The following is a 230,686-nucleotide window of genomic DNA, read 5'->3' as shown; positions in this document are numbered from 1 at the left end:
GCATCACAAATGAAGCCCAATCAGCAGATGCTTTAACTCAACTTGAAAGCCTCACTGAAACCGAGCAACAGCGCTTATTCGACCGCTTAATTCGCGAAGATGAACCACTAGCACCGCTAGCACGCAAAATGATTCGTCATGATTACCAAGACTTAGCTGATCAGCTAAGCGGTTATCAATGGCTTGCTTTTGATCAAATAATTGCCCGTCAAACACCGATTGATGCTGTTATTGCAGCTCAGATTTATGCTTATTTAACGCATCACGTCTTCCCAAACGTTAAGCAGGTCTTTATCGATGAAGTGCAGGACTATCACGCAAGCACGTTATCTCTTTTTAAACAACTTTTCCCCAAAGCACAGTTCACGGTTTTCGGTGATCAGCATCAAAGTATCACCCCGCATAAAGTACAATTCGAACAATTACCCACCATTTTTCCATAACTACAAACTGCGGCACTGCGCACAAGTTACCGCTCATCCGGTGCAATCACGACGTTATTTAGTCAACTATTCACCGATTTAACAGATGTCCATGCCGTTCAACCAGCAGGCAAGCGGCCAACGACGATTTGTGCGACTGATTTTAACGACTACCTCACCCAAATCCAAGCTCAGATTGACCAACTACCAACTGACCAAACCTTAGCCATCATCACGCCTGCTGGTGACTTTGACGAGCGGTTAACTGGCCTCAAAAATGTCCACCACTTATCCACAGAAACGACGAATCTCCCCGAAACCGGCGCCTTCACTTTACCGCTGACGCTGGCTAAAGGGTTAGAATTTGATAACGTTTTGTTGTACGATCTGACTAACAATTATTATACCGAGCCAACTGTCGGCCACAACCGCCTCTATACCGCCATTTCGCGGGCAACGCATCAATTGACGCTCAGCGCACTGGGCAAGTTGCCGGTTGAATTAAATGGCCAATAAATTGGTCATTTGACTGACTAGGCTAGTCCTCAAAATATAAACGCTCGCTGTCGCACTCTATTCAAATACAAACTGATTGTTGTACAGTTCGGCGTAGAAGCCTTTTTCGTCTAGTAATTCTTGGTGACTGCCTTCTTCGATGATGCGACCGTCTTTGAGGACGATAATGCGATCCGCATTGAGAATCGTCTTTAAACGATGGGCAATCACGAAACTGGTTCGGCCTTGGATGACGTTGTCCATCGCTTTTTGGATATGACTTTCAGTCACCGTATCGACGTTACTTGTCGCTTCATCCAAAATTAAGAGCGCTGGACCGGTGATAATCGTCCGAGCGATACTGATCAATTGTTTCTGACCGGTACTGAAGATGTTATCTTCTTCACTGACAGCCGTTTGATAACCATCATCTAACGTCATAATGAAGTCATGAATATGGGCTTGCTGGGCAGCTGCCACCACTTCTTCATCTGTTGCATCGGGTTTCCCGAAGACAATGTTGTCGCGAATCGTTCCTGAGAAAAGCACGGATTCTTGCAACACGATGCCGACGTGCGAGCGTAATGCATCCAAATCCATTTCACGGATATCAATGTCATCAATCTTGACTGCGCCTTGATCAACATCATAGAACCGATTCATCAAGTTCATGACGGTTGTCTTCCCAGAACCAGTTGGACCAACCAACGCAATCATTTGGCCCTTATCCACTTCGATATTCACATCATGCAAAATTTGCTTACCTGGTAAATAGCTAAAGTCGACATGTTCCATGGTCACGGAGCGTTCAATGCCCTCAAATTGCACACCGTCGGTTGGACGCACTTCATCGTCTTCATCAAACACTTCATTCACTCGGCGGGCACCGGTAATTGCCAATTGAATCATGCTGTAACTCGATGAAAGTTGTGCGATCTGGTTATAGAATTGTTGTGAATATTGAACGAATGTTACAACTAAGCCCAAAGCGATCGACTTTTTAATGTCACCGTTCACCGCTAACCAGCTACCATAGGAAATCACAATTGCGGTATTCACCAACGACATCCCTTGCATCAACGGAAAGATCATCCCAGAATAAATCTGACCTTTTAAAGTCGCCTTGCGGACATTTTCATTATGTTCAATGAAGCCATCAATCGTTTCTTCTTGAAGGCTGTTAGTAATAATCACTTTTTGGCCCGTGATTTTTTCGTTAATGTAGCCATTGAGTTTCCCGACTTCATCTTGTTGCACATTAACGTATTTTTGCGCTTTATTAATGATGATCCAAGCAAGGATGAATGAAATTGGGACGGAAGCAATTGTCACCCAAGCGAGCTGCACATCTTTTCTAAACATCATAATCAATAAACCAATTAAGAGCGCCGTGCCTGATACAAGTTGGCTCAACACTTGATTCATCGCATTGTAAATATTATCTAAGTCACTCGTAAAGCGGCTGAGAATATCGCCATCTGAATGACGGTCGAAATATTTAATCTGCATTTTTTGGAGCTTATTGAATAACCCAATCCGCATCCGGTTGGTTGATAACGCGTTGACGCGTGAGAAAACCGCGCCTGATACCAACGTCGCTGCTGAACTAAAGACGTAGAATAAAATCAACGATACAATCACCTCTACGAAGGCGTCTTTAGATGCCCCACTGGTTGGCAAATGTTGGGCTTTTAAAATTTGAAATTTCGTTGCATATTTGACTAACTCATTGAGCGCGTCCCCGATATATTCGGGTGCTTTCACCTGAAGATAAGTCGCAATCACAGTCATCACGAGGATGATTGCAAAAGAAGGTTTATACCGCTTTAGATAATGGAAAAAGAACTTCATTGCTCGGTTAAATTCTCGCATTGGTTATCCTCGCTTTCCTTTTTGCGTTTCAAAGATTTCTCGATAGACATCACTGGTTTCAAGTAATTCATGATGGTTACCAACACCGACTAAACGACCTTCATCTAACACTAAAATCCGATCCGCGTTGACCACAGATGAAATCTTTTGCGCGATAATTAGTGTTGTTGTGCCAGCTAATTCACGGTCTAACGCCTCTTTAACTAATTTTTCAGACCGGGCATCTAAGGCACTAGTACTATCATCCAAAATCAGAATCTTCGGTTGCCCGATTACCCCCCGTGAAATTGAGAGCCGTTGTTTTTGACCACCAGAGAAGTTCGCACTGCGTTCTTCGACGGTTGCATCATATTGATCAGCAAGCTTTTCGATGAACTCTTTGGCTTGGGCAATCCCCGTTGCGCGGTCCATATCGGCGTCATCCGCATCTTTTTTCCCGTGCTTCAAGTTTTGTGCGATTGTGCCGGAGAATAAAATCGCTTTTTGGAGGACAAATGAAACGGCGCTGTGTAAATTATGTTCGTTTAAATCTTTGATTGGCACGCCGCCAATTTTAATCTGCCCTTCAGTCGGATCGAACAAGCGCGGAATCAATTGCGCCATCGTTGACTTACCGGCCCCAGTTGCGCCGACAATCCCAATCATTTCACCAGCGTTAATTTTGAAATTAATATCTGTTAACGTGTTACGATCGTCTTCTGGATAACGGAAGCTGACGTGATCGAATTCCAACGTCCCCGCTAAGTCTTGATCAGGGACATCTGGATAAACGATATCAGGCTCTGTTGAAAGAATTTCTTGGAGTCGCTTCAACGAAACTGCCCCACGAGATGCCATCATCATCATCATGCCGCCCATGATGATCGACATCATGATTTGCATTAAGTAATTCATAAATGAGGCAATCGCCGCAATCGCTTCTGGATCCGTATCGACTAAGTTTCCAACGAAATAGATTGATGCGACAACCGCTAAGTTCGCCACCAACATGAACGCTGGAATCATCACAGAAAAAAGCATCCCGACGATTGTCGTATGGTGTTCTAATTGATTGCTTGTTTTGAGAAGCGACTGATTTCGTTATCTTCTTGGACAAAAGACTTCACAATCCGCGTGCCCATTAAATTTTCTTTAGCGAGGTTATTAATCTTATCGATTAAATTTTGGATGGCACCGAAGTGTTTCCCCATCGAACCCATTGATAAGAATGTAATGATGAAGACCGCGATCACTAAGAGCACGATAATCCACCATAAACTCGGAATCGAATTCATCGCAAGGATGAAACTGCCGACAAATAAAATCGGGATTCTAAAAATCGTTTGGAGCGTCATCATAATGACGTTTTGAACCTGGGTCATATCATTGGTCAAACGCACGGATAAATTCCCAACTGAGAATTTTTCAATATTGGCAAATGAGAAAGTCTGTATCTTCCGGAAAGTAGTTTCCCGCATATCGGCAGTCATTCCCTGCGCCGTCATCGCCGACGTAATGGTGTTGACCACGCCCGCAATTAAACCAACCACGGCAATTACAATCAAATAAATTCCAATTTGACGTACCTTATCTTGATCGCCTTTCATAATCCCTTCCAAAACATCTTGTAATAGTTTTGGTTGCCATAGTGAAGACGCAACAGAAATAACCGTCGCTAAAATGGAAAGACTAAACACGCCCCAATAAGGCTTTAAGTGCTGTTTAAGTATCGACATGAGCATCCCTCTTTTTCTGTAGTTGAATCTCCTGTACAAATCCTGTACAGTATAATCGAACAGTGTTCGAGTTACTACTTTATCAAATTTTAAAACGAATTACAATCATCTTTTCATAAAAAGTGAAGGAGCTTCATTAATATGGTAAAACAGTCAATCTCTGCCGAGCAAATCATCACTGCCGCGTTTGAAATTTTACAAGCATCCGGGACCGTCGATGCCCTTTCAATTCGTAAAATTGCCAATCAATTAGACATCGGGGCGGCCACATTTTACTGGCATTTCGAAAACAAACAAGCCCTCCTACAGGCGATGGCTGATAACATTATTCAACAAATTGAGATTGAGCCATGTAACACAACCTTAGAATGGACAGACCAAATTCGCCAAATTTTTAGCGCCATTTACACCACTTACATAGCACAGCCCTATGCCGCTGAGTTGATGATGCGGACCGTCCCTGCAACTAAGGCCCGCCTAGGTCTTATCAACCACTTAATTCAAATCCTTTTGGATGCCGGTTTCACGCCAGAACAAGCAAGCCTAGCGATTGAATCCATCGATCACTTCATGTCCGGTCTCTTCACTGACATCACCGGTGAGCTTGAGATGAAACATCGCGTCTCACAACATAAAGACACTTATCTTGCACAGTTACCGCTTAAAATGCAGCAGATTGCGACTGACAATCATTACAATGCTTTCTTAAAAACTTTTGAACATCATCGGCACCAACAACAACGCTCACTGGAAAAATTCATGCTAGGCCTCGATATTTTCCTCGCTGGTTTGCAACAACAACTTGCTTAAATAAAAAGCGCGCAGACAACTGATTGTCTGCGCGCTTTTTACATTTAAACTGCTTTTGAACGAATCCCGAATCCATAACTCAGAGCCATCACGCCGACAATCATGATCATGTATAACGGTAATCTAGTATTCGATCCCGTATGCAATAGACTCATGCCGTACGTTAAGGCGCTGATTGCGAGGTAGTAGCCAAAACTAAACAACCCGCTGGCCGTGCCGATCACATCTTCGTAACCCACTAATGCTAAATTCAAGACCACCGGTAAGGTCGTATTCAATCCCCACAAGAAAAGAGGCCGTGGGACGACCTCTTCTTTTGTGGGTTTCTAGCTTTAACGCGCTTTTTGAAACTGACTTCTGTGCTTAGCTCCAATCCGTAAACAATCGACTACGTCGCTCATTTACAGATTTAGGCTAGTGCTCGAAGTCAAACCGTTTCAAACGCGCTTCTATTTCTTTAACGTGCTTTTAATTCGCAACCTTCTGCGCCTTGCTACATCAACCAGACAATCGCCCTTGGCGCTTATCCTTCTGATTAGGCAAGTGCTCAAAGGCTAACCGCGAATTAACGCACTCATTTTTTTACCAGCTTGCTTTTTTGACGCCTGGGATTTGGCCTTTATGGGCTAATTCGCGAAAGTTGATGCGGCTCATACCAAATTGCCGCATGAAACTTCTTGGTCGACCATCGATTACATCGCGGTTCCGCAATCGCACTGGGCTAGAATCCTTGGGTAATTGAGAAAGGGCTAAGTAATCGCCCTTTGCTTTTAATTCTGCGCGCAAGTCAGCGTATTTCGCTACTAATGCGCGTTGTTTTGCTAATTTTGCCACTTTTGATTTTTTTGCCATTGATAAAACTCCTTTTTACCGTGCTTTCAAAAGCATCCTGTTCCGGTTAGCTACATTAGCCAAACAATCGGTTACGCCGCTAATTTGGCTAATTAGGCTAATCCTCACAGGATAACCACTTTTGACGCACTCATTTTCTTTAACGTGCTTTTAATTCGCAGACTTCTGCGCTTAGCACCGTGAATCAAATCATCGACTTCGTCGCTAATTCGCTTCCCCGTACTAATACTCAAAAGTTGATTAAGCTTGAACGCACTTTTCCCCGATTGAAATAGCCTACGCTAACTATTTATGAAATGCAATTAAAAAGACTTATAAAAAGTAACCATTTTTCAACACTGGCCTGTGCTATACTTAATCTAAGTTGATTTCACAGAAAGGGGCACTTTCAGATGGCCCAAAAAAACATTCTCCAATACTTAATTCTCGGGCTGTTAAATCAGTCTCCCAAAACCGGTTATGATTTAAAACGCGTCTTTGAAGATGATATCGGTGAGTTCTGGCAAGCCCAACACAGCCAAATCTATCCTGAACTCAAGCGACTCGAACAGGCTGATCGGATCACCCACGTCGAATTGATCGCCGGAACAAAATTAAAAAAGAAGCAGTATTCAATCACTGCAGATGGGATTGCCTTTTTTGACGAGTGGCGATACTCCCCAACCAGCGAAATTATTGCCAGCAAAGACGAATTTATTTTGAAGCTATACTTTATCGACTCAAAAAATGATGCTCATTTAGACGCAATGTTCACCGAACAAAAAAACTTACACCAAGCCAAACTAGATCACCTACTCGACCGGCGTCAAACCCTTTTCAGCCAACAAGCTGCGGTGGATGCGCACTATGGTCATTATCTTATTTTAGAACACGCGATTAACCGCGAACAAGACTATCTTAATTGGTTAACAACCGCACGGCCGTAAAATCGACCCTTAACAAATTTGAGATAAGTGCTATCCTATTAGTAAGAAGTAAATCAAGTTAGGCTGTTTCTTCATTTGTATACGTTATAATAACGCGCTTGTACAGGTGGTCAGTTGACCAATTGTATGGGCGCTTTTTTTGTTTGATCCAGCAACCTAGACTTTAACAAATTCAGGAGGAATATTATTTTAAAGCGCAAGAATGTTGATAAAGTCGTCTTCATCCCCACGATGTTACTGTTCGGGATTGTCTCCGCATTTTTAATGTTGGGGGGTGACACGCTTCAGCAGTCGATTTCACAACTACTTGATGTGATGACGGCACATTCTAAATGGCTTTACATTGGTATTTATATCATTAATTTTATTTTCCTATTTTGGTTGGGGTGTAGTCACTATGGCCATATCCGCCTCGGCCAACCAAATGAAAAGCCAGAATATAACGACTTCCAATGGGGGAGTATGGTTTTTGCAACTGGGATTGACGCTAGCATCTTAATGCTTAGTACCACTGATCCACTGCAATACTTACAGAACCCACCATTTGGCGCTAAACCTTTCTCGGCTGAAGCATACCGCTACGCCAACGTCTGTGGGCAATTTCACTGGGGACCCATGGCATGGATGATTTTTGCCACCGCGACTGTCGCAATTGGCTACGCTCTCTATGTTAAGAACTTACGGGTACAACGTTTAAGCGCCGCAATCGACCTATTAGAAGGACCACAACCTTACAAAAAAATAATTCGCAAATTAATCGACTTTACCGTTGTTTTCGGCATTATGGGGGGCATCGGCTCATCAATCGGAATGGAAATTCCCGTGATTTCAAAAGTCTTGAGCACAATGACCGGTTTGAATGATACCATCTGGCTTAAACTTGCCCTCTTCATTATCTTACTGGTGCTATTCACCCTCACGGTATATGCCGGCTTAGATAAAGGCATTAAGAAGCTCAGTGCTTGGCATATCTATACTGCCATTGGCTTTTTATTACTCGTCTTACTAATCGGTCCGACATTCAAGCTAATTGGCGCTGAAGGCCGCGATGTCTTCCATCTCTTTGGTAACTTCGGGCGTTTAAGTTTAAATCAGACTGGTGCACACAGTGCGTTCGCACAACACGAAACCCTCTTTTACTGGGGATGGTGGTTATCTTACATGCCTGTCATGGGCTTATTCATCGCTCGGATTTCACGCGGCCGAACCATTCGCCAAGTTTTATTGGGAATGGCGACATACGGCGCATTTAGTTGTATGAGCTTTTACGCTGTACTTGGCGGTTATGCGCTCTTCTTACAACGTTCCGGTCAAATCGATCTTGTTCATCTATTGAATACCCAAGGACAAGCCGCTGTCATCGCGGCGGTCATCACGACCTTACCGTTCAAAATTATCATGTTAGCAATTTTCTGTCTGTCATGTTTCATTTTCCTGGCGACAACGATCTCTTCTTCGGCCTTCATCGTCTCATCATTTACCAGTCTTGAATTGAAAATCGGAGAACAACCTAATCGTTGGAATCGGATGGCTTGGGTGATCATTTTCATTCTATTTTCACTTGGAATTGTACTTGTCGGTAGTTTCCAAACCATTCAAGCCGTTTGCGTGATTGCTGGTTTCCCATTGATTTTTGTCTGCGCATTATTGCTCGTTTCGATTTTTCACGCCGTTCATGATGGCGAGATTCCCATTGAAATTGAAAAAGAAGAAACTTCTCATTTTCTGAAAAAAAAGCTTACGCCGAAATTTTTTATGTGATACGGTTATATCTGTTAACTTTTCAGAAAGAAGGAATTTAAAATGCCAACTAATAAAAAAGAAGGTATTATTTTTACAACATTAATGTGTTTCTGCATGGTACTTGGAATGAGTATCTATAACTTAGTTTTACATGATAGTCTATCATGGGGTGCTTTGTCTACCGGTTTAATTCCAGGTTTCATCGTCGCATTTATTCTAGATGTATTCGTTGTCGGTGCAATTGCTAAAAAAATCGCATTTAGCTTACCATTGAACAAAGAAAATAAATTAGTCATGATTCTCACAATTTCATGTTTAATGATTCTCGGCATGGTCACATGTATGTCACTTTTCGGAATTCTCATCGAAGGTGGTATCCCTGACCACTTAGGTAGTGTCTATCGTCACACATGGTTGATGAATGTCATCGTCGCATTACCATTACAACTGATCATCGTGGGACCTTTCTCACGCGCCATTCTTGGTAAAATCCAAGCAAACGCAGCCGCAACTGAAACAGCTGAATAAAAACAAAAAAAACGACGACTAGCTTACGTAGCTAGTCGTCGTTTTAATTATGCTAATATTTTTTGAATAGCCGCTAATTCTTCGGCCGTAAACGTTAAGTTATCTAGTGCATGCACACTGTCTTGTAATTGACTCAAGCGCGAAGCACCAACTAACACACTGGCTACAGTCGGCTGTTGTAAATTCCACGCAAGCGCCATTTCAGCCAATGATTGCACACGTTGTTGCGCAATTTTGTTCAATTCTTGAACCGTACTGATTGTTTGATCAACCTTTTCAGGTGATAGGAAGGGACTATCTGGACGAGCTTGCCCGCGAATCAGCTGGAATCCCGTTTAAATAACGATTGGTCAATAATCCCTGTGCCAACGGACTAAACGTAATTGCACCGATACCTTCATCCGCCAAGACATCCGTTAGTCCATCTTCAATCCATCGATCGAGCATGTTATAACGTGGTTGATGAATAATAAAGGGTGTCCCGAGCGCTCTGAAAACCTTCGTAATCGCTTTGGTTTGTTCTGCCGAATAATTCGAAATCCCAATATATAGCGCCTTTCCTTGTTGCACCAATAAATCTAGGGCCCGAGCTGTTTCTTCAATCGGCGTATCTGGATCTGGTCGGTGATGATAGAAAATATCGACGTAATCTGACTGAAGTCGTTTTAGTGACTGATCACAGCTAGCGATAATATTCTTCTTAGAGCCCCACTCACTATAGGGACCGGGCCACATATAATAGCCAGCCTTCGATGAAATAATCATTTCATCACGATAGCGACGCAGATTATCATGTAAAATCCGCCCAAAGTTTTCCTCGGCGCTGCCCGCTGGTGGCCCCTAATTATTCGCCAAATCGAAATGAGTGATGCCCATATCGAACGCGCCAAAAATCGTTTCCTTTTGAGTCGCCATCTTATCGGTTTCACCAAAGTTATGCCATAACCCTAATGAAATCGCTGGTAATTTCAACCCAGAATGTCCGACGCGGTTATATTGCATCCCTTGATAACGGGTTTCTAATGCGTGATACATGTACAACGCCTTCTCTACTCAAGTATTTTGACTATTTAGCCGATCGTCTTAATTGCGTCTTCCACTAATCCCCAGAACTTCTGATGATCGAGTTTTACAGCGACTGATGTGTGACAGTCTGTTGGAATTGGGAATCTAAAATCGGCGACCGTCATCCCACGCGTCAATGTTCCATTGAGTTCGATATCAACGGGCACTTTCTTAGTGGTCATCACACTTGGATCAATCACGTAAGCCACGGCACATGGATCATGAACGGGCGGTGCATCGAAATTTTGCCCCTTCTTGTACATATCGCGGAAAAAGGCTAACAAATCAACCACGAACTGAGACGTTTCAGTATGAATGCCTTCAATTTGTTCAACAATATCTGGTGTCGCTAACGCTTGATGCGTCAAATCCAAACCAACCATTGTGACATCCCAGCCGGCATTGAATACAATCTTGGCCGCTTCTGGATCAAATTTAATGTTAAATTCGGCCACTGCACTCGCATTCGCTTCGTGATAACCGCCACCCATTAGAACGACTTCTTTAACGCGTTCAACAATCTTAGGTTCTTTGCGTACCGCCATTGCGATGTTGGTCAACGCACCTGTTGGCACTAATGTAATTGTATTAGCTGGATGCGTCATAATTAAATCAATGATTAAATCAACTGCATGACTTTTTTCAAGCGCCACCGTTGGTTCTGGAAGAACACCCCCGTCAAGGCCAGTCTCCCCATGGATATCAGCTGCTACTTTAATTTCTTCAATTAATGGTCGCGAACACCCAGCAGCAATCGGTACATCGTGCATGCCGATCATGGTCGCAACTGCGAGGGCATTGCGCGTCACTTTCGTTAACGTCTGATTGGCAGCCACCGTTGTCACTGCCAACAAATCGATTTCTGGATTGCCGTATGCTAACATCATTGCAACAGCATCATCATGGCCTGGATCACAATCAAGAATTATTTTCTTTGCCATTCGTAAAACCTCCACTCTCTTTCACTTCGTGCATACTATCACTATAGAATTTAAGCGGTTTCAAGTCAACCATATATAATAAAATTCAATCATGAAACGGAGTCTATTATGCGCATTGATACTGGCGAATACCCTACCGGCGAAAACGCCGTCCACCCTAAGAAAGTTAAACGTTTAAAATTACTTAGCAAGGTTGCAACAATCACCTGTATTACGATGTATGTTTCATACATCCCCCAAATTATCGCTAATTTTTCAGGGTCACCTGTCTCACCTTTACAGCCCTTAGTCGCAACAATTAATGGGTGTCTATGGACCGCCTATGGCTGGAATAAAACCTATAAAGATTGGCCGGTTATTATTTCTAACATCCCTGGCGTTATTTTCGGACTCGTTACCGTAATAACTGTTTATATTCACTAAAATTGTTTGTTAAAGCCACGATTTGCGTCAAATAATTTTTGATAACTAACAGAAAAGCAATCCATCATAAGTTGCTTCTCTGTTATTTTTTTATCCCTTTACCCAAACATAAAAAGCCAAGGTGATTCCTTCTTTTATCGAAAGAAAACCATCTTGGCTTCACTTTGAAGTACCGACTATGGGACTAGTCGGCCTTAAGCTTGTTATTTTGCTGCTCGTTTAACGTATGTGCCTTCTTGTGTGTTGATTTCAAGGACTTCGTCAGCGCTGATGAAATCAGGGACACTAACGACTAAACCAGTTTCCATCGTTGCAGGTTTACCTGAACCAGTCACTGTTGCGCCTTTAATCGAAGGTTGTGTTTCAGCGACCCGTAAGTTAACAGTAGTTGGTAAAGTAACCCCGATCACTTCTGAACCGAAGAATTGAATCTTGCAGTTCATGTTTTCTAATAAGTATTTTAATTCAGCTTCAATAGCAGCTGTTTGAATTTCATATTGTTCGTAAGTTTCAAGATCCATGAAGAATGCCACGTTATCTTGTGTGTATAAGTATTGAACATCTTTTGTATCAATCATTGCTTGTTCAACTTTAACTTCTGGGCGCATTGTTGTTTCAACAATTGAGCCAGTCCGTAAGTCACGCAACTTAACACGCATAACCGTGTTTCCCTTACCCGGTTTATGATGGTTAGCTTCTAAAACTTTGATTAACTTGCCGTCTTGTTCAAACGTCATTCCTGCTCTGAGGTTTACTGCTTCAATCATGACTTGATCTCCTTTATTTAAAAAAATATTCATCTCTAACTGTACCAAATGAAAGCCGTTTAATCCAGCCCTCCTGTGGTAGTTATCCTATTTAATGTCGAGTTTATGAATCTTATCCGTTGGTTGTGGCTCATAATGTTGGTACATCTTCGTAATGGCCACCTTAGGTAAGCCTGATTCACTAATATAAATATTAGGTTTGAGGTATTTCTTATTTTGCACATCTTTTAAGTGATAATGTTGAATCACTTGTTTCTGATGGCCAGTCGGCGCTTCATCTTGACCATAGAATTGAATCTTGGCTAATGGTAAGCTAATCGTTGCATTATTAATCTTGAAATAAGCAACATCTCGATTGCTGCCAAGATACGTCATCTTTTGTTGCTTATCAGCTTGATAGAATTGCTCGATTTGCTTCATGCTGTGATTATCGACCAGCCGGACAATCGGTTGATCACCTTTGAAAAGGTGTAAGCCATCTAGCGACTGGCGCACGTTTTGAGCACTCAACATCAACCAGACAATCACCAACATACTGATAAAGTACACAATATGTAAGCTAAGACTGCTAGCAGCATGATTCAAACTAAAAGTGTAGCTATCCTCTAGCTCTTTATTCATGATTTGGCGCCGAATGCGCATTGCAATAATCTTATACGATAGGTACCACACTACAAGCGCGACTAAGGTTGCCCCAAAAGCTGTCAAAATTGTATTTTTTAGAATTTCTGAATCCGTCAATAATGGACTAAAGCCGCTCACAAGTTTAATTGTGAGCGCGCCAAGGATTAGAATCACAACCATTTGTAGTACAAAAAAACGGGTCCGAATACTTTTGCTAATCTTCGTGGGTGTTACCACTTTCGTCTTATCTCCCATACCATAAATCCTCCCTTGTTAACCTACTTACCATTTTAGCATACCGTTTCCATCAAGTTGATTAAAAGTCCCTCGTTGGCTTATTTTTTACAAAGGCATCTTTCTTCAAAGTTAGCTGTTCAATATGATAAGATGAAGTTAATCAAACGGAGGTGTCGATATGTTATATCCAGAAAGTTTAACTCAATTACTCGCCGATTCAAATCAGCCAGTCATCTCGTTATTCATTAACTTAGAGACTGGCGGACAAGCCATTAATGCGAACAAGATTAAGCTCAATAGTTTTTCTAAGCAAATCCGTGAACAGTTAACCACCGACTATCCTGAAGAAAAAACCTTACTCAACCAACTTGAGGACTTACTAAGTACCGCTCCCCAAGAATTAGCACATATACAGTCAGTTGCGTTTTACATCACAGCTGCTGGTCACTACAGCCAACCCCTTCATTATCCGATCACGACTGAATATTTTCTAATTGCTGATCAACCCGACCTGCGTCCACTCAGTTCGGAATTAAGTCTGAGTCTGAACGGGACCATTCTCTGTCTCAACAAGACTACTTTTAGTTTGAAATCCATTCAACAAAATGTCATTCGGGATTATCCTTTACCTAAAGACGCCCCAACAACCATTGAAATTGGGATTGGCACAGAGCGTAAAGGCGAAGTCGTCCAAGGCTTCTCAAGTCCAACCCACAGTTTTGTTGTAAAAGAAAATGAACAACTTATCGATCAAACTAACTATTTCCGCGTGATTGGCCGCTATCTTGATGACTTGCTACCTGAAAAAGCACCGATTTACGTGGTCACATTACCCGGCAACTTAAATCTCTTCAAGGAACTCGTCGTTAATCCAAACTACCGGATGGATCAAGCCATCCAAACTTCCCCTGATTCTCTTTCAGATGACGACTTACTCGACAAGTTACTCACAAATGCGCGTCATGAACTCCGACAAAAAGCGCTCGGATTAGCAGAACGGGCCGCTAGTGCGTATCACGGCGATTCAAACCTTGGTGATCCTGAGATTATTCTTTCACGCATTAACAATCGCCAACTAACAGCACTCATTATCCCAACTGCACTTGCACCATCAGCAACAATCAGCGCCGATCAAATCATGGATCTTAATCACATGATGATTGCGGCCATCCAAACCGGCCTGCCATTCTACCCAGTACCAGTTGAAAATATTCCGACAGGACTGGTGGCGATGGGAATTTAACTCTTAAAACACGTGCCAATACAGCAACGTATATTCAAGCGTTGTTGTACTGGTCCGTGTTTTTTGAGTTGCAAATACTTGATCTAGATAAGCTGCCAGTTGGTCCGTTGGTAATTCTTCGTAATAGGCCTCCAAAAATGGCCTGTCGAAAACTTCACTTGTTTGATATTGAAAAATTTGTTGACTAACTTGGTAGCCCGCATCTTTTAACACGTTTTCCACAGCTGGGATGATTTCCGGTGTAGTGTTGGGATCTTGCTGTTCAATCCCAAAATAACGTTCAAGCGGTGTGAACAAGTCGTCCTCGTTTTTAGTGAGCCGTAAGAATGCACACCACTGACGGCTCTTTTCGCTAATCGTCAGTAATGCTTGATTGGCTTCGATTGCCGGATTTAACGCCATCCAAATTAAATCATAGCTTTTTTGTGGCGTTTGCGCCATAAAGTCAGCCACAGACTGCTGTTGATAAGCAATCTGTTGGTCTGGTACATGCTGTTTAGCTTCTTGTTGTGCATACTGGAGCATTTGCGCCGAGATGTCGATAATCGTATAAGCCTGACTGTTTTGCACTAGAGGTGGCAAATAACGGCCGCTACCACCACCTAAGTCAGCCACTGTCTCAACAGGCAGTAATCGCCGATCCTGTAAAAAAGCCACAACGTCAGTGACAATCGACACCTGTGACTCTTGTTGAATCTGATAGTATTCCGCTGCAAAATCATCCCAAAAAGCTGCGACTTCATTATCCACAATCTATCCTCCGCTTAAACTTTTATTTTCTCAGCTTAGCATATAAAAAAGATGCCGACAAAATAAATTATCGACATCTTTTTGAAACGTGCTTTTTGGTTGCACCAACCTCCGCTTAATCTAAAATACTCAGTTGCTATCCGCGACCGAACACACGCTTTTTTAAACGTGCTGCAATCGCCATATTCTTCCGTTGTTAGGCTAATCCTCAGAATATCTCCGGCGATTTTCGCACTCTTTATCTCACTACCAGCACTGGGATTGGTGCGTACTTTGCCATGTAGGCGGCTTGGCTGCCGAAGTATTTAGCAACGCCCTTTTGTGATTTCGAACCGACAATTAACAAATCGGGTTTAACCTTAGGAATCACATCTTCGATAATCGCTTCGCCTGGTTCGCCTTCTGCAATTACTGTTCGCACATGATTCACACCGCGCACATAGGCTTGATCTTGATATTCTCGTAGGTGGTTTTCAAGATCCTCATATTGGCCGTGGATAAAATCCTTGTTCAATGCTTGATAGACGTTCATTTCGTCATTTTCCAATACCGATACAATGACTAATTCTAAATCCTCACGTTTAGCCCGCTCAATTGCATAATCAAACGCTAATAACGCATCCTCTGAGTCATCGACCCCGACTAAAATTCGTTTAATTTCTAAAACTGACATGTGACCAACCTCCAATTAATTTTCAGTTGCTAATTGCTGTTCAAACCGCTTATTGCCTTTATACAATTCAATAATCATCCAAACCAATAATGCCATCACACCAGCAATCAACACATATGCAATGCGATCAGCAGTAGCCAATTGTGCAGCACTTGCGTGATCACCATAGAAAGCTTCGATTTGTCCTGGCAACCCCATCATATTCAAATAGGTCAAGCCAATGACCGATAACCAACCTAAGCTTTTAATCAACCAACTATTCTTGAAGCGATCCCCCATATCAACCCGGCTGTCGGTAAACATCAACAGTGGCAGCATTGAAAATGGTAAGGCAAACGCTAAGAAAACTTGGGAATTATTCATCAAGGTATTGAGCGCCTCATGCTCTTCCAAGGCTGGTTTATTGCTGGTCATCATGACGCAGATTAATACCGGAATCACCGATAACAAGCGGGTTACCAAACGCCGCAACCACAGTGGCATTCTCAAGTGAATGAACCCTTCCATGATGACTTGGCCAGTTAACGTCCCGGTAATCGTTGAATTTTGCCCAGAAGCGAGCAATGCAACGGCAAACAAAGTTGATAAGATTCCGGTCCGGGCAACACTTGCAAGAATTCCGTTACTCATTGTTGAGGTATCTGACAAAGCTTTAAATAACCCGAAGAATGATGGATCTTTAACCGTTCCCGTTTTAAAAACTGCAACCCCCATGATTAATAACAACGCATTAACGAAAAATGCCATCGTGAGTTGAATGTTTGAATCCCAAGTGGCAAAGCGCACTGTTTGTGCAACCTGTGCTTCGTTCTTGCGATCAATCTTCCGTGTTTGCGAAATCGCAGAGTGTAAATATAGATTATGTGGCATAACAGTTGCCCCGATAATCCCTAACGCACCAGTCAATGGGGTTAGTCCACCAACAGCTGGACCGGTGGCAAAGGTCTTAGCAGTTGGTACTAGCCCAACAATCACCCCTGCCCAATCAGGATCTGAGAGTGCTACTTCATAAGCAAAAACCACAAAAATCACGACAATTAATGCGACAACGATTGCTTCAATCTTACGAAAACCAATTTTCGTTAAGAGTAATAATAGCATGACATCTAAAATCGTAATGAATACTGCAATCAGCAGTGGAATCTTAAATAATAAGTACAAAGCAATTGCCGCCCCAATAACTTCGGCAATATCGGTTGCCATAATCGCTAATTCTGTCAAAATCCACAAGACAATGCCCAACGGTTTACTCGTCCGTGCGCGAATTGCCTGTGCTAAGTCCATCTGAGTTACAATGCCTAGTTTAGCCGCCATATATTGTAATAACATCGCGATTAAACTAGACACCAAAATCACGGACATTAACAGGTATTGAAAACTCTGACCACCAGTAATCGATGTTGACCAATTCCCTGGATCCATATAACCCACTGCCACCAATGCACCCGGTCCTGAATACGCTAGTAACATCTTCCAAAAGCCTTTGCCCTCTGGTACTTCGACCGTCCCATTAATTTCTTCAAGTGATGGGCCGTTCGCATATTCAATCAGCTTGTGCTTCTTGCCCTTTTCTTGTTGATTCATTATCCTCACTCCTTATTTTGATCTTGATAACAGTTTTATTGTACGCCGTTTTAATGAAATATAAATAAAAAGTTAGGCAATGCTAATTTATTTTATTCAAATCGATAACAAATTTATTAATGCAAGCTACAAAAAAAGCGCCGTCGAAATTATTCTCGACGGCGCTTTACATACTGCTTTAATCATCCATTTCTTTTTCAAGTAGCGCGCCAGTTTCAGCGTCTAATTTAACTTGCATTTTTTGCTGTTTTTGATGACCTTCTACTTCCCAGACTGTTCGGCCATCATCTTTTTCCAATGACCATTTGATCACGTTCCCGGTGAAGTATTGTTGCGCTTTTTGAAGAGCTTGTTGAGGCGTCAACAATTGGTCAAACGCTAATTGCTTTTGGTGTCGCTCGACGCCATTTTGTTCATCGGCATCAAGGGCTTCTTTCGACAATCGACTGGTTGCGCCAGTTCGAGCATCCACATGCATGTGAAGCTCTTCATTGTCGTTCATTCCCGTTAATTCATAAAACATTTGGTTACCCCATTGCTTCAGCTCAACCTCGGTTAAATCTGATGCAGGATATTGTTTTGCGTACAATTCACGGGCTTTTTCAAGCGTCACTTTCGGAGCTTGAACCGTTTGTTGCGGACTAGTCGATTCTTTTTGAGCGGGGGGTGCTGAATGTTTTGTTTGGTTGGCTGTACAACCCGTCAATAGGCCGAGCGTTACTAAACTAACAATGATTGTTGTTTTGCGCATCCTGTTCTACCTCGCTTTGTTTTGATACTTAAGGATACCATTCAACAGGGTAAATTAAAAAGCAATATCCCTTCCTAGAGCAATGTTGTCCCCACTTTGACCAATAAACCAAGCCCATACACGATGATGATGATGGCACTCACTAAGTTGACGCCCATCAAGAATTTTGGTGAAACTTTTTTCCGGAAAAGGCTAAAGATAATGGCGATACCAAAGAACCAGGTCGCGGTTGCCGAAACAACCCCCACGATGAATGGAATCGCCTCGCTACTCGTCATGCCACCCCGCAATGCGCCCAGCATTAATGTCCCATCAATCAAGGCTTGCGGATTACCCCAAACCGCCACAAATGCAGTCAAAATAACCTTCTCCAGTGGCATTGGTTCTAACGCGCCAAACGTAACGGTACTGCGGGCACTTTTTAAAATGGTGTATCCAATCCATAAAATCAAAAGTCCACCGATTCCCATAATGGCTAACCGAACCGCATCGTTTTGCACAATCAGTGCGCCAATCCCATAAAACGCCACGAGTGAAAAGAGCGCATCAAATAACCAGATGAACAAACTGTTGAAAACTGCCCGCCGTGTTGTATTCGACATGGCATTATTAAAAACGAAAATATTTTGCATCCCGATTGGTGCGACAAACGCAAATCCCATCAAGATTCCTTTTAAAAAGAACATCTATTAACCTCCTTGGCAAGTTACCTTTCAGCGTAACATATCTAGGCTAAACTTTCTTGTCTGGATTTAATTGTAAAATCAGCATCGTCATCAACAAGAATAATGCTGATAAAATCAACGTCCGTTCTCCTAAGAATGAGACACATAGTCCGACCATCACTGCACCAATCGTAAAACTGATAATGATACGTAAAATTTGCCAGCCCTTATCGGCTGCCTTACGATCATGTTTAAAAACAGCGTCATAAAAACTTTCCGCCATCGTCCGTACATTTCCAGTCATCATCAATGATGTAAATGGGCCACCATCCAATTCACGAAATTCCTGTAATTGCGCAGCCGCAATGATTGAAACAAGTGAACTTGCAACAATATCCGGTACATACGGTGAAATTCCCGCAACAATCGTTAAGACCAAGACTTCAATCCCCAAGATAATCCGTTGTCGTTTGTTAATCGATTCGTCTTTTTCAAACCGATGTTGTAAAATGCGCGTTAAGATTGTTCCCAACATAAAGGCGAGAATCGGGGTAATGTGCCGTAATAATACGGACCATTTCATCTGCCCCAAATGGGTTCCTAATAAAATTAGATTCCCCGTTTGTAATCCGGCGAAGACTTCCCCGTGCACCAAATAGGTGTAAGAATCAAAGCCCCCCGCAGCTGCCAGTAGCCCGCCATATAATAATTTGTCGCTCATTGTCATTTTGTTCCGCATTAATTCATCCTACTCCTCAACTAAACTATAAGTATTAACTCTATCGGAAAAACCACTCGCCGTCTACAAGTAGTTATCATTTAAAACGTTATCAAAAAAAGGCCTCAGCAAACTGATTTTGCTAAGGCCTTTTTGGCTTAATTTTCTACGTCACCATTGAAACCGGCTAATTGACTTGAATAAATTGATAAACGCGTCGCATAACTAGGATGGTCATTATTTTCCTTGACCACTTCTTTAAGCGTCGATAATTGATCGGTAATAATGCCGTCAACGCTTGTAAATAACATGCGTTGCATCACATCCTCATCATTCACCGTCCAAGCATATACTGTCTGCCCTTTGCCGTGTGCTTGACCCACAAAATCTGAGTCGAGCGTCGTCGCTTCCATCGTATAGCCATTAGCCGGCGTTTGGGGGAATGTAATGTTATACGGCAGAATAAAACTAACAAATAGTTGGGGTGCTTTTTGTTTAATTTCCGCCACAATCAGATAACTTAATGAATGAATCCGGTTATGATTCTTCAAAAGTCGTTTTTCGTATTTATCGATAAAGTGTTGCACCATCTGTGGACTGTCTTCATTCGTTGTCTTAATTTCAACGAGTAGTTTTTGATGGTGCTTTTCGGCTGCTGCTAGATATTGATCAAAACTAGCAACCTTTGCAGAATGACCATTTTCACGGACAGTCAATGCCGTTAATTCAGCAAGTGTCATGTCATGGACGCCGCGATCGACACCCGCCAAGTGTTTTAAATTATCGTCATGCATCACGACAAATTGTTGATCCTTGGTTTCATGCACATCCATTTCAACATAATCTGGCTCTTCCTGCGCCGTTTTTTCAAGTGCTGGAATCGTATTTTGCACACCATTACCATCATCTACCCCGCGATGCGAAATCAAGGCCGGTTGATCGTCCAACATTCCCTCTAAATAGACATAATTGTACAATGCTACCCCACCAGCCACGATAACAATTAAACCGATTGTGCCAATTTGGCGGAGAATCGTCAAATTAGTCCGTTTTTTCACCTTAGATTGGCGCACAACCGTCGCCATTGCTGGAACTTCACCATATTGGTTCAATACAATCTGTAAGACTAGTACCACCGTTAATGCGAGTAAAATCTGACTGACGATTTCTAAAATAAACAGATTCAAAATGGCTAAAAATAAAGCCTGGTGTGGCAAGTGTTGGTCGTAATACCGTTGACTAGCAAACAAGATTAAGCGGAAGCCCACTCCAACAATTGCTACCGACGTTGTTAATACAAAGCCTTTTAGAAAAATACGCCAAGCCTGATATTGGGTAGCTTGCCAACAGCGTTTGAGCGTGGTTCTTAGCTGCGCCTTTGGATGTGCAATCGTTTCTGGTAAAAACGTGATTAAGCGAATTGAAAGGACTAATGCACTCGCGTAGACCAAGATAATGGGGACCCAAATTTTGGGTGATGACCACATATCCTGAATAATAAAATCTGGAACGGTCACCTTGGATAACAACGCTGATTTAAAGAGGACCTGTCCAAAGGGTAAGATTAATAAGAAATACAGTAAACCAACCAACATCGTGGTTGGCCGTAAAGCGACTAATCCCCGGACTGTTTCCTTAAAAATCATCCAGTATGTTTCTTGTGTTTGCTTTTGAATATGGCGCATACTGCGCAACAAGAACGTCATTTGCAGATAAACTGCCGCGCAAATCAAGACCAGAATGATTAGTAAGCTAATCAGTAAAAGCGGATGACGCATCATCACCGGCACCAGATTGGTGTAGGTTAAATACGTCACGCCATTGAGTGCCACCAACCGTTCTACAAGCCACGTAAACAGCGGTGCCACCAAGCTGCCAATAATTAAATTCGTAATGACGAGCAGTAATAAATAAACACTCCAATGTTGTCTAAAGAGCCGATAATTAGCCCTTAAAAATGATGTTAAACGGCGCATATAAGTTCCTCCCGAATTGTTACGTTAAAATTGGTAATAATGAAATCATCAGATAAATCATGCTACTAATGAGAACAATCGCGACACTTGTCCAAAAATTACGGTGCTTTTGAAAATGATATAAGGCCAATAAACTGCCCCAATCGAGCAGTTCTTGACTTGGAACCGCAAACCACGATAACGTGCCAAATATTAAAAAACTGACAACGACTGCCGTTAACAAGCGCAAGAACCAACCGGATACCCGTAGACTTTGTAAGATTGTATTCACAAGCTGACCAGTCGTAATAATCACCATCATGTACAAACTAATGAATAATATCTGACAACAAAAGAACCATGCTAATGTCGGCCAGACCTGGTTCTGATAAATCAAGGCTGCGTAATCATTTATTAGACCGACTTCAAGTGATTTAAGCAGTACCTGATACATTAAAAGGGCTCCAACGATTGGAATGCCACAAAGGAGTACAATTGCACCGATAGCCCCACGAATATTGCGCCAACTAGGAAGCCCAAATGAACCTTCTTGTGCCAGCCATAAACCATCAAAACGCGTCAACCACCATCCTAGCGCAATGACTAACACCAAGTAATAAGCAAAGCTTAGAAGACGTAACCACCACGGTTGTGCGGCTAACTGCGCAAAGTCTAGGTTAAATAATTGCAACAGTGGTTGATTCGTATTCAAAAGCGTTAACACAAAGATCAAACTCGCAAGGATTAATCCCCATGTGCGCTTACTGAGCTTTTGCATCATCATTTTGCTTTGCCTCCTTTACCAGAGTATCAATATCAAACGATACAACCCGACCAATCCGCGTTTTAGCATTTAATGCATAGGCTTTGGCACCAGATTCAAAAACCGCATATAACCGATTGCCATCCAACGTAATCTGCTCTAAATGAGCTGGCATCCGAATCTTAAGTAGCGCCTTTTCTGGCGTAAATTGTTGGGGCCGCCCAGTCGTTGCAAAAACGTAAATCCATGAATCGTCTAACCCGTAGGACTGCGAAAAATAAGCCCGCGTATCACTAAAAGTTAGCCCTTGAATCTTATCCACTGCTTGCCAACGTTGTTCACTTTTAAGTTCATTACTGCGGATATTCCGCGCCGTCAATTTAACACCAGCTTTTTCGCGTCCTTTAATGACCGCTGAAACCTGAAACGACTGGACGTTACTATCCCCGAAAATATTGAAATAGCCGATCCATAATGCCCCATCGTGATAGCTAACAAGTGAAGCCCGGGTGATCGACTTCAACAACGTTGAATATTGGTATTGAATCGGCTTTTGCGGCTGATCTGCAGGGTACTGGCGAATAGTTGTTAACTTAATTGCAAATAGCTGTGCACGTGCCTTCTTACGGCCACAAACCCATAAGAGATCATGTTCAGGATCATAAGTAATTCCACCAACGTGTGGTCGGCCCTTTAAAATAATATTCTTCAAATGTCGGCCAGTCCGCTTATCCATAATGGACAGAATTGAGTTGCCTTGCCGTTGATGGTCATAAGCCGAAACGATCACATAGTCCGGCGTAACTGTTCCCCCTTGAGGTGTCATCATTTCTGCTGTATATGCTTTGTAACCTGCCGGCGTTTTTTTCAACATCTGCGCCTGGTCTAAATCTGGCACCAAGTAAGTTCCAGATTGGGTTGCCTTTGCATACTGTCCAAAAGAAGCCGGCGTTAACCCTTGATAGTAACCCAAATCCCGTTTTAGATGAGGGAGTGTAAATCGCGCATAAATTACCTGTCTAGATTGCGTGATTGCCTGTTCAGTAACCGTCTTAGCAGGACCGAAAATAAGCCACAAAGCAGCTGATAACAAAAGCAAGCAGCCAGTTAATAAAAAGGTTGTTCGTTTTTCCAAATGCATCATCTTACTCCTTATCCGCAACAAAATTAGATACTTGTTGATTCCCTCAGTATACCAAACTCTGAATTTAATGTACCCCTTTAACGAATGAACGAACAAAACTATTAGATGCACACAAAAAAAGCATAACCAACTAAGTGGTTATGCCTTTTTTGTGATGGCTAATACTTTAACTTTCCATTTATCTCTAGAATTTCATCAATATGGTTTGCGTACCAATCTTCATATGCCTGACCGACAAGTGCTAATACCTCTCTCCCTTTGTCGGTAACCGCCAATGATACCCGTCGCTGATCATCTGGTGTCCCAAATTCTTTGGTTATCAAACCTTTCCGATAAAGAGTGTTGATCTTGCGTGACGTTTTAGGAGCGCCACCACCAATTTCCTTAGCGAGTTGTCCTGGCGTAATCGCTTGCTTTTCTTCGATTAACTTTAAGATTAAATGGCTGTCAAAACTAACACCATATTCTTTACCAATTTGATTGAGTTTAAATTGAATCGTTTTGATTGCATTGACCCAATCAACAAATCTGTTAAATCTTTCTTTGCTTTATCTTCAGTCATTTTATATTCTCCTACTAAACTCTGTTGCCATCATTTGTAAAACCAACATTTACTAATAATAAATTAGCTTATAATTAAGCAATATTATAATTATTATTATCTAGTTCATCGCGCTATTATCTTTTGTGCAAGTCATTATAGTCTTAATTTCATAAAAAGTAAATATTTTTTAAAAACTTCTACGACAATCAAGATTTTCGGCAGTGATTCATTTACAATTTACCAAAATCCACATCAATAAATACCTTTTTATGACTAGAGTTACTCAGATGACCTTCTAGATTTGATTTATATTTTGTTTAGGCAAATTCTATAATTAATCCGAACAGAAATTAAAAAGCCCAAAGCAATCACTTACAATGGTAGTAACTAATTCCAACCAATATAGGGAGTGATTACTTTGGGTACATCTATTTTATCACGTTTTCAACGTGGCGCACTAGCACAACTGGTCAATGAGGGGAATAAATCTTACCAAGTAATGGCTGACGCCTTAGGCGTCGCCAAAGCTACGATTAGCTATGAGTTGGACCGAGTTAAACCTTATGATCCAGAATTAGCTCAGCAAGATGCAGATCGCAAAAGGCGGAATTGCGGTCGTCGTTCGATGCTGACGGCAGCATTAGCGACTTTAATTACCAATCACTTACGATTAACCTGGTCACCAGAAACCATTGCGGCCGCTTATAACTTGAGCACTGCGTCAATTTATAATTGGCTTAATCGTGGCTGGCTCCCCTTCAAATTGACTGATCTACCCAATCGGAATGTCCGCCAGCACCGAGTGAGCGAAAATCGTGGGAAATTTACAAGTGGGACTTCCATCGAACAACGGCCAACAACTGTTAATCAACGGTTAGCTTTTGGTCATTGGGAAGTAGATACGGTGCTTTCTAGTCGAAGTGAGTCACGATCATGTCTGGTTACATTCGTAGAACGTAAGACCCGACTTCTATGGGCCATCAAAGCCCCTAATAGAACGGCTAAGGCTCTAAACACCGCCTTTGGCAAGTTTATGGGGACCTTCGGTCCCCAAGTAAAATCCATTACTGTTGATCATGGTAAAGAGTTTGCCAATTATCAGGCCTTAGAACAGGATTATCAGATCAAAGTTTATTTTTGCCATCCATATTCACCATGGGAGCGAGGTTCCAATGAATATTTTAATAGACGGTTACGCTGGTTCTTCCCGAAAAAGACCAATTTTAGCCAAGTAACGACTGATGAGATCCTAGCAGCACTTGAACTAATTAATCAACGACCATTAAAAATACATCATCAACAGACTGCCATTGAAAGATTCCGGGCTTGTTCGGATTAAACTTGTAATTTGCCTCATAAAAAAAGGCCCGCATCTAGGATGCGGGCCTTCAATCATTAATGTCTAGTTATGGATATAAGTAAATGCCCCGGCATTTGAAATTGTTTGGGTGTTAGGACCAGCAGGGTTGCTGAAGCCCATCCCACCTTGAGTGATGGTAATTGTCCCAGCTGCGGCATCGTATGATTGAACGTAAGCAACGTGACCATATGTCCCATCTGCGGCCCAAGAACCTACCATTTGGCCACCAGCAAAGCTAACGATTGCGCCTGCTGCTGGTATATGGTTAACTGTGAAGCCAGCTGCTGCGGCTGAAGCACCCCATTGAGCGCCATTCCCCCAGTTATTGCCAGCCCAAGGTGCTACTGACTTAACATACCATGTACATTGACCCCATGCATATGAATTCCCAGCTGAATTACCAGCAACTTTTCCACTGCCACCGAAAACAGATGTGCCACCCTTATTATCTGATGGCGTGTCAATTGATGTAGGTTGAGGTGTGTCTTTTTTAGCATTGTTGGCATCGTCTGCAGCCTTTTTAGCAGCAGCGTCTGCTTCTTCAGTACTTGCTTTGTCGAAGTCTGCTTGTAAAGCTGTTAATTCGTCTTTGTTATCATTGATTTTTTGTGATAAAGCTGTTTGTTTTTGATCAGCTTCACTCTTCAATGATTCTAAGTTTGCTTTTTGTTTTTCTAAATCAGTCTTAGTAGCAACTAAACTTGCTTTAGTATTTTCTTGTTCTGTCTTCAAGCCGCTTAATTTTGCCTTAGCGCTGTTAACATCATCTAAAGCTTCTTTACTTGCTTGGTTTAATTTATTAATTGTGAATGAACGCGAAACTAAATCTGAAAGGTCATTTGAGTTTAAAAGGAAGTCAACATATACGTTCCCGCTGACAGCATCCCCACTCTTTTCTTGTAAGGTCACTAATTGTTTCTTCAATACGACTGTTCGTTTAGAAACTTCTTTTTGAGCATCCGTAATTTGACCTGAAAGAGATTCGATTTGATTATTTGCTTTAGTAATTGCTGCTTCTTGATCAGCAATTTTTGAAGCGTTTGTTGAAATCTTTTGATCCAACCCAATCACTTCTATATTAGCTGATTCGATTTGTTTAAGCAAATCGTTTGTTGCGTTCTTATTAGCAGTAATCGCTTCTTGTGCTTCACTTGAAGTTGCAGCAGATACTACGTTTGTTGAAAGAACTGAAGCTGTTAATAATCCAAGAGCAATTGTAGTCGTAATCGTTTTTTTAAATGACATGGTTTATTTTCTCCTATTAGTTAAGCCCGAACTCTGAGACTAAGTATATAGGGCGAATGTTACATTAACATTACATAAACATTATGCTTACTTAACAAATCATAAAATATAGGCTTTGTAAGCGCCTTTTACGACTTTAGAAGCCGATTTCAGAGAACCCTTCCTTATTATTTCCTTATCATATTTAAAAAGATGACGCCGAATTCATTCAGCGTCATCTTTTTATTAGTGGCAAATTACAAGTTTAATCCGAACAAGCCCGGAATCTTTCAATGGCAGTCTGTTGATGATGTATTTTTAATGGTCGTTGATTAATTAGTTCAAGTGCTGCTAGGATCTCATCAGTCGTTACTTGGCTAAAATTGGTCTTTTTCGGGAAGAACCAGCGTAACCGTCGATTAAAATATTCATTGGAACCTCGCTCCCATGGTGAATATGGATGGCAAAAATAAACTTTGATCTGATAATCCTGTTCTAAGGCCTGATAATTGGCAAACTCTTTACCATGATCAACAGTAATGGATTTTACTTGGGGACCGAAGGCCCCCATAAACTTACCAAAGGCGGTGTTTAGAGCCTTAGCCGTTCTATTAGGGGCTTTGATGGCCCATAGAAGTCGGGTCTTACGTTCTACGAATGTAACCAGACATGATCGTGACTCACTTCGACTAGAAAGCACCGTATCTACTTCCCAATGACCAAAAGCTAACCGTTGATTAACAGTTGTTGGCCGTTGTTCGATGGAAGTCCCACTTGTAAATTTCCCACGATTAAGCCAATTATAAATTGACGCAGTGCTCAAGTTATAAGCGGCCGCAATGGTTTCTGGTGACCAGGTTAATCGTAAGTGATTGGTAATTAAAGTCGCTAATGCTGCCGTCAGCATCGAACGACGACCGCAATTCCGCCTTTTGCGATCTGCATCTTGCTGAGCTAATTCTGGATCATAAGGTTTAACTCGGTCCAACTCATAGCTAATCGTAGCTTTGGCGACGCCTAAGGCGTCAGCCATTACTTGGTAAGATTTATTCCCCTCATTGACCAGTTGTGCTAGTGCGCCACGTTGAAAACGTGATAAAATAGATGTACCCAAAGTAATCACTCCCTATATTGGTTGGAATTAGTTACTACCATTGTAAGTGATTGCTTTGGGCTTTTTAATTTCTGTTCGGATTAATTATAGAATTTGCCTTATATTCTTATTTTTGGCGTACTTAACGAATCGAAGCTTTATTTTTTGTTGTAAATGCAACAAAAATATTTTATACTATTTTTATCGAAATGAGGTATGCCATCATGACTGAAATTCTCCGCCCAATCGGGGTTATAGCCCGCGCGTTGGAATCCATTGCTAATATTGAATTCCAACAATATGATTTAACCCGCGGGCAATACCTTTACTTAGTCCGCATTACAGAACAGCCTGGGATCATTCAAGAACGTCTAGGTGAATTATTAAAAGTCGACCGCGCAACAGTCACGCGCGCCGTTCAACAATTAATTAAGCATGGTTTAGTTGAACGATACCCTGACAAAACCAATCGTAAGATCAAACATCTCTATCTCACCGAGGCCGGTCGAGCCGTCTATCCCGCCATCAAAGCTGAAAACGATTATTCAAATCAAATGGCACTGACTGGACTGACGACCGACGAGGCCCATAATCTTGAAGCACTCCTAAGCAAAGTTAGTGCCAACGTTGCCGCAAACTGGGATTTTGTCAAAAAGGGACACGTCCGACACTATTACAACAAAGGAGGCATCACAATGCCAATTCAAGCTGTCACATTAAACCAACTACCTGACTTACAATCCATCAGCCGTGAAACTTTCACAGCAACTTTTGGCGCTGAAAATGCAGCAGAAGATCTCGCTAACTACTTAGAAGAAGCTTATAATACAGACCGATTAACTAGCGAGCTCGAGAATCCCGATTCGTTCTTCTATTTTATTTATCAAGATGGCGAAGTCGCTGGTTATTTAAAGCTCAACATTGATGGCGCACAAACTGAAAAAGCTGCCCCGGATTCACTGGAGATTGAACGTATCTATATTCGACAGTCCTTTAAGCGACTTGGTTTGGGAACACAACTAATTAACCATGCACTAGCCGTGGCGCAACAATTCCATAAAACTAACGTATGGCTCGGCGTGTGGGAACACAACACTGCTGCTCTTAACTTTTACAAAAACCTCGGCTTCAGCCAAGTTGGTGATCACATCTTCCAACTCGGAAGCGACGCACAACGTGATCTGATTATGCAAAAAACATTAACCGTTTAAACACACAAAAAGAGGCAACCTATCAGGTTGCCTCTTTTTTCGATTATTGATGCGCACATTCATATTCTGTATCACAGTCAGCTGTAAAAATGGATTCTGTTCCGGCTTCAAGTGCCTTTGTGTAATACCATTCTTTATGATCTAGCTTCGTCAATTCTGCTTGCAGTGATTCAATCTCGTTAGCCAACATTTGCCGCCGTTGTTGAATCAACGCCAAGCGTTGGTCCAAAGTTTCATCACCTGCAGTTCGCCAATCGATGTATTGCTTAATATCTTTTAACTGCATACCCTTTTTTTTCAAACATTCAATATCACATAAACAGTCTAAATCAGCTTGCCGGAATTCACGCCGACCAGCCGGACTGCGTTTAATAAACGGTAATAATCCTTGTTCTTCATAATACCGTAGTGTCGGAATACTCAAATCATATTGTTGGGCGACTACGCCAATTGATAATGCCATATTAACCTTCCTTATACTTGCTTAAAAATCAACGTCATCTGGCACCATGCATTGACCGCCTAAGTTTTCCAAAGCACTAATTTGGGTCATTTCACTATCTGTTAATTCAAAATCGAAGATATCGGTATTTTGCGCCATTCGTTCTTGATGAGTTGATTTAGGTAATGGTAACACACCTTGTTGAATCCCCCCAACGAAGGCAAACTTGCGCTGCCGTTTTGCCGTGCCTCGTCGCAATTGTTGCAATCGTTTCATTCGAAAGCGCACTGGCTTCACCAAGTGGTGCCCAAGCTTCGACTAAGATGTCATGCGCTTGATTATAACGCACAGCTTCTGCTTGTGGCCAGCCCGGATGGACTTCGATTTGATCAACCATTGGTTTGATAACGGCGGTTTTCATGAGTGCATCTAAATGATGGGGCATAAAGTTCGACACACCAATTGCACGGATCTTCCCTTCGTTATATAGATCTTCCATTGCACGCCAAGTTTCAGCATTTAATTCAGCATCTTTGGCTTCAAATTGTTTAGTGTTAGCTGGCCAATGAATTAAATATAAATCTAAATAGTCAACACCTAACGTTGCAATTGTTTGTGCAAAGGCAGCTTTCGTAGCATCATAGCCCCGTTCTGTATTCCATAGCTTACTTGTCACAAAGATGTCTTCACGCGCGATATCACTTTCTTTCAAAGCGGCACCAACACCTTGTTCGTTGCCGTAAACGGCAGCTGTATCAATATGCCGATAGCCAACTGATAAAGCTTCTAAGACCGCTTTTTTCGTTTCTTCATTTGGTGTTTGATATGTCCCATACCCTAATCCTGGAATGGTAACACCGTTGCTTAAGGTCATTGGGGCTGTTAAGGCAGATAATTTTTGCATTTAAAAGTCTCCTTTTTCTAATCAATAAGACTACTTTACAACCTCAAGCTGACTTGAGGTCAACCATTATTTGGGGGCCTATCACTTTTTTTTAAATCCGTTAGTGCTTCCCTAGGAATTATGCCTGACTAATAAGAGCCTTAAACTAAACTTAACTATTCTGATTTTTAGCGGCCTAATCCCATCAATAATCGTATCATGACCACTGACAATTCCTATGTAAGGGTTTTATCTTCCTATTTTAGGAATTCGCGGTATAATATAGATATCAAAAGTAGTTAATGGAAGGAAGCGAGAAACATGAAAAAATTTCTATTAGGCAGCCTTATTTTTGTAGGTGTTACAGCAACCGGTGCTTGTTTATTAGCTAAGAAAATGGAACTTTTTAGAGACGATTCTGTGGATTACGAAAAATTCGAAAGCCGTTAGTCACTCGTCATTTCTAAACTGAATCTAGGAGGTTTTTCATATGATTAAGAAAAAAGCAATTATGATTGGCGCTGGCCTTTCTAACATGGCCGCAGCAGTCTATTTAATTCAAGAAGGCGGTTGGTCTGGCGATGCGATTACATTCTATTCATTAGATGACCATGGTTCAAACGATGGGGCATCAGTTTCCGAAACAACCGATGAATATTGGAATAAAAACCATCCTCTCGAAAATACTAAGGGCTACGTTGCACGTGGTGGGCGGATGCTTAACTATCGGACTTATGTCGATTTAATGGATCTTCTAGGTCGGATTCCTTCAGCAACTGAACCCAATATGACGGCTGAAGAAGATACCCGTTCATTCGATGCTCAACACCGCACATTCGACAAAGCACGTTTATTAGAAGGTAGTAAAGGTATTTTGGATGCTGGTCATCTCGGCTTTAACAATAAGGATCGGTTATTAATGACCAAATTGATTATGATGCCCGATTCTGAAGAAGAAAAATTAGACAACGTTTCAATTGCCGAATACTTCAAGGACGATCCACATATGTTCCAAACAAACTTCTGGTACATGTGGGAAACCACCTTTGCTTTCAGAACCCAAAGTTCCGCACAAGAATTACGCCGTTACATGCACCAAATGATTTATGAATTCACTCAGATTGAACACTTAGTCGGTGTTAACCGGACACGTTACAATCAGTACGAAAGTATCATGCTGCCGCTGATTAACTACTTAAAAGCGCAAGGTTGTCACATTATCCTCAATCGACGGATTACTGACTTAGACTTTAAAGAGACTCAGATGACCGATGAAATTACGGTTACTGGTATGACAATGACTAATACTGAGACAGATGAAGTTGAACACGTTACGGTGGACGACGACACAGCGGTCATCTTCACAAACGGGTCAATTACCGATTCCGCAACACTTGGCGATTATAATACACCAGCAGCTGAAAACATGGATTATGGTGCTGCTGCCGGTCTGTGGAAACAAGTCGCTTCTAAATTCTATAATCTTGGCAATCCCGATAAATTCTTCGCTGACCGCAATGCCAGTGAGTGGGTCAGCTTCACTTTAACGACTAAGAATCATATTTTGTTAAACGAAATCGAACGGATTACAACGCAAATTCCTGGGAATGCTTTGAATTCGTTCCTATCAACGAAACCAATCACACCACTTGGTCAAAAAGATGTGAATATGTCGATTGTTGTTCACCATCAACCACACTTCACAACGCAAAAACCAAACGAAGCGGTTATCTGGGGTTACTTCCTCTACCCACGTCGTAACGGTGAATTTGTGGATAAACCTTACATCGAAATGACGGGTAAGGAAATGCTTCAAGAATTAATTGGCCAACTATCAAAAGTTGATCCTGGCCCAATCAATATTCGTGAAAAAGAAGCTGAAATTATGGACAGTGTCATCAATAACATTCCTGTCTATATGCCATATGCTTCAGCACTCTTTAATAATCGTGCCAAAACTGACCGTCCAGAAGTCATCCCCGAACATTCAACCAACTTAGCCTTCACTGGTGAATTCGTTGAACAACCTTATCAGATGATTTTCACTGAACAAAGTGCTGTTCGTTCTGGCGAAATTGCAGCTTATCACTTCGCTGGCATTCCAATGGCCAAGTTAGTCGATACACCACGTTATGATCGTGACATCAAGACATTGATGCGCGCAACTAAGAAAATGTTTGCTTAATCCAAAAAAGCGCGGTAGATTTTTACAAATCTACCGCGCTTTTTTTCTTTAGGCAAATTCTATAATTAATCCGAACAGAAATTAAAAAGCCCAAAGCAATCACTTACAATGGTAGTAACTAATTCCAACCAATATAGGGAGTGATTACTTTGGGTACATCTACTTTATCACGTTTTCAACGTGGCGCACTAGCACAACTGGTCAATGAGGGGAATAAATCTTACCAAGTAATGGCTGACGCCTTAGGCGTCGCCAAAGCTACGATTAGCTATGAGTTGGACCGAGTTAAACCTTATGATCCAGAATTAGCTCAGCAAGATGCAGATCGCAAAAGGCGGAATTGCGGTCGTCGTTCGATGCTGACGGCAGCATTAGCGACTTTAATTACCAATCACTTACGATTAACCTGGTCACCAGAAACCATTGCGGCCGCTTATAACTTGAGCACTGCGTCAATTTATAATTGGCTTAATCGTGGCTGGCTCCCCTTCAAATTGACTGATCTACCCAATCGGAATGTCCGCCAGCACCGAGTGAGCGAAAATCGTGGGAAATTTACAAGTGGGACTTCCATCGAACAACGGCCAACAACTGTTAATCAACGGTTAGCTTTTGGTCATTGGGAAGTAGATACGGTGCTTTCTAGTCGAAGTGAGTCACGATCATGTCTGGTTACATTCGTAGAACGTAAGACCCGACTTCTATGGGCCAACGGCTAAGGCTCTAAACACCGCCTTTGGTAAGTTTATGGGGGCCTTCGGTCCCCAAGTAAAATCCATTACTGTTGATCATGGTAAAGAGTTTGCCAATTATCAGGCCTTAGAACAGGATTATCAGATCAAAGTTTATTTTTGCCATCCATATTCACCATGGGAGCGAGGTTCCAATGAATATTTTAATCGACGGTTACGCTGGTTCTTCCCGAAAAAGACCAATTTTAGCCAAGTAACGACTGATGAGATCCTAGCAGCACTTGAACTAATTAATCAACGACCATTAAAAATACATCATCAACAGACTGCCATTGAAAGATTCCGGGCTTGTTCGGATTAAACTTGTAATTTGCCGGTATCAAAACATCATTAAGACCAATGGTAGTGTCTTATATGACGGACAACCATTTTAATTTTCTGGAGGGACTACTATGTATTCAAAACAACCAATCACTGGCTTTAAACCTGATTTTTTATGGGGTGGTGCAACGGCCGCGAATCAAATTGAAGGCGCCTGGAACATTGATGGTAAGGGACTCACAACTGCCGAAGTCGTTCAAAAAGCCACTGACCGTCAGAACTTCTCGATGAACGCCGTAACCAAAGACAGCATTCAAACCGCGATTGACGATCCAACCGATACCCTTTATCCTAAACGGCGCGGGATCGATTTTTACCATCATTATAAAGAAGACATCACCTTATTTGCCGAAATGGGCTTCAAGGCTTTTCGCATGAGTATTGCGTGGGCGCGGATTTTCCCAAACGGGGATGATGCACAACCAAACGAAAAGGGCTTGGCATTTTACGATAACGTTTTTGCCGAACTTAAAAAATACAACATTGAACCAGTCGTCACCCTCTCCCATTATGAAATGTCCCTGGCACTGACGTTAAAATATAATGGTTGGGCTAGCCGCGAAACGATTGCCGCATTTAATCGCTATACCGAAACGGTCTTCAAACGCTATCAGCATCAAGTGAAATACTGGATGACGTTTAACGAAATTAATGCAGGTACTTGGGGCTTCACTGGTACCGGCGCGGTAGATGATACGCTCGCCCCCGATGAACAATTACAACTGCGCTATCAGGCACTGCATCATCAATTCGTCGCTAGCAGTATTGCAGTTAAACAATGCCACGAATTAATGCCCGATGCTAAAATCGATTCAATGTTAGCGCGGATGCAAAGTTATCCTAAAACACCGAACCCCGCTGATGTGCGCCAAGCACAACAAGACGATGAATTGAACCTCTTTTTCACCGACGTCCAAGTCCGTGGCGAATATCCTAACTACATGAATCGCTACTTCAACGACCACAACATCACACTTGAAATGGCGCCTGATGACTTACAACTAATCAAGGACTACCCAGTTGATTATTTAAGCTTTAGCTATTACATGTCGATGGTCAGCTCAGCGAAACCCGCTGGCGAAAAAACAGCCGGCAACTTAATTCTCGGCGAAAAAAATCCGTATCTCGAAGCTAGCGATTGGGGCTGGCAAATTGATCCCGTTGGTTTACGGATTACCCTCAACAATCTCTGGGAACGCTATGGTGTGCCACTCTTCGTCGTCGAAAACGGCTTAGGCGCAATCGATCAGGTTGACGCGAACGGCCAAATCCACGACGAGTACCGCATTGACTACATGCGCAAGCATATCGAACAAATGAAAGAAGCCGTTAAAGATGGCGTTGATCTGATGGGCTACACAATGTGGGGGCCAATCGATTTAATCAGCGCTTCAACTTCTGAAATGTCTAAACGCTATGGCTTTATCTATGTTGACCAAGATGATGACGGCAACGGGACACTCGCCCGCAGTCGCAAAGAATCGTTCTACTGGTTCAAAAAGGTCATTGCTAGCAATGGTGAAGACCTATAATATCGAAGAAAAAGCCCCTGACAAAAGTCAGGGGCTTTTTGATTATACTTTAAAAATAAATTGATCAAATGCTTGGGCGATCCCGTCCGAATCGTTATCAGCAGTAATAAAGTCAACGTGCGCCTTTGCTTCAGCTGAACCATTGCCCATTGCCACCGCAGTACCGGCAAATTGGAACATTGGGATGTCATTTTTCTCATCGCCAATCGCCATGATTTCATCCGGCGCGAATCCAAGTTTATTCGCGAGGTATTGCACTGCTTTGCCTTTATTAACATCAGCGTGCATCACTTCTAAAAAGAGGTCAGCCGCACGAACAACATAATTATCAGTTCCAAATTGCGCGCGTACCTGTGGTTCATGTGCATCTAACTGTTCGCTGGCCCCTGTAAAGACCGCTTTGACCATCTGCGTGGCCGCGTCGATTTCATTCGGTTTGCGAATATGAATACCAGCTTCGTTTTCCCAAGCTTGCACCACCGTCATTGGTGCAACATTCACATTACTCGTATAAACCACACTATTTTGATCGAGCACATTATACGGTAAGCCCGTTGCTTGCGAGTAGTCGTCAATCGCTTGGTAGGTTTCTCGGCTGATGCCAGCTTCTTTCAAGATTTTACCAGACGCCGTTTCGATAATACTGCCGTTAAACGTAATCACGTATTGATTATCACCGGCAATCCCTAGTTGATTTAAAAAGGGCACTACGCCAGCTAATGGGCGTCCGGAACACAAAACGACTTTCACACCCTGTTCCAGGGCCTTAGCAACTTGTTGTTTCGTACTGGCTAGCAGTTGGTGCTGTGAGCTCAATAATGTATCATCAATATCAATCGCGACTAATTTAATCGTCATCTCAAAACCCCTCAAATTGAATTTAACTTGCACAACGTTCGACTACATATGTTTGGCAATTGTTTCATTAACCGCTGCTTTTTGATCTTCAATCAATGCAACCCGACTTTCGATGACTTTAATGTCCATCGTAATTTCCCGGGTTAAGCCTGGGGTGTTGAGCTTAGGTTCAAAGAAGGCTTTGAACTCTGCCAACCGTTCTGGGGTCTTAAAGATTGCGGCAATCGAGGTGATATACGTTGTAAATTCCATATCACCGCCGACTGTCTCTTCTAGCCATTGCCAATCGTTGCGAATCCAATCCCAGGTTGCTTGTTGGCTCTTGTCGTTGGCGAGTAAGCCGCGGAACCAAGCCCGCAAATCTTGTGGTTTGATGGTGCTGGCATCTTCAAATTTTCCAATTAAGGTCGCAATTAATTCAGGATCAGTCGTGCGCGTTAAGGCCGCAGTCAAATCATTCTTATAGCTCGCATCACTCGTTTGGCGATAAGCTGCTAAGAGCTGGTCATAAAGTGCGGCATTCCCGAAGTTTTGGACCTCATTCATCAAGACCAGTACCCGAATTGCGGCTGGTAAGGTGACCAGTTTTTCTTGGTTCGCTTGGAATAAAGTATGGGCTGCATCAATGGCTGCTTGGTTTTTAGCATACAAGGCTGCGCTTAAAACAGTTGGGCGCATTAACTGATCGTCATTGCTATCAGTCGGTTGAACCAGCCAACCTAAGCGCGCAACTTGCGCTTGACTCAATTGGTCGAAGAATCGACGCAGGTGTTGTTCACTTTCTTCACCAGGTGTCACAAATTTCTTCAAGTTACCAGCAACTGTGTAAAGGGCATCTGCCACGACATTTGAATCACTCTTGGCAAAAGGTGCTAAAACAGGCACAACATCTGCGTACGAAATTTGACGTCCTTCAGCTAATAAGCGTAAGTCTTGCAGTAGTTGCAGTTGTCCAATTGGTGCCATGTCAGCACTACTATTTAAAATATCATCTAATAATGTTTGATCGTAATGAACAATGAAATGCGATTCGTTCCCCACGTTTAAGCGGAATGGTTGCCCATTGTCGGCGCGTAATTGAGCATAATCACCGAGTACCAATTCACGGTCAGTCATCAATAATGGGGCTGCCGCATAGTTGCTCTTCAATGGAATCTGCCATTGACGCCCAACTTCTTGACCCTCACCGATAAAGAATTGTTGTTGGTTAAGCGTTAATTGTCCGTCAACGACTTTGGCCGTTACCACTGGATAACCTGGTTGTTCGAGCCATGAATGCATAATGGCCCCAACATCTAAGTTAGCGGCTTTCCCCAGTGCTGCCCACAAGTCAGCGCCAGTCGCATTTCCGAATTGATGTGCTGCAAAATAAGCTTTCAAACCAGCGCGTAGAGCATCGTCACCGATTAAAGCGCGAACCATCACGAGCATCCGGGCGCCTTTGGCATACACGATTGCGCCATCAAATAACGCATCGATTTCGGCTGGATTATTGACTTGCACATGCACCGATTGGACCCCATCAGTCGCGTCACGTTGTAAGGCTGCCGCTGCTTCCGAGGTTTGGAAACTTTCCCAAATATGCCAGTCCGGCTGCAATGCATCGATTGCGACGTATTCCATCATATTGGCAAAACTTTCGTTCAACCAAAGATCGTCCCACCATTGCATCGTTACTAAATCACCAAACCATTGGTGTGCTAATTCATGCGCAATCACAGTCGCAACGCGGTGTTTCGTATCCAAGGCAGTATTATCAGGATCGAGTAATAAATAAGCTTCCCGATAAGTGACTAAGCCCCAGTTTTCCATCGCGCCGGCCGAAAAGTCGGGCAACGCCAACTGCCATGAATGGGGTAATGGATAGGGTGTTTGGTAGAAGTCTTCAAAGAATTCGATTGACCGTTTAGCAATGTCCAATGCAAAATCGAGTTCGTTTGCTTGATGTGCCTTAGTAGCAAAGACGCCAACTTGCACGCCGCTTTCCGTTTTGGTTTGAACCCCTTGCAATTCACCAAAAGCAAAGGCCACAAGGTACGTTGACATCCGGACCGTTGTTTCAAAGTGGTGAACGCCATCGATGACTTCTTTTTCAGGCATGTTGCTCAGAATCGTTTCGCCTTCGTGCTCATCGAATTTAATCGCTAAATCAAAAGTCGCTTTGGCTTCTGGTTCATCAATACATGGGAAAGCTTGCCGCGCAAAATTGGTTTCAAATTGCGTGCCGATTAATTCTTTTTGCACCCCATCGACTTGATAATAGGAAGGATAGATGCCCATCATTGAATCCGTTAAAGCGGCAGTATAGGCAATTACCAAAGTCACTTCGCCAGGTTGGCCGACTTCGAATTTCAAGGCATTTGCGTCATTATCAACTGTAAACGGCACACTCTTACCTGCAGCCGTCACTGTTTCAATCACTAAACCGTTCTGATGAATTAAAACAAGTGCTTCTTTAGCAGTCCCCGTAATTGTCGTCCGACCACTAAATTGTTTTTGAGCCCGATTAATATCTAGAAAAACTTGATAATGTTCCGGTTGAAAGCTTTGATAAAAACGCATCAATTCTGCCATATTATGATCTCCAATTTCATTTAGAATACTGTCATTATACGACTTTTAGCCTAAAAAAGCTGTTGTCATCCATTTCATATTTTGATTATCAGCCTGGTTGCACTTAATTAAAAAAATCACCTTAATCTTAAAAAACAGATTAAGGTGATTTTTTATTAATTCTCAGTAGCTAAATACCACTTTGAAACGGGCTCGCCTAAGCAATGCCTTGTGTTTAGCTACATCAGTCAAACAACTAACTGCATCAGTTATTCGCCTGCTTAGGCTAATCGCTTAGTCGACCACTTTTTTAAACTTGTTGTTTAGCTGGGCGAATTAAGACTTCACTGACCACTACATGTTCTGGTTGGTCAATCGCATATAAGACTGCGTTGGCAATGTCTTCTGGATTGAGGGCCAACGCTGATTCTTCTGGTGCATCCATTAATTGCTTAACCCCTTCGAAAACAGCAGGGTTGCCAATCGTATTCACCAATTCTGTTTTAACAGCCCCTGGTGAAACAATCGTTGAACGAATGCCGTTATCTTTTTCTTCTTGGCGCAAGCCTTCCATAATAGCGCGTACTGCATATTTAGTCCCGTTATAAACGGCAGAAGCTGGATAAACCACGTGCCCGGCAACCGAATCAGTTGAAATAATCAAACCATCTTGTTGGGCTTGCATCGTTGGTAAGACCGCCCCGATCCCGTTTAAAACGCCCATGATGTTGATGTCGAGCATCTTTTGCCATTGATCATAATCGCGTTCGCTCAGGTTTCCTTGTGGCATCACGCCGGCATTGTTGTATAAAACATCTACGCAACCGAAATGATCAAGCGCCAATTGGACTAAGCTCGCCATTTGAGCCCGATTAGTCACATCCGTTGCTTGATAAATCGCATTTGCACCGATTTCTGATGCTAAAGCTTGTAAACGATCTTCACGACGAGCTGCTAAAACAACCTTAGCCCCTTTGCTTGCTAATAATTTGGCAGTTGCTGCCCCGATACCTGATGAGGCACCTGTAATGATCACGACTTTATTTTGAATTGACATGTTAAAACTCCTTTTCTAATTTGATTTGACGCATGACTTTTGCCGGTGTCCCGGCGACAATCATATTGTCTGGCACATCTTTGGTGATCGTGGCGTTGGCAGCGACAATCGCATTTTCGCCGACCGTTACCCCCGGTAGAATTGTTGCCCCGGCACCAATCCATGCGTTCTGTTTGATATGCACTGGTTTAACGAATAAACCACGCCGATCAGCTGGATTTTCCAAATGATTGACTGTTATCAAGGAGGCACGCGGCCCAATCAACACGTGATCATCAATCGTAATCCCACCTAGATCGACGAATAAGACATTATTATTAATAAAAATATGTTTCCCAAGCGTGATGTGCTTACCGTAGTCCGTATAAAACGGTAATGACACAGCTACCGTTTCATCGATTTCTTGATCCGTAATACTTTTTAAATACGATCGAACCTCAGCTGCATCGTGATAGCCGGTGTTCATTTCCATCACCAACCGCTCGTTATTCCCTTTGACCAAGTGAATTTCTTGCAACAACTCTGAATCATGATAGATCGGTCGCCCCGTGATTCTTGATTGTAGTGAATAATCCATTGCTTCGCACCTCCTTTTACCGTGCTTGATATTTTCAGTATACTTCGCTACACTAGCGATGACTAATACTTATATTGAATATCCAAGTATAACTTTTAACGATAGGAGAATCGCCATGGACATTCGCGTTTTGAATTATTTTTTAACCGTTGCACAAGAAAAGACGATCAGCAAAGCCGCTGAAGTCCTCCATTTATCACAACCGACGCTCTCTAAACAATTGAAGGACTTAGAAAGTGAATTGGGCGTCCAACTTTTTACCCGTGGTAACCGTGAAATTACGTTGACCACCGACGGGATTTATCTCCAAAAAAGGGGCCGCGAAATTCTATCATTAGTAGAAACCACAACCACCAACTTAACCCACAAGACTGTCGTCAGCGGGTCAATCAGTATCGGTTCAGGCGAAACACAAGCTTTTCAACTAATCGCGGTCATCATCAATGATCTCCGCCAACGTTACCCTGACATCACCGTACAACTCTTCAGTGGTTCAGCCGATGAAGTCAAAGAACGCATTGATCAAGGCTTGCTTGATTTTGGACTCGTCATTGATCCCGTTGAAAAGCAACGCTACGAATACGTCCGCTTACCCATGTCCGATCACTGGGGCGTGCTCGTTGCCGATGATCATCCCTTAGCAAGTCAATCGACCGTGGATGCAACGACCTTAGCCCAATATCCCTTACTTATTTCGGGTCAATCCCTCGTTCACCAACAAATTAGTAATTGGTTTGGCGTCAACCTCGACCAACTCGAAGTTGTCGGCACTTATACGCTTTTATACAACGCGTCGCTTCTCGTAAAAACAAGTAACAACGCAGCATTGTGCATCGACGGCATTATCAATACGAAGGAAAATAGCTTAAAATTCATTCCATTAAATCCGCCACTCACCGTCAATACGAACATCATCTGGAAAAAGGGCCAAGTCTTTTCAAGTGCCAGTCAGGTCTTCCGCGATACACTTATTAATACAAACAAATAAAAGCCGCCACGTTAACCGTGACGGCTTTTATAGACTATTGTAATCCATTAATAATGATGCCTTCAATTCTAGCTAAATCGGTTGCTTCATCAATTTGATCAGCGGGCATCAACTTGTTCTGGAAGAAGTAAGCTAATAGTTGGCCTACAATCGTCCTAATGAAGTCACTAATCGTAATCTCCGCACGCACCAATTGTTTTTCAAAAGCCGTTTTTAAAACACTGTTTTCAAAAGCGGGGCGCGAAGCAATAATCACTTCCAAGAAGAGTTGCCGTACCTGATCATCCACCAATAATTGGATTAACAAGATTTCTAATAACGCGGCGTTTGTTTTTAAAAAATGATACCGATCTGCCACAATATAATGCACCAAAGTTGGTAAGTCCGTTGGTTGTTCCAAATGCGCTAAAAACTCGTCGCGCACTACCGGCAAAAGGTTATGAATCATCGGTTTGACAATCGCTAATAACAGATCCTGTTTTGTCTTAAAATATTTAAAAATCGTTGCCTGACTAACACCGGCCTGCGTTGCAATTTGAGCAGTTGAAGTACCGTCATAACCTTGTTTCGCAAATAATTCGACACCGGCTTTGAGCACCCTCCGTTTACCGGCTGGCATTTCTTGTTGGTCAAACCACTCTTGATAATCGTTAAATAAATTACTCTCCATCAGTTGTCTCCTTCGCACATTCTTAAACCTTCCGATACCGCTTAAGACCAGTAATATTCAGTATAGTAGAAATCACCAAGAATACAAGTAAGATTGCCATCTCGGGCCAAAGTGCGCTCAGATGCGTGCCGCGTAACATAATCGCACTGGAAGCCGACCCAGAATAGCGAATGGGCATCACATATGAAATGACCTGCACCCAGTTGGCCATTGAGTCGAGCGAAATAATCCCTGTGAAAAAGACTTGGGGAATCACTACAATTGGTATAAACTGCATCATCTGAAATTCGGAATTGGCAAAGGTCGATAATAAAATACCAAAAGACAATGCCACTAGTGCCAATAAGAGATTGACCACCACTAAGCTGCCGATATTGCCAACCACTTGTACACCCAGAATCAAAATTGTCACAAGTACAAACACCAGTGTTTGGATAATTGCCAAGACACCATAACTCAACAGATAACCAAAGACAATTTCATAACGTTTGACCGGCGTCGCTAACAACCGATCGAGCGTCCCGCTTGTCCGTTCGCGCAACAGTGCCATCCCCGAAATCAAAAAGACGAAGAAGAACACGAAAAAGCCAATCAAAATCGGTAATATTTTATTGAAGAACCCTGTATCAGCATTCCCGTAAGCATAATGATTCTTTAGTTTCATCTGCTTAATGGTTGGTTGCTTAATCTGTTGATGCGTGATGACGGCCAAAGCAATCGACGTCTGCGTTAATTTCTGTTGTAGTCCTGCAACCGTTTGATTCATTAGCGCATTCTTAAACGCTATTTTGGCTGCTGTCGTTTGAGCCGCATCGACGTTTGCATAAGTTAAGTCATATTGATTCGCTTTGCGTTGAACAATAGAATCAATTCAATTGGCCTTCAACGCTTTTTTAGCGGCCGATTCGGTTGCATAGCGTTTAACGGTCACGTGTTTAATGTCGTCAAGTTGTTGTTTAAGTTCCGTCGGCACTGCAACAATGCCCATCTTGATGTTCGTCGTTGAACTCGCTAAAAAAATTAAACTTATATAGTAGAATAATCAAAATCGGTGCGACAAACATTAGCGCCAATGTCCGCTTATCCCGTGATAATTCCGTTAAAACCCGTTTAGCGATTGCAAAAGTTTTCATGCTTGCACCCCCTCGGCCTTTAAAAAGACAGCTTCAATCGTCGGTACTTGATATTGCGCCTTTAGAACTTCTGGTGGATTAAACGCCATCACTTTGCCCGCCATCAATAAAGCCACTTGATCGACCAATTCCGCTTCATCCATCACATGCGTCGTGATTAAAATGCTGCGGCCGGCATCCCGAATTTGATGGAGTTCCCGCCAAATTTTTTGGCGGAGCGCTGGATCAATCCCGACCGTGGGTTCATCCAAAATCAATAAATCTGGTGCTCCTAACAACGCAATCGCCAATGATAACCGGCGTTGCATCCCGCCTGAAAAATTCGCCACCCGTTTATCCAGGTCGCCCATTAAATCCACAACAGTCGCGACATGTTCGCTATCCTGAATAAGCTGATTTTTCGCGATGCCCTTCATCTGCCCATAAAAGTACAAGTTTTCACGGGCGTCAACGTTTCATAAAGCGCGTCGGTTTGGGCCATATAGCCAATTCTCGCTAGCAATTCACGATTGGGCATTTGAGTGTCAAAGACGGTCGCTTGTCCGCTATCGACCGTTATCATCCCTAAAATCGCCTTAATCACAGTTGACTTGCCAGCACCAGAAGGTCCAATCAACCCGACAATCTCGCCTTTTTGAACATCGAAATGAATATCCGTTAGCACTTGTTGCTTGCCAAATTGTTTCGCCAAATGCTGTAAACGAATCATAGTTTGCAACATAGTAGTTTCCTCCATTCGATTAGTGAGTAATCACTCACTAACTTACAAGATGTAATTTTAGTCGTTCATTAAAAAAAATCAAAAAAATGAATTTGCGAAAAAATTATTATCACAAATTCATTTTCTAATATTGTCATCTAAAACGAATCATAACTAAGCGCATCATAATCCACTTTTTGCTGTTAATTCTCAAAGCAAACCCGTTCAAATTCGCACTCTAGCTTAAGAATCCAAATGCTTTTCCTGCTATCCCGATGACAAAGATCACAAGGATAATCAATAAAGGGTTCACTTTTTTCTTCAATAACCATGAGACAAATAAGGTTAATAATAATGCGAGCATCCCTGGTAAAATGCTATCCAAAACTTGTTGAACCGTTTGAATTTTCACCTTACCGCCAGCGCCTTTAATCCGCGTTGCAACAATCGGAATATTAATCGTCGTCCATTTATTAACGAGAGCCCCCATAACGAATAACCCAACAATCGAAGCACCTTCCGTTAATTTCTTAATGGCACCACTGGCCATACTCTGAATTAATTCGTTCCCACGACTGTAGCCTTGCATCAACCCAAAATACTTAGTTGCTAACCGCAAGATGTTAATACCGATAAAGAACAATAATGGGCCCGCAATACTCCCGGCTGTCGCTAAACTAGCCCCAAGTGCAGCCAAAACTGGTCGTGCTGTTCCCCAGAAAATCGGATCCCCAACCCCAGCCAATGGGCCCATCAAACCAATCTTCATCGCCGCAATCGAATTCCCTGGTAATTCGTGTGTGTTGGCTTTTTCTTCTTCCATTGCACTCACAACCCCGAAGATCGGACCAGTTAGCCATGGATGAGTGTTAAACCATTCCAAATGACGTTGCAATGCCTCGTTACGTTCTTCACCTTCTGGATAAAGACGTTTAATTGCTGGAATCATTACAAATGCAAACCCCATATTTTGAACACGTTCAAAGTTAAACGATCCTAACAGTAAATTTGACCGCCAGAACATTTGATTTAAATCTTTTTTTGTCAGTTTCTTTTCTGTCATTATTGCATCCTCCTAATCATCAAGATCATCATCGAGATCGTCGTCAATCCCATCATTGTTACTTTCAGCTGCTACTTGAGGTTGTGGTGTTGCCCCTTCTGAACGATATTTCAATTGGATGAATAATAGTGCTAAACATAGCCCTAATCCTCCGAAACCAACCAAATTAAAGTTTGTGAAGGCTGCGAATAAGAAGCCCATGTAGAAGAATGGTTTAAGATATGGCACATCCATCATATTAATGACCATGGCATATCCAACAACAACGATAATGCCACCACCGATTTGCAATCCGCCAGTAATTACTTCTGGAATACCATTTAAGAAGTGGCTCACAGCACTTGCACTAATTAGGCAAATAATCAATGTTGGAATCATTACACGGAGTGCTTGGAAAACTAAGGCTAGAATATGCATTCGCTCTATCCCCTTGAAGTTTCCGTTCTTCGCGTAATCATCTGCTTTATGAACAAAGAAGACCGTAATTGTCCGAACAAAAATGGTTAAAGCTTGACCAGCAGCTGCTAAAGGCACTGCAATCGCAATTCCTTCACCAAGTCCTTGATGCGCTGTAATCACTAAGATGGTTGAAATTACTGATGCAATCGCAGTATCTGGTGCCATTGCCAGACCAACGTTCATCCATCCCAAGGCCATCATTTCTAACGTCCCGCCAAGAATAATACCTGTTTGTAAATCCCCTAAAATAAGACCAACTAACGTACATGCCACTAAAGGACGGTGCGTTTGCGCTTCATCAAGCACACTCCCAATCCCCGTAATAGCGGCAACAACCATCAATAAGATAATCTGAATAGCACTCATTATGTTACCTCCCCGATTTTTAAATGTTTTTACTGTCTAATTCTTTAATAAAGTTAGTACTACGATCACTTGGTAATTGACGTAAATCTAATTCAATCCCTTTTTCAGCTAACGCTCTAAAAGCTGCCACGTTTTCTGAATCAACACTAACTGCCTGCGTAATTTGTGTCCGCCCATTTTCAAAGCGCATCCCACCAACATTAATTGTTTCTAATGGGACACCCTCTTCAACTAAGCGTAAAACATCTTGTGGATTTTCGAATAACAACATCACACGGGCATCCACATACCGAGGTGAATTGTAAGCCCGCACCATTTTATCTACCCCAACCGCACTAGCTTTAATGCCTGCAGGTGCAACGGATAATACCAATGTTTTGCGCATTTCATCTTCAGCAACACCATCAGAAACAATAATAATCCGGTCAATTGGTGTTTGTTTGACCCATTTCGTTAAGACTTGTCCGTGAATAAACCGATCATCGATTCTAGCTAATTGAATTTTCATAGTAAATCATCCTCTTCTTCATCATTTTGTGTTTTGATTGCTTGCATCTTTTCTGAGAAAGCAACCACCGTTTCTGGTACTGCAGTCAAAAGATCACTGACTAGCTGTTGAATATCGTTCTCGTTAAGGTGCGTCGCCGCTTCCAACAATAACGGTAAATTGGTTCCAGAGATAACATCCATCTCTGGCTTATCATAAATCCACTGGGTAGCCGCGTTATACGGTGTCCCACCAAAAATATCAACCATAATTAAAATCGGTTCTTCTGTTTTGAAATCGTCAACTGCCGTTGCGATTTTTGCTTGTAGCTGCGGAATTCCTTCCCCTTTTAGAAAAGGCACCGCCACAATATCCGTTGTTTCACCAAATATCATATGAAATGCATTCAACAAGCCAATTGAATATTGTCCATGTCCACTGATAATAATCTTACTCATGATTTCACCTCCACTTATACTGATATACAAGCAATAATCGTGCCAAAGACTGTCTTTCCCATGACACCGGTTCTAAAATAAAAAACACACGCCTAAATCGGAGTGTGTTTTATCAAATCTGAAAGAGTGTTTCGAAAGTAAGACACTTCTACCACTTAACAAACATCGTTGATTGCTTCCGTAATGAATAACAGTTCGTCTTGACATAATTCAAGGTTCAATTGCCGTTCTATTGGCTTAATTGTTTTAATAATCAGTTCAGAAAGTGTATCAATCTCTTCAGAAAGTGTGTCGGTGTAATGTAATGGCTCGTTTTTCAGTACCCGTTCGAATGCAAAAGCCGTGTGGACCAATACTTTTAGTTGAGCCGTATTGGACAACGTAATTTTCATCGCCGTTTGAACGGTATCTAGCCAATCGATTAACACTGGCGTAATAACGGTCGGATTCAAATATAACAAATACTGTTTCAGTGTATCTTCCGTCAATTCGCGCACCATATAATGTTTATCCGGTTGCCGCTTAATCTTAAACTGCCGACTCGCAATCAAACTACGTAATGCATTTTCGCCAGTTCCATCAATTAAATCTTCCAACGGAATAAATGGCACGCCCAACCTAGGATCCTTGGTCCCCACACTACCAATAATATTAAAATGCTGTTTTAAATCGCGAACGTGCTGAGCCATCTTCAGCGACGAAATTTGCAATACCTTGATATATTCATCAGTCGTTTCGCTAATTAAGTGATTGATCATCCCCGCTATTTTTTCAGCGGTTCCAGCACCAGTCGTACAGATACTTAAAATGGCTTTTGGCTTATCCGCATCCCCATTTGTCGCTTGGGCTAGCCCTTGGAAATCATTCAGAATAGATTCGTAAACCTCATTCAAGCCTACATTCATATAATTAATTTTACGTGCAGCATCAAGCACCATACTGGTTGTCACGTTACTAATGGTTTTAATCTTTATTCCGGTACTTTCAATCAACCGCTCGTCTAACATCGCTAGTGACCCCATATCCACTAACATTAACACGCCTAAACCTTCGTCTAACACCGCTAGTTTCTGAGCGATTCGCTCATAAATTTCTTCTGGACTAACAGTCAGCGGCATATTCAGCGGTAACATCGGCACGACCCCCAATAATTCCTTGGCCACACTCACCATAGAAGTCGCAGTCGAATCACCATGTGCCACCACTAGCACACCCACTTTTTTCTTACTGCGATCGCTTAATGATTCAATCGAGAGCAATAACATAATTAAGTACGCCACTTCAATTTCAGACAGATTAATCCCGAATTCTTCGCTGAATAACTGCTTGAAACCAATTGCCACCTGAAATTCCTTTTGATTTTCCCGCTCTAAGACGTCGAGATCCCCTGGAATAATCGTTTCGACATCACTTTTGCGTTTAAAAAAAGCATCAACGTGCATCCCCACATAATAATCAAACCGCCGATCAAAGGTTCTTCGAAGTTGTTTTTCAGCATACTTCCGTAATTTTTTTATAAATGCGAGCACCTTAGGCTCCATGAAATTTAATAAGCTGTAATCGACCTCTGACTTAGTCACAAAGTTTCGAATATGCAAGCGCAGGTCGGTCATGATGTATTGATTAATCTCACTATCGCTAATATCTTCTTGCCTTAATTCACTGACTTTATTGCTAATTAATCGATAGATATTAGCATCGTTAAACTGCTTCTTAGGCGCCATTTGTTCTTGCGGCGTAATCACCGTTACCATGTCTAAATAATCCGTCAACTTCTTAGTCCCTGCCATCATCTCGGTTCCAGAACCCCACTTTAGTTGTACATTCTGTGGTAGATCGCGCATCTTAACATGCAGGTAACCATCATCATTCATATTATTTAAGAACGTATGCGCACAAGTCAGTTGAATCAATGATCTTAATTGCCCGACATTACTCGTCTCAACCGATTGTAATAAGGCATTGATGACTTCAATATCCACTTTCAACGGACGTTGAATCCGGTCGGCTTCATCACAAAATAGAAACTTGGTCAAGTCAACTTGTTCACTCAACGAACGCTGGTCTAGGGATGGAATTTTAATCACCATTGGAATCCGTCTAACAAATGTATTTAGCAGCGATGACTCAGGATCTTCCGTGGTCGCACAAATAATCAAGACTTCGGCATGATTTTGGAACGAACTCTCCCCTAATCGATTGAAGACGCCGTGATCAATTAAATAAAAAAGCATTTCTTGTCCTTCTGGCGGTAGCCGATGGACTTCATCGAGAAACAGAATCCCATTTTGTGCTTGATCAACTAAACCTGCCTGATCCTGATCGGCTCCCGTGAACGCTCCTTTTTTATACCCAAACAACTGCGATAATAATAATTGCGGGTTATTTGCATATTCCGCACAATTAAAACTAATAAATGGCGCATCCGGCTTCAAACGATGAGCATACAGTGCATAGTCGTAGATTTTTTGGACAAAAAAAGTTTTCCCCGAACCCGTTCGCCCCAACAGCAACATATGCAATCCGAATGGTGGATAATGGACGGCAGCTTTTGCTTGGAATATCGCATTTTTTAAGCTTTGCTGACTGCCGATAATGTCCGTCAAGGGATCAATTGGCTTAATTACCCCATTGCCTTGCTCTGGACTACTCAACAAATCCGTTAGCGACTTATACACAAGTGGTCTAGGTAAAGTCATCTCTAACGTCTTCTCAACAACCATCAGTGGCAAATAGCGGACTGGATATTGCTTAATTTTAATCACACGTTCTTCCCGCACCAATAAATTCAAGTCACCACTCGCATTTGAGCGGGTAATCATTAACTGATCAGCAATTTCTCGCGCACTAGAGCCCCCATTGAGCAGCACCTCTTGTGACTTATTTTGCCAGATTTGTTGCAGGGCTTGTTCCACTTTATCGATTCGTTTCATAGCTTTCTCCCAATCCCAATTCTATTATCGCTTAACTGAATAACATTTCTTCAACCGGCTCAAGTTTCGTTGATGCCAAGCAACTAAAGAAATGCTGGCGATATTTAATGTTAATGTCATCGGCGTGCCATCAGCCATCTTTTCATCGGTTTCGATTCGCATTCGATCACCAGTTCCTTGCCGCGCCATTTCTAATTTTATGATATGGTCACTCGTAATTAATAAAGGATCGCTGAAAAAGCCCATACTCTGATTATAGCGAGCGGCTGCAACGCATTCATCACCGATGTAAACCACTGACATCACAGGCGTCGTGCTGATCAAATTAATCGAGAAAACACTGTATCCTTTTTCAAAATGATTTTGCGGATATGTCTTGGTTAAGAAATCTAAAAAGGTTTGTTCTTTCATGAAAATTGGCATGTGACTTCATTCCTTCCGTTTAGCTGCAGCTGGTATTTTTAGTTTTTGGCGATACTTCGTAACTGTTCGACGCGAGATTTGAATTGATTGTGCTTCTAGCATGTACTGCATTTTTTCATCCGATAGCGGGTGTTCCCGGTCCTCATGGTTTACAATCTCCTGAATTGCCCAAAGAACTGTACTTTGCGATTCTCCATCAGAACGAATAGGTGCACTAATTAACTGTTTTAACTCTAGCGGTTGATTATGCCACATCAAGTAGTGATTATTAATCGTCCGACTAATTGTGGATGAACTGAACCCTAGATGAGCTGCTACGTCCTTCACCAATAGCGGTTTGAGAGCGGGTGTAGCGCCCATTAAATAGGCGCTTTGTTGCGTCACCAAATATTGACCGACAAGCATTAACGTATCGTAGCGATTATTTAATAACCGTTTTAAATTCAAATATTGTTTCTCTTGCCCCGCTAAAAAACGCTGTGCTTCGGTATCCTGAGTTGCCGCCATTTGGTCAAAAGCCTGTTGATCAAAATTAAGCGAGATTAGTCCTTCATCAAATAATTCAACCGTGCACTGATTATCTTCAATCTTCAAAAGCAATTCCGCAGTGATGTATTGCGTTTTTTCTGTCGTATAGGCCGCACACGGATATGGATTTAACTGTTTTACATAATCAAGTAGCACCTCTAACTCAGTTTGATTAATCGCTAACTGTTGACAAAGTGCGCCATAATCTTGATTTTCAAGCAACTGACGGCCATTCGTTAGGAGTGCCGTAACCCCTTGCGGAACACTCGGGTCCATTCTAGCCTGGATAAGGAGTGATTCAGCCAAGTCTCTCGCTCCGACGCCAATTGGATCAAACGTTTGTAAAATCGTTAAACACTCCTGTAAATGCTGCAAGGATATGTCTTCCTCATCGGAAATTTGTTCTAAGGGCACTCGTAAATACCCTTCACCATCGAGTTGATCAATTATCACCAATAAACCATTTTGAATTATCGGTGCATACCGTTCTAATCGCACTTGTTGTTCCAAAACAGCACGTAAATTTTCTGATGATACAAGGTCATTTGATAGCCAACTATCGTCCATCTCCGCAACCTGATAATGAATGCTCAAAAACGGATTCTGACTCGCCTTACCTACCAAGTCAGTGAACAACGCCGGAACTGATTTTTTTAAAACAGTTAGCCCGTCAAAGAAAGATGGCGTTAACTTAAGGACTTGTTTTTGTTGCATCTCTTGTGTAAAAACCATCTATTGGCCTCCAATCATTTTTTGGTGGCGGTTTCATTTGAAACACTTTGCCGTCCATAATTAACACACTTAATATACTGCTTTTATTTTCGCTATGTCAATCACTTAACATAAATCTAAAAAAACCGCCAATTGAATTAGCGGTTTTTTCTACATTTAAATTGCTGGTGTTGCTCTAAACGCATTCATCCTTGTATCTAATACAACCTGCGCTTCAGTCCCTGAATCTAGAATTGTATTTTGAACAGCTTCCGCTTCAACTAAAACGGTTGTTACATCGATTGGTGCCGAAACTTCCGTTGTTAATAGTGAATCGACTTGCGCAGCAAAGGCTGAATCACCACTTTCTGAATGGGCCTCAGTTGCCACGACATTATTGGTTGCCACGTAATTATGATTTCCCTTTACTAAGCGGATAATCACTGGTTTAGCACCCAATGGTTTAATGTTTTCCTGGTCTAGAATTTCTGAGAAATGATTGCCAATGATTGAATTATGATTACCTTCAATCGTTAATAAACCGAATAGATCATCTAAGCCATTGTCATGGGATTGCATTGGTATCCAAGGTTCATGATCGTGTAAAAAGTGATTACTTGAAACCAGGTTTTCAGAACAACTGGCTTTAAAAATTACCATGCCGGCATAGAACGCGTGCAAGATGTTACCGACAATTGATGAGCGAGTAACACTATTAAGTTCAATTGTACTTGCGCCTCGTGGAAAAATATTATTGCTACTGATTAAGAGTTGCGCAAAGTGTTCAGCATAGATGGAATAACCTTTAAAGCCGGCCCCCATCAAGTTATTCGTCACTTTAGAAGCTTGCCCCCAACCACGTAATTCAATACAATTGCCACATTCAGCAATGAAGTTATTATGGATGGTTAAAGCATCTGCATTATAAATCGTGACGCCGTGTTCAAGGTAAACCAGACCCATATCTGAGATCAAGAATGAATCTTGCGCACTCGCCACATAAATCCCAGTCTTACCGTTGACGTAAGTATTTTCAACATTCGGTTCACCCTTTCCATCATCGATAAAGTGTAAGCCATCGATACAGAAATTATTGAATTCAACCGAACTAATCCGTGGATCGCCATCCCGTTTAACCACAAAGGCCGCACCCTCAATTTCAGGTGCATCTAGTGTCGTTTCAAGATCTACTAAAATTCGACTGCCCCCTGGCCATAATTCGTGTAAATTAGGCACATCTTCTTCCGGCACATTAAAACGAATACTTGAAGAGGTAAAACCGTGACCAGACCCCATAATTTTAAGAAAACTGATATCAATTAAAACTTGGGTTTTTAAGTGATAATCAGCAGGTGGTAAATAAATCACTGCACCTGGCTTACCCCCTTCGTTTAAATCACGATTATTCTGTTTCTTCTTAATATCTTCGATCATACTGTTGATCACTTATCCAACATCTTCAAAAGGATTCCCAATAGGCCAATTTGTGACGTCATAATAATATGCTTCTGTCATGATTTTTTCCTCCAATATTTTCAAATTAACCAACCAATAATTTAGCAGCTAGCGCAAAGTTGCCGACATTTGCTGAACCATTATTCGGAACACTAGGCATCGTTAGATATTTATCGAGTGGCGGTACCTGAACATAATCATTTAATAATTTAGCGAATTCTGTCCGTACTTTTTCTAACAACACCGAATTGGTAACACCGCCCCCAAAGACAATCTTGTTTGGCCGTAGTGTAAGCGTCGTTTGAAGCGCAGCTTGTGCGATATAATAGGCTAAAACATCCCAAGTCTGATCAGTTAAAGGCACTTCTGCCCCTTTTTTACCAGTCCGGGCTTCAAATGTTGGCCCCGCAACTAATCCCTCTAAACAGTCACCATGAAACGGACAAATCCCTTTAAATCCTAAATCGTCAGGATGACGTTTCAAAAGAACATGCCCCATCTCTGGATGACCGATCCCCCCCACGAGTTGACCGTTAATAACTGCCCCAGCACCAACACCAGTCCCGATTGTATAATAAACAAGTGAATTAATTTTTTCGTTGAAGAGGGTCGCCATTGTGAATTCGCCATAAGCTGAACCATTCACATCCGTGGTCCATGACATTGGCACATCAATTGATTTTTTGAGGAAACCTAAGAAATCAGTATCCTTCCAGCCCGGTTTAGGTGTTGAAGTGATATACCCATACTTAGGTGAAGTCGTACGAACTTCGATTGGGCCAAACGTAGCAATCCCTAAAGCATCAATTTCAAACCGCTTGAAATAGTCGACCACTTTACCTAACGTTTCGGCTGGGGTTGTCGTTGGAATTTGAATCTTATCCTTCACTTGATAATCGTCGTTACCAACGGCACAAACAAATTTAGTCCCGCCTGCTTCAATACTACCTAATAACATTACATCATTCCTCCAAGTTGATAAATTCTAACGGTGTCTTTTTCTGATACACTATCTGTCTCGATACGGATATCATTTTCACTATAAATTCGTTCTGAGAAGCAAGCTTCACCATTATTAACAAAAATTTCAATCGAACTGGTATCGATTAAGCAATGAATATCAAATTGATTCGTCACTTCAACCGTCGCAATCCGTGGTTGATCATCATTATACTTTTGTAACGCGACTGTTTTAGCTTGTGCATCATATTGTAAGTCGATTAAAACTTGATTGCTGACATCGATGACTTTCAAGCCGACATTCTGCTGACTTGCAAAATTGCCTAGATATTCGATGCTCTTAGTTGGTGCTTGAAAATTGTTAGTACCCGTCGTGTCTAACAAGCATGTTTCGCGCAACTGCGCCACTTCTCTCACTGGGGTCATCAACACTTTATCTCCTTGACCGTTATCTCTCGTGGAAATGTTAGGGCCCCTGCCCAGCCATCCGCTTGTTCAGGCATTATACTTTCCCACATTGCCAACCAACCGAAAAGAATCCGGCGACCATCTGGCACAACTGTGGTTTGAGTGGCATAGAAATCATGCCCATGATCAAGTTCTCGAAATGCACCATGTTCGAATTTTTGATTGGCCTCATCATAATGCCCCGTTAGATAACCGGTTTGATGGAAGTTACGATATTTCAAACCGTTAGCCTTAATGCCTTGCGGCGACATGATTAATACATCTTGATCTGCCATATTGAAGAAATCTGGACATTCCCAGACATAGCCTTCTTCATCAACTGACTTAGCTGTTGCAATTGGTCCAATATAGTCCCAGTCGATTAAATCTTTAGATTGATACAATAAAACGCGGCCTAGCCCAGCTTGGTCTTTACTGCCAATCACAACGAAGTAAGTTTGCCCATCAAACCAGACTTTTGGATCGCGAAAATCGCGTGCATTGTCCTCTGGTGGGGTTGCAATCACTGGATTACCAGCGTACTTTTCAAAATGAATCCCATCATCACTGACCGCTAAGTTTTGGGTTTCCCAATACTGTTCAGGATCATTATCCTTCAAGTGTTGCCCGGTGTACATCAAGTACAAACGGCCATCTTTTTCAATCGCACTGCCTGAAAAGCAACCATCTGGATCTTCAGCATCCCCAGGAAAAAGCGCAATTGGTAATTGTTCCCAATGCACTAAATCACGACTACGAGCGTGTCCCCAATGCATTGGTCCCCATTTAACTGATTCAGGATGGTATTGGTAGAAAATATGATAATAGCCTTTAAAAAAAACGAACCCATTTGGATCATTAATCCAACCCGAAGGTGCCATAATATGGTAATTTAAACGATATCTATCATTTGTTATTTCTGGATAATTTAATTTTTTTGTCATCGTCATTCTCCTTTATGTCAACCGATTGACATTTTATGCCAAAAACAAGCGTAAACTACTACGCCGTTGTCCCTTGATGAACTGTGACTGGTAATATAATTTTATGCGGGGTTTCTTTGCCCTCAATTCGATCCATCAAAGTTGATACCGCCACTGCCGCCATTTCTTCTATCGGCTGAACGATTGTTGTCAATTCAGGCTTAAATAGGCGGACCATATCTGTCCCATCGTAACCAACCACCAGCAAATCTTCTGGGACTTGCTTTTTAAATTCAGTGGCCACTTGGATAATCAGACTAGCATCAACGTCGTTTGATGCAAAAATCGCATCGATTTTTTTATTTTCTTTAAAAATCTGTCGGAACGTTTCTTTCTTCTGTGTATCGGATGAATCAAGCGCGACCGTATAGATGACGGTTGGCAAATCATTAGCCGCCATCATATCTTCATAAGCACGCCGGCGATCTAACGCTGGTGACTGCAAATCAGTTGGCCCATCCGTATGCACGATATAGCGTGCCCCCCGTTTTAGCAGTAATGTCATCGCCTTTTTACCACCATCATAATTATCAGAAGCAATTACTGGAATATCGTCATTCATCACCCGATCAATTGCCACAATTGGTAAATTGGTATTGTTGTATTCCGCGATATTTTGATTATGCGCACCGCCAATTAAGCCGTCTACTTGATTAGCCAATAATTTCTGTAGATATTCCTTTTCTTTTAAGGGGTCATTCATTGAATTACCGATTAATACTTTATAACCGGCATTAAAAAGCTTCATTTCTAACTGCGCCGCCATCTGACCAAAAAAAGGATTCGCAATGGTTGGAAAAATCAACCCAACCATTTTCGTTTCTTTTGAAAACAGCTGGCGAGCAACATCATTGGGTTGGTAATGTAACGCTTTCATTGAATCGAATACCTTTTGCTTTGTTTTTTCACTTAGATAGCCTCGATTATTTAATACTCGCGAAACAGTTGTTTTAGAAACGCCTGCTAATGCTGCGACGTCTTCAAGTTTTGGATTTTGCATTTTTTGCTCCTATGTCATTCATACTAAACACTCTCGTTTATATTTTAACATAAAGCATCAAAAACGCTGATTTTCCTTAGTGTTGTTTTGCTAATGTTGCTTGAACCGCTGCTTCGTTCTTTTCAAATTTTGCATAGAAGAACATTGGAATGGCAGCAACCAAGAATAAAATAGCTGGTAACCAAACAAAACTAAAATTAATACCCACTAATGAATGCGCAGACTGTGCGTGATTAGGCACATAACCAAAGTATTGCATAATTTTAGAAGGCACAAAACCACCAATCCCACTCCCTGCTTTAACACAAAAGGCACTTCCGATGGCTGTTAAAAAGCCACTTGCTCGAATACCATTTTTCCATTCCCCGAAATCTACCGCATCAGCAAGCATCAAAAACGGCATTGCTGCAGCAACCCCAGTTCCAATTGAACCTAAGCAATAGAGCACTACCACCGCAACTTGGTTAGCCCCAACGACTTGTAATAAGAGGTTAGAAATAGCAGCGAGAACTAGCGCTCCAATTAGCACTGTGCGTTTATTTGTCTTTTTAACAAATAATGGAATTAAAATCATGCCCACTACCGCTACGGCTGATAATCCACCCGCCACCGATACAAGCGCTTTGGCATGAATATTATATTGGAAATAATAAATCATTGCTGAACTTCTAACCGTCGTGCCAATCCAATAGAATAAATTGGTTAAAACAATTAAGACCCACGGCCAATTACTTTTAGTGGCTTTAACACTTTCTTTTAATGAAATAGACTGTGTTGATACTGCATTTACTTCTCTTAAATTCCAAAAGGCTCCTATGATGGAATTACGGACAAACTGTTCGATATAATACATCATAAAGGAGCTTTTTATTATGGCAATTAAATATTCAAATGAATTTAAAGAATCGATTGTTAGCTTAAGTCAGACTGGCCGTTCGGCCAACTCACTGGCTAAAGAATACAACGTCAGTGTTTCAACGGTCACTAAGTGGATTAAACAAGCTGATCCTAACAACACTAAAGTGCTATCATCAAATGAACGTGCTCTGATTGAAGAAAATAAACGGTTAAAAGAAGAACTTGACATTTTAAAACGAGCGGCGGTGCTCATGGCAAAAAGCTAATTATTAAAGGGCGTGCCCTCGTGTTAGAAGTCGTCAACGCTAATTTACTTGCTGGGTACCGCATTACGCGTATCTTATCAGTACTCAAAATTCCGCGCTCAACCTACTATGATTATCTACATTGGCAGCCAAGTAGAACTGAACGCCGCCGGCATTTAATTAAACAAGAAGTGTTAACGGCTTGGTTAAGATATCCAATGTATGGCTACCCACGATTAACGATCTTACTAAATCAACAGTCTGATATTCACGTTAGTCAGCGTCTGGTCTATCAACAAATGTGTGAATTAGGGATTAGATCTAGAATGGTTAAACGAATCAATAAGCCAACCACTCAGACTGATTATGATCAGCGACCAAACTTGATTAAGTAGTTAACTGATCAATCTGGTATTTTATTGACTGATATTACGTACATTCCCCTTAACCATACTTGGTGTTACCTAGCTAGTGTCTATAATCCAGTAACCCGACGGGTTATTGCTTACCAACTTAATACGCAGATGACTAAAGAACTAGCGACTAACGTTATTACCCAAGTCATGGCGCAAGCAGTTAACCACAAATTATTCATAGTGATATGGGAAGCCAATACACAAGTGACTTATTTGAAAACACTTTATCGAAGTATGGTATCAAGCATTCTTACTCCCGAAAGGGTCAGCCCGGCGATAACGCGCGAATTGAAAGTTTTCATTCAATTTTGAAACGTGAATACGTTAATTTCCAAGATTTTAAGACAATTCATGAAGCAATCGCCGGAATTGATAACTATATTCGTTGGTATAACAGTGATCGTATTTCACTTGTAGCGTAGCTACAGGCTATTAAATTCAATAATGTTGGGGCTTATTTAATATACTCTAAAGCGTTTTTAAAATCTGAACGGGGCTAAAACTTCGGCCACCGAAAATTAAATTAAGTAATTTAAATTGAAAGTCAAATTTGTTCGTACTTTTATGTCCGGATTCTTGACATAGGAGCCAATTTAATACTGTTCGTTGTTCCGGATCATTCGTTAAATTAGGCAAAATCGATGTCATTGGGGTACTAATCCCCGTATACAAAATACCGGCTATTACATAGGTTACTGCTGCGTAAACCACTTTTGTTGTACCTGACAAGTTTGGTGTCGTAAACGTTAACCATGTGAATACCGCAAATGGTAAACATAACCATAAAAAGTATGGTCGACTTTGTCCCCAGCGTGTATGCGTATGATCAATTAAAAAACCCCAGATTGGCGCGTCAAACATATCAATACACCGTGTCAGTAACAAAATGGTCCCAGCAACCCCAATTGAAAGACCAAACACGTCCGTATAGAAATAGAGTAAATAAGTACTAATACGGTAGATTGTAAAATTAATCCGAACGCTGTTCGGACAAAAAAGATCAGCTTCCTTTAAAATGGTGTTTACCACAAACCCATCTTTTAGGAGCTGATCTTTTGTCTAGTATAACCTATTCCGAACGAATTAAAATCGAAACCTTTTGTGAACTAGGGCTGTCCAATATCCAAATGGGCGTTCGGCTGAACCGATCACCGTCAACAATTTCTTATGAATTATCTCGATGTCAACCTTATCAGGCTGAATTAGCACAAACAGATGCCGAATACAAGCGATCACGATGTGGTCGGAAAACTAAGCTGAGCGATGAGTTAAAGCAAAAAATTCTCAACCATTTACGTCTAAGCTGGTCACCAAGAATGATTGCTCACGAATTTAAACTAGCTACTAAATCTATTTATAATTGGTTAAATCAGGGGAGAATTGGTTTCTCCTTGAATGATCTACCTGAACATGGCGTACGCCAACGGCGTAACGTTGACCAACGATCCAAATATAATCAATCTTTGGGGCGATCAATTGAACAGCGTCCCATGATGATTAATCAACGTAAGCGCATCGGCGATTTTGAACTAGATACAGTCGTTGGTCCTCGTGGGCATAGTAAGGCAGTTTTATTAACTTTAATCGATCGCAAATCACGGTTCCTTTGGGCATACCGGTTAAAAGATCGGACGACAGCGACTGTTAATGAAGCACTAACTAAGTTCCTAACCACTTTTAATGGTCCGGTGCACAGCTTTACTGTGGACCGTGGCACTGAGTTTAGTGGGCTAGTATCACTTGAATCACAATATGGTATTAAGACCTATTACTGCCATGCTTATACGCCAGCTGAACGTGGTAGTAATGAACGCTTTAATCGGAATTTACGTTATTTTTATCCTAAAGGGACTCGTTTTGAGCACATTAGTGCTCAAGATTTAACGACGACGTTACTCCAAATTAACCAGCGACCGCTTAAAATACTCGACTGGCAAACACCGTATCAGGTTATGCTGACAAATTTGTCCGAAAATTCGGATTAAATTTGCAATCTACCATACTAACAAATAAGACATTCCCCCCAAAATCCGTCAGTGAGTAACTCAGCTTACGAAATAATGGGATTTCTGCTTTTTCCTGAGGTGCTTCATTAATAACAGATGCCATTTTCTTCAACTCCATTCATTTTGATGATCAAAATTAACTGATTAAACTTTATTCGCAAAACCTCCAATGAATAATAATATTAAAAAAGCGCTTTCTTTTATCGGAATAACTAAAGTATAATCGTTTTATTTTATATGTCAACCGGTTGTCATATAATTTCTATTTTTCTTTTTAACCCACTTCGTTTGCGAAATTTCTTAATTTATGTCCGTTGCTTTCCCAAAATAGGGGCTCTATAATGCCTATGTAATCTTATCTGGAGGTCTTAAAAACATGGAAAAAACTGAAAAAATCGCGATTTTAGAAAAACTGGTCTCAATTGATACAACAGACCAAGCAGAAGGTGTGATTGCCGACTACTTAGCCGATCTATTCGCACAACATGGTATCCATACTGAAAAAGTGGCTTCTAAACCAGGCCGCGAAAACTTAGTGGCCTATCTAGGCAAAGCAACCGACAAAGTCCTCGGTGTCACTGGTCATATGGACGTCGTCAGCATCGGTGATCGCAGCAAATGGACGAGTGATCCCTTCACTCTAACCGCTCGCGATGGTAAACTCTTCGGTCGAGGCGCAACCGACATGAAGTCTGGTCTGGCTGCGCTTGTGATTGCAATGATCGAATTACACGATGAACATGTTCCTCTAAACGGCCAAATCAAACTACTCGCAACCGTCGATGAAGAAAAGAACGAAACTGGTGCGCAAACTTTAACCGCTCAAGGCTGTGCCGATGATTTAACAGCCTTATTAGTTGCCGAACCATCTGGCGTTGATAAACAAGCCTTGGCAAATAACCCCGACAAATTCCCCACAGAAATGGCCCAAAAACTCCTTGCGGCTAATCAAACCAATGAACAACATTTCTTAATTTTCGCCCATAACGGTTCCCTTGATTTTAAAGTGACGGCAACTGGTAAAACCGCGCACAGTTCAATGCCCGCACTCGGTATTAACGCAATTGATCATTTGCTTGCCTACTACAATCGGCAAAAACAATACTTCGATCAGAAACATCCTATTGATGATGTCCTCGGCGATATCGTGCCTGTCACAACCTTAATCAACGGTGGTGAACAAATTAATTCGGTCCCCGGTCACGCAGAACTTACTTGTCGGGTTCGTACAACCCCCGCCTTAACTGGCGACCAAGTGATTGCTGACCTCAATACCATCATTGCGGAACTCAATCAACAGGCAGACATGAATCTGGAATTGACCGTCATTAATAACCAACCACCCGTTAAGAGCAATCCACAAGCACCATTCATTCAAGCTGTTCAAAAAATCGGGGCACAAAAGTTATCCCAAGCTTATCCACTGATGCACGTTGCTGGCGGTACCGACGCCGCCCACCTTGCTAAGCACAATCCTGACTTACCAGTGGCAGTTGTCGGCCCCGGCAATGATACTAGCCACATGATTGACGAATATGTTGATGAAGAAATGTACCTCAAACACATCGACTTCTTTAAAGCCGTTATGCTGGATTACTTAAAATAACAACACAAAAAAACATCACCTAATATATGCCCTACTTAAGAGCTTATCGGATGATGTTATTATTTAATCGTGATACGCCTTCAAGCTATTTTTAAGCTAAGGCAGTATTGATTTCTTGTGCTAATGTTTCTTTCCGTTGTAACCCAACCATTTGTTGCACTAATTGGCCATCTTTCATGACCAACAAGGTTGGAATTGATTGGATGCCGAATTCAGCCGCCAAGTTTTGGTTGTGATCAACGTCAACTTTGGCGATTTTAGCTTTACCCGCGTAATCGTCGGCTAGTTCTTCGACAATTGGGCCTTGCATCCGACATGGTGGGCACCATGTTGCCCAGAAATCGACTAATGTGACCCCTTCTTGAACTTCATCTTTAAAGTTTGCTTCAGTTAGAATTTGTGTTGCCATTGCGATCACCTTTCTTTTCAAGAAAATCATTCAACGATTTCATTGAATTACTCATAATATACCACCATTGGGACGTGCCGTCAAAAAGGACGCTTCATCTTATTCCGTTTCGGTCATAACTCGCGACCATTCCCACACTGATTGATTAAACGTTGCCACTTTAAACCCAGCAGCTTGTAGTTGTTGACTGGCAACATTGGCGTAAGCACATAGACGACCACGACAATAAACCACCACTTCTTTATCCTTGGGGAGCTCAGCTAATCGTTGATCCAACTGATCATATGGCACATTGCGTGCCCCTGGTAAGTGTTGACTTGCAAACTCATCTGCGGGACGCAAATCAATCAAACACACATCGTCTGCCATTAATTTCGTTTTCAATGCGTCACCAGTTAACGCTTCGGGGGCACCTGTTTCTTGCGCGAGTGTTTTTTCCAAAATCGTCATCTCTGGCAAAGTTTCTTCGCAGACATCAACCAAGAGGGTTACCAATTGTTTGACCCGTTCTGAATTTAAACGATAAGTAACAAAATTCTTCTCGCGTTCAATCGCCACTAAGTTTGTTTGTTTCAAAATTTGCAGGTTCCGTGAAACGGTAGCGACACTTAAGCCGACTGTACTGGCTAAGACTTCCACCGTTTTGGGGCCTTGCGCAAGAATGTTCAACAGTTGTAGACGCGTCACGTTCCCTAACGACTTCCCGACTTTGACCACCTGCTCATAAACCGCATCCCGGTATTCTGTAATGCGTTCATCCACTTTCATCGCCTCCCAACAATCAACGCCTTTATTGAATAGAATCAATTTAACATTTCTAGACAAGTGGGTCAACTAAACAAGCTAGGCAATTAAAGTAAGACACCTCAGTTAATTGCTTTCTTCAAATCAACGGTGCCCTGATTAGCTTCTTTATCTGTAATTTCAAAAATTAGTATAAATTGCCACTCTTGACCGACTTTATCAGTTACGTTCATTTCAGTATATTTCCCTATCTGAATTCCTAATTAAATGAACTAATGTCTAAAATAAAAAAAGAACCACCACTCAAGCTATGTACTAGGGTCCTGTCAAGTTGCCGGATGAAATAATATAAAATTGGTAGATTGCAAATTTAATCCGAATTTTCGGACAAATTTGTCAGCATAACCTGATACGGTGTTTGCCGGTCGAGTATTTTAAGCGGTCGCTGGTTAATTTGGAGTAACGTCGTCGTTAAATCTTGAGCACTAATGTGCTCAAAACGAGTCCCTTTAGGATAAAAATAACGTAAATTCCGATTAAAGCGTTCATTACTACCACGTTCAGCTGGCGTATAAGCATGGCAGTAATAGGTCTTAATACCATATTGTGATTCAAGTGATACTAGCCCACTAAACTCAGTGCCACGGTCCACAGTAAAGCTGTGCACCGGACCATTAAAAGTGGTTAGGAACTTAGTTAGTGCTTCATTAACAGTCGCTGTCGTCCGATCTTTTAACCGGTATGCCCAAAGGAACCGTGATTTGCGATCGATTAAAGTTAATAAAACTGCCTTACTATGCCCACGAGGACCAACGACTGTATCTAGTTCAAAATCGCCGATGCGCTTACGTTGATTAATCATCATGGGACGCTGTTCAATTGATCGCCCCAAGGATTGATTATATTTGGATCGTTGGTCAACGTTACGCCGTTGGCGTACGCCATGTTCAGGTAGATCATTCAAGGAGAAACCAATTCTCCCCTGATTTAGCCAATTATAAATAGATTTAGTAGCTAGTTTAAATTCGTGAGCAATCATTCCTGGTGACCAGCTTAGACGTAAATGGTTGAGAATTTTTTGCTTTAACTCATCGCTCAGCTTAGTTTTCCGACCACATCGTGATCGCTTGTATTCGGCATCTGTTTGTGCTAATTCAGCCTGATAAGGTTGACATCGAGATAATTCATAAGAAATTGTTGACGGTGATCGGTTCAGCCGAACGCCCATTTGGATATTGGACAGCCCTAGTTCACAAAAGGTTTCGATTTTAATTCGTTCGGAATAGGTTATACTAGACAAAAGATCAGCTCCTAAAAGATGGGTTTGTGGTAAACACCATTTTAAAGGAAGCTGATCTTTTTTGTCCGAACAGCGTTCGGATTAATTTTACAATCTACCATAATTAATTTTTTATTTTCACTATAAAATGCCAACCATCTGACCATTATCGACTATTACAATCATCACTAGCAGACATCAAATTAATCGTTTACAAATTAATAATATAAAGTAGTATTTCACATTCTTATATTTTATAATAAGGATAAGAAATTATTTTTATAGGAGGAGTAGCATGCCATCTAGACAACCGTCGTATTCAGCCGGTAAAATTAATGCACGCCGTCGTAATCCGGATTTACCAACTGGCGATGTCCACCACGACGCCAATAACTGGTTTCAAAGTTCAGCCGTTGAACAGCATCCCGTCACTTTTAAGAATATCTATGAAATGCAAGTAACTGCTAACGTCTTTCTTCCCAAAGACTCGACGGAAACTGTTTTTCCAGCACTAATCATCGGTGCTCCCATCGGTGCCGTTAAAGAACAGGCAGCTAACCTATATGCCATTAAGCTCGCTGAACAAGGGTTTGTAACCGTTTCATTTGATCAATCTGCTTGGGGCGGGAGTAACGGTGCTCTGCGCAACGCGATTGCCCCTATCTTATATGCGGAGAATTTCTCAGCAGCCACTGACTACCTAACCACTCTAGACTGTGTCGCCAATGACCGTATTGGCTTAATCGCAATTGGTTCGGCCGGTGGTTTCGCGCTCAACGCACTCAAAATAGACGCACGTATTAAAGCACTTGCAACTATTAACTTAACCGATATGGGTGCCATTGTTCGCGAACAGCGTGATGCACTAGGCGGCAACGCATTAATCGAGGAATCCTCACGATCCCGGACATTAGAGATTGCAGGTCAAGCAACCACTTACGCCCATGGAGTACCTGAAGAACTGGACGAAAACTCAACTGATATCGAACGTGAATTCTACGACTTTTATCGTACCCAACGTGGCGCAGCCAACTCGACACTCCATCCCACTCGTACAACTTTTACTAAACTATTAGATTTCTATCCATTGCGCGACCTCGAAACGATCACAGAACGTGCCATGCTCTTTGTTGTTGGTGAAGAGGCATGGTCACGACATTTCAGTGAAGCCGCCTTTGCCAGTGCTAACGAATCAAAACAGTTATTAACCGTAAAAGCAGCTGGGCATGTCGATTTATATGATCGTATCGCGCTTATTCCTTTTTCAGAATTAACTCAATTTTTCACCAAAAATCTATAACAACGCAAAAAAATACCACTGACAGCGAATTGTCAGCGGTATTTTTATATTATTTATCATTCAAGTAGGCTTTGACTACCTGATAATTTTTGAAGCCCCCACTCAAGTTATACACGGATTTAAAACCGAGGTTCAGAAGTAAATTCTGAGCAGCATTAGCCGTAACCCCTTTATTGCAATAGGTGACAGTTGGAATATCCATATCTAATTCCGTGAACCGATCACGAATTTCAGCAAGCGGCATGTTAATGGCATGTTCAACATGCTCGTCCGCATATTTTTGCTTCGAACGTACGTCCAAAATCTGGAAGCGTTCACCTTCAGCCAAGCGTTGCTCCAATTCAGCTGGAGGCAAGAGCGGCCGCCCATGCAATGCATTATCGAGCGCCATTCCCGTATAGAGCACTGGATCCTTAGTGGTTGCATAGAGTGGTTGATAAGCTAGATCGAGATGGAATAAATCGGCCACCTTCGCACCCAATGTGATGGCAGTCACGAAAACGTCAATCCGCTTATCAACCCCATCTTTACCAATGATTTGTACACCTAATAATTTTCCCGTTTGACGGCCAGCAATGGCTTTAATGACGTTTTCGGTTCCATTTAAGTAATCTGCATGCCCTGGTTTAATGTTGTAGAGTACTTCCACATCATAGTCCTTAGCTCGCGCGACTGCTTCAGTAAACCCAGTCTGTGCAATCGTTGTATCGAACAACCGAACAATCCCCGTTCCAAGAATCCCGCGGTGCGTTAAGCCACCGCCAGTCAATGAATTGCCGGCAATTCGTCCCATTTTATTGGCAGTCGAACCCATTGGTCGATACAGTGGTGAGCCATCAATTACGGAGAAACTCTCAACAACATCGCCGACCGCGTAAATATTCGGTACAGTCGTCAACATTTGTTGGTCGACCTTCAACGCCCCTGAAGGTCCCTTAGCTATCTTCATATGGTCGACCAACTGCGTTTGTGGTTCAACGCCAAGTGCTAGTAGGACCAAATCCGTTTGAATGGTCGTCTGATTACTCAATTCTACCGCCGATACCACACCATCCTGCGCAGTCACTTGTTTTGCGGTTACACTCTTTAACACATGCACCCCGTTAGCACGAATAACTTGTTCAGCACGATAGGCCATATCACCATCAAAATGGGTCATAATTTGCGCGCTTCGTTGAACTAACGTCACGTCCAAGCCACGTTTTTGAAATTGTTCCATCATTTCAAGCCCAACATAACCGGTCCCAAAAATCGTCACATTTTGAACTGAATGGTGCTGTAAATACGCGTCGATTGCGCGTGTATCTACCATGTTATGCATCGTGAAGACGTTTTGGTAGGCTTCATCGAACGGTGCAATAATGCGTGGCGTGGCCCCCGTCGCTAAAACTAGGCGGTCATAATAATCTTCAAACAACTCGCCCGTCTCAAAGTTTTTCAAGACCAGCGCTTGTTGGTTTTCATCGATTGAAATCACTTCGATACCCGTCATAATGTCAACGTTGAAGCGTTTTTTGAACCACGCCGCATCGCGCGGAATTAACGTCTCTAGGTCTTCAACCTCACCCCCTACGTAATAAGGCATGCCACAAACCGAATAAGAAATATCCTGACCTTTTTCATAAACGACAATCTCATCAACTTCACTATTTCGCCGCGCCTTTGCTGCCACACTCGTCCCCGCTGCAACGGAGCCAATCACAACAATCTTCATGATCATCACCAATCCTTATTATATTTAAAGACAATATAACTCATTTTAATCTTGAATGAAATCCATTTGTTTTCGACTCCCAAATTGCAAGAACAAATTAGCCACACGATAAATCCTATTAAATCAGTATTTTCATTAATATTCATATTTTATGGACTTAACTTAACCGGCGGAAGCAGCGGAGAAAAGCTCTTTGGGTGTTTGATAGCCAGTTTGCCGGCGCGGTAAATTGTTTAGCTTTGACTCAACTGCTTGGATATCATGAGGACCCAAAATATCCATGGATAGACCCTTGGGTACATCGCGGCGGATCATTCGATTATGCGCTTCGTTAGTCCCGCGCTCAGAGGAACGATATGGATGGGCATAATAAAGGTCAGCGACACCGGTAAGTACAGCGCCAACTTCCGAGAACTCAGCGCCATTATCGGCAGTAACTGACTTCATGATTGATCCGTATTCTTGACAGATCTTGGCCAGCTCATAGTTGACTGAATCGGCATCACGACCATCTGGATGTAAGCTGATTCCTGAGACAACTTTTAAGAGAGGGTATAATGAATAAATCATCTCTCAAAAGGAAGGAATTTTTACATGCCAACTCGTTACGACAAAGAATTCAAACAAAACATTATCAACCTATATAAGCAAGGCGAATCAGCTGCCCAACTGGCCAGAGAATATGGCATTGGCTATTCAACAGTTCATAAGTGGATCCAGGGCCAGGCCAAAACTCAATCCGGTAAATCGCCAGACGAAATCAAAGCGATGGAAAAGCGACTGGCTTCGCTGTCTGAGGAGAACGAAATCCTAAAAAAAGCCCTGGGCTTCCTTGCGCAGAAGTAACCAATATCTTTGATTACATTCACCAAGAAAGCCATCACCACCAGGTAACCAAGATGTGCCGAATCCTCCGAGTTTCAAAGGTCGATGACAGTGGGCTCGATTAGCTTCGTACTTAGCTTGTGCTGTTTCTGGTGAGTATACAGCGTAATATTGGCGTTGACCATTCACTTTTTTTACTTGGTCGATCTCGCCGCGGCACAATTCATTATTGATTGTTTGATGACAAACATTAAGCGCTCTGGCAATTGCACGATTGGAATAGCCTTGGCTGTGCAGCGTAGCAATTCTGCCTCGTTCAAACGAAGTTAGGTGCTGACCTTTTTTTCTGACTGTGGTATTCTGTTCTTGCATCAAGACAATAACCTCTTTCATTGTTTGTGTAGGAACATCAATGATAACAGAGATTCGTCTTGGTGTTTTTTATTTTATCAATTAGCTAAAAGTATTTGGCTAACTTGATTATAAAACGCGCGATTTTTATTTGGAGGTTCTTATTATGTTTAATGGTCTATTCAAAGATCTAACACCAAGGTCGTTTACTGGTACTGCGTCGAGTTATTATTAGTATCGTGGGTCTCTGTGTCTTTTCAGCTTTCTTTATTATCTTTGGTGCTAAAGTAACTTTTGAAATTCTTGCAATATTTGCTCGAGATACGACTACATTTGTCACTGTGTTGCTTTACTTGCTTTCATTATTTATTTTTTTAATCGGGTTCAAAACCAAGATTACTCAAATTAGTGTTGTTACAGCCTGGATTAGTGAAGTACAGTTTTTATTTTTGTTATTCTCGCCAATTTGGCAAATTCACGCTGGAAGAGAAGTTGCGTTCTATGTTATTTTGGCTATGAGGATTCTGGTCACAGTATTACTGGCATTTCTTTTGTATCTATATCATCGCAACAATAAAGCAAATCGAAAATACCGTCGATAACTTAATACAAAAAAATAGGCTAGCCCTTGAGGGACTAGCCTATTTGAATATCATCAATAAAAATCGCGTTCAAATTGCATTAAATCATTGATTAAAGACGCTGCTTGCTTCAATTCAGCATCTTTATATTTTTCGGTCACCTTATCAATAACTTGCGCTTTCAGCGTTTCATGCATTTTATCGTGGCTTTGCGCAATCACACGGCCTTTAGCGGTCAAAGAATAATAGATTTTTTTCTGATCATCTGGTTTTTTAGTCGCTTGAATTAAGCCCATTTGAATCAACTTCTTAGCGGCGCGTGTAATGCCGCCACGCGTAACCGCCAACCGATCCGCTAGTGCTACACCTGTTAATTCTTCGGCCTCTAATCCTGATAATATGTGCAATGCAATGATTGATAGCTGCGGAATCATCGTTTTCAAGTTCTCATCACTCAGCTGATTTTGCAACCATTTTTGTTCTTGAACACCGCGGCCGTTGACACTATCTGAGCGTAATTGCTTGATTGCATGATAGAGTGCCATCACTGATTCGTTTTCCATTTGCTTAACCTCTCATCAATTGTTACCACCAGTATACACCAAATTAGAATACTTTAGCTTTGGTCGTCGCTTCCGTTAGGGCCCGTGCTAATATTTGTTCACGTTGATCTGCATGAGCATCCGCGCCTTCAATATAGACGTGTTCAACTTGATTAACACCATAGAATTTCAACATATTGGTTAAATACATATCGCCTAAATCCATAAGTGCAGAACTTTCGTTACTCTTAATCTTAAATAAACGGCGGAACAAGAACTTAACGATCCCCCACTTGCCCCCAGCGTGATAAACACTGCCAGCTGCTTGGATATGGATTGCTTTCTTACCTTCTAACAAACCTACTGAACCGTTCGGTGTGTATTTGAATGTTTTGTGGGCGACCGCCGTCAAATCTAAATATTGTTTCATCTCAGCTGGTAAAAAATGATTGTACATTGGATTGATGAAGACATATTTATCAGCTTCGATAAATTCATCTAACCAATCTGCGTGTTGTTGTAATAGTGTTTTCTCAGCTTCAGCCATTGGTTCGTCAAATTTTTGTTTACGCCATGCAGCCATTGTCATATCGTTCAATGGTGGAACACCTGCTTCAGTATATAGATCTCGAATAATAATTTGATCATCAGGATGGGTCCGACGATAAGTTTCTACAAAGCGGGTCCCTACCGCTAGGGATAAACTCTTTTCAACATGGGGATGTGCTTGGATTACTAATAATGTACTCATTAAAAAAACCTTCTTTAGTTTCGTTTAGTTGCTTGTCAACAAAATAAAGATTATCATCGTTTTAGTTGCTTGTCAACAAAATGTTTTAAATTACCGTTAGCTATCAAATTTAGCTGAAGTGTCCTAGTAGCGCCCTAACGTGTCATTTTTAAGCAAAAAAAATAGGCTATCCCTTGAGGGACTAGCCTATTTGTGTAAGCTTATTAAACATGCTTTTTAAAGCTGACTCCTGCGCTTAGCTACAATCCGCAAACAATCGACTAACGTCGATTATTCACGAATTTAGGCTAATGCTCAGAATCAACCCGCTTTAAACACACTCTTTAATAATTAGTTTAATTTCTTCTTGCTTACTACGTTTAAGTTTTCGTCTAAATCATAAACAACTGGTTCGCCTGTTGCCATTTCAACGTCCATGATGTCTTCATCAGAGATGTTTTCGATGTATTTTGTTAAGGCGCGTAGTGAGTTACCGTGAGCGGCTACAATGATATTTTGGCCGTCGATTAATTTTGGAGCGATTTCGTCTTCCCAGAATGGGATAACACGTTCCAAAGTAACCTTCAAGTTTTCGCCACCAGGAATTGCTTTTGGATCTAAGTGTGCGTAACGACGGTCGTTTGCTGCTGAACCTTCATCACTTGCATCCAATAGTGGAGGAAGTGTGTCGTATGAACGACGCCAGATGTGAACTTGTTCGTCGCCCCATTTTTCAGCTGCTTCAGCTTTGTTTTGGCCTTGTAATGCACCATAATGACGTTCGTTTAAGCGCCATGATTTCATTTCTGGAACCCATAATTGATCTGAACCTTCAAGTGCATAGTGTAATGTCTTGATGGCACGAGTCAATACTGATGTGTAAGCTTGGTCAAAAAGGATGCCTTCTTTTTTCAATAAAGCACCAGCGTTTTGAGCTTGGCGTACGCCTTCTTCGCTTAAGTTAACATCAACCCAACCAGTGAATTGGTTTGATAAGTTCCATTCACTTTGTCCGTGACGAATAAAAACTAATTTAGCCATGTGTAAGTAACCTCACTTTTTTTATTTTTACTCTGTTCATTTTACACTGTTTGCTACACAATTTACAGTCTTATCTTTTCAGAAAATAATGAACCTTCTTTTTTTATGCTCGATCAGTCGTTTTCGTTTCTTTCAATAAGAAAAGCGCCGCCAAGATGGCAATCACCATGAGCACTAGCGACGTCGTTACAACAGCGATCATCCCTTTATCAAAAGCCGTGACAACAATTTGTTGGACCTTTGCGGCATACGGTGTCTTCACTAATTGTTGCCCCCACGCGATTGCATGTCCTGAAAAAGCACCTGCTTCAACCAATGCTTGCTGAATGCCAGTTGCTGCCGCCTTCGGGATTGAGCTACCACTAAAGCCAGTCTTCAAACTCGTTTCGTAGGCATTCGTTTGTGATAAACCGAGAATCACAACACCGACGGTAATTCCAATTTGGCGGAAAACATTCAATAAACCGGATGCCATTCCGATTTCTTGAGGATTAATATTATCCATCGCCGCTGTATTGATCATTGGATTGATAATCGCATTGCCTAACCCAGTTAGCGCAAGCAATGGTAAGAGTTGCATATAAGTAAAATCAGTCGTTGTCACTTGTCTAAAAATTAATAAACCAAGGGCAGAAACAGTAAATCCAAAAGCAATCAACCATTTTTTACCGAATTTATAGCCTAGAACACCCGTGAATGGTCCTAAAACAAGGGACCATAAACTCATTGGCAGTTGATGCACACCGGTTGAAAAGGCTGAGTAACCCATGTAATTTTGCATCAAACTCGTTTGATAAGCGGCTAAGGCAAAAATGCCAGCGCCTAATGAGAAAGCTAAAATCACAACACCCACGAAATGGCGATTCGTAAGTAACGTCAAGTTCATCATTGGTGCTTTTGCTTTCAATTCCACAAAGACGAAAAGCGCTAAAATTAAAACGGAAGCGACTAACCACCCCATAATGCGCATATCTGTCCAAGCCCAGTGCATATGTTGTTCTTTTTGAATCAACCCATAAATCCCGGAAAATAAACTAATTGCTGACAAGATCATCCCCATAAAATCGATTGATTCGCCCGCGCCATAAGCTGGTGTTTCTTTAACATTGCGAATCACTAAGTAAACTGAAATAATCCCGACTGGTAAATTGACGAAAAAGATGGATGGCCAGCCGAAGTTTTCGACTAAAAAGCCCCCTACTAAGGGTCCAATAGCAGTTGAAAAACCAATCACGGAGCCTAAAATCCCCAGTGCAGTCCCCCGTTCGCGCCCTTCAAAGTTCGACGCCACTAGTGCCATCGATAAACTCATCATACCCGAGCCACCAATCGCTTGGACCGCGCGACCAATATCTAATACCAATAAATTTGGTGCCAGTCCGTTAACGACAGAGGCCGCTGTGAATAAAATCATACTCATGATAAAAATTTTCTTGCGCCCGAACATGTCCCCTAATTTGGAAACAGTCAACAAGCTGACCGCATACATCAATGTATAGGCGTTCAAAACCCATTGTAAGTTGCTAAAATTTGTTTTAAAATCAATCGCCATACTTGGTAAAGCGACATTGACGACAGTTACGTCTAGCAATCCCATAAAGACACCCAGACTCATCGCGACCAGCGCTATCCAGCGGTTGGTTGTTTTTTTCATTTTACTATCTCCATTTTCTCTATCTCATTTATTTGTGCTTGTAGCCAATCCATTTTGGCTTTGATCGTTGTGATTACGAAATCGGTTGAACGAATCTGCCAATAATAATAATCCGTCATTGTCTCATCCGCATCTTTTAATTCAGTTAGATGTTTTTCCACACCGCTATAAACATGTAAATCTTCAGCCAACTCACTGTAGAAATCTTGTAAAATACTGACTTGTTCTGCTGCATCAATGTAGTGCATCCCACGCATCTTAAAGCGATAAGCATCATCCCACTTCGCATCATGAACGACTGGTTTAGCCATTAATTCAGCAAAATAGCGCCGTCCCTCTTCAGTAATGTGCGCAATCTTCGTACCACGTGAATCCTGATCAGCTTCCTCAAACCCAATGCAGCCTTTGCTTTCCAATTTATCTAACAACGGATACAAAACCCCATTTGAAATTTTCCGTCTGGGCACCATCGCATTTTCCAAGATAATCCGCAACTTATAGCCCGACATATTCCGGCTCATTAAGGCGGATAACATCAGCAATTCATACATAAACGCATAACCTCTCTCTTTAATTAGTCTTTTAGACAGGTCTTTAAGACTTATTAAGTATAGTTCTTTCCGACATATTTACAAGCCTTTTTTTCATTTTTAGACAAATAAAAAAACATGATCCGCATAAGTTGCCTGATAACAAGGCTTCATGCGGATCACGCTTTTATGGATTTAGGGATGTATAGGTTGTACACTCTCTCTTTCAACTAATTCAATTGAAAGTACTTTTTGTTGTGGCGCAATAGCAGGCTCCACAATCCGGTTCAATAATAGACGTGTTGCTTCTTGCCCAAGCTCGAAAATCGGTTGCTTAATGGTCGTCAATTTTGGTGTGACATATTCACACCAATCGATGTTATCATAGCCAATCACTGAGATATCTTCTGGCACCTGTACTCGTAATTCACGTAACCCACGAATCAATCCGATAGCGAGTTCATCATTGATTGCAAATACAGCAGTTACCCCGCTATCAATCACCTGTCGTGCAACTTGGTAACCACCTAATTTCGTTAACGGTGTCGTTATTTGCCACTCATCCGCCACTGGTAATTGGGCTTTCAACATCGCGGCTTGATAACCAATGAATCGTTGTTCGATGTTCCAAGCTCGTTGTTCTGGTAAAACAATTCCGACTTTATGATGGCCTCGTTCAATGAGATACCGTGCGGCCAACTCTCCACCTTGCGTATCGGCAACCGTAATTTCATCTCCCGCATGTTGTTTATCTGATTGATCTAATAAGATAAACGGGATTTGTCGTTTTTGCAGATAGCTATCCAACGTTGTTTTTTGTAAATGAGGGACAGCCAAAATAAAGCCGTCAACATTTCGACGAACCAATTCCTTTAAATAATGATCAACTTTCTGATTATGCGCCCCTGCACTATAAATTAATGGGATGAAATCGAATTGATAGGCAATTTCTTCGACACCTTGAATAAACTGACTAAAAAAAGGATTATTGATATCCGGCACCAATACCGCGATCGTCTTCGTTTCTTTATTAATCATATTTTGCGCGAAATAATCAGGTTCATACTGAAGTCTTTCCCGAGCGGCTTTGACCCGCGCAATCGTTTCTGCGCTAAAGCGCTCACCTTTATTATTAAGAATTAACGAAACTGTTGTGACCGATGTTTGCGCCAGCGCGGCAACATCTTTAATCGTTACTTTTCGAACCATTTTGGCACTCCCCCGAATCAAATTAATAAAAACACCCACAGCCGGCTAGCCATGGACGCTGTTAATATGATTATAACTGAATATCCTTTTCATAAGGAATCGAATTTTGCGCCCCTTTAGTTTGGACTGCAATCGAAGAAGCCTTATTGGCATAAGTCATTGCTGCTTCAATGTTACTGTAATCCAATTCAAGTTTCGTACTTAAAGCACCGATAAAGGTATCACCAGCAGCGGTTGTATCGACTGCTTGAACTTTAAATGCCGGTACAAACCCGGTTGTTGTTGGTGTTGCATAGAATGAGCCCTTTGCCCCAACCGTAATGATAACGACTTTAATCCCCATCTTAAACATCGCTTCCACGTTAGCTTTCATTGATGCTTCGTCAGTCACTTTAATCCCTGTGATAATTTCAGCTTCCGTTTCATTAGGGACAATCATGTCCGTCACTGCCAATAATTCAGCTGGAATATTTTTAATCGCTGGTGCAGGGTTCAAAATCGTTTGAACGCCGTTTGAACGGGCAATTTTGAAAGCTTCAATAATTGCAGGAATAGGTACTTCGAATTGAGCGACAATTCTGTCAGCATCTTTGATGGCTTCTTCGGCTTCATGAATATCATCGACTGTCACATCTTGGTTGGCCCCACCATAGATTAAAATACTATTTTGTCCACTAGCATCCACCATGATGTAAGCTTGGCCAGTCCCAGCTGTTTCAGAACAACGAACGTGATCAATGTTCATGCCATCTTTTTTGAACGTATCTAGCATGAAATCAGCGGCGCCTTCCTTACCAACCTTACTAATGAAAGCTGTTTGCGCACCTGACCGAACAGCTGCGATTGCTTGGTTTGCACCCTTACCACCACCAGCAACTGCGCGGCCATCCATTGCTAATGTTTCACCTGGTTGTGGAAAACGCTGAACGTTTAAAATTGTGTCGACATTTGTTGACCCTAATACGATTACTTTTTTCATTTGAAAGCCCTCCTAATGGTTAAAATACAACGCCACTTTCTAAAATAATGTTGGAATAAGGTGTCATTTCACCCGTCCGAACAAATGCTTTGGCCTGCCCCAAGTCCTGTTTCATTTGTGCGTGATCAATAAATTCAATGGGCGTCTCACCAATCACTTTTTTGATTTGTTCAAGTTGTGCTGGATTAGCTGTTTTAATTTCGTTTGCTAAGTAAACTTTTTGAATTTCCAATTCTGTTAGAACATTTTTAAGTACTTGAATAAAACTTGGTACACCATTTTCGATGGCCACATCGATTTTTTGCGTTCCAGCTGGGACCGGCATCCCAGCATCGCCAATACTCATTGTATCAAAATGTCCCATGTTTGAAATCACATTTGAAATTTGTGAATTGATAACTTGTGTTTTTCGCATAATAAATCCGCCCCACTTTTTATTTGATAAAGGCTGTCACAGATCCAGCCACTAATACGAGTACTAAACCAATTAATACGGCAACCATTTCTTTTTTAGTCTTTTGTTCTTTCAACACATAAATCCCACCGATTGTGGCGAAAATGACACTGGTTTGGGATAAAACAAACCCCGTTGCTAAGCCATTCACAGAAGGTTGTGCTGAGATAAGATACGTCAGCGCTGCAAACGCGAAGAAGAACCCACTGAAGATATTCTTATACGAAGTTGCTTCTTTGAAAGGTTGATAAGTCTTGCTGGTTTGGGTTAATCCGAAGATAACACCTACAATTGCCATTCCTAATGCTTGTGGCAAAAAGCCTTGGAAACCGTCCGCGTGTACTGCTTGTGGAAAGGCGGAGTACCCTAGGTAGCCTAGTTCGCCAACTAATAATAACAAGATGCCACGCACCGCGCCATTTTTACTAGCGCTTGAACGATCTTCACTCCAGGCTGTTAAATAAACACCAAGGATAATTAGAATAATCGCTGTGAACCCAATCAACTTCGATTGTGTACTTGCCCAGTTACCCAAGATGAAGACGCCCCACAAAGATGCCCCAACAAGTTGGAACCCAGTTGTGATTGGCATCGTTCTAGAAACACCCATGGTTTCAAAAACATGAAAGGTGATAATCTGCGCTAATGCCCAACAAGCCCCTGAAATTAAACAAAAAATAAATGTTTTGGTTTCTGGAATCGGTGTCCCGCGGAAAATAGCCACAATAATGGCCAGAATTAATGTCCCAAGTGTCGTTCCAATAATTTGACTCGCTGGTTTCCCACCAATTTTACCAACGATCACAGGGAACAATCCCCAACCAATCATCGGCATTAATCCAATTAAGATATTGACAGCATTCATATTCAATCCTCCGTCCTTTATTGTAGGCTAGTAAAACGTTTTACTAACTATCATGGTGATTATTATAAAGGAGCTTCTTTGAGAATTCAACTCTTTTTTGTAACCGCTTTATTAAAGAACACAAAAAAGATTAATCTGGCGCGCATTTGGCCTGATTAATCTTTTTTTAATTTATTTTTTCTTTGCTTGTCCGTATCCTCGTTTAGATTTATAACCTGCATCTAAAATTTGACACATTTCAACATAATGTCGTTGCTGTGTTTCTTCAGCTTTAGCGCCGTAAACATAACGTGCCCATTCGCGTTGATAGCCTGGTGTTAGTGCGTCGAAAAAGGTTTTTGTGGCTGGTGTATCTTCTAATCGAGCAATCAATCGGGGAATCTCAACTTCATATTCTGATAGTGGTTTTTGTGGCATGGTGCATAACTCCCTTATTTTAACCGCATAACATCTCTGGCAATCATCAACTCTTCATTAGTTGGCACAATCAGGACCTTAACGCGTGATTGATCACTGCTGATAATGCGTTCTTGGCTGCGGACATTATTTTTATCTTCATCCAATTCTACACCAAAACAAGCGAGTTGTTCACAAATGGCAGCCCGTAATTCACTGCCGTTCTCACCACTACCGGCAGTAAAGACCAGCGTATCTACTCCATTCATTAAAGCTACGTAAGAACCGACATACTTCACAACTCGATTGACAAAAATATCAAGCGCCAATTGGGATTGTGGTCGTGAGTCAGCGGTTTCTTCTAAATCACGCATATCCGGTGATAGTTCAGAAATCCCTAATAAGCCAGACTTATGGTTCAAAATTGTGATCATCTCTGGCATTGTCTTACCTAATTTTTCAGCTAAAAAGGCTACTAATGAGACATCAATATCACCAGATCGCGTGCCCATCGTAATCCCCGCAAGTGGTGTGAACCCCATTGATGTATCGACAGCGTGCCCGTCTTGAATCGCGGTAATTGATGCACCACTGCCCAAGTGCAACGTGATCATTTTTTGCGTTTCAAGCGGCTGATCTAGCATTTCAGCCGCTCGATGAGCAACAAACCGATGACTGGTCCCATGCGCACCGTATTTACGGGCCCCATACTTTTCATAATACGCTTGCGGAATACTGTATAAATAGTTTTCGGCAGGTAACGTACTGTAAAATGACGTGTCAAAAACAGCCACTTCCGGTACGCCTGGCAATAATGCAGTGAAAATTTTAATGTAATAAGCTTGGGTTGGATTATGCAACGGTGCATATTCAGCCAAACGATTAATCTCATCGAGCCCAACCGGATTAATTACTGCAGAGTCCTTGAAGGCTTCTCCACCAGCAACCACCCGGTGACCAACCCCCGTAATCTCATCGAGATGGGTTACGATATTTAATTCCTTCAACCGCGTTAATAATAACGTTGCTGCTTGTTCGTGCGTCGTAATATCTTGGACTTGTTTAAACTTTTCCTGATTGCCATACTTCACTGTGAATACAGAATCAGATAAGCCTAACCGATCAATCATTCCTTTAGCGATTACTCGTTCAGACGGCATTTCAAATAATTGCCACTTCAGTGTTGAACTACCTGCATTAATAGCCAGAATTTTTTCCATGATATCGACTCCCACTCTTTCATAATCCGTTCATGGCTTAATTGTAAGCAATTTCATAAAAAGAAACAAGCCCTATTATATCAGAGTGCGTCATCAACGGGTAACTTCTGAGCATTTATCTAACTTAGCGAATTGGCGATGCAATCGCCGATTTGATAAGTGTAGCAAAGCACAGGAAGTTATTGATGAAAGCACGTTTAAGGCAAGAATGCATTTGGTTGCGGTCAGCAACTGAGCATTAATACAAACTAGCGCTTAATCTCGATTTTAAGATTAAGTGCTAGTTTAGATTAAGCGGAAGTTGTTGCAACCAAAAAGCACGTTTTATCCATAAAAAAAGAACCGCCCCCACGCGGTTCTTCCTATTTCATAATAACTATTCTGCACTTTCTTCGTTCATTTTCTTTACTTTATTTAGGAATGAACGGCCCATCTTGTTATCTTGGTATTCACTTGGTTCAATGACATCTAAATAGAATTGATCAATGAATCGAATCAAACCATCGACTTTATCACGGCCCATTTGTGCTTCGATTTCACGGTATTTTTCAACATAGCGGCTCACCAACCGGTCTAAAACGTCTTGACCTTGTTTAGTTAAGCTCAAAAATTTAACCCGTTGATCTGTTTGAAGATGTTCTTCAACCACGTACCCATTTTCTTTCAGTAACCGACATTGGCGTGAAATTGCTGAACGACTAACACTCATCGTCTTAGCTAACTTACTACCTGTTAAGTTTTCGTTAGTTGAAATTTCGTACATAATTAAAAATTGGTCAAAAGAAACTTTGTAATTTAAACTTTCTCCACTGACAAAGTCGCTTAAATTGCTGACAATCCACCGATAAATCAATGAAAGATGCGTTACTACTTCCCAATCATCAGAATACTTGCTTGTTGCTTTTGCTGTCATAACCTTTTCTCCCTTTACTAACCGATCTGTCATGCGTAGAAACAATTAACGGATTTAATTTATTTTGCTATCAATATATTAGCATATTTTGAGAGAAAAGAAACCACTCGATTCATTAAATAGCTATAAATAGATTTGATGTGCAACAATTCAATTGACCATATAATCATCAACCCACTATATTAGTTTGTCGTGACTATATAAAAAGAAGTCATTAAAGATAAAATTATTTTCATCCTTAATAACTTCTTTTAATAACATCTTATAGGTTACGATCCATATTGAACGTCAATTTCGATAAATTAATGCCCGACATAACGAGTTCCCCAATCATCGAGGTCGCTTCAGTCGCCATCTGCTTAACAATCGCATGGTTTTGCTCAGTCAAATACTCCGTTAAGGCAGCGCCTTGATACTTTTGTGCTTCCACTTGAATGGCTTCAATCATCGTTCGTAATTCTTGCTTACAACGGTTTAAGTAATCTACATTGCCTTGAATGTGCTGGCTATAATGGCCTTCCACCAATACTGAAATTGTCCGGTATAACCAATATGCACTCTTCATATCCCATTTCATTGGTGTTTCGCTGAAACTTAGATCCGTATCGTTCGCATTCGTGAAAAATGGAATGAACGGTGTATACGTTGGCATCCCCATTGTGATCCACATGATGGCCGCTTGTTCCTTTGGCACATCATTCCGTAATTGTAAAATATGTGCATTTTGCGTCCGATTCAAACCGATTGGGCGGTAACGATACTTGTCGGCATCAGTCCCATGCCCCATTGGATCGAATGGCGTTTCATTATAATGTGAGCCTAACAACATTTCAATATCTTCAACACTAATTTTATGTTCAATACGCCGAATAAATGGTAATTCAGCCGATTCGGGTGACATATCAAAATCAGCATCAAATAAATGATGGGCGTACCAAACCCGTGGTGTATTATAGTGCCGGTCTTTTTCATTCATCGTGCCAAAAATGTGGCGGAAATTCCAGCCCGTTTTATCCGGATTCAAATGATGGGCTTCAACGTATTCTTGAATGCCTTCTGCCCACATAAAATTGTCGGCATCCGTGAAATCAACTTGTTGAATCGCCACTTGGTTGGCGGCAACTGCATAAGCATCATCTGGAATCCGTTGTGCTAGCCATAAATGCCCTGTCACAATTTCCATATACCACACTTCATTGTGATCACTAAAGAGCACACTATTGCCGGCGGGTGAGCCGTATTGTTTAATCAAATTACCGAGATAGCTGACCCCTTCGCGCGCCGAGTTAATGTACGGCGCAACCATAGCTTGCATGCAATCTTCATCCAACCCGTCTTTCACCAATGGATCATAAGCGAGGGCTTTTTCATTTCCATATGTACTTTCGGTACAGCTCATCGCCACGTTAACTTCGTTAATACTACTTTCATCATAATAACCATTATGTTTGTAATCAACATTCGGAACAGCGGGCCATCGGTAGCCATTCTCAGGTAATTCGGCTTCAAACCCGTTTAACCAAGATTTAATTTTAGCACCCTTACGCCCTTTAACAGCTGGATTGATGTGAAACCGTTGTGGTGTTAAAGGTAAAAAAGTATCGTCGTTACGCGCAATCATCGTTGATCCGTCCAATGATGCGTTTTTACCAACTAAAATTGATGTACATGCTGATTCCATAAGTTGCACTCCCTCTGATGACCACTTTAATTGAACTCATCGGTCACGTTTGATTAAAATTTTCTCATAATTAATATCCATAGTGTACGCTTCTCACTTGCGAAAGTATAGCCTGATTTGTTGATTAATTTCCTTTAACCCCCGCATTTATTGCGATTTCTATACAATATTGGATTTCACGTTAATTTCCGATTTCGGAATTATCGTCAAACGACCATGTTAGCGCTCCTAATTTCATGATATATTATTAGATGAATAACTAACAACAAGGTGGTTTCTCAATGAAAAAATTAACACTTGCTCTATTGCTGACCATGACCAGCTGTTTCATGATTCTAGCTGGCTGTCAGAATAAAACAGAAATTCCAGCTGCCGCAACTAAAACAGAAGAAAAAATTGATCAATACGTCCAAAAAGTGAACCAACTCTATAGTGATGGTTCCCGTAAAGATCCTGCGAAGTTAACAGCCAATAAACAACACCAAATTATCACTGCGGCTGACAAACTCGACAAACAAATCACGCCCAACCTTTATATGAGCGGAATTAGCGCTGATGCAAAGGCTGATTACAAGGCTGCCCAAAAAGATCTAGATAAGATTACTGGTAAGCAACCAGCAACTAGTGAATCTGAAAGTGTTGCTTCTGAAAAGCCTGCTAAAAAGAAGAAAAAGAACAAAGTTAAAACAAGCGCCTTTTTCGATAAAGATGGGATTGTCAAAGCCGATGCACAACTTGGTGAAGAAACGGACTATACCGACCACCCCAAACAACTTGCTGATTATCAAGAAGCTAAAAATCAATTAGCGGCTATGGCAGCTGTCCGGAACTTATTTACAGACGACAACCTCAAGCATATTCCAGCTAACCTATCTGCTAGCGACTTCCCTTACGTCCGAGCTTTGATTAATAAATCAACCCATGACGGCTTTAAAGAAAAGTACTTGGCGTATGTTAAGAACGCTGAAAATCAATACAACACTTACTCTAACAATACCCAAGCAGCAACCACGCAAAACACAACAACCGCTAATCAAGCAACAACTAACCAAAACACAGCTACCAATACACAAACTACGACAGGCTATGCTGCTAACACGGCAACGGGGAATGGCACTGGTGCAACAACTGGAACTGGGACGGGGACTTCGACAACGGATACCACAACCGGAACCGGGACGACTGGTACACAAAGTAATACTCAGACCGGTACAGATCAGACACAAACCGGTACACTCCAATAATCTTAAGACACTTCCTAAAAAGTACGCTATCTTCTTGATATGCGTATTTTTTTGACGTTCGCTTACGTTTAGTCTTTTAATCGCCGATATCTTAAGAAACATGTAACAGCGCGCTAACTATTATGTAACATGTTTGTTACTTTCAGATGCTATGCTAATCAGCGTACTAAATTAATTCAAAATTCAAACAACTTAAAAAAATTTTTCGAAGGAGCACAACAAACACATGAAAAAACAAAAAATGACTTACTTATCTTCTGGAATGGTTGGCCTTGCCGGCTTAGTATTGATGGGTCTTCAAACAAATGATGCCCAAGCTGCAACAAATGGTACGGTTAACTACGCTGACGGGGCAACAACCGTTTGGACTAGCCCAGCAGTAGGTCAAAAACCTGCTCGTTACTTGGCAACTAACCAACAAGTAACAATCCAAGACACAAAACAAGTTTACGGCCAAACATGGTACAAACTTGGTAATGACGAATGGGTTTCAAGCCAATTCATTACAGCCGGCGATGCAACTGCTCAACCAGCTGCAACAACAACCGCTGTTAAGAACACAGTAACAGCTAACTTCCAATCAGGTGCAACAACTGTTTGGGCTGACACAACTGCTGCTCAACCAACTGGCGAATACTTAACATATGGCACAACTAAAAACGTCATTGATCAAAAAGATTTAAACGGCACAACTTGGTACCAATTAGAAAGCAAAGGTTGGATTCCTGCTAGCTACGTTGTTTTAAACAACCCTAACTTGGATGGTGTCACACCAATTACAAATGCACCTGCAGTGACACCAGTTGCTGCAACAACCACTACAACTGAAGTTCAAGCACCAACTGCTCCTCAAGCAACAACGCCGGCACCTGCTACAGAAACACCAGCGCCTGCTGCAACAACTGAAGCAACAACCCCTGCTGCTACAACAAGTACACCAGCAGCAACAACACAACCTGCTCAAACACAAACAACGACAACTCAAAGCAACCAACAAACAACTCAAGCTGCAACAACTCAACAAGCACCACAAACGAATACAACGACAAAAGCAAGTGGTAACGCACAAACTGTTATCAACGCTGCTTTATCACAAATTGGTACACCTTACGTATGGGGAGGCTCAACACCTGGTGTTGGTCTTGACTGTTCTGGTTTAGTGCAATACGCATACGCACAAGCTGGCGTTTCATTGGGCCGTGTCACAACTGCTCAAGAAGGTGCTGGCCAACGCGTCTCACTTGATAACTTACAACCTGGCGATATCCTCTTCTGGGGTGGCGCTGGTGCTTCATACCACGACGCAATCTACATCGGTGGTGGCCAATACGTCCACGCACCACAACCTGGCGAATCAGTTAAGACAGCAAGTATCTCAAGTTACTTCATGCCTTCATTCGCAGTTCGCGTCCTTTAATCAAAAATATGTATTTAAAAAGAGCCACATCTTAGGATGTAGCTCTTTTTTTGTGGTTAAACTTAGTTTGAAATATATTTATTTTCCATATTAAAAGACCATCCAAAGGCTGCTTTTCAAGCGACTTTTAGATGGTCTTTTAACATTATTTTGAAAAAATTCATTATAATTATTTAGCTGATTTACGTTCCTTCAAGAAGTTCAATACAGCAGCTGTTTCAGCGTTACGTTTTTTAGCATTGTTTTGGTTAACAGGACGACGGTTACCAGAAACACTAACATGTAAGTTTTGTGACATTGCGCGTTTCCTCCTTTCGTGCATATATTCTATTATTCTAATCTGAATTGACTTATTTTTCAAGTTAACTTTATTCGTCTTTTGGTTTTCTGAAATAGTTTAGGAGCCAACTGGTCAGCGGAACGGTTGCTATGACCCCAATCACTCCGATTAATAGTGCGAGTCCCTCACCAATTAAAATTTTATGGTTCACAATTTTACTAATTGGATAACCGAGTTGAATGAACCACATCGTTAATGACAAGAAGCTACCGAAAAAACTAAAGAACAGTGTATTAAAAGCCGTCGCAATAATTTTTTCACCGATCGCGATTCCCGCTTTAAAGAGTTGCTTGGCGCCCATTTGCGCGTCGTATTCTAAGATTTCGACTAAACCACTGGCAACTGCAATACTCGTTTCGGCGATTGCCCCTAAGCTGCCCAGAATGATCATCATGATACTAATTTTTTGGAACGACAAGCCGATTGCGAGTCCAAAGCCTTCAATCTCTTCTGCATCTTCCGCACCAAAGCCGTAGGTAGCTGCTAACTGGCTGAGGGGCACAATAATGATCAGCAAGCCCACCACCACGATTAACGACGTCACAAACGCCGTCTTGGCCGTTAATGGCTGCTTGGTATTCATGAAGATGGATGTCGCTAACAAAATCAGACTCAACAGACCACTCACAATCAGCGGTTCAAACCCACCCGCCACCAAGACCAGTGCCAATATAATCACGACAAAATTCAAACCAAGGCTGAAGAAAATCGTCAGCCCTTGCCAACCACAAACCAGCACTAATAAGATCAGTAAAATTCCCGTTAGCAACATCATAGGCGTCTCACCCGCACTAACTGGCTTGCCAACAAGCTCGTTACTGGCACCGCCAAAGTAATCCCAATCGCACTAATCACCGTCTGCGTAAAACTTAACGTGACAGTTCGCGATAAGGTATACGCAATTGTGTTGCCATTGCGTAGATACAATAAAATAATTGGAAAAGCATCCGCCATGACTAAAAAGAACAACACATTAACTAATGGACCAATAATTTCGCGACCAATTGCGAGTCCTGATTTAAACAATTCAGTCTTCGTAACGTTTGGCCGTTCAATCGCTAATTGCTGGAGTGACGATGAAATATCGGTCGTCTCATCCATCACAGCGCCTAAAATCCCGAGCACGACTTCCGCTAAGAAGACCGTTTTATACGGCTGTAATTCATAGGCCATCGTTTCATAATGCAAGCCTTGATCGCCGGTTAATTTCAAGACGGCCATGCTGAGAAACAGTGCTAGGAACGTTGCGCCAATTGTCGCGCCATATGAGACAAGCATCTGGCGGTTGGGTCCTAATACTAAAAGTAGCGTTAAACCCGTTAGAACGACCGCTAAGCCACACATAATCGGCAATAACCACCGTCCACCCGTCATCGCGTTTAAATGGAGTGTTAAGACGAATGCGACGAGATTGACCAAGACACTGATTAGCGTCATCAATCCGCGCTTGAGCATCATTAGTAATAGGAAACTAAACGTCAACAGTGTTAAGCCAACGATGATTGTATCGCGCTTAGGCTCGTTTAAGGTCCACTTTTTCAAATATTGATCACGGTGTAAAAAGACTTGTTGTCCTTTATAGTACCGCGTCGACATCGCTTGCGACGCCGTATACGTATTGCGCAGCGTAATCACTTGCCCTTTTTGCTTAGTGTTCAAAAATTGGCCCGTGACCCGCTGGACTACTTCTGTATCTTCATTTTGGTACTCATCAGTCTGTTTCTCACGGCTAATTGTCTGGACCCGCGTTACCCGAATAATCGGTTGCTGATACAAACCAGCATCGAAATACGTCCCTAATACACCGAGGACGCAGATGACACTTCCTATTAGACCAATCCACAGCCGTTTATGTTTTACCACAGTCGTCACCTCTGTTTTATTCTAGCGTTTCTGCGGGTGAACGTCAGCTTTTTGAGGCTGATTTAATCATTATTTAAGCGACTATTGAAAATCCCATACGTAAAGTAGACCACTAAGCCGATGACAAACCAGATTGCCGCTGCAATCCAAGTGACTTTTGGCAATTCAAACATCATCAATAAACATAGCGCTCCTGATATTAACGGTAAAACTGGGTAAAATGGGACTTTAAACCCATTTTTATTCGGAATGTCCTTGCGCTTCCGCAATGGGATGACCCCAATCGACATCCAGAAAAAAGCCACCAATGTGCCGATGTTTACCAAATTAGTCAATTGATCCAGTGAAACGAACCCGCCTAGAATCATGATGACTATCGTCACAATTTTGATACTGTTAGTTGGGGTTTGATGTTTTGCAGTCACTTTACCAAGTGCTTTTGGTAATAAGCCATCACGACCAATTGAATAGATGAGGCGGGAACTGCTGTAAGTCATCGTCAACATCATCGTGAACATCCCTGCTAATGCGCCGAGTGAAATCAGACCGGCAAACCAATTTTGATGGACGACTTGTAGCGCGAATGTGACCGGATTAGCAACGTCCAATTCGCGGTACGACACCATCCCTGTGAGGACAAACGCCACTAATATATAAAGCAACGTACAGATGATTAACGTCCCAATAATCCCGATAGGAAGATTTTTTTGTGGATTCTTAACCTCTGCCGCCGATGCTGACACACAGTCAAAGCCAAGGTAAGCAAAGAAGACGAGTGATGCCCCTTTGAAAATCCCACTTACCCCAAACGGCATGAACGGTTGCCAGTTAGTGGGTTTCACGTAGAAAATCCCGACACTAATGAAAAGTAGCACTACGCCTAATTTAATCAAAACCATGATGTTATTAATTCGTGTTGATGAACGAGTCCCTCGCATTAATAATGTCGCAATCAAGCCCACTACCAGCATCGCAAACAGGTTCACATAAGTGCCATGTGCCGGATCAAACGGGCCAGTAATTGCATGCGGAATATGGATGCCAAACCCTTCGATAAATGATACAAAATAAGCCGACCAACCAGTTGAAACTGCCGCAACTGACAACATATACTCCAAGAATAAAGCCCAGCCAAGCAGCCAACCGATTAACTCACCAAAAATAATATTGCCATATGAGTAAGCACTTCCCGCAACTGGTAATGCCGATGAAAATTCGGCGTAACACATCGCCGCAACGGCACAAACGGCCGCCGCAATCATAAATGAAATCGTGATTGCCGGGCCACTATGTAACGCCGCAATCGTTCCCGGTAAGATAAAAATCCCGGTCCCAATCACTGCCCCCACGCCCAATGCAATTAAATCCTTAGCCGTTAATGTTTTGGCCAACCGCTGATCTTGTTGTAAATAACGTTCCAGTGATTCTTTTCGTAACATCTTTGCCATTAATCCCATTTTAACCACTCCTATTTTTATTGTATGCACTCGACTAGGCGATTACTCGCCGCCTACCAGGCTTCGTCGCACTTCTTTAACGTGCTCCTTGAACTGCCTTCTGCGCTTAACTACAGAATCACAATGGCGGTCGTACGCCCACCATTGCGCTTTTTAGGTTATGCTCGAAGCCAAATCGTTCAAGTCGCACTTCTTTCTTAACGTGCTCCTCAGCCAGATACTTCCGTATAGCTACGTCCAGTAAACAAAGCTACAACCCAGCTTTATTCACTGGACTATGCTATTACTCAGTATCTAACCAGGCTTCGTCGCACTCATTTAATAACAAAAAAAGGAGCCCACTAGTCTTCACTAGTGAGCCCCACCAGGAAGATGACTCGGGGTTACCCAGCCATCTTCCAATTCATTAAGGTTTGTCATTTCAACTCAAATGCCTTCTCCTTAATCAACCAGTCGATTACTGGGTATCTTAAAGAAAAAGCTAAAGGCAACACGTTGCATTGAATTCATGACAGACCCTCCTTGTTATTAATTAGTTACTTAGTATAGGGGATAACCATCTATTTGTAAAGGATTATTTTAAAAGTTGTTTTTCTAAAAATAATCTGCTAGAATCAAATTTAACTTATTCAAAGGATGTGACTGGCATTGAAAATCGCATGCTAATTTTCTGACAACTCGATTGGTACGAACTGTTCATGCACGTGCGTGGACCGTTTATTTCCGATTGCCGTTAGAGATTGCTTGCGTTAATTTTCAGGTCAGTTACCTAAAGACTTGTTAAAAGACGCTGTTATTGCGTCTTTTTTTGTGCATTTTTAACGACAACTGGGCCAATCTCATTCAATCAATGAGGTGATAATTCATGGGCACAATTCAATTCAAAGCACTCACATTTAACTATTCAGATCAAACACAACCGTTGTTCGATCACGTCACGCTTCAATTCGACGCCAGTTGGAAACTCGGTTTAATCGGGCGCAATGGTCGCGGTAAAACAACGTTATTAAAATTACTTCAACACCAACTACCATTTGATGGCCAGTTGGTTACCAATCTCGATTTTCAATATTTCCCACAGACTGTTACAGAACCTACGCAACTCACACACGATATTCTAATGCAGCTAGGTAACCTCGACAATTCAACCTTCTGGCAAGTCGAGCGGGAACTGCGGCTCCTACAAGTCGCACCCGAAATCGTCTGGCAACCATTTGCTTCGTTAAGTCCTGGTGAACAAACCAAAATGTTACTCGCCTTACTATTCATCGACGACTATCATTTTCAACTGATCGACGAACCAACCAATCACCTGGATCAAGAAGGCCGCCAAGTCGTTGCCAATTATTTACGCCAAAAAGCCGGCTTCATTGTCGTCAGCCATGACCGCCATTTCTTAAACCAAGTGATCGACCATGTCCTAGCGATTAATCGTGCCGACATCACCGTTCACCAAGGCAACTACCAAACTTGGCAAACCGCCCACGACCAACAAGCTGCTTATGAGCAACAACAGAATCAACAACTCAAGGGCGATATCAAACGGCTGACAAAAACAGCACAACAAAAAGCGCAGTGGTCCCACGAAGCTGAAAAAGGGAAAAACGCCGCCAGTGTCAAAACTGAAAGTGCCAATCTCGATAAAGGCTTCATCAGTCATCGCGCCGCTAAGGTTATGAAACGGGCGACGACAATTGCCAACCGCGCGGAAGAAGCAATCGAAGCAAAACAACAACTTTTTAAAAACGTTGAAATTGCTGCACCACTGACCATCAATCAGCGACCCCTCAAACCCGGTCAAAATGTGCTTAGTGTTGATGAACTTGTCTTACAACAAGACGGCGTCATCCTTAATCAACCACTCTCATTCACCTTAGAAACTGGTCAACAGGTTGCCCTAACTGGGATTAATGGCGCAGGTAAATCAACACTGATTAAGGCGTTACTTGCATTACCCGCAACTGACCACATTGCCAGCGGTAGTCTGCACCTTAATCCGCACTTAACCCTCTCGTATCTTCCACAAGATTTCGATCAACTGAGCGGCTCACTGGCCGACTTCGCTGCTGCGAAACAGGTTGATCACGAACAACTGCTAAGCATGTTACGCAAACTGGGTTTTGACCGCGATTTATTTACCCACCGTCTAGAAACGATGAGCATGGGACAAAAACGTAAAGCTGCACTGGCACGTTCGCTCTTTGAAGAGGCTGACTGTTACCTCTGGGATGAACCGTTGAATTACCTCGACGTCATCACGCGTGAACAAGTTCAAACTCTAATTGCCGAGCAACGCCCAACCCTCCTATTTATCGAGCATGATGTTGATTTCGTTAACGCCATCGCCACCCAAACCTACGCACTTCGACCACAACACTAATCCGTATTATTTGTATACCGTGTCACGTTATATCCGCGCACGTTGAAGTAAGTCGTTGGCGACTCATCATCAAAAAAGGCCGGGTTCATATCATTAAGTCGCGTTTCGGTATTGGTTAACGTTTGTTCCGGCAGTGCTAAATTTTCACGGAGCCGATTCGAAGCAGCCTGCAAATCTTCTGTACTAATGATTTGATAGGCACTGCCGTTAAGCCACGCCGTTTTACCTAGCAATTGGCTGCTGACAATTTCACCACTACTTTGATGATAGTTGCGAATCAACTGCTTCACTTGGTCGGCTGTAAAATCAGTGCTAATTTTCTGACCAAGCTTAGTCATTAAGTCACCAATGTTCATCAAATATTTTGGCTTTTGAATTTTTTGCGCAACTTGTTTCAAAACTTCTTGTTGCCGCAATTGCCGCCCATAGTCCCCGCGCGGATCTTGATAACGCATCCGACTATAAGCAAGCGCCTGATCACCATTGAGATGATGGTGGCCTTGTGGAATCACTTGTCCATTCAAATTAACGTCAATCACCGTATCGATGGTAATCCCCCCGACAAAATCAACCAATTCTTTGAGTGCGCCCATATCGACCGTCACCGAGTAGTCAATCGGGAGCCCTAAAAACTGACTGACTGTTTTTTTCGCCATCTTAGCCTTGCCAATTTCATAAGCCGCATTAATTTTCTGAATATTACCGCCGTGGTCATCTGCCATCTCTGCCAATGAATCACGCGGAATAGAGTAGACCACCGTTGCTTCTTACGCCGGGTTAAGTGTTACAACCATCATCGAATCCGACAGACCACGATCAACGCGCCCATCCGCGCCTGGGTCAACGCCTAATAATAGGAACGAGATTGGCTTTCGCTGATCAATTTGTTTTGAAATTCGACTAGACCCGGTTTTAATCGCATCAACAGCTTTATCCTCTTGATGCAAATAAAAACCTAGCGTCGCCAGACTAATCACAACAATACTACTGATTACAATCACGATACTGATCTTTTTCACAGTCAATTCCCCTTTGTTTAAACGCCCACCGCATCCTTTTTTAGATATGAACCAATAAATGCTGTCCCCCTTTTGAATCGTTCGATTCTGGCGGACAGCATTTTATTTTAACCTTTGCTTTAACCGACGTAAGCCAACTAGCATGACCGGCGCTAAGTGCGACCGATTAAGCCATCGTAGCCACCGGGATGTGCCGGTTGGTAAACCACGTTCTAAATTGATCAATTGCGTCTGAATGAATTGTCGCTCAGGAACAGTCAGTGTGCGCTGATCAAAAACAATTAACATTCTAAAAAAGGTCCGCACATACTGCTTTAAAAATCGTGTGTAAGCTGCGCGATCCACTTCTGCAATTCCAGCCACTAATTGCGTCTCAATGATGTGCAGAGCTGTTAAGTTAACTGAGAACCACTGCGGCTTTAGGGTACTCGTAGCCGCCTCAGCATGCCCTATCTCGTAAACATATAAAAACGCTGCCCGATGCCTAACAACTCGGCAATGTTGTAAATACTGCAAGTTGAAAATTAAATCCTCACCGATACGCAGCGATTCATCGAACCGCAATGCTTCAGCTTCAATAATCGCTCTTCGATACAATTTATTACATGATTGAAAGAAGACATTTTGATAATAGTAGTCTAAAAAAGCCCTTTTGCCGTCTTGTATTGATAGTCACCATCTTCAGTCAAACCAAAAGCAGAATCCGTTCCGCCGGCTCTTTCGATTTTAGTTCTGAATAGCACCCAATCTACCGACTGACCGACGACTGGTTCAAATAATTGGGCACTGTTAACCAAGAAGTCATCGGCATTCTCAGCATCAAGTTAAGCCCATAAACTAATCAGTCATAAAAAGGCTGCATCAAAATTACTTTTGATGCAGCCTCTGGTTCAAGCATAGACTAACTACGCTTTGTTTGTTATTAATCTAATTTCCGTTCCAACTCACTAACGATTTCAGCATGTTTTGCTTCCGTTAATTTAATCTTAGCCATGAAGATTAACGCTGAAATAACCAATAACGCCATTGGAATGAAGAACATGTACATTTTGAATTGCAACAACCCCGCGTTAGTGATATCGCTTGGTTTCGCATTCCCAGTCATGCCAGCATGAATCGCAGCCGTCACAACGACGCCGTTTGCAAAAGCCCCGGCTAGTTTATCCAATAAAGGTCGCACTGCCAATGTTACAGATTCATTCCGTGTACCACTTTTCAATTGTCCGTATTCAACACTATCGGTAATCGTCATCAAAGCAGCCAAAAAGACCAGTGGATATGGGAAGAAGAATAAGCCGACCGCAATTAAGACTACGACCAAGTTACTTCCAGCAAACAAGAAGAGGATATAACCAAGCATCATCATTGCGATTCCGCCAATATAGATTGCCCGGCGATGAATTAAAGCAACCAATGTTGGGAACAACGCAACTGACACAATCCCTAAGATGGCAGTAATCACACCAACCGTTGAGAACGCTGCGGCGCGGCCCATGACATATCTAAAATAATATAAAAGCAGTGAGTTCGTAATCACATAACTAAAGGCAAATAAGAAATATGAAAGAGATAACCACATTAATTGGTCATTTTTACCAATCACACTGAAAACGTCACGTAACCGAACCTTTTCAGTATTTTCCCGAATAGCACTCTTTTCTTCTTTGGTTCCTAAGATGGTCGCTAAAGCGCCTAAGAATGAAACAAGGCCAATGACAACGGCAAAACCGAACCACCCGGCACTGGTTTGTTCACTCCCATGACTCCCAGAAAACATTTGTGAGAAGAAAACCACCATTGGCACGATCACGATAATGACCCCTTGTGCACCTAAAGTGGATCCGAAACGCGCAATCGCCCCGAATTTTGTCCGTTTTTCAGAATCAACACTCAACGCTGGCAACATTGACCAGAACGAGATATCTTTAAACGAGTAGAAGATATCTAAAATCACGAAAACGATTGCAAAAAGAACTAAGTAAAGATAAGGGCTACTTGTCGCAAGCCCCCCAAAGTTGGTAAAAATCATGGCCAAGCCAACAGAACTAATAATTGACCCCGCCAGTAACCACGGTTTAAATTTCCCCCAACGCGTCCGTGTATTATCAACCACTCCACCAATCAGCGGATCGAAGGCAATTTCAACAATCCGAATGACCATCATTGTATAAGTGACATACGCAATCATTTTTGAATTAAAGCCTGCATTTTTGGTATCGAATAATTGACTCGTGACGAACATCATAAAATAAGTGCTAAGTGTTGCATAAAAGGCGTCATGCCCAAAGGCCCCAAAAGCGTAAGAACTATACTGTTTAACATCTTTTAGTTTTTTCATTTCTTTAGATTCCTTTCGATAGTTTCTTCATTGTAAACATGCTTTCATCAAGCACAACCCTCGGGTTATCCCGCTTGATGACGCACTCTAGTGATAGCGATGTTCGATAATTTTTTCCAAAATCGCTTGGCGTTGCTTTTCTTTGGCTGAGCCGAATTGGTTTTCTTCCAATGAATTAAAATCGTTGGCGAGTAAAACTGATTCTAGATATAACGTCAATTGACGCTTGATATAAACCTTATTGTCTTCATTCGTTTGCTTGGGATTCCCAGCGATAATTGCTGCAGCAAATTGGTCTGGATCGATAATAATTTTGTTGTCGTTCATCCTAGTCGCTTCTTTCTCTTTTAGTTAGTAAACGTTTACTATTTACACCATACAAATAAATCAATCTGTACAAGAACTATCCTGTAAACGCATTCTTTTAGATCGCAATCTTATTTTACTAAACTTTTAGTAAAATGTAAACGGTTATTTGGAAACCGTTACATTCATCACTGGTTACAGTTATGAATTTAATTTCACTAAATATTTATTTTTTTATTTTTTATTGAAATTTAATTTCATTAGCGCTATACTGCATCTATAGAAAACGCTTTAAAAAGAAAGGAGTTGCTTTATGTTTGGTTTTTCTATCTATCTTAATCAACCGTTCACCTCAGCAAGCCGCATGAACCTTCAAAAAATGCACGCCGCTGGCTTCACAGAAGTCTTCACGTCGATGCATATTCCTGAAGATGACATTTCACAATACACTGCTAGAATCAAAGCACTCAGCACTGCGTGTCGCGAAGAACACTTACAATTGATGATTGATATTGAAACAAGTTCATTACCAGCAGTTGGTCTCTCACTTAACGATCCCGCCGCAATACTGTCCTTTGGGATTACTGGTTTGCGAATTGATTTCGGCATCGATAATTCAACCATTGCTAAGTTATCACCATATTTGAAGATTGCCCTCAACGCAAGCACAATTGCCGAACAAGATTTAGCCGTTTTACGCGCAGCTGGTGCCAACTTCGCTAACATAGAAGCTTGGCATAATTATTACCCTAGAAATGAAACCGGTTTAGAACGAACCTGGTTTACTGAAAAAAATCAGTGGCTTAAAACGCAAGGTTTAACCATTCAAGCTTTTGTTCCTGGTGATGGCATTTTACGCGGACCACTTGAAGAAGGATTACCCACTTTGGAAGCCCATCGTTATCAGCATCCGCTTGCTAGTGCGCTCGATTTATTCAACTGTGAAACAGATAAGGTCTTCATCGGTGATCCAACTTTAGCAAAAACCACTCTAGCGCAATTTGATGCATTCTACCATCAACACGTCATAACCTTGTACATGCTTAAGTCAGCCCCCTGCCCCCCTTATCTTTTTAACCAACATTTCCATAATCGGCGCGATGTCGCCCGTGATGTCATCAGATTAGAAGAAGGCCGGCCACTTTGTCAGACCACAATCCAACCTGAACAGACATCAGTACGATTACGTGGCAGCATCACCCTCGATAACCAAGACTATGGACGTTATATGGGCGAGTTACAGATTACCAAACATGACCTACCCGCAGATTCTCGTGTTAACGTTCTTGGAAAAGTCATCCAAAAAGATCACGCATTACTGCCATTCATTCAGGCTGGACAAGCCATCCAACTAAAGGAGATTGATTAATATGGATTTAAGTCATTTAACAACCGAAAACCGTAATCAAAAGACAATGCAATTGGACGAACTTTCAATTGAAAAAGTACTCACACTAATGAACGAAGAAGATCACAATGTGCCAGAAAGTGTTAAACAAGCACTCCCCAATATTGAAGCTGCTGTTCAAGTTATCATTCAAAGTTTCCAAAATGAGGGACGCTTAATTTATATGGGCGCTGGAACAAGCGGTCGTCTTGGTGTTCTCGATGCCGCCGAATGTGTCCCTACTTTTGGAACAGAACCGGAACTGGTCCAAGGTTTAATCGCCGGTGGTATGCAAGCAATGACCGTTGCCGTTGAAGGGGCAGAAGATTCACCGACATTAGGTCGCGAAGACTTGGAAGCAATCCACTTAACCGCTAACGATACAGTAGTTGGTATTGCGGCTAGCGGCCGGACCCCATATGTCATCGGCGGTCTTGATTATGCCAACCAAATTGGTGCCAGTACTGTCAGCTTAGCTTGCAACTTCGATGCCCTCATCAGCCAACATGCCACAATTAATATAGAAGTCGAAGTTGGTCCTGAAATTTTAACCGGTTCGACCCGGCTCAAATCAGGTACTGCTCAAAAATTGGTGCTTAATATGTTATCAACTGCTTCGATGATTGGAATTGGTAAAGTCTACAAAAACTTAATGGTCGACGTGAAACCAACCAACGAAAAATTAGTTGAACGTGCCAAACGAATCATCATGGCTGCAACTGATTGTACTTACGATGTTGCGGCAACCCAATTTAGCGCCGCCAACGAAGACGTTAAACTCGCAATTGTTATGATTTTAACGGATTTATCGGCTAATGAAGCCAAAGAACGTTTAACACAAGCACACGGTTTTGTACGTCAAACTATTCAATAACAAACCTTAAGGAGGCACTATTATGACTGAAAAAAAAGAAGTACGCTTAGCCAGAGAAATTTACGCCGCTGTTGGCGGACCCGCAAACGTCGCTAAATTAATTCACTGTATGACACGTGTGCGGATGACAATTCGTGACGATGATCAAGTTGATATGACTGCGTTAAAAGCAATCGATGGCGTTTTAGGGGTTGTCGAAGAAGACACGCTTCAAGTCGTCGTTGGTCCTGGGATTGTCAATAAAGTCGCCCAAATCATGGTCGACCAAGTCGGTGTTAAACTTGGTGAACCCTTCCCAGAAAATCTCACCACAACTGCCACAGCCGCAACAATGACCGACCGCGAAAAAGTCGAAGCAAAAGCCGCTGAAGTTAAGGCAAAACAAAAAGCAAAACAAAAGAGTACGCCAACCAAGCGGGTCTTAAAGTCGATTTCAAATATTTTCGTTCCTTTAATTCCGGTTTTCGTCGGCGCTGGTTTAATCGGGGGAATTGCCGCCGTTCTATCAAACATGATGGTCGCTGGATCCCTTGGTTCAAACTGGTCTGAATTCATTACCATCTTAAACGTCATCAAAAACGGCGTCTTCGCTTATCTCGCAATCTATGTTGGGATTAACAGTGCCACAGAATTTGGTGCAACTCCTGGTTTAGGTGGTGTCATTGGTGCTGTTACACTTCTAAGTGGTGTTGATCCTAAGTTGCCATTACACAATATCTTCAATGGCGATCCTTTATCTGCAGGCCAAGGTGGGATTATCGGTGTCATCTTCGCAGTTTGGATTCTCTCATTGGTTGAAAAGAAATTGCATCAATTTATTCCAGATTCAATTGATATTATTGTCACCCCTACAATTTCATTATTATTAATTGGGGTCTTCACAATTTTCATCGTTATGCCGGTAGCCGGTGTGATTTCAAATTCACTTGTCGGCTCAATTAATTGGATTCTGAATGTCGGGGGTGCCTTCTCTGGTTTCGCGCTCGGTGTACTCTTCTTACCAATGGTAATGTTCGGGCTCCATCAAGTCCTCACACCAATCCATATCGAAATGATCAACAAAACAGGTTCAACTTTACTTTTACCCATCTTAGCAATGGCTGGTGCTGGCCAAGTTGGGGCCGCACTTGCCCTTTGGATTCGTTGTCGTAAGAATAAAGAACTCACAAATATGATTAAAGGGGCGCTTCCTGTTGGCTTCCTCGGCATTGGCGAACCGTTAATTTACGGTGTTACTTTACCATTAGGGAAACCATTCATCACTGCCTGTATCGGTGGTGGGATTGGCGGTGCCGTCATTGGTGCAATGGGCGGCGTTGGTGCGATTGCCATCGGACCTAGTGGCTTAGCCTTAATTCCTTTAATTACAAACGGCCATCAATTCGCTTATATCTTAGGCTTGCTCGCAGCTTATGCCGGTGGCTTTGTCGCAACTTATTTCTTTGGCATTCCCAAAGATGCTACAATGGAAAAATAACCTTTAAAGGACGCTGATTTTATGGAAAGCATACTTTTTTCAATTCAAAAGAAACTCCCAACTTTAACCAAAACAGAACAGCGGCTTGCTCAATACGTACTTGCCCATCCAGTACAAGTACCGACAATGACAACTAGTGCGTTTGCAAAAGCGGCTAACGTTAGTGCAGCGACTGTCGCTCGCTTTGGTAAAACACTCTGTGGTCAAGGTGGCTTTCCAGCACTCAAATTACGACTTTCATCTGAAGGGAATACCGATCAACGGCTCTTCGATGAAATTAATCCGACCGATACAACAACTGACTTAAAAAATAAACTAACTTTTCGAATTAACCAAGCGATTACTGAAACCAATCATCGGCTCAAGAATGACGCGCTCGAAGAATCCGCAATGATTCTCCACTCGAAACAAACCATTTTCATTTATGGGCTTGGTGCTTCAAACGTTGCCGCTGAGGATTTACAACAAAAACTACTGCGCGTTGGTAAATCTGTCATTCAATCACTTGATACGCATCTACTGGCAGCAGCACTAACCACACAGAAAACACAGGCAGCACTTATCTTAATTTCTAACTCTGGCGAAAAACAAGAGCCTCTGCAACTTGCTAAAATTGCACAACAACTTAATATTCCAATTATTGTTTTAACTCATAATAATCAAAGTCAAATCGCACAGTTAGCAACCATCACGTTACAGCATGATGATAGTACTGAAAACAGTCAGCTAAGAAGCGCGGCAACGACTTCATTAATTGCACAGCTTTACGCTGTCGACCTACTCTATTACAGTTTCTTAGAACAAGATTTCACCGCTAATACGAACCAATTAGCTGATTCATCGAACGTTATCAGCGAATATTTTACTAAGTAGAAGGAGTCATCATTATGAAACTATTCTCACGTAAACCCAAAGAACTCGAATTACACGCTATTGTAGATGGACCCGTCATCCCGCTCAAACAAGTAACCGACGCCGTTTTTTCAACAAAAATGATGGGTGATGGTTTTGCAGTAAACCCTAGTGATAGTCATATCTACTCACCAGTGGACGGTATTATCTCTAGTGTTTTCCCAACAAAACACGCACTTGGGATTACAACCAAAACGGGCGTTGAATTATTACTCCACCTTGGCTTGGATACCGTTGAATTAAACGGTGCGCCGTTCACCATTCACGTTCAAGAAGGCGATCCGGTGACAACAGACCAGTTATTAGTTGAAATCGACTTAGCTGCGCTTGCTTCTGCGGGTAAAGAAGCAACCAGTATGGTGATTGTAACCAACATAGACGATATCAGCGGTGTTAATGCCCCCCTAACAACTAGCGGACACCACGGTGAGGTTGCACAAATCATTAACTTATAAAAATAATATAGAAAAGCCCCGCTCATCTGAGCGGGGCTTTTCTATATTATTTGGCTAAGACTGTTATTTGATTATTATAACATGCTTGATTATCAAACTGCATCAATACTTTAGTCGCTAGATCTTACGTTGCAAAAACTAATCTTTCAACTGGCGTATTTGCCACGTTGTAAGCCATCATGTGTGAAAAATAAACAAACTGTAACATATTACTGTATGCCGAAACATCGCCTTGTTTCACAATTTTTTTAACGAAAAAATTAACGATATGATCGCCAAAACGAACATAACCTGGAATCGAAATCAGTTGTACGTTGGACTGTTTAGCAGCCTACACACGATTGGCCGCATTATCTGGCGCGTAAATGACCGTTGTCCCTGTCGTTTGGTCTGTTGGTTGCATTGTAATTAAAGCTGTTTTTGACATTAATAGATACTCCTCTTAAGTGATGATAAGGTCCATTGTACCAGAGATTACCGTTTATTTTAGTAATTCTAGAAAACGGTTCTGCCAAACGTTTTCGTAAAAGGCAATTGTCTGTTCAGCCGTCATATAGGCGTTGTCCGTTGTAGTTGAAAGACCAGCTACCATTTGGAGTTGGTAGCCCAAATGGTGGGCAACTTTAATCGTTGTATCGACGCAGTATTTGGTCTGGGCACCACAAATTTCAAGCGATTTGATTTGCATTTGGCTCAATAACGTTTGTAAGTTTGTCTGCCAAAATGAATCCGCATGCGTTTTTTGAACAAAGATTGCCGTTTTAGGCACATTCAATTCTGGCATTATCTACCAAGTCGACTGACCAGCAATTAAAGTCTTATCGTTATGTTGGACAAAAATAATCGGGCGACTTTCCGCCTGATAGGCATCAATTCTGGCATTAACGCCTTTAATTAATTGATTAAGACGCGCAACAGGCTGCTCACTTTTGCAGACACCATTTTGGAGATCAATCACTAATAAACAATCGGCTAACTTCAGCATTAGTCCCCTCTTTCCTTTAAATCAAATCGAGTATATCATTATTTAACTAAACCTCATATTTTGTCTGACGATATTAAAAGGAAGAGATGCGGATTACCCCCACCTCTTCTTTTTCAATGTCTCCGATGTTTTTCCCGCTTCTTAATCTGGTGTTGCTGAAAACGGCTGTATTGTATGGCCTTCTTTTCGGCATGTTGTTCAGCCCTATTAGTTGCATGTTGTGCTTTACGTTGACGACTCATCCGAATCTTTTTGTTGATACCAACGAATTGAATACCAATGATAACTGACTTGGCACCCTCAACCACTTGCATTTAAACAATTCCTTCACATGATTATCGCTCAATCCCCCACTTTCCCGCCAAAAGCGTTATACTATGGATAATAAATAAAAGGAGTGTTTTGACATGCAAAAACCAATTAAAGGGTCATGTACCACGGTCTTAGTCGGCAAAAAAGCTTCCATCGACGGTTCAACCATGATTTCTAGAAATGATGATGGCCACGAAGCTTTGGATCCACAACGCTTTGTTGTGGTCAATCCTGAAGACCAACCCCGGAATTATCAAGCGGTGATTAGCGGCGTTCAAATCCAATTGCCTGATAACCCAATGCGCTATACCTCAATTCCTAACTCATTATTGACGAACGGGATTTGGCCAGCTGCTGGGATTAACAGTGAAAACATCACGATGTCTGCCACAGAAACGATTACCACTAACCCCCGGATTCAAGGGCTTGATCCTTTTGTCCCTGGTGGCATCGGTGAAGAAGATATTGTAACATTAGTCTTGCCTTACATCCACAGTGCTCAAGAAGGGGTCGAACGTTTAGGCGCCCTCCTTGAAGAATTCGGCACATACGAACCAAACGGGATTGCCTTTTCTGACAAAGACAGTGTTTGGTGGCTTGAAACAATCGGTGGTCATCACTGGGTTGCTGTTCGCATCCCTGATGATGCATACGTGGTTGCCCCTAACCGGATGAACATCAATCATTTCGACTTTGATTCAGCCGACACGCTTTGCTCAGCTGATTTAAAAACATTAATTGATGACAACCACTTAAATCCTGACTTTGAAGGCTACAATCTCCGTCATATTTTCGGCAGTGCTTCAATCAAAGATACGGTTTATAACAACCCACGAACATGGTACGGTCAACAATACTTCAATCCAGAAATCAAACAAGATCCAATGGACCAAGATTTACCATTCATCTGCCATGCCAACCGCAAGATTTCAATCGAAGACGTCAAGTTCGTCTTGAGCGCTCACTTTGAAAATACAGAATACGATCCTTACGGTAGCGCCCCTGAAGATGTTAAAACTCGTTTCCGGCCAATCGGAATTAACCGGAATCACAACGTGCATATTTTACAAGTGCGCAACAACGTGCCTGCTGAAATTGCCGGTATTCAATGGTTAGCTTATGGTGCCAATACATTTAACACCGTCGTGCCATTCTACACGAATATCAACGACACACCAGAATCATACAAGAATGCCACAGGTATTTTTGACTTGAACAACATGTACTGGTTAAGCTGTACAACCGCCTTACTTGGCGATACAGATTACGACTTCTACGTTGATATGCGTAACACCTTCGAACTCGAAGCAATGAGTGCCTATCACGTGATCCAAAACGAAACCGACAAGGCCTTCACTGATCAAAAAGACGCTGCAGCCTTCTTGGAAGCCGCTAATAACAAATTAGCCAGCGAATCACTTAAACGCCAAACAGCCCTACTTGGCCAAATGGTGATTTCAGGCTCAGAACACATGAAATTACGCTATAACTTGAACGACTAATAATTATTTAATTCAAAAAAGAGCGTCTCAGCTATTCGTTAGTTGAAACGCTCTTTTTTGAGTTGTCCTCTTTTTTCAGTAGCGTATAATAAATACTATTACTCAAACCACACTAAGGAGTCATTTATCTTTTGAAACCCCAAAAATTAAAACTATCGGATTACTTACTCGGCTTTGGATTCGTATTATTGATGGTGGGCATTGCCACTGTCTTGAACGATGTTGAGATTATTCTACCCGAAATCGCAGCCTTAACAACGGGGCTGTGGATTTATCACGAACCGGGTTGGCTCAATCAACCCGCCAAGATATTTTGGCTGCCATCGATAACCGCCATCGTTGGGTTTGGCATTAATCGGTTGCCGCTCAGTTATGCAGTTAAAATTAGCTTACTACTACTCATCATGATTGTTTTACTTTGTTTATTTCGCTCGACACTCGCACCATCGTTTGCAACGGGGCTGTTACCGATTATCGTCAACGCCACTGAACTTTCATTCATCATTGCAATTTTAGGCTTTACGCTCACTTTGATGTTGGTCGTTAGCCTCCGCAAATTGCATCTGCAACATCCCTATCATGCCACGATTAACTATCGCGTCATGCTGGTTTTTCTAATCATTGCACTCTTATGGGTGTTAGTTGTTAGTTTACTCGGCCGGCCACAGATGGCTGCCATTCCGCCGGTACTTGTCGTCTTTTTTGAAATTCTACAAAAACCAATGTATCCAGGTAAAATGGCCATCAAGCAGATGGTTGCATTAACTGGCGCCGCCACAATCGGATTCGTCGCTTATAGCTTACTTGATTCACGGTTATTGGTAACCTTAATTGCACTGCCACTAGTTTGGGCATTACTCTATCTGCTACAAGTCAGAATTCCCGCCGCCTACGCCTTCCCTTTATTGGCCATTATTCTCCCACACCAAATGTTTCAAAGTTTGCCGCTCGTCACTTTACTGGCAACTAGTTACTTTTTTGGGGCTGCTTATTTATACCAGCAATACATTAAGCCGCGTCTCATCAGCAGATAACATGACGGTTTACGACTAATTTTATTAGTTGTAAACCGTTTTTTAGTGGCTTTTTGCACAAGCAATAATATTGCAGTTTCGCTGAGAAATAATATAGTTGAGTTGACCCTGTCTTATCTCTCTGGGCACAAAGTGCAATGAAAGAGGCTATTTACATGACAAACAAACTAACGACTAATGAGGGCCAAACGTGGGCGGATAATCAACATTCGCAAACTGCTAGTCAACGCGGTCCCGTTTTAATTCAGGATTATTAATTGCTCGAAAAACTCGCGCATTTTAATCGTGAACGGATTCCAGAACGGGTCGTGCATGCTAAAGGCGCCGGTGCTAAAGGTTACTTCCAACTCACTAAGGATATGAGCGCCTACACAAAGGCAGCCATTTTCAGTGGTGCTGGTAAGAAAACACCAATGATTGCGCGCTTCTCACAAGTAGCTGGTGAAGCCGGCTATCCCGATACTTATCGTGATGTGCGTGGATTTGCCCTTAAGTTCTATACCGAAGAAGGCAACTATGACATTGTTGGTAATAATACGCCCGTTTTCTTTGTTAATGATCCTCTGAAATTCCCTGATTTCATTCACTCCCAAAAACGAGATCCACGAACACACGCGAGAAGCCAAGACATGCAGTGGGATTTCTGGTCACTTTCACCTGAATCAGTCCATCAGGTGACGATTTTAATGAGTGATCGCGGGATTCCCGCTAGTTATCGGATGATGCATGGCTACGGTAGTCATACCTTTAAATGGGTGAATGCTGCTGGTGAGCAGTTCTGGGTAAAATACCACTTCAAGACAAACCAAGGCGTCCATAACTTAAGTAACGAACTGGCTGCCGAATTGGCTGGTAAAGATACAGATTATCTACAAAATGATTTATTCGATGCGATTGAAACAGGCGACCATCCAAGTTGGACCGTTGCCGTTCAACTTGTTCCTTATGAAGCTGGTTTAAACTATCCGCAAGATATCTTTGATGTGACGAAGGTCATTTCACAAAAGGATTACCCCTTAATCGAAATCGGTCAAATGGTACTCGATGAAAATCCAACCAACAACTTTGAGGATATCGAAGAATTGGCTTTCTCACCTGCTAACTTAGTTCCTGGGATTGAAGCTTCCCCTGACAAACTCCTCCAGGGACGGTTGTTCGGTTATAAAGATGCTGAACGTTACCGTCTAGGTGCCAACTATGAACAATTACCTGTTAACCGGCCAAAAGTGCCCGTGCATAATTACGAACGCGACGGGATCATGGCAAAAAACCAAGAGACAGGCGTCAACTATGAACCTAATAGTGAAAATGGTCCAAAAGAAGTCCCATCTGCCAAAATTCATGGCGACCAACTTAGCGGTCAAACCGGTAACTATCCAGCCGATCCCGATTACTATTCAGCAGCCGATAAGCTTTACAACTTACTAACTGATGAAGAACAAGATCGACTAATCGAAAACATTCGCTTAAATCTCGGCCAAGTTACAAAACCTGAAATTCAAATCCGCGAAGTCAAACAGTTCTACCAAGCGGATCCAGAATACGGTCGCCGAGTCGCAACGGCATTAAATTTAGATTTAAACCAATTTGAACACTAATCTATACAAAAAGAAGGTATCCGGCCCACCGGATACCTTCTTTTTATTTATCTTCTTTTGGAGAATCTTGTTTTGCTGCCCATTCTTTCTTGGTCATCAAGTCAGAGACATTCATTTTAATCTTCGTCACGTTTAAACCAGTCATTTGATGTACTGATTTAGCGATGCGTTCAATTGTTTGTTCGAAGATGTCTGGCGCTGATTTACCGTATTCCAAGATGGCATCCAATTCAATCGTTACTTCTTGGTTATCAATATCAGCGTCGACGCCCTTTGTCGGATCTTCTTGGTCTCTGAAACGATCAGCTAATTGACTCATCATCCCGCCTGATAATTCTAAGACGCCATCGATGTCATGCACCGTTTGGCCCGCAATTTTTTCAATCACACCATCCGAGAAGTTCAATTCTTTTTCGATTTTTTCGGTATGTTGATCCATTGTCTTATCCATCATTTTATCCATTGGTTTGTTTGGTTTATCCATCGTTTTCATCATCCTTTACTATTTTTATTGAACGCGTTTTTCAGAATCACTTTTCTTTGGATTACTGCCTTGTTGTTGCCATTCTTTCTTAGTCATAATGTCACTGACATGGCTGTTAACTTCGACAACACTCAAACCGGTCATTGATTCGACAGCTTCAGTCACTGCAGCTGTTAATCGTTCGAAAACATCCCGTGCATTCCGGCCGTATTCCAAAATAATGGTCATGTCGATTGCGACCTGTTTTTCGCCAACTTCCACACTGATGCCCTTCGTTGGATCACTATCGTTTCTAAAACGATCCGCAATATCACTGAAGAAATTACCGTTCATCGATAATAAGCCATCAATGTTTTGCGCTGTCTTACCAGCAATTTTGGCGATTACAGCATCTTCAAAAGTCAATTTGCTATTGGCCATCACTTCATCTAAATGTGCTTGTTCTACCATTTTGTCACACCTCCGTTATTTATCCTGCTTCAAGACCCGGTTAACTTGTGATCTAAATCCTTCTAGATCTTCCTTAGACCCTGTTAAACTAGCTGCAATGTAGCCGAGTAAACCAGCGATGATAATCAAGATTAAACTCATAAATCCAAAACTAATCCAAATGGCTGCCAACACTGCCCCAACAACAAAGCCCCAATAAGAACGTCTCATTTGTCTCACCTCACATCACTTTTTGCCTGATTACTTAGCGGTGATAGTTTGACATTCACTGCTTTAATCGGCATCTCAAAGATTGTTTGTAATGCTTGCTGTACCGTTTCTTTAACTGCCCGTGCTTGTTGATCGAGATCGTTGCGATCCACTGTGACCGCTTGAACGTCGGCAGTCACTTTTGGATGTCGGCCTTTAAACGTCGTATGGACTAACACTTCCTTAACACGGTGTTTTTCAATAATAGCTTGTGTCACTGTTTTTTCAACCGCTTTGCGGGAAAGTGCTAGTTCACCTTTATCGGTCTTGATGATCATTTGGCGTTTTTTCGGTGGACTGAATAATGCCAATAGCAGTAAATATAAGAAAATTAAGCCGCTAAGCACTCCTAATCCAAGTCCAAAATTACCGACCCATTGTTCGGGTAGCCAACTAAGATTCATAAATTGCTTATTGGATTGTTGTAGTGGATAGATTAATGTGATAAACCACGCTACCTGACACAACCCAAGCAAACTGGCTAAACTGATCACCACTTTAGTTAATTTATTCATGGTGTCCGCCCCTTTGTATTAGGATTTTCTACGTGTGAATAATAATGAAACAACGAAAACGACAATCACGGCACCGATAATGGATGGAATTAAGGCCATCCCGGCAAGCTGTGGTCCCCAGCTGCCAAACAATGATTGGCCTAGCCAGGCGCCGACTAACCCACCGACGATATTGCCGATCCAACCTGCAGGTAAATCACGACTTGTCAATGCCCCCGCAATCACCCCAATTAAAGCGCCAATAATTAAAACCCATAACCAATGTAACATAACAATCATCCTTTCTTGTTTCCTTAAAATATATTGCTAGTTCTCCATAAATGTAACAAATTCAACTAGCATCCGTAAAACAATACGCTTATCAATATTATTAAATTATCGTAAATGCACTTGTTTAATTAATTGATTCGCCACCGGTAACGCCGTAAATTTGACCGGTAATATAGCTTGCTGCGTTGCTTGCTAAAAAAACATATAGCGGTGCTAATTCCGCCGGTTGGCCGGCTCTTTCTAGCAATGTATTCTGCCCAAACTTAGGCAAAGCCCCTTCCAGTTGTCCTTGAGCCAACTGTAACGGTGTCCAAATCGGACCTGGTGCAACCCCGTTGACCCGAATACCTTTATCCGCTAATTGTTGCGCTAGATTGATCGTAAAATTCTTGATTGCTGCTTTTGTTGCTGCATAATCTAACAAATGCGGACTCGGATTAAAGGCTTGCACTGAAGTGGTCGTCAGAATACTGCCGCCAGCCGGTAATTGAGGCAATGCTGCTTGCACAAGCGCATACATCGCAACCACATTAACGTTAAAACTATCTTGAACTTGTTCTATTGGTAATTCGGTAATTGATGGATGCGCAATTTGTTGAGCTGCGTTTAAGACTAATGTGTCAAGTGTGCCAATTTGCTGCTGCGCGGTTTCCACTACTTGGCTAGCAATCTGTGGTTTCCGAAAATCAGCTGGGATCAATGCGATTTTACGCCCTGCATCTCGCACCAATTGAGCCACTTCTTGTGCATCCACTTCTTCACCTGGCAAATATTGCAATGCAATGTCTGCTCCTTCTCGGGCAAACGCAATTGCAACTGCGCGACCGATACCAGAATCTCCTCCGGTAATCAGCACTTTACGATCTAGTAACCGTTGTGCACCACGGTAGTGTTCTTCGCCACAATCTGGCTTGGGATGCATTTGATCTTGCAATGCCGGACTAGCTTGTTCTTGTTCTTGAAATGGCTCTGTCCGATAAAGTGTTCGCGGATCTTTTAAATCTGGTTTACCCATCTTCTTGTTCCCTCTTTTCCAATTAATCTAGATACACTGCTTTTAAATGTTCAATGTCCTGCGTTGTTAATCCTAAGGCCTGTTGTAAATAGGCTTGAGTTGAACCATAATCCTCATTGATTATGCGCTCAGCTGTGCTTAAGTAGGACTGATCAACACTCATCAATGCATGCATACTTTTTAAAAAGCCGCTTGAGGCATCTTTTTGACGTAGCGTCTTAATGCGGGCTGCAACGTGTTCCCTAGATGCTGTATTCGATAATAGATAATCATATTGGATCACATCTTCAGGTACCCCGAGTGCATTTAATAAATAATAAGCCGCCATTCCGGTACGGTCTTTGCCACCTGTACAGTGAAATAAAACTGCTTGTTGCGGATCGGCTTCAGTCAATAATCGTTCGAAGAATTGGCGATACATTCCGATTGAATAGGGATCTTGCACCATTTCTCGATAGACTTGGCGCATTTGTTGCTGCCCACCAAGCGGATTATTGGTGTAGCGCTCATAAAGTTCCGCTTCACTCGCCGTACTTTGCGTCGCATCTTCTTTAAAAATTGGCAACGATTCGTAAGATGCCGTCGTAATCTTTTTATCTGGCGCTTTTTTGCGCTCCATTGGTGAACGAAAATCCACGACATAGGTGATATGGTAGCTTTCCAAGAGCACCAATTCTCTCTTACTAAGATTCGCCAGATTCCCCGTTCTGAATAATCGATGCGGTTTAATCGAGCGACCATCCAGTGTTTGATAGCCACCTAGTTCTCTGAAATTGTAGCCATTTTTAATTGGTAATATGCGCGAAACCATCGACTCATCCTCTCTAATCAACCACTTTGGCTGCTAGGATCATTGATTATCATCCAATTTTTGAAGACACCTTTTTACCGTCTTGTTACTAAAAACACGACCATGATGATCAAATTCCAATGGCCCCCAGCTCTCACCGACGAGGGCCTCACCGTTATTCTCTCTTAAAATTGCTTCCTCCAAATCAGTCATACCTTCTAGAAAACACTTTAGATTGGCTGATTCTTTCTTAATCACCAAGCACAATTCTGGGGTCTTAACTGTACTACGACCTAACCTAACTTTCCTAATTGGGACTTCTTTTTGCATAAGCAACCTTCCTTTCATGAAATTTTTAATAACGCTACACCATCAATATAAAATAATCACACTTATTGATGCAACTTTTATGATTACGTTTTGTTATTGTTAGCATAATCATTTACCTTTACAAAGATTGTTGAAGTTGTTTAAATAAAGACACAACACCTAAAAGGAGATGGTTATTATCAACGCTATTAATATCATGTTTGCCGCAGATGAAAACTATGGTGATCAACTTTTAATCGCCATAAAGTCGGTTCTAACCCATATTTCGCCCAAAACTACTATTAATTTTTTTATTCTCGATAATGAACTCACTCCGCAAACGAAACACGCTGTTTCCAAGCGCGTCCCACGACCCAATCAAGTTGAGTTTATTGCACTTAATAAGCAGCTTTTTGAAAACTGTCCTGAAAGCAACCACATCAACAAAACGGCTTACTACCGCATTTTAGCGCCAACCCTTTTGTTGCGGGAAAAAATCGAACGTGTCTTATATTTAGATGTCGATATTCTCGTACAAACTGATCTCACGCCGCTATATAATACGCCTTTGGGCACAAATATCGTGGGTGCCGTGATTGATCCTGGACAGGCACTCACACTGCGACGGCTCGGCATCACCCCACCACAATCGAATAACATCTACTTCAATTCAGGGGTCATGCTAATTGATACGGTCCGGTGGAATCATGCATCCATCACAGAGCGGACTTTCCACTTCATCAATCATCATGCGGATCGCTTACAATTCCATGATCAAGATGCGCTAAATGCCACTTTGGTTGGTAAAGTGAAACTACTCCATCCTAAATGGAACGTACAAAACTCATTGCTCTTTAGAAAACATGCGCCTATCAACACTGAATATGCCCATTTATTTGATGAAGCAATCGCCAACCTGGCAATCGTTCACTTCACAACACACGAGAAACCTTGGAACACTCTAAAAAGTCACCCCTTCTTAAACCAATATCAAAAGGAACTCAAACAATTACATGCGCAACAATCCGATACAATCAATATTGTATCGGCCGTCAATTCCGATTTCATCGAAACGCTGGCAATTCTATACGCCTCAATTCTTAATCACAATGACTCACATCGACACTATGCTTTTTACGTCTTAGAAGACCACCTCACCGCACGAGATAAAGCGGTCTTACAGCATGTTGTGGCTCGATTTGATGCCGACTTGACCTTTGCAGAGGTCAACGAATCTTTACTGGCTAATACTGTTGAAAGTGATCGGATCTTAAAAACGGCGTACTATCGGATTCTAATTCCCGACGTGTTCCCTCACCTCGATCGTGCACTCTACATCGATTGCGATGCGCTATGCCTCACAGATTTAGCCCGGCTATGGGATATCGACTTAGGCCAATCCTTCCTCGCTGCAGTAGAAGATGCTGGGTTCCACGAACGCTTAGAAAAAATGGCTATCGATTACCAAAGTCCGCGTTACTTTAATTCCGGTGTGATGTTACTCAATCTCAAAAAATGGCGTCAACACAATATTGTCAGCCGTGTACTCGACTTCATCAATCAGCACCCTGAGAAATTACGCTTCCACGATCAAGATGCTTTAAATGCAATTTTGCATGATCGGTGGATTCACCTTCACCCTATGTGGAATGCCCAAACAAACATTTTGATGAACACCATCACACCACCAACTGAACACCTCAAAAAACAATTCTTAGAAACCCAAAAAGAACCTGCGCTTGTTCACTTCTGTGGTCACGAAAAGCCATGGCATGCCTCATCTTCCCATCCATTCACACCACAATATCGTTACTACCGGCAACGGTTCTTAAAACAAAAAAAGCGGCTCGTTCCCTTCGCCAATCGCCGTTCCCTTTCTCAACAAGGATAACTACAAAAAAAGCGGGTGCTTAGACAAATTTATTTTTGTCTAAGCACCCGCTTTTTTAATTGCTAAAAATTATCTTTTTATTGACCGACTAAGCCATCATGAATCTTATCTAGGTTCCACTTCATCATCGTATAGTAAGTGTCACCTTGCTTCCCTCTTTGCGCGAGTGAGTCTGTAAAAATTTTCGCATAAATTGGTAACCCAGTTTCCTGAGCAACTTTTTCCATTGATTTCGGCGAAACAGAACTCTCAACAAACAGATGCTTAACATCTGAATCTGCAATTTTTGCAAGAACCGTCTTCATCTGTTCAGGTGTGCCTTGCGACTCAGTATTAATTTCCCAAATGTAAACCGGTGTGACCTGATAGGCCTTACCAAAATACTTAAAGGCGCCTTCTGAAGTCACCAAGACCCGCTGATTAGCTGGAATATCGGCGAATTTAGTTTGCGCATCAGTATGCAATTTGCGCAAACGTGCAGTGTAGCGATCCGCATTTTTGCGGTAATCATCAGCGTGCGCTGGATCTTTGGTCTGCAGCGCTTTCGTAATGTTTTCAACGTATTGAATACCGTTCGCCAAATCCAACCATGCGTGTGGATCGGGTTCTGTTTGGTTAGTTGTCAAATGTTGCACCTGAATTCCTTTGCTAGCAGCGAAAACATCCTTTTCGAATTGCTTATGCGCGATCTTAACAAGTTTTCTAAACCAACCATTGCCACCCGTTTCGAGATTTAACCCGTTATGAAAAATCACATCCGCATCAGTCGCTTTTGAAATATCCGTCGGTTGCGGTTCATATTCATGCGGGTCAGTTCCCCGTTTCACAATACTGTAAAGTTCAATGTGGTCTTGACCAACATTATGGACCATATCTTCAAGAATCGAATTCGTGGTCACTACACGTAATTTAGTCTGCTGGTTCGTTTGTTGTTGTTTAGATTGGGCGCGGTGCTGGATGAAACCATACACACCACCCACCAAACCAAAAACTGCAATTAACGTCACAATCATTTTTTTCATGCTGGTCGTCCTCCTTTGCGCCACTTAAGGAAACCTTGCTTAGGCGCGCAGATGAATGAAATGGCAAAGAGCACGGCTGCCATCAGAACAATCGCCGGACCAGATGCCCAGTTCAATGTGTAACTGAAGTACAATCCACTGATTGCTGACACAGCACCAATCCCAGCCGATAAGAAGAGCATCGTCACTAAGCGATCCGTCCATAAAAAGGCGGTGGCTGCTGGGGTAATCAACATCGCAACGACCAAAATAATCCCGACCGTTTGTAGGGCTGAAACCGTGACTAAGGTTAGCACCAACATTAAGCCGTAATGTAGCACCTGCGTTTTTAACCCATATGTTTTCGCATAGGTTTCATCAAACGAGGTAATCAATAATTCTTTGTAGAAGAATGAGACGAATAAGATCACTAAGCCTAAGACAATCGCCGTACTCATAATGTCGCTATCACTGACGGCGAGAATGTTCCCGAATAAAATATGATGTAAGTTGGTTGCACTTTCGGCCATCGAAATCAGGATAAACCCAAGCGCATAAAAGGCACTAAAGACGACCCCAATCGAAGTATCCGTCTTAATTTTACTATGTGTTGCGACAAAGCCGATTAAGACCGCCGCTAAAATACCAAATACAGATGCGCCAACCAGCACATTAATTCCCAACATGTACGCCACTGCGACACCCGGTAACACCGCATGTGAAATCGCGTCACCCATCAACGACATCCCGCGCAAAATGATGAAACTCCCGACAATGCCAGACATGATGCCGACCATTACGGCGGTCAGCAACGCACTCTGCAAGAATTCATAACGACCCAACGCACTAATAAAAGCTGGAATACTCGTCATTTTGCCACCTCCTGTGCATCAAACAAGACAGCGGATAAGTCCGCACTAAAAGCACGCTCAATGTTTTGCGCATTATAAACTTTTTCAGTTGGTCCATAATCGACGATGCCGTGGTTCATCACCACTAAATCATCGAAATATTGCGATACTTTATTCAAATCGTGATGAATGACAATGATTGTTTTACCCGCATCACGCCACTGTTTCATGATTGCCATGATCGCGGTCTCACTCTGTAAATCAATCCCAACAAACGGTTCATCTAAAATAATAATATCCGCTTCTTGGACGATGGCGCGTGCAACGAAAACCCGCTGCAATTGTCCACCTGACAACTGGCCAATTTGGCGTTGCGCAAATTCGCTGAGCGATACTTGTTCAAGTGCCGCACAACTGGCTTGTTTTGCCTTTTTACCCGGATCGCGAAATAAGCCTAACTTGCCATACGTGCCCGTTAGCACCACGTCAAAAACGTTAATTGGAAAATTTAAATCCAAATCTTTACGCTGTTCAACGTATGCGACTTGCTTCTGGACTGCGCGCATTGGTCGATCTTGATATAAAACTGAGCCTTGCCGTGCCTTAACCAACCCTAATATTGCTTTAATCAGAGTTGATTTGCCTGCACCGTTTGGTCCAATGATGCCAGTGATTTTGCCTGCGTCAAACTGAACGGCAACATCAGTAAATACTGGTGTGTCATCGTAAGCAACGGTGAGGTTCTTAACTGATAACATAAAGAGCCTCCATTCTTTTAGGTAAACCTAACTTTTCTCAATACAGCATACATGATTTTAATGGAATTAACAAATATTTTAGTTTAGGCTAACTTTTCGGGATTTCTGTGGAACGATGGCTTAGAATGTTTCACGTAAAACATTTTACTAACAGCCTATTAGATACAACCTTTTATTACTAACCTTTATTTTCCATAATCATTTAATTTACTACTGGTAACAACCTCTAACCAAAAGACATCTAACCTATTAGCCATAAAAGTCTAATAGGCTAGATGTCTTTTTTAAAATTCCACATACACCGTTACAAATTTAGCATGTTTCTGCGTTGGTACCTTTATCGTATTGCTCCTATCCTAGTATTTGGTACATAAATTTCTGAACAGTTGTGCCATAATTAATAAAACAAGATAGGAGCATTCCAATGAAACGATATCAAGATGATTTTAAAGCCAGCATTGTGAAGATGCATCGTGAAGAGAAAAGATCTATTCGCTCGCTTTCCGAGGAATACGGTGTTTCTCCAGCCGCAATTCATAACTGGGTTAAAGGCGCTAAATCAGTTGAGCTAGAAGACGGTACTGAAGTAACGTCCAAAGAATTCAAACAACTTCAAAAGGAAAATCAGCGATTAAAGGAGGAACTCGAAATTTTAAAAGCTGCGGCGGTGTTACTGGGAAAGCATTAGGACGAATTAATTGCCTTGTCTTCATAGAAGATCAGTTATTGCGACACCGCTTATCAATTATTCTTTCGGCACTGAAATTACCGCGCAGCACCTATTACCATTGGAAAAGATATCAACCTAGTCAACACGAACGTGTTGATAATCAACTCAAAGAAAAAATTAAATTGATTTGGGAAAATAATTATCGTGCCTATGGTTATCCACGAATAACGATGGTGCTTCGCAAGTCAGGCATCTGTGTTGGGTCAAAACGAATTTTACGATTAATGAGGGAAATGGAGATTCACTCTTTAATGAATCGGCGATTTAAAAAACCTGGCACTCATGTGGATCATTCACAACGCCCCAATTTAATCAAGCACCAGCCCAATGCAAGGATATGGCGTGCTGACATTACTTATTTGGAATTACGTCCAGGAACCTGGGTTTATCTCAGTTCTATTTACGAACCAAAGGTTCATCAAGTTCTTGCTTTCAAGATTGGTCGTCAGATGGAGGCGACGTTAGTTGTAGAAACGATTAATCAGGCGCTTGAATATCATCAAAAGCCACAATATTTTCACTCTGACATGGGTTCACAGTACACCAGCAACGAAGTTGAAACTTTACTTGAACGGCATCAGATTAGCCACTCATACTCAAAACAAGGTTATCCTTATGATAATGGGCCAATTGAAGCTTTTCACTCATTGTTGAAGAGAGAGTTTGCCTTTCAAACAACTTTTTCCAATTTTGAGGACTTGGTAATCCGAACCTCAAATTACATCAGTTGGTTTAATTCCGACAGAATTAGAACGAGTGTTTAGAAAAAGATGTGCCATTTATTGACATAGGAGCATATTGCTATACACTTCTAAAGCCCCTATTGTTTCTTCTTTTAACCGTTTATTTTCTTTAATCAGAGCACGTTCATTTGATGATAACACTTTAGTGTTGTTAGGATCAGCTTGTTTAATCCACTTAGTGATCGTTGAAACACTGACGTTGTATTCTTTAGCCAGTGAGTTGGCCGAACGGCCAGTCTGACTTAAGCTAACAATCGATTCTTTAAATTCATTTGAATATTTAATTGCCATAATAAAAAGCTCCTTTATGATGTATTATATCGAACAGTTTGTCCGTAATTCCATCATAGGAGCCTTGTGATGTTTAATGACACGGCCTCAACGTTCAAACAAATCGATATTGATTCTTATCAAGAAATTGATCATTTAAATCAATTTTTAGCTGAAAAGAAGGCTCATTACACAACATTACCAGCGAATTCAACGGGCACTCTATTAAGCGAAATGTTCTTCTTTTTGCTCGACTACAATCCCCAAATCAAACCCTTAAAAATTAATATCCAATACACTAAAAATTTCTATGCAGCGACGATGATTACCAAAAATCTACAAAATGTGTTCAGGTCTTCAATTGTGTTCACTGATTAGATCGAAGACGCAGACCTCATCATCTCTGATCACTACGAACATGACGAGTCTTTAAACGGACAATTCTTCTTATTCAGAAATAATTTCGAACCAGACGATTGATCCTTATTACTGAAGAACGTATTAGCGTATATTTATACGAATTCTTTTCATAAACGACTGAATTAAAAACCACCGTACTGCTAAACAGTACGGTGGTTTTTGCGTTATTGATTTTCAAGTTGTTCTTGCAACCATTCCAGATTAACTTCATGATGCCGTTTAGAATTAGTCATCATCTTGATAAACATCGGTTGCAAGTCAGCCGGATTGGCTAGTGCCGCGTCAATCGCACGGATTTTAGCCTGTGTCTGTTCGATTTGGCTTTTTAACAGCTTATCCATCTGTTCCGGTGTCACTTGATCCGTGAATAATAGTGGTGTGTAGAACGGAAACGTAATCGGCTTATTCTGGCGACCATAATGGGCAAATTGTTGCTCAAAAGCCGTTATGCCAGCGGCCGTTAATTGATAGCGATTCTTTTCCCGCTTATCGGGCACGTCGTCCGCGACTTTTTCGATCAGTGCCTTTTCTGCCAGCTGCTGCAAGTTATAGTAAAACGAGCCCTTCGTGAAGTTCACGAAAAAAGCGTAGTATTGGCTTTCCATGTCAGCCAATAATTCGTAACCATACGCGCCCGGCTTTTTCTTTAGTAATCCCAATATTAAAAATTGAATCATTTGCCAGTCTCCTTGCCTGTCAGCTGTACAATAAAGTCGGCATAACTCATTTGACCGAACGCAAAATCGCGACTCAACCGGTACATCTTTTCCTGCTGTGATTCTGGGCGTTGATAGAGTTGGTCTAGTCGAACCGCTTCATCTGCAAGGACGTCAGGAACATCTTGATGCTGTTCGAAAGCTTGGAAATAACGAATACCAAAACGCCGTTGCGAGGCCGCGTCAATGTGAATCCCATCTGGGTTAGCCGTTAATTCGGAAGCGTTGACCAAATAACTGTGTGGATCTTGCGCGACAACTTGCGCCATTTCGCGATTAATTTCGTTAAATTCCGTGGCGCTCGCGCCGAACCCTACTTTGCCTAAAAAGGCTGGCAATTGACCCGCAATGATTGGTAAATCAGGTTGCCCAATGCTGCACGTAAATGATTGAAGACCGCCGTCAACTTGGCCGCATACGTTTGATAGCCACCATTTAAACTGTCACTTTCACCTTGATGCCATAACACCCCGATTAACTCACTAGATTCCTGTGCAAATTTCGCCTCAGTAATCGCGTGACGCATCAAAAGTTCGTCGCTCGCCCACTCATCGATGGTGCTCCCACCTTCCGCGCAGGGGATTAACCCCAATTCTTCATCAGGATGAGCTTGCACCCACGCCGCAGCAAATGACGCAGCCGGACCAACACCCGCAACCTCCCGATCAAAATGAATCGGTTCGGCCATCATTTGCCAGCGCCCATTGCGCAGCATCTTCACGCGCTCGTGCCGCAATCCCGGCACATCTTGAATAAATCCCCGCCCAGCCATATTCGACTGACCGACTAATAAAATTGACTTCATCATAAAAATCCTCCTGAAACTGATTTTTATAGTACAGTCTAATTAGACTATGAATTCAAAAAATTCTAGGTAACTAATAACTTAGTTACCTAGAATCTAAATAAAAATTAAATTACTCTGACAATTCTGGGTGATCATTTAAAAATTGTGCTATTGGTCTCAAAATAGTTCTTGCCAATTGAACTGGAACAGCATTACCAATTTGTTTATATTGTAAATTAAGTCTATTATTTTTTTGTACTGTACTCTTCCCTCCATCACTAAATGAGAACCAATCGGGAAACGTCTGTATACGCGCTACTTCCCTTACACTCAGTCTTCTGTTTATTTCCCCTGAAAACCTCCATAAATCTTTTTCTACCTTAACCATAGGTTTCCCACCAGGCCACATAGGTGCCTGTCTGCCACTGGCCTGAATAGTAAAGGACTGTTCATCCCAACCTTTCTTCCTATTACGAGACATATACATTGATGAAAAACCACCATCATATACATCTTCTGGATCTGTTGGTAAATCCCCTATTGCATCACGTAACGTAACAAACGGAATCTTATTCTCTCCATGAGTTGGGTCTGGAAGATTGTAGCTCCAGTCATAGTTGTCTTTAATTTTATCTTTATGCGTGCCGATTAAAATAACTCGTTCTCTTAATTGTGGTACACCATAATCTCTTGAATTTACAAGATGAGCTTGTACATCATATCCTGCAGATGCAAAATCCTGGACTACCTGTCTAAATACTTCACCTTTTGCTAGAGTCATCAGCCCTTTCACATTTTCGGCTACAAAAAATTCTGGCTGCGTTTCTAATAATGCACGAATAAAATGTACATATAAGAAATTCCTTGGATCATCAATTAATCGCGGTCCTGCTGCACTAAATCCAGGACACGGAAATCCTCCGACCATTATTTGACAATTAGGAAAATTTGAAACCTGACGTATGTCTTTACTGTGTTTAAAGATACCTTCTTGAAAATTCTGAATATATGTTTCGTTTGCTTCAGTAAATAGATCATTTGAATACACCGTATTAAAAATACTATCTTTACGAATATCTTCAAATGAATTTCTTTCTTTAAGTGCTTCATCAACACTTATACTACCTTTATTAACATCTAAACCAGCAAGTTCCAATCCTAAATCCAGACCACCAGCTCCCGAGAATAGACTAACTACATTGAATTTCCTATTCATTAATCTAATGTTCTTTATTAGATCATCCTCATCGCTACTTATTTGTATTTTTTCACGTTCTTCATTAATTTTATTCAATAAAATACTTCTCACTTCATCAGGATCTAATGTTGCTGCAGATATAAACGTACTCATACTTCAGTCCTCCATATAGTTCGTTATTTTATGGTAACATATTATATTTAACTTGGCCAGTTCTAATATTTGTTACATAATGTACAGGACAATACTTTTATTAATAAGGGGTTAATTATGGCAAATCAATCGTTGAATGGAAAAGCTTTCGAATTCGCATGTCTCTCTGCTCTAATAAAATTTATAGAACAACCTATAATAATTGATAAAACCGCACCTGCATACATCACTGTAGAAAAAGACTTCAATTCCCTTTCTTCCGACGATCAAAAAACAATGATTACAGCTGCTAAAAAAGGTATTCAACAGGTTATAGATTATGAACCAAATTTATCTATAGAAACCACACCTCTACATTTATATATCCAAACTGATAGCAAGGGGAAGACTGGAGATGTAAGAGATATTGTTTGTATAAAGCCCGAGGAGAATTGGCAAATTGGTATCTCTTGTAAAAATAATCATCATGCCGTTAAACATTCTAGACTATCACCAAAAATTGATTTTGGAAAATCTTGGATGAATGTTAAAAATACAGATCAGTATCGTACAGATACACTACCTGTATGGAACTTTTTGAAAAACACTATCGAAGAAAACCCAGATACAAAATGGTCTGACCTTAAAGAATATAAAGAGACATTAGTTTACGCCCCTCTCCTAGAGGCGTTCTCTAATGAATTACGGATTCTATGTAAAGATACGCAAAATATCAAGAATCTTTTCTATTATCTATTGGGTTCTTATGACTTCTATAAAGTAATAGCCAATAAAACAAATAAAAATACAGAAGTAATGATATTTAACTTATACGGTACTTTGAATAAAAGCGTTAACGGCATAAAACCAAAACGGAAAGTTCATAAAACATTACTACCTTCTCGATTGTATTCCATAGAACCCGCCCAAGATAAAAAGGGAGTCAGCCCAACAACCATCAAGGCTGTTTTTGATGACTGGAGTTTAAGTTTTAGAATCCACAACGCCCGGACTTTAGTGGAAAATTCATTAAAATTCGATATTAATTTAAAATCAGTTCCTACTGATCTTCAAAATATCATCTCTCCTTGGGAATAACTCATTAAGCAAACGTCTTCATACACATAATTGATGTATAATTCTACCATCATCTTGTCTTAACTCACTTTATATTATCTTTCATCGGTACAATACTAATATGATACTTATACTTTCATCTGGTATGTGCTAAACCGCTGTCGCATTTTACTTTAGACATGATAAAAATTCCTTTCGCTTTTAGATTTGGTTAGTAACCATTCTCTAGTATCGCGAAAGGAATTTTTACGTTACAGCGTATTCTAACTCCCACACCTAAAAGCAATTCAATCTTTGTATGTCCATCCTCTGTATTATATAAATGAGGCTCCTATGTCAAGAATCCGGACATAAAAGTACGAACAAATTTGACTTTCAATTTAAATTACTTAATTTAATTTTCGGAGCCCGAAGTTTTAGCCCCGTTCAGATTTTAAAAACGCTTTAGAGTATATTAAATAAGCCCCAACATTATTGAATTTAATAGCCTGTAGCTACGCTACAAGTGAAATACGATCACTGTTATACCAACGAATATAGTTATCAATTCCGGCGATTGCTTCATGAATTGTCTTAAAATCTTGGAAATTAACGTATTCACGTTTCAAAATTGAATGAAAACTTTCAATTCGCGCGTTATCGCCGGGCTGACCCTTTCGGGAGTAAGAATGCTTGATACCATACTTCGATAAAGTGTTTTCAAATAAGTCACTTGTGTATTGGCTTCCCATATCACTATGAATAATTTGTGGTTTAACTGCTTGCGCCATGACTTGGGTAATAACGTTAGTCGCTAGTTCTTTAGTCATCTGCGTATTAAGTTGGTAAGCAATAACCCGTCGGGTTACTGGATTATAGACACTAGCTAGGTAACACCAAGTATGGTTAAGGGGAATGTACGTAATATCAGTCAATAAAATACCAGATTGATCAGTTAACTGCTTAATCAAGTTTGGTCGCTGATCATAATCAGTCTGAGTGGTTGGCTTATTGATTCGTTTAACCATTCTAGATCTAATCCCTAATTCACACATTTGTTGATAGACCAGACGCTGACTAACGTGAATATCAGACTGTTGATTTAGTAAGATCGTTAATCGTGGGTAGCCATACATTGGATATCTTAACCAAGCCGTTAACACTTCTTGTTTAATTAAATGCCGGCGGCGTTCAGTTCTACTTGGCTGCCAATGTAGATAATCATAGTAGGTTGAGCGCGGAATTTTGAGTACTGATAAGATACGCGTAATGCGGTGCCCAGCAAGTAAATTAGCGTTGACGACTTCTAACACGAGGGCACGCCCTTTAATAATTAGCTTTTTGCCATGAGCACCGCCGCTCGTTTTAAAATATCAAGTTCTTCTTTTAACCGTTTATTTTCTTTAATCAGAGCACGTTCATTTGATGATAGCACTTTAGTGTTGTTAGGATCAGCTTGTTTAATCCACTTAGTGACCGTTGAAACACTGACGTTGTATTCTTTAGCCAGTGAGTTGGCCGAACGGCCAGTCTGACTTAAGCTAACAATCGATTCTTTAAATTCATTTGAATATTTAATTGCCATAATAAAAAGCTCCTTTATGATGTATTATATCGAACAGTTTGTCCGTAATTCCATCATAGGAGCCGATGCTGCTTGGTCCGATTTATTAGGCAGTCTTGTTTCTAGAGGACTAACTGATGTGCAACTTATCGTTGCCGATGGCATGACCGCTATTCAAAATACTTGCGAAAGAAATTATCCCCAAGCTAAATTTCAACGATGTCTTGTGCACATTAACCGAAACATTATGGGAAAGGTTCGCGTTTCTGATCGTAAAGAAGTAGCCAGTGATTTCAAAGGAATTCATCATGCGATCAATTTTAAAGAGGGTGAAGAAAAAATCCAAACCTTTATAGAAAAATGGGAGAAACGTTATCCAAGAATGACGCACTCTCTTCAAAACACAGAAAATCTCCTGACCTTCACGCAATTTCCCAAAGCTATTCGAGGTACTATTTATTCCACCAACATTATTGAATCTTTCAATAAACAGTTGAAAAGAAAAACAAAAATCAAAGAACAATTTCCTAATAAAGAAGCTCTTGATCGTTTTTTAGTCACCCAAATGGTTGATTATAATAATAAAAAAACTGGTAGAGCCCATAAAGGTTTTAAACAATGCCAGGACACATTGGATTCAATGTTTTAAAAATATAAATCAAACTGAATAAGGTTTAAATGAATTTACACAAACTTCTTGACACACCCTTGCTCCTATCCTAGTATTTGGTACATAAATTTCTGAACAGTTGTGCCATAATTAATAAAACAAGATAGGAGCATTCCAATGAAACGATATCAAGATGATTTTAAAGCCAGCATTGTGAAGATGCATCGTGAAGAGAAAAGATCTATTCGCTCGCTTTCCGAGGAATACGGTGTTTCTCCAGCCGCAATTCATAACTGGGTTAAAGGCGCTAAATCAGTTGAGCTAGAAGACGGTACTGAAGTAACGTCCAAAGAATTCAAACAACTTCAAAAGGAAAATCAGCGATTAAAGGAGGAACTTGAAATTTTAAAAGCTGCGGCGGTGTTACTGGGAAAGCATTAGGACGAATTAATTGCCTTGTCTTCATAGAAGATCAGTTATTGCGACACCGCTTATCAATTATTCTTTCGGCACTGAAATTACCGCGCAGCACCTATTACCATTGGAAAAGATATCAACCTAGTCAACACGAACGTGTTGATAATCAGCTCAAAGAAAAAATTAAATTGATTTGGGAAAATAATTATCGTGCCTATGGTTATCCACGAATAACGATGGTGCTTCGCAAGTCAGGCATCTGTGTTGGGTCAAAACGAATTTTACGATTAATGAGGGAAATGGAGATTCACTCTTTAATGAATCGGCGATTTAAAAAACCTGGCACTCATGTGGATCATTCACAACGCCCCAATTTAATCAAGCACCAGCCCAATGCAAGGATATGGCGTGCTGACATTACTTATTTGGAATTACGTCCAGGAACCTGGGTTTATCTCAGTTCTATTTACGAACCAAAGGTTCATCAAGTTCTTGCTTTCAAGATTGGTCGTCAGATGGAGGCAACGTTAGTTGTAGAAACGATTAATCAGGCGCTTGAATATCATCAAAAGCCACAATATTTTCACTCTGACATGGGTTCACAGTACACCAGCAACGAAGTTGAAACTTTACTTGAACGGCATCAGATTAGCCACTCATACTCAAAACAAGGTTATCCTTATGATAATGGGTCAATTGAAGCTTTTCACTCATTGTTGAAGAGAGAGTTTGCCTTTCAAACAACTTTTTCCAATTTTGAGGACTTGGTAATCCGAACCTCAAATTACATCAGTTGGTTTAATTCCGACAGAATTAGAACGAGTGTTTAGAAAAAGATGTGCCATTTATTGACATAGGAGCAATCGTTACTTGGAAGACCTTTACCAACACGGCATTGAAGTATCCGATGTTGAAAAAGACTTCAGTACCCAAGATATTTTCATTGGTCTCAAAACCGCAATTGAGAAGAAAATCTGGATGATTCAGGCAGAGCTTGGGTCGGCGCCGGAAATTGATGAATAAAATAATATTAAAAAATCGGTAGGCTTATGGTAGATTGTAAAATTAATCCGAACGCTGTTCGGACAAAAAAGATCAGCTTCCTTTAAAATGGTGTTTACCACAAACCCATCTTTTAGGAGCTGATCTTTTGTCTAGTATAACCTATTCCGAACGAATTAAAATCGAAACCTTTTGTGAACTAGGGCTGTCCAATATCCAAATGGGCGTTCGGATTAATTTTACAATCTACCATAAAAACTAATGGACAATAAATTTGCGTTAAAAGAATTGAATTATATATAATTGATTGAGGAGGATCAGAGTATGAAAATATCAGAATATTGTTGCAATAACCTTGTACAAAAAATAACATCCAAATTGGGAATTAGATTCAAAAATTATTTCTAAATAATTTTAATTACTTAATTATTTTAGATCCTGATTTGTGATTCGATCACATAATTAAATTATTGAATGGCAAGGTGAATAATGAAACATTTTAGTAATATTATTATTGGATTTGGAAAAGCGGGTAAAACACTTGCAGGAACACTTGCAAAGCACGGTGAAGAAGTATTAATTATTGAAAAAGATCCCAACATGTATGGCGGAACTTGTATCAATGTTGCTTGTTTACCGACTAAAAACATGATTATTAATGCCCACCGGGGTATAGAATATGAAGTCGCTTTAAAAAAGAAAAATGCCCTAACAGCAATGCTACGTAATAAAAATTACCATAAGGTGGCTGATTTACAAGAAGCCACTGTTTTAACAGCTACTGCTGAATTTTTGGATGACCATACGGTACGAGTATCTGATAACTCAGGGCAGGAAACTTTAATTGCAGATCGTATTTTTATTAATACAGGAGCAACACCAATTTGGCCTAATATTGATGGATTGCTTGCTAGTAAACATGTTTATTCGTCCACAGACTTACTTGTAAAAGATAAACAATTAAAGGAATTAGTTATTCTTGGTAGTGGACCGATTGGCTTGGAATTTGCATCAATGTATGCACAATTTGGTAGCCATGTGACCATCATTGATAAATCATCTAAGATTTTAGGACACTTTGAGCCTGAAATTGCCGAACAAGCTAAAAATGATTTAGAGGAGGATGGTGTATCCTTTTTGTTAGAAAGCAACTTAACTGGTGTAAATGATACACTAAATGGTGTTACATTAACTATAAGCACACCAAAAGGGATTAAAAATATACAGGCCGATGGGTTATTAGTTGCTACGGGACGTAAAGCTAATGTGACCGATTTGCACCTAGAAAGAACTAGTATTAAAACAGGTAGTCACGGTGAAATTTTAGTCAATGATATACTAGAAACAGATGCTAAAGATGTCTATGCTTTAGGTGATGTTAACGGCGGGCCACAATTCACGTATATTTCGTTAGATGATTGGCGTATTATGGCTAATCATCTATATGGCGATAAGACACGAAGTCGTTTAAATCGACCAGTATTTGCGAATACTATTTTTCTAAATCCGGCTATTAGTAGTGTCGGAAAAACAGAGGCACAGCTGAATGAGGCAGGCATTGATTATAAAGTGCTGAAGATGCCAGCAGCTAGTGTTCCTAAGACACAAGTAATTGGTAATCCAAGAGGTAACTATAAAGCATTAATAGATCCACAGACACATCAAATTTTGGGTACAACTATTTATGCTGAGGAATCATTTGAGACGATTAATATCATTAGTCTAGCGATGCAAAATCATCTTTCAGCTGAGACTTTGCGCGATCAAATATACACGCATCCAACAATGACGGAGGCATTAAATGATTTGTTTGATCAAATTTAATAAATCATTTATAACAAATTAAAACAAAAATACTCAAGGTCTTATCTAAATGCCTAACTTTTTTATGGCACTTCAGTATACCCTAGTGGTTTTTTGTTTTGGTACATGATACATTGCACCAATGGGTCACGCCGTGATATGGCAATTTATCATTGTATGATCACCTTCAGTGAGAGCATGTCATGCAGAACGCTATCCTCTGGGGCAAGCTGGTGTGAGATTAACCACATAAAATACAACGAAAAAAGATGATCTTATACTTAAAAAATGGACAATTTTTTGAGTATAAGGTAGATTGTAAAATTAATCCGAACGCTGTTCGGACAAAAAAGATCAGCTTCCTTTAAAATGGTGTTTACCACAAACCCATCTTTTAGGAGCTGATCTTTTGTCTAGTATAACCTATTCCGAACGAATTAAAATCGAAACCTTTTGTGAACTAGGGCTGTCCAATATCCAAATGGGCGTTCGGCTGAACCGATCACCGTCAACAATTTCTTATGAATTATCTCGATGTCAACCTTATCAGGCTGAATTAGCACAAACAGATGCCGAATACAAGCGATCACGATGTGGTCGGAAAACTAAGCTGAGCGATGAGTTAAAGCAAAAAATTCTCAACCATTTACGTCTAAGCTGGTCACCAGGAATGATTGCTCACGAATTTAAACTAGCTACTAAATCTATTTATAATTGGCTAAATCAGGGGAGAATTGGTTTCTCCTTGAATGATCTACCTGAACATGGCGTACGCCAACGGCGTAACGTTGACCAACGATCCAAATATAATCAATCTTTGGGGGCGATCAATTGAACAGCGTCCCATGATGATTAATCAACGTAATCGCATCGGCGATTTTGAACTAGATACAGTCGTTGGTCCTCGTGGGCATAGTAAGGCAGTTTTATTAACTTTAATCGATCGAAAATCACGGTTCTTTTGGGCATACCGGTTAAAAGATCGGACACAGCGACTGTTAATGAAGCACTAACTAAGTTCCTAACCACTTTTAATGGTCCGGTGCACAGCTTTACTGTGGACCGTGGCACTGAGTTTAGTGGGCTAGTATCACTTGAATCACAATATGGTATTAAGACCTATTACTGCCATGCTTATACGCCAGCTGAACGTGGTAGTAATGAACGCTTTAATCGGAATTTACGTTATTTTTATCCTAAAGGGACTCGTTTTGAGCACATTAGTGCTCAAGATTTAACGACGACGTTACTCCAAATTAACCAGCGACCGCTTAAAATACTCGACTGGCAAACACCGTATCAGGTTATGCTGACAAATTTGTCCAAAAATTCGGATTAAATTTGCAATCTACCGATCTAACATGGTTTCCCGACTGGCTTGGTCTAAGCCAAGGTAAGTTAACGTCATAGCTTCACTAGAATGATTCAGTAAGTGCATGACTAAGCCAATGTTGTAATTTGACTGTGTATAGACACGATAAGCGCCGGTTTTACGCATGGTATGTGTGCCTAGATAGTTTATCCCTAATAGATCACCAACGCGTGCCATGACCTTATAAAACTGCTTCTCAGTGATGTGACGGTCTGGGTGGGCAGTTGAGGGGAATAACCAATCCGAATTGATGTTTTCTTGGACCAGCCAATCATGATATTTCAGCAAGTCTTGTTGCACGGGCTTTAAATATAGTGTATTTGCTTTACCGGTCTTTTTATCATGAATAAAGGCCGTGTGTTTAACAGAGCCATCTGGATTATAGACATCGGATTTCTTTAACGTCATCACATCACTCACCCGCAGCAGGGTGGCTTTGCCAACTTGAAAGATGGTGTAGTTACGTCGACCTGCCCGAAAACTATCGAGTAAGGTGTCTTGCACCATTTTTAAGACGTTAGAGTCTTTGATTGGGAGGACTATTTGTTGCACCATAGTGAATTTACCACCTTTCAAAGGTCACTTTATTGTTTGTTAAATTAGCTAATATTTGTATCTTTTTATACAATGCATCTTTCGAAAAATTAACATAGACATGATATTTACTGGAATCTATAGCTTTAGTTAATTTTGTACCTTGTCCTGAGACGCGCTCTAGGGTTCCTATTATTTGTACAGTATTGGGTTCAGTCGAATTTATTAAATCCGTTAATTTAGCTATATCTGACGACAGAACAAGTGTAGATACTAATTTAATAAAGACGTCTCGGTAAGAGCTTCCTGTATAATGCTGTCTACCAAATAAAATCGAAATAGTATCGTTGTTTGGAGTAGGGTCCACCCTATCAAATTCGGTATCATCACTAGCAAATAAGTTAATATTTGCGATATCTATCAATACCCGTTCAACTTTCGATAACAATGATAAGGCAGAAAATTGGCTTAATTTATCAATATAGCTCTGATTACCTTGGGTATTATTATCTAGTTCGATTTCTGCTCGTTTCATTTTTTCAATTATTTTGCGTTCTAGCAGATCTAACTGTGCTTTTGATAAATGGCCATCTTCACGGCCAAAAAATATTAATTTATTCCACCAAGGCTTATTAATATAATGTTGCTGCAACCGATTAAAAATAGCATTTGATGCTTGACCTATATATCGTTTATCAGCACCTAACAATATATAGATACCAGGTTTTTTAGACTCATCAATCAACTGAATGCTAGTTAGATCATCTTTATTCGCAATGACCACAAATGATGGTTCGTCATAGAATATTGAAATATTATCATTCCCGGACTCTCGATTGATAAATATGTGATTGGGCATGTGATCATCGACCTCGTTTTTTAAGTACTATTATATCACCTAACAAAAAAACAACCCCCATTATCTAACCGGTAGATAATGGGGGCTGTTTTAATGGGTTTTCACAGGGGCGATTTATATAATTATAGACCCTATACAAACATATTTTGTAAAAAGCCTTTTTTCTGTTCTTTCAACAAATCTAACTTACGTTGATGAAGAGTGATAGTGTTGTCTAACTGTTTGAAAAATAACCCAATTTTTTGTTGACGACTTTTGTCTCGCGCTCTTCATTATTTATCACGATGATAAAAATCTTTTGTATTAAAGAAGTCATTTAGAACCGTGTTCTCACCAGTCATTGTTTCATGTAAACGAATACCATCGACATTTATCCGCGCATTACGATAATAATCATTTGTTAATTGACCCCATGATGTCTGTGACGCATCAACATTATCGAAAATACTGAAACCGCTACTCTTAAGATAAGTGTACTTTGCATTATCATTTGTATAATTTGTAAATGAGCCAATATCTGCTCCAAATGGGAAAATCAATACTGGTGTTTTACCAACAATTGGTTGTACTTCCTTTTGCCAAAGTGCAGTGTCCTTTTTGATATCATCAACACTGGCCGTAGTCATATTTATATGACCCCAGGAATGCGATGCAAACTGCCAACCTTCCTTTTTCATAGCGTTAGCAACCTTTGTCGCTTTCTTAGCTTCGCGATGTGTCTTTTTTGTATCACCATATTGACTCTTTGATGAACGATAACCTAGCGCCCCATTATAACCCGTTTCAGCAATCACACCCTTTGAGCCACCGTATGAGAAATCTGGATGCTTTTTGATGAAGGTATCAATAATCGGTACCATGTCATAATCACCAATTTTCTTCTGACCATTATTGGTATATTGATTTTTAACATCACCTTGCTTATTAACGACTAATTTATCTGCAAATCCAGAATTCTTCATATACTCATAATAGTTAACATCATCCTGTGATATAATTAAAGGCTTCTTGCCTTCAGGTAATTTGACTGGTTTGAAAGTCACCTTCCCTTGTTTATCAATCGAAATGATATCTTTAAAGTTAATTAATACATAGCCATTATCATATAACTGATTCAGCATCGGCATAAATTCGTCGATGGTCGCCATATAATCTTTGTATCCCTGTGCCTGCTTAGATGAGAAAGCTTTACCAGGATCAACAATTAGTGAATGATAAAAAAGATGTGAAATTTTTGTCGGATCATCCCACGTGACCAACTTTGACTGTTGCTTATTAATACTCTTTTTTAGATGATCAACTGTTGTTCCTTTGTGCCCCGATAACACTGATTTTGCTTCTTTATATTGGTACTGTTGACTTAATGATTTTGCCTGCTTTACTGCCTTAGTTGTTTGACTATCAGTTTTTGCCTGCTTTACTGTCTTAGTTGTTTGACTATCAGTTTTTGTAGTCATAACATCATCATCAATATTGCCATATAACCATAAGCCTGCCCCCAAAATCAACCCAATGACGACAAGACTAGTTATCTTGGTTTTTATCACAGCTACTCCCCCATAATTTTTATGAATATTAAACGACAAGTTAGTGCCATTCTATATCTTATTACCTCAAAAATAAAATTATTCGTATTGTTTTATAAATAGTAAAGATATCAAAAATGCAACATAATCAAACAAAAAAGGAGTGATTAAAATCACTCCCAAAAAAAATATTTTTAATGCCACAAGGTAGATTGTAACGTCTCCATCTTTTCAAAACGACTTAATTCTACGGGCTATAAATAACTTAATTTGCCAGTGTATAACGTTTCAGATTAAGCTACCACTATGTTATAATAACCATATCGAAAGGAGATCAATCTAATGAAATATACGAAAACCAAAGCAGTATTAAATCAACTCGTTGCCGATTTGAGCCAGATGTCAATGATTATCCATCAGACGCATTGGTACATGCGTGGACCCAACTTTTTGAAGTTGCACCCCTTGATGGATGAGTTCATGGAGGAAATTGACAGCCAACTCGATGTCATTTCTGAACGGCTGATTGCGCTTGATGGCAGTCCTTACTCGACCTTAAAAGAAATGGCCGAAAACACTAAGATTCAAGACTGGCCTGGTGAATGGGACAAAACAACCCCAGAACGCCTCGCACACTTAGTTGATGGCTATCGTTACTTGGAAGACCTTTACCAACACGGCATTGAAGTATCCGATGTTGAAAAAGACTTCAGTACCCAAGATATTTTCATTGGTCTCAAAACCGCAATTGAGAAGAAAATCTGGATGATTCAGGCAGAGCTTGGGTCGGCGCCGGAAATTGATGAATAAAATAATATTAAAAAATCGGTAGGCTTATGGTAGATTGTAAAATTAATCCGAACGCCCATTTGGATATTGGACAGCCCTAGTTCACAAAAGGTTTCGATTTTAATTCGTTCGGAATAGATTATACTAGACAAAAGATCAGCTCCTAAAAGATGGGTTTGTGGTAAACACCATTTTAAAGGAAGCTGATCTTTTTTGTCCGAACAGCGTTCGGATTAATTTTACAATCTACCTTACCAAAACTACATTGTGTAGTATCTTTTAAATAGTTCATAATTACAATGAATTTTATAGTTACTTACTCTTTAACATATCTCTCAATCCTCATAACCAAGAATGTTGATTTTTAAGCAGTCCTTTAGAATCCGGACATACTTTTAGATCATTCATATTCGTTTAATTAACTATTGAACCACTAGAAGGCACCTCTCTACTCATTTTACACTTTTCATCCCCAAAAAAGATCCATATAAGTAATAACATAATCCTCAAAAACCACAAAAATAACGGCCCCATTTAGGGACCGTTATTTTTTTACTTTTAAATCAGCGGATTTTCATCCACCGCCGGCAAGTATCTGCCAGCCAATCCGGCAATTACCGTTAGCAAGCCAACGCTAATCAGGCCGGCCAAGTGAATCAACTGACTGGTTGTGTCAGACATTGCGACGCTGCCACTGATTTGGGCAATCACGGCCGTTATGTCTTGTTGCCGCATTACGGCTAGGCCCATCAAGCCGGTGATCAAGATAAATTGCATTAGGATACTACCGAGATACGTATTCCGATATTTAATAATTAAGGTTTGGGCCGGCGTCGTGACGCCGGTGTAATAAGCGCGATGATTTAAAAGAATGCTGTTGGCACTGCCAAAGAAACTAATCAATAAGATGCCTAATAAAATTAGATGTGGCGTAATCATCAACCACGCACCAGCAACAAATCCTAGTAATTGGACTTTTAAGTCTGATAACTTCGAAAAGCGCCCTTGCACGCTCTTTCTAATAACTTGGGCTAAAATCATCCCTGCACCGTAAGTCACGTAGGCGCCTATCATCAAACTCTGATTTTGAATTGCGACAAAAATATAGAGCATTAAGAACGTTTCAAACGCCCCGTTAATTAAAGCCGCAACCAAAAGCCAACCCGGCATCTTCGTTTTAGTGCCGCGCGTGATGATCACCCGCAGGATTAGCGCGACTAACCCAATGACAGCGACTGTGATTAATAACCAGACAAATTTAGCTTCAAAAAGGCGCAGATATCTCAGCGCAAACGCCATCGCGGTTGCCCAGACAAATAGTTCCAGGTTATTAATCGATTTGGTTTGTTCGACGAACACCGATTCATCAAGTTGCTTCACAAACGGTTCGAAGCGTTGCATACCGATAAAGCCAATCAATACAAATAGCATGATAACAATAAAGATGAACCGATATGAAAAATGACTAGCGATGGTCAACAGACCAACCGTTATTAGGCTAAAAGCCAATAACGTTTTAATCTCAGTGCCCATAAGGTGCCATTTCCAAACCACCCGCTCGTGATAATAAACGCCCTCATAGGTTGGCATGATCACACTGGCACTAGCGCCCAGGATAAAGGCCGCCATGTCCGTTAAATACAGCCATGGCGAAATAGCCAATAGCAATAAGGCGCCAGCAGCTAGCAGCATACTGATACTAGTTATTTTAAATGAATTCTGCACGTGGCCTAGACTATTCACGAATAATAAGCCAGTTTTCAACGCGGTATAGAATAAGATATACGGCATATAAGACGCCACCGACTGCCCGCTATGAATCATGGTTAAGCCAATTAAAGGGAGAATTTGAATTAACTTCGCCACCGCAAAGACAATCCCTTGTTTAATTTTTTCACTAGTCGCTAATTGTTGCCCATTTGTCATCAATCATCCCTACTTTCATTGATTAGACGGTACCTTATATTGCGTCTGATTTCAAAGAAGTACCGTTAAAAGCCTAAATTGATTGCACAAAAAAAACACCGTAAGTCGTCGAAACGACTTGCGGTGTTTTGATTAGGATTTTATTCCCATTCCACTGTTGAAGGTGGCTTGCTCGTAATATCGTACACGATGCGGTTGACGTGATCGACTTCGTTAACGATTCGCACAGAAACCTTTTGCAAGATATCCCATGGAATCCGTGAGAAGTCAGCTGTCATGCCGTCGATTGAGTTAACGGCACGAATCCCAACTGTGTAATCGTATGTCCGGCCATCACCCATGACACCCACACTACGGATGCCTGGTAAAACTGTAAAGTATTGCCATACAGTTTTATCTAAGCCAGCGAGTGCAAATTCTTCACGGAGAATTAAATCACTATCACGGACAATCTTTAATTTGTCTTCAGTGACTTCACCGAGGACCCGAATCCCAAGGCCAGGGCCTGGGAATGGTTGGCGCCATACGAGTTCATATGGCATGCCTAGTTTTTCACCAAGGTCACGGACTTCATCTTTAAATAATGTATTTAAAGGTTCAATTAAGCTAAATTGCATGTCTTCTGGTAAACCACCAACGTTATGATGTGATTTGATGGTTGTCGCAGTACTTGTACCACTTTCGATAATGTCAGTGTATAAAGTCCCTTGCGCTAAGAAATCAATTCCGTTTAACTTAGTTGCTTCTTCGTCGAACACTTGGATAAATTCGTTACCAATAATCTTCCGTTTCTTTTCTGGATCAGAAACGCCAGCGAGTTTACTCATGAAACGGTCTTTAGCGTCCACTTGGATGATGTTCAACCCAAATTTACCGCCAAGACTTTCCATCACTTGTTCAACTTCGCCTTTTCTGAGTAAGCCGTGATCAACAAAGATGCTGACCAATTGGTCGCCAATTGCGCGGTGTAATAACACCCCAACAACAGATGAATCAACGCCACCTGAAAGACCAAGAAGGACTTTCTTGTCACCGACTTGTTCGCGAATCTTTTCGATTTGCATGTCGATGAAATCGTTCATTGTCCAGTTGTCTTGGGCCCCACAGACGCCAAATGCAAAGTTCTTCAAAATATCGTTCCCGAATTCAGTATTCCGCACTTCGGTATGGAATTGAATCCCATAAATCCGACGTTCACGGTTTTCGATGGCGGTGAAAGGTGTATTATCACTTTCAGCAACTGTCACGTAACCTTCTGGAATCGCTGTGACTTTATCACCATGACTCATCCATACCGTTTGTTTTTCAGGAAGACCTTTGAATAAGTCACTGTCTTTGTCAGTCACTGTAATTTCAGCCTTACCATATTCACGTTCTGTTGATGCTTCAACATTCCCGCCGTTTTTAAAACTGATCAACTGCATCCCGTAACAAATCCCGAGAATTGGAATCCCTAGTTCAAAAATTTCGGGGTCAACTGAAAAGGCACCATCATCGTAAACACTCATTGGGCCGCCAGAGAAAATAATTCCTTTAGGGGCGATCTTCTTGATTTCTGCTGCTGTTGTCGTGTTAGGCAACAATTCAGAGAAAATCCCGAATTCACGGATACGACGTGTAATCAATTGATTATACTGACTACCGTAATCTAATACGATAATCTTATCGAAATCTTGCATGTCCTTTTGGGCCAAACAACTCACTCCTCTTTTTAAAAAGCAATTTGGTGTGAACAAGTAACACCAAATTGCTAGATTCATAGCACTAAATCAAACTATAATGTATCTATTTTACTGATTAATAATGAAAACGTCAATGGATTGACGGCCTTCCTGTGAAAAAACTCATTCTATTATTAATATTTACGTAGGAATACCTTATCAATCACGTGATGTTTTGTTTTATGCAAAATGACATCGGCACGATTACGCGTTGGTAAGATATATTCGTTTAAATTTTGTAAATTAATGTCACGCCATACCCGCCGCGCCATCTTGAATGCACTCTGTCGGTCACTGATGGCGTATGGATAATAGTAGTTGGTCGGATCATCTTTGGCTAAATCGAGTAATAGATCGAAACGCTCAAGGAACCACTTCTTGATTAAGTCGGCTTGCGCATCGACATAAATTGAAAAGTCGAAGAAGTCACTGACGTAAATCTGCTCAGTTGATGGCAACTGTAGTACGTTAATTCCTTCAACAATTAAAATATCTGGATCGTCAATCACGTCGAACTCGTCGGGCACAATGTCGTAAATCTGATGTGAATATTTCGGTGCTTTGACTGGTCCAACATTATTTTTGACCGCATTCATAAATTGAATTAGATGCGGCATATCATAACTTTCGGGGAAGCCTTTTTTATCAAGAATCCCTTTTTGTTTCAGCGTGGCTGTCGGATATAAGAACCCATCAGTCGTAATCATTTGAACCTTCTTATCCGGGTAGGCCCGGCTGAGAAGGAGTTGCAACAAGCGCGCCGTCGTACTCTTACCAACCGCGACGCTCCCAGCGATGCCAATGACAAATGGTGTCCTATGTGGCTTAATCTCTAGAAATTCAGATTTTTCGGCCTGGCGCATCTGGTACTGTTCATAGTGCATCTGTATCAGATGCCGTAATGGCAAATAAATATCACTCACATCCGCAAGTGAAATCCGATCATTCAATCCCCGAATCTGTTCCAGCTCCGTGTCCGTGATGCCAGTATACGCGTCACCGCGGCCATGAAAAACCCGCCACTCATCACGCGAGATTTCATAATATTTCATCTCGTTCTTCATCCGACAATCCTCCAATACTAAACGCATCCATTTTAACATTAAAAACAGAGTGCGTCATCTTGCGATTATATTCCGAGGAATTAGTCTAGTACCGTGAATAAGCGCCTTAAGGCGATTGTTTGCGGTGCGTAACTAACCACAGGAATATGCAAGATGAAAGCACGTTTCAAAACAGAGTGCGTCATCTTGCGATTATATTTCGAGGATTAGTCTAGTACCGTGAATAAGCGCTATTTAGTAGCTCGCCTTTTTTCTTTATAAATGATTATGATCAGCATCCCAAAACTAAGCAAACTGATCACCGTCCCTATTCTCTGAATCGTAGTTGTTCGATAATAAACGGTGATTCTACCAGTTCCCTTCAACGCAACTTGTGTTAACCCAGTTCGTTTATTCATCTGCATTGGTAATCGCTGATGATGGTTGAGTTCGGCAACGTACCCTTTGTAATAAATAAAGGGAACTTCAACAACTGCTTTTTGATCCGTCAGTGTCCTGAAATCAAACTGATAACGGCCCCATGTATGCCGTACATTTGTAATTTTTATTTTATGCGGCTGATACTTAATGACCTGTTTTTTATGTCGCAAAATTTTCTGGTAGTCGGTTTGAGCAGGTAAATACTCATGTCCGGCCCCAATGTAATAAGGGTTGGGCGTGTTATAGGCAGCATTCGTTCTAAAGCGCCAACTTTGGTTTTGAATACTATTCGTAGAGTAGATGACATTTCCTGCGCCCAACAACAGAATTAGCAGATAAAAGTAGTACTTATTCTTTAATAAATGACATTCATCCTTAGCAACTAAGTAACTCACAATTGCCGTAATAATGGCAAAAAAACGCCACGGGAACTGAATCGTATTGATAATTGTATGATCCAACAAATGCCACGGCATAATCGACGTCGTAGCTATGAATAGCCCCAACGCAATCCCAATTAAATCACGGTCGTTTTTGGAATAGTAAAATAGACCACACGCGATGCCTAATCCGAGTAGAATCGTGATACCGACATTCACTGTATTCGCATGAAAAACAGCATTCGTTAATGAATTAACAACAATGTCTTTAAAGGGTAATGTGCGGTCAGATAAAAATGCCAGGGGTTGTGCGGTTACTTGAAAAATCGTGGTTGCCATTTGTTCTCCAACCGCTAAGAAATAACGCCCTAATAAACCGATTGCTAATAAGCCAGCAGCAATGAGATACTTTAAACTTTTATTTTGGTAGAATCTCTTGAGATTTAATAAGGTATAAATAATGATGACAATGCCCATTATTTCAACAGAAATCATATGACTATAACCAATAGCTGCCATCCCTATTGATAACAGATACCAATACCGGTGCTCACCTTTTTTTAACCGCGTTAGCATCACAATCATTAATGGGAAAAAGGTGAGCGCGATCACTTCACCAATGGCTTGCCGATTAACTAAATCTGCAAAACGATAAATACTAAGACCGTACATCAAAGAGAATATTAATGCTTGCTTCTTATTAAAATCCGCTAATTTTCCTGAAATATATGTGATTAAAAACGTACTAAAATTAATCGCAATTGCAAATACAATAAAACTCTCTTTGATTGATAGTCCTACTACTCTCAGAATAGCTGGTAAGTAGAGAAAAGCATCTGGGTAAAAAAGACCTGCCGCATAGCCCCTTCCGCCGATGAAAAAGTAACTGATTCTCGGAAACCACTCTCCCTGTTTAATCGAAAGTGCCAAATTCTCAATGCGGTGATAGTCAGAACCAGACAGGATTTTATTGGGCTGTAAATAGACGATTGCAACCATCGCAATACTTAATAGTCCAAAAAATAATAGGGTTACTGTTAAGGCATGTCGCTTGTAAAAATACTTTAATCTTTGCATCATACACTCCTCATAAAAATACTTTAGTATCGATAATTGCCATTCCAGCATCAGTCTAAGGGGGACGATCGAATTATAAGTAAGTATAAATGGTAGATTGTAAAATTAATCCGAACGCTGTTCGGACAAAAAAGATCAGCTTCCTTTAAAATGGTGTTTACCACAAACCCATCTTTTAGGAGCTGATCTTTTGTCTAGTATAACCTATTCCGAACGAATTAAAATCGAAACCTTTTGTGAACTAGGGCTGTCCAATATCCAAATGGGCGTTCGGCTGAACCGATCACCGTCAACAATTTCTTATGAATTATCTCGATGTCAACCTTATCAGGCTGAATTAGCACAAACAGATGCCGAATACAAGCGATCACGATGTGGTCGGAAAACTAAGCTGAGCGATGAGTTAAAGCAAAAAATTCTCAACCATTTACGTCTAAGCTGGTCACCAGGAATGATTGCTCACGAATTTAAACTAGCTACTAAATCTATTTATAATTGGCTAAATCAGGGGAGAATTGGTTTCTCCTTGAATGATCTACCTGAACATGGCGTACGCCAACGGCGTAACGTTGACCAACGATCCAAATATAATCAATCTTTGGGGCGATCAATTGAACAGCGTCCCATGATGATTAATCAACGTAAGCGCATCGGCGATTTTGAACTAGATACAGTCGTTGGTCCTCGTGGGCATAGTAAGGCAGTTTTATTAACTTTAATCGATCGCAAATCACGGTTCCTTTGGGCATACCGGTTAAAAGATCGGACGACAGCGACTGTTAATGAAGCACTAACTAAGTTCCTAACCACTTTTAATGGTCCGGTGCACAGCTTTACTGTGGACCGTGGCACTGAGTTTAGTGGGCTAGTATCACTTGAATCACAATATGGTATTAAGACCTATTACTGCCATGCTTATACGCCAGCTGAACGTGGTAGTAATGAACGCTTTAATCGGAATTTACGTTATTTTTATCCTAAAGGGACTCGTTTTGAGCACATTAGTGCTCAAGATTTAACGACGACGTTACTCCAAATTAACCAGCGACCGCTTAAAATACTCGACTGGCAAACACCGTATCAGGTTATGCTGACAAATTTGTCCAAAAATTCGGATTAAATTTGCAATCTACCAAATATTCATTGCCCATTTTCTCGCGATTACACTTTTCATCCAATCAAAAAACGCCCGCCTTTCAGCGCGCGTTTTTTCTATTTAATTAACGTGTAATCATCTGCATCCACATTATCAATCAATGGTGACATGCCACCTGTTGCTAATAAAGTGAGGCGATGCATCGCTCTCGAACAGATCGTGTAGAGCAATTGCCGTTGATCTTCATGATTGTAGTTGGTTGCACTGACTTGCCAGCCGATAATCGCATCGAATTCCAATCCTTTGGCTAAGAAACTTGGAACGACTAACGTACCCGCTGCCAAACGTTGATTTTCGGAACGAATTAAAGTGACTTTTGTGCCACTGGCTTTCAACTTAGCTGTTAGTTCTTGGGCTTGCACCAATGTCTTGGTGATAATCGCCGTCGTTAACTTATCTGCTTCATTTTTAGCGAGTTGCGCATTCACATCAGCGACCAATTGATCTTCGCTTTGACGCACAATCAAGTTTGGCTTGTCGCCTTCACGGTTGAAAGCTTCAATTTTTTGACCGCCCTTTAAGAGCCCTTTGGTAAAGTCAGTGACTTGTTCAGTTGACCGATATGAACGCGTCAATTGAACGACCTTCGTATTTTGCGCATTAAAGAGTTGTTGCACTTGTTGTAATAGGTTCGTGCTGTTTTCTTTGGTGAAAATCGCTTGGTTCAAATCACCGAGTAACGTGAAGCGCGCCTTAGGGAAGTGCATCTTCAAGAAGGCCAATTCGTATGGTGTGTAATCTTGGATTTCATCGATAAAGACAAAGCGCATGTCGCGTTCGCCGTGCTTACCGGTCATTAAATCATAAAGATGCAAGTAAGGTGTCACATCTGATAACGTCATTTGTTTGGCCTTTAAATTAGCGACAAAATCAGTCACATGATCATTCCAGATTTCTGGTGTCAGGTCAAATTCAGCCAAATCAACCAATTGCGGCACAACCCGCATGAAGTGGACGTATTGTGCTTGAATACTCAAGAAGCGATTGCGTTGAATTCCTTTTTGAACGGGTTTGAAAGCCTTCAAAACGATTTGTTTAGCGATATATTTACTTTCCGCTTCACCAGTCTTAAAGTCTTTGCCCGCCATAATTTCGCGGAGTTCTTCATCACTCAAGTTTTCAGCGCGTTCTGTCACCCAGTCCGCCTTGGTTTCGTGGTCGACTTTATGGCTCAAACTGCGCAATAAACTTTCCTTCGTCGCGTCTAGCCGGTTTCCTAAGTGATAGTTTTCGTTGAAACGGTAATAGACGTCGCTGATTTTTTCCTTACTAATCAAGACCTTCCCGTTCACTTTCAAGTCACGGAAGCGCATATCACCTTTTTCAAGATGCGCTGCGTAACGTTTAACTGCTTTATAGAAGACTAGGCTTTCTTTCAAACGGCTAATCCGCGCATCAGTTTCCGTGATTGGTGTTTCGAATTGGTCAAATAAACTCTGAACAGCAAGGTTCGGCAAACGCCGTGCAACATATTGATAGTAAGTCATTTGAATCATGTTTTGTTCGCCAAGTTCAGGCAACACGTCAGCGATATAATCGTTGAACAATTGGTTCGGCGAGAACATGATCACTTGACTGGAATCCAGGTTACCCCGATACCGGTAAAGTAGGAAGGCAATCCGTTGTAAAATCGCGGATGTTTTCCCAGAACCAGCGGCCCCTTGCACGAACAATAAGTCCGCGTCAGTGTTCCGGATGATTTGATTTTGTTCCCGTTGAATGGTCGTCACGATACTCTTCATTTGTGTATCAGACTTTTCGCCCAATACTTCCAGTAACATTTGGTCACCAATTGTTTCTTGCGTATCAAATAACGCCTTAATTTGGCCATCTTCAATTAAGAATTGACGTTTCAAAGAAATATTGACGTCTTGCGGGCCGTCAGGCGTTTGGTACGTAACTTCACCAGTCTTCCCTTCATAGTAAATTGATGAAATAGGTGCCCGCCAGTCATAAATCAAGAAATGATCTTCGCGATCGGTGAATGACCCTAGCCCAATATAAATGGACTCAGACTTTGGTTCACCCTTTTCTTTAAAATCAATCCGCGCGAAATAAGGGGTTTTTTCCATTTTTTGTAAAGTCTCAAGTTGCCGGGAAGATTGTTGCCAAGAATTATTCCGTTCTTGCAACATTTGCCGTTGTTGTTCGATTGAGACTGCCGTTTCAGTCATTGCTGAATCATTATTGAAATTCAACCGTACATCATTAAAGAAGTTTGCGTTAATTTCTTTTTCTTCTGATTTAGCCCGTTCAACGGCGCCTTCGAAGTGCTTTTCGGCGTTTTTAATTAAACCGACAATCTCGGTTAAACGGCGTTGTTCTAATGATTTTTGTTCGTCAGTCAAAGCAGATGTCCCCCGATTTCTAAATAAACAGTTCTACAAGTTTAACACTAAATTCACAAGAGTGCGACGATAGGCGCTTATATTTTGAGCATTAACTGGATTTACCGAATTGGCGATGCAATCGTCGGTTCGGTAAATTTGGTTAAGCGTAGAAATATGCCTATCGGAGCACGTTTAGAGTGCGTTTGAAACGGTTTAACTTTCGAGGATTAGCCTAATCAGGGAAATAAGCGATGTAGTCGATTGTTTTCCTGATGTAGCTAAGCGGAAAAAGTTATTTGCTAAAGCACGTTTCACGATCTTCCCACAAAAAAGCCGGCCGCTGCAACCACCAGCCCTAACCCGTAGGTTAATAGCAGATAACCAAAGAAAATATGGTAACGGCGGCGGAACCACAGCTGACTCAATTCGCTATTGAACGTTGAGAAAGTCGTGTAGCCACCCAAGACCCCGACGCCCAAAAAGAGCGTCCACGTTTGATCCAATTGTGCCCCGGTCACCCAGCCTAAGCAAAAGCTCCCCGTTAAATTAATTAAAAAGGTGATTAATGGATATTCGCTGGCAATCTGCGTTCCAAGACGGGTTAATTGATACCGCAAAATAGCGCCGATTGCCGCGCCCAATCCGACAATTAATAACGTCATCATTTTAGCACCTGCGACTTTCCTTGCCGATCGAGCAGCCAAACTGCCCAGTAATCTGCCACTAAACTTAAGCAGACACCGCCAATCAAACTAATCCCGATATACAGGCTAAATGGCCACCATTGATTGGCCACCAATAACTTCAATGCATCCACGCTAAAACTAGAAAAAGTCGTGAAGGCGCCGAAAAAGCCCGTGCCCATTGCAAGTGCCAGCGTATCGCTGATCTGATAACGAACCACGATGTAACGCATTAAAAAAGGAAGACAAAACGCCCCGATTAAATTCACACACAAAGTGCCATACGGAAACCCTGCTGCTTGGTGCAATCCGAGCCCAATTGCATAGCGTAAAATCCCGCCAAAAAAGGCAAAAATTCCAACCGCGAGACTTTCTTTTATCTTCATTTTAGATCGCCCCCTTTTTAATATCGTAGCATCTATTTTACAGAAGTTATTACCAATTGTAAATTAGTTGTAGATATTAACTAGCGATAATGCCAACTTTTTAATAATAATTTAATCACTAACGAATTATCAACAAAATCGATAATATTAGCGCCAATATATAAAAAGCCAATTTTACGAACCCGTGCTGTTGCTCGGAAGCTATTCGGCTTTGACATGCTTTAGTACCCATCTAGCTATCAAAGCCAACTTCCTGTGCACAGCTGTGGCCCGCAAACAGTCGGCTACACCGCCTATTTACGAACCCGTGCTGTTGCTCGGAAGCTATTCGGCTTTGACATGCTTTAGTAGGTTAGTGTATGCTCTACACAACTTTATTGAGCATTGAAAGGATCTTTTTTATGACAAGCTTAGCGCTCGTAATCGTTCTATTGGCGGCTTTAATGACGCCGTTACTCATGGCAAAATTTAAGATTTCTTATTTACCAACCGCCGTTGCGGAAATTTTGGTCGGGATTTTACTCGGACAAAGTGGCTTCCACCTCATCTCAACCACCCCCACACTGACGGAACTTTCATCATTGGGTGTGACCGTCTTAATTTTCTTAAGCGGGATGGAAATCGACTTTGAACTCTTTAAAAAGCAACCCACCACAGCTAAATCTGGCGTTAAAACACCGCTGACGCCCTTACAACTGGCAGTCGGTAGTTTTACGCTGATCCTATTAAGTTCGCTAGGACTCGCCAGTTTATTGGCATGGAGTGGGTTGTTCACCGATATTGGACTCGCAACAATTCTCTTTTCAACCATCGCGTTAGGGGTCGTCATCGCCGCGTTGAAAGAAAAAGAACTCCTCAGCCAGCCGCTTGGCCAAACAATTCTGTTAATTGCCGTCCTCGGGGAAATCGTCCCGCTGATTTCGTTAACAATTTATGCCGCCCTCAATAATCCTGGTTCTAAGAGTCTGTGGTTACTATCACTAATTTTCTTAGCCGCGATCTTCTTATTGATGCGTTTTAAAACTGTTTATCACTTCTTTGAGCGGATTGATAAGTCAACGACTCAACTCGATATTCGTTTAGCCTTTTTCTTAATCATCACACTTGTATCGATTGCCGAAGAAGTCGGTGCCGAAAGTATTTTGGGCGCTTTCTTAGCCGGCATGGTCATGAAACTTTTACGCCCCCGTGAAGAGACGCAAGATAAATTAACATCAACCGGCTACGGCTTTTTCATTCCCATCTTCTTCATTATGACCGGTGCAAAACTCAACATCCCCGCGCTCTTACGTGATCCTAAATCACTGACCCTGATTCCCTTTTTCTTCATCAGTTTCATGGGTGCCAAAGTTTTGATTTACTTCGTCTTAAAACGGCGCTTCAAAGTCACCAACGCCCTCGCCGGGACTTTCCTCAGTTCGACGACCATCACGTTGGTCTTACCCATTTTGACGGTCGGTCTCAACTTGAAGGTTATCACGACACAGCAATCCGGCGCTTTCACAATTGCAGCGGTGATTAGCTGTATTCTTGGTCCGATTCTGTTCAATCGATTCTACTTACCAACGCCTGAAGAGATGCCACGCAAACGTGTTAACTTCATCGGCGCCAACATCATGACAATTCCAATCGCCCAACAGTTATCCAAAGGTCTGTACACAAGCGAATTATTTACCAATAACGAACAAAATTATCAAATCTACCATAGCCAAGCCAACCTCGAACTCTTGCCTGACTTGGCACCAGCCACCTTAACTGACGCGGCCGTCTTCGATACAGATATCCTGGTCTTAGGCTATTTAAATAATGAGCAAAATTATCAACTTGCCCAACAAGCGATTCAGGCCAAAGTACCGCGGATCATCGCCCGCTTTGAATTTAAGAATATCTCGGACGATCAATACGATGAACTTAAAGAACATGGCGTTGAAATTTTTAACACTTACGAAGCAAATATCAGTCTGTTGCGAAGTTTAATCGAGACTCCATCTACCTTACAAATCATTGATAACACCGATGCCGGGCTCTTCGAAGTCACGGTTAAAAATCGGCGCTTCACCGGGATTCAACTTTCTAATCTCCCATTTGTGGACCAAGTCACAATTAGTCGAATTTACCGCGATAAGCAACTGATCATGCCGCATGGTGACACGCAAATCCATCTCAATGATCACCTCATTCTAACGGGGAATAAACAGGCTGTTCCTGCCATTCGACGCCAATTAGAAACGCTCAACTAAATCATGTTGACCCTCGCACATTCTCTCTAATAGGTTTATAATGAAACTATCATAATTAAAGGATGGTGCAGATATGAAACAAGGAACAACAATCCTCACATTGGATAATGGTTACCATTTATGGACTAATACGCAAGGAACAGGCGACATTCATTTACTCTGCTTACACGGTGGCCCTGGTGGTAATCACGAATACTGGGAAAACTTCGGTAAGGAATTAGCTGATCTTGGTGTACAAGTACACATGTACGACCAACTTGGTTCATTTTATTCTGATCAACCTGATTACTCACAACCAGGCAATGACCAATTATTAACATATGATTACTTCTTAGATGAAGTTGAAGAAGTCCGTCAAAAACTGGGCATCGACAACTTCTACTTAATCGGCCAATCATGGGGTGGCGCATTGGTCCAAATGTACGCTGCTAAATATGGCCAACACTTAAAAGGTGCCATCATCTCGAGTATGGTCGATGAAATTGACGAATATGTCACAAACATCAACAAAATTCGTGAAGACATCATGACCCCTGAACAATTGAAATTCATGCAAGACTGTGAAGCTAAGAATGATTACGACAACGATGAATACCAAGCACTTGTTGACAAGTTAAACGCTGGTTACGTTGATCGCAAACAACCACTTGCAATCTCACATTTAATCCCAACAATGGCAACCGACGTTTATGGCGTCTTCCAAGGTGATAATGAATTCGTTGTGACTGGGAAATTAAAGGATTGGCATTTCCGTGACCAACTCCACAAGATTACTGTCCCAACGTTAATCACATTTGGTGAACACGAAACCATGCCAATCGCAACCGCTAAGATCATGGCTGAAAAGATTCCCCATGCTCGCTTAGTGACAACGCCAAATGGTGGTCACCATCACATGATTGATAACGCACCCGTTTACTTCGATCACTTGAAGACTTTCATCAAAGACGTAGAAAATGGCAACTTTAACGATTAAATAAAAAAAGCCGCGCTGAAGTGAACCCCAAATATTGGACGAAACTTTAAGCAGCTTTCTGGGTTGTAAAAATTCGATATTCAATCGGACTTTTACAACCCAGTTTTGTTTTAATTCTTGAAAAATTATACTCATCAATCCAAACCGATATTTGTGAAACTAGTGTTTCATAAGTATCGGTTTCTTTTTGGTAGAAAGCTTCGGCTTTCATAATATGGAAAAAGCTCTCCATTGCTGCATTATCTAAACATGTTGCTTTGCGAGACATACTTTGAAAAATGCGATGTTCTTTCAAGATATGAGTCCAATCTTGATGCTGGTATTGAAATCCTTGATCTGAGTGAACTGTTGTCCGGTATTTTAAATTCTTAGGGATTTTCTTAACTGCTCGATTCAAAACAGTTGTAGTAAATTCAACAGTAGGGTGTTTACTAACTTGATGGCTGAGAATTTCACCTGAGAATAAATCATAAATACATGTGAAATAGGCGCGTTCATCAATTGTCTTGGTTCCCCAGCGAACTTCAGTAACGTCTGTTACTAGTTTTTGATAAGGACGATCAGTGAAGAAACGACGGTTGATCAAGTTCTTAGCAACGGTGCCAACATTGCCTCTATATGAATTATATTTACGAGTACGTTTGTTAAATGCAGTTGATAGTAATTGCAGTTCTCGCATTAAGACAAGTACTTTTTTATGATTTACTAAGATATTCATACGATGTAATTCACCAGTTACACGACGATAACCGTACGCTGGATGATTCTTCTTGATTATTTGGATGGTTTGTTTAACAGATTGGTCAGATGAACCGTTCGGTTCATGACTAATAATGTATTCATACGTACTTTTGGCCATACCAACTATTTTTAGAATTTTTACTAGTTTGTGTTTAAGCCTTAGCTCTTGGATAACTTGCGCTTGTTGTTTTCTTCTTCCTGGACTAAGGCTCTTAATTTTTTTAGGTATTCATTCTCGATTTGTAGCAATTCATTTTCTTCTCTAAGACGTTCTAACTCTGTTTGTTGCCGTTTTTTTGATTGTTTATCAGCTGACATAATTGTTTGCCGTCCTTTGGAACGATATAAGGCATCAGCGCCCTCAGTCTCCCAAATATGTTGCCATTGCCAGATGGTCCCGACATTTGAGATATTAAAATGAAGTGCGGTTTTCGGATAAGAAGCCTTATTCGTTTTCATCCATTTTAAAACATTCATCTTAAATGAGCCATCAAATGTTTTTTCGGGTGATAGGACATCTAGTCCTTTTGGGCCAAAGGCCTTATAACGTTGAACCCACGAGACAACTAGTGAGTTACTCTTAATACCATATTTTCTCGCTATTAATTCATAACCTAAGGATGACGTTAGATAATCCTGAACAACTTTTATTTTTAATGTTTTAGAATATTTGGTCAATATAAAACCCCCCGATATTGGATTTTGGTCCAATATCGGGGGTTCACTTCACGCACAAATTTAAATTTGTGCGCGGCTTTTTTTGACCTAATCAATAATATCTGAATTAGGTTCCCATTTATCCAGTGTATCGAATAAGTGGTTTGTTTGTGCGAATAATTGAGAAAGGTCTGCATTGCCGTCATCTTTAAAATGTTTAAAGAATAAGTAGAAATCGACTTCCAATTGATCAACCATTCGTAATCCTTGCTCATTCAATGAAATGAATACTTTACGTTGGTCCATTTCATCACTGCGATTTTTAACAATTAAGTGTTTTCTGAATAAAACATTAATTTTACGTGAAATTGCTGGGCCTGAAAGATCAAAGGATTCCGATAATTTCGCCACTTCAATATTGGGGTTTAATTTGACCTCTCTGAGAATCAAAAATTGATCGTATGTCAAGTCGTGCGTGACAGTTAAATGATTTATCTTATTGTAAATTTGGCCAATTTGCAGATACCATTCGTTGAATCGATCAACAAGGTTACTATCCGTTTCTGGTTGCATCGAACCACTCCTTTACATAAACACTAAACGTGGTTATTAAGTGTTACTAGTCAAAAATAACACAAAATGTATAAAATTAAAAGATTTATGCTTAAAATATTAATAAATATTGATAAAGTTATTTATTAGTATCTTTTAAAATTTATTCTCTCTTAATGATAATTGCAATTGATTATAAATCAATTGTTATTATTACCATTAAAAATTATAAATGTATATAACCGTTTTGCAAAAAATATGGAATGACCCTGCACACCATTTTTATCTATGCTAGAATGAAGGTACTAAAAGCTATTGTTGGAGGGTTACGATATGAAACGAATCACACTTTATTTAGTGCGTCACGGTCAAACATTCTTTAACCGTTATAACCGGATGCAAGGTTGGTCAGACTCACCACTTACTCCGAAAGGGATTGCAGATGCCGAACGCGCTGGCAAAGAATTAGCGAAAGTTAATTTTGCTCAAGCTTATTCTAGTGACCGCAGTCGCGCAATGGACACCGCTAAAATTATTCTCCATAAGAATTTCTACCTTGATACTCCATATGCTATCACACCGCACTTCCGCGAAGAATTCTACGGCTATTTTGAAGGTGAAGATTCACCCAAAGCGTGGTACATGGCAGGTGCCAGTCATGATGCCAAAACCTTCCAAGAAATCATCACCAAATACTCACTCGATGCCTCTAAAGATTTCATGAAAGAAGCTGATCCCTTCCACGATGCTGAAGATGCCGCTGAATATTGGGCCCGCGTCGGTAAAGGTTTCAAACAACTTCGTGCTGAATGTTCTGACGGTGATAAAGTCTTGATGGTCAGTCATGGCACAACCATTCGCAGTATTGTTGGCAAGTTTGGTAACGACCAATTCGATGTTACCGTTAGTCCAATGAACGGTAGTATTACTAAAGTTATTTTAACAGACGAAGGCGTTACTGTTGAAAGTTACAATCAATTAACCCTTCAATAGTATCAAAACGATAATTGATGTATGAATATTCATTGAATATAGAGCTGGGCAATATTATTCTGACTGTTCAGCTTTTTTTGTGGGCAATAATTCATGCCGTTCAATAATAATACGCGCTTCAAATGACAGTTTCGGCAGTCTTCTTTGGCTTTTTTTGTAGGTAAAATGCTCACCACAATTGTAGCTAAGCAAGTTAAAAACTAATCCAGCGTGGTATACGCCTCTTAATGACATCAGTGTAACAAGTAGCGTCTAGAGAAACAACTTCGACCTCATCTAAAAAGAGCCCCCTTTAATCTCGAAGTTCAGATTAAAGGGGGCTTTTTTAGACTGATTCCTATGTTTTAAACTGTTTCAACCATCTACTATTTAACTTCCTTCAACACAATTCCTTTGTAGAGCCATGTAGTGAGCAAGTAGTAGATTGCGTAGAGAATAATGAAAATTGAAAATGGAATCCAGAGATCATTATATGGATCAATCATAATCAATTTGAACAATTGAAGACCAAAGAGGACATGGATGACGCCGACGATACCTGGTAAGAGGAATAAGACCCCAATTTCTTTGGCAATGGATTGTTGCAATAGATTGCGACGCGTCCCGATTTTAGCCAACATTGTGTAGCGTTTAACATCACTAGCTGCCCCAGATAAAATCTTGAACATCAAGCAACTTGCTAACATCGCTAAGAATGCAATCCCGAGGAAGAAGCCCATAAATTCGAGCCCACTGAACATGCTGTTCGCTAGCTTATAGTTAGCATACTTGCTACTATCCATTGTAGCCCCTTGACCTTTAGCCAATTCAGGATTTGCAATCACTTGTTGTGCGTGAATTTTTTTGATAACGGGTAAATTAACCGCAAAGTCTTTGACCCGATATGTTTTAACTTGCGTGGTTGCGCCTGCCACTTGATTAAATTCAGCGTCAGAGACGACTTTAACGTCCTTACTAGATTGACTTGGCACTTGAATTGCGCGCAAGGATGAAGAATCGCCGTTTTGAATCTCACTGAGTTTCACCGGTTTAACCCCTTTTGCGCGGGCGACACCATTCCCATTACCAAACTGAATGGCCATGATTGGTGACTTTTCAAGTTGTGCTGTCCGATAGTAGACAGTTTTCGCATCTTCTTTAACATCGTAATTAGCAGTCGCCTTCACACCCTTTAAATCTTTTGTGAGGCGCAATGCTTCTTGGTTCGGTTGATTTAAAACAACGTCGTAAGGCGCCATTGTTTCTGCCATTTCTGGAATTTCACTTTGATAGCCAATCCCAACTGTAATTGCGCCTAGTGCCAATGCAAATAACATCGCCACCAATGCGAGCATCTTGGTGTAATCCTTAATGCGGAAGCTCAATTGCGCTAACGTAAAATTATTTAAACCACGATTACGAATCTTGCTGTTACGTTTGAGCAACGTAATCAACCAGCCGAAAAGGGCATTAAACAAGAAGTACGTCCCGAGCACAATTGTCACTAATGCCACAACTAAGCCCATAATTTGGAACGTTGCGACTTTAATCATCATATAGTAACCAACAGCTAAGAAAAGTAAGCCCAAGACAATTTGTACAATACGGCTTAATTTATTTTGTGAAACGCGATTTGGTTGTTGATCATCGTGTAAGAGTTGTAAAACTGGTGTTTTCAAAAGTTGGAATTGATTAACTACCGCTGCAATAATGAACAAGATAATGAAGAAAATCAAAGTTACTAACACTGCAGGTAAGTAAAATGGTGAAAAATGCTTAATCTGAATATCCATTTGAGACAATAACAGATTGCTAACAATTTGGGTTAATCCGACCCCGAGCGCCGTTCCACTGAGAGTAGCAGCTGTCCCAATCACTAATGTTTCAGCAGCAATTAGTTGGGCAATTTTGCGGCCTTTTGCGCCGAGCATCATGAACATCCCGTAATCTCGACGCCGCATGCTCATTAAGAAATTATTCGCATAAATAATGTAGACTAATGTGATAATCCCTAATAAAACAGACCCGATTTGGAAAATAATGCCCGCCATGCTAATTGGCGAGTTACTCGTAACGAAACTTTTGTTAGTTGCCAGTGCTTCGAACATGTAAAAAATGGCACTTGCCATAATTAGACCGGAAAAAAGCACTAAATAGTCTTTCAAACGGCCTTTAATGCCGGTTAATGATAACTTCAATAACATATTTAGACTTCCTCCTAATGGTTAAATGTGCCTAATGTATCTAAAATTTCTTGATAAAAGGCTTCCCGACTCTTATCGCCGTGAACGAGTTCTTGGCCGATTTGACCATCTTTAATAAACAAGATTCGTTGACAATAACTAGCTGAAAATGGATCATGCGTTACCAATAAGATTGAAACGCGTTGTTCTTCGTTCAGCTGAGCCATTGTATCCAATAATTCCTTGGCACTCTTTGAATCAAGCGCACCCGTTGGTTCGTCTCCGAATAAAATAGCTGGATTATGGACTAAAGCCCGCGCAGCGGCGACCCGTTGTTTTTGACCACCTGATAATTCAGTTGGATATTTGTTTAATAAACTATCGATTGATAACGTCTTGGCAATTGATGTGACTAACTCGCGGACTTTTTTACCGCCAACATTTTGTAACGTCAATGGTAATGCCATATTTTCATAGGCCGTTAAGTTTTCTAATAAGTTGAAGTCTTGGAACATGAACCCAATTTCCTTGGCACGAAAATCAGCTAATTCATTCCCTTTCAACCCATTAATTGCTTGCCCGTTAATTTCAACTTGGCCAGCAGTCGGTTTGTCAAGGGTTGATAAAATGTTCAATAAGGTGGTTTTCCCTGAACCAGAAGCCCCCATGATCCCGACAAATTCGCCCTGTTTCACATCAAAAGTAACGCCTTTTAAGGCTGTGTATTGTTTTTCGTTTGGTTTACCGTATGTTTTTTTAACGTCTTTGACGCTAACGACTGTTGGTGTGTCCATTAATAATGCCTCCAGATTTTATGATAATTCTATCTTACAAGAGATTAAAACGGCATGCGCGCTTTTTAGATGACATTTTAACGGGCTAAAATAACAATTTTGTAAGATTATTCCCCCGTTCTTTAAAAATCAATGTGAAACAGTCAAAAAAGTTTTGTCTTCCCTTTCTGATTTGATTATAATAAAAACATTGTGAATTTTCAGAAAAGGGGTTTCTTTACGATGGATGAAATAGAACCAAAAAAGAAATATATTACCTGGCAAGTCCTTGCTTTAATGGATTTTGTGACCGTCATTGGATTTGACGATATTATTTATAACTTTCAAAACCAAGGGATGGCAGTTGTCTTCTCATGGATTGTCTTACTATTCGCCTATGTCCTCCCTTATGAATTAATGGTTGGTCACTTAGGCTCTGCTTTCAGTAAAGACGGTGGCGGTCTTTCCAGTTGGATGCGCCATACAAGCGGTGATGTTTGGGGTTACTTAACCGCTTGGTGTTACTGGGTAGCGAGTTTGCCATACTTGGTCGATGTTGCTAATTCAATGGTCGTTTCCTTCTTTTGGATTATTACTGGGAACGGAAATCTTGAAGACAAGCTCTCACGGGCTTCCTTTGCGCTTTTAACAGCCGCAATTACCATCCTCTTCATCTTCTTCCAACACAAGTTTACATCGTCTCTACAGGTACTCAGTATCGTTGGTGGGGGGGCGATGTTTGTCATGACCATCCTCTTTGTCCTAATGACCTTTGTTGGTTTATTGAACGGTGGTCACGTTGCCACCCATCCATTAAACGCACACACCTTCATTCCAAAATTTGATTTACATTACTTCTCAACCATCGGCCTCTTAATTTTCGCCATGAACGGTGCCGAACTTGTTGCACCATACGTTGGCCAAATGAAAGATGGTAAAAAAGATTTTCCAAAAGCCATGATGGCCCTCGCTCTAATGACCGCCTTCCTAACCATCTTCGGCTCATTAGCAATCGGCGTCTTCTTCGATGCCAACCACTTACCAGCTGACTTGAAGATGAACGGTTCATACTACGCCTTCTTAGCCCTTGGGCAACAATTCCACATGGGTAAAGTCTTACTCTACATCTTCGCTGTTACCCAAGCGATTTACATGGGCGCTCAATTAGCGATGCTACTCGATGGCGGCACACGGATTTTCTTATCCGACACTGCCAAACAATTCTTACCAAAAGCACTGACTAAGACCAATAAACAAGGCCTTCCAATCAACGGTTACTGGTTGACCACTGGGATTTGTACCTTTGTTTTAGCATCTAGTGCCTTTCTGCCCGAGATTAACGACATCTTCAATTGGTTGTTAAATATTAACGGTATCGTCTCACCATTTGTAACTTGTTTCATCTTTGTCGCCTTCTTACGGGTCCGTTTCAATAGTGAAAAATTCCCATCAGAATACACATACATTAAAAACAAACCATGGGCCATCATCGTTGGCTTCTGGTGTTTAGCCATTACAGCATTAGGAACGATCTTCAGTATCTTCCCACAAGATGCCACACCTGGCACAGCCAAATATACACACGAATTAATCTTAAACATCGTCGTCTCAGTCGCCTTAATGGGCCTCGGCGTGATTTTACCACTGGTTGCAAAATTCCAAAGAAAACGAGCAGCCTAACTAAAAAAGATTCGCCCCATATGGGCGAATCTTTTTTTATTGCCTGGGAAATGTTAATAAATCATAAAGCCATCTGGTTCAATGATGGTCGCTGCTGTTTGCTGCTGAACCCCTTCAGACAGAATTGGTGTCCTCATTGATGCAACACTAACGGCTGTTTGACCTGCATTAAAAACAGCCGTCAATTGTTGCTCACCTAATCGCCGAGTCATTTTTAAGACGTCGGGATGAGTCGGCTCAATTAACCACTCAAGCTGTCCTTCCGACAATAGTTTTTGCTTACCATGGCGAAGCCCAATTAGCTGCTTAACGAACTGATACATGGCTTGATCTTGGTCCACGGGATCCCACACCATGCATTTACGATTAGCAGGATCGTCCACTCCCGTCATGCCATACTCATCTCCATAATAGAGGCATGGCACACCCGGCTGTAGATACATAAAAGCCATCGTTTGACGCATCAAGCGTCGATTGTCGTTGGCCATCGTTAGCAACCGCGGCGTATCGTGCGAATCTAGGATATTAAACTGCACCTGATTAATTTGATCCCGGTACAGCATTAACTGTCGATTCAGCTTCGAAACCATTTGGTGGAGCGGAATTTTTTTATGAATAAAATAATCCAAAATCGCATCAGTGTAGGCGTAATTCATGACTGCACTAAACTCGTCACCGCTGAGCCAACTCTGCGCTGAATGCCAAATTTCACCAAGAATATAGAAATCAGGTTTAGCAGCATCACACACCTGTCGGAACTTTTTCCAAAAGTGATGATCAACTTCATTGGCGACATCTAACCGCCAAGCATCAATATCAAATGCTTCAATCCAATACCGCGCTATCGATAACAAATAAGCTTGCACCTCTGGATTAGCCGTATTTAATTTTGGCATGTGTGGCGTCGTGGCAAAGACATCATATGTAATGTCTGTAGCATCTTCGAAATTCCGACCTGGCTGATAACGCACTGGAAAATCCCGAATATGGAACCAATCAGCATACCTTGAAGCCGCGCCATTTTGAATCACATCTTGCCATTGTGGTGATTGATCGCCGAGATGGTTGAAGACAGCATCTAGCATGACCTTAATCCCTCTTTGATGACAAGCAGTAATCAGCTGCCGTAGCGTCTCGTCATTGCCAAAATGTGGATCAACCATCCGATAATCACGCGTATCATATTTATGATTTGAAGGCGCCATGAAAATTGGATTGAGATACAATCCATTAATCCCTAACGCCACCAAATGATCTAAATGGTCAATAACCCCTTGTAAATCACCGCCATAGAAATCTTGAGCCTGTGGTGCCTCATTTGTCCACGGTAATGTTCCATCTGGATCATTTGTCGGATCACCATTTGCAAATCGTTCAGGAAAAACCTGATACCAAACCGTTTGTTTGACCCACTCTGGTACCTTAGCCCGATCAATTTCTTGGAAATAGGGCATCCGAAAACAAGCATCTGTTTTAGGTAAGATTGGACCAGGCCCCTGATCACCATAAAAAGTGCTGGTCCCGTCCACACCAATCACTTGAAAAGCATAGGCTAATCGGCGGCGATCAATGGTCAGTTCAATCGTCCAAAAACAAGCGAGATCCGTTATTAAGCCTTGCTGCATCCGAATCGTTTTCGGTTGCCAACTGCCATCGACTAATATATAAGGATCCCCATACACTAGGTACACTGCTTCAACGTCATTACTTGCCGTCCGCAATCGTACCCGTAGCCTATCTGGCTGATATAAGAAAGCAAACTCACTATCTGGTCGATGATAAATCGCTGCTAAATCCATTTGTCTCCTCCTTAAAAAAACCAGTCCAACACACACCCGAAGGCTCGGTTGCACTGATTAATTAGTGTTGATACTGTTCAAAGGCTTGTTCTAACAAATCAGCCGTTAACGCCGCCGTTGTAGGGACAACAACCGCCGCTGCTGATAATTCGCTCGCATGACCAATCGCAACCGAAACAGCGCCTGCAGCATTAATGGCGGCCACACCAGCTACTGAATCTTCTAATCCAACGCATTTTCGCGGATTAACAGCAATCTTCTGAGCAGCTGCGATGAAGATATCCGGGGCTGGTTTACCTTGGTGCACGTCATTCGGATTAACAATCGCTGTAAAATATGCTGATAAAGCTAATCGATCAAGAATGAGTGGCGCATTTTTGCTAGCAGAAGCAATGACCATTGGCACCCCGCGCGCTTTTAATGCTACTAACAACGGTTGAATACCCGGTAAAATATCGGCAGCCGTTAATTGCTTGATAGCAGCCACGTAATTTTCATTTTTTTGAGTCGCCAGTGCTGCGAGTTGTGCCACCGTATACTGGCCATCAAGTTGGGCAAAGGCCACAATTCGTTGCAAGGATGCTTCCCGACTAATCCCTTTTAACTCAGCTTCAAAGCTATCTGGTAAGCTGACGCCAAACGCTTGTTGCGCCAATTGACGCCACGCCGCAAAATGAAATCGGGCTGTATCCGTAATAACCCCATCTAAATCGAATAAGACACCGTCCATAATAACCTCCTATTCCAACATCATCGACGCATCATTGACTTGAATTGCCAAACGATCGCCCTTGAGTAGTTTGATATCAGTTCGGTCGGCCGTCACGCTAATTTTCAACAACCGGCCGCGGAAGTTAATATGGAATTCATAAGCCGTCCATTTTTTGGGTAGAAATGGTTTGAATGATAATTGTCCTTCATCGCTAATTCGCATGCCTGCAAAACCTTGCACAATCGCTAACCAACTCCCCGTCATCGACGTAATGTGCAATCCGTCATCGGTATCATTATTGTAATTATCGAGATCCAGGCGTGCCGTCCGCGCGTACATTTCCACCGCTTTATCTTCGTAATGCAGATCAGCCGCTAGAATCGCATGGACCGCCGCTGATAAACTTGATTCATGAACCGTCAACGTTTCATAGAAATCAAAATTACGCTTCTTTTCAGCAGCTGAAAAACGATCCATAAAATACCAAATGCCTTGTAGAACATCGGCTTGTTTAATGTACGGCGAACGCAAAATCTTATCCCATGACCAATGTTGGTTGATGGGCCGTTGATCTGCTGGGATTGCACTGACAGGCTGGATATCTTTATCTAAAAAGCCATCTTGTTGAAGAAAGATCCCGAGTTGTTCATCTTGTGGCAGGTACATTTTTTCAATAATCGCTTGCCATTGTGAGAGTTCTTCATCTGAAAGTCTCAGATCCGCTTTTTTGGTATCGCTTACTTTTTTGAGCGTTTCAATCGTATAACTAAGCGTCCATTGCGCCAATAAATTCGTATACCAGTTATTGTTAATATTGTTTTCATATTCATTAGGCCCTGTCACACCGTGGATCATATACCGCTGCGCACGTTGTGAGAAATGGACACGGTCTGCCCAAAAGCGTGCAATCTCAGTTAACACTTCGATACCTTCATTGAGCAAATAAGTCTCATCGCCGGTGTAACGTGTGTAGTTATAAATTGCATAGGCGATTGTGCCATTGCGATGGATTTCTTCAAATGTAATTTCCCATTCATTATGGTTCTCAATCCCATTAAAGGTCACCATTGGATAGAGCGCGCCTTTTAACCCCTGTTGCCGGGCATTGTGTTCTGCACCCGACAATTGATTATGCCGATACTTCAATAGATTCAACGACACTTTCGGATCAGCCAATGAGAGATAAAGCGGCATTGCAAAACCTTCCGTGTCCCAGTAAGTTGCACCACCGTATTTTTCGCCAGTGAATCCTTTAGGACCGATATTTAGACGCTCATCTTCACCATAAAAGGTTGAAAAAAGTTGAAATAAATTAAAGCGAATCCCCTGTTGGGCACTATCATCACCGACAATCACCACGTCCGCCATCTGCCACCGTTTCGCCCATTGATTCGTCTGTGCCGCTAATAATTGCTGGTAACTTTGTTGCGCAACGACCTGCTTGATACGTTGCATATTTGGTACCAAGTCCAACTCTGAATAATCTCGAGAAGTCACCACTACCGCTCGTTTTTCAAAATTCAATTGCGTTTTAGGGGCCAATTGCTGTTTAAAACGTTGCCCAACTTGGTGGGCTTCTTGAAGCCCAGTATCTGCCATCATTGTCGTTTGATGATCAATTTGAACCCCCACACTAAACCGTGGTACCCCGAAATCGTTGGGCATTGTTTTTCCGACCAAATAAGTGTCATCCGCAGCGTCTGACTGCTCAATCACTTGCCAGAATTGCTCACCGTAATTCGCATCCTCATTTTGAACATCAGCATCAATCATAGAACTAATCTCAATCTCAACTGCTTCGCTCGCCAAGTTTTCAACAGTGTAGCGCAATGCGCATAATTCCTTTTGAACGATACTAACAAACCGCTCTATCGTAACTTGCACTTGTTTATTATTTTTAGTAACGATGAATTGGCGGGTTAACACCCCATTATGCATGTCGAGTGCCAATTTAAATGCGGTCACTTCATCTTTGCCTAAATCCACCGCTTGACCATCAATTTTAAGATTCGTTTTGATGAAATTGATGGCATTGATCACTTTCCCAAAATAGTCAGGATAACCATTTTTCCACCAGCCAACGACGGTTTTATCCGGATACCAGACACCACCGAGATAAATGCCAGGCAGGCTGTCTCCTGAATAATCCTCTTCGAATACGCCGCGCATCCCCATGTAACCATTACCGATACTCGTCATACTCTCTTGTAGCCGTTTATGTTTACGATCTAGTTGATGCGTGACAATCTGCCACGGATCGACTTCAAAAATTCTCTCCATTTCGTTCCCTCCGATACGTCAGCCAAAATTATTCCGCCTATTTAGCAGCGCTTAATAGATTGTTTCTTCCGTTGCGATGTCGAAGTAGTGCGCTTTAGACATTTCAAGCGCCATCTCAACCCGATCACCAGGTTCATGATAATCCCGCGAATTAACTTCAGCGATAAAATCGATTTGTCCAATCTTTGAATAGAGCATTGTGTTAGCCCCTAATAACTCGGAAACGACAACCTCTGCCGTTATTTTAGCATCTGGGAATGTTTGGAGGGCAATTTCTTCAGCGTGAATATCTTCCGGCCGAATCCCCAAGATCACTTGTTGACCATCGTAGCCACCGGCAATGAGCTGTTTCAACTGACCTTCTGGCACTGTGATATTTAGACCATCGTCATTTACTAGATGCCCATTAGTTAAGGTTACCGTGAAGAAATTCGTTGCTGGTGAACCGATAAAGCCTGCCACAAACTTATTAACCGGATGATTATAGAGTTCAGTTGGCTTGCCGACTTGCTGGATTTTACCATCGTTCATGATGACAATCCGATCAGCCATCGTCATCGCTTCAACTTGATCATGCGTCACATAGATGAAATTACGACCTAAGCGTTGATGTAATTGCGCAATTTCAGTCCGCATTTGCACCCGTAACTTGGCATCCAAGTTCGATAATGGTTCATCCAATAAGAACAACTTAGCATCACGAACAATTGCTCGTCCTAAAGCTACTCGTTGCCGTTGCCCACCAGAAAGAGAAGATGGCTTCCGATCTAAATACTCCGATAAACCTAAGATTTCTGCTGCGGCATCAACCCGTTTTTTGGTATCTTGCTTATCATTCTTACGAATATTAAGGCCAAACGCCATGTTATCGAAGACTGTCATATGGGGATAGAGCGCATAGTTTTGGAAAACCATCGAGATATCTCGATCCTTAGGTGCAACCTTGTTCATCACTCGGTCGCCCATTTTAAATTCCCCATCAGAGATATCTTCTAAACCTGCAATCATTCGTAAAGTTGTCGATTTACCACAGCCTGATGGCCCAACAAATACGATGAATTCACCGTCTGCAATTTTCAAATTGAAATCTGTGACAGAATTGGTATCATTTCCTGAATATTTTTTATTGATATGATTTAAATTAATTTCGACCATCGATCATTTCTCCCTTACTTCGTTTTTAACTGGTGCACCGTTCAATAATTGATAGCTAATGAAGGCTGCCAACGAAACGCTCGCAACAAGAATCATAAACGCGAGTTTTAAAAAGATATTAATGCCCATCAACAAGATGAAAACGCCGGTGGCTAGCACTAATTTGCCCCCATTGGCAATGATAAAGCCGCCTAAGGTAACATCATGGCGCACTAACCCGACCAAGTAGCTTCTGGCAACGACAACTAGCAATAACGCCCCAAACCAGACCAATAAGCCGCTACGAACTAAAATATCGCCTACACTGGCTTTTAGTAACAACACGATGATCATCAATGCCGTCGCTAACGTCAGATTCACTAAAAAGTCTGGCAGTGCCTGCCGCCACCCTTTTAACACAACGCGTGCATAATTACCATCACCGTTAACTTGCCATTGGTCCACCGCTCTAAAAACCGCGACTAAACTTGGTAGTGTAAACAAACTGAGCATTAACACTAGCACAACTGCACCGGGAATCATTACTCGGCCGTTTGGCATACTAAACGTTAAAATCAGTGTCAGAATGACAGGAAAATTAATTCCAAACCAAGCAAGGTTGATGGTAAAAAGCGACCATAACCAATTCCCGGCTGCCAATAACGTTTGTCTTGTTTCGCTGTGCTTTTTCACGATCAACACTTCCTTAATTATTTAACGGCGCCATCTGTAACACCTTTGATAATCCATTTTTGAGCGAATAAGTAGAAGACAATGACCGGAATAATCGACAAGGTAATGCCGGCTAATGCGAGGTGCCATTGTTTCGTGTATTCTCCGAAGAAATTAAACATTTGTAGTGGAATCGTATATTGCACTTGTGGTAAGACCAATGATGGTAAAAGATAATCGTTCCAGATCGCAATGATGTTCAAAATAGCGACCGTCACAGTCATTGGACTCAACATTGGTAAGATGATCTTGTAATAAATTTGCCACCGACTGGCACCTTCCATTTCAGCCGCCTCATCCATTGCAATCGGAATACTTGAAAGGGTGCCTTGATATAGGAAAATCGATAAACTACAGTTGAAGCCTAAATACATGAACATCAAGCCGTACATATTCAACAGATGCACATTACCGAAGTTTGCCGTCAACGGAATCATAACTGATTGGAATGGAATCAACATCGCTGAGATGAAAAGCAGCAATAAACTGCTACTCAACTTCGATTTATTCCGTTGCAGTGCATAGGCTGCCATTGAAGAACAGAGGATAATCAGCAACACACTGCAGACTGTAATAATGAGCGAATTGGTCAATGAACTAATGAAATTCAATGCTTTAAACGAATCTCCATAGTTCACATTCGTGAATGGATTAGGCAGCGACAATACTGAGGCAAAAATGCCTTTTGGTGTTTTAAATGAGTTCGTTAGAATCATATAGAATGGGAATAACCATAAAAGACCAATCAATACACCGAGGACGCCGATCCAACTATTTCTTTTCTTATTCATTAGAAATCGCCCTCCCGTTTACGGTTATAAAAGACTTGTACTAAAGAAATCGCAGCGACAATCAAGAAGAAGACCATTGCTTTAGCTTCAGCGAGTGCGAAATCACTCGAATTATAGGCTGTATTCACAATATCCATCGCCAACATTTGGGTCGAGTTGTAAGGTCCCCCGTTGGTCAACGACAAGTTTTGATCGTAGATTTTAAACCCATTCGACAGAGTTAAAAACATACAGACGGTAAATGCTGGCGCGATCATTGGGAATGTAATCCGCGTAAATCGTTGCCAAGCAGATGCACCATCAATTTCAGCAGCTTCAATCACTTCACTTGGAATATTTTGCAAGTAAGCAATATAGATAATCATGATGTAACCACTCATTTGCCAAACCGTCACAATTACCAAGCCCCAAAAACCGGTTAGTGAATTCGTTAACCAGTTTTGGAAGACAGTCATGTGTAAGGCAGATCCCAAAGCGCTAAAGCCTTGCGTGAAAATGAATTGCCAGATAAATCCTAAGATTAACCCACCAATCATGTTTGGCATAAAGAAGATCGCTCGTAAAAAATTGTTGCCTTTAAATTTCTGTGTCACAAGTAATGCTAACCCCAAGCCAATTACATTTAGCAAGATGACGGTCACGATAACAAAAGCTACCGTGAACCAAAAGGCGTTTCCGAATGCTTTATCTTGTAATAAGGCCATGTAGTTTTTAAACCCAACGACCTTAGTAAAAGAGAGTCCATCCCAGTCAGTGAATGAATAGAATAGGCCCTCCAGCATTGGAATGAAAACGACTAATGCTAATGCAACAAGGGTAGGGGTTAAAAATAACCAAAATGATAAACTCTTATTTTTCATTTCAATACCCTCTTTTTGTTTTATCCAATTGAATAAATTTATTTAGTTTGTTGTTTTGTCCAACCGTCCTTCATATTTGAAACAGTCTTTTGCCAATCTTGGTCACCTGATAGATATTTTTGTAGGTTAGGTTGGGCAACGTCTGGATCCCATGATGTGCCAGTATAACCCGGGAAAACCCAGCCGAATGTTGCTTTCTTTTGACTGTAATCATAGACCGATTGTGTGAGTGCATCTGGCATCTTCACATCACCGTAACCTTTATAAGCAGGTACGAAATGTAATTTCTCAACAACGTCTTTTTTACCTTCTTTAGACGTATATAGCCAGTTCAAGAAGTCCTTAGCTGCTTTTTGTTCGTCGGTACTCTTCCGTTTATTAACTGCCCAGTAGATTGAGGTCCCAACAGGCATCTTACCTTGTTGTTCCTTAACTGGCATTGGAATCATGCCGATCCCGTCTTGAGCGAATTTCGCATCAATTTGGTTAACGGTTTCGTAAATCCAGTCGCCTTGTTGAATCATCGCAACTTTTCCTTGAGCAAAGTTTTGGTTCACTTGTCCCGCGTAATCCATTTGCATGACTGGTTGAACGGAATATTCTTTTTGCAAATCAATCATTTGTTTCATTTCTGCATTGTTTTCAAACTTCATTTTCTTTGAGGTATACAATTTTTGTGCATTGCCATCAAATTCTTTACTTAGATAAACATTCAACAAATGATCTGAAAGAATCCATGATTCCTTACCAGGTAAAGCAAAGACCCCTTTAATGCCTAATTGTTCTTTTTGTTCATTTAATGTTTTAACAGCTGCTTCTAATTTATCGTAAGTCGTTAAGCTCTTTGGATCGATACCGGCTTTTTCGAAGACAGCTTTATTATAAACAAAACCATAGCCTTCAATGTTAAATGGCAAGCCGTAAACTTTCCCTTGTGACTTAACAGTATCTAGTGTGCTTGGAATAGCGGCCTTAGCAGCTTTTGTATCCGTTAAATCAGCCGTGTAGTTCTTGAATTGTTTAACCGATGCTGGCCCATCTAAACTAAAAATAGTAGGTGCATTCCCGGATGAAATTCTCGTCTTCAAAACGGGATTATACTGTGTCCCACCACCGATTGATGTGATTTCAATCTTGACGTTTGGATGTGCTTTTTCATACTTCTTCGCAATCGCTTTGAATTGCTTGTTGGATTCCACTTTTCCTTGTAGAATTGTGATTTTCACATTGCCGCCATCCGCACTCTTGCTCCCACAAGCAGCCAATGTTAACGTTACACCAGCCAATAACGAAACTAACCCTAGCTTTTTCCACATCTTTTTCACTATAACGACCTCCAATAAATTTTTATCAGTGCTGTTTACAAGTTTTATTGTCGTACTTTGAAAGCGCTTTTGCAAATGTTTTCCTGATGTTACCGGTAACAGTTTTCTTATGCTTATTCCGATTGTTCTTTTAGCACAGGGCGAATTGTCCCGCCCATTTCAATGTTTGGTTCGAATATCAATGGTCGCTCAATCCACTCCTGATTAATTTTCTTGAGGATATTCTCTCCGCATGCACGGCCCATTTCAATGATGGACTGCTTAATCGTTGTCAACTTAGGAGAGGCAACTTGATTTAAAAAGACCCCATCAAATCCTGTAATCCCAAACTCTTGCGGCACATGACCACCACACGACGCAATCCCCCGTTCAATCCCAATTGCCAGACGATCCGTGGCACAAATAAACGCAGTCTCGAGTTTGAATTGCGCCCAGTGTTCAATGATGTAGGCTTCGGTCAAATGACTATGGTTGTTAAAATGGTGTAACTGAACAGGACGCTGCTGCTCATGCATTAATTGTAAATAACCGGCTTCACGTGATTTTTCAAACGCTTCTTCACTCGCCATTCCAATATAAATAAGCTGGCGATAACCACGCTCTAATGCTAATTGCGCTGCAAGGTAGGTCCCCAACTGGTTATTTGTATCCACATAATCAAAACCGTACTGATTCTCCCCAAAAACGACGACTGGCTTTGTCAGATCGCGAATCCATGCAACATCCCTTTCACGCAATCCCGTAATAATGTAGCCATCACAATTCCCGATATCAAAGTTACGCCGAGTTACTAACTGCAGCGAATACTGATGTAGGTCAAGTGCCTTAGCAATTCCGACCATTAGATTCATGTAATATGGTTCGGTAACGTCGATGTCTTCCAAGATACACAATTTGATGATTCGGGTACTGTTGCTGACTAGGGCTTTGGCAATTAAATTGGGACGGTAATCCAATTCCTTCATTGCGGCATACACCAATTCCTTCAATTCATCTGTTACTTGTTCCGGATGATTAATCACCCGCGAAACTGTCATCTTAGAAACGTTTGCCCGCTTAGCGACGTCCATTAATGTTGCCATTTCTCCACCCCTTAAGTTCAACTTTTTATATTCTTTCACAATTATACCAATTTATGCATAAAATGATTACGATTTACCTTATTGGTATTAAAAAAGCCCATCATCTAAAGATGATGGGCTTTCCCTTTTTTATTCTATAATTGCTTGATTTATCTGCCGTAAGTGCTCCAAGTCCGTTGCTTTGATGCCAGTATGCTTAGTAATATCTTTTTTTAGCGCTTTGTACTTGCGGAGGCCTTCTTCAGTTGCTTCTAACCAAACATTCCGTTGGTCATTTTCCATATCACGAATTTTGCGAATAAACTTTTTACTTTGTAGCGTATTGATTTTACGGGAAGCCGCTGGTGCGGAGGTCCCAAATACGACTGCAATTTGGCCTGGGGTGTTCCGTCCTAGTTCCACAATCTGTTCCAACACGAGAAATTGATCATAACTTAAGCCATGTTTTTCGCTCATTTTATTCAATTGAGTCGTGATGTTCTGACACTCCAGATACCACTCACTAATTGTTAATATTCTTTTATTATCTGGCATCTGCAACCCTCCACCGTTCATTCAATATAGTTTTAACTTATGTACAATAAATGACCACCGGCTAGTCAAAAGCCGACAATCATTTATTTAAAACAAACTAGCGGCTCATTTCAACTTGATTAAGCAGCAGTTAAGGTTAGTTTATATCATTGTTTGGTTATGTGCAAGTATATTTCACGCGACGATAATTGCCAATCGTTCATTAAAAACCTTTTAAAACCAATGTTTGAGCGATGTTTTTCGGATTATTTTAATTTGTAGATAAATTTACGAATTTTCTGAAAACGCCAATAAGAACCTTTGATGCGAAGGGGTCACAACTCATGAGTTATGACCTAGTTTATTTTTATAAAAATCAACAATTAATGCCGATAATTCATTTGCGCAACTATTTTATTTTTCGTCTATCCGTTGCTACAATTGGTTTTTGGCCACAAAAAAAACGAAGTTCAGTTAATTCACGAACTTCGTTTTTTGTGTTAAACGACTGGATATTTATTTTTTAAATAGTAATAAAAGGGCAATCCGAGTAATGTAATTCCGATTCCGATTAAAGTTAACATCGTCTGTGTGAATAATGTATTCACCACGATGAAAATCCCACCAAGAATGGCGATGACTGGAATCACTGGATAACCAAGTGTGCGATACGGACGGTTTAATTCTGGTTCACGTTTGCGCAGAATGAACACAGCGATAAACGTTAGAATATAGAAAATCCAGATGACAACAACCAACATATCAGTCAATGTATTGAAGCCACCCATAAACATCATAACGATGGCGATACTAATTTGAACTAAACCACTGACAACCGGCGCGCCTGTTTTAGAAAGGGAGCGCAGTTGTCGACTGAATGGTAACCGATTCTCGAGCGCCATCGCATAAGGAATCCGCATCCCAGTCATCGTGTAGCCGTTAATCCCGCCATAGACGGAAATTAAAATCCCAATAGTGATGATTTTACCACCCACACCACCAAATAGCACTCGAGCCACTTCTGAAGCCGCATTCGGATTGCCGGCAATCTGATTGATTGGCAACACAAGAACGAAGACGGCGCTCACTAAGAGGTAGACAACCATGGTTCCTGTTAAACCAATTAAAATTGACCGCGGCAAATCGCGTTCCGGATGCTTCAATTCACCCGCAATATTCCCAACGTGAATCCAGCCATCATACGCAAAGAGGGTTGCTAGAACACCACTGCCCAGCGCTGACAGGAAACTCCCCGATCCATTTGACCGGGTCACGTCAAATAATGACACATGAACGGCGTTGCTGCCTGGATGAATTAACCCGAATACAATAATAATCGCAAGCGGGATTAATTTAAAGACGGTTGTGAAGGATTGGAATAGTCCCCCAACCCGGGAACCAAAGAAATTCAAGATTGTTAAGCTGAGTCCGACGATGATTGCAATTGGAATCTGCCAGTAAGCTGACCAACTGAATAAGTTAATGCATTGCGTTGCAAAAACAATCGACAACGCCGCAATGTTCGCTGGAAAGTAGACTGTTGTTTCGGCCCAACCTAATAAAAATGCCGCTAAACTACCATAAGTATGGTCGATGTACCGCATCATCCCGCCAGTTTCTGGAATCGCAGCTGCTAATTCAGCAGCTGTCAATCCAGCACAAATTGTGATTAAGCCGCCGACAAGCCATGCAAGCATTGTCAGCCCGGTGGAGCCGGTCGCATGCGTCACAGGATCCGCTTTAAAGAACACACCAGCACCGATGACCGTTCCCATCACAGTGGCTAATGCCGCGGTAAATCCAATCGTTTGATTTAATGCTTGTTTTTCCGTGGGCATCTTAACCGCCTCCTAATATCATTTATAATATTTATTATGACATGTTGAAAGCGGTCTTTACTAGTCTAATTTGCAACTAAATTCGGATATGTGCGGCGGAAATCTTCCATTGCACCAATCAAGTTCGCATCATTATGATACTGACACGTCCGAATGGTTGGCATGAAAGGCGCAATATCGACTTGCTTGAGTATTTCCTGTAAAGCTTTTTCAATATTTGGCACCAAGAAATCGGCCTGCGACACCCCACCACCTAAAATAACCGCTTCTGAATCAAAACTATATTGTAAATTATAGATGGCTTGTGCGAGATTATCATAGAGCACCTGTGCCTCCTTTTGCGCGAGTAAATCGCCTTGATCAGCCAATTCAAAAACTTCATGCCCTGAGTAGTTAGTATGTGCCTCTTGATTATAACGGTCAGCCATGTGAACGGCGGTCCCGACTTCACTTAAAATCCGACCATCATTCATCATCATGTAGCCAAACTCACCACCGAATAAATGGCGACCATGTTGGACTTGTCCGTTGACAATCACTGAACCACCAACGCCAGTGCCAATTACCATGAACAACACATTTTTTAGCCCTTTAGCAGCCCCACTACCGACTTCGGCTAAAGCCGCGCAATTCGCATCATTTTCCATTACGACTGGTAAGTCAAAACGCGTTTCAAGTTCATCTTGAATTTCAAAATGATGAATATAAGGGAGCGCACTGGCCCCTTCAATAATACCCGTCGCCTTGTTCACTGCACCCGGCGTACTCATTGCGACCCCAACAACTTGGTCACTAGCCTTAAACTCCGCCACAATCTGCGTCAGCACATCATAATACGCATTCAACGACTTTGGTGTGGCAACAGCCCCTTGTTTGGTCAATTGTTGCGCCGCACCATCCCATAAACCATATTTAATCGTAGTGCCACCAACATCAAGTAATGCTAAATTTTTCATTCGTCAATCCCCCAATCGATTCTCTTATGTATTTTGATAACCGCTTACATTCTACCATAAAATTACGCTGGGCACCCACAACAGTGTTAATTATTGGCGTACACGCTAAAGGCGAACTTTGGTTTTTAATGGCTTTCATGGTACACTTAACGGATAAGGTGGGTAACCACCCATTTCACATCAAAGGAGCGTCAACAACATGTCAACTAACGTTTGTTTAATCGCAATCACAATTGAATAATCATGTGGCCATTTTGCGGCTATTTCTGTTGGCATTCGCTTTTTAAATTTAATTAACTGAGGGCTGTGACAAAAGAATATTTTTGCCATGGCCCTTTTTTTCAATTGAAACGTGCTCCACCAGGCATCTGCTCTCGGTTAGCTACGTCAGCCAAATAACCAACAAATCGGTTTTTCGTCTGCCTATGCTAATCCTCAGCAGATAACCGCCGGTGCCACACTCTTATCTTAAACGTGCTTTCTTCAAATAGTCGTCTGCGTTTAGCGCCATCTCGTAAACAATCGGCGTTGCCGCTCATTTACGAGATATTGCTAATCCTCAACGGCTGACCATTTGAAGACGCACTCTCACAAAAAGGAGATCTCATGGAAGAAACTTATATGCAACCTAAAAAGGTTTTAATCACTGGTGTTAGTCAACGCCAAGTTAATTTTGACTATACAATGCGCGAACTGGGCGAACTAGCCCGTGCCGATAACTTAGAAGTCGTTGGTGACGTTCGCCAAAATATCGACCAAGCTAATCACGCCACTTATTTTGGTAAAGGGAAGGTTCAAGAAATTAAAGAACGCGCCGTCGCTGAAGATGCGGACATTATCTTGATTAACGATGAACTTTCACCTTCACAGATTCGGAATTTAGAAAAAGAACTCGGAATAAGCATTCTTGATCGGACGCAATTAATTCTTGAAATCTTTGCTAGCCGTGCCAAAACAAAAGAAGCGCAACTCCAAGTGGCCATCGCCGAAGCGAAATACCAATTACCACGCCTCCATCCTTCTGAAAACAAGTTGGATCAACAAGGTGGCGGGGGTACTGCGAACCGTGGGGCGGGTGAAACCCAACTTGAATTGGATCGCCGACTCATCGAAAAACGGATTACGAAGCTCAAAGCCGAACTTGCTAAAATCGATCAACAACAACTCGTACAACGCCGTCAACGGACGAAAAATGCGATTCCAGTTGTCGCACTCGTCGGGTACACCAATGCAGGTAAATCAACGACTATGAATCGAATTTTACAACGGTTGAACCCCGATACACCTGAAAAACAAGTTTTTGAAAAGGATATGCTCTTTGCCACCTTAGACACGAGTGTCCGCGAAATCGTCCTCCCCAACCAACAGAAATTCCTGTTGAGTGATACGGTTGGTTTCGTCACAAAACTTCCTCATCACTTAATTCAAGCCTTTAAATCAACCTTAGCTGAAGCAGCGAGTGCTGATCTTTTAATCCACGTGGTTGATTACTCAGATCCAAACTACTTGGACATGATGGAAACGACACAAGAAACCCTTGAATCACTCAACATTAAAGATATCCCAGTCATCGAGGCTTACAATAAAGCTGATTTGAAACCAGATACGCGCTATCCTGAAGTAGACGGAAACCAAATCGTTTATTCAGCTCGCGACGAAGTAGCAATCGATGCATTGATTGCCTTAATTAACAAACAACTCTTTGAACAATACCCAACGCTCGACTTCTTAGTCCCATACACAGAAGGGCAAGCTGTTTCGTACCTCAGTGATCGTGCCAATATCACTAAACAAAGCTATGAAGAAGATGGCACGTTGATTCGTGCACAAATCAACCCAGACCTATTAGGACCCGTTAAAAAGTTCGTTCAAGCATAGCCAAGCGCTACTTTGCGGCAAACAAAAAAGCCCATCGACATAAATGTCGATGGGCTTTTTTCAATTTCTTATTGATACTTTCTGAAAACCTTATCTGAAGCTGCTTTTAAGCTTTGAATTTCTTTTGAATCAATATTTATTGTTAGCTGTGTAGACTCTTGAGCATAAGCCGCTGCAATCTCTTGCAAACCAACTAATGCTTTCCGACTGAGCGTCACATAGCTTTGTGGAATCTCATTATCCTGAACGAATAATAATAAACCTGCAGCTTTTAAACGGTCGATATCATTTTCTGAAACCCCGATTGAATGAAGGGTTTCCAAATCTGCGCGTTAATCATCGGCTAGTTGCTTAATTCGTTGTAATAGCGCGGCTTCATCAAGATTAAACTCAACTTTTTCGCAAATCATATCTAGCGTTCCAAAATATTGCATGCTAGCAACACTAGCGTGCAATGTATTGATAATTTCATCGACTGTTTTTTCTGGTTTTAAATAATAAATCGTCATTTTATTGTACCCACTATTTTTATTAGGATTAAAACACTTACTTGATTGCCTTAATTCTATAACATTTGTGGATGAATAAAATGCGTATATTTTAAATAGTTTAAAAATCCGGCGAAAGATAAATTAAAAATTTTACCCGTATTGTCAATCTAAGTGCAACAGTTTCTAGTCTAATCCTATAAGTGGTACACAGCTTAGAGTTCCGGCATCAGTTCCGCCGCACTCCGGTAGCCCAAGATACGACGAGGCCGGCTGTTGAGTGCGTCCTGGAAGCTCTGAATATCAATGATGTCGTAATGGTGGAGTGAGCGACCTTTCGGAATAAACTCTCGTAGAAGGCCGTTCTGGTTCTCATTTGTTCCGCGCTCCCATGGTGAGTACGGATGAGCAAAGTAGACATCAGTTCCTTCTACTGAATCTAGTTGTGCGAACTCACTGCCGTTATCAAAGGTGATGGTGGTGAAGTATTCCGCACCGTAATCATCAATGATGGACTGAAGTCCCACCTTACAGGTACTTGCTTTGTAGTTAGCGAGCTTGATGATGATTTCGAAGCGACTCATCCGCTCTGTCAAAACCAGCAACGCAGGTTCGCTATCAACGCGCTTACCTTTCACTAAATCTCCTTCCCAATGGCCCCCTTGCCGACGGTCTTGAACTTCAATGGGTCTTTCATCAATCGAGGTACCAAGCTTCGTCTTATTGGTGCGGGTATGGGAATGGCTTCGTTTAATTCGCAAGCTGGGTTTGCGCGGTAAGTCGTGGGTCCGTAGTTCGAATCTACCGGCCTCAATATCCCGGTAAACCGTTGGTGTTGAAGGAACAACCTCGTCTGCGTGTTCCCGTTTGAAGGTGTGCACGAAGCTGTCCACACTGTGTACGCGTGGACGTTGCTTGATGGCAGCGGCACAGGCGGCGTAGAACTCGGGGTTCTTCTCAAGCATCGTCTTGGGGCGACACCACTCCCGCCGCTGAGCGTGCAGATAAGCTGCCGTATCAGCAAAGTAAATCAACGCTACCTTATGCCCGGGAATTCGCTGTAGAACGGAGCCACGAGTGATCTCACGCGAAATAGTACTACGAGAGCGGTTGAGTTCGCGGGCAATCCGTGCTTGGGAGAATCCCTGATTGAGCAGAGTTTCAATGCGAACGCGATCAAAATTTGATAGTTGTTGGTAAGCCTTAGAGATGGTACGCTTGATGTTGGTCATGATGTGCCTTTCTTATGTGCTTGGTTGCTTATAAGAATAGGTCATCATGGCCTTTTTGGTCTATTTAATTATGTGTTGCACTTAGATTGTAAACGCGGGTCTTGAATATAAATGGTAGATTGCAAATTTAATCCGAATTTTTGGACAAATTTGTCAGCATAACCTGATACGGTGTTTGCCAGTCGAGTATTTTAAGCGGTCGCTGGTTAATTTGGAGTAACGTCGTCGTTAAATCTTGAGCACTAATGTGCTCAAAACGAGTCCCTTTAGGATAAAAATAACGTAAATTCCGATTAAAGCGTTCATTACTACCACGTTCAGCTGGAGTATAAGCATGGCAGTAATAGGTCTTAATACCATATTGTGATTCAAGTGATACTAGCCCACTAAACTCAGTGCCACGGTCCACAGTAAAGCTGTGCACCGGACCATTAAAAGTGGTTAGGAACTTAGTTAGTGCTTCATTAACAGTCGCTGTCGTCCGATCTTTTAACCGGTATGCCCAAAGGAACCGTGATTTGCGATCGATTAAAGTTAATAAAACTGCCTTACTATGCCCACGAGGACCAACGACTGTATCTAGTTCAAAATCGCCGATGCGCTTACGTTGATTAATCATCATGGGACGCTGTTCAATTGATCGCCCCAAAGATTGATTATATTTGGATCGTTGGTCAACGTTACGCCGTTGGCGTACGCCATGTTCAGGTAGATCATTCAAGGAGAAACCAATTCTCCCCTGATTTAGCCAATTATAAATAGATTTAGTAGCTAGTTTAAATTCGTGAGCAATCATTCCTGGTGACCAGCTTAGACGTAAATGGTTGAGAATTTTTTGCTTTAACTCATCGCTCAGCTTAGTTTTCCGACCACATCGTGATCGCTTGTATTCGGCATCTGTTTGTGCTAATTCAGCCTGATAAGGTTGACATCGAGATAATTCATAAGAAATTGTTGACGGTGATCGGTTCAGCCGAACGCCCATTTGGATATTGGACAGCCCTAGTTCACAAAAGGTTTCGATTTTAATTCGTTCGGAATAGGTTATACTAGACAAAAGATCAGCTCCTAAAAGATGGGTTTGTGGTAAACACCATTTTAAAGGAAGCTGATCTTTTTTGTCCGAACAGCGTTCGGATTAATTTTACAATCTACCCTGTTAAGTAATAATTGCCGTTATCCGCTACTAATTCTAGTAGGTAGTATTGGTAACAATAATTGACATCTAAGAATTCGTTATGAATCTCCACCTATTTTCCTCCACTGACTACTTTGTTCGTTCTTGGTACGCAATCTGAACCACTAATTGATAGGGATCATTGCCTTCAACCACGCCACTACGCCCGGCCATCTTGTTCGGGCCACCCGTAATCCAAGTATGGGCGACTGCAAGTTGATAATCTTGGGCTAGGTCTTGGATTGGGGTTAAGCCAACCGTCGTAATCTGCGCTAACGGTTGTTTGGCAATGGCGTTAATCCCCCCATAGAGCACCCAACGATCTGCTTCTTGTTTCATTTCATAAAACGGTAAAGCAACTTGATTCCCAATCGCATAAATTGGTCGCTGCAATTGTTGCGCTTGTTCATATATATCATTATCACTTAAGCCTGCGTAATTCAAGCTAAGATAGCCAGATTCAATCAGTTCGTTAATCAAGGATCCTAAACGTTGGGTTTGTTCCGCGTCCATTGTCAGTTGCGCGGGCAAGAGATTTTGTTCTTCAAATAAGCCAGTGGCCGGTTGAATTTGTGAGATCACTTGCGTTTTGGCGGTTACCCCATTTAGTGGATGTGGCGCGTTTGGATCACCACCCAGCGCTTTTTCAACATACGGTGAAATATCGATGACCGCATTTTTGCCCCGATAATAGAAATACAGGTTCATCACTGCAAAATAGAATAACACCAAAAAGACGAGGAGGTTAATCACACCTCGTCCAACCGCTTGAGCTTTAAAGTAGGTCACACTCTTATATAGAAGATAAAAATCACCAATTAAACAAATAACTGAAAAAAGGCGATTTTTAACGCGACCATTAATATTTAAGTAACCGAAATAATGGTTAATAATGTCTAAAAAAGTTAACACGATAAATGTCCCCCTTATTGCGCGTAAAACAAATTATTACTGCGTAGCAGTGGCACTGCTACTACTTGAAACCACTTTAGCGCTACTACTTGTGTTAGCAGAGCTACTGCTTGCCGTGGTCGTGTTAGCTGACTCATCATTTTGTGGTGTTGTTGTCTGCTCATCATCAGATGATTGTGAGTTGGCATCCGTATCCGTCCGATCCTGACTTGAAACAGCCTTAGAAGAGGAATTAACGGTTGATTCAGAGGTCGATGAGGATTCCGATTCAGACTCAGATTCTGGTTCTGATGTATTCATGCTGCTGGTTGAACCTGTGGTTGCACTACTACTTGAAACAAATGACGACTGCTCTGTCTTGGTGTTTTCAACAGGTTTAACCGTATTTGCCACAATGTTGGTCGCACTCATTGCGATAATTAACGAAATAATGGCGGCTGGTGGAATAATGGGTGGTGTGTGATATGCCATTTTAACGCTCCCTTTCTATTATGCTTGGCAGTCTTCACAGAGGCCATAGAGTTCGAACTGATGACCTTCAATTTGACAATTTGGAATTTGCTGACTAAAAAAATCTAACGGACACATTTTCAATTCAATCACTTTGCCACACTGGCGGCAAATAAAGTGATGATGGTGGCGATGTTCAAAATCGCATTGATATTTAACGTGGGCCTGTTCACCCTCTGTTTGTTGTTCTACTAAGCCAAGTTGTTCAAAATCTTTAATGTTGCGATAAATCGTATTGTGACTCATTCCCGGAAAAATGGCGCGCATATGCTCGTCGATTTGAGTCACGGGAATGTAGCGATTTTCATATCCCGATAAATACTGTAGCATCTCTCGGCGTTGCTTGGTAATTTTGTACCCATTTGCGCGTAATACGGCAATGGCAGTGGTTATTTCGCTCATTTAATACATCCGCTCCTCTCGATTAATCGATACGCCATTCTAGCACATGCTTTCTAGGTTGTCAGGCGCTGGCGCTTGTTACTACCAACTTCAATTTAGTTGTTACCCCACACTATTTACCATTATACCCTTAATCCCATAACCGTTAGCTAAGCACAACTAAATTTCACCAAATTTTAATGAATCCGAATACAAAATAGTTGCATTATCTCAGGCTGCGCGTTATGATGTAATTCAGATGATTTTTAAGAAATCGTCTTCATTAGCCTTCTATCAGTATTTATAGTCATTTGAAGGGAGATTTTACGATGGAATTTACTAGTCAAACTAATAATTGGTATCATGTTTCACTTGATACGCAAACTCAAAAATTTATCGCAACTGCAACGAACAATGAAAAAATCAGCGCAAGTGGTATTACAATTGAACAAGCCGTACAAAAACTCAGTTATAAAGTGAAACAAACCAATTCGGTTAACCAACACTTATTTGCATAAGGGTTAACCATACGTTAAAAGGAAGCCTGTCGAACGCGTTCGACAGGCTTCCTTTTTATTTTCAATGATCAATTTTTTAGGGTTGCGATTAATGTTGCTAAGGCTTGCTTAGTTGTTTCCCAGTCATCGTTAACCAACACAGTTGCCCGTTGATTTAAATGACTCGGTAACATCAGATCCCGCTTAAATTCAGCACTTTGAATCCGTTTTTGAATTGCTTCAGGACTATCCTTCCGTTTTTCAAGGCGCGTAATCAACGCATCTGTTTCAGAAACCGTTAAGAACAAGACCGATGCTTCTTCGGGGAACGTCTCTAAATAAGTCTGTGCCCCTTTGGTATCAACAACTAGGCTAATCAGCTGTGCTTTTTGCCACGCCAAATCTAACGCTTCATGTGAAGAGCCATATTGATAGCCAGAATAGCTCACCGATTCAACGAGGTGCTTTTGTGCCAAGGTGTCTGGTGTTTCAAAATAATAATCCACCCCGTCGACTTCATTATGCCGTCTAGGCCGCGTGGTATGGGTAACCACTTGTGGAATTTGAAAGGCCTCTTTTAAATAATGGCTCACCGTTGTTTTGCCACTACCCGTGGCGCCCGTAATGACTAATAGTTGTTTTGTCACTATTCATTCACACTCTTCTATTCAGGATTTAAATAAATAAAAAAGTTTGGCGGCTTAATTTAAGCAGACGCCAAACTTTTTTATTCTTTTATTTAATCTTATAAACGACGACCAAAGTCAGGTTTGTAATATTGCATTGACATCGTTGTTACATTTTGGCCTTCTGTTGGTGCGTGAACGTATGAGCCACCACCGATATAGATCCCAACGTGATGTGCTGAACCAACGCCACCCCAGAAAACAAGGTCACCAGGTTGTAATTCTGATAATGACACTTTTGTCCCAACCGTGCTTTGTTCTTGTGATGTCCGTGGTAAGCTAATGCCGGCCATCTTAGCAGCGTACCAAACTAAACCAGAACAATCAAAACCACCAGGTTGTGCGCCACCCCATGCATACGGTGTGCCAATGAATTGTAAGGCATTGCCAACTAATGAACCAGTGTTTGCACCAGATGGCGCAACTGTCGTTGTTTTTGCAGGCGTTGGTGCTGGTGTATTGTCTGAACCTGTTTTAGGTGCAACCGTTGGTGCGATTGTTGCTTTTTCAGTTTCTTTTTTAGCAGCTTCAACAGCGGCTGCTGTTTGAGCATCTAATTGACTTTGTAAGCTAGCAAGCTGTGTCTTATGTCCATCCACTTCTTGTTGGAAACTTGCTTGTTCATTTTCTGCATCTGCTTTAAGTGATGTTAACTGTGCTTGATCTTTTTCTAACTGTGCTTTTGTGTTAACTAAGTTTGCTTTTTCAGTCACTTGTTCTTGTTTTAAAGTAGCTAATTTACTTTCTGAGTTCGCTACGGCGTCCATTGCTTCCTTGTTAGCTTGGTTTAACTTGCCAACAACTGAAGCACGACTGACCATATCTGAGAAACTATCACTATTGACGATGAAGTCAACGTAAACATTTCCAGAAACACTATCCCCAGCACGTTTTTGAAGCGCAATTACTTGTTCTTTTAAAACAGCTTTTCTAGATTGGACTTCAGCTTGAACTTTAACGATTTTTTGAGCCACTTCAGTAATTTCTTTGTCCGTTGATGCAATGTTCTTTTGTGCATCATCAATTGCAACGGTCTTATTTGACACTTGGCTATCGATTGAAGCAACCTTATCTTGTGCAGCACTTAACTTAGCTAATAAAGCCGAGTTTTCAGCACTAAGGTTTGTCATTGATGCTTTTGTATCAGCAACTTCATCGGCACTGACTGCACCAATGCTAACCGCCATTGTTGACCCAATTGTTAAGAATGCTAGTGCACTGAACATTAATCGACTGACTTTTTTCACTGAATGATTCCCCTTTATCATTTTTAAAAATACTTAACTTATGTACGGTTTTCCAACCAAGAACAAGTGTAACATTCAACTATTACAGAAATGTTACAGCTTAGTTACCGTATTAAGTCTAAATCGGGAATTCACGCTACTTGTTAGCGGTTAACGCGGCTTGGATTTTAACCCATTGCTCATGACTTAGCAAAACCGCGGTTTCAGTCCCACTTGCATCGACAATTTCATAAATGAGCGGTTTGACATTGACCTCTTTGATAATTTGGTTCAGCATCTTTTTAGCGTATAGTGCCTGAATTTTTTTACGTAACATTTTCTATACTCCTCGAGCGTGATTAATTGTGTTCTCAGCACAATCAGCTTAGAATAAAAGCATCTTTTATTATGAAATGAGGTTTATGCAAATGCAAATCACAAGACATGATCAACCACTCGATACAATCGGCACACCACCAGCCGTCGGCACACAGTTACCCCAATTTGACCTTAAAAATGCCGCTGGCGAAACGGTGACTTCTGCGCAATTGCTCGGTAAACGGACTTTAATTAGCGTCGTGCCAGACATTGAAACCCGTGTTTGCAGCATTCAAACAAAGCATTTTAACCAAGCCGTCGATCAATTCGAAGACGTCCATTTCTACACAATTTCAACAAACACCATCGAACAACAAAATAACTGGTGCGCTGCAGAAGGCGTTAAGAACATGCAACTCCTTTCTGATGAGGCACTCAGTTTCGGGAAAGCAATGCAACTCTACGTTCCAAGCAACAACACGCTTCAACGCTCAATCTTTATTTTGGAAGCAGATGGTACAATTAGCTACACCGAATTAATTATCGAACAAACAGACGAACCAGATTATGCAGCTGCATTAAATTTCTTAAAGGCAGCTCAATAACAACCCCAAAACGATGGTTAGAACTGACTCAGTTTAACCATCGTTTTTTTTGCGGTTATTATGTAAAATTATTCACAACAATCTTGATAAAACCTGAGCAATATTGCTCCACCTTATGAAATGACGTATTATACCCGTATTAGCATCTCAAATTAAACTTTATTAAGGAGTCCCCATGACCGAGCTATCTAACGAGCTTTTCCAAACTTTCAATAAGGTGATTCACCATTATCGCCATTATTATGGCATGCAATTTTCATCCGATCATCGCTCAGTCAGCCAAATTCGCATTCTAAAACGCCTTAATATCGAAAACGGACAAATGCAGGGAGCCCTCGCCGAAAGTCTCGATATTCGGCCTTCATCCCTAACCGAATGCTTGCACAAATTAGAGTCTAAACACTACATTAATCGGCGGCCCGATCATCATGATCGGCGAATCACCCACGTCTTCATTACAGCGGCGGGTCGAGCGGTTTTAAAAGAAGCCCTCGATGGTCGCAATGAATTTACGGAGACTTTATTCGGTAGCCTAACCCCCGACGAACAACAAGCGCTCAACGAACTTCTAAATAAATTAGAAGATACGTTAGCCGACACACAACATTTTGACTTTATGGCTGAATTCACTAAACGCCTCGCCCAAACCAAACTATAATCACTGGAGGAATCGTAATGCGCAAGATACTTGAATATGGTTTAGCCGGTGTGGTCGCCTACCTCATAAGTCGCTACTTCGTGTGGCACATTGTCTTACCAACACTCAACAGTTATCCACGCTTAACCCGGGTTATGGCCCGTTTTCCAGCAACGACGCTTTTTCTGATTCTATTTTTAACCCTTACATTTTGGTTGGGCTGGGTGCAATGGGACCGCCGACAACTATCGCCAATCTATGGTTATCTCGTCTACAGCGTCTATCTGCTCTTATTATTCATTGTCTTATTCACTAAAGCAAACGTCTATCATGCAGTTAGCTTGAACCCGTTCGATTTCATTCAAAAGGATCACAAAACACTGCTCGAAGCCGCACTGAATGTCGTTTACTTCATCCCATTAGGCGGTTTGTACCATTTGAAAGCCTCATTTGTTGAAACAAACATCATAGCACCCTTAACGATTCTAGGCATTGAGATTCTCCAATTCGCCTTTTATCTAGGGACTTTCGCACTCAGTGACATCCTCTTAAACTGGTTTGGCTGTTTAATTGGGTTTGGCCTTTGGACACTTGCACAACATCATTTTACAGTCCAAACAAAAAGCAGCTAGGCATTAAGCCAAGCTGCTTTTTTAACGATTGAGCGTAATTAACTGCTTATAAAGTTGATTCGTTAGAAGTCCGATTGAAGGATTGGCCTTATATTGATTCGATAATAAGACAATTCCTGAACGCCCATTCTGACTCATCTGCAAGCTAGATTCGAATCCAGATTCGACTCCGTGGCTTGTAAAATAATCTTTGTAATTATAAACACCACCCGTATATTCACCAGTAGTCGATGAGCGGAGCGTTTTTAATAACGATTTTTTAAAAACTTTTCCTTGAACAATCGCCTGTTCAGTTCGAAAGAGGCTACTCGTTGTGGCATACATATTTCCGGTCCCTAACTCACGCATATATACGTAACTTGGTTCACTAACTGGCGTGCCATAGCCGTCTTGTTGATAGCCATAAGCAGTCGCTTGTTGGCCGGTCGTTTCATTTGGCATAAAATTAAACGATGTTAATTTAAACGGTATTATCAACTGATTTCCAACTAACTCTCGATAACTCTTATGGGTGACTTGTTCTAAAATCCCGGCCAAAAGAAGGTAATTAACTGGCGAATAATTATGCTGACCAATATCTTTAACAGCCAAATGATCAAGCGCATATTGAATCCGCGCTTGATCTGATAATTCTTTTTCTGGTGCAGATAATTCAGTCAGTCCAGAACGCATATCAACCATCATCTTCAGCGTAATTTGATCCGCCTCTTTAATCTGCGGGTAATACCGACTTAACGGTGTCGCTAAATCGATGTTCCCGGCTTGCACCTGTTTCATCAATAACGCAGCCGTTAATGACTTTTGAATCGATGCAATCTGATACGTCGTCTGTGGAGAATTCAGTTGCTTAGTCGCAAAATTTGCATAGCCCCGGCCACCTTGAAATAACACATGATTCCACCGCACAATTAAAATGGTCCCGCTAAAACTGTTATCATGTAGCAACTGCTGTACAAATTGTTGTTCCTTCGCACTCAAATGATTGATGGTTCGATCATCAATCCCGGCTTCATGACTTTTTGCCTTTTGAATGGCTAACTCAAGTTTTGTTGCCTGTAATTGTTGCTGAAGTTGTTTCATTTTTTGTTGGGTTTGTTGAGTTTGGACGGCATATTTTTGCCGTTCATGATAAATCGTGCCGCCAATAATTAGTAGGATGAGCCCTACCAACAGCAGTCCTCTTTTCAATTTGTTGTCCATCCGCTTAGTCCGCTAATCGTCCCTTCTCAATGACTACCATTTGAGCATCGAATCGATAATACAGTGCTTCACCATTTTCAACTTCCACACCATCAATATCGCGATCTGAAATCTGTTCGATCACCTTAATGAGCGCACGCAAAGTAGAACCATGCGCTACAATCAATTGGTCCTGGCCTGCAAGTAATCCTGGTACTACTTGATCTTGCCAATAAGGTAATAGCCGTTGCGTTGCCTGTGCAAGACTCTCCCCGCGTGGCCGACTCATCGGTGGAACTAGTCGATAACGACGGGCCTGCGAAAAAGTCGTCAATAAAGGTGGGACCGCCGTGTAACTACGCCGCCAGCGGGCAACTTGATGCGCACCAAAAATAGCCCGCGTCTTTTCCTTATTTAACCCGCGCAATGCCCCATAATGGCGCTCATTTAATCGCCAACTCTTCGTCATTGGAATGGCCAATTGGTCTATTTCATCCAGAATAATGTAACTCGTCAAAATTGCACGCTTCAATAACGAAGTATGCACATGACTGAATTGAATTCCGGTTGCTTGAATTTGTCGGCCCACATGCTGTGCTTGTTTGCGCCCAGCAGCCGTTAATGGCACATCAGACCAACCAGTGTAAGTATTTAATTGATTGGCTAAACTCTCGCCATGTCGTACAATTACTAAATTCGCCATGCGTTAAACTCACTTTTCCTGTCGTTTAAAATAATCCCTTTCAGTATACCACGAACCGTTTCCCGTGATAAATAACGCGTCATTTCCCTAATTTAAAAGATCATTTAAATAGTTAAGGAACTGTACAGTTTCGTTGTCATCTACCAATTAATTGTAGTACAATGAATCTATTGAATTCTAAGGATGTGCGATATGTCAGCTAAAGCAAAAGAATTTTGGAAATCCACTATACAAATCATTTTATTAGCGGCCGTGATGGTCGGCATTGCGCAATTACTGCTCAAATTCGTCATTGCCAATGAACAAATTTTCGGGCCATCAATGCAACCCAACTTTACACAGTATGATCGGGTCATTGCACTACGCCATACGAAACTGAAACGCGGCGACGTCGTTATCGTCAAGGCCCCTGATTCACCAGGTGAATTCTACATTAAACGAATTGTCGGCATGCCCGGTGAAACTGTTCGCTTCAACAAGGATCAACTCTATATTAATAATAAAAAAGTCAGTGAGCCTTATTTAAATGACTATAAAAAAGATCCAACAACCTTCCTAGCCGGGTCAAACTACTTCACACTCAACCCAAAGACTAATAAGCCAAACTTTGATTTAAAGGACGTGCTTGGTCGTTCCACAGTCCCTGCCCACCACTACTTCGTCATGGGTGATAACCGGACTGTTTCAAAGGATAGCCGGTATGAAGAAGTAGGCTTTGTCAGTGATGATTCTAAAACCTTCAACGGGATTCAAGGCGTTGTCAAACTCCGCTACTGGCCAGTAACGAAATTTAAAGTTTACTAATCACGAAAAAAGGTCCACCACGATTGTGGCGGACCTTTTTTGACCGTTTTTTTAAAGATAGACACTAACACCGAGTAAAATAATTGCTAATAGACCAATAATCGCCATTAATGGCCAAACGAATTTTAACCACTTATCAAACGTTACATGGACCATTGCCAGCGAGGCCAAGACCAAACCAGTTGGTGTGATAAACGACATAATGCCTTGTCCCCAGTTATAAGCACTAATAATAACGTCACGATTAACACCGACTACATCAGCCAACGGTGCCATGACGGGCATTGATAGCACCGCTAGACCGGAACTCGACGGAATGAAGAATCCTAGTAGAATGAAAACGAAGAACATCACCGTTGAGAAGATAACACCACTCATATGGGAAACGCCACTACTTAACCAGTACAATAGCGTATCACTAATTTGTGCCTGTTCCATAATAATCGTCACGCCGCGTGCTAAAGCAATCACAAGGGCTACACCTAACAGGTCGGAAGCCCCTGCAACGAATTCACTAACAAAATCTTTTTCCGATAATCCGGAAATAAACGCCAAAATAAACGTAATCGCTAAGAATAACGAGGAAATTTCATTAAATAGCCAACCCCATTCCTTCACGCCGAAGACCATGATGACAAAACCGGCCGCAAAAATAATTAACATCAATTTCTTCCGGAAATCAAACCGTGGTACTTCATTGACATCACTATTTCCCAGGAAATGTTTTTCCAATTCTGCTTTTTGATTATAAATGAGCGATTGGCTTGGATCCTGTTTTACTTTTTCAGCATACCGAATCGTGTAGAAAATACAGATTAATGTGCCTAGAATCAGCATTACAAGCCTTAGTCCCATACCATCTGTAAAGCTAATGCCAGCCGTATTAGAAGCAATCACGACGGAAAATGGGTTCACCGTTGAAGCCATTGTCCCGATTGAACTGCCTAGATAAATCGCCGCAATTGCGACTAGCGCATCGTAGCCAGCTGCCATAAAGATTGGCACTAGAATTGGATAGAAAGCAATTGTTTCTTCAGCCAAGCCAAAGGTGGTCCCGCCTAGGGCAATCAAGCTCGTTACAATCACGATTAACCAGGCTTCTTTACCTTTCAAACGTTTCGATAGCGCCGCCATTCCGGCCGCAAATGCACCGGTCTTATTCACAACGCCCACAATCCCACCTAGAATTAAGACAAATGTGATAATATCGATTGTTTCAGATAACCCTTGAATGGGCGCATTCAGAAATTGTTTAATCGCGCCAAATAAGTTTGGTTTATGCTGATTGAGTTTTTGATATGTATTTGGAATCGCAACTGGTTTATACACCGACCCATCCTTAAACTTCGCTAAATCCGTATTAACGTGGTATTTCTTCAGTGTTGCTTGTGTCCCAGGTGCTGTCGATTCATGCCCATTGGGTGCGACCACAGTGAAGTTTTCCTGGGTCGTGTTATATTGTAAACTCGCATATTTTCCGGCTGGCATAAAGTACGTCAAGATCATCACTGCCAGTAAAACAAGTAGAATTACTGTGTAGGCGCTCGGAAAAGTAAAGTGTTTTTTCTTATCAGTCATTCAATAGCCTCCATGACGCCCTCCATCGCTGAAGAGCCATTTTATAAACTCAATTATATCACAAAGGACGCTTGCGCTTTTTCCATAACACCCTTGCACAGACTACTTTCCTGTGCTAAGATTGGCACCAAGCAAAATAAGGGACGACAGAGAGCGTCCTTTTTGGAGGAAAACTGAATATGAAAACTATTACGGCACACAGCCAACATCGATTAACAAGCTACCAGACTAAGGTGGTCGCCTCAACAACGGCCGGCTTCGGTCTCGAAAACATGGACGTTATGTTCTTGTCTTTCACCCTATCGTCCATCATTGCAGATTTACATCTCAGTGGAACACAGGCGGGATTAATCGCAACGATTACCAATATTGGAATGTTGTTAGGTGGCGTTTTTTTTGGCGTTTTAGCCGACCGCGTTGGACGGATTAAAACATTCACTTACACCATTTTTATCTTTGCTTTTGCGACAGCGGCTATGTCATTTGCCCACACCCTTCCCATGATTTATCTCTGTCGCTTCTTAGCTGGGATCGGTGCTGGTGGCGAATATGGGATTGGCATGACGGTCTTAGCCGAATCTTTCCCTAAGAAACAGCTCGGACGTGTTTCATCCTTCGTGGGTGTCGCAGGTCAACTTGGCGCTATTGCCGCGGCACTTCTAGCAGCGTGGGTCTTACCACAATTTGGTTGGCATGCACTATTTCTATTCGGCCTATTACCTGTTATCATTACTTTTTTTATCCGCCATCATCTAGTCGAAAGTACAACGTTCACTTCTGAATCAGATCAACCAAAAGGTCAGATTAGCGCTCTTTTTAAAACACGCGAACTAGCTTACCAAACAGTTGCGCTGATGATAATGGCAATCGTCCAAATCGCTGGTTACTTCGGTTTAATGAACTGGTTACCAACCATCATGCAACAACAAATGCACCTCAGTGTGGCTGGTTCATCAACTTGGATGTTAGCGACGATTGCCGGGATGTCAGCAGGCATGTTGACTTTCGGTTGGATTCTAGACCGAATTGGTCCACGGTTTGCTTTTGTCTTATTCCTGATTGCTTCAGCAGCAGGCGTTTACATCTTAACCTTCCCCAATAGCATGGGTGCTTTATTGTTCGTCGGTGCAATTGTCGGCTACTTCTCAAATGGTATGTTTGCAGGCTATGGCGCGATTGTCAGTCGCCTCTACCCATCCGAAGTCCGTGCAACCGCCAATAACGTGATTATGAACGTTGGCCGCTGTATCGGTGGATTTTCGAGCGTGATTATCGGTTGGTTACTTGATCATTATTCGGTGATGACCGTGATGCTCTTCATTTCAACACTCTATATCATCAGCTTGATTATCATGCTCACCATCAATAATTTAAAAGCTGATCGCTACTTTAATCATCAATAACACACAAAAGGGTCGAGACAATTGTCTCGACCCTTTTTAAATTTATAAACTACCGCCGCGTACCTCGGCTACGTTAGCCACAATCGTAAATGCCAAAGGATCAACTTCATGAATTCGATTAATAATGTGTTGATAGGCTTGATTTTCAACAACGAGCATCAACATCTGCTTATTGTCATTAGAATAGCCCCCAGTAACATCAAAAATCGTCACGCCCACATCAGATTCTTCGATTAAATGGGCTTTAATTTCAGGTAATTGGTCGTTACTCATGACATAGAGGACCTTTTTCCGGTTCAACCCGGTCTCAATATAGTTCATCGTAATCAACGTCAGAATTGATGAACAAGTTGCCAGCATGAACGTCTCAAAACCAGAGACGAACACATTCGCAAAGCAGACTAGTAAATCAACTACCAGCAAACTCAATGCCGGTTTGATATTGAAATATTTTTTGAAAATTAACGGTGGCACTGTTGAGCCACCACTCGAGGCATCAATTCGATATAACAAGGCAATTCCGGCAGCGTAAACAACACTCCCGATAATAATTGCTAATAGTTTGTCTTCCACCACCATCATTTGGGGCGTTAAAGCTAAACAAACTGGTAGCATAAAACTACCAAAGAGAATTCTTAACGTGGTTTTCTTATCAAGTAAGAAGTAAGCAAGTATCAGCATGCCGATGTTAATCACAAACACCACTGTTGATATCTTCCACCCCATCAATTCTTCTAATAAGATCCCCACACCGGTTGCCCCACCGGCTGCTACTTCATGGGGGGCAAAGAAGAGTTGAATCCCAATCGCAATAATTTCGAGAGCAATCAAGATCAACCCCATCTGGATAATCGTCTGTTTCAAATTGGATAAGCGCATCGCGTCCCTCATTTCTTTATTGATTATTACTATAAGTATATATGAATATTAATGAAGATGCGAGTCTAACCACTTCATGCTTCCCGTAGTGCCTGTGCGAGTGCCACTAATTTACGAGCGGTGTTGGCATTCCGAATTGTCAGCCACTGGTATAGGTCCCCTTTAGCAACAGTCGACCACCGCGTCCGACCGAATGTTTTCACGGGTGCACTCCAGAAAATAAACGGACCATTCACGGCAACTTTTTCATACGCTGGCTTAATTGCCCCTACATGTACACTCAATTCCGCCCCCGTTTTAGGCGCAATCGCCACGATTAAATTATGTTTCACATCTGGCATATTGCCCCACCAAGTTGGTGCGTCCGCAACAGCTTGAATCAACTGGTCAGCTGTGACCACGGCGATATTCACAGAAAAGCCAAAGGTCTCCACCATAATCTGATCACAAGTTGCCGCTAAGGTTGTTAAGCCTGTTTCTGGGGCTTCAAATAACACGTTGCCACTATTGATGTATGTTTGCACATTGGTGAACCCAGCCGCTTCATACGCAGTTTTAAGCACGCTCATTTTAACTGGCCGTTTACCACCCACATTAATTCCCCGTAATAACGCAATGTATTGCATCTGAATCCCTCACTTTTTTATTCATCATAACTTAATTAGCTTTTGTTGACCAGTTCGCTTTATCACTGCCATATTTATTATTTTGTGGGGAATAATAATGAAAAAAGTTTTGCAAATAGCATAAATACGCCATTTAGCTTATAATAGTATAGTTATAAATTTTCAAAAAAGGATGGCGCACAATGAACAATCGAACTCAACCGCAAAACATCGCCAAAGGCATGTTTTGGGCGACTATGGCGTCCGCACTCTGGGGCGTTTCAGGTACTATTTTGGAATTCATCTCGCAAGGACAAAAGATCCCTGCAACTTGGTTCCTATCCGTTAGAACGCTTGGCGCTGGTTTAATTTTATTACTTATCGGGGCAATTAAGTTCAAACAAGATATCTTCTCCATTTTTAAATCAAAACGATTAACGGCTTGGCTAATCGCTTACGCCCTTTTCGGTATCATGGGTAATCAATATACTTTCTTCATGAGTATCCAAACGGGGAATGCAGCAGCGGCGACTATTTTACAATATCTAAGTCCTCTGTTTATCGTTATTGGAACCCTCGCTTTCTTACGTAAGTGGCCAAATCGAATTGATATTATCTCATTCGGAATTGCTTTAATTGGCGTTTTCCTTTCTATTACGAAAGGCAATATCCATACTTTAACAATTCCTTTTAATTCATTAATCTGGGGAATCTTATCCGGTGTAACAGCTGCTTTCTACGTTGTGCTACCAAGACCAATCGTTAATGAAAAATCACCAATTCTCGTTTTAGGTTGGGGCATGTTCATCAGTGGTTTACTCTTCAATATCCACCGACCATTCTGGCAAGCACCGCCGCGTTTAAATGCTTCCGGTATTATCGCAATTTTAGCCGTTATTTTGATTGGAACTGTATTCGCATATCTTTGCTTGTTACACAGTTTAAACTTTGCACCATCAACCGTAATCAGTATCGTTGATGCCGTACAACCTGTAATTACATTTATTCTAAGTATCATCTTCTTCCATGCCCGCTTTAGTTGGGTAGAAATGAGTGGTGCAATTCTAGTTATCCTAGCAATCTACATCTTGCAACGTTATCAGGAAACAGAAAATGACGCCTTAGCATAGCAAAAAGCCGTTTAACCATCCCATAAGGGACTGTTAAACGGCTTTTTAATTACGATGCGCTATATTTTACTTAGCTTAATCCTACTCACAGCTAGTAGGGTTCTTCATAGGCCACGTAAACATCCTGAGTAACACTAAGTATCTCATTAGCTAATAGCTGCAGGTTAATCACTACTCTCTCTTGGAAAAAACTGATGGTAACAAAAAAGGTTAAACCTTTCGGCCCAACCTTTTTATATTTGCGCGGCAACGTCCTATCCTCGCAGGTAGTTTCCCACCAACTACTATCGGCGCTAAGAAGCTTAACTTCTGTGTTCGACATGGGAACAGGTGTATCCTTCTTGCTATCGCCACCACACTATTTTGTGCTTGCGCACTGAGAAGAACTTCGTTCTCTCAAAACTGCATAATAAGTAATATTTTATTTCAAAAGCCTAACATTGCACCTTTGGTTAAGTCCTCGACCGATTAGTACTAGTCCGCTCCATACATCGCTGTACTTCCACTCCTAGCCTATCTACCTGATCATCTTTCAGGGGTCTTACTTCCATAAAGGAATGGGAAATCTCATCTCGAGGGGGGCTTCACACTTAGATGCTTTCAGCGTTTATCCCGTCCATACATAGCTACCCAGCGATGCGCCTGGCGGCACAACTGGTACACCAGAGGTATGTCCATCCCGGTCCTCTCGTACTAAGGACAGCTCCTCTCAAATTTCCTGCGCCCGCGACGGATAGGGACCGAACTGTCTCACGACGTTCTGAACCCAGCTCGCGTACCGCTTTAATGGGCGAACAGCCCAACCCTTGGGACCGACTACAGCCCCAGGATGCGATGAGCCGACATCGAGGTGCCAAACCTCCCCGTCGATGTGGACTCTTGGGGGAGATAAGCCTGTTATCCCCAGGGTAGCTTTTATCCGTTGAGCGATGGCCCTTCCATACGGAACCACCGGATCACTAAGTCCGACTTTCGTCCCTGCTCGATTTGTCAATCTCACAGTCAAGCTCTCTTATACCTTTACACTCTACGAATGATTTCCAACCATTCTGAGAGAACCTTTGAGCGCCTCCGTTACACTTTAGGAGGCGACCGCCCCAGTCAAACTGCCCACCTGACACTGTCTCCCGCCACGCTAAGTGGCGCGGGTTAGAGTGGTCATACAGTTAGGGTAGTATCCCACCAACGCCTCCATCGAAACTAGCGTTCCGATTTCTACGGCTCCTACCTATCCTGTACAAACTGTACAAACACTCAATATCAAGCTACAGTAAAGCTCCATGGGGTCTTTCCGTCCTGTCGCGGGTAACCCGCATCTTCACGGGTATTATAATTTCACCGAGTCTCTCGTTGAGACAGTGCCCAAATCATTACGCCTTTCGTGCGGGTCGGAACTTACCCGACAAGGAATTTCGCTACCTTAGGACCGTTATAGTTACGGCCGCCGTTTACTGGGGCTTCAATTCTGGGCTTCGCTTACGCTAACTCATCCTCTTAACCTTCCAGCACCGGGCAGGCGTCAGCCCCTATACGTCATCTTTCGATTTTGCAGAGACCTGTGTTTTTGATAAACAGTTGTTTGGGCCTATTCACTGCGGCTGACCTGACGGTCAGCACCCCTTCTCCCGAAGTTACGGGGTCATTTTGCCGAGTTCCTTAACGAGAGTTCACTCGCTCACCTTAGGATATTCTCCTCGACCACCTGTGTCGGTTTACGGTACGGGTAGTTTATTTCTCACTAGAAGCTTTTCTTGGCAGTGTAACATCAGGAACTTCGCTACTTAATTTCGCTCCCCATCACAACTTGTCCTTAAAGAATCAAGCATTTCACTCAACTCAAGACTTGTTGCTTAGACACACATTTCCAGTCGTGTGCATTCCTTAGCTTCCTGCGTCCCTCCATCGTTCAAACAAAATAAACTAGTACAGGAATCTCAACCTGTTGGCCATCGACTACGCCTTTCGGCCTCGCCTTAGGTCCCGACTAACCCTGGGAGGACGAGCCTTCCCCAGGAAACCTTAGTCATACGGTGGATCAGATTCTCACTGATCTTTCGCTACTCATGCCGGCATTCTCACTTCTAAGCGCTCCACTAGTCCTTACGATCTAGCTTCATCGCCCTTAGAACGCTCTCCTACCGCGGACACTTACGTGTCCACCCACAGTTTCGGTATTATGTTTAGCCCCGGTACATTTTCGGCGCAGCGGCACTCGACTAGTGAGCTATTACGCACTCTTTAAATGGTGGCTGCTTCTGAGCCAACATCCTAGTTGTCTGTGCACCGCCACATCCTTTTCCACTTAACATAAATTTTGGGACCTTAACTGGTGATCTGGGCTGTTTCCCTTTCGACTACGGATCTTATCACTCGCAGTCTGACTCCCGGAACTAAATCAATGGTATTCGGAGTTTATCTGAATTCAGTAACCCATGACGGGCCCCTAGTCCAAACAGTGCTCTACCTCCATGATCCAATATTCCGAGGCTAGCCCTAAAGCTATTTCGGAGAGAACCAGCTATCTCCAAGTTCGATTGGAATTTCACCGCTACCCACACCTCATCCCCGCCATTTTCAACTGACGTGGGTTCGGTCCTCCAGTGTGTTTTACCACACCTTCAACCTGGACATGGGTAGGTCACTTGGTTTCGGGTCTACATCTATATACTCACTCGCCCATTTCAGACTCGCTTTCGCTACGGCTCCAGCTTTTCACTTTAACCTCGCATATAAACGTAACTCGCCGGTTCATTCTACAAAAGGCACGCCATCACTCATTAACGAGCTTTGACTAATTGTAGGCACACGGTTTCAGGATCTATTTCACTCCCCTTCCGGGGTGCTTTTCACCTTTCCCTCACGGTACTGGTTCACTATCGGTCACTAGGGAGTATTTAGCCTTGGGAGATGGTCCTCCCGGATTCCGACGGAATTTCACGTGTTCCGCCGTACTCAGGATCCAGAACGGAGGTTAAGTTGTTTAATCTACGTGGTTATCACACTCTTTGACTCAGCTTCCCAGCTGATTCGATTACAACTTAACTTGGTAACTCCAATGTTCTGTCCTACAACCCCAAGAAGCAAGCTTCTTGGTTTGGGCTCTTCCCCGTTCGCTCGCCGCTACTTAGGGAATCGATTTTTCTTTCTCTTCCTGCAGGTACTTAGATGTTTCAGTTCCCCGCGTCTACCTTCATTAAGCTATGTATTCACTTAATGATAATACCCGACTAAAGGTATTGGGTTCCCCCATTCGGAAATCTCCGGATCAAAGCTTACTTACAGCTCCCCGAAGCATATCGGTGTTAGTACCGTCCTTCATCGGCTCCTAGTGCCAAGGCATCCACCGTGCGCCCTTTATAACTTAACCTAACTTTACCTACGGTAAAGGGTTATTATTTGAGTTTAGCGATATGAACTAATTCATATTTCTATTAAAAAACTCTTTAAAACGCAATGTTTTCTCGGCTTTTAAAACTAATATATTACTTATTATCCAGTTTTCAAAGAACAAAGTTTGAGAGTAGACCTCTCAAAACTAAACAAAGTTTCGACTTCGCAAATGTACAAGGTTTTCCGTATTATTCCTTAGAAAGGAGGTGATCCAGCCGCAGGTTCTCCTACGGCTACCTTGTTACGACTTCACCCTAATCATCTGTCCCACCTTAGACGGCTGGCTCCCGAAGGTTACCTCACCGGCTTTGGGTGTTACAAACTCTCATGGTGTGACGGGCGGTGTGTACAAGGCCCGGGAACGTATTCACCGCGGCATGCTGATCCGCGATTACTAGCGATTCCGGCTTCATGTAGGCGAGTTGCAGCCTACAATCCGAACTGAGAATGGTTTTAAGAGATTAGCTAAACCTCGCGGTCTCGCGACTCGTTGTACCATCCATTGTAGCACGTGTGTAGCCCAGGTCATAAGGGGCATGATGATTTGACGTCGTCCCCACCTTCCTCCGGTTTGTCACCGGCAGTCTCACTAGAGTGCCCAACTAAATGCTGGCAACTAGTAATAAGGGTTGCGCTCGTTGCGGGACTTAACCCAACATCTCACGACACGAGCTGACGACAACCATGCACCACCTGTCACTTTGTCCCCGAAGGGAAAGCTCTATCTCTAGAGTGGTCAAAGGATGTCAAGACCTGGTAAGGTTCTTCGCGTTGCTTCGAATTAAACCACATGCTCCACCGCTTGTGCGGGCCCCCGTCAATTCCTTTGAGTTTCAACCTTGCGGTCGTACTCCCCAGGCGGAGTGCTTAATGCGTTAGCTGCGGCACTGAAGGGCGGAAACCCTCCAACACCTAGCACTCATCGTTTACGGCATGGACTACCAGGGTATCTAATCCTGTTTGCTACCCATGCTTTCGAGCCTCAGCGTCAGTTACAGACCAGACAGCCGCCTTCGCCACTGGTGTTCTTCCATATATCTACGCATTTCACCGCTACACATGGAGTTCCACTGTCCTCTTCTGCACTCAAGTTTCCCAGTTTCCGATGCACTTCTTCGGTTGAGCCGAAGGCTTTCACATCAGACTTAAGAAACCGCCTGCGCTCGCTTTACGCCCAATAAATCCGGACAACGCTTGCCACCTACGTATTACCGCGGCTGCTGGCACGTAGTTAGCCGTGGCTTTCTGGTTGGATACCGTCACTACCTGATCAGTTACTATCAAATACGTTCTTCTCCAACAACAGAGTTTTACGATCCGAAAACCTTCTTCACTCACGCGGCGTTGCTCCATCAGACTTTCGTCCATTGTGGAAGATTCCCTACTGCTGCCTCCCGTAGGAGTCTGGGCCGTGTCTCAGTCCCAGTGTGGCCGATTACCCTCTCAGGTCGGCTATGCATCACGGTCTTGGTGAGCCTTTACCTCACCAACTAACTAATGCACCGCGGGTCCATCCTAAAGTGATAGCCGAAACCATCTTTCAACCTTGCACCATGCGGTGCTAGGTTTTATGCGGTATTAGCATCTGTTTCCAAATGTTATCCCCCACTTTAGGGCAGGTTACCCACGTGTTACTCACCCGTCCGCCACTCACTCAAATGTTATCAATCAGAAGCAAGCTTCTTCAATCTAACGAGAGTGCGTTCGACTTGCATGTATTAGGCACGCCGCCAGCGTTCGTCCTGAGCCAGGATCAAACTCTCGATTAAAAGTTTGTAGCTCTTGTTTTGTTACTTAATTTATTTGCTAGCGAAATTGACTTTGCAAATATGTTTTGTGCCCCGAAGGGCGACCCTACACATTTGGTTTGTCGAAACTTTGTTCAGTTTTCAAAGATCTACTGTGTTGAAACAGCTTTTTAAGTATATCACACAACTTATCGTCTGTCAACAACTATTTTTAATTAATTATTACTTAGAAGTTATAACTCCTTAAGCAACATATAATATGTTATCATGTTTTCAATTAAATAACAAGTGTTTTTCAAAACTTTTTATTTAATTGACGATACTGCTTATCACTAATCAGCTCGCTTTTGACAACTTTATTAGTATACCAACTTGCAACCCGTGATGCAAGGATTTTCTGTAAATAAATAATAATTATCTTATAACAATAAAAAAAGGCCCTTAGCTATACTAGGGGCCTTCGTTTTTCTACTATTAAACGTAGAGGTTTTTAACTTGTTTTTGTAATTCCGGATGTGCTAAGAACTCATCATAGTTCGTTTCAGCACGTTCGACAACACCGTTCGCTGATACTTCAATGATATGATCTGCAATTGTTTGAATAAACTGATGATCATGCGATGTAAAGACTAAAGCACCCTTGAAATCGATCAAAGCATCATTCAATGAAGTAATTGATTCCAAGTCCAAATGGTTGGTTGGATCATCTAATAGTAAAGTATTCGATTTTTGCAACATAATCTTCGATAGAATACAACGCACTTTTTCGCCACCAGAAAGGACATTGATTTCTTTTGTGACTTCATCTCCAGAGAAAAGCATCTTGCCTAAGAAACCACGTAAGAAAGTATTGTCATCTTCACCCTTAGCGGCAAATTGACGTAACCAGTCTAAGATGATGAGTTGATCATCATTGAAGGCTGAGTTCGTATCTCTTGGTAAGTATGATTGTTGACTTGTCACACCCCAGGTAACTGTCCCAGTATCTGGCTGCACTTCACCTGCTAAGATTTGCATTAAGACAGCTGTCGCAACGTCATTTCGTGAAACGATTGCTGCTTTTTCGTCTGGCTTAACTGAAAAGCTGATGTTATCTAACACTTTAACACCGTCGATTGTTTTTGAAACATTCTCAACCCGTAAAAGATCATTCCCCAATTCACGTTCGAAATCGAACTTAATGAATGGGTATTGACGTGAAGAGGGTTGGATATCTTCTAATGTAATCTTTTCTAATTGTTTCTTACGAGAAGTGGCTTGTTTTGATTTTGAAGCATTGGCACTAAAACGCGCGATAAAATCTTGTAATTCTTTGATTTGTTCTTCTTTTTTAGCGTTAACGTTTGATTGTAACTTAGCGGCTAACTTACTTGATTCTAACCAGAAGTCGTAGTTCCCAACGAATGTCTTGATGCGACCGAAGTCCACATCACACATCATTGTACAGACTTGGTTTAAGAAGTAACGGTCATGGGAAACAACAATCACGATGTTCGGGAAGTCTGCTAAGAAATCTTCTAACCATTCAACTGAGGCACTGTCCAACCCATTCGTTGGTTCATCTAATAATAGGATATCAGGTTTGCCAAAGAGCGCTTGACCAAGTAAAACCTTAATCTTTTGCCCTTCCATCAATTCACTCATCTTCACATGGTGTAAAGATTCATCAATCCCTAAGGCTTGAAGTAATTGAGCAGCTTCTGATTCAGCATCCCAACCATTCATTTCAGCGAATTCAGCTTCTAAATCAGCAGCTTTCATCCCATCTTCTTCAGTGAAATCAGCTTTAGCATATAGGGCATCCTTAGCTTGCATCACTTCATACAACTTCTTATGACCTTGAATCACAGTCTCTAACACTTCAAATTCTTCAAAAGCGTAGTGATCTTGGTTCAAACTCGACATCCGTTCATTAGGGCCCATTGAGATATGGCCTGATGATGGTTGTAATTTACCTTCTAATAATTTTAGAAAAGTTGACTTACCTGCACCATTGGCACCGATCACGCCATAACAATTCCCAGGTGTAAACTTCAAATTAACGTCTTCATATAACTTACGCCCAGAAAGCGTTAAGCTCATTTCACTAACAGTTATCACTTGATTCCCTCACTTTTCTTTCATGACTCTAAAAAGCCAACCGTTTCATGTGAAACGGCTGGCTTTCTACCATTGACAATATATGCTTAACTCTAACATATCTAATGACTAGTTATCAACCAGGCTATTTGACCTTAGCAATCTTACCTTGTTGAATATAGACACTTAGAATCCCGATATCGGCTGGGTTGACCCCACCAATCCGACTGGCTTGCGCAAGTGTTTCGGGTTGAATTTTTTGTAATTTTTGACGACCTTCTGTTGCAAGGCCTTCAATTGCATCGTAATCGATATTGGCTGGAATCTTTTTAGCTTCCATTCGTTTTAACTTCGCAATTTTAGCTTTTTCCTTATCGATGTAACCCGCGTATTTGATTTGAATTTCAACTTGTTCCACAACGCGGTTATCAATGCCTTCGACTGCTGGAATAAATTGGATTAAATCAGCATACTTTACTTCTGGCCGTTTTAAGAAGTCGCTGGCTAAAACACCATCTTTAAGTGGTGTCTCACCCTTAGCCGCTAAAAAGGCTTGGATTTCTGGGGTTGGTTTCAAGCGAATGGTTGCTAAACGTGCTAATTCAGCTTCAACGGCTGCTTTTTTCACTTCATAGCTGTCAAAGCGATCATCATTGATTAAGCCTAATGCATGACCCTTTTCTGTTAAGCGTAAATCCGCATTATCGTGACGAAGCATCAAACGGTATTCCGCACGTGAGGTTAATAGCCGATAAGGTTCCTTCGTCCCCTTTGTGACCAAGTCATCGATTAAGACCCCGATGTAAGCTTCACTGCGGTCCAAGATGAATGGGTCGCGGCCCGTTTGCTTCAGAGCAGCGTTGATGCCGGCCATCAAGCCTTGACCAGCCGCTTCTTCATATCCTGAAGTGCCGTTCATTTGACCGGCTGTATAAAGATTTTCAACCACTTTGGTTTCAAGGGTTGGTTTTAGTTGCCATGGTTCAACGACATCATATTCAATCGCATAACCAGGACGCATCATTTGGGCATTTTCTAAGCCTTCAATCGAATGAATCATTTTGTGTTGGATTTCTTCTGGCATTGAGGTTGAGAAATCACCGACGTAATATTCTTCTGTTTCGCGGCCTTCTGGCTCCAAGAAAATTTGGTGCCGAGGCTTATCCGCGAAGCGGACGATTTTATCTTCAATTGAAGGGCAATAACGTGGACCCACCCCTTCAATTACGCCGGTAAACATTGGGGCGCGGTCGAGATTGTCGCGAATCACTTGATGCGTCGTATCATTCGTGTATGTCATCCAACAAGAAAGTTGGTCTTTCAAATAAGCACTATCAGGTGTTTCGAAACTAAAGTGGTTTGGTTCCTTATCCCCCGGTTGTTCTTCCGTCTTTGAAAAGTCGATCGTGGTGCCGTCCACGCGTGGTGGGGTCCCCGTTTTAAAACGCGTGAGGACAAATCCGTTGTCTTCCAAACTTTCAGAAAGTTTAATAGAAGGAATTGAATTATTCGGACCAGATGAATAGGTTAATTCGCCGATAATAATCTTACCCCGAGAAGCTGTCCCAGCCGTTAAGATCACACTATCAGCGCTGTAACGGGCACCAGTGTTAGTGACAATCCCTTTGCAGACACCGTCTTCAACGATCAATGATTCAGCAATCCCTTGACGAAGTGTTAAGTGCTCCGTCGTTTCGATAGTCCGTTTCATTGTCCGGTGATAAGCGTGCTTGTCAGCTTGGGCGCGTAACGCGCGGACAGCTGGCCCTTTACCTGTATTCAACATCCGCATTTGAATGTATGTTTTATCAATATTGCGGCCCATTTGACCACCCAAGGCGTCAATTTCACGGACGACAATCCCTTTAGCAGGACCACCCAATGATGGGTTACATGGCATAAAAGCCACCATGTCTAAGTTAATCGTTAATAGTAATGTTTCGCGGCCCATTCGTGCAGCAGCTAAAGCCGCTTCAGAACCTGCATGGCCGGCACCAACAACAATCACGTCGTAGTGCGCTGCGTCATATTCTCGCATATTTTGTTCTCCTTTAATATGGTTCAAGACCTATTTACCTAAACAGAATTGGCTAAAGAGTTCCGTAATCAATTCATCTGGTGCTGAATCCCCGGTAATCTCACCGAGCTTATCCCAACAGTTGGTCATATCAATTTGCACAAGGTCAACTGGCATCCCAGCTGCAATTCCACTGATGACTTCATCTAATGATTGTTGTGCTTGGTTTAATAGACCAATTTGGCGGGCATTAGTAATCATGACCGTACTTTGACTATTTTCAATCCCACCGAAGAAGAGTTTGGCGATTTGGGCTTCCAAATCGGTCACCCCTTCGCTTGTTAAAATTGAAGTTTGAATTACTTCATCCGCATTCACCAATGTTTGGAGTTCATTTAAGTCTAACAAGTTCGGTAAATCGGTTTTATTTAAAATAATGATCCGTTTCTTATCAGTGGTGGCCGTGATTAACTCGCGATCTTCAACCGTTAGTGGTTCACTTTGATTTAAAACTAATAAAATCAGGTCAGCCTTGGTAATTGCTGCGCGACTTCTTTCGACCCCAATCTTTTCTACCTTATCTTCGGTATCATGAATTCCTGCCGTATCAACAAGCTTCAGCGGTACCCCACGGACGTTGACATATTCTTCCAAAACATCACGCGTCGTCCCGGCAACATCCGTCACAATCGCCTTATCTTCATGTAATAGGTGATTCAACAAACTTGATTTACCAACATTGGGCCGTCCGACAATGGCCGTTGCTAGGCCTTCACGTAAGACTTTTCCTTGTTGTGCCGTTTGAAGTAGTTCACCAATCCGCGCTTTCACAAGTTCGGCTTTTTCAAGTAGAATCCGCGTCGTCATTTCATCGGTGTCATATTCGGGATAGTCAATGTTGACTTCAACTTGCGCCAATACTTCTAAGATTTCTTGGCGTAAATTCTTAATCAGGTGCGTTAAACTCCCATCTAATTGATCAACAGCAACTTGCATCGCCCGATCAGTCTTAGCCCGAATCAGATCCATCACAGATTCAGCTTGGGTTAAATCAATCCGCCCATTTAAAAAGGCTCGTTTCGTGAATTCACCCGGTTCGGCCATTCGTGCACCATAGCTCATTAATAATTGTAAGATGCGGTTCGTTGCGACAATTCCGCCATGACAATTAATCTCAATCACATCTTCGCGGGTAAACGTTTTGGGTGCGCGCATGACAGACACCATGACTTCATCGACTACTGCGTCGGTTTTAGGATCGATAATGTGCCCATAATTAATGGTATGGCTCGCCACTTGATCAAGATCTTTGCCGCGATAAACGCGTTTAATAATGGCTAAACTCTCATCCCCTGAAAGACGCACAATTGAAATTGCCCCCTCACCAGGTGGTGTTGAAATCGCCGTAATCGTATCAAATTCTGTGACTGTCGTTGGCATTTTAAATGCTTCCTTTCCGAAATAGCTGCATAAAAAAAGCGCTTAGCGTCCACCCCTCCCGTCATTGCGTAAGGGGTGGACAAAGCACTTTCACTACTTTATCGATATTTAATTAGTTTCATTATACACGATTTTTTTAGAGCGTCAATTCACAACACCTAAAATGTGCGCGCTAATTCCACCACAATTGACCGGCGATTGCCTTGGCCTTCTGAATGAGTTTGAACATGGTGATTAGTTGCTAAATGCCCATGCACAATTTTGCGTTCAAAAGCCGGCATTGGTTCTAAAAAGACTGGTTTGCCGGTCGCAACGACTTCACGAGCTGCTTTATCGGCAAGGTGGCTGACAATCGCTGCTCTTCGCTGCCGATAATCACCAACTTCTAGGATAATGGTTTGCTTGCCCTTCATATGATGATCAAAGTAAGTCTGCGCTAAATATTGGAGCGCATTAATTGTCTTACCATGCTTACCAATCAACAAGCCTTCTTTATCGGTCTTCAAATGATAAGTCGTACTCCGATGGTCGTGAGTTACATGAATGCTGACCGGTGTGCCAATTTGAGCCGTGATGGCTTCCAAATAGGCGCTTAACTCAGCTTCCGTTTCCACACCACTTTTCCGCTTTTGCGGCGTACTAGTTAAATTGTCTGTTGGCGTTGGTTCAACTAGCTCTTGAACTGGGGCTGGGGCGCTTTGTTTAACTTGGCTTGGTTGTTCATTTGGCGTTAGCCGGACAACTGCTAAGCGGCGACCAAAACCGAGAAACCCTTTTTTGCCGGCTTCCAATACATCAACGGACACTTCCTCACGCGTTAGATGCATAGCTTGCAACCCTTCATTTACCGCTGCTTGAATATCGCTACCTTCATATGTTGGCATTTCAAAACCTCCGATCAATTTGGTCACTCCAACTAGTGTGAGCGCCCGATTCTCGTTTATTATACCATGATATACCAATTTAAAAATAGCATGTCATTATCTGAGATAGTCCGCCGTCAAAGCTAGGAATTGTTGTACATCTTTAGCGATGCTATCCGCGGCAGCTTGCCAGAAATCCGGTTGGGTTAAATCAACCCCAAGATGTTTTTGCGCTAATGCTTCAGTCGACATATTGGCCGTATCACGTAATAGTGCGATATAGTCCGCTTCAAAATCAGGCATTGTCTGTGCCTTGGCATAAATCCCCATCGAAAAAAGATAGCCAAACGTATAAGGGAAGTTATAAAACGGCACGTCATCGAAGAAGAAATGCTGTTTGTCCGCCCAGAATAGCGGATCATAATCAGTCAACGCATCCGCATAGGCTTCTTTTTGAGCGGCTAGCATGAGTGCTTTTAAATCAGCTGTTGTTTGCAGGCCATTTTGGCGCGCTGTATAAAAATGTCGCTCGAATAAAAACCGTGCGTGAATATTCATAAACATATCAATTGCGTTAGTAATTTTCTGATCCAATAAATTAATCTTCGCTGCTGGGCTTTGCGCTGCTTTAACAGTCGCATCGCTGACGATTAGTTCAGCAAAAGTGGAAGCTGTTTCCGCGACGTTCATCGCATAGTCTTGTCGCCAACTTGGTAAATCATTAATCATCATTGTATGGAACCCATGCCCTAATTCATGTGCCAAAGTTGCAACACCATTGGGGGTGCCATCAAATGTCATAAAAATCCGAAAATCATCCGTTTCAGGTAAATCAGTCATATAACCACCTGGTTGTTTGCCTGGCCGATCTTCAGCTTCAATCCAACGCTTTTCAAACGCGGTTTGTGCCACCGAAGCCATCTTGGGACTGAACGCTTTAAAGTTCTGCATGATAAAATCCGCTGCTTCATCATAAGAATAACGCTGCGGTTGAAAATCACCTACAACCACTGGTGCCCAGGTATCATACCAAGCAAGCTGTTCTTTGCCCATTAACGCTGCCTTCCGATTTAGAAAATCGACAAGCGGCGCTTTATTTTGACTAACGATCGACCACATCGCTTCTAACGTTGCGGGTTGCATGCGACTCGTTGCCAATGGCTTTTTCAAAAAGTCCGTTGTGCCATGTGCTTGATAATCCGTTAGGCGGAAGCCAGCCAAATGATTTAACGTATCCGTTAATAATGGTGAATACCGATCCCAAGTCTGGTACCAATTTTGAAAGACGCGTTGGCGTACCTTGGGATCTGGATCAGATTCAAATTTATTCTGCGCTTGTCCCGCCGATAAAGTCGTCTCACCATCGGGGACTTGAATTTCAGCAACCAATGAGTCGTAATGATCACTCCATCCAGTTAAACCATCTAACGCGAACTGGTTAATTAGTTTTTCCGTCGCTTCATCCAAAAGTTCAGCACCATTCGTCCGTTTTTCGGTTAGATTAAACTGAATCGCTTGTAAGGCAGGTGTCGATACAACGGTTTTAAAATCTGCGTCTGACATTGCGACCAATTTTTTTGTGAGTGCGACATCAATCTGATTCGCATCATTTTCAAGCGCATTAATCCGCCCCATCATCGGTGCAACTTGCGGATTGCGTTCATCCGTTGATTGAATCATATTCACGAAACTCCCCGTTTGCTTGAGACCCGCTTCAATCGCTTGTAACTGTTCAGTGATTTGCGTTAGCGTTGCAAATGTTGGCTGATCTGTCGCAAACGTCCAGTTCTGGACCGCTTCTAATAAGGGCGTCATTTGTGCAGTCAAATCCGCCAATCGTTGCGTCAACGCTGGTGAATCAATCCCCCCGGCAAAAATCGGTTCTAAATCCCATTGTTCTGAATAGGTCATCTCTTTGTCCTCCACTTTTAAACGATTGCACTTATTATAGCGAAATTTCGCGCAAAGCGCGATTAATTCAACCAGATCCACTAGACATTTTGATAATATCTGTTAAATTAGGAATGTAAGCAGATACATAGCTGCTAGAAAGGCGATGTTTATGATGACGATTGAACAAGTACCCGCTAATACAATCGCAGATTTAAAAACACTGTTAAAAACGACCCAAGTGCCCGATAAAATTATGGCAATGGGACCCGAACTGATCCAATACTTAACCCATATTAAGGCGAGTCAATTATCAGACACCGACCATCTTGGGTTCGATTTAGGGAGTACCGGCATTTTAACGTTAATCGAGCAAGTCAATACAGCCTTTTTCGATCACTTCCATATGTTTGACGATGCTGCACCGATTGAACCAAAGTTAACGCGTAAAATTCTAGTGCTTTATCATCTAGAACCGATTGATGATCAGCACTTCCTCCTTCATTTGAAACAATTAGACTATTAAACAGCAAAAAATCGTAACCAAATCGGTTACGATTTTTTTATTCTTAAAGATTTTTGAATGATTATTAGTCTTGAAATTAGTTATCGATTATTACCAATCATGATGCTACTATAAAATTAAGAAAACGGTTTAAAACCAATTTTAACAATTTATCTATCTGAATTTCTATTTTTTAATCTAGCGCTATGGAGGATTAGCCATTGAAACTATTTCTTTTTATATTAACAACACTCCTTTATTTGCTATTAAATTATTTAATGCTAACCTTTCCACCTGTCGAAGGGGTGGCTCAGAATGTTCCCCTCATCCTTTTACCATTCTGTTATTTTTTGGATCCCGATTCTTGCTGAGAAAAACAACGATTAACCGCCATAAAAGCGGGTTACTTATTGGTGCCGTTTGTGTCGTCTGCGCTATCGCAATTCCTCTTGTACTTGCTGCCTATTACCTATTCTAAAAAAGACCAATCATAATGAAAATTCATTATGATTGGTCTTTTAATTTTGGAAATTAACGTTTCTTAGTTGCTTTCTTACGTGCTTTAGCAAGTGCTTTTTCACGATCACGCTTTTCTTTTTCCTTGGCTTCGCGTTCGCGGCGAATCTTAAATGGATTTTGAATCACCATTGTTTGACCCACTGAAAAGGCGTTCGTTACCACCCAGTAAATTGAAACAGCAGACGCGATGTTCATGGCCATCACAAAAATCATGATTGGCATCACCCACAACATTGCGGATGACGCAGCATTCTTCGTGGGTTGCGACATCATTGTTAGATACGATGTTGCAAATGTAAAGATCGCAGCCAAGATAGCCATAATAAAGTAAGGATCAGCTTTCCCAAGTTGCATCCATAAGAACGTCCCACTCTTTAAAGCAGCTGTTCGATAGATTGCTTGGTACAAGGCAATCAACACTGGCATTTGAACCACTAGTGGTAAACAGCCCACAACTGGATTGACGCCCGCTTCAGCATATAGCTTTTGCGTTTCTTCGCGTAACTTCTGTTGTGTCTCAGCATCTTTAGAAGCATATTTCTTTTGAAGTGCTTGAATTTCTGGTGCAACTTCTTGTTGTTTGAGCATGCTCTTACTTTGCCACCAAGTTAATGGCAAGATAATCACCCGAATGATGATGGTGAAGGCCACAATTGCCCAACCATAACTGCCACCAAAGATGTCTGCTAACCATAAAATAAAGCGGGAAAAGTTATAAATAACATAATGATCCCAGAAGCCAGTACTGCTACTATCAACTGGTGATGTACTACACCCCGCTGCGATTAGCATGAACAAGAATAGACTGGCCACTAATAATAGCCGTTTGCGATTTTTTGAACTCACTGTAATCCCTCACTTATTCAGAAGCAGAATCTGCTTCTTCCTTTAATAGCTTTGCTAGTTTTAAGACGTGCATTAAATTCTGTTTGGTTTCCGCCATTGTTAGTTGGTTAGCGCCACGTCTTGCGATCACTAAAAAGTCGACAGTCTGTGGTAACTCTGGCTTCAACTCCAACAAGCTCTGGCGAATGTAACGTTTAACCTGATTACGCATCACTGCGTTACCCACTTTTTTACCTACGGACAGGCCCACCCGAAAATGCTTTTGACCAGGTTTTTCTAATTGATAAACCACAAAATTGCGGTTGGCAACTGAATGACCTGCTTCAAAAACCGTTTGGAAATCCTGTTCTTTTTTGACGCGGTACGACTTTCTCATAATTCACTCCGGCATTTCATTTAATTAATTGAGGATAATAAAAAAACCACTGAAGCATCAGTGGCCTATGCAGATAATACTTTTCTGCCTTTAGCACGGCGTCTTGCAAGTACCTTGCGACCGTTCTTAGTATTCATACGTTTCATGAAACCATGAACACGTTCTTTATGGCGTTTCTTTGGTTGGAAAGTTCTCTTTGTAGTCATTATACTGGCACCTCCTAATTGACTGTGTCTATTGTTTTCATATCTGAGAAACAACGGGTGATAAATACCACCTACGACATTCACTAAAATATAATAGCATATTTCTATAGAAGTTAAAACACTTTCCATAAAAAAACAGAATAAATATTCTTATCCACAAAAAATAATTCATTGGCTTTCTTGTGGATAACTGATTATACCGAATCGTCCGATTTTTGTCACGCACAGATTACTTGCTGATTTATCCAGAAAATCACAGGGTGTTACTATGTTATCCACAAGCTATTTTCAAGCTGTGCACAAATTGATAAAACCTTTTAATAGCAAGCATCAGATACACACACTTTTTTGTGGATAAGTGCGATAATCGTTTGTTGTTTTCTGTTTTCCACAGTCCCCACTAAAAGTTATCCCCGGTCGTGTGTTCAAGTGGATAACTTTTTAATTCATTCCTGTGGATTTTGTTCTTGTTGTGGAAAACTTTTTTTTAGAATGCTAGAATGTAGATAGTCTTTCTTTATTGAACTTTTTTTCAATAAAGTGGTTATTTTACGTGAGGAGGACACGCTACATGCCTGATCTTCAGGAACTTTGGAACTATTTGCGGGAAGAATTCCAAAATGATTTAACACCCGTCGGTTTTAATGCTTGGATTAAAACCGCCAAACCGCTTGCTTTTAGAGCCAATGAAATACTGATCGAAGTGCCTTCTCCTTTACACAAAGAGTATTGGGAAAGTAACTTGGCCACTAAGGTCGTTGAAGGGGCCTACGAATTCGCAGAGATTGAATTGACCCCTATTTTTCTGTTACCTACCGAAGCCGAGCAGCTTCAAGCTGAAAAACCAGCTGAAGAACGCAGCCTCACCAAAGCTGAAACCCCAACCTTTTTACGTGAAACGCATTTAAATAGTAAATACACGTTCGACACGTTTGTGACTGGGAAAGGCAATCAGATGGCCCACGCTGCAGCACTCGTTGTTTCAGAAGAACCCGGTGTTTTATATAATCCACTTTTTTTATACGGTGGAGTTGGTTTAGGTAAAACCCATTTGATGCAAGCTATCGGTCACCAGCTGTTACTCTCTAAACCTGACACGAACGTCAAGTATGTGACGAGTGAAGCTTTTGCCAACGACTTCATCAATTCGATTCAAACGAAGAATCAAGAAAAATTCCGCCAAGAATACCGAAACGTTGATTTATTATTGGTCGATGATATTCAATTTTTTGCGGATAAAGAAGGGACTCAGGAAGAGTTTTTCCATACCTTCAATGATCTCTACAATGATAAAAAGCAAATTGTCTTAACATCTGATCGTTTACCTAATGAAATTCCTAAGCTCCAAGAACGCTTAGTTTCACGGTTTAAATGGGGCTTGTCCGTCGACATTACGCCGCCTGATCTGGAAACTCGAATTGCTATTTTACGGAACAAAGCCGACACAGAACGCCTCGAAATCCCAGAAGATACTTTGAGCTACATCGCTGGTCAAATTGATTCCAACGTCCGTGAACTTGAAGGTTCACTGGTTCGGGTTCAAGCTTATGCAACCATGCAAAATGCTGAAATTACAACTAGTCTTGCCGCCGATGCCCTTAAAGGCTTGAAACTCAATGGGAAGTCGAGTCAACTTTCAATTGCTAAGATTCAATCCGTAGTCGCTAAGTACTACAGCCTTTCAATCACTGATTTAAAAGGGCGCAAGCGCGTTAAAGAAATTGTGCTCCCACGGCAAATCGCTATGTACTTGGCCCGCGAAATGACCGACAGTTCTCTTCCCAAAATTGGACAAGAATTTGGCGGTAAAGATCATACAACAGTTATGCACGCTCATGAACGAATTAGCCAAGCTTTAACGAGTGATCAAAATCTAAAAGATGCCATCTTAGATTTGAAGAATACCTTAAAAGGCTAAATATAGGCTGTGGATAAACGCTAAAGTTATCCTAAGAGTTGTTCTCAACTTATCCACAAGTGGAAAACTAGACACTCTTTTGCTTTTCTATGTTATCCACAGGTTCCACAGGCCCTACTACTATTACTTAAAATTCTTTTATAATATATATATCTATTTTCCTTCGGAGGTTTAACATCCATGAAATTCTCAATTAACCGCAACGTGTTCATCAAAACCCTTAATGATGTTCAACGTGCCATTTCAGCTAAAACAACGATTCCTATTTTGACGGGGCTTAAATTAGTGCTTTCGCAAGAAGGCTTAACCTTAACCGGTAGTGATGCTGATATTTCAATTGAAGCAACCCTTGCTAGTAATGATGAAAAGAATCAATTAGTCGTTGAAGAAGCAGGTGCCATTGTTTTACCAGCCCGCTTCTTTAGTGAAATCGTTAAAAAATTACCTGAAGATCAAATGACGATTGCTGTTGGTGACAACTTCCAAACAACCATTCGTTCAGGTAAATCAGAATTTACAATTAATGGCTTAGATGCTAATAGTTATCCACATCTACCTGAAATTGCGGGACAAAATCCGTTCAGTATCAGTACTGATGTGCTTAAACAATTAATTCATCAAACCGTCATCGCTGTTTCTAACCAAGAAAGTCGCCCAATCTTAACGGGGGTTCATTTGGTTTTAAAAGATGGCGAAATGTTAGCCGTCGCAACGGACAGTCATCGACTTGCACAACGAAAATTAACCGTTTCAGTACCAAGTGATGGGAACTACGATGTCATTATTCCTGGGAAGAGTTTAATTGAACTTTCAAGAACGTTAGCAGACGAAGTTGAAACCGTTGAAATTCGGATTGCTGAAAACCAAGTGCTCTTTAAAGCCGGTAACTTAGCCTTTTATTCTCGGTTGTTAGAAGGAAATTACCCTGACACAGCACGTTTAATTCCAACTTCTTCAAGTACACAAATCGAATTCAATGCACCGGTCTTATTAGCTGCGATTGAACGGGCATCATTGTTGTCTCATGAAAGTCGGAACAATGTTGTCCGGTTGACATTGAATACAACGGACAACACGGCAATCATCTACGGGAACTCACCGGACGTTGGGAATGTTGAAGAAGCCCTTCAATTTGAAAACCTAACGGGCGAAGATCTCGAAATTTCATTTAACCCAGATTATATGAAGGATGCTTTACGTTCATTTGGTCAAACAACCATCGTGATTAACTTTACGGCAGCTTTACGGCCATTTACATTGGTCCCAAGTGAAGATCAAGAACACTACATTCAATTAATCACACCAGTTCGGACATTTTAATAATCAAAAAACGCCGCATTTAAAAATGGGGCGTTTTTTTTTGCGCTAAAATTAAAATAAATTCGTTTACAGCGATTTCGGATAAAACAAGTAGGATAAGGTTAAAGCACTTAAAAACGCTCAGAAAGCATTTTAGCTGTGTTTATTTGTTTTTAAGGCAAAAAAAGTCTATAATTGTAAGGTATAACAGATCGGTATTAGCGCAGTAATTAATATCGTTAAGAATGGTGGGTTGAGTATGGCACAAGAAATTAAACTTGAAGCTGAGTTTGTGACACTCGGGCAACTCCTTAAAGAGGCCGGTGTGATTGAAACAGGTGGGCAAGCAAAATGGTTTTTAAAAGAAACAACGGTTTTAGTGAACGGAGAACCTGATGATCGTCGCGGCCGGAAGTTATATCTGGAAGACGTCGTTGAGGTGCCCGATAACGGCCAGTTTGTCATTAAACAACAAGAAAGATTGTAGGCGACTATGTATTTAAGTGAACTCCAACTTGATCATTATCGGAATTACGAGCAAGTGGACGTCCATTTCTCGCCAGATATCAATGTCTTGATTGGTGAAAATGCGCAGGGCAAAACGAACTTGCTAGAAGCCATCTATGTGTTGGCTTTGGCTCGTTCGCATCGGACGAATAATGATCGTGAACTGATACAATGGGATGGCGAATTCGCAAAGATTACCGGCTTGGTACAACGGCAAACTGGCCACACACCATTAGAATTGGTGGTCAGTCAAAAAGGTAAAAAAGCGAAGGTCAATCATTTAGAACAGGCTAAGTTATCCCAATATATCGGTCAATTGAATGTCGTCTTGTTTGCACCGGAGGATTTGAATATCGTGAAAGGCTCGCCAGCTGTCCGACGACGCTTTATCGATATGGAATTCGGTCAAATGAGTGCGAAGTACCTGTATAACATTTCGCAATACAAGTCGATTTTGAAACAGCGGAATCAGTATTTGAAGCAACTACAACGACGTCAAGCTAAAGATTTAGTGTATTTAGGCGTATTGTCCGACCAGTTAGCCGCTTATGGCGCGGAAGTCACGGTTGCTCGCCGTGAATTTCTGCAACAGATGGAGAAGTGGGCGCAGAAGTTGCATCAAGAGATTACCAAAGAGCGGGAAGTTTTGACGTTTAAATACCAAAGTCAGATTCCAGATGAGCAGTTGGTACTTGATGCCGAAGGTTTATACCAACAGTTTCAAACCCTATACGAGTCGCACCAAACACGGGAAGTCGAACAGGGCACGACATTGGTTGGCCCGCACCGCGACGACGTGTTATTTTTGGTTAACGGTAAGGACGTGCAATCGTTTGGCTCTCAAGGCCAACAGCGCACAACCGCGTTAAGTGTTAAATTGGCGGAAATTGACCTAATGAAGGAACAAACCGGTGAATATCCCGTCCTATTACTGGACGATGTGTTGTCCGAGCTTGACGATTTACGCCAAACACACTTATTGAAAACGTTCCAGAATAAGGTGCAGACGTTCTTAACGACAACTAGTCTTGAAAATGTCAAAAAAGAAATTATTAGTGCGCCACGGGTGTTTACCGTGACAAACGGCACCGTGACAGTGGCCGATGCAGCAGCAAATTAGTCAAAAAACGATCAAACGGAGGTTTTTTTCTTGGCAGATGATCAAATGAATCAAGAGACAGAAGCACAAATGGAAGCAAAAGAAGAACGCGCTAAATCTTATGATGCCAGTCAAATTCAGGTGTTAGAAGGCCTAGAAGCCGTTCGTAAACGACCAGGGATGTACATTGGGACAACGAGTTCCCAAGGGTTGCATCATTTGGTTTGGGAAATTATTGATAATGGGATTGATGAAGCACTCGCTGGTTTTGCAACAGAAATCAACGTGGTTGTTGAACCCGATAATAGTATTACAGTTACAGATGATGGGCGTGGGATTCCAGTTGGGATTCAAGCTAAGACTGGTAAGTCTGCGCTCGAAACCGTCTTTACAATCTTGCATGCCGGTGGAAAATTCGGCGGCGGCGGATACAAAGTATCTGGTGGGTTGCATGGTGTTGGGGCTTCGGTCGTTAATGCCTTGTCAACGGAATTAGATGCGGTTGTTACTCAAGGCGGTAAACGCTACTACATCGATTTCAAGCGGGGGAAAGTGCAAACGCCAATGAAGATGATTGGTGACGCACCAGCCCATGAACATGGTACGAAAGTTCATTTTGTCCCTGATGCTGATATCTTTACTGAAACAACGGTGTATGATGATAAAATTTTAACAACGCGGATTCGGGAATTGGCCTTCTTAAACAAAGGCTTGAAGTTAACGTTCACCGACAAACGGGCTGAAACACATGAAAAACTTGAATTCCACTATGAAGGTGGGATTAAGAGTTACGTTGAATATTTAGACGACAAAAAAGAGACCCTTTTAGACGAACCAATCTATGTTGAAGGTGAACAAAACGGGATTACCGTGGAAGTTGCTTTGCAATATACGAATGATTATCGGACGAACTTGATGACCTTTGCCAATAACATTCATACCTACGAAGGTGGGACTCATGAATCTGGCTTTAAGACGGCGCTCACGCGGGTTATTAATGACTACGCAACCAAGCAAAACATCTTAAAAGCCAACGACACGAACCTTTCTGGGGAAGATGTGCGTGAAGGCTTAACAGCGGTTGTCTCGGTTAAACATCCGGATCCTCAATTTGAAGGTCAAACGAAGACGAAATTAGGCAATGCCGACGCACGGACGGTGACTGATCGGATGTTCTCTGATCATTTCACGAAGTTCTTGATGGAAAACCCATCGATTGCCCGCCAAATTGTCGACAAAGGCTCATTGGCTGCCAAAGCCCGGTTAGCTGCTAAACGCGCTCGTGAAGTGACACGGAAGAAGAACGGTCTTGAAATCTCAAACTTGCCAGGTAAGTTGGCCGATAATAGTAGTAAAGATCCTGCTATTTCAGAATTATTCATCGTCGAAGGGGATTCCGCTGGGGGTTCAGCAAAATCAGGCCGTTCACGTTTAACGCAAGCCATCTTGCCAATTCGGGGGAAAATCCTGAATGTTGAAAAAGCTAGCATGGAAAAAATTTTGGCGAATGATGAAATCCGGACCTTATTTACAGCAATGGGCACTGGTTTTGGCCAAGAATTCGATGTGGCTAAAGCCCGTTATCATAAGTTGATCATCATGACCGATGCCGATGTCGATGGTGCGCATATTCGGACGTTGCTTTTAACGTTGTTCTACCGTTACATGCGACCAATCGTCGAAGCGGGTTACGTGTATATCGCACAACCACCTTTGTACCGTGTTAAACAAGGGAAGATGATGCGCTATATTGATTCTGATGAAGAATTACAAGAAGTGTTAGGGACGCTCCAACCAAGTCCTAAACCTGAAGTGCAACGTTACAAAGGGTTAGGGGAAATGGATGCTAGCCAATTATGGGAAACAACCATGGATCCTGAAAACCGGCGCATGTTGCGGGTTAACGTTGAAGATGCCGAAGAAGCGGATCAAATTTTTGAAATGTTAATGGGCGATCGGGTTGAACCTCGTCGGATTTTCATTGAAGAAAATGCCGTTTACATGGATCCAAAGAGCATCGATGCATAGCGTGTTCGCCGCTTAAACGGACACATTGAAAGACTGACTGAGAGGGGTTTATAGATTAATGGCAAACGAAATTGGCCAAGACGGTCGGATTGAAAACGTCAATTTATCTAAGACAATGCGTAAATCATTCCTGGAATATGCAATGAGTGTCATTGTTGCGCGTGCCTTACCAGACGTTCGTGATGGGTTAAAACCTGTTCAACGTCGAATTTTATACGGAATGAATGAATTAGGGGTCACTCCCGAAAAGCCTTACAAGAAATCTGCCAGAATTGTTGGGGATGTTATGGGGAAGTACCATCCACATGGTGATTCAGCGATTTATGAAGCAATGGTGCGGATGGCACAAGATTTTAGTTATCGTTACATGTTAGTGGATGGTCATGGGAATTTCGGCTCTGTCGATGGTGATGGTGCTGCCGCAATGCGGTACACCGAAGCTCGGATGAGCAAGATGGCTGTCGAAATGTTACGTGATATCAATAAGAATACAATTGATTATGTACCGAATTATGATGAGTCAGAACGCGAACCCGCTGTTTTACCAGCCCGTTTCCCGAACCTACTCGTCAACGGGGCGACTGGGATTGCCGTTGGGATGACAACCAATATTCCACCACATAATTTAGCCGAAGTGATTAGCGCATTACACATCTTGATGGATAATCCAGATGCGACAACCGCTGATTTGATGGATGCCTTACCTGGCCCTGATTTTCCAACTGGTGGGTTAGTGATGGGTAAATCTGGTATTCGCCATGCGTATGAATCTGGTAAAGGGACAATCACCCTTCGCGCTAAAGTGGACGTTGAGGTCCAAAAGAACGGCAAAGAACGGATTATTGTCACTGAAATTCCATACATGGTTAATAAGGCCAAGTTGGTCGAACGGATTGCTGAATTAGCCCGTGACAAACGGCTTGAAGGGATTACCGATTTAAACGATGAATCTGATCGTGATGGGATGCGCATCGTAATCGATGTGCGTCGGGATATGAGTGCTTCAGTTGTCTTGAATAACCTGTACAAATTGACACCATTACAAACCTCATTCTCATTTAATATGGTGGCCATCGTGAATGGTGCCCCTAAAGTCTTGAGTTTGAAATCAATCTTGGAACACTACTTAGTGCACCAAGAAGAAGTCATTCGTCGGCGGACTGAATTTGATTTGAAGAAGGCCGAAGCGCGGGCGCACATTTTAGCTGGGTTACGCATTGCTTTAGACCATATCGATGCGATTATTCAGATCATTCGTGGTTCGAATACAGGTGATGCCGCTAAGGTCTTGTTGATGGATCGTTATGATTTATCGGATAAACAAGCGCAAGCCATCTTGGATATGCGTTTAGTTCGATTAACCGGTTTGGAACGTGATAAAGTCGAAAATGAATACAATAATTTGATGACTTTAATTGCTGATTTGAAAGATATTTTAGCCAAACCAGAACGCATTAAGAAGATTATCTACGATGAATTGCTTGAACTCCAAAGTAAATTCGGTGACAAACGCCGGACAGAATTATTGGTGGGTGAAGTGCTTAGTCTTGAAGACGAAGACTTAATCGAAGAAGAAGACGTTGTGATTGCATTAACGCATAACGGCTACATTAAACGATTACCAGCCAGCGAATTCAAAGTTCAAAATCGTGGTGGTCGTGGGATTCAAGGGATGGGCGTCCATGATGACGACTTCATCGAACACTTGCTTTCGACTTCGACTCATGAAGTGCTCTTATTCTTCACCAATACTGGGAAAGTTTACCGTGCCAAAGGGTATGAAATTCCAGAATATGGGCGGACTGCTAAGGGAATTCCAATCATTAACTTATTAGGCATTAATTCTGATGAACGCGTTCAGACCGTGGTTAATGTTGGTAAAGAAGTGCAAGACGAACAATCACTCTTCTTTATTACCCGCTTAGGGACGGTCAAACGGACATCCGTTTCTGAATTCGCCAATATCCGTAGCAATGGGTTGAAAGCATTGACCTTGCGGGAAGAGGATGAATTAAGTAACGTCTTGATGACTGATGGGCAACAAAATATCTTTATCGGGACCCATAATGGTTATGCTGTGTCATTTAGTGAGACAGCTGTCCGTTCGATGGGGAGAACCGCTGCTGGTGTGCGTGGGATTCGGTTACGTGAAGGCGACTATGTGGTTGGCTCTGACTTACTGATTCCGGGTCAAGAAATCCTTGTTATCTCTGAAAAAGGGTACGGCAAACGGACACCGGTTGCAGATTACCCAATCAAGGGTCGTGGTGGTAAAGGGATTAAGACTGCCAACATTACTGAAAAGAACGGCCCATTAGCTGGGATTGCTGCCGTCACTGGAGAAGAGGATATTCTCTTAATCACTGATACTGGCGTCTTGATTCGTTTCAAGGTCGCTAACGTTTCACAAACTGGCCGGGCCACACTTGGTGTGCGTTTAATCCGGGTGGATGACGAAGCGAAGGTCGCAACAATGGCGAAAGTCGAAGCTGAACCAGATGAACCTGAAACACCAGAAGCAACGACGGCACCAATAGCACCAACTGATGACACTACTGATACTGGCTTAGCACAAGTCGATGAATTACTCGCGCGGGCTGAAGCCGATCAATCGGCATCAGATGATCAAGATTCAGAAAATTAATTAAATTAAAAAAATAAAAATCGTTTCTGCGTAAATACACTTGTAACAACTGTTACCAAGCGTGTTAGCAGCAACGATTTTTATTTTAGATTGTATTTTAACGGCCGTTATGATAGAATTTTATCTTGTGAGTATCTGTGATTTAGACACAGGGTCTAAATCGTGAGGCTAATTTTTATTAGTCAGTTACTCCTTGTTCTTACACAGGTAAGAACCTAAAGTCCATAAGGAGGTGAACAGTCATGGCTCAATCAAAATACGAAGTTACTTACATCATCTCAACAACACTTGATGAAGAAAGTAAAACAGCTCTTGTCAACCGTTACGACGGCATCTTAAAAGACAACGGCGCTGAAGTGATTGATTCAAAAGACTGGTCAAAACGTCGTTTAGCTTATGAAATCAACAATCAACACGAAGGCATTTACCATATCGTAAATGTTTTAGCTGATAATGATGAAGCTTTAAACGAATTTGATCGTCTAGCTAAGATTGATGGCTCAGTATTACGCCATATGATCGTTAAACGCGAAGACTAATTTTGAATTGTAATTATTGAATAGAGGGGAGCTGACAGAATGATTAATCGAGTTGTACTCGTTGGTCGGCTAACACGCGATGTTGACTTACGTTACACTTCTAGTGGTGCTGCTGTTGGGACTTTCTCAATCGCAGTGAACCGTCAATTCACGAATGCCAATGGTGATCGTGAAGCAGACTTTATCAACTGTGTCATCTGGCGTAAATCAGCGGAAAATTTCGCTAATTTCACTAAGAAAGGCTCACTAGTCGGAGTTGATGGCCGTCTACAAACGAGAAATTATGAAAACCAACAAGGTCAACGTGTATACGTAACCGAAGTGGTCGTTGATAACTTCTCATTGTTAGAATCACGGACAACAACGGAGCAACGGCAAGGGGATGGCGCAAGCCAAAACTTTAACAACAATCAAAGCAATGGTAGCCAACAATCTGGATTTACCAGCCCTCAACAATCGGGTAATCCATCAGCTGCAAATAACACTCAAGCCGATCCATTTGCAAATAATGGTCAAGCAATTGATATTTCAGATGATGATTTACCTTTCTAAAATAAACTGTTTTGGAAGGAGGAACTTTCAATGGCTCAACAAAGAAGAGGCGGCAACCGTCGTCGTCGTAAGGTTGATTTCATCGCTGCTAACCACATCGAATATATCGACTACAAAGACACTGATTTATTGAAACGTTTTATCTCAGAACGCGGTAAGATTTTACCTCGTCGGGTATCTGGTACAAGTGCTAAAAACCAACGTCGTTTGACAATTGCAATCAAACGCGCACGGATTATGGGCTTATTACCATTCGTTACAGAAGACTAATCAGTCAACCAAAAGACCTGCTAAACAGTGTTTAGAAGGTCTTTTTTTGTGCGCTTTAATAGGGGAACATGGGATTAAATTACGGGTTCAAAGCGGTAATTGTAGGGCAATTGTGCTAAAATAAAAGTAGCATTTTTTAAGTTTTAGTAAAGAACCACATAGACTCAATGATAGATGAACAAGAATCAGAATGGGATCTAGAATTAAGGAGTTTACATGAAAAATAAGTTTAAACAATTAAAATTACCACAGTTTTTAGATGATACTCGCCTGCGGACCGTTGCCCTGATTTTGTTGGGCCTTACAGCGGTTAGTTTGGTATTTGCTGCGATGTTAGATTGGCTAATTGCTCTAATTTTATTCGTGCTGCTAATCGGGACGGTCATTACTGTGCTATACGCGATCGAAACGGTCACTGAGAATACAGCCAAGTATGTCTCGGACTTGTCGTACCGCATTAAGCGCGGCGAGCAAGAGGCTTTAATTAAGATGCCAATTGGGATTTTATTGTACAACGAATCAGGTGAGATTCAATGGACGAATCCTTATTTACAGCAATATTTCGGTAATAAAGAAGTTTTAGGCAAAAAGATTAAGTCTGTCGATCCAGAGTTGGCAGAATTAGTCGCACAAAATGAAGATGCTAATGAAACAAAAATTGTTCGTTGGGGCGATAATCAATTCCAAATCATTATCCAAGAAAGCATTGGGGTGGTTTATCTTCTCGATATTACACGCTATGCGGCCATTGAAGATCGTTATGAAGATGAGCAAGTAGCCATCGGGCAAGTGTTCTTAGATAATTATGATGAAATCACTCAGACAATGGATGATCAATCTGTTTCTAATCTGAATAACTATGTCACCAACGAGTTATCACGCTGGGCGAATCAGTTTCAGATGTTCTTGAAGCGAGTTGATGATGATCATTTCTTTGTTTTGGCGTACGCCAAATCATTACACGCCGCTGAACAAGAGAAGTTTAAGATTTTAGATGAAATTCGAGAAGAAACATCCAAACAAAACTTCCCACTAACGTTGAGTGTTGGGTTTGCTTATGGGGAATCCGATTTAGCCGTTCTAGCAACAACTTCACAGAGTAATTTGGATCTTGCCCTCGGTCGTGGTGGTGACCAAGTCGTTGTCAAAGCGAGTGAAGGACAAGCACGTTTTTATGGTGGTAAGACTAATCCGATGGAAAAACGGACGCGGGTTCGTGCACGGATGATTTCACAAGCCTTACAAGAAATCTTCAAACAAGTTGACGAAGTCTTTGTTATGGGCCATATTCGGCCAGATATGGATGCATTGGGCGCCTCATTTGGGATTCGCCGGATTGCCGAGATGAACGGTAAGAAGTGCTACGTGGTCGTTGACCAAAACAATATTCATACAGATATTCAACGTCTTTTAGAGGAAGTTAAAGCCTACCCTGAAATTGCAGTGGAAGTGTTGTCGCCTGAAGAAGCGCTCGAAAAAGCAACGGCCAATAGTTTATTAGTGATGGTCGATCATTCTAAACCATCCATAACAATGGCACCTAAGTTGTACGAGAAGCTTGCTCAGCGGACGATTGTCATCGATCACCATCGTCGTGGGGAAGAGTTCCCAGAAAACCCAATGTTGGTTTATATCGAACCCTACGCCTCTTCAACGTGTGAGTTAGTGACGGAAATGTTTGAATATCAACCACAAAATATCGCTAATATTAACAAGTTCGAAGCCACAACGATGTTGGCTGGGATTACGGTTGATACGCAGTCATTTTCAATGCGAACTGGGACGCGAACGTTTGACGCAGCTAGTTATTTACGTTCAGTTGGGGCTGATGCTTCGATGGTTCAACACTTGTTAAAAGAAAATGTCGATAATTATATTCAAAAGAATCATTTAATTGAAACCATTGAAATGGTTGAGCCAAATATGGCATTATGTATGGGTGAGGACAACCGTACCTACGATCCGGTCATCGCAGCACAAGCAGCGGATACCTTGCTGTCATTGTCAGACATTGAAGCCTCGTTTGTCATTGTGAAACGCCCAGATGGCATGATTGCCATTTCAGCGCGGAGTCTAGGTGATGTGAATGTGCAAGTGATTATGGAGAAATTAGGTGGCGGTGGTCATCTTTCCAATGCGGCAACGCAGATGGCAGATACGACTGTTTCCGAAGCCAAGGCGAAGTTATTAACGGTTTTGGCAGAGCTATTTGATCCGGAAACGGACAAGGAAGCAACAAACGATTAATTAGATAAGGTGGTCAGAACAATGAAAGTTATTTTCTTAGAAGATGTACGCGGTAAAGGTAAAAAAGGCCAAGTGAAAGATGTGCCAGATGGTTACGCACAAAACTTTTTAATTAAAAATGGGAAAGCAAAACCCGCAACATCAGCTGCTATCAGTGCTTTAAAAGGCCAACAACATGCTGAAGCTAAAAATGCAGCTGCTGAATTAGCGGAAGCAAAGGTTTTAAAAGCCAAAATTGAAGACGATAAAACAATCGTTGAAATCAAATCTAAAGCGGGCGAAGACAGCCGCTTATTTGGTTCAATTCCAAGCAAGCAAATTGCCCAAGCATTGGCTCAACAATATCAGATCAATGTTGATAAACGGAAAATTGATTTACCAGAACCAATCAAAGCGTTGGGTTACCGGAATGTTGATGTACGGATTCACCCTGATGTAACAGCTACGATTCGTGTGCATATCGTAACCGAATAATAAAATGAATGATTGAAAAGACCGTGATTAGCACCACTATCACGGCTTTTTTTATTGCTGACCAATCGGTGACTGTTGCCAGTCACTGGTATTTTGAGTAAACTAGTGAGTAATTGAAGTCGATTAACCAAAGGAGTAAAAATGGTGAATAATGAACTAATTGAACAAGTACCGCCGCAGAATAATGAGGCGGAACAGGCCGTTTTAGGGGCCGTCTTTATTAGTGGCGATGCGCTCGTTGAAGCAATGGAATACGTTACTGCCGACGATTTTTATCGTAAAGCCCACCGTTTGATCTTCGAGACGATGGTTGAATTAAACGAACGGGGTGAAGGAATCGATGCGGTGACTTTAAAGAGTGCCCTCGATGCGCAGAACCAATTGGAAGATATCGGTGGTATTGGTTATTTAGCTGAGTTGGCTGAGGCTGTACCAACGGCAGCCAACGTAGTTTATTATGCCAAGATTGTCTCTGAAAAAGCAATGCTGCGCCGTTTAATCCAAACCGCTCAAAATATTGTGGCAAAGGGTTACGCGCAAGATGAAGACGTCACGGATATTTTAGATACCGCTGAAAAGGAAATCATGGATGTTTCCGAACGGCAAAATAAGGCCGGGTTCAAATCAATTTCAGATGTCTTAACGAGTTCAATTGAACAAATTGATAAGTTATATCAAAATGAAGAAGACATTACGGGTCTATCAACGGGATACCGCGATTTAGATAAGATTACTGCGGGTTTGCATGAAGATGAACTCATTATTTTAGCGGCCCGGCCCGGGGTGGGGAAAACCGCGTTTGTCTTAAACATTGCTCAGAATATCGGGACGAAAACCAATGAGAATATTGCAATTTTTAGTTTGGAAATGGGTGCTGAACAACTCGTTAACCGGATGTTGTGTGCAGAAGGAAGTATTGACGCCAACCATCTAAGAACCGGGCAACTCGACGAACTTGAATGGCAGAATCTAATCGTAGCCATGGGGAGCCTTTCAAAAGCGAATATCTATATTGATGATACGCCCGGCGTGAAAATGGCGGAAATTCGGGCGAAATGTCGGCGCTTAGCGAAGGAAAAAGGGGGCGTTGGCTTAATCGTCATTGATTACTTGCAACTAATTGAAGGTTCCGGCCAAGAAAACCGGCAACAAGAAGTCTCGGCGATTTCACGTCAATTAAAGAAATTGGCTAAAGAATTACGGGTACCGGTCATTGCGCTCTCTCAACTCTCTCGTGGGGTTGAACAACGACAAGATAAACGCCCAGTCCTTTCAGATATTCGTGAATCAGGATCAATCGAACAAGATGCTGATATCGTTGCTTTCTTATATCGTGATGATTACTATCGCGATGAACCTGGGGAAGATGGCGATGATTTCGGTGGTGGCAATCCGCCAGCACCAGCGCCACAGCGGTCAGATGATGCGGACGTTGGAGAAGTTGAAGTGATTATCGAAAAAAACCGTGCGGGTGCACGAGGGACAGTCAAATTATTATTTGTCAAAACGTTTAATAAGTTCTCATCAATTTCGTATGCGGACCAATAGTAATGACTATTTTTAATAAATAGTGAATATTATCGTAAATGAAATACTTAAAAAAGCCATCATAATTAAAGTAAAAACTTTAATTATGATGATTTTTTTGATGGGCATATTAACTGATATTCGTTAATTAGATGACAATAATGGGAGGGAGAAATAGAATGATAACATCGTTACTTTAGTTTTATGAGAATATTCTAAAGATATTTAAAAATTTATTTATATCCAAAAATAGTTAATATAATGCGAATCTATAGTGAATTTCAATTAATATTAACATTGTTTTCCGTGGCTATGGATGGCATTGTTGTGTTAAGCACTGAATGGGCAACTTTTTACCAAACACTTGCGCAAACTCCGATTACGATTATTGCTAATGCGGTTGAACTACCTAAGCAATACAAATACCATAGTCAGTCTAAACAAATTATCACACTGGGGCGCTTAGGCGAACGTAAGGGCACCTACGATATTCTAAAATTAGCAGGGGTGATTCAATCCCGTTTTCCGGATATTCAATTTACGTTGTATGGTGATGGTGAACAGGGGAAGGTCCAGCAAGAAATAGACCGCCTAAAGTTAACCAATGTGCGCCTTGGTGGCTGGTTAGCTTTGGCGGATCGCAATACCGTTATTCAAGAAAGCCTGTTACACCTATTGCCCTCATATCAAGAAGGCTTACCAATGGCAATTTTAGAAACGATGGCTTATGGAATTCCCAATTTAGCTACGAATGTCGGGGACATTCCACAAGTAATTGAGAATCATGTGAGCGGGGATTTGGTGACACCAGGAGATGACGCTGGCTTAGTTCAACAACTCAGTGATTTTCTAGGTAGTCAGATGCGACGTGAAACATATTCACGAAATGCCCGGCAAACGATTAACGACTGTTTCTCATTGCACCAGTATTTTAGCCGGTGGCACCAGTTTTATCAAAGGATTATGAATGAAACGGAGGAGGAATGATGAATTCTATAGCGCAATCGACTGATAAATTAGAGTTGATTAATTTCTATCATGAGATGGCTCAAATTTCAGCAAACATTAGTCAAATTTCAAATGAAGACGGAGTTACCATCGAACAAATTCGTATTTTACAAACATTAAAACGCTATAAAGGTATTAATAATAGTAAGATTGCACAAGTATTAAAAACATCTACCGCAGCATCTTCAAATAAATTACGTAAATTAGAGGATCAGGGGTATATCAGCAAACAATATGGCAAACAGGATGATCGTCGAATTGTTGATATAGCAGTTTCTCCCGCTGGAGAATCAATTTATCGTCGATTTGAGCAGGCGTGTGGAACTTACATTAAAAGTATTACTGAATCAGATAAGAAAATTAGCATGCCAGAATTAATGCAGCTGTTTGAAATGACAAATAGACTTGCTAGAAGTATTCGGACAACTGAAATTGAATAGACAAAAAAAGTGCCCACAAACGGTTAAATTTGTAGGCACTTTTTTTGATTTATTTTTGTTCAGCATGTTTTGCTGCAATTAATGAACGATAGTTGAATAGTAAGTTTAAGATGACAGCGCTGAGACTACCGACTACTAAGCCGTTGCCTAGAATTGTGCGAACACTCGTTGGTAGTGATTGGAGCAAGGTTGGATGAATTGCTACCCCTAAGCCTAAGCCGATTGAAACGGCAGCGACTAGTAAGTTGCGGTTATCATCAAGATCGACTTTGTGTAACATCTTAATGCCTTGAATCCCAACAGTGCCGAACATAACGACCATCGCGCCCCCTAAAACAGCGCTTGGAATAATGGTTGCAACGGCCCCAATCTTAGGTAATAATCCTAAGATGATTAAGAAGAATGCTGAGTAGTAAACTGGTTTTTTCGTTTTGATACCGGATAATTGAACAATCCCAACATTTTGTGAGAACGTTGAGTAAGGGAAGGTGTTGAACAATCCCCCTAAGATAGCGGCAATCCCTTCAGCGCGGAAGCCCCGCTTAAGATCATTGCTAGTAATGTCGCGCCCAACGATTTCACCAAGGGCGAAGAAGACACCGATTGATTCAATCATGGTCGTTAACGCAGCCAATGACATTGAAACGATTGATGACCATTCAAAACGAGGTGTTCCGAAGTAGAATAATTCAGGTAATTTGAACCAACTTGCTTGACCTACTGGATCTAAGGACACAATCCCAATCGCAGCTGCGATTAAGGTCCCAGCAATAATCCCAATTAAAATGGCGATTTGTTGGATGAAGCCACGCCCCCAGATACTAAAAATCAGGATTAGGGCAATCGTTGAAAAACCGGTAATTAAGTTTGGTGTACTCCCAAACGACTTAGCAGCAACATCGCCACCGCCTAAGTTTTGGAAAGCAACGGGAATCAATGTGAATCCGATTAATGTAATGAGAGACCCTGTGACAACTGGTGGGAAGAGCCAACGCAAACGTGCAAACAAGCCAGAAACTAACAAGATGAAAATTCCGGCGCCAATAATACTACCGTACATAACGTCAATTCCGAGTTGGCTGTTAGTGCCGATGGCGGCTAACGGGCCAACGTACTCAACAGCACAACCTAGGACAACCGGTAATGCAATCCCGGTCAGTGGGGTTCGTTTTAATTGTAATAGGGTCGCAACCCCGCACATGAAAATATCGACTGAAACGAGGTAAGTCATTTGAGCGGCATTAAAATGTAATGCAGCCCCGACAAGTAATGGAATTAAAACATCGCCAGAATACATTGCTAGAAGATGTTGTAAGCCGAGAATCGCTGCTTTAATGTGGGGAAGCTTTTCATTTGGATTAATTGGCTGTGCTGAATTTGAGTGTATATCTGCCACGAGTGTCCCTCCAAGATAATTGTTAAAATTTAGTTAACATTTAGTTTAGCACACGCCAATAGTGACTTCAATTAGAAATTAAGTAAAAAACGAATATAACATTCTTAAATAATCGCGATAGTTCGCCTTTGTGATGATGCACACCAACTGTTCGATGACAAAAGTGCTTTCTTACTGAATGATTCGCTTGAAAAAGGCGATAATTGTTCTTAAATTACCGATTATTATGTTTCACATGAAACGATAATCTGAAAACTGGGAAGAATCTTGTTTTTTTAGGGTAAGTACGTTAAACTAAAAGGTATATGTGAAACAATAATGTTCCACGAATTAAACGCCTACTTTAAAGCATAGTTAAGGAGAAATAATGACACCAGCGGGTTTTGCAGCAACGTTAAAAACATACAATATTCAAGTTTCACAAGCACAAATGGATCAGTTTGAATTGTATTTCAAACGGCTTGTACAAGTGAACCAACAAGTTAATTTGACAGCCATTACAGAACAAGAAGCAGTTTATCTCAAGCACTTCTTCGATTCTGTCACACCAACTTTGTATCTTGAAAAACTACGCACTGAACCCCTTACGATCTGCGATATTGGTGCGGGCGCGGGTTTTCCATCGTTACCAATCAAAATTTTATTCCCGCAATTGAAGATTACGATTGTTGATTCATTAAACAAGCGGATTCACTTCTTAGAAGAATTGGTCCGTGAATTAGGCTTGTCTGATGTGACGTTGGTCCATGATCGAGCAGAACTGTTCAGCAACCCGAAGAGTCCATATCGTGAACAGTTTGATATTGTGACTGCCCGGGCCGTTGCTTCATTAAATGTACTGGTAGAATTCTGTTTACCAACTGTTAAAGTTGGTGGGCAGTTTATCGCATTAAAAGCGAGTCAAGGTGAAACGGAATTGGCAGAAGCCAACTATGCAATCGAAACACTTGGTGGCCAATTTGCACAAGACATTGCTTTGACGCTACCAGAAACAGATGATCAACGACATCTAATCGTAATTGATAAGGTTGTACCGACACCTGCCAAGTATCCACGGCGGGCTGGTGTGCCAGTTAAAAAACCGTTAATGGCTAAGGAGGAAAAATAATGGCACTCTCATTTTTTAATAAGAAAAAAGACGATAAAAGTATTAATCAAGTGATCAAAGTGCCGGTTTCAGCAATTGTGCCTAACCGGTTCCAACCACGAAAAGTATTTAATGCGGACAATATCGCCGAATTAGCAAGCACAATCGAACAACACGGCTTATTGCAACCGATTATCTTACGTGAATATGAAGATCAAAAATATGAAATTATTGCGGGTGAACGCCGTTTTAGAGCGATTCAAACCCTCAAATGGGCTGAATTACCAGCGATTGTTCAAACTATGGATGATCACGAAACAGCTTCAATGGCCTTGATTGAAAACTTACAACGCGAAGAATTAACCGCCGTTGAAGAAGCACAAGCTTATAAGGACTTAATGAAGCTGAACGACTTTACACAAGCCAGCTTGGCAGAAAAGATGGGTAAGAGCCAATCTTTTGTTGCTAATAAGTTGCGGCTATTGAAACTCTCACAACCCGTTCAAGAAGCCATCATGAATCATGAAATTTCTGAACGACACGGTCGGAGCCTTTTACGGTTGGATGAATTCAAGCAACAAATGATTTTACACCAAATCTTGGCTGAACAATTAACGGTTAAGGATACGGAAGCGCTGGTTAACAAGACGTTGAATCCTGAACCAGAATCAACTGAAGAGACAGTTGATGCAACCGATGGCAGTTTAAAAGAAGCTACCACGAAGGCTAAAAAAGCGAACGATAAAGCAAAAAAAGCAATTGCCCATGATACACGCATTGCCGTCAACACCATCAAAAAGTCGGTTCAAATGGTTGAACAAAGCGGGATTGCCGTCAAAGCCACCGAAGAAGAACAAGATGATGTTTATCGGATTACGATCGAAATTCCAAAGCAATAAGGGAGGCTCATTATGGCACACGTTATTTCAATTGCAAATCAAAAAGGTGGCGTTGGTAAAACAACGACCACGATTAATCTAGGCGCTTGTTTGGCGGATGCTGGCAATCACGTGTTAATCATTGATTCAGATGCACAAGGGAATGCGACAAGCGGGATTGGGGTTCAAAAATCCCAAGTCGAAAAAGATATCTATGATGTGTTGGTCGATGAATTCCCACTAAAAGAAACAATTATTAAAACATCACATAAGAACTTAGACATTGTTCCAGCTACGATTCAACTTGCAGGGGCAGAGATCGAGCTAACATCACAGATGGCGCGTGAAATGCGCTTGAAGTTAGGGTTAGAACCAGTCTTAGCCGATTATGATTACGTTTTGATTGACTGTCCACCTTCATTAGGGCAACTTTCAATCAATGCCTTTACGGCAAGTAATTCAATCATGATTCCAGTTCAAAGTGAATATTATGCCTTAGAAGGATTGAGCCAATTGTTAAACACCGTTCGTTTGGTGCAAAAACATTTTAACCCAAACTTAGCGATTGAAGGCGTGTTGTTGACGATGTATGATGCGCGGACGAATTTAGGGGCTCAAGTGATTGAAGAAGTGCGTAAGTATTTTGGTGATCGGGTTTACGACACGATTGTGCCACGGAATACGCGCTTAGCAGAAGCACCTAGTCATGGCGTATCAATCATTGATTATGATCCAAAATCACGGGGCGCTGAAGTTTACCAAAATTTGGCAAAGGAAGTGTTAGCAGCTCATGGCAACTAGAAATGGAAAAGGATTGGGCCGCGGTTTGGATGCTGTATTTTCAGCGTTCGAAGGCCCTAATAAAAACCGGGCGGATGAATTAGTTGAAGAGATTGCACTTGATGATATTCGTCCAAATCCCTATCAACCGCGGAAGACATTTGATGAAGCGGCTTTGGCTGAATTAGCAGCGTCAATTAAGAAGTCGGGCGTTTTCCAACCAATCATTGTTCGCAAAAGTATTAATGGTTACGAATTAATTGCGGGTGAACGCCGATTCCGTGCGTCTAAGTTAGCTGGTAAAACAGCGATACCAGCCATCACGCGGCAGTTTGATGAATCCGCAATGATGGAAATTGCGGTCTTGGAAAACCTGCAACGTGAAGATTTAACGCCGTTAGAAGAAGCCCAAGCTTACGATACACTCTTGAAAAAGTTAAACCTGACTCAAGCTGAAGTATCAGAACGGTTGGGCAAGAGCCGCCCATACATTGCCAATTACTTGCGCTTATTGGGTTTACCCAATGACGTGAAGACGTTATTACAAAATGGTGACCTTTCAATGGGACAGGCGCGGACGTTATTATCATTGAAGAAAAAAAGTCAGATTAGTGCATTAGCGAAACGCACGATTGATGAAGGCTTAACGGTGCGACAACTAGAGCAGTTAATTAACCAGATGAACCAGATTAAAGCTGCGAAAGTGACGAAGACCAAGATTAAATCACCCTATATTCAAGCGAGTGAAAATCAATTGGTCGATAAATTTGACACCAAGGTCAATATTGCGATTAACAGCAAGGGTCGCGGAAAGATTGAGATTGATTACAGCACAGTCGATGATTTAAACCGGATTCTTGCATTGCTAGATGTGAATATCGATTAAAGTGAGGAGTCGAGCTAGATGTATACATTAGGCGATCTTGTTCAGATGAAAAAACAACATGCCTGTGGCACCAATCGCTTTGAAGTGGTGCGCTTGGGGATGGATATTCGAATTAAGTGCATGGGGTGCGGCCACGCCGTCTTATTACCGCGCCGTGAATTCGAAAAGAAACTTAAGAAGAATTTGGTGCCTGCAGCACAAGTCGTTGTTGCGGATGAACCCCACTATCAAGAGATGCAACAAGGTCCCAACCAAACTAATTTTTAAAGTAAAGGAAAGTGTAAAAAACTATGTCATTAACCGCAGGAATTGTAGGATTACCCAACGTCGGAAAATCAACGTTATTTAACGCCATCACGAAAGCAGGCGCCGAAATGGCGAACTACCCATTTGCCACAATCGACCCTAACGTCGGCATGGTTGAAGTCCCTGACAAGCGTTTAGACCGGATTCAAGAAATTATCCCGGCTAAAAAGATCGTGCCAACGACTTTTGAATTTACGGATATTGCTGGGATCGTTAAAGGGGCTAGCAAAGGTGAAGGGCTTGGGAACAAGTTCTTGGAGAATATTCGTCAAGTCGATGCGATTGTGCATGTTGTGCGCGCCTTTGACGACGATAATATTACCTCTGTTACCGGAACTGTTGACCCGTTAGACGACATCGATACAATTAACCTTGAATTGAGCTTAGCTGATTTAGAAAGTGTTACGAAGCGTTATGCGCGTGTTGAAAAGATTGCGCGGACGAAAGACAAAGACGCCTTAGCCGAATTCGAAGTGCTTAAAAAGATTAAGCCTGTTCTTGAAGAAGGCGGCTCAGTACGTTCAATCGAATTTAATGAAGATGAAGCGAAGTTAGTTAAAGGCTTCTTCTTATTAACATCAAAACCGGTTTTATATGTTGCAAATATTGCTGAAGATGCCATGGCTGATCCTGATAGTGTGGATTATGTTAAACAAATTCAAGCGTCCGCAGCTAAAGAAGGCGCCGAAGTAATTGCCATCTCAGCAAGAACTGAAGAAGAAATCGCCTCATTAGATGATGCCGATAAGGCTGAATTTTTGGAAGCCGAAGGGGTGACTGAATCAGGGTTGGATAAATTGATTCGTGCTTCATATCATCTACTAGGCTTAGCAACATTCTTTACCGCTGGTGGAAAAGAAACCCGGGCATGGACTTTCCGTCAAGGCATGAAGGCCCCACAAACCGCCGGTGTCATTCATTCCGACTTTGAACGCGGATTTATCCGGGCAGAAACAGTTTCTTTTGCTGATTTAGATCAATACGGTTCAATGCAAGCTGTTAAAGAAGCTGGCCGTTTACGTTTAGAAGGTAAAGAATACATGGTCGAAGATGGCGACATCATCGAATTTAGATTTAACGTTTAATGATAATTGAGGAGGAAGACAATTGGCTAAGAACGAACAACCAGCAGTAACCCCAGAACCAGTTGATATTGAAGGGTTAGAAGCAAAACTCAGTAAGAAAAATGCGGACTATTTATTTAAGTTCAAACGCGCATTAAATGCCGAACAAGTGCCAGCAGAACGCCAAACTGAAATCTTGGCAGAAATGTTACCAGAAATGGTAGCAGAACAACATAAGGGCAAGCCTGCAACACAAGTATATGGTCCAGTGACAACCAAGATTGATCAATTGTTGCACGCGCCAAAACGTCCTAAGCAAACATCACTTCAACTCCAAATGCTTGATAACGGCTTAATCTTTTTAATTATGTACCTAGCCTTTAACGGAATTGCGGCTTATTTCTCAACGAAGGGGTCAGCAACCAGCATTGGGATTACATCAATTGTCATTACGGCTGCGCTTGCGGGGATCATCATGACTTATCCAATGCGCTATACGCAAATGCCAAAAGAACAACGGCCACCATTTTGGAAGATGGCATTGGTTGTAATCGGCTTAACACTAGCCTTTGTTGCGGCATACGGTGTGACAATCTTGATTCCAAGTTTCTTGAATCCAGTCTTGCCACCACTTGTTCAAATCGTAATTGCAGCACTCTTAATCGGCGTGCGGATTTATATCAAACGCCGTTTTAAGATTACAGGTTCATTCTTCGGTTAATATTACCCGGGAAATAAATGGCAATTGAGGAGGATTTGAGATGATTAGCACTGAAGAACGGCAAATTGGGGCAGTCAGTACGTTGATTGTGGCCCCAAGTGGTCAAGAAAAAGCGGTATTACCAACTGTCTTTGTATATCATGGTTGGACGCACCGTAAAGAGTCAGAATTAATGGTCGCCCACTTTTTAGCCAAGGCTGGTTTTCGCGTGGTCTTACCAGATGCGAAGTATCATGGTAAACGACATGGTAGTCAGCTCTTTTCTGAGTTAATGTTTGAATTTTGGGACATTGTGATGCAGTCGGTCACAGAGTTTGGTGAACTGGTTGCAACACTGAGCGCTGAAGGCTTAGTTGATCCTGAACGGATTGGTGTTACAGGGACTTCGATGGGTGGCATTACAACCGATGCGATTCTCACCCGATATCCGAATGTCAAAATTGGCGTTGATAAGATTGGCGCACCAATGCCTGTCGCACTTGCTAAATGGCAGGTTAGTCAATTACCAACGGCCTTGCAAACCAAGTATCAAGATGCGATTGAAGATACCCTAGCACGGTTAGCGGCGTATGACTTATCAATGCACGTTGATCACTTGGCAGGACGTCCATTGCATTTCTATCATGGAACTGCTGATACGATGGTGCCATATCAATTCACGGCAGATTTTATGACCGAAATTCAGGCGCAACCAAGTTCAGCCACTGCATTAGTGACATTAACGACGGAAGAAAATGGGCAACATAAAGTATCAGACGATGCCCAACTCAAAACCGTTGAACTGATGCAACAGTACCTACTTTAAAAATGAGAAAAGCCGCCAGAACGTAAATTGTTCTGGCGGCTTTTTTGATGGGGACACAAAAAAACCAGCCTTGGGGAGACTGGTTTCTAGCAGATCCGAAGATCTAAAAAGGAGTAGGGGGTACACGTATTACTTTGGGGGAATAATACGTGCGTGGTAGATTGCGTCTACCTTAATTTTACTTTGGAGGAGTAAAATGAAAAAGTTAAGTAGTATGAAATAGAAAAGATTCGCTTTTCTATACTCAATACTATAATGGGAATTTGTGAAGATTTTGTGACCAGAGGTTTATAGATTTATGAAAAAAGCAATAAGGAAAGTTTAAGGGTCAAAGAGTATGCTAAAATGAAGGTAATTTATAAGAGATCGAGAGATGATTGATATGACAAAGGGGACCGTTTTATTTGATTTGGATGGAACGATAGCCGATTCGCAAGAAGGCATCGTGAACGCCTTGGAATATATGATTGAGGAGTTATCATTGCCGACGCAAACCAAAGCTGAACTGGTCACATTCATTGGGCCACCCCTCAATGAAACAATTATGCGTGAGTTTGGTTTAAATGCAGCTGCTACTCAAGAAGCTATTAAAGTCTTTCAAGCCTATTATGCGCCTAAAGGGTTGTATGAAAATCAACTTTATCCTGGCATGCGAGAAACCCTAGCGGCATTGCAAGCACAGGATTTACAACTGGCAATTGCGACTTCGAAACCAGAACCATTCGCTAAGAAGGTCATTGATCATTTAGAGTTAAGTGATTACTTTAGCGGTGTTTTTGGAGCAAGTGTTGATGAGACAACGCGGGTCAAAAAAGCGGATGTCATTACTTACGCATTATCAGAACTTGGTCTATCACCACAAACCGCACCATTACTGATGGTGGGTGATCGCCAAAATGATATCTTGGGCGCTAAGCAAAACGCGATGAATGCAGTTGGTGTTAGTTATGGGTTTGGCACAATCGCGGAACTCAAAAAGGCAGGTGCTGTCCAAATTGTCCAACAACCCACCGAGTTAATCACATCATTACCGGCTAATCTTAAATTTTAGGCATGCTGTTGCGCGTTAGCGACCATTAAGGTATAAATCCGCGCGACATCTTTCGCATTGCCACGGAGCTCATAATCGGCGATAAACGGTGCATCGAATTGTACCGCATACCGTTTAGCAGTTAAGCAATATTGTTCGTTGAAGTTGCGGTTCCCGCTACCGATTACTCCATAACAAAGGCGTGCGTTCTGCGCATAATCGATGTATTCGCCTAAGCTATTGGTCATTAATTCTTTAACGCCATTATCAATGCCGTTGCCACCATCTAAGTAAGTTGGAACGAACGCGTAAAACGGTTCGGTCTCCGCTTTAAAGGGGGTCGCATCCGAAATTTCTGTGAGGGTAATGGTTGGTAACGCTGGGTTATTAGCATGTTGTTGCGCCGCATAATCCTGTAAATCCGTTACAAATGAACGTGTATTACCAGCAATTGAAATATAGAGAATCGTTAAATTTTTTAACATTGAATGGCCTCCTGTGACTGATAAGTTCACTTTAGCATTTAATGATTAAGAATCCTAGTCTTGAAGTTTAATAGGGTTCGTGAATAGAAAGGGTGTTTAATCAATGGAACCAATTAGTCGTTTGAATCAAAATCAACCAAGCGTGCGACCACATCGAGGTTTAAGTCGCTTTTTGACGTTCTTAATCTTTCTTTGCGTTTTCCTTGGCATTGGTGGCATGATTCTCAGCCGGACAGTTTTGAGAGAATCATTTACGCAAGAACAGCTCAGTGAACCGAAGACGTTAGCTGCGATGACTGATAAAATTAACGTTGTTTTATTAGATGCGGCACAAAAAAATGGGCTACCAACTGAAGTACAAGTCAAATTACTGACCCAATCTGATGTGCGGGCCGATTTAAAGAAAACTGTTCATAATATTTATATAGGACAAGAAAAGCCGTTACCCACAGCACAAATGATGGGACAACTTGCAGCCCATTTAGAAGCAGTTGTGCCTGAAAATGCGTTGACGGAATCTTTAATTAAAACGGCAGTGGTTGCGGTTCAACCACCACTACAAGAATACCTCACGAACCAAATTGAAGCACCTTACTTAGCACCACTAGCGACTAAGATGTTGTTTGTTAGAAATGTGATCAATATCTTAACCTGGGTTGCAATTATTATGGGAATTGTTCTTGTACTAGTTCAATGGGGACTAAGTGGTCAATTCCGGTATGTATTAGGGAGTGTTGGTGCAAGTTTTGCTTGGAGTGGCTTATTCTTGGCACTAGGGGCGGCTGCGTTTAAATATAGTGGCATTGTTGAACAAATTGCTCAAAAAGCGGGCGATTTTAATCAAACAATTACCGACTATGGGTTGGCTGTTCTGGATTATGGTTTGAAGACAAGCACGATTGTTTTAATTGGCGGGGCGATTGTCTGGTTGGTTGCAACGCTTCTCCAAAGAGTACGACATTAAAAAAGATGACCTTTGCGGGTCATCTTTTTTAATAGGGCGTAATCACAATTTCATGGTTCAAGTAGTTAGCCATGTAGATTTGTTGAAGACTGTAGCCTTGCTGTTCAATATCGGCGAGGAGCCATTCTTCAGTTTGATCGATTAATTCAAGTGCTTCTGAATTAATCTGGCCGTCCATAATCAGCGGATATTTAATCGTGGCGTCGCCTTTTTGCGTAATGGTTAATTGTCCGTTTTGTTCCAAGATTGCGCGACTGACCGTGCGAATATCGCTAATCCCGGCAATTCGGAGTTTAAACGACAGATCCTGTGCGGATAAACTATTCTTAGAGGCCGTTTGAACATCAATGTGGCCGTTGGTGATAATTGTTTGGGGATTACCAATTACCCAGCGTTTAATCCAGCGATTGTGAGTGGTTAGAAACTTCATTGTGAAGACGATTAAGGTCCAGATGAGTAAAACGAGTAAGAATTGTAAGAGCGAGATATCGGCATTATAAATCATACCGCCAACAATCCCCCCAAGAACGTAATTTTGGAGTTGATCAATCCCACTGCTAGGGGCTAAATTCCCCTTGCCAGAGAGGTTGATTTGTAACACTAAACAGAAGAAACCGAAAATTAATTTAATGGTAATATCGAAATAAGATGGCATAGTAAACTCCTTAATCTTGATAGGTGATGTCTTGGCTAATCAACTGAGCTTTTTGGAGTTGATAACTAGTAAAATTGTTATCAAATATGACTTGGTAGTTTTGATGACCGACGCGCACTACCATGTTTTGCTGAAGCGAAGTCGTGTTGACTGCGACGGTTTTAAGGCTAGCTTTCTGCGCAGTCGCCACACTTCTAATGAATTGCGCCATCTGGGCTTGTTGCGAGTGGGCGGTGTTAAGCTGTTGAATCCGTGTATATTGAATGCCGGCGAGTAAAATCCCAACTAAGCCGAAGATGATTAGTAAGTCACGGTACTTCGAATCTGAACGGTGGCGGAGATATTGAACGAAGAAGATGATGATTAAACTGGCGATGATCACTGACAGACTTAGTTTGAGATAGAATTCGAAATCATTCTGATTGCTAAAGTATGAATACCGATAAAAAAGCATAATGACCTCCTTAAATAAACGGTTAAGCCTATTGTAGCACACCGGCTGAGCAGATAGATTGTGTCAAATTTAAAACGGCGGTAGACTGAAAGCATGAAAGGGATGATTGATATGGCATTAAAAATAACACCTGCAGCAGTTGCGAAAATCAAGGATAAGATGACACCGGGTCAAAAAATTTTATTGGACTTAGATGACGGTGTTGGTCCATTTTCAAACGTTGGTTATTGCTCGTTGGATACGAACTTTAGATTGCTATTAGTACCAGCGGATGCTGACATTAAAGATTATCCAGATGAATTTGAATCAAATCTAGGGGCTGTTTACTACAAAGATTATGCAGCTGGCTACTTTGATGAACATGAAGTATTAGACGTTAACGAAAAGAATCAAATGTTAACCTTGAGTAATAACAGTGGCTTAATTGATGGGCACATCTCCATTGTCGTATTTGAGAATGAATCAATGACTCATTAATAACTGTGGCGTCGGGCAGAAAGTGGTCCGGCGTTTTTTGTTGTTCATTTGTACTTTATCCACATTGGTGGGATAATGACAAAAACAGTTTTATTGAGGAGCCTGACATGAAAACAGCAATTGTGACTGATAGTGCGGCGTATTTAGATTCACAAGTTGCCGCCGACCATAATATTACTGTGGTCCCAATCACCGTTATTTTTGGACAACAAACTTATTTGGAAAATATCGATATCACGAGTGAAGCATTTTACGATAAAATGCGCACTACTGAAAAATTACCAACGACTTCGCAAATTACAATGGGTCAGATGCAACAGGTTTTTGATCAATTGATAAAAGCGGGCTACGATGAAGTGATTTGTATCCATCTTTCAAGTGGTATTACGAGCTTTGTCAATAACCTAACCGCCTACGCACAGTCGGTTGAAGGCATCGAAGTGTATCCTTTTGATTCCAAGATTACGAGTGCCGGTGAAGGGTTCTTGGCCTTGGAAGCGGCGCGGTTAGTTGCCCAAGGTGAACATGCCGCAACTATCATGCCGAAATTGGTAGCTTTACGAGCAACGATGGGCGTTTATTTCGTTGTGGATGATTTAAGCCACCTCTTGCGAACGGGCCGGATTTCGAATAGTGCGGCCTTTGTCGGGAATCTTTTGCGGATTAAACCGATTTTAAGTTTTAACGATGCCGGCCAAATTGTTGCCTTAACGAAGGAACGGACCAAGAAACGGGCCTTTCAAAAAGTATTAGCGGATTTCAAAGCAGCAGTCGAATCTGTTGACTATCCCGTACGCGTTAGCGTGATTGACGGTAATAATCCAGAAGAAAGTGTGCAGTGGGTCGCAACGTTGACGGAAACATTCCCAGGGATGCCGATTGAAACGAGTCACATTGGTCCTGTGGTCGGCGTGCACACCGGCGAAAAAGTAATGGGGCTCATCTGGAGTCGTGATTATTTAGCATAACGAAATTAAAAAACAGCCTTGCGCATTTGCGCAAGGCTGTTTTTGTTTAAATGTGTGCTATTAGCCATCTCCTTGTGGTTAATCCTCAGGAGATGGCTGATAGCACACTCTTTTTTTAATTGGTTTCAATAATTGTATTGTTGGCTGTATTATTTTGTGGTTCGCTGGAGACTTCAAACCAGTCGATGTAACCGCGATTGAATTCGACCACTTTTAATGTGAATTGATTGATATGAATGACCGCACTTTGTTGTAAGTCGGTGAAGTTTTCTAAGACATAACCGGCCAGGGTCACGCTATCTGAGGCTTCGAAGGCATCAATTTTAGTCTTGAAGAAACGTTCGAAATCATAGAGCGTCGTTTTCCCACTGACACGGTAACGGTTATCGTCTTCTTTGATGATGTATTCATCTGAAACATCGTCAATTTCGTCCTTGACGGTCCCGAATAGTTCTTCATAGATATCTTTATCAGTGACAATCCCACTCGTCCCACCGTACTCGTCAACGACGACCACAATTGGGGTTTGCTTATTGATCATTTGATTCAACAAACTGTGAATAGGGGTTGCTTCTGGAACGGAGATAATCGAACGCAGTAATTTGCTGACGCGGATTGAATCGTCGACTTGTGCCTGACGGACTAAATCATATGCGTAGACGTAACCAAGAATCTTGTCTTTATCATTTTCAGCAACCACTGGGAAGCGGCTAAAGCCTTGTTGTAAGTAGTCTTTTAAGACGTCTTTAACGGTATCGGTGATATCGACGACGTAGAGACTTGTGCGATCAACCATCACATCTTTGGCAATCCGGTCATTAAAGTCAAAGGCCCGTTGCATGTAAACTAAATCGTTGCGATCTAATTCACCACCAGTGACGGCATTTTTAGAGAGGCTAATGATTTCCGCTTGGGAAAGCACATCACTACCTTCTTCAGCAGGTGAAAAGCCGATTAATTTCACAACACCCGTTGCGGAAATGTTGAGTAACCAAACAAATGGATAGAAGATAATATGACAGTAATGGAGGGGCTTAGCAACAGCCATCAACATCTGCATTGGAATATCAATACTAATATTCTTCGGCACGATTTCCGTGAAAACCACTTCTAAATAGGTTAAGACTAACACGCCGGCAACTGCGCCGATGATGTGTAAGCCACCATTTGAAATCAGGTGAGTGAGACCGAGCAGATCGACTAGAATGGTTTCGACGGTTGATTCACCAATCCACCCTAAAATAATCCCGGCAACACTGACCCCCACTTGGGTGGTTGAGAGATATTCGTTTAAGTTTTGCGTCATTTTAAGCGCAAGA

The 230,686-nt window shown here is 41.7% G+C and carries 211 protein-coding genes, 3 rRNA genes and 21 pseudogenes (2 of these 235 running past the window's edge); 83 read left to right on the top strand and 152 right to left on the bottom strand.

All coding sequences use genetic code 11. The features are described 5' to 3' along the window. Both LCU_RS08980 and LCU_RS08975 read left to right on the top strand, forming a co-directional pair. Nucleotides 1-443, top strand: the 3' portion of a protein-coding gene (locus LCU_RS08980; RefSeq protein ID WP_162255697.1) for a UvrD-helicase domain-containing protein. Its footprint begins 229 nt before the window's first position; 443 of the gene's 672 nt are visible here — the last part of the coding sequence; its start codon lies off the left edge, out of view; its stop codon occupies nucleotides 441-443. Nucleotides 444-458: 15 nt separating this feature from the next. Further along, the gene (locus tag LCU_RS08975; protein ID WP_081038344.1) at nucleotides 459-938 is read left to right on the top strand and encodes an ATP-binding domain-containing protein; all 480 of its coding nucleotides are present in this window, start codon (nucleotides 459-461) and stop codon (nucleotides 936-938) included. Nucleotides 939-995: 57 nt separating this feature from the next. On the opposite strand, the gene LCU_RS08970 is transcribed toward LCU_RS08975, so the two are convergent. Then, entirely contained in the window at nucleotides 996-2,789 is a 1,794-nt protein-coding gene (locus LCU_RS08970; protein WP_111447874.1) for an ABC transporter ATP-binding protein, read from the bottom strand. A 3-nt stretch (nucleotides 2,790-2,792) separates the two neighbouring features. After that, a pseudogene (locus LCU_RS08965) lies at nucleotides 2,793-4,504 on the bottom strand (ABC transporter ATP-binding protein). 141 nt (nucleotides 4,505-4,645) lie between these two features. On the opposite strand from LCU_RS08965, the gene LCU_RS08960 reads away from it, so the two are divergent. After that, complete coding sequence (locus tag LCU_RS08960) at nucleotides 4,646-5,314, top strand: TetR/AcrR family transcriptional regulator C-terminal domain-containing protein (RefSeq protein ID WP_054644241.1); 669 nt, start codon at nucleotides 4,646-4,648, stop codon at nucleotides 5,312-5,314. Nucleotides 5,315-5,358: 44 nt separating this feature from the next. On the opposite strand, the gene LCU_RS08955 is transcribed toward LCU_RS08960, so the two are convergent. Together LCU_RS08955 and rpsN are read right to left on the bottom strand one after the other, a co-directional pair. Continuing rightward, nucleotides 5,359-5,592, bottom strand: coding sequence for a hypothetical protein (locus tag LCU_RS08955; protein ID WP_054644240.1), 234 nt, complete (start codon nucleotides 5,590-5,592; stop codon nucleotides 5,359-5,361). A 304-nt stretch (nucleotides 5,593-5,896) separates the two neighbouring features. Continuing rightward, the gene (rpsN, locus tag LCU_RS08950; protein WP_004265022.1) at nucleotides 5,897-6,166 is read right to left on the bottom strand and encodes a 30S ribosomal protein S14; all 270 of its coding nucleotides are present in this window, start codon (nucleotides 6,164-6,166) and stop codon (nucleotides 5,897-5,899) included. A gap of 392 nt (nucleotides 6,167-6,558) precedes the next feature. Between rpsN and LCU_RS08945 the strand changes: the two genes are divergently transcribed. The 3 genes from LCU_RS08945 to LCU_RS08935 all read left to right on the top strand — a co-directional run bounded on the left by LCU_RS08945 (nucleotide 6,559) and on the right by LCU_RS08935 (nucleotide 9,363). Continuing rightward, nucleotides 6,559-7,092, top strand: a complete 534-nt coding sequence (locus tag LCU_RS08945; RefSeq protein ID WP_056966748.1) for a PadR family transcriptional regulator — start codon at nucleotides 6,559-6,561, stop codon at nucleotides 7,090-7,092. Between the two features lie 222 nt (nucleotides 7,093-7,314). Then, nucleotides 7,315-8,853 (top strand): BCCT family transporter, encoded by a 1,539-nt coding sequence (locus LCU_RS08940; protein ID WP_255313581.1) that lies wholly within the window; start codon nucleotides 7,315-7,317, stop codon nucleotides 8,851-8,853. Nucleotides 8,854-8,895: 42 nt separating this feature from the next. Next, a complete protein-coding gene (locus tag LCU_RS08935; RefSeq protein WP_056966752.1) occupies nucleotides 8,896-9,363 on the top strand; it encodes a DUF2798 domain-containing protein in 468 nt (155 codons plus the stop codon). Nucleotides 9,364-9,410: 47 nt separating this feature from the next. Here the strand turns inward: LCU_RS08935 and LCU_RS08930 are convergent. Both LCU_RS08930 and uriH read right to left on the bottom strand, forming a co-directional pair. Then, nucleotides 9,411-10,398: pseudogene (locus LCU_RS08930) on the bottom strand (aldo/keto reductase). 35 nt (nucleotides 10,399-10,433) lie between these two features. Then, nucleotides 10,434-11,369, bottom strand: coding sequence for a uridine-preferring nucleoside hydrolase UriH (uriH, locus tag LCU_RS08925; RefSeq protein ID WP_056966756.1), 936 nt, complete (start codon nucleotides 11,367-11,369; stop codon nucleotides 10,434-10,436). A gap of 108 nt (nucleotides 11,370-11,477) precedes the next feature. Between uriH and LCU_RS08920 the strand changes: the two genes are divergently transcribed. Further along, nucleotides 11,478-11,792 carry a SemiSWEET family transporter gene (locus tag LCU_RS08920; RefSeq protein ID WP_004270447.1) on the top strand — a complete coding sequence of 105 codons (315 nt, stop codon included), beginning with the start codon at nucleotides 11,478-11,480 and terminating at the stop codon, nucleotides 11,790-11,792. 203 nt (nucleotides 11,793-11,995) lie between these two features. Here the strand turns inward: LCU_RS08920 and efp are convergent, their stop codons facing one another. Together efp and LCU_RS08910 are read right to left on the bottom strand one after the other, a co-directional pair. After that, complete coding sequence (gene efp, locus LCU_RS08915) at nucleotides 11,996-12,559, bottom strand: elongation factor P (protein WP_054644238.1); 564 nt, start codon at nucleotides 12,557-12,559, stop codon at nucleotides 11,996-11,998. Between the two features lie 87 nt (nucleotides 12,560-12,646). Then, nucleotides 12,647-13,438, bottom strand: coding sequence for a hypothetical protein (locus LCU_RS08910; RefSeq protein ID WP_056966758.1), 792 nt, complete (start codon nucleotides 13,436-13,438; stop codon nucleotides 12,647-12,649). Between the two features lie 160 nt (nucleotides 13,439-13,598). Between LCU_RS08910 and LCU_RS08905 the strand changes: the two genes are divergently transcribed. Then, nucleotides 13,599-14,663: a baeRF6 domain-containing protein gene (locus tag LCU_RS08905; protein WP_004270442.1), complete on the top strand. Its 1,065-nt coding sequence runs from the start codon at nucleotides 13,599-13,601 to the stop codon at nucleotides 14,661-14,663. A gap of 3 nt (nucleotides 14,664-14,666) precedes the next feature. On the opposite strand, the gene LCU_RS08900 is transcribed toward LCU_RS08905, so the two are convergent. The 12 genes and pseudogenes from LCU_RS08900 to LCU_RS10195 all read right to left on the bottom strand — a co-directional run bounded on the left by LCU_RS08900 (nucleotide 14,667) and on the right by LCU_RS10195 (nucleotide 24,228). Continuing rightward, nucleotides 14,667-15,413, bottom strand: a complete 747-nt coding sequence (locus tag LCU_RS08900) for a class I SAM-dependent methyltransferase (protein WP_004270446.1) — start codon at nucleotides 15,411-15,413, stop codon at nucleotides 14,667-14,669. A 238-nt stretch (nucleotides 15,414-15,651) separates the two neighbouring features. After that, complete coding sequence (locus LCU_RS08895) at nucleotides 15,652-16,086, bottom strand: universal stress protein (RefSeq protein WP_054644234.1); 435 nt, start codon at nucleotides 16,084-16,086, stop codon at nucleotides 15,652-15,654. A gap of 15 nt (nucleotides 16,087-16,101) precedes the next feature. Next, nucleotides 16,102-17,670 (bottom strand): Nramp family divalent metal transporter, encoded by a 1,569-nt coding sequence (locus LCU_RS08890; RefSeq protein ID WP_128486151.1) that lies wholly within the window; start codon nucleotides 17,668-17,670, stop codon nucleotides 16,102-16,104. Between the two features lie 178 nt (nucleotides 17,671-17,848). Beyond that, nucleotides 17,849-18,421, bottom strand: coding sequence for a PepSY domain-containing protein (locus LCU_RS08885; protein ID WP_056967099.1), 573 nt, complete (start codon nucleotides 18,419-18,421; stop codon nucleotides 17,849-17,851). 74 nt (nucleotides 18,422-18,495) lie between these two features. Next, nucleotides 18,496-19,107 carry a LysE/ArgO family amino acid transporter gene (locus LCU_RS08880; protein ID WP_004270450.1) on the bottom strand — a complete coding sequence of 204 codons (612 nt, stop codon included), beginning with the start codon at nucleotides 19,105-19,107 and terminating at the stop codon, nucleotides 18,496-18,498. Between the two features lie 46 nt (nucleotides 19,108-19,153). Continuing rightward, nucleotides 19,154-19,825, bottom strand: a complete 672-nt coding sequence (locus tag LCU_RS08875; protein ID WP_054644232.1) for a YoaK family protein — start codon at nucleotides 19,823-19,825, stop codon at nucleotides 19,154-19,156. Nucleotides 19,826-19,962: 137 nt separating this feature from the next. Next, nucleotides 19,963-21,780, bottom strand: coding sequence for a glycerophosphoryl diester phosphodiesterase membrane domain-containing protein (locus tag LCU_RS08870; protein ID WP_128486150.1), 1,818 nt, complete (start codon nucleotides 21,778-21,780; stop codon nucleotides 19,963-19,965). A 19-nt stretch (nucleotides 21,781-21,799) separates the two neighbouring features. Continuing rightward, entirely contained in the window at nucleotides 21,800-22,543 is a 744-nt protein-coding gene (locus LCU_RS08865) for a hypothetical protein (RefSeq protein ID WP_056966732.1), read from the bottom strand. Continuing rightward, nucleotides 22,521-23,663, bottom strand: coding sequence for a YncE family protein (locus LCU_RS08860; RefSeq protein ID WP_056966730.1), 1,143 nt, complete (start codon nucleotides 23,661-23,663; stop codon nucleotides 22,521-22,523). The genes LCU_RS08865 and LCU_RS08860 overlap by 23 nt, the downstream gene beginning before the upstream one ends. Nucleotides 23,664-23,824: 161 nt before the next feature. Continuing rightward, nucleotides 23,825-23,989 (bottom strand): hypothetical protein, encoded by a 165-nt coding sequence (locus LCU_RS10110; RefSeq protein WP_004270466.1) that lies wholly within the window; start codon nucleotides 23,987-23,989, stop codon nucleotides 23,825-23,827. Nucleotides 23,990-24,007: 18 nt separating this feature from the next. Further along, a pseudogene (locus tag LCU_RS10245) lies at nucleotides 24,008-24,073 on the bottom strand (hypothetical protein); the annotation flags it as partial. A gap of 29 nt (nucleotides 24,074-24,102) precedes the next feature. Then, complete coding sequence (locus LCU_RS10195; protein ID WP_004270468.1) at nucleotides 24,103-24,228, bottom strand: hypothetical protein; 126 nt, start codon at nucleotides 24,226-24,228, stop codon at nucleotides 24,103-24,105. A gap of 400 nt (nucleotides 24,229-24,628) precedes the next feature. On the opposite strand from LCU_RS10195, the gene LCU_RS08850 reads away from it, so the two are divergent. Next, entirely contained in the window at nucleotides 24,629-25,549 is a 921-nt protein-coding gene (locus LCU_RS08850) for an IS30-like element ISLsa1 family transposase (protein ID WP_128486148.1), read from the top strand. Between the two features lie 63 nt (nucleotides 25,550-25,612). On the opposite strand, the gene LCU_RS08845 is transcribed toward LCU_RS08850, so the two are convergent. Further along, nucleotides 25,613-26,815, bottom strand: coding sequence for a coiled-coil domain-containing protein (locus LCU_RS08845; protein ID WP_056967163.1), 1,203 nt, complete (start codon nucleotides 26,813-26,815; stop codon nucleotides 25,613-25,615). Between the two features lie 244 nt (nucleotides 26,816-27,059). Continuing rightward, the gene (locus LCU_RS08840; RefSeq protein WP_128486147.1) at nucleotides 27,060-27,908 is read right to left on the bottom strand and encodes an IS30 family transposase; all 849 of its coding nucleotides are present in this window, start codon (nucleotides 27,906-27,908) and stop codon (nucleotides 27,060-27,062) included. 203 nt (nucleotides 27,909-28,111) lie between these two features. Between LCU_RS08840 and LCU_RS08835 the strand changes: the two are divergent. Continuing rightward, nucleotides 28,112-28,561, top strand: a pseudogene (locus LCU_RS08835) (MarR family winged helix-turn-helix transcriptional regulator); the annotation flags it as partial. 21 nt (nucleotides 28,562-28,582) lie between these two features. After that, nucleotides 28,583-29,098, top strand: coding sequence for a GNAT family N-acetyltransferase (locus LCU_RS08830; RefSeq protein WP_164905628.1), 516 nt, complete (start codon nucleotides 28,583-28,585; stop codon nucleotides 29,096-29,098). Nucleotides 29,099-29,141: 43 nt separating this feature from the next. On the opposite strand, the gene LCU_RS08825 is transcribed toward LCU_RS08830, so the two are convergent. Further along, the gene (locus LCU_RS08825) at nucleotides 29,142-29,561 is read right to left on the bottom strand and encodes a MerR family transcriptional regulator (protein ID WP_056967031.1); all 420 of its coding nucleotides are present in this window, start codon (nucleotides 29,559-29,561) and stop codon (nucleotides 29,142-29,144) included. Between the two features lie 21 nt (nucleotides 29,562-29,582). Further along, nucleotides 29,583-30,444 (bottom strand): annotated as a pseudogene (locus tag LCU_RS08820) (aldo/keto reductase). A 300-nt stretch (nucleotides 30,445-30,744) separates the two neighbouring features. Here LCU_RS08820 and LCU_RS10190 point away from each other — a divergent pair. From LCU_RS10190 to LCU_RS08805, 4 genes and pseudogenes are all read left to right on the top strand, one after another. Next, a complete protein-coding gene (locus LCU_RS10190) occupies nucleotides 30,745-30,873 on the top strand; it encodes a hypothetical protein (protein WP_004270458.1) in 129 nt (42 codons plus the stop codon). Between the two features lie 40 nt (nucleotides 30,874-30,913). Next, nucleotides 30,914-32,608, top strand: a complete 1,695-nt coding sequence (locus tag LCU_RS08815) for an oleate hydratase (protein WP_056967033.1) — start codon at nucleotides 30,914-30,916, stop codon at nucleotides 32,606-32,608. Nucleotides 32,609-32,757: 149 nt separating this feature from the next. Beyond that, nucleotides 32,758-33,661 (top strand): annotated as a pseudogene (locus LCU_RS08810) (IS30-like element ISLsa1 family transposase). Between the two features lie 91 nt (nucleotides 33,662-33,752). Next, entirely contained in the window at nucleotides 33,753-35,213 is a 1,461-nt protein-coding gene (locus LCU_RS08805) for a glycoside hydrolase family 1 protein (protein ID WP_056966307.1), read from the top strand. 42 nt (nucleotides 35,214-35,255) lie between these two features. Here LCU_RS08805 and LCU_RS08800 read toward each other — a convergent pair whose 3' ends face one another. The 4 genes from LCU_RS08800 to LCU_RS08785 all read right to left on the bottom strand — a co-directional run bounded on the left by LCU_RS08800 (nucleotide 35,256) and on the right by LCU_RS08785 (nucleotide 40,258). Then, the gene (locus tag LCU_RS08800; protein ID WP_054644569.1) at nucleotides 35,256-36,071 is read right to left on the bottom strand and encodes a Cof-type HAD-IIB family hydrolase; all 816 of its coding nucleotides are present in this window, start codon (nucleotides 36,069-36,071) and stop codon (nucleotides 35,256-35,258) included. A gap of 42 nt (nucleotides 36,072-36,113) precedes the next feature. Beyond that, nucleotides 36,114-38,645, bottom strand: coding sequence for a M1 family metallopeptidase (locus tag LCU_RS08795; RefSeq protein WP_056966305.1), 2,532 nt, complete (start codon nucleotides 38,643-38,645; stop codon nucleotides 36,114-36,116). Nucleotides 38,646-38,934: 289 nt separating this feature from the next. Next, complete coding sequence (locus LCU_RS08790; protein WP_056966303.1) at nucleotides 38,935-39,681, bottom strand: SDR family oxidoreductase; 747 nt, start codon at nucleotides 39,679-39,681, stop codon at nucleotides 38,935-38,937. Nucleotide 39,682: 1 nt separating this feature from the next. Next, nucleotides 39,683-40,258: a DapH/DapD/GlmU-related protein gene (locus LCU_RS08785; RefSeq protein WP_054644568.1), complete on the bottom strand. Its 576-nt coding sequence runs from the start codon at nucleotides 40,256-40,258 to the stop codon at nucleotides 39,683-39,685. Nucleotides 40,259-40,373: 115 nt separating this feature from the next. Here LCU_RS08785 and LCU_RS08780 point away from each other — a divergent pair, with 115 nt between their 5' ends. Next, nucleotides 40,374-41,246: a LysR family transcriptional regulator gene (locus LCU_RS08780; RefSeq protein ID WP_056966302.1), complete on the top strand. Its 873-nt coding sequence runs from the start codon at nucleotides 40,374-40,376 to the stop codon at nucleotides 41,244-41,246. A gap of 34 nt (nucleotides 41,247-41,280) precedes the next feature. Here the strand turns inward: LCU_RS08780 and LCU_RS08775 are convergent, their stop codons facing one another. The 16 genes and pseudogenes from LCU_RS08775 to LCU_RS08705 all read right to left on the bottom strand — a co-directional run bounded on the left by LCU_RS08775 (nucleotide 41,281) and on the right by LCU_RS08705 (nucleotide 56,878). Beyond that, nucleotides 41,281-41,916: a TetR/AcrR family transcriptional regulator gene (locus LCU_RS08775; RefSeq protein WP_056966300.1), complete on the bottom strand. Its 636-nt coding sequence runs from the start codon at nucleotides 41,914-41,916 to the stop codon at nucleotides 41,281-41,283. Nucleotides 41,917-41,938: 22 nt separating this feature from the next. Continuing rightward, a pseudogene (locus tag LCU_RS08770) lies at nucleotides 41,939-43,049 on the bottom strand (ABC transporter permease). After that, a pseudogene (locus LCU_RS08765) lies at nucleotides 43,046-43,767 on the bottom strand (ABC transporter ATP-binding protein). The pseudogenes LCU_RS08770 and LCU_RS08765 overlap by 4 nt, the downstream one beginning before the upstream one ends. 220 nt (nucleotides 43,768-43,987) lie before the next feature. Further along, a complete protein-coding gene (locus tag LCU_RS08760) occupies nucleotides 43,988-44,812 on the bottom strand; it encodes a PTS system mannose/fructose/sorbose family transporter subunit IID (RefSeq protein WP_056966298.1) in 825 nt (274 codons plus the stop codon). A 12-nt stretch (nucleotides 44,813-44,824) separates the two neighbouring features. After that, nucleotides 44,825-45,637 (bottom strand): PTS mannose/fructose/sorbose transporter subunit IIC, encoded by an 813-nt coding sequence (locus tag LCU_RS08755; RefSeq protein ID WP_054644566.1) that lies wholly within the window; start codon nucleotides 45,635-45,637, stop codon nucleotides 44,825-44,827. 19 nt (nucleotides 45,638-45,656) lie between these two features. Beyond that, nucleotides 45,657-46,145 carry a mannose/fructose/sorbose PTS transporter subunit IIB gene (locus LCU_RS08750; RefSeq protein WP_054644565.1) on the bottom strand — a complete coding sequence of 163 codons (489 nt, stop codon included), beginning with the start codon at nucleotides 46,143-46,145 and terminating at the stop codon, nucleotides 45,657-45,659. Further along, nucleotides 46,142-46,582, bottom strand: coding sequence for a PTS sugar transporter subunit IIA (locus tag LCU_RS08745; protein ID WP_054644564.1), 441 nt, complete (start codon nucleotides 46,580-46,582; stop codon nucleotides 46,142-46,144). Before LCU_RS08745 ends, LCU_RS08750 begins: the two co-directional genes overlap by 4 nt. 155 nt (nucleotides 46,583-46,737) lie before the next feature. Continuing rightward, nucleotides 46,738-49,515, bottom strand: a complete 2,778-nt coding sequence (locus LCU_RS08740; protein WP_056966296.1) for a sigma-54-dependent transcriptional regulator — start codon at nucleotides 49,513-49,515, stop codon at nucleotides 46,738-46,740. A 24-nt stretch (nucleotides 49,516-49,539) separates the two neighbouring features. Further along, nucleotides 49,540-49,938 (bottom strand): hypothetical protein, encoded by a 399-nt coding sequence (locus tag LCU_RS08735; RefSeq protein ID WP_054644563.1) that lies wholly within the window; start codon nucleotides 49,936-49,938, stop codon nucleotides 49,540-49,542. A 6-nt stretch (nucleotides 49,939-49,944) separates the two neighbouring features. Beyond that, the gene (rpoN, locus tag LCU_RS08730) at nucleotides 49,945-51,198 is read right to left on the bottom strand and encodes an RNA polymerase factor sigma-54 (RefSeq protein WP_056966294.1); all 1,254 of its coding nucleotides are present in this window, start codon (nucleotides 51,196-51,198) and stop codon (nucleotides 49,945-49,947) included. 156 nt (nucleotides 51,199-51,354) lie between these two features. Further along, nucleotides 51,355-52,623, bottom strand: a complete 1,269-nt coding sequence (locus tag LCU_RS08725) for a NosD domain-containing protein (protein WP_244924705.1) — start codon at nucleotides 52,621-52,623, stop codon at nucleotides 51,355-51,357. 94 nt (nucleotides 52,624-52,717) lie between these two features. Next, complete coding sequence (gene scrK / locus LCU_RS08720; RefSeq protein WP_056966292.1) at nucleotides 52,718-53,590, bottom strand: fructokinase ScrK; 873 nt, start codon at nucleotides 53,588-53,590, stop codon at nucleotides 52,718-52,720. Further along, nucleotides 53,590-54,018: a GH32 C-terminal domain-containing protein gene (locus LCU_RS10210; RefSeq protein WP_307722874.1), complete on the bottom strand. Its 429-nt coding sequence runs from the start codon at nucleotides 54,016-54,018 to the stop codon at nucleotides 53,590-53,592. The genes scrK and LCU_RS10210 overlap by 1 nt, the downstream gene beginning before the upstream one ends. Next, nucleotides 54,018-54,983: a glycoside hydrolase family 32 protein gene (locus tag LCU_RS08715; protein WP_307722875.1), complete on the bottom strand. Its 966-nt coding sequence runs from the start codon at nucleotides 54,981-54,983 to the stop codon at nucleotides 54,018-54,020. The genes LCU_RS10210 and LCU_RS08715 overlap by 1 nt, the downstream gene beginning before the upstream one ends. Nucleotides 54,984-55,041: 58 nt before the next feature. After that, nucleotides 55,042-56,022 (bottom strand): LacI family DNA-binding transcriptional regulator, encoded by a 981-nt coding sequence (locus LCU_RS08710; RefSeq protein WP_056966290.1) that lies wholly within the window; start codon nucleotides 56,020-56,022, stop codon nucleotides 55,042-55,044. Between the two features lie 76 nt (nucleotides 56,023-56,098). Next, the gene (locus tag LCU_RS08705; RefSeq protein WP_081303815.1) at nucleotides 56,099-56,878 is read right to left on the bottom strand and encodes an MFS transporter; all 780 of its coding nucleotides are present in this window, start codon (nucleotides 56,876-56,878) and stop codon (nucleotides 56,099-56,101) included. Between the two features lie 16 nt (nucleotides 56,879-56,894). On the opposite strand from LCU_RS08705, the pseudogene LCU_RS08700 reads away from it, so the two are divergent. Continuing rightward, nucleotides 56,895-57,963 (top strand): annotated as a pseudogene (locus tag LCU_RS08700) (IS3-like element IS1520 family transposase). 46 nt (nucleotides 57,964-58,009) lie between these two features. Here LCU_RS08700 and LCU_RS08695 read toward each other — a convergent pair. Then, complete coding sequence (locus LCU_RS08695; protein ID WP_128486146.1) at nucleotides 58,010-58,570, bottom strand: MFS transporter; 561 nt, start codon at nucleotides 58,568-58,570, stop codon at nucleotides 58,010-58,012. A 26-nt stretch (nucleotides 58,571-58,596) separates the two neighbouring features. Between LCU_RS08695 and LCU_RS08690 the strand changes: the two genes are divergently transcribed. Together LCU_RS08690 and LCU_RS08685 are read left to right on the top strand one after the other, a co-directional pair. Then, a complete protein-coding gene (locus tag LCU_RS08690) occupies nucleotides 58,597-59,526 on the top strand; it encodes an IS30-like element ISLpl1 family transposase (protein ID WP_128486145.1) in 930 nt (309 codons plus the stop codon). A gap of 397 nt (nucleotides 59,527-59,923) precedes the next feature. After that, on the top strand, nucleotides 59,924-61,153 hold the full coding sequence (locus LCU_RS08685; protein ID WP_056967095.1) for an ArgE/DapE family deacylase: 1,230 nt from the start codon (nucleotides 59,924-59,926) through the stop codon (nucleotides 61,151-61,153). A 91-nt stretch (nucleotides 61,154-61,244) separates the two neighbouring features. Here the strand turns inward: LCU_RS08685 and trxA are convergent, their stop codons facing one another. The 3 genes from trxA to LCU_RS08670 all read right to left on the bottom strand — a co-directional run bounded on the left by trxA (nucleotide 61,245) and on the right by LCU_RS08670 (nucleotide 63,606). Further along, nucleotides 61,245-61,562, bottom strand: coding sequence for a thioredoxin (trxA, locus tag LCU_RS08680; protein WP_035186853.1), 318 nt, complete (start codon nucleotides 61,560-61,562; stop codon nucleotides 61,245-61,247). A gap of 99 nt (nucleotides 61,563-61,661) precedes the next feature. Then, nucleotides 61,662-62,330 carry an ArsR/SmtB family transcription factor gene (locus LCU_RS08675; RefSeq protein WP_069468467.1) on the bottom strand — a complete coding sequence of 223 codons (669 nt, stop codon included), beginning with the start codon at nucleotides 62,328-62,330 and terminating at the stop codon, nucleotides 61,662-61,664. 346 nt (nucleotides 62,331-62,676) lie between these two features. Further along, nucleotides 62,677-63,606, bottom strand: coding sequence for an IS30-like element ISLpl1 family transposase (locus LCU_RS08670; protein WP_128486144.1), 930 nt, complete (start codon nucleotides 63,604-63,606; stop codon nucleotides 62,677-62,679). Nucleotides 63,607-63,880: 274 nt separating this feature from the next. On the opposite strand from LCU_RS08670, the gene LCU_RS08665 reads away from it, so the two are divergent. Next, nucleotides 63,881-64,885: an alpha/beta hydrolase gene (locus LCU_RS08665; RefSeq protein ID WP_081038353.1), complete on the top strand. Its 1,005-nt coding sequence runs from the start codon at nucleotides 63,881-63,883 to the stop codon at nucleotides 64,883-64,885. Nucleotides 64,886-64,934: 49 nt separating this feature from the next. On the opposite strand, the gene LCU_RS08660 is transcribed toward LCU_RS08665, so the two are convergent. Together LCU_RS08660 and LCU_RS08655 are read right to left on the bottom strand one after the other, a co-directional pair. After that, nucleotides 64,935-66,599 carry an FAD-dependent oxidoreductase gene (locus tag LCU_RS08660; protein ID WP_056967114.1) on the bottom strand — a complete coding sequence of 555 codons (1,665 nt, stop codon included), beginning with the start codon at nucleotides 66,597-66,599 and terminating at the stop codon, nucleotides 64,935-64,937. Nucleotides 66,600-66,761: 162 nt separating this feature from the next. Then, nucleotides 66,762-67,115: pseudogene (locus LCU_RS08655) on the bottom strand (IS30 family transposase); the annotation flags it as partial. Nucleotides 67,116-67,193: 78 nt separating this feature from the next. On the opposite strand from LCU_RS08655, the gene LCU_RS08650 reads away from it, so the two are divergent. Continuing rightward, complete coding sequence (locus tag LCU_RS08650) at nucleotides 67,194-67,445, top strand: IS3 family transposase (RefSeq protein WP_002816285.1); 252 nt, start codon at nucleotides 67,194-67,196, stop codon at nucleotides 67,443-67,445. Nucleotides 67,446-67,507: 62 nt separating this feature from the next. Here the strand turns inward: LCU_RS08650 and LCU_RS10185 are convergent. The 14 genes and pseudogenes from LCU_RS10185 to LCU_RS08580 all read right to left on the bottom strand — a co-directional run. Further along, nucleotides 67,508-67,796: pseudogene (locus LCU_RS10185) on the bottom strand (helix-turn-helix domain-containing protein); the annotation flags it as partial. Between the two features lie 634 nt (nucleotides 67,797-68,430). Further along, the gene (locus tag LCU_RS08640) at nucleotides 68,431-68,919 is read right to left on the bottom strand and encodes a MarR family winged helix-turn-helix transcriptional regulator (RefSeq protein WP_004271000.1); all 489 of its coding nucleotides are present in this window, start codon (nucleotides 68,917-68,919) and stop codon (nucleotides 68,431-68,433) included. 43 nt (nucleotides 68,920-68,962) lie between these two features. Further along, entirely contained in the window at nucleotides 68,963-69,649 is a 687-nt protein-coding gene (locus LCU_RS08635; protein WP_004271003.1) for an FMN-dependent NADH-azoreductase, read from the bottom strand. A 330-nt stretch (nucleotides 69,650-69,979) separates the two neighbouring features. Continuing rightward, entirely contained in the window at nucleotides 69,980-70,669 is a 690-nt protein-coding gene (locus LCU_RS08630) for a 2,3-diphosphoglycerate-dependent phosphoglycerate mutase (RefSeq protein WP_004271006.1), read from the bottom strand. A gap of 103 nt (nucleotides 70,670-70,772) precedes the next feature. Then, the gene (locus tag LCU_RS08625) at nucleotides 70,773-72,323 is read right to left on the bottom strand and encodes an MFS transporter (RefSeq protein WP_056966601.1); all 1,551 of its coding nucleotides are present in this window, start codon (nucleotides 72,321-72,323) and stop codon (nucleotides 70,773-70,775) included. Beyond that, on the bottom strand, nucleotides 72,320-72,874 hold the full coding sequence (locus tag LCU_RS08620; protein ID WP_004271007.1) for a PadR family transcriptional regulator: 555 nt from the start codon (nucleotides 72,872-72,874) through the stop codon (nucleotides 72,320-72,322). The genes LCU_RS08625 and LCU_RS08620 overlap by 4 nt, the downstream gene beginning before the upstream one ends. A gap of 174 nt (nucleotides 72,875-73,048) precedes the next feature. Then, nucleotides 73,049-74,062 carry a ribose utilization transcriptional repressor RbsR gene (gene rbsR, locus LCU_RS08615; RefSeq protein ID WP_056966603.1) on the bottom strand — a complete coding sequence of 338 codons (1,014 nt, stop codon included), beginning with the start codon at nucleotides 74,060-74,062 and terminating at the stop codon, nucleotides 73,049-73,051. A gap of 70 nt (nucleotides 74,063-74,132) precedes the next feature. Next, on the bottom strand, nucleotides 74,133-75,041 hold the full coding sequence (rbsK, locus tag LCU_RS08610; protein WP_004271012.1) for a ribokinase: 909 nt from the start codon (nucleotides 75,039-75,041) through the stop codon (nucleotides 74,133-74,135). Nucleotides 75,042-75,060: 19 nt separating this feature from the next. After that, on the bottom strand, nucleotides 75,061-75,456 hold the full coding sequence (gene rbsD / locus LCU_RS08605; RefSeq protein WP_004271004.1) for a D-ribose pyranase: 396 nt from the start codon (nucleotides 75,454-75,456) through the stop codon (nucleotides 75,061-75,063). A 19-nt stretch (nucleotides 75,457-75,475) separates the two neighbouring features. Beyond that, nucleotides 75,476-76,360 (bottom strand): ribose/proton symporter RbsU, encoded by an 885-nt coding sequence (gene rbsU / locus LCU_RS08600; RefSeq protein ID WP_056966605.1) that lies wholly within the window; start codon nucleotides 76,358-76,360, stop codon nucleotides 75,476-75,478. A gap of 171 nt (nucleotides 76,361-76,531) precedes the next feature. Further along, entirely contained in the window at nucleotides 76,532-76,777 is a 246-nt protein-coding gene (locus LCU_RS08595) for a YdeI/OmpD-associated family protein (RefSeq protein ID WP_056966607.1), read from the bottom strand. A 14-nt stretch (nucleotides 76,778-76,791) separates the two neighbouring features. Beyond that, nucleotides 76,792-77,976, bottom strand: coding sequence for an acetate/propionate family kinase (locus LCU_RS08590; RefSeq protein WP_056966609.1), 1,185 nt, complete (start codon nucleotides 77,974-77,976; stop codon nucleotides 76,792-76,794). Nucleotides 77,977-78,352: 376 nt separating this feature from the next. Next, nucleotides 78,353-78,889, bottom strand: a complete 537-nt coding sequence (locus LCU_RS08585) for a MarR family winged helix-turn-helix transcriptional regulator (RefSeq protein ID WP_054644435.1) — start codon at nucleotides 78,887-78,889, stop codon at nucleotides 78,353-78,355. A 262-nt stretch (nucleotides 78,890-79,151) separates the two neighbouring features. Further along, nucleotides 79,152-80,570, bottom strand: coding sequence for a C69 family dipeptidase (locus LCU_RS08580; protein ID WP_004270528.1), 1,419 nt, complete (start codon nucleotides 80,568-80,570; stop codon nucleotides 79,152-79,154). Between the two features lie 281 nt (nucleotides 80,571-80,851). Here LCU_RS08580 and LCU_RS10015 point away from each other — a divergent pair, with 281 nt between their 5' ends. Both LCU_RS10015 and LCU_RS08570 read left to right on the top strand, forming a co-directional pair. Then, nucleotides 80,852-81,814: a toxin Cry1Ac domain D-VI-related protein gene (locus LCU_RS10015; protein ID WP_004270550.1), complete on the top strand. Its 963-nt coding sequence runs from the start codon at nucleotides 80,852-80,854 to the stop codon at nucleotides 81,812-81,814. Nucleotides 81,815-82,040: 226 nt separating this feature from the next. After that, nucleotides 82,041-83,231, top strand: coding sequence for a C40 family peptidase (locus tag LCU_RS08570; protein WP_128486143.1), 1,191 nt, complete (start codon nucleotides 82,041-82,043; stop codon nucleotides 83,229-83,231). A 169-nt stretch (nucleotides 83,232-83,400) separates the two neighbouring features. Here the strand turns inward: LCU_RS08570 and LCU_RS10180 are convergent, their stop codons facing one another. The 4 genes from LCU_RS10180 to LCU_RS08555 form a co-directional block, all read right to left on the bottom strand. Next, entirely contained in the window at nucleotides 83,401-83,529 is a 129-nt protein-coding gene (locus tag LCU_RS10180) for a hypothetical protein (protein ID WP_004270533.1), read from the bottom strand. Between the two features lie 70 nt (nucleotides 83,530-83,599). Further along, a complete protein-coding gene (locus LCU_RS08565) occupies nucleotides 83,600-84,346 on the bottom strand; it encodes a YibE/F family protein (protein WP_056966083.1) in 747 nt (248 codons plus the stop codon). Continuing rightward, nucleotides 84,343-85,434, bottom strand: a complete 1,092-nt coding sequence (locus LCU_RS08560; RefSeq protein WP_056966081.1) for a YibE/F family protein — start codon at nucleotides 85,432-85,434, stop codon at nucleotides 84,343-84,345. Before LCU_RS08560 ends, LCU_RS08565 begins: the two co-directional genes overlap by 4 nt. A gap of 62 nt (nucleotides 85,435-85,496) precedes the next feature. Beyond that, the gene (locus tag LCU_RS08555) at nucleotides 85,497-86,891 is read right to left on the bottom strand and encodes an amino acid permease (protein WP_056966080.1); all 1,395 of its coding nucleotides are present in this window, start codon (nucleotides 86,889-86,891) and stop codon (nucleotides 85,497-85,499) included. Between the two features lie 865 nt (nucleotides 86,892-87,756). Between LCU_RS08555 and abc-f the strand changes: the two genes are divergently transcribed. Further along, the gene (abc-f, locus tag LCU_RS08550) at nucleotides 87,757-89,271 is read left to right on the top strand and encodes a ribosomal protection-like ABC-F family protein (protein ID WP_056966078.1); all 1,515 of its coding nucleotides are present in this window, start codon (nucleotides 87,757-87,759) and stop codon (nucleotides 89,269-89,271) included. On the opposite strand, the gene LCU_RS08545 is transcribed toward abc-f, so the two are convergent. The 6 genes from LCU_RS08545 to LCU_RS08530 form a co-directional block, all read right to left on the bottom strand. Continuing rightward, on the bottom strand, nucleotides 89,268-90,029 hold the full coding sequence (locus tag LCU_RS08545) for an LCP family protein (RefSeq protein ID WP_004270540.1): 762 nt from the start codon (nucleotides 90,027-90,029) through the stop codon (nucleotides 89,268-89,270). The two genes, abc-f and LCU_RS08545, sit on opposite strands and share 4 nt — an antisense overlap. A gap of 9 nt (nucleotides 90,030-90,038) precedes the next feature. Beyond that, on the bottom strand, nucleotides 90,039-90,290 hold the full coding sequence (locus LCU_RS10100; protein ID WP_136904190.1) for a hypothetical protein: 252 nt from the start codon (nucleotides 90,288-90,290) through the stop codon (nucleotides 90,039-90,041). A gap of 102 nt (nucleotides 90,291-90,392) precedes the next feature. Continuing rightward, the gene (locus tag LCU_RS08540; protein WP_128486142.1) at nucleotides 90,393-90,887 is read right to left on the bottom strand and encodes a glycosyltransferase family protein; all 495 of its coding nucleotides are present in this window, start codon (nucleotides 90,885-90,887) and stop codon (nucleotides 90,393-90,395) included. A gap of 41 nt (nucleotides 90,888-90,928) precedes the next feature. Next, nucleotides 90,929-91,087 (bottom strand): hypothetical protein, encoded by a 159-nt coding sequence (locus LCU_RS09990; protein WP_155519246.1) that lies wholly within the window; start codon nucleotides 91,085-91,087, stop codon nucleotides 90,929-90,931. Between the two features lie 125 nt (nucleotides 91,088-91,212). Then, a complete protein-coding gene (locus LCU_RS08535; protein WP_056966076.1) occupies nucleotides 91,213-92,628 on the bottom strand; it encodes a glycoside-pentoside-hexuronide (GPH):cation symporter in 1,416 nt (471 codons plus the stop codon). An 87-nt stretch (nucleotides 92,629-92,715) separates the two neighbouring features. Then, on the bottom strand, nucleotides 92,716-92,955 hold the full coding sequence (locus LCU_RS08530) for a hypothetical protein (RefSeq protein ID WP_004270537.1): 240 nt from the start codon (nucleotides 92,953-92,955) through the stop codon (nucleotides 92,716-92,718). Nucleotides 92,956-93,247: 292 nt separating this feature from the next. Here LCU_RS08530 and LCU_RS08525 point away from each other — a divergent pair, with 292 nt between their 5' ends. The 5 genes from LCU_RS08525 to LCU_RS08505 are packed head-to-tail and all read left to right on the top strand — an operon-like array spanning nucleotide 93,248 to nucleotide 98,039. Then, a complete protein-coding gene (locus LCU_RS08525) occupies nucleotides 93,248-94,303 on the top strand; it encodes a DUF871 domain-containing protein (protein WP_056966074.1) in 1,056 nt (351 codons plus the stop codon). Between the two features lies 1 nt (nucleotide 94,304). Beyond that, on the top strand, nucleotides 94,305-95,195 hold the full coding sequence (gene murQ / locus LCU_RS08520) for an N-acetylmuramic acid 6-phosphate etherase (protein WP_004270546.1): 891 nt from the start codon (nucleotides 94,305-94,307) through the stop codon (nucleotides 95,193-95,195). Between the two features lie 22 nt (nucleotides 95,196-95,217). Continuing rightward, a complete protein-coding gene (locus LCU_RS08515) occupies nucleotides 95,218-96,672 on the top strand; it encodes a PTS transporter subunit EIIC (RefSeq protein WP_056966072.1) in 1,455 nt (484 codons plus the stop codon). Nucleotides 96,673-96,693: 21 nt separating this feature from the next. Then, nucleotides 96,694-97,545 (top strand): MurR/RpiR family transcriptional regulator, encoded by an 852-nt coding sequence (locus tag LCU_RS08510; protein WP_004270534.1) that lies wholly within the window; start codon nucleotides 96,694-96,696, stop codon nucleotides 97,543-97,545. A 14-nt stretch (nucleotides 97,546-97,559) separates the two neighbouring features. Then, nucleotides 97,560-98,039 (top strand): PTS sugar transporter subunit IIA, encoded by a 480-nt coding sequence (locus LCU_RS08505; RefSeq protein WP_054644429.1) that lies wholly within the window; start codon nucleotides 97,560-97,562, stop codon nucleotides 98,037-98,039. A 481-nt stretch (nucleotides 98,040-98,520) separates the two neighbouring features. Here LCU_RS08505 and LCU_RS08500 read toward each other — a convergent pair. Continuing rightward, nucleotides 98,521-99,024 (bottom strand): annotated as a pseudogene (locus LCU_RS08500) (cysteine hydrolase family protein). A gap of 113 nt (nucleotides 99,025-99,137) precedes the next feature. Further along, the gene (locus LCU_RS08495) at nucleotides 99,138-99,338 is read right to left on the bottom strand and encodes a hypothetical protein (protein WP_004270672.1); all 201 of its coding nucleotides are present in this window, start codon (nucleotides 99,336-99,338) and stop codon (nucleotides 99,138-99,140) included. A 93-nt stretch (nucleotides 99,339-99,431) separates the two neighbouring features. On the opposite strand from LCU_RS08495, the gene LCU_RS08490 reads away from it, so the two are divergent. From LCU_RS08490 to LCU_RS08480, 3 genes and pseudogenes are all read left to right on the top strand, one after another. Beyond that, nucleotides 99,432-100,838: a C69 family dipeptidase gene (locus LCU_RS08490; RefSeq protein ID WP_056966071.1), complete on the top strand. Its 1,407-nt coding sequence runs from the start codon at nucleotides 99,432-99,434 to the stop codon at nucleotides 100,836-100,838. Between the two features lie 131 nt (nucleotides 100,839-100,969). After that, nucleotides 100,970-101,872 carry a hypothetical protein gene (locus LCU_RS08485; protein ID WP_004270665.1) on the top strand — a complete coding sequence of 301 codons (903 nt, stop codon included), beginning with the start codon at nucleotides 100,970-100,972 and terminating at the stop codon, nucleotides 101,870-101,872. A gap of 155 nt (nucleotides 101,873-102,027) precedes the next feature. Then, nucleotides 102,028-103,470: pseudogene (locus LCU_RS08480) on the top strand (catalase). A 43-nt stretch (nucleotides 103,471-103,513) separates the two neighbouring features. On the opposite strand, the gene LCU_RS08475 reads toward LCU_RS08480, so the two are convergent. From LCU_RS08475 to LCU_RS08440, 8 genes are all read right to left on the bottom strand, one after another. Next, nucleotides 103,514-103,954, bottom strand: a complete 441-nt coding sequence (locus LCU_RS08475) for an Asp23/Gls24 family envelope stress response protein (RefSeq protein WP_100069789.1) — start codon at nucleotides 103,952-103,954, stop codon at nucleotides 103,514-103,516. A gap of 24 nt (nucleotides 103,955-103,978) precedes the next feature. Next, nucleotides 103,979-104,404 (bottom strand): Asp23/Gls24 family envelope stress response protein, encoded by a 426-nt coding sequence (locus LCU_RS08470; protein ID WP_004270662.1) that lies wholly within the window; start codon nucleotides 104,402-104,404, stop codon nucleotides 103,979-103,981. A 15-nt stretch (nucleotides 104,405-104,419) separates the two neighbouring features. Then, entirely contained in the window at nucleotides 104,420-104,614 is a 195-nt protein-coding gene (locus LCU_RS08465) for a hypothetical protein (protein WP_004270666.1), read from the bottom strand. Nucleotides 104,615-104,619: 5 nt separating this feature from the next. Beyond that, a complete protein-coding gene (amaP, locus tag LCU_RS08460) occupies nucleotides 104,620-105,168 on the bottom strand; it encodes an alkaline shock response membrane anchor protein AmaP (protein ID WP_056966069.1) in 549 nt (182 codons plus the stop codon). A gap of 18 nt (nucleotides 105,169-105,186) precedes the next feature. Beyond that, nucleotides 105,187-105,438, bottom strand: coding sequence for a GlsB/YeaQ/YmgE family stress response membrane protein (locus LCU_RS08455; protein ID WP_004270655.1), 252 nt, complete (start codon nucleotides 105,436-105,438; stop codon nucleotides 105,187-105,189). Between the two features lie 124 nt (nucleotides 105,439-105,562). Beyond that, the gene (locus LCU_RS08450; RefSeq protein ID WP_004270650.1) at nucleotides 105,563-106,453 is read right to left on the bottom strand and encodes an SDR family oxidoreductase; all 891 of its coding nucleotides are present in this window, start codon (nucleotides 106,451-106,453) and stop codon (nucleotides 105,563-105,565) included. A 22-nt stretch (nucleotides 106,454-106,475) separates the two neighbouring features. Further along, complete coding sequence (locus LCU_RS08445; RefSeq protein WP_004270669.1) at nucleotides 106,476-107,264, bottom strand: tyrosine-protein phosphatase; 789 nt, start codon at nucleotides 107,262-107,264, stop codon at nucleotides 106,476-106,478. A gap of 39 nt (nucleotides 107,265-107,303) precedes the next feature. After that, nucleotides 107,304-107,573: a hypothetical protein gene (locus tag LCU_RS08440; RefSeq protein WP_039098674.1), complete on the bottom strand. Its 270-nt coding sequence runs from the start codon at nucleotides 107,571-107,573 to the stop codon at nucleotides 107,304-107,306. Between the two features lie 169 nt (nucleotides 107,574-107,742). Here LCU_RS08440 and LCU_RS08435 point away from each other — a divergent pair, with 169 nt between their 5' ends. After that, nucleotides 107,743-109,443 (top strand): glycosyltransferase family 8 protein, encoded by a 1,701-nt coding sequence (locus LCU_RS08435; RefSeq protein ID WP_223316037.1) that lies wholly within the window; start codon nucleotides 107,743-107,745, stop codon nucleotides 109,441-109,443. A 77-nt stretch (nucleotides 109,444-109,520) separates the two neighbouring features. On the opposite strand, the gene LCU_RS08430 is transcribed toward LCU_RS08435, so the two are convergent. Genes LCU_RS08430 through LCU_RS08420 form a run of 3 tightly spaced genes read right to left on the bottom strand, consistent with a single transcriptional unit; the run spans nucleotide 109,521 to nucleotide 112,053 of the window. Beyond that, nucleotides 109,521-110,465, bottom strand: a complete 945-nt coding sequence (locus LCU_RS08430; protein WP_056966065.1) for a metal ABC transporter substrate-binding protein — start codon at nucleotides 110,463-110,465, stop codon at nucleotides 109,521-109,523. Beyond that, complete coding sequence (locus LCU_RS08425) at nucleotides 110,462-111,316, bottom strand: metal ABC transporter permease (RefSeq protein WP_004270670.1); 855 nt, start codon at nucleotides 111,314-111,316, stop codon at nucleotides 110,462-110,464. Before LCU_RS08425 ends, LCU_RS08430 begins: the two co-directional genes overlap by 4 nt. After that, nucleotides 111,313-112,053: a metal ABC transporter ATP-binding protein gene (locus LCU_RS08420; protein ID WP_054644427.1), complete on the bottom strand. Its 741-nt coding sequence runs from the start codon at nucleotides 112,051-112,053 to the stop codon at nucleotides 111,313-111,315. Before LCU_RS08420 ends, LCU_RS08425 begins: the two co-directional genes overlap by 4 nt. 424 nt (nucleotides 112,054-112,477) lie before the next feature. On the opposite strand from LCU_RS08420, the gene LCU_RS08415 reads away from it, so the two are divergent. Further along, nucleotides 112,478-113,547 (top strand): IS3-like element IS1163 family transposase gene (locus LCU_RS08415; RefSeq protein WP_112234043.1). Its coding sequence is split into 2 segments (ribosomal slippage): nucleotides 112,478-112,706 and nucleotides 112,706-113,547, totalling 1,071 coding nucleotides; the frame shifts between segments, so codons are not numbered across the junction. A gap of 63 nt (nucleotides 113,548-113,610) precedes the next feature. On the opposite strand, the pseudogene LCU_RS08410 reads toward LCU_RS08415, so the two are convergent. Beyond that, nucleotides 113,611-113,817: pseudogene (locus tag LCU_RS08410) on the bottom strand (transposase); the annotation flags it as partial. 69 nt (nucleotides 113,818-113,886) lie between these two features. On the opposite strand from LCU_RS08410, the gene LCU_RS08405 reads away from it, so the two are divergent. Beyond that, nucleotides 113,887-114,174, top strand: a complete 288-nt coding sequence (locus LCU_RS08405; protein WP_054644720.1) for a hypothetical protein — start codon at nucleotides 113,887-113,889, stop codon at nucleotides 114,172-114,174. Between the two features lie 206 nt (nucleotides 114,175-114,380). Here LCU_RS08405 and LCU_RS08400 read toward each other — a convergent pair whose 3' ends face one another. From LCU_RS08400 to LCU_RS08390, 3 genes and pseudogenes are all read right to left on the bottom strand, one after another. Further along, nucleotides 114,381-114,893, bottom strand: a complete 513-nt coding sequence (locus LCU_RS08400) for a PadR family transcriptional regulator (protein WP_056967048.1) — start codon at nucleotides 114,891-114,893, stop codon at nucleotides 114,381-114,383. Beyond that, nucleotides 114,890-115,704: pseudogene (locus tag LCU_RS08395) on the bottom strand (sialate O-acetylesterase). Before LCU_RS08395 ends, LCU_RS08400 begins: the two are co-directional and overlap by 4 nt. A 145-nt stretch (nucleotides 115,705-115,849) precedes the next feature. Beyond that, complete coding sequence (locus LCU_RS08390) at nucleotides 115,850-117,070, bottom strand: DNA cytosine methyltransferase (RefSeq protein ID WP_056967047.1); 1,221 nt, start codon at nucleotides 117,068-117,070, stop codon at nucleotides 115,850-115,852. Between the two features lie 117 nt (nucleotides 117,071-117,187). Here LCU_RS08390 and LCU_RS08385 point away from each other — a divergent pair, with 117 nt between their 5' ends. Next, a complete protein-coding gene (locus tag LCU_RS08385; RefSeq protein ID WP_056967044.1) occupies nucleotides 117,188-118,147 on the top strand; it encodes a HaeIII family restriction endonuclease in 960 nt (319 codons plus the stop codon). Nucleotides 118,148-118,620: 473 nt separating this feature from the next. On the opposite strand, the gene LCU_RS08380 is transcribed toward LCU_RS08385, so the two are convergent. Beyond that, nucleotides 118,621-119,690, bottom strand: a protein-coding gene (locus tag LCU_RS08380; protein ID WP_099769415.1) for an IS3-like element IS1520 family transposase whose coding sequence is annotated in 2 segments (ribosomal slippage) — nucleotides 118,621-119,474 and nucleotides 119,474-119,690 — 1,071 coding nt in all. Because the reading frame shifts where the segments join, the coding sequence is not laid out codon by codon here. Nucleotides 119,691-119,751: 61 nt separating this feature from the next. On the opposite strand from LCU_RS08380, the pseudogene LCU_RS08375 reads away from it, so the two are divergent. The 6 genes and pseudogenes from LCU_RS08375 to LCU_RS08340 all read left to right on the top strand — a co-directional run. Further along, nucleotides 119,752-120,318, top strand: a pseudogene (locus LCU_RS08375) (IS256 family transposase); the annotation flags it as partial. Nucleotides 120,319-120,456: 138 nt separating this feature from the next. Then, nucleotides 120,457-121,526, top strand: a protein-coding gene (locus LCU_RS08370) for an IS3-like element IS1163 family transposase (protein ID WP_128486141.1) whose coding sequence is annotated in 2 segments (ribosomal slippage) — nucleotides 120,457-120,685 and nucleotides 120,685-121,526 — 1,071 coding nt in all. Because the reading frame shifts where the segments join, the coding sequence is not laid out codon by codon here. A gap of 34 nt (nucleotides 121,527-121,560) precedes the next feature. Continuing rightward, nucleotides 121,561-121,719 (top strand): annotated as a pseudogene (locus LCU_RS08365) (DNA starvation/stationary phase protection protein); the annotation flags it as partial. A gap of 127 nt (nucleotides 121,720-121,846) precedes the next feature. Then, nucleotides 121,847-121,936, top strand: a pseudogene (locus LCU_RS08355) (IS30 family transposase); the annotation flags it as partial. 251 nt (nucleotides 121,937-122,187) lie between these two features. After that, nucleotides 122,188-123,522, top strand: coding sequence for an FAD-dependent oxidoreductase (locus LCU_RS08350; protein ID WP_056946813.1), 1,335 nt, complete (start codon nucleotides 122,188-122,190; stop codon nucleotides 123,520-123,522). Nucleotides 123,523-123,910: 388 nt separating this feature from the next. After that, a pseudogene (locus LCU_RS08340) lies at nucleotides 123,911-124,840 on the top strand (IS30-like element ISLpl1 family transposase). Nucleotides 124,841-124,849: 9 nt separating this feature from the next. Here LCU_RS08340 and LCU_RS08335 read toward each other — a convergent pair. The 4 genes and pseudogenes from LCU_RS08335 to LCU_RS08320 all read right to left on the bottom strand — a co-directional run bounded on the left by LCU_RS08335 (nucleotide 124,850) and on the right by LCU_RS08320 (nucleotide 127,813). After that, a complete protein-coding gene (locus tag LCU_RS08335; protein ID WP_056967086.1) occupies nucleotides 124,850-125,428 on the bottom strand; it encodes a site-specific integrase in 579 nt (192 codons plus the stop codon). Between the two features lie 7 nt (nucleotides 125,429-125,435). Continuing rightward, a complete protein-coding gene (locus LCU_RS08330; protein WP_056967084.1) occupies nucleotides 125,436-126,266 on the bottom strand; it encodes a GIY-YIG nuclease family protein in 831 nt (276 codons plus the stop codon). A 131-nt stretch (nucleotides 126,267-126,397) separates the two neighbouring features. Continuing rightward, nucleotides 126,398-126,529: pseudogene (locus LCU_RS10095) on the bottom strand (restriction endonuclease subunit S); the annotation flags it as partial. 9 nt (nucleotides 126,530-126,538) lie between these two features. Beyond that, on the bottom strand, nucleotides 126,539-127,813 hold the full coding sequence (locus tag LCU_RS08320) for a polysaccharide deacetylase family protein (protein WP_056967082.1): 1,275 nt from the start codon (nucleotides 127,811-127,813) through the stop codon (nucleotides 126,539-126,541). Between the two features lie 321 nt (nucleotides 127,814-128,134). Between LCU_RS08320 and LCU_RS08315 the strand changes: the two genes are divergently transcribed. After that, a complete protein-coding gene (locus LCU_RS08315) occupies nucleotides 128,135-128,602 on the top strand; it encodes a Dps family protein (protein ID WP_003587210.1) in 468 nt (155 codons plus the stop codon). Between the two features lie 41 nt (nucleotides 128,603-128,643). Here the strand turns inward: LCU_RS08315 and LCU_RS08310 are convergent. From LCU_RS08310 to LCU_RS08290, 5 genes and pseudogenes are all read right to left on the bottom strand, one after another. Beyond that, nucleotides 128,644-128,733 (bottom strand): annotated as a pseudogene (locus LCU_RS08310) (IS30 family transposase); the annotation flags it as partial. 406 nt (nucleotides 128,734-129,139) lie between these two features. Continuing rightward, the gene (locus tag LCU_RS08305) at nucleotides 129,140-130,507 is read right to left on the bottom strand and encodes a hypothetical protein (RefSeq protein ID WP_056966907.1); all 1,368 of its coding nucleotides are present in this window, start codon (nucleotides 130,505-130,507) and stop codon (nucleotides 129,140-129,142) included. A gap of 140 nt (nucleotides 130,508-130,647) precedes the next feature. After that, nucleotides 130,648-132,186: a glutamine-hydrolyzing GMP synthase gene (gene guaA, locus LCU_RS08300; protein ID WP_174795744.1), complete on the bottom strand. Its 1,539-nt coding sequence runs from the start codon at nucleotides 132,184-132,186 to the stop codon at nucleotides 130,648-130,650. Nucleotides 132,187-132,362: 176 nt separating this feature from the next. Beyond that, a complete protein-coding gene (gene coaA / locus LCU_RS08295) occupies nucleotides 132,363-133,292 on the bottom strand; it encodes a type I pantothenate kinase (RefSeq protein ID WP_056966909.1) in 930 nt (309 codons plus the stop codon). Between the two features lie 230 nt (nucleotides 133,293-133,522). Continuing rightward, the gene (locus tag LCU_RS08290) at nucleotides 133,523-135,169 is read right to left on the bottom strand and encodes a glycosyltransferase family protein (protein ID WP_081038342.1); all 1,647 of its coding nucleotides are present in this window, start codon (nucleotides 135,167-135,169) and stop codon (nucleotides 133,523-133,525) included. A gap of 190 nt (nucleotides 135,170-135,359) precedes the next feature. On the opposite strand from LCU_RS08290, the gene LCU_RS08280 reads away from it, so the two are divergent. Beyond that, complete coding sequence (locus LCU_RS08280; protein ID WP_003592463.1) at nucleotides 135,360-136,289, top strand: IS30-like element ISLpl1 family transposase; 930 nt, start codon at nucleotides 135,360-135,362, stop codon at nucleotides 136,287-136,289. A gap of 92 nt (nucleotides 136,290-136,381) precedes the next feature. On the opposite strand, the gene helD is transcribed toward LCU_RS08280, so the two are convergent. The 4 genes from helD to LCU_RS09985 form a co-directional block, all read right to left on the bottom strand. After that, nucleotides 136,382-138,673, bottom strand: coding sequence for an RNA polymerase recycling motor HelD (helD, locus tag LCU_RS08275; protein WP_004271190.1), 2,292 nt, complete (start codon nucleotides 138,671-138,673; stop codon nucleotides 136,382-136,384). A 293-nt stretch (nucleotides 138,674-138,966) separates the two neighbouring features. After that, nucleotides 138,967-139,320 (bottom strand): fluoride efflux transporter FluC, encoded by a 354-nt coding sequence (locus LCU_RS08270; RefSeq protein ID WP_004271193.1) that lies wholly within the window; start codon nucleotides 139,318-139,320, stop codon nucleotides 138,967-138,969. Next, nucleotides 139,317-139,724, bottom strand: coding sequence for a fluoride efflux transporter FluC (locus LCU_RS08265; RefSeq protein ID WP_004271189.1), 408 nt, complete (start codon nucleotides 139,722-139,724; stop codon nucleotides 139,317-139,319). The genes LCU_RS08270 and LCU_RS08265 overlap by 4 nt, the downstream gene beginning before the upstream one ends. 80 nt (nucleotides 139,725-139,804) lie before the next feature. After that, a complete protein-coding gene (locus LCU_RS09985) occupies nucleotides 139,805-139,942 on the bottom strand; it encodes a hypothetical protein (protein ID WP_004271191.1) in 138 nt (45 codons plus the stop codon). A gap of 183 nt (nucleotides 139,943-140,125) precedes the next feature. Here LCU_RS09985 and LCU_RS08260 point away from each other — a divergent pair, with 183 nt between their 5' ends. Together LCU_RS08260 and LCU_RS08255 are read left to right on the top strand one after the other, a co-directional pair. Then, on the top strand, nucleotides 140,126-141,964 hold the full coding sequence (locus LCU_RS08260) for a monovalent cation:proton antiporter family protein (protein ID WP_054644704.1): 1,839 nt from the start codon (nucleotides 140,126-140,128) through the stop codon (nucleotides 141,962-141,964). Nucleotides 141,965-142,037: 73 nt separating this feature from the next. Further along, a complete protein-coding gene (locus LCU_RS08255; RefSeq protein WP_004271194.1) occupies nucleotides 142,038-142,940 on the top strand; it encodes a proline-specific peptidase family protein in 903 nt (300 codons plus the stop codon). Nucleotides 142,941-142,986: 46 nt separating this feature from the next. Here the strand turns inward: LCU_RS08255 and LCU_RS08250 are convergent. After that, a protein-coding gene (locus LCU_RS08250; protein ID WP_128486107.1) for an IS3 family transposase occupies nucleotides 142,987-144,359 on the bottom strand; the annotation gives its coding sequence in 2 pieces (ribosomal slippage) (nucleotides 142,987-143,906 and nucleotides 143,906-144,359; 1,374 coding nt in all). 87 nt (nucleotides 144,360-144,446) lie between these two features. Next, nucleotides 144,447-144,911 carry a MarR family winged helix-turn-helix transcriptional regulator gene (locus LCU_RS08245; RefSeq protein WP_004266069.1) on the bottom strand — a complete coding sequence of 155 codons (465 nt, stop codon included), beginning with the start codon at nucleotides 144,909-144,911 and terminating at the stop codon, nucleotides 144,447-144,449. A gap of 312 nt (nucleotides 144,912-145,223) precedes the next feature. On the opposite strand from LCU_RS08245, the gene LCU_RS08240 reads away from it, so the two are divergent. Further along, nucleotides 145,224-145,883, top strand: coding sequence for a histidine phosphatase family protein (locus LCU_RS08240; RefSeq protein WP_004266073.1), 660 nt, complete (start codon nucleotides 145,224-145,226; stop codon nucleotides 145,881-145,883). A gap of 365 nt (nucleotides 145,884-146,248) precedes the next feature. Here LCU_RS08240 and LCU_RS08235 read toward each other — a convergent pair whose 3' ends face one another. Both LCU_RS08235 and LCU_RS08230 read right to left on the bottom strand, forming a co-directional pair. After that, nucleotides 146,249-148,066 (bottom strand): FtsX-like permease family protein, encoded by a 1,818-nt coding sequence (locus LCU_RS08235; RefSeq protein ID WP_004266014.1) that lies wholly within the window; start codon nucleotides 148,064-148,066, stop codon nucleotides 146,249-146,251. A 14-nt stretch (nucleotides 148,067-148,080) separates the two neighbouring features. Continuing rightward, nucleotides 148,081-148,839, bottom strand: coding sequence for an ABC transporter ATP-binding protein (locus tag LCU_RS08230; protein ID WP_128486138.1), 759 nt, complete (start codon nucleotides 148,837-148,839; stop codon nucleotides 148,081-148,083). 222 nt (nucleotides 148,840-149,061) lie between these two features. Here LCU_RS08230 and LCU_RS08225 point away from each other — a divergent pair, with 222 nt between their 5' ends. Beyond that, nucleotides 149,062-150,498: an APC family permease gene (locus tag LCU_RS08225; protein WP_056966923.1), complete on the top strand. Its 1,437-nt coding sequence runs from the start codon at nucleotides 149,062-149,064 to the stop codon at nucleotides 150,496-150,498. 53 nt (nucleotides 150,499-150,551) lie between these two features. Here LCU_RS08225 and LCU_RS08220 read toward each other — a convergent pair whose 3' ends face one another. The 12 genes from LCU_RS08220 to LCU_RS08165 all read right to left on the bottom strand — a co-directional run bounded on the left by LCU_RS08220 (nucleotide 150,552) and on the right by LCU_RS08165 (nucleotide 164,520). Continuing rightward, nucleotides 150,552-152,297 (bottom strand): glycoside hydrolase family 13 protein, encoded by a 1,746-nt coding sequence (locus LCU_RS08220; RefSeq protein ID WP_056966925.1) that lies wholly within the window; start codon nucleotides 152,295-152,297, stop codon nucleotides 150,552-150,554. A gap of 61 nt (nucleotides 152,298-152,358) precedes the next feature. Further along, on the bottom strand, nucleotides 152,359-153,027 hold the full coding sequence (pgmB, locus tag LCU_RS08215) for a beta-phosphoglucomutase (protein ID WP_004270092.1): 669 nt from the start codon (nucleotides 153,025-153,027) through the stop codon (nucleotides 152,359-152,361). 9 nt (nucleotides 153,028-153,036) lie between these two features. Continuing rightward, nucleotides 153,037-155,289: a glycoside hydrolase family 65 protein gene (locus LCU_RS08210; protein WP_065825129.1), complete on the bottom strand. Its 2,253-nt coding sequence runs from the start codon at nucleotides 155,287-155,289 to the stop codon at nucleotides 153,037-153,039. A gap of 51 nt (nucleotides 155,290-155,340) precedes the next feature. Next, nucleotides 155,341-156,444: an ABC transporter ATP-binding protein gene (locus LCU_RS08205; RefSeq protein ID WP_056966589.1), complete on the bottom strand. Its 1,104-nt coding sequence runs from the start codon at nucleotides 156,442-156,444 to the stop codon at nucleotides 155,341-155,343. 3 nt (nucleotides 156,445-156,447) lie between these two features. Beyond that, nucleotides 156,448-157,116, bottom strand: a complete 669-nt coding sequence (locus tag LCU_RS08200; protein WP_056966590.1) for a hypothetical protein — start codon at nucleotides 157,114-157,116, stop codon at nucleotides 156,448-156,450. Nucleotides 157,117-157,133: 17 nt separating this feature from the next. Beyond that, complete coding sequence (locus LCU_RS08195; protein ID WP_054644557.1) at nucleotides 157,134-157,946, bottom strand: carbohydrate ABC transporter permease; 813 nt, start codon at nucleotides 157,944-157,946, stop codon at nucleotides 157,134-157,136. Next, nucleotides 157,946-158,806: a carbohydrate ABC transporter permease gene (locus LCU_RS08190; protein ID WP_004266021.1), complete on the bottom strand. Its 861-nt coding sequence runs from the start codon at nucleotides 158,804-158,806 to the stop codon at nucleotides 157,946-157,948. Before LCU_RS08190 ends, LCU_RS08195 begins: the two co-directional genes overlap by 1 nt. Nucleotides 158,807-158,844: 38 nt before the next feature. Beyond that, a complete protein-coding gene (locus tag LCU_RS08185; RefSeq protein ID WP_039098504.1) occupies nucleotides 158,845-160,122 on the bottom strand; it encodes an ABC transporter substrate-binding protein in 1,278 nt (425 codons plus the stop codon). A 122-nt stretch (nucleotides 160,123-160,244) separates the two neighbouring features. Continuing rightward, nucleotides 160,245-161,213, bottom strand: a complete 969-nt coding sequence (locus LCU_RS08180; RefSeq protein ID WP_039098462.1) for a LacI family DNA-binding transcriptional regulator — start codon at nucleotides 161,211-161,213, stop codon at nucleotides 160,245-160,247. A gap of 129 nt (nucleotides 161,214-161,342) precedes the next feature. Next, a complete protein-coding gene (locus LCU_RS08175) occupies nucleotides 161,343-161,747 on the bottom strand; it encodes a MarR family winged helix-turn-helix transcriptional regulator (protein WP_056966592.1) in 405 nt (134 codons plus the stop codon). Between the two features lie 479 nt (nucleotides 161,748-162,226). Next, nucleotides 162,227-163,564 (bottom strand): APC family permease, encoded by a 1,338-nt coding sequence (locus LCU_RS08170; protein ID WP_056966594.1) that lies wholly within the window; start codon nucleotides 163,562-163,564, stop codon nucleotides 162,227-162,229. A gap of 65 nt (nucleotides 163,565-163,629) precedes the next feature. Then, nucleotides 163,630-164,520 carry an ROK family protein gene (locus tag LCU_RS08165; RefSeq protein WP_056966596.1) on the bottom strand — a complete coding sequence of 297 codons (891 nt, stop codon included), beginning with the start codon at nucleotides 164,518-164,520 and terminating at the stop codon, nucleotides 163,630-163,632. A 606-nt stretch (nucleotides 164,521-165,126) separates the two neighbouring features. Here LCU_RS08165 and hflX point away from each other — a divergent pair. Beyond that, nucleotides 165,127-166,398: a GTPase HflX gene (gene hflX, locus LCU_RS08160; RefSeq protein WP_039098459.1), complete on the top strand. Its 1,272-nt coding sequence runs from the start codon at nucleotides 165,127-165,129 to the stop codon at nucleotides 166,396-166,398. 68 nt (nucleotides 166,399-166,466) lie between these two features. Here hflX and LCU_RS08155 read toward each other — a convergent pair whose 3' ends face one another. The 7 genes from LCU_RS08155 to LCU_RS08125 all read right to left on the bottom strand — a co-directional run bounded on the left by LCU_RS08155 (nucleotide 166,467) and on the right by LCU_RS08125 (nucleotide 171,119). Continuing rightward, nucleotides 166,467-166,721 (bottom strand): hypothetical protein, encoded by a 255-nt coding sequence (locus LCU_RS08155; RefSeq protein ID WP_056966598.1) that lies wholly within the window; start codon nucleotides 166,719-166,721, stop codon nucleotides 166,467-166,469. 9 nt (nucleotides 166,722-166,730) lie between these two features. After that, complete coding sequence (locus LCU_RS09980) at nucleotides 166,731-166,907, bottom strand: hypothetical protein (RefSeq protein ID WP_155519255.1); 177 nt, start codon at nucleotides 166,905-166,907, stop codon at nucleotides 166,731-166,733. Between the two features lie 194 nt (nucleotides 166,908-167,101). Next, nucleotides 167,102-168,118 carry an IS30 family transposase gene (locus tag LCU_RS08150; RefSeq protein WP_054644560.1) on the bottom strand — a complete coding sequence of 339 codons (1,017 nt, stop codon included), beginning with the start codon at nucleotides 168,116-168,118 and terminating at the stop codon, nucleotides 167,102-167,104. Nucleotides 168,119-168,245: 127 nt separating this feature from the next. Then, nucleotides 168,246-169,175, bottom strand: a complete 930-nt coding sequence (locus LCU_RS08145; RefSeq protein WP_003592463.1) for an IS30-like element ISLpl1 family transposase — start codon at nucleotides 169,173-169,175, stop codon at nucleotides 168,246-168,248. A 210-nt stretch (nucleotides 169,176-169,385) separates the two neighbouring features. Beyond that, entirely contained in the window at nucleotides 169,386-170,207 is an 822-nt protein-coding gene (locus LCU_RS08135) for a DUF6681 family protein (protein WP_056967092.1), read from the bottom strand. 36 nt (nucleotides 170,208-170,243) lie between these two features. Beyond that, nucleotides 170,244-170,678 carry a hypothetical protein gene (locus tag LCU_RS08130; protein ID WP_039099229.1) on the bottom strand — a complete coding sequence of 145 codons (435 nt, stop codon included), beginning with the start codon at nucleotides 170,676-170,678 and terminating at the stop codon, nucleotides 170,244-170,246. 18 nt (nucleotides 170,679-170,696) lie between these two features. Continuing rightward, nucleotides 170,697-171,119, bottom strand: coding sequence for a Fur family transcriptional regulator (locus tag LCU_RS08125; protein WP_004266005.1), 423 nt, complete (start codon nucleotides 171,117-171,119; stop codon nucleotides 170,697-170,699). A 308-nt stretch (nucleotides 171,120-171,427) separates the two neighbouring features. On the opposite strand from LCU_RS08125, the gene LCU_RS08120 reads away from it, so the two are divergent. Next, nucleotides 171,428-171,616 carry a hypothetical protein gene (locus tag LCU_RS08120; RefSeq protein ID WP_039099228.1) on the top strand — a complete coding sequence of 63 codons (189 nt, stop codon included), beginning with the start codon at nucleotides 171,428-171,430 and terminating at the stop codon, nucleotides 171,614-171,616. A 68-nt stretch (nucleotides 171,617-171,684) separates the two neighbouring features. On the opposite strand, the gene LCU_RS08115 is transcribed toward LCU_RS08120, so the two are convergent. From LCU_RS08115 to LCU_RS08105, 3 genes are all read right to left on the bottom strand, one after another. Then, on the bottom strand, nucleotides 171,685-172,245 hold the full coding sequence (locus tag LCU_RS08115) for a guanylate kinase (RefSeq protein ID WP_039099227.1): 561 nt from the start codon (nucleotides 172,243-172,245) through the stop codon (nucleotides 171,685-171,687). A 95-nt stretch (nucleotides 172,246-172,340) separates the two neighbouring features. Next, the gene (locus LCU_RS08110) at nucleotides 172,341-173,528 is read right to left on the bottom strand and encodes a C40 family peptidase (RefSeq protein WP_128486137.1); all 1,188 of its coding nucleotides are present in this window, start codon (nucleotides 173,526-173,528) and stop codon (nucleotides 172,341-172,343) included. 136 nt (nucleotides 173,529-173,664) lie between these two features. Then, nucleotides 173,665-173,844, bottom strand: a complete 180-nt coding sequence (locus LCU_RS08105) for a hypothetical protein (protein WP_056967127.1) — start codon at nucleotides 173,842-173,844, stop codon at nucleotides 173,665-173,667. A gap of 91 nt (nucleotides 173,845-173,935) precedes the next feature. Here LCU_RS08105 and LCU_RS08100 point away from each other — a divergent pair, with 91 nt between their 5' ends. The 3 genes from LCU_RS08100 to LCU_RS08090 all read left to right on the top strand — a co-directional run bounded on the left by LCU_RS08100 (nucleotide 173,936) and on the right by LCU_RS08090 (nucleotide 175,699). Then, nucleotides 173,936-174,430 carry a thiol peroxidase gene (locus LCU_RS08100; protein ID WP_054644657.1) on the top strand — a complete coding sequence of 165 codons (495 nt, stop codon included), beginning with the start codon at nucleotides 173,936-173,938 and terminating at the stop codon, nucleotides 174,428-174,430. Between the two features lie 175 nt (nucleotides 174,431-174,605). Further along, nucleotides 174,606-175,088 (top strand): MarR family winged helix-turn-helix transcriptional regulator, encoded by a 483-nt coding sequence (locus tag LCU_RS08095; RefSeq protein ID WP_004266076.1) that lies wholly within the window; start codon nucleotides 174,606-174,608, stop codon nucleotides 175,086-175,088. Between the two features lie 17 nt (nucleotides 175,089-175,105). Continuing rightward, nucleotides 175,106-175,699, top strand: a complete 594-nt coding sequence (locus LCU_RS08090; protein WP_054644658.1) for a VanZ family protein — start codon at nucleotides 175,106-175,108, stop codon at nucleotides 175,697-175,699. 21 nt (nucleotides 175,700-175,720) lie between these two features. On the opposite strand, the gene LCU_RS08085 is transcribed toward LCU_RS08090, so the two are convergent. Together LCU_RS08085 and LCU_RS08080 are read right to left on the bottom strand one after the other, a co-directional pair. Continuing rightward, the gene (locus tag LCU_RS08085; RefSeq protein ID WP_081038334.1) at nucleotides 175,721-176,869 is read right to left on the bottom strand and encodes a serine hydrolase domain-containing protein; all 1,149 of its coding nucleotides are present in this window, start codon (nucleotides 176,867-176,869) and stop codon (nucleotides 175,721-175,723) included. A 34-nt stretch (nucleotides 176,870-176,903) separates the two neighbouring features. Next, complete coding sequence (locus LCU_RS08080) at nucleotides 176,904-177,581, bottom strand: 2,3-bisphosphoglycerate-dependent phosphoglycerate mutase (RefSeq protein WP_004266081.1); 678 nt, start codon at nucleotides 177,579-177,581, stop codon at nucleotides 176,904-176,906. 192 nt (nucleotides 177,582-177,773) lie between these two features. On the opposite strand from LCU_RS08080, the gene lepB reads away from it, so the two are divergent. Beyond that, a complete protein-coding gene (gene lepB, locus LCU_RS08075; RefSeq protein WP_056966789.1) occupies nucleotides 177,774-178,385 on the top strand; it encodes a signal peptidase I in 612 nt (203 codons plus the stop codon). 51 nt (nucleotides 178,386-178,436) lie between these two features. Here lepB and LCU_RS08070 read toward each other — a convergent pair whose 3' ends face one another. Continuing rightward, complete coding sequence (locus LCU_RS08070; RefSeq protein ID WP_056966787.1) at nucleotides 178,437-179,963, bottom strand: YfcC family protein; 1,527 nt, start codon at nucleotides 179,961-179,963, stop codon at nucleotides 178,437-178,439. A 179-nt stretch (nucleotides 179,964-180,142) separates the two neighbouring features. On the opposite strand from LCU_RS08070, the gene LCU_RS08065 reads away from it, so the two are divergent. Beyond that, the gene (locus LCU_RS08065) at nucleotides 180,143-181,366 is read left to right on the top strand and encodes an MFS transporter (protein WP_004266060.1); all 1,224 of its coding nucleotides are present in this window, start codon (nucleotides 180,143-180,145) and stop codon (nucleotides 181,364-181,366) included. 42 nt (nucleotides 181,367-181,408) lie between these two features. On the opposite strand, the gene LCU_RS08060 is transcribed toward LCU_RS08065, so the two are convergent. Both LCU_RS08060 and LCU_RS08055 read right to left on the bottom strand, forming a co-directional pair. Continuing rightward, entirely contained in the window at nucleotides 181,409-182,245 is an 837-nt protein-coding gene (locus LCU_RS08060) for a YitT family protein (RefSeq protein WP_056966785.1), read from the bottom strand. A gap of 74 nt (nucleotides 182,246-182,319) precedes the next feature. Next, the gene (locus LCU_RS08055; protein ID WP_004270091.1) at nucleotides 182,320-182,871 is read right to left on the bottom strand and encodes a DUF1697 domain-containing protein; all 552 of its coding nucleotides are present in this window, start codon (nucleotides 182,869-182,871) and stop codon (nucleotides 182,320-182,322) included. Between the two features lie 182 nt (nucleotides 182,872-183,053). Here LCU_RS08055 and LCU_RS08050 point away from each other — a divergent pair, with 182 nt between their 5' ends. Further along, nucleotides 183,054-183,980 carry a DMT family transporter gene (locus LCU_RS08050; protein ID WP_004270089.1) on the top strand — a complete coding sequence of 309 codons (927 nt, stop codon included), beginning with the start codon at nucleotides 183,054-183,056 and terminating at the stop codon, nucleotides 183,978-183,980. 241 nt (nucleotides 183,981-184,221) lie between these two features. Here the strand turns inward: LCU_RS08050 and rrf are convergent. From rrf to LCU_RS08010, 8 genes are all read right to left on the bottom strand, one after another. Beyond that, nucleotides 184,222-184,338 (bottom strand): 5S ribosomal RNA (gene rrf, locus LCU_RS08045). A 90-nt stretch (nucleotides 184,339-184,428) separates the two neighbouring features. Next, nucleotides 184,429-187,347 (bottom strand): 23S ribosomal RNA (locus LCU_RS08040). Between the two features lie 222 nt (nucleotides 187,348-187,569). After that, nucleotides 187,570-189,139, bottom strand: a 16S ribosomal RNA gene (locus LCU_RS08035). Together the 16S, 23S and 5S rRNA genes form the textbook arrangement of a ribosomal RNA operon. Nucleotides 189,140-189,592: 453 nt before the next feature. Continuing rightward, entirely contained in the window at nucleotides 189,593-191,218 is a 1,626-nt protein-coding gene (locus LCU_RS08030) for an ABC-F family ATP-binding cassette domain-containing protein (protein WP_004271146.1), read from the bottom strand. 124 nt (nucleotides 191,219-191,342) lie between these two features. Beyond that, nucleotides 191,343-193,235: a tRNA uridine-5-carboxymethylaminomethyl(34) synthesis enzyme MnmG gene (gene mnmG / locus LCU_RS08025; protein WP_056966033.1), complete on the bottom strand. Its 1,893-nt coding sequence runs from the start codon at nucleotides 193,233-193,235 to the stop codon at nucleotides 191,343-191,345. A 30-nt stretch (nucleotides 193,236-193,265) separates the two neighbouring features. Beyond that, nucleotides 193,266-194,654: a tRNA uridine-5-carboxymethylaminomethyl(34) synthesis GTPase MnmE gene (gene mnmE / locus LCU_RS08020; RefSeq protein ID WP_004271145.1), complete on the bottom strand. Its 1,389-nt coding sequence runs from the start codon at nucleotides 194,652-194,654 to the stop codon at nucleotides 193,266-193,268. 158 nt (nucleotides 194,655-194,812) lie between these two features. After that, nucleotides 194,813-195,538 (bottom strand): RNA-binding cell elongation regulator Jag/EloR, encoded by a 726-nt coding sequence (gene jag, locus LCU_RS08015; RefSeq protein WP_056966035.1) that lies wholly within the window; start codon nucleotides 195,536-195,538, stop codon nucleotides 194,813-194,815. Nucleotides 195,539-195,634: 96 nt separating this feature from the next. After that, nucleotides 195,635-197,428 (bottom strand): M3 family oligoendopeptidase, encoded by a 1,794-nt coding sequence (locus LCU_RS08010; protein WP_039098091.1) that lies wholly within the window; start codon nucleotides 197,426-197,428, stop codon nucleotides 195,635-195,637. Nucleotides 197,429-197,579: 151 nt separating this feature from the next. On the opposite strand from LCU_RS08010, the gene LCU_RS08005 reads away from it, so the two are divergent. Beyond that, nucleotides 197,580-197,933: a hypothetical protein gene (locus tag LCU_RS08005; protein WP_244924702.1), complete on the top strand. Its 354-nt coding sequence runs from the start codon at nucleotides 197,580-197,582 to the stop codon at nucleotides 197,931-197,933. Nucleotides 197,934-198,443: 510 nt separating this feature from the next. Here LCU_RS08005 and yidC read toward each other — a convergent pair. From yidC to rpmH, 3 genes are all read right to left on the bottom strand, one after another. After that, the gene (gene yidC, locus LCU_RS08000; RefSeq protein WP_052202651.1) at nucleotides 198,444-199,223 is read right to left on the bottom strand and encodes a membrane protein insertase YidC; all 780 of its coding nucleotides are present in this window, start codon (nucleotides 199,221-199,223) and stop codon (nucleotides 198,444-198,446) included. Nucleotides 199,224-199,290: 67 nt separating this feature from the next. Continuing rightward, nucleotides 199,291-199,653 (bottom strand): ribonuclease P protein component, encoded by a 363-nt coding sequence (rnpA, locus tag LCU_RS07995; RefSeq protein ID WP_004265793.1) that lies wholly within the window; start codon nucleotides 199,651-199,653, stop codon nucleotides 199,291-199,293. 65 nt (nucleotides 199,654-199,718) lie between these two features. Next, on the bottom strand, nucleotides 199,719-199,859 hold the full coding sequence (gene rpmH, locus LCU_RS07990; protein WP_004265830.1) for a 50S ribosomal protein L34: 141 nt from the start codon (nucleotides 199,857-199,859) through the stop codon (nucleotides 199,719-199,721). Between the two features lie 571 nt (nucleotides 199,860-200,430). Between rpmH and dnaA the strand changes: the two genes are divergently transcribed. From dnaA to LCU_RS07920, 14 genes are all read left to right on the top strand, one after another. After that, nucleotides 200,431-201,777 (top strand): chromosomal replication initiator protein DnaA, encoded by a 1,347-nt coding sequence (dnaA, locus tag LCU_RS07985; RefSeq protein ID WP_004265858.1) that lies wholly within the window; start codon nucleotides 200,431-200,433, stop codon nucleotides 201,775-201,777. A 180-nt stretch (nucleotides 201,778-201,957) separates the two neighbouring features. After that, nucleotides 201,958-203,097, top strand: coding sequence for a DNA polymerase III subunit beta (gene dnaN / locus LCU_RS07980; RefSeq protein ID WP_039098087.1), 1,140 nt, complete (start codon nucleotides 201,958-201,960; stop codon nucleotides 203,095-203,097). A gap of 238 nt (nucleotides 203,098-203,335) precedes the next feature. Beyond that, the gene (gene yaaA / locus LCU_RS07975; RefSeq protein ID WP_054644314.1) at nucleotides 203,336-203,563 is read left to right on the top strand and encodes a S4 domain-containing protein YaaA; all 228 of its coding nucleotides are present in this window, start codon (nucleotides 203,336-203,338) and stop codon (nucleotides 203,561-203,563) included. Between the two features lie 6 nt (nucleotides 203,564-203,569). Then, a complete protein-coding gene (gene recF / locus LCU_RS07970; protein ID WP_039098085.1) occupies nucleotides 203,570-204,703 on the top strand; it encodes a DNA replication/repair protein RecF in 1,134 nt (377 codons plus the stop codon). Nucleotides 204,704-204,748: 45 nt separating this feature from the next. After that, nucleotides 204,749-206,710, top strand: a complete 1,962-nt coding sequence (gene gyrB, locus LCU_RS07965; protein ID WP_039098095.1) for a DNA topoisomerase (ATP-hydrolyzing) subunit B — start codon at nucleotides 204,749-204,751, stop codon at nucleotides 206,708-206,710. A 58-nt stretch (nucleotides 206,711-206,768) separates the two neighbouring features. After that, nucleotides 206,769-209,354 carry a DNA gyrase subunit A gene (gyrA, locus tag LCU_RS07960; RefSeq protein ID WP_039098084.1) on the top strand — a complete coding sequence of 862 codons (2,586 nt, stop codon included), beginning with the start codon at nucleotides 206,769-206,771 and terminating at the stop codon, nucleotides 209,352-209,354. A 242-nt stretch (nucleotides 209,355-209,596) separates the two neighbouring features. After that, nucleotides 209,597-209,893, top strand: coding sequence for a 30S ribosomal protein S6 (rpsF, locus tag LCU_RS07955; RefSeq protein ID WP_004265809.1), 297 nt, complete (start codon nucleotides 209,597-209,599; stop codon nucleotides 209,891-209,893). A 39-nt stretch (nucleotides 209,894-209,932) separates the two neighbouring features. Further along, complete coding sequence (gene ssb / locus LCU_RS07950; RefSeq protein ID WP_004265848.1) at nucleotides 209,933-210,445, top strand: single-stranded DNA-binding protein; 513 nt, start codon at nucleotides 209,933-209,935, stop codon at nucleotides 210,443-210,445. Nucleotides 210,446-210,475: 30 nt separating this feature from the next. Continuing rightward, on the top strand, nucleotides 210,476-210,715 hold the full coding sequence (rpsR, locus tag LCU_RS07945; RefSeq protein ID WP_004265822.1) for a 30S ribosomal protein S18: 240 nt from the start codon (nucleotides 210,476-210,478) through the stop codon (nucleotides 210,713-210,715). A 216-nt stretch (nucleotides 210,716-210,931) separates the two neighbouring features. Continuing rightward, entirely contained in the window at nucleotides 210,932-212,962 is a 2,031-nt protein-coding gene (locus LCU_RS07940) for a DHH family phosphoesterase (protein WP_054644315.1), read from the top strand. Nucleotides 212,963-212,983: 21 nt separating this feature from the next. Continuing rightward, a complete protein-coding gene (rplI, locus tag LCU_RS07935) occupies nucleotides 212,984-213,436 on the top strand; it encodes a 50S ribosomal protein L9 (protein ID WP_004265788.1) in 453 nt (150 codons plus the stop codon). A 144-nt stretch (nucleotides 213,437-213,580) separates the two neighbouring features. Continuing rightward, a complete protein-coding gene (dnaB, locus tag LCU_RS07930; protein WP_174795735.1) occupies nucleotides 213,581-214,984 on the top strand; it encodes a replicative DNA helicase in 1,404 nt (467 codons plus the stop codon). Nucleotides 214,985-215,290: 306 nt separating this feature from the next. After that, nucleotides 215,291-215,950: a glycosyltransferase family 4 protein gene (locus LCU_RS07925; protein WP_162255678.1), complete on the top strand. Its 660-nt coding sequence runs from the start codon at nucleotides 215,291-215,293 to the stop codon at nucleotides 215,948-215,950. After that, a complete protein-coding gene (locus tag LCU_RS07920) occupies nucleotides 215,950-216,411 on the top strand; it encodes a MarR family transcriptional regulator (RefSeq protein ID WP_054644317.1) in 462 nt (153 codons plus the stop codon). Before LCU_RS07925 ends, LCU_RS07920 begins: the two co-directional genes overlap by 1 nt. Nucleotides 216,412-216,460: 49 nt before the next feature. On the opposite strand, the gene LCU_RS07915 is transcribed toward LCU_RS07920, so the two are convergent. Further along, nucleotides 216,461-217,807: a nucleobase:cation symporter-2 family protein gene (locus tag LCU_RS07915; protein ID WP_056966041.1), complete on the bottom strand. Its 1,347-nt coding sequence runs from the start codon at nucleotides 217,805-217,807 to the stop codon at nucleotides 216,461-216,463. A 367-nt stretch (nucleotides 217,808-218,174) separates the two neighbouring features. On the opposite strand from LCU_RS07915, the gene rsmG reads away from it, so the two are divergent. The 9 genes from rsmG to LCU_RS07870 all read left to right on the top strand — a co-directional run bounded on the left by rsmG (nucleotide 218,175) and on the right by LCU_RS07870 (nucleotide 225,385). Then, the gene (rsmG, locus tag LCU_RS07910; protein WP_004265798.1) at nucleotides 218,175-218,915 is read left to right on the top strand and encodes a 16S rRNA (guanine(527)-N(7))-methyltransferase RsmG; all 741 of its coding nucleotides are present in this window, start codon (nucleotides 218,175-218,177) and stop codon (nucleotides 218,913-218,915) included. Then, on the top strand, nucleotides 218,915-219,793 hold the full coding sequence (gene noc, locus LCU_RS07905) for a nucleoid occlusion protein (RefSeq protein ID WP_056966043.1): 879 nt from the start codon (nucleotides 218,915-218,917) through the stop codon (nucleotides 219,791-219,793). The genes rsmG and noc overlap by 1 nt, the downstream gene beginning before the upstream one ends. Before the next feature lie 12 nt (nucleotides 219,794-219,805). Continuing rightward, nucleotides 219,806-220,573, top strand: coding sequence for a ParA family protein (locus tag LCU_RS07900; RefSeq protein ID WP_004265824.1), 768 nt, complete (start codon nucleotides 219,806-219,808; stop codon nucleotides 220,571-220,573). Beyond that, on the top strand, nucleotides 220,563-221,438 hold the full coding sequence (locus LCU_RS07895; RefSeq protein ID WP_004265828.1) for a ParB/RepB/Spo0J family partition protein: 876 nt from the start codon (nucleotides 220,563-220,565) through the stop codon (nucleotides 221,436-221,438). The genes LCU_RS07900 and LCU_RS07895 overlap by 11 nt, the downstream gene beginning before the upstream one ends. Before the next feature lie 18 nt (nucleotides 221,439-221,456). Then, a complete protein-coding gene (locus tag LCU_RS07890; protein ID WP_004265842.1) occupies nucleotides 221,457-221,705 on the top strand; it encodes a DUF951 domain-containing protein in 249 nt (82 codons plus the stop codon). Between the two features lie 23 nt (nucleotides 221,706-221,728). Next, nucleotides 221,729-222,829, top strand: a complete 1,101-nt coding sequence (gene ychF / locus LCU_RS07885) for a redox-regulated ATPase YchF (RefSeq protein ID WP_039098430.1) — start codon at nucleotides 221,729-221,731, stop codon at nucleotides 222,827-222,829. Between the two features lie 22 nt (nucleotides 222,830-222,851). Further along, complete coding sequence (locus LCU_RS07880) at nucleotides 222,852-223,529, top strand: DUF1129 domain-containing protein (RefSeq protein ID WP_039098429.1); 678 nt, start codon at nucleotides 222,852-222,854, stop codon at nucleotides 223,527-223,529. Between the two features lie 40 nt (nucleotides 223,530-223,569). Continuing rightward, nucleotides 223,570-224,334 (top strand): prolyl oligopeptidase family serine peptidase, encoded by a 765-nt coding sequence (locus LCU_RS07875; RefSeq protein ID WP_004265843.1) that lies wholly within the window; start codon nucleotides 223,570-223,572, stop codon nucleotides 224,332-224,334. Nucleotides 224,335-224,707: 373 nt separating this feature from the next. After that, entirely contained in the window at nucleotides 224,708-225,385 is a 678-nt protein-coding gene (locus LCU_RS07870; protein ID WP_056966452.1) for an HAD hydrolase-like protein, read from the top strand. Here the strand turns inward: LCU_RS07870 and nrdI are convergent. After that, a complete protein-coding gene (nrdI, locus tag LCU_RS07865; RefSeq protein WP_004265795.1) occupies nucleotides 225,382-225,849 on the bottom strand; it encodes a class Ib ribonucleoside-diphosphate reductase assembly flavoprotein NrdI in 468 nt (155 codons plus the stop codon). The two genes, LCU_RS07870 and nrdI, sit on opposite strands and share 4 nt — an antisense overlap. Before the next feature lie 103 nt (nucleotides 225,850-225,952). On the opposite strand from nrdI, the gene LCU_RS07860 reads away from it, so the two are divergent. Further along, the gene (locus tag LCU_RS07860) at nucleotides 225,953-226,813 is read left to right on the top strand and encodes a hypothetical protein (protein WP_056966453.1); all 861 of its coding nucleotides are present in this window, start codon (nucleotides 225,953-225,955) and stop codon (nucleotides 226,811-226,813) included. A 28-nt stretch (nucleotides 226,814-226,841) separates the two neighbouring features. On the opposite strand, the gene LCU_RS07855 is transcribed toward LCU_RS07860, so the two are convergent. Both LCU_RS07855 and LCU_RS07850 read right to left on the bottom strand, forming a co-directional pair. Next, nucleotides 226,842-227,468 carry a DUF421 domain-containing protein gene (locus tag LCU_RS07855; protein WP_056966455.1) on the bottom strand — a complete coding sequence of 209 codons (627 nt, stop codon included), beginning with the start codon at nucleotides 227,466-227,468 and terminating at the stop codon, nucleotides 226,842-226,844. Between the two features lie 10 nt (nucleotides 227,469-227,478). Further along, entirely contained in the window at nucleotides 227,479-227,922 is a 444-nt protein-coding gene (locus LCU_RS07850; RefSeq protein WP_004265832.1) for a DUF3290 domain-containing protein, read from the bottom strand. A 111-nt stretch (nucleotides 227,923-228,033) separates the two neighbouring features. Here LCU_RS07850 and LCU_RS07845 point away from each other — a divergent pair, with 111 nt between their 5' ends. Both LCU_RS07845 and LCU_RS07840 read left to right on the top strand, forming a co-directional pair. After that, a complete protein-coding gene (locus LCU_RS07845; protein ID WP_035186166.1) occupies nucleotides 228,034-228,399 on the top strand; it encodes an iron-sulfur cluster biosynthesis family protein in 366 nt (121 codons plus the stop codon). A 107-nt stretch (nucleotides 228,400-228,506) separates the two neighbouring features. Beyond that, nucleotides 228,507-229,367, top strand: coding sequence for a DegV family protein (locus LCU_RS07840; protein ID WP_054644322.1), 861 nt, complete (start codon nucleotides 228,507-228,509; stop codon nucleotides 229,365-229,367). A 115-nt stretch (nucleotides 229,368-229,482) separates the two neighbouring features. Here the strand turns inward: LCU_RS07840 and LCU_RS07835 are convergent, their stop codons facing one another. Beyond that, nucleotides 229,483-230,686 carry the 3' portion of a hemolysin family protein gene (locus LCU_RS07835; protein WP_056966458.1) on the bottom strand. The gene runs 158 nt beyond the window's last position, so the window shows 1,204 of its 1,362 coding nt (coding positions 159-1,362); the start codon falls outside the window, past its right edge; its stop codon occupies nucleotides 229,483-229,485.

The sequence above is a fragment of the Latilactobacillus curvatus JCM 1096 = DSM 20019 genome, from assembly GCF_004101845.1.
Classification (GTDB): Bacteria; Bacillota; Bacilli; order Lactobacillales; family Lactobacillaceae; genus Latilactobacillus; species Latilactobacillus curvatus.
The sequence above is the reverse complement of the archived record's forward strand: the minus strand, read 5'-3'. Positions and strand labels throughout refer to the sequence as shown.

Bases quoted from the DNA above. Each gene is read 5' to 3' on its own strand.
- LCU_RS08760 (WP_056966298.1), bottom strand. From the start codon at position 44,812: ATGACAGAAAAGAAACTGACAAAAAAAGATTTAAATCAAATGTTCTGG.
- LCU_RS08890 (WP_128486151.1), bottom strand. From the start codon at position 17,670: ATGAATCAACAAGAAAAGGGCAAGAAGCACAAGCTGATTGAATATGCG.
- LCU_RS08170 (WP_056966594.1), bottom strand. From the start codon at position 163,564: ATGCCCACGGAAAAACAAGCATTAAATCAAACGATTGGATTTACCGCG.
- LCU_RS08735 (WP_054644563.1), bottom strand. From the start codon at position 49,938: ATGCCAATTTTCATGAAAGAACAAACCTTTTTAGATTTCTTAACCAAG.
- rbsU (WP_056966605.1), bottom strand. From the start codon at position 76,360: ATGAATGCTGTCAATATCTTAATTGGATTAATGCCGATGATTGGTTGG.
- LCU_RS08070 (WP_056966787.1), bottom strand. From the start codon at position 179,963: ATGACTGATAAGAAAAAACACTTTACTTTTCCGAGCGCCTACACAGTA.
- LCU_RS09980 (WP_155519255.1), bottom strand. From the start codon at position 166,907: ATGACGATTTATTATTTAAAACCAGAAAAAACAGTCGATGAAATTATC.
- LCU_RS08470 (WP_004270662.1), bottom strand. From the start codon at position 104,404: ATGGTAGAACAAGCACATTTAGATGAAGTGATGGCCAATAGCAAATTG.
- LCU_RS08530 (WP_004270537.1), bottom strand. From the start codon at position 92,955: ATGAACGACAACAAAATTATTATCGATCCAGACCAATTTGCTGCAGCA.
- rpoN (WP_056966294.1), bottom strand. From the start codon at position 51,198: ATGGTTTTTACACAAGAGATGCAACAAAAACAAGTCCTTAAGTTAACG.
- recF (WP_039098085.1), top strand. From the start codon at position 203,570: ATGTATTTAAGTGAACTCCAACTTGATCATTATCGGAATTACGAGCAA.
- LCU_RS08630 (WP_004271006.1), bottom strand. From the start codon at position 70,669: ATGGCTAAATTAGTTTTTATTCGTCACGGACAAAGTGAATGGAACTTA.
- LCU_RS08705 (WP_081303815.1), bottom strand. From the start codon at position 56,878: ATGATGTATTATATCGAACAGTTTGTCCGTAATTCCATCATAGGAGCC.
- LCU_RS08880 (WP_004270450.1), bottom strand. From the start codon at position 19,107: ATGTTCTTTTTAAAAGGAATCTTGATGGGATTTGCGTTTGTCGCACCA.
- noc (WP_056966043.1), top strand. From the start codon at position 218,915: ATGGCACTCTCATTTTTTAATAAGAAAAAAGACGATAAAAGTATTAAT.
- LCU_RS08960 (WP_054644241.1), top strand. From the start codon at position 4,646: ATGGTAAAACAGTCAATCTCTGCCGAGCAAATCATCACTGCCGCGTTT.
- rpsN (WP_004265022.1), bottom strand. From the start codon at position 6,166: ATGGCAAAAAAATCAAAAGTGGCAAAATTAGCAAAACAACGCGCATTA.
- LCU_RS08050 (WP_004270089.1), top strand. From the start codon at position 183,054: ATGAACAATCGAACTCAACCGCAAAACATCGCCAAAGGCATGTTTTGG.
- LCU_RS08800 (WP_054644569.1), bottom strand. From the start codon at position 36,071: ATGACGATTAAATTAGTCGCGATTGATATTGATGATACATTATTGAGC.
- LCU_RS08105 (WP_056967127.1), bottom strand. From the start codon at position 173,844: ATGTTACGTAAAAAAATTCAGGCACTATACGCTAAAAAGATGCTGAAC.
- pgmB (WP_004270092.1), bottom strand. From the start codon at position 153,027: ATGGACGGTGTCTTATTCGATTTAGATGGGGTTATTACGGATACAGCC.
- LCU_RS08205 (WP_056966589.1), bottom strand. From the start codon at position 156,444: ATGGTCGAAATTAATTTAAATCATATCAATAAAAAATATTCAGGAAAT.
- LCU_RS08865 (WP_056966732.1), bottom strand. From the start codon at position 22,543: ATGATGATGCAAAAGCTCAGTAAGCGCACATGGGGATTAATCCTTGCG.
- LCU_RS10195 (WP_004270468.1), bottom strand. From the start codon at position 24,228: ATGACTGAAGATAAAGCAAAGAAAGATTTAACAGATTTGTTGATTGGG.
- LCU_RS08790 (WP_056966303.1), bottom strand. From the start codon at position 39,681: ATGTCAATTCAAAATAAAGTCGTGATCATTACAGGTGCCTCATCAGGT.
- LCU_RS08775 (WP_056966300.1), bottom strand. From the start codon at position 41,916: ATGGAGAGTAATTTATTTAACGATTATCAAGAGTGGTTTGACCAACAA.
- LCU_RS08255 (WP_004271194.1), top strand. From the start codon at position 142,038: ATGAAACAAGGAACAACAATCCTCACATTGGATAATGGTTACCATTTA.
- LCU_RS08335 (WP_056967086.1), bottom strand. From the start codon at position 125,428: ATGGTGCAACAAATAGTCCTCCCAATCAAAGACTCTAACGTCTTAAAA.
- LCU_RS08870 (WP_128486150.1), bottom strand. From the start codon at position 21,780: ATGCGCCGTTTAACATCATTTTTAAGGGCTAATTATCGGCTCTTTAGA.
- LCU_RS08130 (WP_039099229.1), bottom strand. From the start codon at position 170,678: ATGGCATATCACACACCACCCATTATTCCACCAGCCGCCATTATTTCG.
- LCU_RS08400 (WP_056967048.1), bottom strand. From the start codon at position 114,893: ATGATTCAATTTTTAATATTGGGATTACTAAAGAAAAAGCCGGGCGCG.
- ychF (WP_039098430.1), top strand. From the start codon at position 221,729: ATGTCATTAACCGCAGGAATTGTAGGATTACCCAACGTCGGAAAATCA.
- LCU_RS08740 (WP_056966296.1), bottom strand. From the start codon at position 49,515: ATGAAACGAATCGATAAAGTGGAACAAGCCCTGCAACAAATCTGGCAA.
- uriH (WP_056966756.1), bottom strand. From the start codon at position 11,369: ATGGCAAAGAAAATAATTCTTGATTGTGATCCAGGCCATGATGATGCT.
- LCU_RS10190 (WP_004270458.1), top strand. From the start codon at position 30,745: ATGAAAAAATTTCTATTAGGCAGCCTTATTTTTGTAGGTGTTACAGCA.
- LCU_RS08755 (WP_054644566.1), bottom strand. From the start codon at position 45,637: ATGAGTGCTATTCAGATTATCTTATTGATGGTTGTTGCCGCTATTACG.
- LCU_RS08290 (WP_081038342.1), bottom strand. From the start codon at position 135,169: ATGCAAAGATTAAAGTATTTTTACAAGCGACATGCCTTAACAGTAACC.
- LCU_RS08220 (WP_056966925.1), bottom strand. From the start codon at position 152,297: ATGGATTTAGCAGCGATTTATCATCGACCAGATAGTGAGTTTGCTTTC.
- LCU_RS08795 (WP_056966305.1), bottom strand. From the start codon at position 38,645: ATGGCAGAATTGATGCGTTTTTATCAAAGCTTTCAACCGGAACATTAT.
- dnaA (WP_004265858.1), top strand. From the start codon at position 200,431: ATGCCTGATCTTCAGGAACTTTGGAACTATTTGCGGGAAGAATTCCAA.
- efp (WP_054644238.1), bottom strand. From the start codon at position 12,559: ATGATTGAAGCAGTAAACCTCAGAGCAGGAATGACGTTTGAACAAGAC.
- jag (WP_056966035.1), bottom strand. From the start codon at position 195,538: ATGCCAACATATGAAGGTAGCGATATTCAAGCAGCGGTAAATGAAGGG.
- LCU_RS10180 (WP_004270533.1), bottom strand. From the start codon at position 83,529: ATGTCACAAAACTTACATGTTAGTGTTTCTGGTAACCGTCGTCCTGTT.
- LCU_RS08240 (WP_004266073.1), top strand. From the start codon at position 145,224: ATGAAACGAATCACACTTTATTTAGTGCGTCACGGTCAAACATTCTTT.
- LCU_RS08060 (WP_056966785.1), bottom strand. From the start codon at position 182,245: ATGCGCTTATCCAATTTGAAACAGACGATTATCCAGATGGGGTTGATC.
- LCU_RS08860 (WP_056966730.1), bottom strand. From the start codon at position 23,663: ATGCATTTGGAAAAACGAACAACCTTTTTATTAACTGGCTGCTTGCTT.
- LCU_RS08675 (WP_069468467.1), bottom strand. From the start codon at position 62,330: ATGAAAGTGGATGAACGCATTACAGAATACCGGGATGCGGTTTATGAG.
- mnmG (WP_056966033.1), bottom strand. From the start codon at position 193,235: ATGCGAGAATATGACGCAGCGCACTACGACGTGATTGTTGTTGGTGCC.
- guaA (WP_174795744.1), bottom strand. From the start codon at position 132,186: ATGCAAGATTTCGATAAGATTATCGTATTAGATTACGGTAGTCAGTAT.
- LCU_RS08625 (WP_056966601.1), bottom strand. From the start codon at position 72,323: ATGAAAAAAACAACCAACCGCTGGATAGCGCTGGTCGCGATGAGTCTG.
- LCU_RS07900 (WP_004265824.1), top strand. From the start codon at position 219,806: ATGGCACACGTTATTTCAATTGCAAATCAAAAAGGTGGCGTTGGTAAA.
- LCU_RS08595 (WP_056966607.1), bottom strand. From the start codon at position 76,777: ATGCCACAAAAACCACTATCAGAATATGAAGTTGAGATTCCCCGATTG.
- LCU_RS08090 (WP_054644658.1), top strand. From the start codon at position 175,106: ATGCGCAAGATACTTGAATATGGTTTAGCCGGTGTGGTCGCCTACCTC.
- LCU_RS08715 (WP_307722875.1), bottom strand. From the start codon at position 54,983: ATGACAAAAAAATTAAATTATCCAGAAATAACAAATGATAGATATCGT.
- LCU_RS08190 (WP_004266021.1), bottom strand. From the start codon at position 158,806: ATGAAAAATAAGAGTTTATCATTTTGGTTATTTTTAACCCCTACCCTT.
- LCU_RS08350 (WP_056946813.1), top strand. From the start codon at position 122,188: ATGAAACATTTTAGTAATATTATTATTGGATTTGGAAAAGCGGGTAAA.
- LCU_RS08005 (WP_244924702.1), top strand. From the start codon at position 197,580: ATGATGACGATTGAACAAGTACCCGCTAATACAATCGCAGATTTAAAA.
- LCU_RS08420 (WP_054644427.1), bottom strand. From the start codon at position 112,053: ATGTTATCAGTTAAGAACCTCACCGTTGCTTACGATGACACACCAGTA.
- LCU_RS08945 (WP_056966748.1), top strand. From the start codon at position 6,559: ATGGCCCAAAAAAACATTCTCCAATACTTAATTCTCGGGCTGTTAAAT.
- LCU_RS08635 (WP_004271003.1), bottom strand. From the start codon at position 69,649: ATGAGTACATTATTAGTAATCCAAGCACATCCCCATGTTGAAAAGAGT.
- LCU_RS08565 (WP_056966083.1), bottom strand. From the start codon at position 84,346: ATGATGTTGCTAACGGGAATTTTACTGATCTTATTAGTGCTGGTTTGT.
- LCU_RS07870 (WP_056966452.1), top strand. From the start codon at position 224,708: ATGATTGATATGACAAAGGGGACCGTTTTATTTGATTTGGATGGAACG.
- LCU_RS08165 (WP_056966596.1), bottom strand. From the start codon at position 164,520: ATGAAAAATTTAGCATTACTTGATGTTGGTGGCACTACGATTAAATAT.
- LCU_RS08265 (WP_004271189.1), bottom strand. From the start codon at position 139,724: ATGAAGATAAAAGAAAGTCTCGCGGTTGGAATTTTTGCCTTTTTTGGC.
- abc-f (WP_056966078.1), top strand. From the start codon at position 87,757: ATGGGCACAATTCAATTCAAAGCACTCACATTTAACTATTCAGATCAA.
- LCU_RS08905 (WP_004270442.1), top strand. From the start codon at position 13,599: ATGTTATATCCAGAAAGTTTAACTCAATTACTCGCCGATTCAAATCAG.
- LCU_RS08065 (WP_004266060.1), top strand. From the start codon at position 180,143: ATGAAAACTATTACGGCACACAGCCAACATCGATTAACAAGCTACCAG.
- LCU_RS08445 (WP_004270669.1), bottom strand. From the start codon at position 107,264: ATGGTTTCGCGCATATTACCAATTAAAAATGGCTACAATTTCAGAGAA.
- rnpA (WP_004265793.1), bottom strand. From the start codon at position 199,653: ATGAGAAAGTCGTACCGCGTCAAAAAAGAACAGGATTTCCAAACGGTT.
- LCU_RS08805 (WP_056966307.1), top strand. From the start codon at position 33,753: ATGTATTCAAAACAACCAATCACTGGCTTTAAACCTGATTTTTTATGG.
- rbsR (WP_056966603.1), bottom strand. From the start codon at position 74,062: ATGGTTCGAAAAGTAACGATTAAAGATGTTGCCGCGCTGGCGCAAACA.
- rpmH (WP_004265830.1), bottom strand. From the start codon at position 199,859: ATGACTACAAAGAGAACTTTCCAACCAAAGAAACGCCATAAAGAACGT.
- ssb (WP_004265848.1), top strand. From the start codon at position 209,933: ATGATTAATCGAGTTGTACTCGTTGGTCGGCTAACACGCGATGTTGAC.
- LCU_RS08185 (WP_039098504.1), bottom strand. From the start codon at position 160,122: ATGTGGAAAAAGCTAGGGTTAGTTTCGTTATTGGCTGGTGTAACGTTA.
- LCU_RS08080 (WP_004266081.1), bottom strand. From the start codon at position 177,581: ATGGCGAATTTAGTAATTGTACGACATGGCGAGAGTTTAGCCAATCAA.
- dnaN (WP_039098087.1), top strand. From the start codon at position 201,958: ATGAAATTCTCAATTAACCGCAACGTGTTCATCAAAACCCTTAATGAT.
- LCU_RS07895 (WP_004265828.1), top strand. From the start codon at position 220,563: ATGGCAACTAGAAATGGAAAAGGATTGGGCCGCGGTTTGGATGCTGTA.
- LCU_RS08660 (WP_056967114.1), bottom strand. From the start codon at position 66,599: ATGAAGATTGTTGTGATTGGCTCCGTTGCAGCGGGGACGAGTGTGGCA.
- LCU_RS07940 (WP_054644315.1), top strand. From the start codon at position 210,932: ATGAAAAATAAGTTTAAACAATTAAAATTACCACAGTTTTTAGATGAT.
- LCU_RS08745 (WP_054644564.1), bottom strand. From the start codon at position 46,582: ATGAGTAAGATTATTATCAGTGGACATGGACAATATTCAATTGGCTTG.
- LCU_RS08235 (WP_004266014.1), bottom strand. From the start codon at position 148,066: ATGTTATTGAAGTTATCATTAACCGGCATTAAAGGCCGTTTGAAAGAC.
- LCU_RS07855 (WP_056966455.1), bottom strand. From the start codon at position 227,468: ATGCCATCTTATTTCGATATTACCATTAAATTAATTTTCGGTTTCTTC.
- LCU_RS07890 (WP_004265842.1), top strand. From the start codon at position 221,457: ATGTATACATTAGGCGATCTTGTTCAGATGAAAAAACAACATGCCTGT.
- LCU_RS08495 (WP_004270672.1), bottom strand. From the start codon at position 99,338: ATGCAAGTGGTTGAGGGTGCCAAGTCAGTTATCATTGGTATTCAATTC.
- LCU_RS08490 (WP_056966071.1), top strand. From the start codon at position 99,432: ATGCAAAAACCAATTAAAGGGTCATGTACCACGGTCTTAGTCGGCAAA.
- LCU_RS08260 (WP_054644704.1), top strand. From the start codon at position 140,126: ATGACAAGCTTAGCGCTCGTAATCGTTCTATTGGCGGCTTTAATGACG.
- LCU_RS08895 (WP_054644234.1), bottom strand. From the start codon at position 16,086: ATGTCAGTTTTAGAAATTAAACGAATTTTAGTCGGGGTCGATGACTCA.
- LCU_RS08440 (WP_039098674.1), bottom strand. From the start codon at position 107,573: ATGCAAAAAGAAGTCCCAATTAGGAAAGTTAGGTTAGGTCGTAGTACA.
- LCU_RS08210 (WP_065825129.1), bottom strand. From the start codon at position 155,289: ATGGAGAGAATTTTTGAAGTCGATCCGTGGCAGATTGTCACGCATCAA.
- LCU_RS10015 (WP_004270550.1), top strand. From the start codon at position 80,852: ATGAAAAAATTAACACTTGCTCTATTGCTGACCATGACCAGCTGTTTC.
- murQ (WP_004270546.1), top strand. From the start codon at position 94,305: ATGGATTTAAGTCATTTAACAACCGAAAACCGTAATCAAAAGACAATG.
- LCU_RS08405 (WP_054644720.1), top strand. From the start codon at position 113,887: ATGTTTAATGACACGGCCTCAACGTTCAAACAAATCGATATTGATTCT.
- LCU_RS08815 (WP_056967033.1), top strand. From the start codon at position 30,914: ATGATTAAGAAAAAAGCAATTATGATTGGCGCTGGCCTTTCTAACATG.
- LCU_RS08585 (WP_054644435.1), bottom strand. From the start codon at position 78,889: ATGACAGCAAAAGCAACAAGCAAGTATTCTGATGATTGGGAAGTAGTA.
- rplI (WP_004265788.1), top strand. From the start codon at position 212,984: ATGAAAGTTATTTTCTTAGAAGATGTACGCGGTAAAGGTAAAAAAGGC.
- LCU_RS08225 (WP_056966923.1), top strand. From the start codon at position 149,062: ATGGATGAAATAGAACCAAAAAAGAAATATATTACCTGGCAAGTCCTT.
- LCU_RS08525 (WP_056966074.1), top strand. From the start codon at position 93,248: ATGTTTGGTTTTTCTATCTATCTTAATCAACCGTTCACCTCAGCAAGC.
- LCU_RS07860 (WP_056966453.1), top strand. From the start codon at position 225,953: ATGGAACCAATTAGTCGTTTGAATCAAAATCAACCAAGCGTGCGACCA.
- LCU_RS08650 (WP_002816285.1), top strand. From the start codon at position 67,194: ATGCCAACTCGTTACGACAAAGAATTCAAACAAAACATTATCAACCTA.
- LCU_RS08885 (WP_056967099.1), bottom strand. From the start codon at position 18,421: ATGCGCAAAACAACAATCATTGTTAGTTTAGTAACGCTCGGCCTATTG.
- LCU_RS08535 (WP_056966076.1), bottom strand. From the start codon at position 92,628: ATGAAAAAACTAAAAGATGTTAAACAGTATAGTTCTTACGCTTTTGGG.
- LCU_RS08120 (WP_039099228.1), top strand. From the start codon at position 171,428: ATGGAATTTACTAGTCAAACTAATAATTGGTATCATGTTTCACTTGAT.
- LCU_RS08845 (WP_056967163.1), bottom strand. From the start codon at position 26,815: ATGTCATTTAAAAAAACGATTACGACTACAATTGCTCTTGGATTATTA.
- rpsF (WP_004265809.1), top strand. From the start codon at position 209,597: ATGGCTCAATCAAAATACGAAGTTACTTACATCATCTCAACAACACTT.
- LCU_RS07920 (WP_054644317.1), top strand. From the start codon at position 215,950: ATGAATTCTATAGCGCAATCGACTGATAAATTAGAGTTGATTAATTTC.
- LCU_RS08195 (WP_054644557.1), bottom strand. From the start codon at position 157,946: ATGAATAAGAAAAGAAATAGTTGGATCGGCGTCCTCGGTGTATTGATT.
- LCU_RS08580 (WP_004270528.1), bottom strand. From the start codon at position 80,570: ATGGAATCAGCATGTACATCAATTTTAGTTGGTAAAAACGCATCATTG.
- scrK (WP_056966292.1), bottom strand. From the start codon at position 53,590: ATGTTATTAGGTAGTATTGAAGCAGGCGGGACTAAATTTGTTTGTGCC.
- LCU_RS08570 (WP_128486143.1), top strand. From the start codon at position 82,041: ATGAAAAAACAAAAAATGACTTACTTATCTTCTGGAATGGTTGGCCTT.
- LCU_RS07845 (WP_035186166.1), top strand. From the start codon at position 228,034: ATGGCATTAAAAATAACACCTGCAGCAGTTGCGAAAATCAAGGATAAG.
- LCU_RS08055 (WP_004270091.1), bottom strand. From the start codon at position 182,871: ATGCAATACATTGCGTTATTACGGGGAATTAATGTGGGTGGTAAACGG.
- LCU_RS08935 (WP_056966752.1), top strand. From the start codon at position 8,896: ATGCCAACTAATAAAAAAGAAGGTATTATTTTTACAACATTAATGTGT.
- LCU_RS08100 (WP_054644657.1), top strand. From the start codon at position 173,936: ATGCAAATCACAAGACATGATCAACCACTCGATACAATCGGCACACCA.
- LCU_RS08515 (WP_056966072.1), top strand. From the start codon at position 95,218: ATGACTGAAAAAAAAGAAGTACGCTTAGCCAGAGAAATTTACGCCGCT.
- LCU_RS08150 (WP_054644560.1), bottom strand. From the start codon at position 168,118: ATGACCAACATCAAGCGTACCATCTCTAAGGCTTACCAACAACTATCA.
- LCU_RS08305 (WP_056966907.1), bottom strand. From the start codon at position 130,507: ATGACAAATGGGCAACAATTAGCGACTAGTGAAAAAATTAAACAAGGG.
- LCU_RS08465 (WP_004270666.1), bottom strand. From the start codon at position 104,614: ATGAGACGTTCTTATTGGGGCTTTGTTGTTGGGGCAGTGTTGGCAGCC.
- LCU_RS08175 (WP_056966592.1), bottom strand. From the start codon at position 161,747: ATGCCAGATAATAAAAGAATATTAACAATTAGTGAGTGGTATCTGGAG.
- LCU_RS08920 (WP_004270447.1), top strand. From the start codon at position 11,478: ATGCGCATTGATACTGGCGAATACCCTACCGGCGAAAACGCCGTCCAC.
- hflX (WP_039098459.1), top strand. From the start codon at position 165,127: ATGGAAGAAACTTATATGCAACCTAAAAAGGTTTTAATCACTGGTGTT.
- LCU_RS08750 (WP_054644565.1), bottom strand. From the start codon at position 46,145: ATGAAAATTCAATTAGCTAGAATCGATGATCGGTTTATTCACGGACAA.
- yaaA (WP_054644314.1), top strand. From the start codon at position 203,336: ATGGCACAAGAAATTAAACTTGAAGCTGAGTTTGTGACACTCGGGCAA.
- LCU_RS08095 (WP_004266076.1), top strand. From the start codon at position 174,606: ATGACCGAGCTATCTAACGAGCTTTTCCAAACTTTCAATAAGGTGATT.
- LCU_RS08780 (WP_056966302.1), top strand. From the start codon at position 40,374: ATGGACATTCGCGTTTTGAATTATTTTTTAACCGTTGCACAAGAAAAG.
- LCU_RS08455 (WP_004270655.1), bottom strand. From the start codon at position 105,438: ATGTTACATTGGTTATGGGTTTTAATTATTGGCGCTTTAATTGGGGTG.
- LCU_RS08665 (WP_081038353.1), top strand. From the start codon at position 63,881: ATGCCATCTAGACAACCGTCGTATTCAGCCGGTAAAATTAATGCACGC.
- rbsD (WP_004271004.1), bottom strand. From the start codon at position 75,456: ATGCGAAAAACACAAGTTATCAATTCACAAATTTCAAATGTGATTTCA.
- LCU_RS08385 (WP_056967044.1), top strand. From the start codon at position 117,188: ATGGCAAATCAATCGTTGAATGGAAAAGCTTTCGAATTCGCATGTCTC.
- gyrA (WP_039098084.1), top strand. From the start codon at position 206,769: ATGGCAAACGAAATTGGCCAAGACGGTCGGATTGAAAACGTCAATTTA.
- lepB (WP_056966789.1), top strand. From the start codon at position 177,774: ATGTCAGCTAAAGCAAAAGAATTTTGGAAATCCACTATACAAATCATT.
- rpsR (WP_004265822.1), top strand. From the start codon at position 210,476: ATGGCTCAACAAAGAAGAGGCGGCAACCGTCGTCGTCGTAAGGTTGAT.
- LCU_RS08785 (WP_054644568.1), bottom strand. From the start codon at position 40,258: ATGGATTATTCACTACAATCAAGAATCACGGGGCGACCGATCTATCAT.
- coaA (WP_056966909.1), bottom strand. From the start codon at position 133,292: ATGAAGAACGAGATGAAATATTATGAAATCTCGCGTGATGAGTGGCGG.
- LCU_RS08475 (WP_100069789.1), bottom strand. From the start codon at position 103,954: ATGGATAAACCAAACAAACCAATGGATAAAATGATGGATAAGACAATG.
- LCU_RS08555 (WP_056966080.1), bottom strand. From the start codon at position 86,891: ATGGGATTAATGGCAAAGATGTTACGAAAAGAATCACTGGAACGTTAT.
- LCU_RS08505 (WP_054644429.1), top strand. From the start codon at position 97,560: ATGAAACTATTCTCACGTAAACCCAAAGAACTCGAATTACACGCTATT.
- LCU_RS08590 (WP_056966609.1), bottom strand. From the start codon at position 77,976: ATGGAAAAAATTCTGGCTATTAATGCAGGTAGTTCAACACTGAAGTGG.
- LCU_RS08390 (WP_056967047.1), bottom strand. From the start codon at position 117,070: ATGAGTACGTTTATATCTGCAGCAACATTAGATCCTGATGAAGTGAGA.
- LCU_RS08245 (WP_004266069.1), bottom strand. From the start codon at position 144,911: ATGCAACCAGAAACGGATAGTAACCTTGTTGATCGATTCAACGAATGG.
- LCU_RS08970 (WP_111447874.1), bottom strand. From the start codon at position 2,789: ATGCGAGAATTTAACCGAGCAATGAAGTTCTTTTTCCATTATCTAAAG.
- LCU_RS08450 (WP_004270650.1), bottom strand. From the start codon at position 106,453: ATGGGTAAACCAGATTTAAAAGATCCGCGAACACTTTATCGGACAGAG.
- gyrB (WP_039098095.1), top strand. From the start codon at position 204,749: ATGAATCAAGAGACAGAAGCACAAATGGAAGCAAAAGAAGAACGCGCT.
- LCU_RS07850 (WP_004265832.1), bottom strand. From the start codon at position 227,922: ATGCTTTTTTATCGGTATTCATACTTTAGCAATCAGAATGATTTCGAA.
- LCU_RS10210 (WP_307722874.1), bottom strand. From the start codon at position 54,018: ATGACCCCAGTGAGAGAAGTGGCGCAGTTGCGCGAAACATGCTTGTTA.
- LCU_RS08710 (WP_056966290.1), bottom strand. From the start codon at position 56,022: ATGCAAAATCCAAAACTTGAAGACGTCGCAGCATTAGCAGGCGTTTCT.
- LCU_RS07875 (WP_004265843.1), top strand. From the start codon at position 223,570: ATGATTAGCACTGAAGAACGGCAAATTGGGGCAGTCAGTACGTTGATT.
- LCU_RS09985 (WP_004271191.1), bottom strand. From the start codon at position 139,942: ATGTCAAAGCCGAATAGCTTCCGAGCAACAGCACGGGTTCGTAAAATT.
- LCU_RS08330 (WP_056967084.1), bottom strand. From the start codon at position 126,266: ATGCCCAATCACATATTTATCAATCGAGAGTCCGGGAATGATAATATT.
- mnmE (WP_004271145.1), bottom strand. From the start codon at position 194,654: ATGCCAACGACAGTCACAGAATTTGATACGATTACGGCGATTTCAACA.
- LCU_RS08825 (WP_056967031.1), bottom strand. From the start codon at position 29,561: ATGGCATTATCAATTGGCGTAGTCGCCCAACAATATGATTTGAGTATT.
- LCU_RS07840 (WP_054644322.1), top strand. From the start codon at position 228,507: ATGAAAACAGCAATTGTGACTGATAGTGCGGCGTATTTAGATTCACAA.
- LCU_RS08620 (WP_004271007.1), bottom strand. From the start codon at position 72,874: ATGTATGAATTGCTGATGTTATCCGCCTTAATGAGCCGGAATATGTCG.
- nrdI (WP_004265795.1), bottom strand. From the start codon at position 225,849: ATGTTAAAAAATTTAACGATTCTCTATATTTCAATTGCTGGTAATACA.
- LCU_RS08435 (WP_223316037.1), top strand. From the start codon at position 107,743: ATGGTTATTATCAACGCTATTAATATCATGTTTGCCGCAGATGAAAAC.
- LCU_RS08685 (WP_056967095.1), top strand. From the start codon at position 59,924: ATGGAAAAAACTGAAAAAATCGCGATTTTAGAAAAACTGGTCTCAATT.
- amaP (WP_056966069.1), bottom strand. From the start codon at position 105,168: ATGAATAAATTAACTAAAGTGGTGATCAGTTTAGCCAGTTTGCTTGGG.
- LCU_RS08875 (WP_054644232.1), bottom strand. From the start codon at position 19,825: ATGCGGAACAAAATGACAATGAGCGACAAATTATTATATGGCGGGCTA.
- LCU_RS08425 (WP_004270670.1), bottom strand. From the start codon at position 111,316: ATGACGAGTATTCCAGCTTTTATTAGTGCGTTGGGTCGTTATGAATTC.
- LCU_RS08830 (WP_164905628.1), top strand. From the start codon at position 28,583: ATGCCAATTCAAGCTGTCACATTAAACCAACTACCTGACTTACAATCC.
- LCU_RS08640 (WP_004271000.1), bottom strand. From the start codon at position 68,919: ATGGAAAACGAATCAGTGATGGCACTCTATCATGCAATCAAGCAATTA.
- LCU_RS08315 (WP_003587210.1), top strand. From the start codon at position 128,135: ATGAAATATACGAAAACCAAAGCAGTATTAAATCAACTCGTTGCCGAT.
- rsmG (WP_004265798.1), top strand. From the start codon at position 218,175: ATGACACCAGCGGGTTTTGCAGCAACGTTAAAAACATACAATATTCAA.
- LCU_RS08910 (WP_056966758.1), bottom strand. From the start codon at position 13,438: ATGGGAGATAAGACGAAAGTGGTAACACCCACGAAGATTAGCAAAAGT.
- LCU_RS08180 (WP_039098462.1), bottom strand. From the start codon at position 161,213: ATGGCAACATTAATGGACGTCGCTAAGCGGGCAAACGTTTCTAAGATG.
- LCU_RS08430 (WP_056966065.1), bottom strand. From the start codon at position 110,465: ATGAAAAAAATGATTGTGACGTTAATTGCAGTTTTTGGTTTGGTGGGT.
- yidC (WP_052202651.1), bottom strand. From the start codon at position 199,223: ATGCTAATCGCAGCGGGGTGTAGTACATCACCAGTTGATAGTAGCAGT.
- LCU_RS08125 (WP_004266005.1), bottom strand. From the start codon at position 171,119: ATGAGCGAAATAACCACTGCCATTGCCGTATTACGCGCAAATGGGTAC.
- trxA (WP_035186853.1), bottom strand. From the start codon at position 61,562: ATGGCAACACAAATTCTAACTGAAGCAAACTTTAAAGATGAAGTTCAA.
- LCU_RS08230 (WP_128486138.1), bottom strand. From the start codon at position 148,839: ATGGACACACCAACAGTCGTTAGCGTCAAAGACGTTAAAAAAACATAC.
- LCU_RS08510 (WP_004270534.1), top strand. From the start codon at position 96,694: ATGGAAAGCATACTTTTTTCAATTCAAAAGAAACTCCCAACTTTAACC.
- LCU_RS08270 (WP_004271193.1), bottom strand. From the start codon at position 139,320: ATGATGACGTTATTAATTGTCGGATTGGGCGCGGCAATCGGCGCTATT.
- LCU_RS08010 (WP_039098091.1), bottom strand. From the start codon at position 197,428: ATGACCTATTCAGAACAATGGGATTTAGAACCGATTTTTGCCGGGGGG.
- rbsK (WP_004271012.1), bottom strand. From the start codon at position 75,041: ATGAAAAAAGTAATCGTATTAGGGTCAACAAATGTCGACACAATTTTA.